The sequence below is a fragment of the Rhodopseudomonas palustris HaA2 genome, assembly GCF_000013365.1.
GTDB classification, from domain to species: Bacteria; Pseudomonadota; Alphaproteobacteria; order Rhizobiales; family Xanthobacteraceae; genus Rhodopseudomonas; species Rhodopseudomonas palustris_J.
Genome location: NC_007778.1, coordinates 454231 through 684916, shown reverse-complemented (window position 1 = coordinate 684916; position 230686 = coordinate 454231). Strand labels below are relative to the sequence as shown.

Annotated in this window: 198 protein-coding genes and 3 tRNA genes (2 of these 201 running past the window's edge); 90 read left to right on the top strand and 111 right to left on the bottom strand. The window is 66.9% G+C overall.

From position 1 onward, the window contains the following. From RPB_RS03090 to murJ, 27 genes are all read right to left on the bottom strand, one after another. Nucleotides 1-1037, bottom strand: the 5' portion of a protein-coding gene (locus RPB_RS03090) for a methyl-accepting chemotaxis protein (protein ID WP_011439509.1). It extends 652 nt beyond the left edge of the window; 1037 of the gene's 1689 nt are visible here — the first part of the coding sequence; its start codon is at nt 1035-1037; its stop codon lies off the left edge, out of view. A 589-nt stretch (nt 1038-1626) separates the two neighbouring features. Next, entirely contained in the window at nt 1627-2361 is a 735-nt protein-coding gene (locus tag RPB_RS03085; protein ID WP_011439508.1) for a superoxide dismutase, read from the bottom strand. 178 nt (nt 2362-2539) lie between these two features. Next, nucleotides 2540-3559, bottom strand: a complete 1020-nt coding sequence (locus tag RPB_RS03080) for a lipid A deacylase LpxR family protein (RefSeq protein ID WP_011439507.1) — start codon at nt 3557-3559, stop codon at nt 2540-2542. Nucleotides 3560-3835: 276 nt separating this feature from the next. After that, the gene (gene pnp / locus RPB_RS03075) at nt 3836-5992 is read right to left on the bottom strand and encodes a polyribonucleotide nucleotidyltransferase (RefSeq protein WP_011439506.1); all 2157 of its coding nucleotides are present in this window, start codon (nt 5990-5992) and stop codon (nt 3836-3838) included. A gap of 343 nt (nt 5993-6335) precedes the next feature. Further along, nucleotides 6336-6605 (bottom strand): 30S ribosomal protein S15, encoded by a 270-nt coding sequence (rpsO, locus tag RPB_RS03070; RefSeq protein WP_011439505.1) that lies wholly within the window; start codon nt 6603-6605, stop codon nt 6336-6338. Between the two features lie 2 nt (nt 6606-6607). Further along, a complete protein-coding gene (gene truB / locus RPB_RS03065) occupies nt 6608-7705 on the bottom strand; it encodes a tRNA pseudouridine(55) synthase TruB (RefSeq protein WP_041797908.1) in 1098 nt (365 codons plus the stop codon). Nucleotides 7706-7772: 67 nt separating this feature from the next. Further along, nucleotides 7773-8249, bottom strand: coding sequence for a hypothetical protein (locus tag RPB_RS24470; protein ID WP_011439503.1), 477 nt, complete (start codon nt 8247-8249; stop codon nt 7773-7775). After that, the gene (rbfA, locus tag RPB_RS03060) at nt 8250-8657 is read right to left on the bottom strand and encodes a 30S ribosome-binding factor RbfA (protein ID WP_011439502.1); all 408 of its coding nucleotides are present in this window, start codon (nt 8655-8657) and stop codon (nt 8250-8252) included. It abuts the gene before it with no gap. Between the two features lie 147 nt (nt 8658-8804). After that, nucleotides 8805-11465 (bottom strand): translation initiation factor IF-2, encoded by a 2661-nt coding sequence (gene infB, locus RPB_RS03055; RefSeq protein WP_011439501.1) that lies wholly within the window; start codon nt 11463-11465, stop codon nt 8805-8807. Continuing rightward, the gene (locus RPB_RS03050; protein WP_011439500.1) at nt 11458-12285 is read right to left on the bottom strand and encodes an RNA-binding protein; all 828 of its coding nucleotides are present in this window, start codon (nt 12283-12285) and stop codon (nt 11458-11460) included. Before RPB_RS03050 ends, infB begins: the two co-directional genes overlap by 8 nt. A gap of 60 nt (nt 12286-12345) precedes the next feature. Then, nucleotides 12346-13965, bottom strand: coding sequence for a transcription termination factor NusA (gene nusA / locus RPB_RS03045; protein ID WP_011439499.1), 1620 nt, complete (start codon nt 13963-13965; stop codon nt 12346-12348). A 2-nt stretch (nt 13966-13967) separates the two neighbouring features. After that, nucleotides 13968-14747, bottom strand: coding sequence for a ribosome maturation factor RimP (gene rimP / locus RPB_RS03040; protein ID WP_011439498.1), 780 nt, complete (start codon nt 14745-14747; stop codon nt 13968-13970). 534 nt (nt 14748-15281) lie between these two features. Further along, nucleotides 15282-15980, bottom strand: coding sequence for a tRNA (guanine(46)-N(7))-methyltransferase TrmB (locus RPB_RS03035; RefSeq protein WP_049824729.1), 699 nt, complete (start codon nt 15978-15980; stop codon nt 15282-15284). 195 nt (nt 15981-16175) lie between these two features. Continuing rightward, complete coding sequence (locus RPB_RS03030; protein ID WP_011439496.1) at nt 16176-16595, bottom strand: helix-turn-helix domain-containing protein; 420 nt, start codon at nt 16593-16595, stop codon at nt 16176-16178. Nucleotides 16596-16792: 197 nt separating this feature from the next. Next, nucleotides 16793-18403 carry an apolipoprotein N-acyltransferase gene (gene lnt, locus RPB_RS03025; protein ID WP_011439495.1) on the bottom strand — a complete coding sequence of 537 codons (1611 nt, stop codon included), beginning with the start codon at nt 18401-18403 and terminating at the stop codon, nt 16793-16795. Nucleotides 18404-18414: 11 nt separating this feature from the next. Next, on the bottom strand, nt 18415-19545 hold the full coding sequence (locus tag RPB_RS03020) for a hemolysin family protein (protein ID WP_011439494.1): 1131 nt from the start codon (nt 19543-19545) through the stop codon (nt 18415-18417). A gap of 1 nt (nt 19546) precedes the next feature. Further along, nucleotides 19547-20065, bottom strand: a complete 519-nt coding sequence (gene ybeY / locus RPB_RS03015; RefSeq protein ID WP_041797906.1) for an rRNA maturation RNase YbeY — start codon at nt 20063-20065, stop codon at nt 19547-19549. Nucleotides 20066-20133: 68 nt separating this feature from the next. Next, nucleotides 20134-21201, bottom strand: coding sequence for a PhoH family protein (locus tag RPB_RS03010; protein WP_080507714.1), 1068 nt, complete (start codon nt 21199-21201; stop codon nt 20134-20136). Nucleotides 21202-21206: 5 nt separating this feature from the next. Beyond that, the gene (gene miaB / locus RPB_RS03005; protein WP_011439491.1) at nt 21207-22613 is read right to left on the bottom strand and encodes a tRNA (N6-isopentenyl adenosine(37)-C2)-methylthiotransferase MiaB; all 1407 of its coding nucleotides are present in this window, start codon (nt 22611-22613) and stop codon (nt 21207-21209) included. A gap of 96 nt (nt 22614-22709) precedes the next feature. After that, entirely contained in the window at nt 22710-23363 is a 654-nt protein-coding gene (locus tag RPB_RS03000) for an HAD family hydrolase (protein ID WP_011439490.1), read from the bottom strand. A gap of 210 nt (nt 23364-23573) precedes the next feature. Further along, a complete protein-coding gene (locus RPB_RS02995; RefSeq protein WP_433993726.1) occupies nt 23574-24011 on the bottom strand; it encodes a Fur family transcriptional regulator in 438 nt (145 codons plus the stop codon). A 70-nt stretch (nt 24012-24081) separates the two neighbouring features. Continuing rightward, entirely contained in the window at nt 24082-24567 is a 486-nt protein-coding gene (rimI, locus tag RPB_RS02990; RefSeq protein WP_011439488.1) for a ribosomal protein S18-alanine N-acetyltransferase, read from the bottom strand. A 10-nt stretch (nt 24568-24577) separates the two neighbouring features. Continuing rightward, entirely contained in the window at nt 24578-25270 is a 693-nt protein-coding gene (gene tsaB / locus RPB_RS02985) for a tRNA (adenosine(37)-N6)-threonylcarbamoyltransferase complex dimerization subunit type 1 TsaB (protein WP_011439487.1), read from the bottom strand. 150 nt (nt 25271-25420) lie between these two features. Further along, nucleotides 25421-25987: a NifU family protein gene (locus RPB_RS02980; RefSeq protein WP_011439486.1), complete on the bottom strand. Its 567-nt coding sequence runs from the start codon at nt 25985-25987 to the stop codon at nt 25421-25423. 147 nt (nt 25988-26134) lie between these two features. Next, nucleotides 26135-26629, bottom strand: coding sequence for a universal stress protein (locus RPB_RS02975; protein ID WP_011439485.1), 495 nt, complete (start codon nt 26627-26629; stop codon nt 26135-26137). Between the two features lie 231 nt (nt 26630-26860). Continuing rightward, nucleotides 26861-27913, bottom strand: a complete 1053-nt coding sequence (gene trpS / locus RPB_RS02970) for a tryptophan--tRNA ligase (protein WP_011439484.1) — start codon at nt 27911-27913, stop codon at nt 26861-26863. 53 nt (nt 27914-27966) lie between these two features. Continuing rightward, the gene (gene murJ, locus RPB_RS02965) at nt 27967-29523 is read right to left on the bottom strand and encodes a murein biosynthesis integral membrane protein MurJ (RefSeq protein ID WP_011439483.1); all 1557 of its coding nucleotides are present in this window, start codon (nt 29521-29523) and stop codon (nt 27967-27969) included. A 241-nt stretch (nt 29524-29764) separates the two neighbouring features. Here murJ and RPB_RS02960 point away from each other — a divergent pair, with 241 nt between their 5' ends. Beyond that, nucleotides 29765-30766, top strand: coding sequence for an adenosine kinase (locus RPB_RS02960; RefSeq protein ID WP_011439482.1), 1002 nt, complete (start codon nt 29765-29767; stop codon nt 30764-30766). A gap of 251 nt (nt 30767-31017) precedes the next feature. Here the strand turns inward: RPB_RS02960 and RPB_RS02955 are convergent, their stop codons facing one another. Next, nucleotides 31018-32724, bottom strand: coding sequence for an AMP-binding protein (locus RPB_RS02955; protein WP_283804836.1), 1707 nt, complete (start codon nt 32722-32724; stop codon nt 31018-31020). Between the two features lie 118 nt (nt 32725-32842). Beyond that, on the bottom strand, nt 32843-34030 hold the full coding sequence (locus tag RPB_RS02950; RefSeq protein ID WP_011439480.1) for a serine hydrolase domain-containing protein: 1188 nt from the start codon (nt 34028-34030) through the stop codon (nt 32843-32845). Between the two features lie 332 nt (nt 34031-34362). On the opposite strand from RPB_RS02950, the gene RPB_RS02945 reads away from it, so the two are divergent. After that, nucleotides 34363-34689 (top strand): hypothetical protein, encoded by a 327-nt coding sequence (locus tag RPB_RS02945; protein ID WP_011439479.1) that lies wholly within the window; start codon nt 34363-34365, stop codon nt 34687-34689. A gap of 158 nt (nt 34690-34847) precedes the next feature. Beyond that, nucleotides 34848-36341, top strand: a complete 1494-nt coding sequence (locus tag RPB_RS02940) for an NAD-dependent succinate-semialdehyde dehydrogenase (protein ID WP_011439478.1) — start codon at nt 34848-34850, stop codon at nt 36339-36341. A gap of 318 nt (nt 36342-36659) precedes the next feature. Here RPB_RS02940 and RPB_RS02935 read toward each other — a convergent pair whose 3' ends face one another. From RPB_RS02935 to RPB_RS02905, 7 genes are all read right to left on the bottom strand, one after another. Continuing rightward, nucleotides 36660-37118, bottom strand: coding sequence for a type II toxin-antitoxin system VapC family toxin (locus RPB_RS02935; protein WP_041797903.1), 459 nt, complete (start codon nt 37116-37118; stop codon nt 36660-36662). Continuing rightward, the gene (locus RPB_RS02930) at nt 37115-37357 is read right to left on the bottom strand and encodes a type II toxin-antitoxin system Phd/YefM family antitoxin (RefSeq protein WP_011439476.1); all 243 of its coding nucleotides are present in this window, start codon (nt 37355-37357) and stop codon (nt 37115-37117) included. The genes RPB_RS02935 and RPB_RS02930 overlap by 4 nt, the downstream gene beginning before the upstream one ends. 112 nt (nt 37358-37469) lie before the next feature. Next, nucleotides 37470-38180, bottom strand: coding sequence for an AprI/Inh family metalloprotease inhibitor (locus RPB_RS02925; RefSeq protein WP_011439475.1), 711 nt, complete (start codon nt 38178-38180; stop codon nt 37470-37472). Nucleotide 38181: 1 nt separating this feature from the next. Beyond that, a complete protein-coding gene (locus tag RPB_RS02920; RefSeq protein ID WP_011439474.1) occupies nt 38182-39168 on the bottom strand; it encodes a 2-hydroxyacid dehydrogenase in 987 nt (328 codons plus the stop codon). After that, a complete protein-coding gene (locus tag RPB_RS02915) occupies nt 39168-39992 on the bottom strand; it encodes an ABC transporter permease (RefSeq protein WP_011439473.1) in 825 nt (274 codons plus the stop codon). The genes RPB_RS02920 and RPB_RS02915 overlap by 1 nt, the downstream gene beginning before the upstream one ends. Further along, nucleotides 39989-40792 (bottom strand): ABC transporter ATP-binding protein, encoded by an 804-nt coding sequence (locus RPB_RS02910; RefSeq protein ID WP_011439472.1) that lies wholly within the window; start codon nt 40790-40792, stop codon nt 39989-39991. Before RPB_RS02910 ends, RPB_RS02915 begins: the two co-directional genes overlap by 4 nt. 10 nt (nt 40793-40802) lie before the next feature. Beyond that, entirely contained in the window at nt 40803-41927 is a 1125-nt protein-coding gene (locus tag RPB_RS02905) for an ABC transporter substrate-binding protein (protein ID WP_011439471.1), read from the bottom strand. A 150-nt stretch (nt 41928-42077) separates the two neighbouring features. On the opposite strand from RPB_RS02905, the gene RPB_RS02900 reads away from it, so the two are divergent. The 3 genes from RPB_RS02900 to RPB_RS02890 all read left to right on the top strand — a co-directional run bounded on the left by RPB_RS02900 (nt 42078) and on the right by RPB_RS02890 (nt 45628). Then, nucleotides 42078-42890, top strand: a complete 813-nt coding sequence (locus tag RPB_RS02900) for a creatininase family protein (protein WP_011439470.1) — start codon at nt 42078-42080, stop codon at nt 42888-42890. Between the two features lie 129 nt (nt 42891-43019). Beyond that, nucleotides 43020-43280, top strand: a complete 261-nt coding sequence (locus tag RPB_RS02895; protein ID WP_011439469.1) for a hypothetical protein — start codon at nt 43020-43022, stop codon at nt 43278-43280. 362 nt (nt 43281-43642) lie between these two features. Continuing rightward, nucleotides 43643-45628 (top strand): carbohydrate porin, encoded by a 1986-nt coding sequence (locus tag RPB_RS02890; RefSeq protein WP_011439468.1) that lies wholly within the window; start codon nt 43643-43645, stop codon nt 45626-45628. A 631-nt stretch (nt 45629-46259) separates the two neighbouring features. On the opposite strand, the gene RPB_RS02880 is transcribed toward RPB_RS02890, so the two are convergent. Beyond that, the gene (locus RPB_RS02880) at nt 46260-47891 is read right to left on the bottom strand and encodes an FMN-binding glutamate synthase family protein (RefSeq protein WP_011439467.1); all 1632 of its coding nucleotides are present in this window, start codon (nt 47889-47891) and stop codon (nt 46260-46262) included. Between the two features lie 213 nt (nt 47892-48104). Between RPB_RS02880 and RPB_RS02875 the strand changes: the two genes are divergently transcribed. The 3 genes from RPB_RS02875 to RPB_RS02865 all read left to right on the top strand — a co-directional run bounded on the left by RPB_RS02875 (nt 48105) and on the right by RPB_RS02865 (nt 51494). Then, nucleotides 48105-49091 (top strand): hypothetical protein, encoded by a 987-nt coding sequence (locus RPB_RS02875; RefSeq protein WP_011439466.1) that lies wholly within the window; start codon nt 48105-48107, stop codon nt 49089-49091. Further along, entirely contained in the window at nt 49092-50408 is a 1317-nt protein-coding gene (locus tag RPB_RS02870; protein WP_011439465.1) for a bifunctional folylpolyglutamate synthase/dihydrofolate synthase, read from the top strand. Between the two features lie 87 nt (nt 50409-50495). Then, a complete protein-coding gene (locus RPB_RS02865) occupies nt 50496-51494 on the top strand; it encodes an NADP-dependent oxidoreductase (protein WP_011439464.1) in 999 nt (332 codons plus the stop codon). 207 nt (nt 51495-51701) lie between these two features. On the opposite strand, the gene RPB_RS02860 is transcribed toward RPB_RS02865, so the two are convergent. Continuing rightward, a tRNA-Arg gene (locus RPB_RS02860) sits at nt 51702-51778 on the bottom strand. A 505-nt stretch (nt 51779-52283) separates the two neighbouring features. On the opposite strand from RPB_RS02860, the gene RPB_RS02850 reads away from it, so the two are divergent. Together RPB_RS02850 and RPB_RS02845 are read left to right on the top strand one after the other, a co-directional pair. Further along, a complete protein-coding gene (locus RPB_RS02850; protein WP_011439463.1) occupies nt 52284-52889 on the top strand; it encodes a YidB family protein in 606 nt (201 codons plus the stop codon). A gap of 51 nt (nt 52890-52940) precedes the next feature. Beyond that, nucleotides 52941-53234: a GlsB/YeaQ/YmgE family stress response membrane protein gene (locus RPB_RS02845; RefSeq protein ID WP_011439462.1), complete on the top strand. Its 294-nt coding sequence runs from the start codon at nt 52941-52943 to the stop codon at nt 53232-53234. A gap of 54 nt (nt 53235-53288) precedes the next feature. On the opposite strand, the gene RPB_RS02840 is transcribed toward RPB_RS02845, so the two are convergent. Continuing rightward, nucleotides 53289-54071, bottom strand: a complete 783-nt coding sequence (locus RPB_RS02840; RefSeq protein WP_011439461.1) for an SDR family NAD(P)-dependent oxidoreductase — start codon at nt 54069-54071, stop codon at nt 53289-53291. A 244-nt stretch (nt 54072-54315) separates the two neighbouring features. Between RPB_RS02840 and RPB_RS02835 the strand changes: the two genes are divergently transcribed. From RPB_RS02835 to RPB_RS02825, 3 genes are read left to right on the top strand one after another with little or no spacing between them, the layout of a single operon-like run. Continuing rightward, nucleotides 54316-55383 (top strand): acyl-CoA dehydrogenase family protein, encoded by a 1068-nt coding sequence (locus tag RPB_RS02835; RefSeq protein WP_011439460.1) that lies wholly within the window; start codon nt 54316-54318, stop codon nt 55381-55383. Between the two features lie 27 nt (nt 55384-55410). Next, on the top strand, nt 55411-56571 hold the full coding sequence (locus RPB_RS02830; RefSeq protein ID WP_011439459.1) for an acyl-CoA dehydrogenase family protein: 1161 nt from the start codon (nt 55411-55413) through the stop codon (nt 56569-56571). 30 nt (nt 56572-56601) lie between these two features. After that, nucleotides 56602-57405, top strand: coding sequence for an enoyl-CoA hydratase/isomerase family protein (locus RPB_RS02825; protein ID WP_011439458.1), 804 nt, complete (start codon nt 56602-56604; stop codon nt 57403-57405). A 179-nt stretch (nt 57406-57584) separates the two neighbouring features. Here the strand turns inward: RPB_RS02825 and RPB_RS02820 are convergent, their stop codons facing one another. The 4 genes from RPB_RS02820 to RPB_RS24465 form a co-directional block, all read right to left on the bottom strand. Beyond that, on the bottom strand, nt 57585-58349 hold the full coding sequence (locus RPB_RS02820) for a VOC family protein (protein WP_011439457.1): 765 nt from the start codon (nt 58347-58349) through the stop codon (nt 57585-57587). A 2-nt stretch (nt 58350-58351) separates the two neighbouring features. Beyond that, nucleotides 58352-59140, bottom strand: a complete 789-nt coding sequence (locus RPB_RS02815) for an enoyl-CoA hydratase (protein ID WP_011439456.1) — start codon at nt 59138-59140, stop codon at nt 58352-58354. A 222-nt stretch (nt 59141-59362) separates the two neighbouring features. Then, on the bottom strand, nt 59363-60571 hold the full coding sequence (locus RPB_RS02810; protein WP_011439455.1) for an ABC transporter substrate-binding protein: 1209 nt from the start codon (nt 60569-60571) through the stop codon (nt 59363-59365). 133 nt (nt 60572-60704) lie between these two features. After that, entirely contained in the window at nt 60705-60854 is a 150-nt protein-coding gene (locus tag RPB_RS24465) for a hypothetical protein (protein ID WP_157038770.1), read from the bottom strand. On the opposite strand from RPB_RS24465, the gene RPB_RS02805 reads away from it, so the two are divergent. Both RPB_RS02805 and RPB_RS02800 read left to right on the top strand, forming a co-directional pair. Further along, nucleotides 60832-61593 (top strand): thermonuclease family protein, encoded by a 762-nt coding sequence (locus tag RPB_RS02805; protein WP_157038769.1) that lies wholly within the window; start codon nt 60832-60834, stop codon nt 61591-61593. The genes RPB_RS24465 and RPB_RS02805 overlap by 23 nt on opposite strands. A gap of 20 nt (nt 61594-61613) precedes the next feature. Then, nucleotides 61614-63107, top strand: a complete 1494-nt coding sequence (locus tag RPB_RS02800) for a M48 family metalloprotease (RefSeq protein WP_011439453.1) — start codon at nt 61614-61616, stop codon at nt 63105-63107. A gap of 396 nt (nt 63108-63503) precedes the next feature. On the opposite strand, the gene RPB_RS23920 is transcribed toward RPB_RS02800, so the two are convergent. From RPB_RS23920 to RPB_RS02770, 5 genes are all read right to left on the bottom strand, one after another. Further along, the gene (locus RPB_RS23920) at nt 63504-64598 is read right to left on the bottom strand and encodes a CarD family transcriptional regulator (RefSeq protein WP_085978148.1); all 1095 of its coding nucleotides are present in this window, start codon (nt 64596-64598) and stop codon (nt 63504-63506) included. Between the two features lie 326 nt (nt 64599-64924). Beyond that, nucleotides 64925-65263, bottom strand: a complete 339-nt coding sequence (fdxA, locus tag RPB_RS02785) for a ferredoxin FdxA (RefSeq protein WP_011439451.1) — start codon at nt 65261-65263, stop codon at nt 64925-64927. 74 nt (nt 65264-65337) lie between these two features. Beyond that, complete coding sequence (locus RPB_RS02780; RefSeq protein WP_011439450.1) at nt 65338-65607, bottom strand: RNA-binding S4 domain-containing protein; 270 nt, start codon at nt 65605-65607, stop codon at nt 65338-65340. A gap of 41 nt (nt 65608-65648) precedes the next feature. After that, complete coding sequence (locus RPB_RS02775; protein WP_011439449.1) at nt 65649-69086, bottom strand: helicase-related protein; 3438 nt, start codon at nt 69084-69086, stop codon at nt 65649-65651. 297 nt (nt 69087-69383) lie between these two features. Continuing rightward, a complete protein-coding gene (locus RPB_RS02770; protein WP_011439448.1) occupies nt 69384-70274 on the bottom strand; it encodes a DUF3108 domain-containing protein in 891 nt (296 codons plus the stop codon). 303 nt (nt 70275-70577) lie between these two features. Here RPB_RS02770 and rpmB point away from each other — a divergent pair, with 303 nt between their 5' ends. Continuing rightward, entirely contained in the window at nt 70578-70883 is a 306-nt protein-coding gene (gene rpmB / locus RPB_RS02765; RefSeq protein ID WP_011439447.1) for a 50S ribosomal protein L28, read from the top strand. 329 nt (nt 70884-71212) lie between these two features. Then, nucleotides 71213-74374: a PAS domain S-box protein gene (locus RPB_RS02760; protein WP_011439446.1), complete on the top strand. Its 3162-nt coding sequence runs from the start codon at nt 71213-71215 to the stop codon at nt 74372-74374. A 14-nt stretch (nt 74375-74388) separates the two neighbouring features. On the opposite strand, the gene RPB_RS02755 is transcribed toward RPB_RS02760, so the two are convergent. The 4 genes from RPB_RS02755 to cobS form a co-directional block, all read right to left on the bottom strand. Continuing rightward, nucleotides 74389-75543: an esterase-like activity of phytase family protein gene (locus RPB_RS02755; RefSeq protein WP_011439445.1), complete on the bottom strand. Its 1155-nt coding sequence runs from the start codon at nt 75541-75543 to the stop codon at nt 74389-74391. 16 nt (nt 75544-75559) lie between these two features. After that, a complete protein-coding gene (gene cobT / locus RPB_RS02750; RefSeq protein WP_011439444.1) occupies nt 75560-77455 on the bottom strand; it encodes a cobaltochelatase subunit CobT in 1896 nt (631 codons plus the stop codon). 9 nt (nt 77456-77464) lie between these two features. Next, nucleotides 77465-77965: a DUF29 domain-containing protein gene (locus RPB_RS02745; protein ID WP_011439443.1), complete on the bottom strand. Its 501-nt coding sequence runs from the start codon at nt 77963-77965 to the stop codon at nt 77465-77467. A gap of 84 nt (nt 77966-78049) precedes the next feature. After that, the gene (gene cobS, locus RPB_RS02740; protein WP_011439442.1) at nt 78050-79045 is read right to left on the bottom strand and encodes a cobaltochelatase subunit CobS; all 996 of its coding nucleotides are present in this window, start codon (nt 79043-79045) and stop codon (nt 78050-78052) included. A gap of 283 nt (nt 79046-79328) precedes the next feature. Between cobS and RPB_RS02735 the strand changes: the two genes are divergently transcribed. After that, nucleotides 79329-79955 carry a DedA family protein gene (locus RPB_RS02735; protein WP_011439441.1) on the top strand — a complete coding sequence of 209 codons (627 nt, stop codon included), beginning with the start codon at nt 79329-79331 and terminating at the stop codon, nt 79953-79955. Nucleotides 79956-79975: 20 nt separating this feature from the next. Here RPB_RS02735 and RPB_RS02730 read toward each other — a convergent pair whose 3' ends face one another. Next, the gene (locus RPB_RS02730; protein ID WP_011439440.1) at nt 79976-80623 is read right to left on the bottom strand and encodes a J domain-containing protein; all 648 of its coding nucleotides are present in this window, start codon (nt 80621-80623) and stop codon (nt 79976-79978) included. A 104-nt stretch (nt 80624-80727) separates the two neighbouring features. On the opposite strand from RPB_RS02730, the gene RPB_RS02725 reads away from it, so the two are divergent. Beyond that, nucleotides 80728-80997: a BolA family protein gene (locus RPB_RS02725; RefSeq protein ID WP_011439439.1), complete on the top strand. Its 270-nt coding sequence runs from the start codon at nt 80728-80730 to the stop codon at nt 80995-80997. Between the two features lie 18 nt (nt 80998-81015). Here RPB_RS02725 and RPB_RS02720 read toward each other — a convergent pair whose 3' ends face one another. The 3 genes from RPB_RS02720 to RPB_RS02710 are packed head-to-tail and all read right to left on the bottom strand — an operon-like array spanning nt 81016 to nt 84118. Beyond that, nucleotides 81016-82341, bottom strand: coding sequence for an HlyC/CorC family transporter (locus RPB_RS02720; RefSeq protein ID WP_041798529.1), 1326 nt, complete (start codon nt 82339-82341; stop codon nt 81016-81018). 14 nt (nt 82342-82355) lie between these two features. Further along, entirely contained in the window at nt 82356-83504 is a 1149-nt protein-coding gene (aroB, locus tag RPB_RS02715) for a 3-dehydroquinate synthase (RefSeq protein ID WP_011439437.1), read from the bottom strand. Continuing rightward, a complete protein-coding gene (locus tag RPB_RS02710; protein ID WP_011439436.1) occupies nt 83501-84118 on the bottom strand; it encodes a shikimate kinase in 618 nt (205 codons plus the stop codon). Before RPB_RS02710 ends, aroB begins: the two co-directional genes overlap by 4 nt. 178 nt (nt 84119-84296) lie before the next feature. Here RPB_RS02710 and RPB_RS02705 point away from each other — a divergent pair, with 178 nt between their 5' ends. From RPB_RS02705 to RPB_RS02690, 4 genes are all read left to right on the top strand, one after another. After that, nucleotides 84297-84443, top strand: coding sequence for a hypothetical protein (locus RPB_RS02705; protein ID WP_011439435.1), 147 nt, complete (start codon nt 84297-84299; stop codon nt 84441-84443). A gap of 17 nt (nt 84444-84460) precedes the next feature. Further along, on the top strand, nt 84461-85504 hold the full coding sequence (locus tag RPB_RS02700; protein ID WP_011439434.1) for a site-specific tyrosine recombinase: 1044 nt from the start codon (nt 84461-84463) through the stop codon (nt 85502-85504). 153 nt (nt 85505-85657) lie between these two features. Continuing rightward, nucleotides 85658-86620 (top strand): acetyl-CoA carboxylase carboxyltransferase subunit alpha, encoded by a 963-nt coding sequence (locus RPB_RS02695; RefSeq protein WP_011439433.1) that lies wholly within the window; start codon nt 85658-85660, stop codon nt 86618-86620. Between the two features lie 374 nt (nt 86621-86994). After that, a complete protein-coding gene (locus RPB_RS02690) occupies nt 86995-88452 on the top strand; it encodes a L,D-transpeptidase family protein (protein WP_011439432.1) in 1458 nt (485 codons plus the stop codon). Between the two features lie 304 nt (nt 88453-88756). Here the strand turns inward: RPB_RS02690 and secA are convergent, their stop codons facing one another. After that, nucleotides 88757-91597, bottom strand: a complete 2841-nt coding sequence (gene secA, locus RPB_RS02685; RefSeq protein ID WP_011439431.1) for a preprotein translocase subunit SecA — start codon at nt 91595-91597, stop codon at nt 88757-88759. Nucleotides 91598-91936: 339 nt separating this feature from the next. Here secA and RPB_RS02680 point away from each other — a divergent pair, with 339 nt between their 5' ends. After that, entirely contained in the window at nt 91937-92857 is a 921-nt protein-coding gene (locus RPB_RS02680) for a peptidylprolyl isomerase (protein ID WP_011439430.1), read from the top strand. A gap of 63 nt (nt 92858-92920) precedes the next feature. Here the strand turns inward: RPB_RS02680 and mutS are convergent, their stop codons facing one another. Together mutS and RPB_RS02670 are read right to left on the bottom strand one after the other, a co-directional pair. Next, a complete protein-coding gene (mutS, locus tag RPB_RS02675; RefSeq protein WP_041798528.1) occupies nt 92921-95644 on the bottom strand; it encodes a DNA mismatch repair protein MutS in 2724 nt (907 codons plus the stop codon). 80 nt (nt 95645-95724) lie between these two features. After that, nucleotides 95725-96618 carry a LysR family transcriptional regulator gene (locus RPB_RS02670; protein ID WP_011439428.1) on the bottom strand — a complete coding sequence of 298 codons (894 nt, stop codon included), beginning with the start codon at nt 96616-96618 and terminating at the stop codon, nt 95725-95727. Nucleotides 96619-96729: 111 nt separating this feature from the next. Here RPB_RS02670 and RPB_RS02665 point away from each other — a divergent pair, with 111 nt between their 5' ends. The 6 genes from RPB_RS02665 (at nt 96730) to RPB_RS23915 (ending at nt 102699) form a co-directional block, all read left to right on the top strand. Continuing rightward, on the top strand, nt 96730-97569 hold the full coding sequence (locus RPB_RS02665; protein ID WP_011439427.1) for an SDR family oxidoreductase: 840 nt from the start codon (nt 96730-96732) through the stop codon (nt 97567-97569). A gap of 87 nt (nt 97570-97656) precedes the next feature. Further along, nucleotides 97657-98865, top strand: coding sequence for a 3-oxoadipyl-CoA thiolase (gene pcaF / locus RPB_RS02660; protein WP_011439426.1), 1209 nt, complete (start codon nt 97657-97659; stop codon nt 98863-98865). Between the two features lie 164 nt (nt 98866-99029). After that, nucleotides 99030-99518, top strand: coding sequence for a Fur family transcriptional regulator (locus RPB_RS02655; protein WP_011439425.1), 489 nt, complete (start codon nt 99030-99032; stop codon nt 99516-99518). 126 nt (nt 99519-99644) lie between these two features. Next, nucleotides 99645-100562 (top strand): DMT family transporter, encoded by a 918-nt coding sequence (locus RPB_RS02650; protein WP_011439424.1) that lies wholly within the window; start codon nt 99645-99647, stop codon nt 100560-100562. A gap of 104 nt (nt 100563-100666) precedes the next feature. After that, nucleotides 100667-101962, top strand: coding sequence for a flavodoxin-dependent (E)-4-hydroxy-3-methylbut-2-enyl-diphosphate synthase (ispG, locus tag RPB_RS02645; protein WP_011439423.1), 1296 nt, complete (start codon nt 100667-100669; stop codon nt 101960-101962). Nucleotides 101963-102177: 215 nt separating this feature from the next. Further along, on the top strand, nt 102178-102699 hold the full coding sequence (locus RPB_RS23915; protein ID WP_245258304.1) for an SAM-dependent methyltransferase: 522 nt from the start codon (nt 102178-102180) through the stop codon (nt 102697-102699). Here RPB_RS23915 and RPB_RS02635 read toward each other — a convergent pair. Together RPB_RS02635 and RPB_RS02630 are read right to left on the bottom strand one after the other, a co-directional pair. Further along, nucleotides 102690-103052 (bottom strand): hypothetical protein, encoded by a 363-nt coding sequence (locus tag RPB_RS02635; RefSeq protein ID WP_011439421.1) that lies wholly within the window; start codon nt 103050-103052, stop codon nt 102690-102692. The genes RPB_RS23915 and RPB_RS02635 overlap by 10 nt on opposite strands. Nucleotides 103053-103141: 89 nt before the next feature. Beyond that, nucleotides 103142-104752, bottom strand: a complete 1611-nt coding sequence (locus RPB_RS02630; protein ID WP_041797894.1) for a Na+/H+ antiporter — start codon at nt 104750-104752, stop codon at nt 103142-103144. 350 nt (nt 104753-105102) lie between these two features. Here RPB_RS02630 and RPB_RS02625 point away from each other — a divergent pair, with 350 nt between their 5' ends. Further along, nucleotides 105103-106707 (top strand): putative bifunctional diguanylate cyclase/phosphodiesterase, encoded by a 1605-nt coding sequence (locus RPB_RS02625; protein ID WP_245258303.1) that lies wholly within the window; start codon nt 105103-105105, stop codon nt 106705-106707. Continuing rightward, on the top strand, nt 106708-107133 hold the full coding sequence (locus tag RPB_RS02620; protein ID WP_011439418.1) for a BLUF domain-containing protein: 426 nt from the start codon (nt 106708-106710) through the stop codon (nt 107131-107133). It begins immediately after the preceding gene. A gap of 38 nt (nt 107134-107171) precedes the next feature. On the opposite strand, the gene RPB_RS02615 is transcribed toward RPB_RS02620, so the two are convergent. Further along, nucleotides 107172-108098, bottom strand: a complete 927-nt coding sequence (locus RPB_RS02615) for a polyprenyl synthetase family protein (RefSeq protein ID WP_011439417.1) — start codon at nt 108096-108098, stop codon at nt 107172-107174. Between the two features lie 153 nt (nt 108099-108251). Between RPB_RS02615 and mtgA the strand changes: the two genes are divergently transcribed. The 3 genes from mtgA to RPB_RS02600 all read left to right on the top strand — a co-directional run bounded on the left by mtgA (nt 108252) and on the right by RPB_RS02600 (nt 110135). After that, a complete protein-coding gene (mtgA, locus tag RPB_RS02610; RefSeq protein WP_011439416.1) occupies nt 108252-108935 on the top strand; it encodes a monofunctional biosynthetic peptidoglycan transglycosylase in 684 nt (227 codons plus the stop codon). Nucleotides 108936-109071: 136 nt separating this feature from the next. Next, nucleotides 109072-109254 (top strand): 50S ribosomal protein L32, encoded by a 183-nt coding sequence (rpmF, locus tag RPB_RS02605; protein WP_011439415.1) that lies wholly within the window; start codon nt 109072-109074, stop codon nt 109252-109254. A 236-nt stretch (nt 109255-109490) separates the two neighbouring features. Next, a complete protein-coding gene (locus tag RPB_RS02600) occupies nt 109491-110135 on the top strand; it encodes a hypothetical protein (protein WP_011439414.1) in 645 nt (214 codons plus the stop codon). Between the two features lie 16 nt (nt 110136-110151). Here the strand turns inward: RPB_RS02600 and RPB_RS02595 are convergent, their stop codons facing one another. Beyond that, the gene (locus RPB_RS02595) at nt 110152-110448 is read right to left on the bottom strand and encodes a hypothetical protein (protein WP_011439413.1); all 297 of its coding nucleotides are present in this window, start codon (nt 110446-110448) and stop codon (nt 110152-110154) included. A gap of 205 nt (nt 110449-110653) precedes the next feature. Here RPB_RS02595 and RPB_RS02590 point away from each other — a divergent pair, with 205 nt between their 5' ends. Further along, complete coding sequence (locus RPB_RS02590; protein WP_011439412.1) at nt 110654-112405, top strand: bifunctional diguanylate cyclase/phosphodiesterase; 1752 nt, start codon at nt 110654-110656, stop codon at nt 112403-112405. 7 nt (nt 112406-112412) lie between these two features. Here the strand turns inward: RPB_RS02590 and phaR are convergent, their stop codons facing one another. Further along, nucleotides 112413-113006 (bottom strand): polyhydroxyalkanoate synthesis repressor PhaR, encoded by a 594-nt coding sequence (gene phaR, locus RPB_RS02585; protein WP_198135148.1) that lies wholly within the window; start codon nt 113004-113006, stop codon nt 112413-112415. Nucleotides 113007-113304: 298 nt separating this feature from the next. On the opposite strand from phaR, the gene RPB_RS02580 reads away from it, so the two are divergent. From RPB_RS02580 to yddG, 3 genes are all read left to right on the top strand, one after another. Then, nucleotides 113305-114483, top strand: a complete 1179-nt coding sequence (locus RPB_RS02580) for an acetyl-CoA C-acetyltransferase (protein ID WP_011439410.1) — start codon at nt 113305-113307, stop codon at nt 114481-114483. 194 nt (nt 114484-114677) lie between these two features. Then, nucleotides 114678-115403 carry an acetoacetyl-CoA reductase gene (gene phbB, locus RPB_RS02575; protein ID WP_011439409.1) on the top strand — a complete coding sequence of 242 codons (726 nt, stop codon included), beginning with the start codon at nt 114678-114680 and terminating at the stop codon, nt 115401-115403. Nucleotides 115404-115453: 50 nt separating this feature from the next. Continuing rightward, on the top strand, nt 115454-116323 hold the full coding sequence (gene yddG / locus RPB_RS02570) for an aromatic amino acid exporter YddG (RefSeq protein ID WP_011439408.1): 870 nt from the start codon (nt 115454-115456) through the stop codon (nt 116321-116323). On the opposite strand, the gene RPB_RS02565 is transcribed toward yddG, so the two are convergent. Together RPB_RS02565 and hrpB are read right to left on the bottom strand one after the other, a co-directional pair. Then, complete coding sequence (locus RPB_RS02565; RefSeq protein ID WP_011439407.1) at nt 116324-116833, bottom strand: TIGR02281 family clan AA aspartic protease; 510 nt, start codon at nt 116831-116833, stop codon at nt 116324-116326. Nucleotides 116834-116979: 146 nt separating this feature from the next. Further along, nucleotides 116980-119586 carry an ATP-dependent helicase HrpB gene (gene hrpB / locus RPB_RS02560; RefSeq protein WP_041797892.1) on the bottom strand — a complete coding sequence of 869 codons (2607 nt, stop codon included), beginning with the start codon at nt 119584-119586 and terminating at the stop codon, nt 116980-116982. 171 nt (nt 119587-119757) lie between these two features. On the opposite strand from hrpB, the gene RPB_RS02555 reads away from it, so the two are divergent. Next, nucleotides 119758-120813: an acyltransferase family protein gene (locus RPB_RS02555; RefSeq protein WP_011439405.1), complete on the top strand. Its 1056-nt coding sequence runs from the start codon at nt 119758-119760 to the stop codon at nt 120811-120813. Between the two features lie 179 nt (nt 120814-120992). Here the strand turns inward: RPB_RS02555 and RPB_RS02550 are convergent, their stop codons facing one another. Continuing rightward, on the bottom strand, nt 120993-122555 hold the full coding sequence (locus RPB_RS02550; RefSeq protein ID WP_041797890.1) for an acetyl-CoA hydrolase/transferase family protein: 1563 nt from the start codon (nt 122553-122555) through the stop codon (nt 120993-120995). Nucleotides 122556-123142: 587 nt separating this feature from the next. After that, the gene (locus tag RPB_RS02545; RefSeq protein ID WP_011439403.1) at nt 123143-124594 is read right to left on the bottom strand and encodes a porin; all 1452 of its coding nucleotides are present in this window, start codon (nt 124592-124594) and stop codon (nt 123143-123145) included. Between the two features lie 461 nt (nt 124595-125055). Here RPB_RS02545 and RPB_RS02540 point away from each other — a divergent pair, with 461 nt between their 5' ends. Next, the gene (locus RPB_RS02540; protein ID WP_011439402.1) at nt 125056-125562 is read left to right on the top strand and encodes a MarR family winged helix-turn-helix transcriptional regulator; all 507 of its coding nucleotides are present in this window, start codon (nt 125056-125058) and stop codon (nt 125560-125562) included. On the opposite strand, the gene RPB_RS02535 is transcribed toward RPB_RS02540, so the two are convergent. Beyond that, the gene (locus RPB_RS02535; RefSeq protein WP_011439401.1) at nt 125559-126440 is read right to left on the bottom strand and encodes an alpha/beta hydrolase family protein; all 882 of its coding nucleotides are present in this window, start codon (nt 126438-126440) and stop codon (nt 125559-125561) included. The genes RPB_RS02540 and RPB_RS02535 overlap by 4 nt on opposite strands. A 519-nt stretch (nt 126441-126959) precedes the next feature. Then, nucleotides 126960-127044 (bottom strand) — tRNA-Leu (locus tag RPB_RS02530). A 197-nt stretch (nt 127045-127241) separates the two neighbouring features. On the opposite strand from RPB_RS02530, the gene RPB_RS02525 reads away from it, so the two are divergent. The 4 genes from RPB_RS02525 to RPB_RS02510 all read left to right on the top strand — a co-directional run bounded on the left by RPB_RS02525 (nt 127242) and on the right by RPB_RS02510 (nt 130435). Beyond that, nucleotides 127242-127787 carry a disulfide bond formation protein B gene (locus RPB_RS02525; RefSeq protein ID WP_011439400.1) on the top strand — a complete coding sequence of 182 codons (546 nt, stop codon included), beginning with the start codon at nt 127242-127244 and terminating at the stop codon, nt 127785-127787. Nucleotides 127788-127958: 171 nt separating this feature from the next. Continuing rightward, nucleotides 127959-129161, top strand: coding sequence for a sensor histidine kinase (locus tag RPB_RS02520; RefSeq protein ID WP_041797888.1), 1203 nt, complete (start codon nt 127959-127961; stop codon nt 129159-129161). A gap of 74 nt (nt 129162-129235) precedes the next feature. Then, nucleotides 129236-129613: a response regulator gene (locus RPB_RS02515; protein WP_011439398.1), complete on the top strand. Its 378-nt coding sequence runs from the start codon at nt 129236-129238 to the stop codon at nt 129611-129613. Between the two features lie 90 nt (nt 129614-129703). Beyond that, nucleotides 129704-130435 carry a PRC-barrel domain-containing protein gene (locus tag RPB_RS02510; RefSeq protein ID WP_011439397.1) on the top strand — a complete coding sequence of 244 codons (732 nt, stop codon included), beginning with the start codon at nt 129704-129706 and terminating at the stop codon, nt 130433-130435. Nucleotides 130436-130541: 106 nt separating this feature from the next. On the opposite strand, the gene RPB_RS02505 is transcribed toward RPB_RS02510, so the two are convergent. Further along, entirely contained in the window at nt 130542-131621 is a 1080-nt protein-coding gene (locus tag RPB_RS02505) for an AbrB family transcriptional regulator (protein ID WP_011439396.1), read from the bottom strand. 180 nt (nt 131622-131801) lie between these two features. Between RPB_RS02505 and RPB_RS02500 the strand changes: the two genes are divergently transcribed. The 4 genes from RPB_RS02500 to RPB_RS02485 all read left to right on the top strand — a co-directional run bounded on the left by RPB_RS02500 (nt 131802) and on the right by RPB_RS02485 (nt 134317). After that, the gene (locus tag RPB_RS02500) at nt 131802-132308 is read left to right on the top strand and encodes a hypothetical protein (protein ID WP_011439395.1); all 507 of its coding nucleotides are present in this window, start codon (nt 131802-131804) and stop codon (nt 132306-132308) included. Nucleotides 132309-132450: 142 nt separating this feature from the next. After that, entirely contained in the window at nt 132451-132849 is a 399-nt protein-coding gene (locus tag RPB_RS02495; RefSeq protein ID WP_011439394.1) for a CidA/LrgA family protein, read from the top strand. Next, nucleotides 132846-133571 carry an LrgB family protein gene (locus RPB_RS02490; RefSeq protein WP_011439393.1) on the top strand — a complete coding sequence of 242 codons (726 nt, stop codon included), beginning with the start codon at nt 132846-132848 and terminating at the stop codon, nt 133569-133571. Before RPB_RS02495 ends, RPB_RS02490 begins: the two co-directional genes overlap by 4 nt. 248 nt (nt 133572-133819) lie before the next feature. Continuing rightward, nucleotides 133820-134317, top strand: a complete 498-nt coding sequence (locus RPB_RS02485; protein WP_011439392.1) for a hypothetical protein — start codon at nt 133820-133822, stop codon at nt 134315-134317. 2 nt (nt 134318-134319) lie between these two features. Here the strand turns inward: RPB_RS02485 and RPB_RS02480 are convergent, their stop codons facing one another. Together RPB_RS02480 and RPB_RS02475 are read right to left on the bottom strand one after the other, a co-directional pair. After that, the gene (locus RPB_RS02480; protein ID WP_011439391.1) at nt 134320-135393 is read right to left on the bottom strand and encodes a phospholipase; all 1074 of its coding nucleotides are present in this window, start codon (nt 135391-135393) and stop codon (nt 134320-134322) included. 163 nt (nt 135394-135556) lie between these two features. Next, nucleotides 135557-137251 carry a methyl-accepting chemotaxis protein gene (locus RPB_RS02475; protein ID WP_011439390.1) on the bottom strand — a complete coding sequence of 565 codons (1695 nt, stop codon included), beginning with the start codon at nt 137249-137251 and terminating at the stop codon, nt 135557-135559. A gap of 435 nt (nt 137252-137686) precedes the next feature. Here RPB_RS02475 and RPB_RS02470 point away from each other — a divergent pair, with 435 nt between their 5' ends. Continuing rightward, entirely contained in the window at nt 137687-138802 is a 1116-nt protein-coding gene (locus tag RPB_RS02470; protein WP_011439389.1) for an AI-2E family transporter, read from the top strand. Nucleotides 138803-139081: 279 nt separating this feature from the next. On the opposite strand, the gene RPB_RS02465 is transcribed toward RPB_RS02470, so the two are convergent. The 3 genes from RPB_RS02465 to RPB_RS25010 form a co-directional block, all read right to left on the bottom strand. Then, complete coding sequence (locus tag RPB_RS02465) at nt 139082-139741, bottom strand: ChrR family anti-sigma-E factor (protein WP_011439388.1); 660 nt, start codon at nt 139739-139741, stop codon at nt 139082-139084. Next, nucleotides 139738-140325, bottom strand: a complete 588-nt coding sequence (locus tag RPB_RS02460; protein ID WP_011439387.1) for a sigma-70 family RNA polymerase sigma factor — start codon at nt 140323-140325, stop codon at nt 139738-139740. The genes RPB_RS02465 and RPB_RS02460 overlap by 4 nt, the downstream gene beginning before the upstream one ends. A 621-nt stretch (nt 140326-140946) precedes the next feature. Then, entirely contained in the window at nt 140947-141507 is a 561-nt protein-coding gene (locus RPB_RS25010; RefSeq protein WP_245258302.1) for a class I SAM-dependent methyltransferase, read from the bottom strand. Nucleotides 141508-141609: 102 nt separating this feature from the next. Here RPB_RS25010 and RPB_RS25005 point away from each other — a divergent pair, with 102 nt between their 5' ends. Both RPB_RS25005 and RPB_RS02445 read left to right on the top strand, forming a co-directional pair. Then, nucleotides 141610-142110 (top strand): hypothetical protein, encoded by a 501-nt coding sequence (locus tag RPB_RS25005; protein ID WP_049824647.1) that lies wholly within the window; start codon nt 141610-141612, stop codon nt 142108-142110. A 117-nt stretch (nt 142111-142227) separates the two neighbouring features. Continuing rightward, nucleotides 142228-142632, top strand: a complete 405-nt coding sequence (locus RPB_RS02445) for a 5'-nucleotidase (RefSeq protein WP_011439384.1) — start codon at nt 142228-142230, stop codon at nt 142630-142632. 89 nt (nt 142633-142721) lie between these two features. Here the strand turns inward: RPB_RS02445 and RPB_RS02440 are convergent, their stop codons facing one another. From RPB_RS02440 to RPB_RS02420, 5 genes are all read right to left on the bottom strand, one after another. After that, entirely contained in the window at nt 142722-154745 is a 12024-nt protein-coding gene (locus RPB_RS02440) for a filamentous haemagglutinin family protein (RefSeq protein ID WP_011439383.1), read from the bottom strand. A gap of 196 nt (nt 154746-154941) precedes the next feature. Then, on the bottom strand, nt 154942-155895 hold the full coding sequence (locus tag RPB_RS02435; RefSeq protein WP_245258301.1) for a FecR family protein: 954 nt from the start codon (nt 155893-155895) through the stop codon (nt 154942-154944). A 91-nt stretch (nt 155896-155986) separates the two neighbouring features. Next, nucleotides 155987-156535 (bottom strand): RNA polymerase sigma factor, encoded by a 549-nt coding sequence (locus tag RPB_RS02430; protein ID WP_011439381.1) that lies wholly within the window; start codon nt 156533-156535, stop codon nt 155987-155989. Beyond that, entirely contained in the window at nt 156528-157166 is a 639-nt protein-coding gene (locus RPB_RS02425; protein WP_198135147.1) for an STN domain-containing protein, read from the bottom strand. Before RPB_RS02425 ends, RPB_RS02430 begins: the two co-directional genes overlap by 8 nt. Before the next feature lie 618 nt (nt 157167-157784). Beyond that, nucleotides 157785-158342 carry an HNH endonuclease gene (locus tag RPB_RS02420; RefSeq protein ID WP_011439379.1) on the bottom strand — a complete coding sequence of 186 codons (558 nt, stop codon included), beginning with the start codon at nt 158340-158342 and terminating at the stop codon, nt 157785-157787. Between the two features lie 284 nt (nt 158343-158626). Here RPB_RS02420 and cysK point away from each other — a divergent pair, with 284 nt between their 5' ends. Further along, the gene (cysK, locus tag RPB_RS02415) at nt 158627-159625 is read left to right on the top strand and encodes a cysteine synthase A (RefSeq protein ID WP_011439378.1); all 999 of its coding nucleotides are present in this window, start codon (nt 158627-158629) and stop codon (nt 159623-159625) included. 30 nt (nt 159626-159655) lie between these two features. On the opposite strand, the gene bchO is transcribed toward cysK, so the two are convergent. The 3 genes from bchO to aceK all read right to left on the bottom strand — a co-directional run bounded on the left by bchO (nt 159656) and on the right by aceK (nt 163886). Beyond that, on the bottom strand, nt 159656-160603 hold the full coding sequence (gene bchO / locus RPB_RS02410; RefSeq protein WP_041797885.1) for an alpha/beta fold hydrolase BchO: 948 nt from the start codon (nt 160601-160603) through the stop codon (nt 159656-159658). 595 nt (nt 160604-161198) lie between these two features. Further along, nucleotides 161199-161945, bottom strand: coding sequence for a sulfate transporter family protein (locus RPB_RS02405; RefSeq protein WP_011439375.1), 747 nt, complete (start codon nt 161943-161945; stop codon nt 161199-161201). Nucleotides 161946-162068: 123 nt separating this feature from the next. Further along, nucleotides 162069-163886: a bifunctional isocitrate dehydrogenase kinase/phosphatase gene (gene aceK, locus RPB_RS02400; RefSeq protein ID WP_011439374.1), complete on the bottom strand. Its 1818-nt coding sequence runs from the start codon at nt 163884-163886 to the stop codon at nt 162069-162071. A gap of 11 nt (nt 163887-163897) precedes the next feature. On the opposite strand from aceK, the gene RPB_RS02395 reads away from it, so the two are divergent. From RPB_RS02395 to RPB_RS02385, 3 genes are read left to right on the top strand one after another with little or no spacing between them, the layout of a single operon-like run. Continuing rightward, nucleotides 163898-165217, top strand: coding sequence for a DNA cytosine methyltransferase (locus RPB_RS02395; protein ID WP_245258300.1), 1320 nt, complete (start codon nt 163898-163900; stop codon nt 165215-165217). After that, nucleotides 165214-165633 (top strand): very short patch repair endonuclease, encoded by a 420-nt coding sequence (locus RPB_RS02390; RefSeq protein WP_011439372.1) that lies wholly within the window; start codon nt 165214-165216, stop codon nt 165631-165633. Before RPB_RS02395 ends, RPB_RS02390 begins: the two co-directional genes overlap by 4 nt. Nucleotides 165634-165636: 3 nt before the next feature. Beyond that, on the top strand, nt 165637-166458 hold the full coding sequence (locus RPB_RS02385; protein WP_011439371.1) for a hypothetical protein: 822 nt from the start codon (nt 165637-165639) through the stop codon (nt 166456-166458). A 3-nt stretch (nt 166459-166461) separates the two neighbouring features. On the opposite strand, the gene lepA is transcribed toward RPB_RS02385, so the two are convergent. After that, complete coding sequence (gene lepA, locus RPB_RS02380) at nt 166462-168273, bottom strand: translation elongation factor 4 (protein WP_041797883.1); 1812 nt, start codon at nt 168271-168273, stop codon at nt 166462-166464. Nucleotides 168274-168416: 143 nt separating this feature from the next. On the opposite strand from lepA, the gene RPB_RS02375 reads away from it, so the two are divergent. After that, nucleotides 168417-169958, top strand: coding sequence for a glycosyltransferase family 39 protein (locus RPB_RS02375; protein WP_011439369.1), 1542 nt, complete (start codon nt 168417-168419; stop codon nt 169956-169958). A 155-nt stretch (nt 169959-170113) separates the two neighbouring features. On the opposite strand, the gene RPB_RS02370 is transcribed toward RPB_RS02375, so the two are convergent. The 5 genes from RPB_RS02370 to RPB_RS02350 form a co-directional block, all read right to left on the bottom strand. Beyond that, nucleotides 170114-170440, bottom strand: coding sequence for an HPr family phosphocarrier protein (locus tag RPB_RS02370; RefSeq protein WP_011439368.1), 327 nt, complete (start codon nt 170438-170440; stop codon nt 170114-170116). Further along, nucleotides 170437-170838, bottom strand: coding sequence for a PTS sugar transporter subunit IIA (locus RPB_RS02365; protein WP_011439367.1), 402 nt, complete (start codon nt 170836-170838; stop codon nt 170437-170439). Before RPB_RS02365 ends, RPB_RS02370 begins: the two co-directional genes overlap by 4 nt. A gap of 131 nt (nt 170839-170969) precedes the next feature. Continuing rightward, on the bottom strand, nt 170970-171497 hold the full coding sequence (locus RPB_RS02360; RefSeq protein ID WP_011439366.1) for an HPr kinase/phosphorylase: 528 nt from the start codon (nt 171495-171497) through the stop codon (nt 170970-170972). Beyond that, the gene (locus RPB_RS02355) at nt 171494-173293 is read right to left on the bottom strand and encodes a sensor histidine kinase (protein WP_011439365.1); all 1800 of its coding nucleotides are present in this window, start codon (nt 173291-173293) and stop codon (nt 171494-171496) included. The genes RPB_RS02360 and RPB_RS02355 overlap by 4 nt, the downstream gene beginning before the upstream one ends. Before the next feature lie 152 nt (nt 173294-173445). Beyond that, nucleotides 173446-174147, bottom strand: a complete 702-nt coding sequence (locus RPB_RS02350) for a response regulator transcription factor (protein WP_011439364.1) — start codon at nt 174145-174147, stop codon at nt 173446-173448. 210 nt (nt 174148-174357) lie between these two features. Between RPB_RS02350 and RPB_RS02345 the strand changes: the two genes are divergently transcribed. Further along, nucleotides 174358-175092: a HugZ family protein gene (locus RPB_RS02345; protein WP_011439363.1), complete on the top strand. Its 735-nt coding sequence runs from the start codon at nt 174358-174360 to the stop codon at nt 175090-175092. Between the two features lie 187 nt (nt 175093-175279). Next, nucleotides 175280-176893 (top strand): phosphoenolpyruvate carboxykinase, encoded by a 1614-nt coding sequence (locus RPB_RS02340; RefSeq protein WP_011439362.1) that lies wholly within the window; start codon nt 175280-175282, stop codon nt 176891-176893. Between the two features lie 119 nt (nt 176894-177012). Here RPB_RS02340 and RPB_RS02335 read toward each other — a convergent pair whose 3' ends face one another. From RPB_RS02335 to RPB_RS02325, 3 genes are all read right to left on the bottom strand, one after another. Further along, nucleotides 177013-177888, bottom strand: a complete 876-nt coding sequence (locus tag RPB_RS02335) for a hypothetical protein (protein WP_011439361.1) — start codon at nt 177886-177888, stop codon at nt 177013-177015. Nucleotides 177889-178151: 263 nt separating this feature from the next. Then, a complete protein-coding gene (locus RPB_RS02330) occupies nt 178152-179294 on the bottom strand; it encodes an endonuclease/exonuclease/phosphatase family protein (protein WP_011439360.1) in 1143 nt (380 codons plus the stop codon). Nucleotides 179295-179471: 177 nt separating this feature from the next. Beyond that, a complete protein-coding gene (locus RPB_RS02325; RefSeq protein WP_011439359.1) occupies nt 179472-180275 on the bottom strand; it encodes a sulfite exporter TauE/SafE family protein in 804 nt (267 codons plus the stop codon). A 93-nt stretch (nt 180276-180368) separates the two neighbouring features. Here RPB_RS02325 and RPB_RS02320 point away from each other — a divergent pair, with 93 nt between their 5' ends. Together RPB_RS02320 and RPB_RS02315 are read left to right on the top strand one after the other, a co-directional pair. After that, nucleotides 180369-181295, top strand: a complete 927-nt coding sequence (locus RPB_RS02320; RefSeq protein ID WP_011439358.1) for an MBL fold metallo-hydrolase — start codon at nt 180369-180371, stop codon at nt 181293-181295. Between the two features lie 108 nt (nt 181296-181403). Continuing rightward, complete coding sequence (locus RPB_RS02315; protein ID WP_011439357.1) at nt 181404-181766, top strand: hypothetical protein; 363 nt, start codon at nt 181404-181406, stop codon at nt 181764-181766. 228 nt (nt 181767-181994) lie between these two features. Here the strand turns inward: RPB_RS02315 and rpoH are convergent, their stop codons facing one another. Beyond that, nucleotides 181995-182894, bottom strand: coding sequence for an RNA polymerase sigma factor RpoH (gene rpoH, locus RPB_RS02310; protein WP_011439356.1), 900 nt, complete (start codon nt 182892-182894; stop codon nt 181995-181997). A 217-nt stretch (nt 182895-183111) separates the two neighbouring features. Continuing rightward, a complete protein-coding gene (locus RPB_RS02305) occupies nt 183112-184113 on the bottom strand; it encodes an RluA family pseudouridine synthase (RefSeq protein ID WP_245258298.1) in 1002 nt (333 codons plus the stop codon). A 30-nt stretch (nt 184114-184143) separates the two neighbouring features. Here RPB_RS02305 and RPB_RS02300 point away from each other — a divergent pair, with 30 nt between their 5' ends. The 3 genes from RPB_RS02300 (at nt 184144) to RPB_RS02290 (ending at nt 185212) form a co-directional block, all read left to right on the top strand. Then, nucleotides 184144-184479 (top strand): hypothetical protein, encoded by a 336-nt coding sequence (locus tag RPB_RS02300; protein WP_011439354.1) that lies wholly within the window; start codon nt 184144-184146, stop codon nt 184477-184479. A 320-nt stretch (nt 184480-184799) separates the two neighbouring features. After that, nucleotides 184800-184874, top strand: a tRNA-Glu gene (locus RPB_RS02295). 89 nt (nt 184875-184963) lie between these two features. Continuing rightward, nucleotides 184964-185212 (top strand): type II toxin-antitoxin system Phd/YefM family antitoxin, encoded by a 249-nt coding sequence (locus RPB_RS02290; RefSeq protein WP_041797881.1) that lies wholly within the window; start codon nt 184964-184966, stop codon nt 185210-185212. A gap of 51 nt (nt 185213-185263) precedes the next feature. On the opposite strand, the gene RPB_RS02285 is transcribed toward RPB_RS02290, so the two are convergent. Continuing rightward, nucleotides 185264-187798 carry a sensor domain-containing protein gene (locus RPB_RS02285; RefSeq protein WP_011439352.1) on the bottom strand — a complete coding sequence of 845 codons (2535 nt, stop codon included), beginning with the start codon at nt 187796-187798 and terminating at the stop codon, nt 185264-185266. Nucleotides 187799-187975: 177 nt separating this feature from the next. Further along, nucleotides 187976-189175 carry a methionine gamma-lyase gene (megL, locus tag RPB_RS02280; protein WP_011439351.1) on the bottom strand — a complete coding sequence of 400 codons (1200 nt, stop codon included), beginning with the start codon at nt 189173-189175 and terminating at the stop codon, nt 187976-187978. Nucleotides 189176-189283: 108 nt separating this feature from the next. Between megL and RPB_RS02275 the strand changes: the two genes are divergently transcribed. After that, nucleotides 189284-189772: an Lrp/AsnC family transcriptional regulator gene (locus tag RPB_RS02275; protein WP_085978147.1), complete on the top strand. Its 489-nt coding sequence runs from the start codon at nt 189284-189286 to the stop codon at nt 189770-189772. 9 nt (nt 189773-189781) lie between these two features. Here RPB_RS02275 and trxC read toward each other — a convergent pair whose 3' ends face one another. Then, nucleotides 189782-190219 carry a thioredoxin TrxC gene (gene trxC, locus RPB_RS02270; protein WP_011439349.1) on the bottom strand — a complete coding sequence of 146 codons (438 nt, stop codon included), beginning with the start codon at nt 190217-190219 and terminating at the stop codon, nt 189782-189784. Nucleotides 190220-190476: 257 nt separating this feature from the next. Between trxC and RPB_RS02265 the strand changes: the two genes are divergently transcribed. Beyond that, nucleotides 190477-191214, top strand: coding sequence for a protein-L-isoaspartate(D-aspartate) O-methyltransferase (locus tag RPB_RS02265; RefSeq protein ID WP_011439348.1), 738 nt, complete (start codon nt 190477-190479; stop codon nt 191212-191214). A gap of 139 nt (nt 191215-191353) precedes the next feature. Then, nucleotides 191354-192178 carry a universal stress protein gene (locus tag RPB_RS02260; RefSeq protein ID WP_011439347.1) on the top strand — a complete coding sequence of 275 codons (825 nt, stop codon included), beginning with the start codon at nt 191354-191356 and terminating at the stop codon, nt 192176-192178. Between the two features lie 142 nt (nt 192179-192320). Here RPB_RS02260 and RPB_RS02255 read toward each other — a convergent pair whose 3' ends face one another. Beyond that, nucleotides 192321-193601: an alpha-galactosidase gene (locus tag RPB_RS02255; RefSeq protein WP_011439346.1), complete on the bottom strand. Its 1281-nt coding sequence runs from the start codon at nt 193599-193601 to the stop codon at nt 192321-192323. A gap of 273 nt (nt 193602-193874) precedes the next feature. Between RPB_RS02255 and RPB_RS02250 the strand changes: the two genes are divergently transcribed. The 5 genes from RPB_RS02250 to RPB_RS02230 all read left to right on the top strand — a co-directional run bounded on the left by RPB_RS02250 (nt 193875) and on the right by RPB_RS02230 (nt 201923). Then, nucleotides 193875-194813, top strand: coding sequence for a 1-phosphofructokinase family hexose kinase (locus tag RPB_RS02250; RefSeq protein WP_011439345.1), 939 nt, complete (start codon nt 193875-193877; stop codon nt 194811-194813). A 111-nt stretch (nt 194814-194924) separates the two neighbouring features. Then, on the top strand, nt 194925-197249 hold the full coding sequence (locus RPB_RS02245; RefSeq protein WP_011439344.1) for an FdhF/YdeP family oxidoreductase: 2325 nt from the start codon (nt 194925-194927) through the stop codon (nt 197247-197249). 291 nt (nt 197250-197540) lie between these two features. Then, a complete protein-coding gene (glgC, locus tag RPB_RS02240) occupies nt 197541-198803 on the top strand; it encodes a glucose-1-phosphate adenylyltransferase (RefSeq protein WP_011439343.1) in 1263 nt (420 codons plus the stop codon). Then, nucleotides 198800-200248: a glycogen synthase GlgA gene (glgA, locus tag RPB_RS02235; RefSeq protein WP_011439342.1), complete on the top strand. Its 1449-nt coding sequence runs from the start codon at nt 198800-198802 to the stop codon at nt 200246-200248. Before glgC ends, glgA begins: the two co-directional genes overlap by 4 nt. 157 nt (nt 200249-200405) lie before the next feature. After that, entirely contained in the window at nt 200406-201923 is a 1518-nt protein-coding gene (locus RPB_RS02230; RefSeq protein ID WP_011439341.1) for a S10 family peptidase, read from the top strand. A gap of 226 nt (nt 201924-202149) precedes the next feature. Here the strand turns inward: RPB_RS02230 and nth are convergent, their stop codons facing one another. After that, a complete protein-coding gene (gene nth, locus RPB_RS02225; protein WP_011439340.1) occupies nt 202150-202914 on the bottom strand; it encodes an endonuclease III in 765 nt (254 codons plus the stop codon). A gap of 22 nt (nt 202915-202936) precedes the next feature. On the opposite strand from nth, the gene RPB_RS02220 reads away from it, so the two are divergent. The 3 genes from RPB_RS02220 to gpmI all read left to right on the top strand — a co-directional run bounded on the left by RPB_RS02220 (nt 202937) and on the right by gpmI (nt 206023). Beyond that, complete coding sequence (locus RPB_RS02220) at nt 202937-203452, top strand: DUF2244 domain-containing protein (RefSeq protein WP_011439339.1); 516 nt, start codon at nt 202937-202939, stop codon at nt 203450-203452. A 58-nt stretch (nt 203453-203510) separates the two neighbouring features. Further along, nucleotides 203511-204407 (top strand): methylated-DNA--[protein]-cysteine S-methyltransferase, encoded by an 897-nt coding sequence (locus tag RPB_RS02215; RefSeq protein WP_011439338.1) that lies wholly within the window; start codon nt 203511-203513, stop codon nt 204405-204407. A gap of 101 nt (nt 204408-204508) precedes the next feature. Continuing rightward, nucleotides 204509-206023, top strand: coding sequence for a 2,3-bisphosphoglycerate-independent phosphoglycerate mutase (gene gpmI, locus RPB_RS02210; protein ID WP_011439337.1), 1515 nt, complete (start codon nt 204509-204511; stop codon nt 206021-206023). 260 nt (nt 206024-206283) lie between these two features. Here the strand turns inward: gpmI and dapB are convergent, their stop codons facing one another. The 7 genes from dapB to dnaK form a co-directional block, all read right to left on the bottom strand. Beyond that, nucleotides 206284-207099, bottom strand: coding sequence for a 4-hydroxy-tetrahydrodipicolinate reductase (gene dapB / locus RPB_RS02205; RefSeq protein ID WP_011439336.1), 816 nt, complete (start codon nt 207097-207099; stop codon nt 206284-206286). A gap of 80 nt (nt 207100-207179) precedes the next feature. Continuing rightward, nucleotides 207180-207491: a DUF1330 domain-containing protein gene (locus RPB_RS02200; protein ID WP_011439335.1), complete on the bottom strand. Its 312-nt coding sequence runs from the start codon at nt 207489-207491 to the stop codon at nt 207180-207182. A gap of 18 nt (nt 207492-207509) precedes the next feature. Beyond that, on the bottom strand, nt 207510-208217 hold the full coding sequence (gene pyrF, locus RPB_RS02195) for an orotidine-5'-phosphate decarboxylase (RefSeq protein WP_011439334.1): 708 nt from the start codon (nt 208215-208217) through the stop codon (nt 207510-207512). Between the two features lie 6 nt (nt 208218-208223). Continuing rightward, nucleotides 208224-208805 (bottom strand): NADPH-dependent FMN reductase, encoded by a 582-nt coding sequence (locus RPB_RS02190; protein WP_011439333.1) that lies wholly within the window; start codon nt 208803-208805, stop codon nt 208224-208226. Between the two features lie 150 nt (nt 208806-208955). Further along, nucleotides 208956-209558 carry a class I SAM-dependent methyltransferase gene (locus RPB_RS02185; RefSeq protein WP_011439332.1) on the bottom strand — a complete coding sequence of 201 codons (603 nt, stop codon included), beginning with the start codon at nt 209556-209558 and terminating at the stop codon, nt 208956-208958. Between the two features lie 93 nt (nt 209559-209651). Continuing rightward, entirely contained in the window at nt 209652-210791 is a 1140-nt protein-coding gene (dnaJ, locus tag RPB_RS02180) for a molecular chaperone DnaJ (RefSeq protein WP_011439331.1), read from the bottom strand. Between the two features lie 140 nt (nt 210792-210931). Beyond that, a complete protein-coding gene (gene dnaK / locus RPB_RS02175; protein ID WP_011439330.1) occupies nt 210932-212833 on the bottom strand; it encodes a molecular chaperone DnaK in 1902 nt (633 codons plus the stop codon). A gap of 390 nt (nt 212834-213223) precedes the next feature. Between dnaK and RPB_RS02170 the strand changes: the two genes are divergently transcribed. Next, nucleotides 213224-214162: a hypothetical protein gene (locus tag RPB_RS02170; protein ID WP_011439329.1), complete on the top strand. Its 939-nt coding sequence runs from the start codon at nt 213224-213226 to the stop codon at nt 214160-214162. Here the strand turns inward: RPB_RS02170 and grpE are convergent, their stop codons facing one another. Beyond that, nucleotides 214163-214783: a nucleotide exchange factor GrpE gene (grpE, locus tag RPB_RS02165; protein ID WP_011439328.1), complete on the bottom strand. Its 621-nt coding sequence runs from the start codon at nt 214781-214783 to the stop codon at nt 214163-214165. Nucleotides 214784-214970: 187 nt separating this feature from the next. Beyond that, complete coding sequence (gene hrcA, locus RPB_RS02160; RefSeq protein ID WP_011439327.1) at nt 214971-216059, bottom strand: heat-inducible transcriptional repressor HrcA; 1089 nt, start codon at nt 216057-216059, stop codon at nt 214971-214973. A gap of 160 nt (nt 216060-216219) precedes the next feature. Between hrcA and rph the strand changes: the two genes are divergently transcribed. The 3 genes from rph to hemW are packed head-to-tail and all read left to right on the top strand — an operon-like array spanning nt 216220 to nt 218779. Beyond that, nucleotides 216220-216933 carry a ribonuclease PH gene (gene rph / locus RPB_RS02155; RefSeq protein WP_011439326.1) on the top strand — a complete coding sequence of 238 codons (714 nt, stop codon included), beginning with the start codon at nt 216220-216222 and terminating at the stop codon, nt 216931-216933. 51 nt (nt 216934-216984) lie between these two features. Next, nucleotides 216985-217617: an RdgB/HAM1 family non-canonical purine NTP pyrophosphatase gene (rdgB, locus tag RPB_RS02150; protein WP_011439325.1), complete on the top strand. Its 633-nt coding sequence runs from the start codon at nt 216985-216987 to the stop codon at nt 217615-217617. After that, nucleotides 217607-218779 (top strand): radical SAM family heme chaperone HemW, encoded by a 1173-nt coding sequence (gene hemW, locus RPB_RS02145; protein WP_011439324.1) that lies wholly within the window; start codon nt 217607-217609, stop codon nt 218777-218779. The genes rdgB and hemW overlap by 11 nt, the downstream gene beginning before the upstream one ends. Before the next feature lie 64 nt (nt 218780-218843). Here the strand turns inward: hemW and RPB_RS02140 are convergent, their stop codons facing one another. Continuing rightward, entirely contained in the window at nt 218844-220043 is a 1200-nt protein-coding gene (locus RPB_RS02140) for a penicillin-binding protein activator (RefSeq protein WP_011439323.1), read from the bottom strand. Between the two features lie 183 nt (nt 220044-220226). Here RPB_RS02140 and rsmI point away from each other — a divergent pair, with 183 nt between their 5' ends. From rsmI to RPB_RS02090, 10 genes are all read left to right on the top strand, one after another. After that, nucleotides 220227-221195, top strand: a complete 969-nt coding sequence (gene rsmI, locus RPB_RS02135; RefSeq protein WP_041797877.1) for a 16S rRNA (cytidine(1402)-2'-O)-methyltransferase — start codon at nt 220227-220229, stop codon at nt 221193-221195. Further along, nucleotides 221182-221568, top strand: coding sequence for a YraN family protein (locus RPB_RS02130; protein ID WP_011439321.1), 387 nt, complete (start codon nt 221182-221184; stop codon nt 221566-221568). Before rsmI ends, RPB_RS02130 begins: the two co-directional genes overlap by 14 nt. Before the next feature lie 83 nt (nt 221569-221651). Continuing rightward, a complete protein-coding gene (gshB, locus tag RPB_RS02125; protein WP_011439320.1) occupies nt 221652-222593 on the top strand; it encodes a glutathione synthase in 942 nt (313 codons plus the stop codon). Between the two features lie 108 nt (nt 222594-222701). Further along, nucleotides 222702-223430: a helix-turn-helix transcriptional regulator gene (locus tag RPB_RS02120; protein WP_011439319.1), complete on the top strand. Its 729-nt coding sequence runs from the start codon at nt 222702-222704 to the stop codon at nt 223428-223430. A 74-nt stretch (nt 223431-223504) separates the two neighbouring features. Beyond that, complete coding sequence (locus tag RPB_RS02115; RefSeq protein WP_011439318.1) at nt 223505-224161, top strand: acyl-homoserine-lactone synthase; 657 nt, start codon at nt 223505-223507, stop codon at nt 224159-224161. After that, nucleotides 224158-224382: a hypothetical protein gene (locus RPB_RS02110; protein WP_011439317.1), complete on the top strand. Its 225-nt coding sequence runs from the start codon at nt 224158-224160 to the stop codon at nt 224380-224382. The genes RPB_RS02115 and RPB_RS02110 overlap by 4 nt, the downstream gene beginning before the upstream one ends. 91 nt (nt 224383-224473) lie before the next feature. Further along, nucleotides 224474-226012 carry a YifB family Mg chelatase-like AAA ATPase gene (locus RPB_RS02105; protein WP_011439316.1) on the top strand — a complete coding sequence of 513 codons (1539 nt, stop codon included), beginning with the start codon at nt 224474-224476 and terminating at the stop codon, nt 226010-226012. Nucleotides 226013-226133: 121 nt separating this feature from the next. Continuing rightward, on the top strand, nt 226134-226619 hold the full coding sequence (locus RPB_RS02100) for a hypothetical protein (protein WP_011439315.1): 486 nt from the start codon (nt 226134-226136) through the stop codon (nt 226617-226619). 111 nt (nt 226620-226730) lie between these two features. Next, nucleotides 226731-228680, top strand: a complete 1950-nt coding sequence (locus tag RPB_RS02095; protein WP_011439314.1) for an ATP-binding protein — start codon at nt 226731-226733, stop codon at nt 228678-228680. Nucleotides 228681-228840: 160 nt separating this feature from the next. Beyond that, nucleotides 228841-229800, top strand: a complete 960-nt coding sequence (locus RPB_RS02090; RefSeq protein ID WP_049824646.1) for a GNAT family N-acetyltransferase — start codon at nt 228841-228843, stop codon at nt 229798-229800. Nucleotides 229801-229925: 125 nt separating this feature from the next. On the opposite strand, the gene coaA is transcribed toward RPB_RS02090, so the two are convergent. Then, nucleotides 229926-230686, bottom strand: partial view of a type I pantothenate kinase gene (gene coaA, locus RPB_RS02085; protein WP_011439312.1) — the 3' portion only. The gene runs 196 nt beyond the window's last position; the window shows 761 of its 957 coding nt (coding positions 197-957); its start codon lies off the right edge, out of view — the gene reads right to left on this strand; it ends in the stop codon at nt 229926-229928.

Sequence of the window (230686 nt, the reverse complement as noted above, 5' to 3'; positions counted from 1 at the left end):
ATCCAGACTTCCTTGCCGCCCTTGCCGATCCGCTTGTACTCCGCGGCCTGATACTTGCCGGCGGCGAGTTCCGCCCAGAACCTGCGATAGGCCTCGCTGTCGCGCTCGGCCGGCTCGACGAACATCGAATGATGCTTGCCCTTGATCTCGGCCAGCGTGTAGCCCAGCGCGTGGAGGAAATTGTCGTTGGCGACCAGGACGGTGCCGTCGATGCCGAACTCGATCACCGCCTGCGACTTGCCGATCGCATCGATCTGGCCGGCGAGGTCGGCGGTCTCGAGCTTCTGCGCGGTGACGTCGGTGGCGAATTTGACGACCTTGAACGGCCGGCCGGTGTCGTCGAGGATCGGATTGTAGGACGCGAGAATCCAGACTTCGCGACCGCCCTTGCCGATCCGCTTGTATTCGGAGGCGAGATATTCGCCGCGATTGAGCTGCGCCCAGAACTCGCGATAGGCGGCGCTGGCGCGCTCCTGCGGCGTGACGAACATCGAATGATGCTTGCCCTTGATTTCGTCGAGCGTGTAGCCCATCGCGCCGAGAAACCCGGGATTGGCATCGAGGATGGTGCCGTCGAGCGCGAATTCGATCACCGCCTGGGCGCGCCCGATCGCCGCGATCTTGCCGGCATCCTCCATCGCCCGCCGCTTCGCCGGCGTGATGTCGGTGGCGTATTTCACCACGCAGATCGGCTCGCCGTCGGTGTTCAACACCGGATTGTACGAGGCCTGGATCCAGATGTCGCGGCCGCCCTTGGCGATCCGCTTGAACTCTCCGCTCTGGTATCGGCCGGATTTCAGACCGGCCCAGAACTGGCGATACGCGTCGCTCTTGGCCTCCTGCGAATCGATGAAGATGCTGTGGTGCTTGCCCTTGATCTCGTCGAGCGAGTAGCCGAGCGCCGCCAGGAAATTCTCGTTCGCGTTCAGCACGACGCCGTCGAGATTGAATTCGATGATCGCCTGGGAGCGATTGAGCGCATCCAGAATCGCTGCGGGAGACGGAGCATTGCCGGCGCGCTTGAACAACGAGAACATTGCGGAGAGCCTCTGTGAGAACCTGGCGGCCAGATGGACCGTCGAGCGGTGGCAAGCAATGGTGATGACTACCTGCAGCGCGACTATCACAACGATGACTTAACGATCGCCTAGTCCCGAAAATGGACTACTGCTCAATTGTCGCATCGCCGATTTCAGCGAATGAAATCATTGCCGCACCCGGTCGGACTCGTTCCGTTGCGTGACTCAACTCAGGGATGCGACCCATTCGGGGGCGATCGGAGTCGCCGGCGCTCGAAACCCCCAATGAATGACACCCGCAATACAATACGCGGGCGACGAGCGGGCGAATTCGCGGCGTCCGGATTAACTCGAAAGACAGGTTTGCACACGCGTGGCGTGCGTGCGCGGCCGGTGCGACATCGACGCCGGCCGGAGCAGGGATGTGTGGAAATGACGCACCCGACGAAGATGTATCACGGGCATGTCCGATCGCATCCGGTGACCACGCGGTGGCGCGCGGCGTGATGCACGGTGTGGCCGGCGCGAATCGCGGGAGCACGACGCGGGCGGCGGGAGCACGCCGGCGCGGTCGGCCAACCGCGCCGGGCGCTTGCGCGATGGCGGCTCAGACGCCGAGCGTACCGGCCTTGGCGGCGGCGTAGCGCTCGCCGACCTTGCTCCAGTTCACGGTGTTCCACCACGCCTTCAGATAGTCGGCGCGGCGGTTCTGGTAGTTGAGATAGTAGGCGTGTTCCCAGACGTCGTTGCCGAGCAGCACGCGCTTGCCGTCCATCAGCGGCGTGTCCTGATTGGGCCGGGCCTCGATCGCGAGCTTGCCGTCCTTGCCCACCGTGACGAACACCCAGCCGGAGCCGAACTGCTTGCCGCCGGCGGCGTTGAAATCGGCCTGGAACTTGTCCATGCCGCCGAGATCGCGATCGATCGCGGCCGCGACCTCGCCGCTCGGCTTGCCGCCGTTCGGGCCCATGATCTGCCAGAACATGGTGTGATTGGCGTGACCGCCGAGATTGTTGCGCACGCCGGTGCGGATCGCCTCCGGCACGTCGCCGAGCTTGCCGAGCACGTCCGGCACCGACATCTGCGCCAGCTTCGGATGGTCCTTGGCGAAGCCGTTCATATTGCTCACATAGGCCTGGTGATGCTTGCCGTGATGGATCTCCATCGTCTTGGCATCGATATGCGGCTCCAGCGCCGCGGCCGGATAGGGCAGCGGCGGCAGCGTGAACGGACCGGCGGGCGTTGCGGCCGCTTGCGCGAAGGCGGCGCGCGGCGCCGCCATGGCGGCAGCGGCGAATCCGGTCGCGGAGACGATCAGGCGGCGTCGGGACAGCAATGACATGGGAATTCCTCCGGTTCGGCGCGAGGCCGTGGACGAACTACGCCCGTCGGCGACCGCAGTTTCCGACGAAACCACGGCGCCGGTGCGGCGGAGTAGCGCAGCGGAAGATGACATGGATGCGGCAACGGACGAAGCGCCAGGCGTCGCCACTGCCGCCCGCCGTGCAGAAACGCGATCGTCAGAAACGATAGGCCAGCGCGAGCGACGCGTAGTCCGAATAGGCCCGGGTCTGCGTGGTGTATTCGCGCGAGCGGCGGACCCAGCTCAGCGAGGCCAGGAAGCCGGCCTGGTTGAACACTTCGGCGCCGGCGACGAGATCGTAGACGAAGGCGTCCCGGCTGACATGCAGGCCGCTGCTGAAGGTGTTGCCGTCGAGGAAGATGTTGCGCGCGACGCCGCGGGCCTGGGCGCCGCCGAACAGCGAGAAGCCCCAGAACGGTGCATCCGGATCCGGGCTGACGAAGTTCGCGCCCGACACGCCGGGGCGAATCACCGTCGGGCCCCAGGTGGTCGACAGCGCGCGGCCGAACCGGACGATCGCGCCGGCCTCGCCATAGGTGAAGACGTTGCCGGCGGTCAAACCCAGCGACGGAATGATGTCGACGCCGAAGCCGTTGCCGAACGCGGTGCCGAATTTCCAGCGCCGGTCCCACGCCAGCAGGATGCCGGGCTCGTTGCGCAGCTCGTAGCCGTTGATCACCGGCGACGCCTGGCCGAGCACGCTGTGGAAGCTCGACTGCACCGCCTGCGCCAGCGACGCATTGCCGCCGACCGCGCCGACCTGCAGCTCGAACGAATCGAGCTGGCGGCGACCCGTTTCCTGCGCAACGCTGAAGCCGGTGTAGAGCCAGCCGCCGAACGGGCGGTCGACGCCCGGCGTGTAGGTGCCCCGGGTGTCGCGGTCCGGCGTGTAGATGTTCTGCGCCAGCGCGATCCATTCGAACTGCTGCCGCACCGAGCCGCTCGGCGACCCATAGGTGATCAGCGCGGGACGAACCAGATCGAACGCCTGCCCGGCGAGCAGATCGCGCGAAAAATTGTCGAACACGAAGGAGAGCCGGAAACCCGACGTGTAGTCGCGATCGGTATCCGCGACCGTATCGTTCTCGCCGATCAGCACCGCCCGCTGCGCGAGCGCGCCGTGCGACAGCAGGGTCGCGATCACGACCGTGGCGAGCTTGGCAGTCCAACGGCGCATGACGGTGTGATCTCGCGGGAGCGTGCGGCGAGTATCGGATGACGCCCCCCGGTTCGCAAGGCCGGCCTTCCGCAGCACCACAATGGGGTTCCGTTCGGTGGGGATTTGTGGCTGGGCGGACACAGTCTGCGAACGTCCAGCCGACCCGGACACCACTCACTGCAACAAAAAGGGGCAGCCTGCGCGGCCGCCCCTGATCACCTATTCTTGCTGTTGCGCGGCAATCTCGCGCCGGTCCGGCCGTGATCGGGTCACGACCGGTTCCGGTCCCGCGAACTACTCGCCGGTGGCCTGGGCCGGGGCTTCGCCTTCGGCCTTCTGCTTGGCCTCGAGGTCTTCGCCGGTCTCCTGATCGACCACGCGCATCGACAGCCGGGTCTTGCCGCGATCGTCGAAGCCGAGCAGCTTGACCTTGACCTTGTCGCCTTCCTTGACGACGTCGGAGGTCTTCTGCACGCGGCCGGAGGCGAGCTGGCTGATATGCACCAGGCCGTCCTTGGCGCCGAAGAAGTTCACGAAGGCGCCGAACTCCATCACCTTGACGACGGTGCCTTCGTAGATCTCGCCGACTTCCGGATCGGAGGCGATCGACTTGATCCACTTGATAGCAGCCTTGATCGACTCACCATCGCTGGAGGCGACCTTGACGGTGCCGTCGTCCTCGATGTTGACCTTGGCGCCGGTCTTCTCGACGATCTCGCGGATCACCTTGCCGCCGGTGCCGATCACTTCACGGATCTTGTCGGTCGGGATCTTGAAGGTCTCGATGCGCGGCGCGTGTTCGCCGAGCTCGGCGCGGGCGCGGTCGAGCGCCTTGGACATCTCACCCAGGATGTGGATGCGGCCGTCCTTGGCCTGGCCGAGCGCCACCTTCATGATCTCTTCGGTGATGCCGGCGATCTTGATGTCCATCTGCAGCGAGGTGATGCCCTGCTCGGTGCCGGCCACCTTGAAGTCCATGTCGCCGAGATGATCCTCGTCGCCCAGAATATCGCTGAGCACCGCGAAGCGCTCGCCTTCCAGGATCAGCCCCATCGCGATGCCCGCGGTCGGCCGCTTCAGCGGCACGCCGGCATCCATCAGCGCCAGCGAGGCGCCGCACACCGACGCCATCGAGGACGAGCCGTTCGACTCGGTGATCTCGGAGACGACGCGGATGGTGTAGGGGAACTCGTGATGCGGCGGCAGCACCGGACGGATCGCGCGCCACGCCAGCTTGCCGTGGCCGATCTCTCGGCGCTTGGTACCACCGAGGCGGCCGGTCTCGCCGACCGAATAGGGAGGGAAGTTGTAGTGCAGCAGGAACGTCTCTTTGTACGTTCCGGCCAGCGAGTCGACGTACTGTTCGTCTTCGCCGGTGCCGAGCGTGGTGACCACCAGCGCCTGGGTCTCGCCGCGGGTGAACAGCGCCGAACCGTGGGCGCGCGGCAGCACGCCGGCTTCGGCGATGATGCTGCGGACGGTCTTGCTGTCACGGCCGTCGATGCGCTTGCCGGTGTCGAGGATGTTCCAGCGAACGATCTTGGCCTCGAGCTCCTTGAACACGCCGGCGATGCGCAGCTTGTCGTATTTCGGCTCTTCGCCTTCCGGGAAGAAGTGCGCGATCGCCTTTTCCTTGACCTTGCCGACCGCGGCGTAGCGCTCCTGCTTGACCGGGATCGCGTAGGCGGCGCGCAGTTCCTGCTCGACCAGGCCGAGCATTTCCTTCTCGATCGCCGAATCGTCGATGACGACGAGTTCGCGCGGCTCCTTGGCGGCCTTCTCGGCGAGCTCGATGATCGCGTCGATCACCGGCTGGAAGTGACGGTGACCGAACATCACCGCGCCGAGCATGATTTCTTCCGACAGCTCCTTGGCTTCGGATTCGACCATCAGCACCGCGTCGGCGGTGCCGGCGACGACCAGCTCGAGCTGGGTCTCGGGCATCTCGTCGAGCACCGGGTTGAGCACGTATTCGTCGTTGATGAAGCCGACGCGGGCGGCGCCGATCGGGCCCTTGAACGGCGCGCCGGACAGCGTCAGCGCCGCCGAGGCGGCGACCATCGCCAGAATGTCCGGATCGTTCTCCATGTCGTGCGACAGCACGGTGACGATCACCTGGGTCTCGTTGCGCCAGCCGTCGGCGAACAACGGACGGATCGGGCGGTCGATCAGGCGGGAGACCAGCGTCTCCTTCTCGGTCGGGCGACCCTCGCGCTTGAAGTAACCGCCGGGGATGCGGCCGGCCGCGTAGGTCTTTTCCTGATAGTCCACGGTCAGCGGCAGGAAATCGACGCCTTCGCGCGGCGTCTTGGCGGCCACCACGGTGGCGAGCACGATGGTTTCGCCATAGGTGGCGACGACGGCGCCGTCGGCCTGGCGCGCGACCTTGCCGGTCTCGAGCTTGAGGGGACGCCCACCCCAATCGATTTCGACGGAATGCTTATTGAACATCGGGTGTCTCTTTCATCGTTTTCCGCGACGACCGGACGCCAGATACCAAAAGACCATGCGCAAGATTGCGGGACGCTGGCGACCCGAAGGTGCGAGCAGCGTCCGGCGATCCTGCCATGGTCTCGAGGTGGAAAATGGCGTTCAGTCCTCCCGGGTGTGGGCGCGCGACCTTCGAGGTCGTCGACCCACGGGGCGGGCACGGGGCCCGTTGACGGCCCAGCCGCCGGATGCGGCTGAGCAAACACACAGGCGAACTCAGAGCGCCTGTGTGGACGGTTCGGCCGGACGCGGCGGGTGGAAGCGGCGATCCGCTTCGTACCTCACCCGGCGGACGCGACTTCGATCAGCGACGGATGTTGTGCTTTTCGAGCAGCGCCTTGTAACGCGCCTCGTCCTTCTTCTTGACGTAGTCGAGAAGCGAACGGCGCGTCGACACCAGCTTCAACAGCCCGCGACGCGAGTGATTGTCCTTGGTGTGGGTCTTGAAATGCGCGGTGAGGTTGGCGATGCGTTCCGACAGGATCGCGACCTGAACCTCGGGCGAGCCGGTATCGCCGGCCTTGTTGGCATTGCCTTGGATGACTTCCGCTTTGCGTTCTGCGGTAATCGACATCGTCAAATACTTTCCTTGCGGGCCGAACTGGCGGTCAGTCCGGAGAGGTTGAACACACGCTTGGGGATGAGTTCGCCATTGCCGAGCTCGGCGAGGGCCAGAAGCCGGCCTGCCACCGTCACATAGACTGTGCCGCTAGTATTGGGCGCATCCCGTCCGCGCAACAAAACGGCCTGGCCCCGATGGAGCCTTGCCGCATCAGCCCGTGTGACGGCCAGTGCCGGGATGTCGTCCAGCGCGGTCTCAACGGGCAAAAGCGCGTCGGCGAGGCTGCCCTCGCCCGACGCGGCTCTATCGCACAAAGCCTGCAACTGTTCCAGCGGAATCATGTCCGCCTCGTCGAACGGCCCGACCAGGGTCCGGCGCAGCGCGCAGATATGACCGTAGCAGCCGAGCAGCCGGCCGATGTCGCGCGCCAGCGCCCGCACATAGGTTCCCTTGCCGCATTCGGCCTCGAACACGGATTTTCCGCTATCATCATGTTCGACAAGGGTTAATTCGTGGATCTCGACGGGCCGGGGAACCAGCGGGACGATTTCGCCGTCGCGCGCCATGTCGTAGGCGCGCTCGCCGGCGATCTTGATGGCGGAATATTGCGGCGGGGTCTGCTCGATCAGGCCGGTGAAGCGCGGCAGCAGCGCCCGGATCGCCTCGGCGGTGGGGCGGATGTCGCTGGTCTGGGTGACCTTGCCTTCGGTGTCGTCGGTGTCGCGCTCCTCGCCCCACGCCACGGTGAAGCGGTAGCGCTTGCGGCCGTCCATCACGAACGGCACCGTCTTGGTGGCTTCGCCCATCGCGATCGGCAGCCCGCCCGAGGCCAGCGGATCGAGCGTGCCGGCATGGCCGGCGCGCTTGGCCGAGAACAGCCGCTTCACCACGGCGACCGCATGGGTCGAGGTCATGCCAATCGGCTTGTCGAGCACCACCCAGCCGTGGACGTCGCGCTTGTCGCGGCGCGGCTGCTTGTTGCCGCCGTCCTTGCCGCGGGCATTGTTGCGCGGATCGTTGTTGTCGCGCGGCTGGCGGAGCTGCGCGGACGAGGCGTCGTCGGGCTGCACATCGTGCGGAGCGAGCGTCGCGGCGGGGGTGGTCATCGTCATCAGTCCTGGTCCGAATCGGGTTCGAGGTCTTTTTGCACCGCGGGCGTACGCAGCAGCTTTTCGCTCGTCAGCCGTGCTTAAGGGAGGATGCCTTGCTATTAGGAACATAGATCTCCGCGGTTTTAGCAACGCATGAGGACGGCAACTTTCCCTTTCGACCGGACAACTGATAACCTTGTGATCGCATCATTTGAGCGACCAAATAGCCCGCATTGATCGTCGTATCATTGTGCTTTCCGTAATCGACTCCTAAGGCCGCAAGAAGGAGCGGATCGATGCCCTCCAATGCAGGTCGCCCGTTGGCCGTTGCCTCGAACGCTGCAGCCTTCCCTTCCTTAGAGTTTATGATCTGATACATTTTTTGGTTGATTGGATCATCAAGTTTCAGACTACGGTCTTCGGAATAGGGAAGACCTAAATCCTCGATGAGGCGGACAACTTCTCTTGCCTCCTCACTATCAATCTTACGAGCATTTATCCAAAGCTGGTGGCGCTGATGAACATTCATTGCGAATAATGCGGCTTCATCGATTTTCGTTTTCATTCAAGTTTCCTCTTCTCCACTCAAATCTTTTTGCACCGCGGGCGTGCGGAGCAGCTTTTCGATCCGCTCGGCTTCGGCGAAACGTTCGTCGATGCGGAAGCGAAGATCGGGGGCGTATTTGAGGTTGACGCGGCGGGCGACCTCGCCGCGCAGGAAGCGCTTGTGCTGTTCGAGCGCCGCCAGCACCGGCTTCTCGTCCTTGCCGCCGAGCGGCATCACATAGACGGTGGCGAGCTTGAGGTCGGGCGACATCCGCACTTCGGGCACGGTGATCAGATGCGTCTCCAGCACCGGGTCGTGCACCCCGCCCTGGCTGAGGATCTCCGCCACGGCATGGCGCACCAGCTCGCCGACGCGCAGCTTGCGCGGCGAGGCGCTCTGGCCGGTCTTCTTCTCGTTGCGCGGCATTGATGGTCTCTCAAAACTGTCGTCATGCCCGCGCTTGTCGCGGGCATCCACGCCTTTGATACGGAAAAGGAAGCCGTGGATGGCCGGGACAAGCCCGGCCATGACGGTCTTCTGCTTAGATCCTTGACTCGACTGTAAGAATTGGACTTACAGCGAGCGCTGGATGGTCTCGACGCGGTAGCACTCGATCACGTCGCCGGCACGCATGTCGGTGTAGTTCTCGAACGCCATGCCGCATTCCTGACCCGACTGCACTTCCTTCACTTCGTCCTTGAAGCGCTTCAGGGTCGACAGCTTGCCCTCGTGAACCACGACGTTGTCGCGGATCAGGCGGACATTGGCGCCGCGCTCGACGGTGCCGTCGGTGACGCGGCAACCGGCGACCTTGCCGACCTTGGAGATGTTGAAGATCTCCAGGATCTGCGCGTTGCCGAGCATGGTTTCGCGCAGGGTCGGCGCGAGCAGGCCGCTCATCGCCTTCTTAATATCGTCCACGAGATCGTAGATGATGTTGTAGTAGCGGATCTCGATGCCGTTGCGCTTGGCGGCCGCGGCCGCCTCCTTGTTGGCGCGGACCGAGAAGCCGAGGATGACGGCGCTGAAGCCTTCGGCCAGCGTGACGTCGCTCTCCGAAATGCCGCCGACGCCGGCGTGAAGGATACGCGCGGCGACCTCGTCGGTGCCGAGCTTCTCCAGCGAGCCGAGGATCGCTTCGAGCGAGCCCTGCACGTCCGCCTTGACGATCAGCGGGAAGTCCTTGCGGCCGGTGGTCTTGAGCTGGCTCATCATCTGCTCGAGCGAGCCGCGCATGCCGACGATGGAGGCGGCCTTCTCGCGCTTCTGATGCGCCCGATAGCTGGTGACCTGGCGGGCGCGGGCTTCGTTCTCGACCACGGCCAGACGATCGCCGGCTTCCGGCGGGCCGTTGAAGCCGAGCACTTCGACCGGCACCGAGGGACCGGCGGAGTCCACGGTGTCGCCCTGATCGGAGATCAGCGCGCGGACGCGGCCCATCTCGGCGCCGGCGACGATGATGTCGCCGACCTTCAGGGTGCCGCGCTGGACCAGCACGGTGGCGACCGGACCGCGGCCGCGATCGAGCTTGGCTTCGATCACGGTGCCTTCGGCCGGACGCTGCTCGTTGGTCTTGAGGTCGAGCAGTTCGGCCTGCAGCGCGATCATCTCGAGCAGCTTGTCGAGATTGGTCTTGTTCTTGGCCGAGACCTCGACATCGACGACGTCGCCGCCGAGCGATTCGACCTGGACGTTGTACTGCAGCAGCTCGGTGCGCACGCGCTCGGGCTTGGCGTCCGGCTTGTCGATCTTGTTGATCGCCACGATGATCGGAACGTTCGCCGCCTTGGCGTGATTGATCGCCTCGATGGTCTGCGGCATCACGCCGTCGTCGGCGGCGACCACCAGAACCACGATGTCGGTGACCTTGGCGCCGCGGGCGCGCATCGCGGTGAACGCGGCGTGGCCCGGGGTGTCGATGAAGGTGATCTTCTTGCCGCTCTCCGGCGAGGTCACCTGATAGGCGCCGATATGCTGGGTGATGCCGCCGGCTTCGCCGGACACCACATTGGCGTGGCGCAGCGCGTCGAGCAGCGAGGTCTTGCCGTGGTCGACGTGGCCCATCACGGTCACCACCGGCGAACGCGGCTCGGTGTCGGTGGAATTGTCGACGACGTCGAACAGGCCCTCTTCAACGTCGGACGCGGCGACGCGCTTGACGGTGTGGCCGAGTTCTTCGGCGATCAGCTGCGCGGTGTCGGCGTCGATGACGTCGTTGATCTTGTGCATCGCGCCCTGCTTCATCAGCAGCCGGATCACATCCACCGCCCGCTCCGACATGCGGTTGGCGAGTTCCTGGATGGAAATGGCTTCGGGGACGATGACTTCGCGCACCAGCTTCTCTTTCGGCTCGTTCGAGGCGTGGCCCTTGAGGCGCTGGGTGCGGCGGCGGAACGAGGCGATCGAACGCTCGCGGACGTCGTCGGCGTTGAGCGCGGTGACCAGCGTCAGGCGGCCGCGCTGCTTCGACGCGCCGGGCTTGGCGGCGGGCTGCTTCGGCGGCGGCGCCGGACGGGCGGGACCGCCGCCGGGGCCGCGGCGGACCATCCGCGGGGCCTCGTCGTCGTCGCCGGCTTCGGCGGCGACCGCGGGCGGGCGCGTCGTCGTGGTGGTCACCGGCGCGCGCGGCGCGGTGGTGGTGGCGCCAGCGGCCGGGCGGCCACCGTCGGCCGGCTTCCGGGCCGCGGGCTCGGTCTCGCCGAAGCGCTTCTTGGCTTCGGTTTCGGCCTTGCGCTTGGTTTCTTCCTCGTGGCGATGACGCTCTTCCTCGGCCTTGCGGCGGGCTTCGGCGGCTTCGCGCTCGGCCTTGTCGACCACTTCCTGCGCGGCGCGGCGCTGCGCCTCGATCTCGGCCTGGCGGCGCTCCTCGACCTCGCGGACGCGGGCATCGGCCAGCGCGGTGGCGCGGGCGCTGCGCTCGTCCTCGGTCAGGGTCCGGAGCACCATGCCGCTGCGGGCCTGCTGCTGCGGCGACGGGCGCGGCTGCTGCCGCGGCGACGGCGCGGCGGGCGCCGGCGCGGGGGCGGGCTTCTTGGCGACTTCGGGGGCTGCTGCCGGTTCGGGCGCGCCGTCGCCGCCGATGCGCCGCTTGCCGCGCTTTTCGACCACCACCTGCTTGCTACGGCCGTGGCTGAAGCTCTGGCGCACGACGCCCTGCTCGACGCGCGGCTTGAGCGTCAAGGTCTTGGACGGCATCGACAGAGTCTTGTCGCCAGGAGTTTTCGTATCAACCATTCAGTCGTCCCAATCTCTCAACGTTGTGCGCGTTCGCACAGACTTCATCAGCAGCGTCTTCGTCAGCAGCGTCGTCATCAGCGGCATTGGCGTCAGCGGGGCTGTCGTCAGCAGCGTCGTTCGGCGTTTTGATCGGCGGTCCTGCAATCACCGCAGTGCCATTGCCGTCGTCCGCCAGCCGGTATCGGACCAGAATCTGGCAGCGCGACAGGAATGTTCGTCCGGCCGGGCCCGCAAGCAGGGCAGCATGTATCACATTTGACCGCCCCAATGCCAAATCCAATTCGTCGGAATTGAGCACCGTGATGACGGGAAAATCCCGCGAGACGGTCGCATCGCCGTCCATTTGCCGGGAAAGCGCGCCGAGCTTGCGGATTCCGTCGGCCGCGCCGTCGGCGGCATGCAGCATCGCCACCGCCTCGCCGCTCTTCAGCGCCGAGCCGACCTTGCCGAAACCCGACACCACCTGGCGGGCCTTGGCGGCGATCGCGAGCGCGTCGCAGACCGATTGCACCAGCAGCCGCTCGATGTCGGCGGCCAGCGTCGGGGCGACCTTGACGTCGCGCCTGAACCCCTTGGCGAACACCTTGCGGCGGACCGCCTGCTCGACCATCGCCCGCGACCCGGTGACCCAGAGGCCGCGGCCGGGCAGCTTGCGCTTCAGATCCGCCACCACCTCGCCGGTGGGCGCGACCACGAAGCGGATCAGTTCGTCGATCGGCCGCACCTGCCGCGTGACCGCGCACATCCGCTCGGTCGCGGACTTTTGGGTCCGCGGTCCGTCGTCGAGATCTGCGGCATCATCGGCGGCAGCGAGCATTCGGTCGATCGGCCTTTCATGTCTCGAAACGCATGGGTTCGGATCGCGAAGCCACGACGGTCACTCCGCCTCGGCTTCGGTCTCGGCAATGGCGGCCTCGCCCTTGCTGCTGGCGAGTTCCTCCTCGGTGATCCAGCCGGCCTTGACGCGGGCCTGCATGATCAGGTCTTCGGCCTCGTCGCGCGTGACGCCCTCGACGCCGTCGAGAATGCCGGCGAACTTCACCGGCTCGGCGCCTTCCTTGCGCTCGGTCCAGCCGACCAGATCGTCGGTGGCGCAGCCGGCCAGATCCTCGACCGTCTTGACGTCGCCCTCGCCGAGCTTGACCAGAATCTTCGAGGTGATGCCGGGGACGTCCTTGAGGGCGTCCTCGACGCCGAGTTCCAGGCGCCGCGCCTCCATTTCCGTCTCCACCCGATCGAGATATTCGCTGGCGCGGGCCTGCAGCTCGGTCGCGGTTTCCTCGTCGAAACCCTCGATCGACGCCAGTTCGCGGATATCGACCAGCGCCAGTTCCTCGACCGAGGTGAACCCCTCGGAGGCGAGCAGCTGGCCGACCACTTCGTCGACGTTCAGCGCTTCCATGAACACCCGGGTCGAATTCTCGAAATCGGCCTGGCGGCGCTCGGATTCCTCGGTCTCGGTCAGGATGTCGATGTCCCAGCCGGTGAGCTGCGAGGCCAAACGAACGTTCTGGCCGCGACGGCCGATCGCAAGGGATAATTGGTTATTGGTGTCGGGAACCACAACCTCGATGCGCTCGCGATCTTCGTCGATCACGACCTTCGAGACTTCGGCCGGCGCCAGCGCGTTGACCACGAAAGTGGCGATGTCCGGCGACCACGGGATGATGTCGATCTTCTCGCCCTGCAGCTCGTTGACCACGGCCTGAACGCGCGAGCCGCGCATGCCGACGCAGGCGCCGACCGGATCGACCGAGGAATCCCGCGACACCACGCCGATCTTGGCGCGCGAGCCCGGATCGCGGGCGACCGCCTTGATCTCGACGATGCCGTCGTAGATTTCCGGCACTTCCTGGGCGAACAGCTTGGCCATGAACTGCGGATGAGTGCGCGACAGGAAGATCTGCGGGCCGCGGGTCTCGCGGCGGACGTCGAAGATGTAGGCGCGGACGCGGTCGCCGTTGCGGAACGATTCGCGCGGCAGCATCTCGTCGCGGCGCACGATCGCCTCGCCGCGGCCGAGATCGACGATCACGCTGCCGTATTCGACGCGCTTGACGACGCCGTTGACGATGTCGCCGATGCGATCCTTGAATTCCGAGTATTGCCGGTCACGCTCGGCCTCGCGCACCTTCTGCACGATCACCTGCTTGGCCGACTGCGCGGCGATGCGGCCGTATTCCAGCGGCGGCAGCGTGTCGGCGATGGTGTCGCCGATCTGCGCGCCGGGGTTGGCGCGCTGCGCGGCCTTCAGCGAGATCTGGTTGGCGGGGTTCTCGACGTTTTCGACCACCAGCATATGGCGCGACAGCCGCAATTCGCCCTTCTTGGCGTCGATCTCGGCGTGGACGTCGGTCTCCGAGCCGTAGCGGGCGCGCGCCGCCTTCGCGATCGCGTCTTCCATCGCGGCGATCACGATGCCGCGGTCGATCGATTTCTCCCGCGCCACCGCGTCGGCGATCTGCAGCAATTCCAGCTTGTTGGCGCTGACGGCCATGGTCAGTCTCCCTCGGACAGGTCGGTGTCGCCACGCCGCGACCTGCCGGCGGCGAGACGATGTTGCTTGGTATTGGTGGGCTTCGGCTTGGCGGCCGCTTTCACGGGCGGCTTCGGCTTCGGCTTCGGCGCGTTGCTCTTTTTCGGATCGCTGCGCTTGGCGTGCGGCGGCGGCGGCGGCGCCAGCCCGAGGCTCTGCTTCAGCTCGCGTTCGGCCTGCTTGCCGCGGCGCATCGATTCGGCGATCAGTTCGTCGGTCAGCACCAGCCGCGCGTCGCCGATGTCGTGCATCGGCAGCAGCACCAGCGGGTCTTCGTCCTTGACGCCCTCGCGCTGGATCCGGATGGCGTCGCCCTCGACGCCGTCGAGCAGGCCGCGATAGCGCTTGCGGCCCTGATGCGGCACCGCCATCTCGATCTTGACCAGATGGCCGCTGTAGCGGGCGAAATCCGAACGCCGCACCAGCGGGCGGTCGATTCCGGGCGACGAAATCTCCAGCCGGTAGGCCTTCTCGATCGGATCGGTGACGTCGAGCACCGGCGACAGCGCCTTCGACACCGCCTCGCAATCCTCGATCAGCATAGTGCCGTCGGGCCGCTCGGCCATGATCTGCACGGTGCAGCCGGCCTCGGCCGACACCTTGATCCGCACCAGCCGATAGCCCATCGCCAGCAGCACCGGCTCGGCGACCGCGCCGAACCGCGCGGCGACGCCGGGCTCGACCACCAGGCGCGGCTCGTCCAGCAAATCGGGGGCGACGGAATCGGCGATGGGATCGGTCATGTCCGGCTCGATCGGGCTTTGGCGGTCAGCTTGGGGCAGTCTCGGCGCTTTCCAATGGTGTCAGCGGCAATCCGGAGGGTCGGTCCGGCGATACGTTTCGGGTCACAACAATACGATCGGGTAATAAAAAAGAGCGGGTCCCGGGGGGCCCACTCTCGATACGCGTTCGTATGAGAATTTCTGAGTGGCGCTGATATAGCGGTTTTCCGCCCGACCGGCAAGGGCCGCCGCCGCGGCCCGCCGGCACCATGGAACCGCGCCGCGATCGCATCTGAAAGTTCGCGGTCGCAACACGCATCACCCTCCCCTGGAGGGGGAGGGTCGCTCGCGTCAGCGAGCGGGGTGGGGTGGCGAAGCGTTCGTCCGCCGTGCCTGCGGCTCACCCCACCCCGTCACGCATCCCGCCATGCGGGCTGCGTGCCGACCCTCCCCCTCCAGGGGAGGGTGAGGAGGCCCGGTGCAATAGCCTCGACGTCCAGAGGCGATTGCGCTGGCCTGCGCGGGGACGACTCGTTGGGGAGCAGCGGCCGCGTCTCAGGCGGCCCGCCTGCGGAACCGCAGATAGGCGGCGCGGCGGCCCTCGCGTTCGGCTTTGCGGCCGTAGCGCGTCATCGTGTAGTTCGGCCACGGCTTGCGCCAGTCGTCGGCGCGCTCGGCGGTCCAGTCGAAATCCGGCGCGCGCAGCAGATGCGCCAGCGTCCATGCATTGTAGCTGTCGATGTCGCTGACGAAGCGGAATTCGCCGTTCGCGCGCAGCGCCCGCGCCATCGCGCCGACCATCGCGTCCTGCACGAAGCGCCGCTTCCAGTGCCGCCGCTTCGGCCACGGGTCCGGGTGAATGAGATCAATTCGATTCAAATCGTGCGCCGGCACCCACGCCATCAGCGCCGCCGCATCGCCGGCGAACAAGCGGATGTTGCGGATGTTCTCCTGTTCGATCCGGGCCAGGATCTTGGCCATGCCGTTGACATAGGGCTCGGCGCCGATGAACCCGGTCGACGGATGCGCCAGCGCCTCGGCGATCAGATGCTCGCCGCCGCCGAAGCCGATCTCCAGCCGCACCGCCTCGACCGGCGGATCGAACAGCTCGACCAGCGAGGCCGGCGCGGGCCCGTCGATCGCCAGCGCCAGATGCGGCAGCAGCTTGTCGACCAGATCGGCCTGATGCGCGCGAAGCTTGTGGCCCTTGCGCCGCCCGAAAAACGAGCCCTGATGATGAACCGATTCATTCATGTCGATGAACGCTCGTTGATGGTTGCACGCGAGATGCGCAATCGGCTGCACGCGACGATCAATAGTGACCATACGACAGCCCGCATGACGTGCAGAGTCGGAATTAGTTCAACCCACGACACAAACAAATCGCCGCGATCCGTGGCACTGAATTAGTTCAGCGCACGGATCGCGGCGGTTAATGAAGTGCTAAAGTCAGTGCGACTCGTTCGGCTCGCGCGCGGCGATTTGCTCGACCAGATCGACGATGCTGCGGCGAAGCTTGGCATCGGTGATCTTGGTGAAGGCGCGCGTCAGCGCCAGGCCTTCCGACGTCGCGAGGAAGTCGGACACATACGACGGTGACGGCGCTTCGCTGAAACCGCTGCCGTTGGCGAGGCCCCCGCTGGGGCCGCCTTCGAACAGAAACGACACCGGCACTTGAAGAACTTCCGAGATCTGCTGAATCCGGCTGGCACCGACGCGGTTGGTGCCCTTCTCGTATTTCTGCACTTGCTGGAAGGTCAGGCCCAATGCTTCGCCGAGCTTTTCCTGGCTCATGCCGAGCATGATGCGTCGCATGCGCACACGGCTGCCGACGTATTTGTCAACAGGATTGGGCGCTTTGGTCGACATCTCAGTTACTCCTCAAGGCACATGCAGTCGCTAACAGGAAGCGACTGCGATCGCGGGATGGAATACGCCTGAAATATCGAAGCCGTCAAATGCCTTCGGATGCCGGCGTTAATATACGCCATCGGAGAAACCTAATTCACGCACGTGCGCATTTTCTCCAACTTAATCTGCGGTTGCGCCGAATGCGTCGCGTACTATCACCGGGGTGACGGTCGCCTTCGTAATAGTACAAGCATCAACGACAGCGCAACCAGAACAGCTGCAGGAAGCTCGCCGACCCGCGCGTAGATCGTGGGCGGAATTTGTCGCGGCAGTGTCGCGTCGAGCACACCTTCGACACCCAGACCGAGCTGTCCGACGATCCGTCCCACCGGATCGATCACCGCGGAGACCCCCGTATTCGCCGCGCGCACCAGCGGCAAACCCTGCTCCACAGCGCGCATCCGCGCCTGCTGCAGATGCTGATACGGACCGGTGGACACGCCGAACCAGCCGTCATTGGTGAGGTTCAGCATCCAGCCGGGACGCTCGCCGCGGGTGTCGATCTCATCGGGGAAAATCGCCTCGTAGCAGATCAGCGGCAGCAGCGGCGGCGCGTTCGGCAGCTCGATGCTCTGGCGCTTCACGCCGGGCAGGAAGCCGCCCTGCACCTTGGTGAGCTGCACGAATCCGATCTTCTCCATGAAGTTCTGAAACGGCAAGAATTCGCCGAACGGCACCAAATGAAGCTTGTCGTAGGCATGCAGAATTGATCCGTCGTGATCGATCGCATAGATCGAATTGTAGGCACGGGTAATACGGCGACCCGGTGGCATCTCGGGCGGTCGCACCGCTCCGGTGAGCAGAATGGTGCCTTTGGGCAACAGTTCGGCGATCTGCGCCATCGCGTCGGCTTCGCGGGTGAGGAAGAACGGAAACGCCGATTCCGGCCAGATCAGCAGGTTGACGTCACGCACGCCTGTCGCATGGGGGCCGGTCGACCGATCCGACAAGGTGAGGTATTTCTGCATCAATTCCGCCTTGGCGGCGTAGTTGAAGCGCTGGTCCTGCTGCACATCGGGCTGCATGATCCGCAGCCGGACATTGTCGATCATGCGGGTCGGGTTGAGCTGCAGCCGGATGCCGCCATACGCCGCCATCGCGATCAGCACGCCGAGCGCGGCGACCGGCGCCAGCCAGCGCCGCCGCGTATCGGCGCGATCGTCGACCAGCACGGCGGGGCTGGCGAACACCGCGACCGCCACGAAGGTCAGCCCCCACAATCCGACCAGCGACATGCTCTGCGCCAGCGCCAGCGGCTCGGTCAGCGCATAGCCGTACGCATTCCAGGGAAAGCCGGTCAGCACATGGCCACGCAGCCACTCGCCGACGGTGAGGCCGACCGCGAGCGCGAGCACGCGCATCGCGTCGGGCCGCCACAACAGCCGCGCCAGCGCGAAGCCGAGCGCGCTGAACAGCGCCAGATACGCCGGCAGTCCGGCGATCGCGACCGGCAGCAGCCAGGCGAAGGTCTGGGCATCGACCAGGAACGCGTAGCCGATCCAGTACAGTCCCGGCACGAAGTAACCGAATCCGAACCACCAGCCCGCCATCGCCGCCGCCGGCAAGCCGCGCCGTTTGCCGGCGCCGGAGCCGTCGATCAGCCACACCACGATCGGGAAGGTGACGAACAGGATCGGCCAGGCGTTGAACGGCGCCATCGCCAGCGACGACAGCGCGCCCGCAATGGCGGCGATGGCCGCCCGCTTCCAGCCCCATGCGAGAATGATGCTCGATGCGGCTCGGCTCAGCAGATTTGGCAATGTCACGGCGTGCTCGCTCAGTCGCCGGGCGGCGAAGGATTCGGATGGGTCGGATCGGCAGGTGTGGTGGCGGCCTGATCGGAGGCCGGCTCGCGCCGCCGCGTCTCGCGCGGCCGCACGACGGGGCGTTCCTTGCGAATGCCGATGCGCAGCCGCTTGACGCGGCGCGGGTCGGCGTCCAGCACCTCGATCTCGTAATTGCCGGGGCCGGAGATCACTTCGCCGCGCACCGGCAGCCGGCCGACATGATTGACCAGATAGCCGCCGAGCGTCTCGACGTCCTCGCCGGCTTCGCCGGTGACGAAGCCGTCGCCGATCATCTCGCGCGCATCCTCGAGGCTGGTGCGGGCGTCGGCGACGAACGAGCCGTCGGCCTGCTGCACGATCGACGGCGGCTCGGCGCTGTCGTGCTCGTCGTCGATCTCGCCGACGATCTGCTCGACGATGTCCTCGATCGAGACCAGGCCGTCGGTGCCGCCATATTCGTCGACCACCAGCGCCAGATGGATGCGGGCGGCCTGCATCTGCGCCAGCAGATCGATCGCGCGCATCGACGGCGGCACGTACAGCAGCTTGCGGATGATGCCGGTCTCGGTCAGCGGCATCTTCAGATCGATCGCGCGCAGGTCGAGCCCGGCCGGCAGCGCCTTCTTGCGCTTGGCCACGGTCTCGGGCGCCACCTTGGCCCTGGCGGTCATGAACGCGACGAGGTCGCGGATGTGGACCAGGCCGACCGGATCGTCGAGCGTCTCGTCATAGACCACGAGGCGCGAATGCGCCGCGCCCTCGAACAGGCTCATCAGTTCGCCGAGCGCGATGTCCTGCTTGATCGCGACGATGTCGGCGCGATGCACCATGACGTCGGCGATGCGACGCTCGTGCAGCCCGAGGATGTTGCGCAGCATGGTGCGCTCGAGCGCGCTGAAGCCGGTGTCGTCCGCCGGGCTGGTGTCTAGCACGACCTGCAGGTCGTCGCGCACCGAGCCGGGCTTCCAGCCGAACAGCGAACGGATCGCGCGCATCAGCCAGGCCGCGCCGGCCGGCCGCAGCACCTCGCCCTGATGCACCACCGCCGGCAGTTGCTGGCCGCGTGGTAAGTCCTGCTCCGCTGGCTGCGCTGCGCTCTGCGCTCTGTCGCCGTCCGGCATGTCAGCTCACCCGATCCTGATCGGCATAGGGATCCGGAATGCCGAGGCCGGCGAGAATGCGGCGCTCGGCGGCTTCCATCGTCTCGGCCTCGGCGTCGGTCTCGTGGTCGTAGCCGACCAGATGCAGGAAGCCGTGGACCGCCAGATGGCTGAGATGATGATCGAACCGCTTGCCCTCGTCGTCGGCCTCGCGGCGCACCGTCTGGTACGCGATCGCGATGTCGCCGAGCAGTTTCGGCGCGACGTCCGAGCCCTGCGCAGCGCCCTGATAGTCCGGCTGCGGCGCCGGGAACGACAGCACATTGGTCGGCTTGTCCTGGCCGCGATACGAGGCGTTGAGCGCGCGGATGCCGTCGTCGTCGGTCAGCATCACGGCGAGTTCGGCCTCGCCGGTGTCGGCGTCGACCATCGCGGCGGCGGCTTCGATGGCGCGCAGCACGGTCGCTTCGGCGGAGGCTTCGGAGCGCCAGCAATCGGCGGCGATCACGACCTCGGTGGCGGGAACGGCGGAATGACTCATCGGTCCGAAATTACTGCCCCGAGCCGGCCCGATGCAATCGGCACGGCTCCCGGTTTTGAATTGTGACATCAGGCTGCGCCGCCCGCCGGTTTCGGCGGGATCCCCTCATAGGCGGCGACGATCCGCGCCACCAATTCGTGGCGAATGACGTCCTCGGCGGTGAACTTGACCTGGGCGATGCCCTCGACGCCGGCCAGCAGCTTCACGGCCTCGGACAGTCCCGAGGTCTGGCCGTTCGGCAGGTCGACCTGGCTCGGGTCGCCGGTGACGATCATCCGCGAGTTCTCGCCGAGCCGGGTGAGAAACATTTTCATCTGCATCGAGGTGGTGTTCTGCGCCTCGTCGAGGATGATGGCGGCGTTGGTCAAAGTGCGGCCGCGCATGAAGGCGAGCGGCGCGATCTCGATCTCGTTGGTCTGCAGCGCGCGCTCGACGATCCGCGAATCCATCAGATCATACAGCGCGTCGTAGATCGGCCGCAGATACGGATCGACCTTCTCGCGCAGATCGCCCGGCAGGAAGCCGAGCCGCTCGCCGGCCTCGACCGCGGGGCGGGTGAGGATGATCTTGTCGACTTCCTTGCGTTCGAACAATTGCGCCGCATGGGCGACCGCGAGCCAGGTCTTGCCGGTGCCGGCCGGGCCGACGCCGAACACCAGCTCGTGGCGCTTCAGCGCCCGGATGTAGGAATCCTGCGCCGCGGTGCGCGCCCGCACCGGGCGCTTGCGCAGATTGATCGCCTCGAACGCGCCGGCGGTCGATTTGGCGTCGAACTCGAACAGCGAGCCCTGCGCGATCACCGCGCGGATCGCGCCGTCGACGTCGCCCTGGCTGAGATCGTTGCCCGCCACCGCCTGAGCATACAGCGCTTCCAGCACCCGCCGGGCGGCGTCGCAGCCCTCGCGGGAGCCCGCGATGGTGATGTGGTTGCCGCGCGAATCCACCACCACGGCGAGCCGGCGCTCGATCTGGGCGAGGTTCTGGCCATACGGCCCGACCAGCGCCGAGGCGGCGCGGTTGTCGTCGAAGGCGATGACGACCTGAGTCTCGGGCTGGGCTTCGGGCGGGGTCAGGGAATCGCGATCGGGCTTGCGGCGGGACATCAGCGAGGACGACTCCGATGCGCTTTTTGCCAAGGGGCTCAGGCTCCTGTGGCGGCCAGAGGACGAGCATGCCGCGGCGGCGTGGCCGCCAGTTCGCCGAGCAGGCTGTAACGCTCGAGGCTGTCGACCCGGACCGGGAGGATCTGCCCGACGAGACTGTCGGGCGCCATCCCGGCGGGTGGGAACACGTGGGCGGGCTGCAGATAGGCGGTGCGGCCGACGATCTGGCCCGGCTTGCGCCCGGCGCGCTCGAACAGCACGTCGACGGTCCGGCCGATCGCGGCCCTGTTGAAGGCCGATTGCTGAGCGTCGATCACTTGCTGAAGCCGCTCCAAACGTTCGTCCATCACCGCTGCGGGCACCATCTCCGGCATCTCCGCCGCGGGCGTGCCGGGCCGCGGCGAATATTTGAACGAATACGCACCAGCGTAGCCGATTTGTGTGACCAGTGCGAGCGTCGCTTCGAAATCGGCATCGGTCTCGCCGGGGAATCCGACGATGAAATCCGACGAAAACGCGATCTCCGGCCGCACCGCGCGGAACCGGTCGATCACCCGGCGATAATCCGCAGCCGTATGCTTGCGGTTCATCGCCGCCAGAATCCGGTCCGAGCCCGACTGCACCGGCAGATGCACGAACGGCATCAGCGCGTCGAGGTCGCGATGCGCCGCGATCAGGTCGTCGTCGACGTCGTTGGGATGGCTGGTCGAATAGCGCAGCCGGACGATGCCGGGAACCGCGGCCAGCCGCTGCAGCAGGCGGCCGAGCGTCCAGGGCCGGCCGTCCGGCCCGTCGCCGTGATAGGCGTTGACGTTCTGGCCGATCAGGGTGAGCTCGCGGACGCCGTGGTCGGCGAGCCGTTCGACGTCGGCGAGGATCGCCGCCACCGGGCGCGAGACCTCGGCGCCGCGGGTATAAGGCACCACGCAGAAGGTGCAGAACTTGTCGCAGCCTTCCTGCACGGTGACGAAAGCCGAGATGCCGCGCGCCCGGATCGCCTCGGGCTGCGGCTGCGGCAGGAAGCCGAATTTGTCGGCGATCGGGAACTCGGTCTCCAGCGCCCGGCCGGTCTGCGCCGCCTGCGCCAATAGGCGCGGCAGATGGTGATAGCTCTGCGGGCCGACCACGACATCGACGGCGGGCTGGCGGCGGACGATCTCGTCGCCCTCGGCCTGGGCGACGCAGCCGGCGACGACGATCTGCATCCGCCGGCCATCGCGCGACGCCTCGTCACGCGCCAGCCGCAGCCGGCCGAGCTCGGAAAACACCTTCTCGGAGGCCTTTTCGCGGATGTGGCAGGTGTTGAGGATCACCAGATCGGCGTCGTCCACGCTCGCGGTCTCGACGAAGCCTTCCGGCGCCAGCACGTCGACCATGCGCTGGGCATCGTAGACGTTCATCTGGCAGCCATAGGACTTGATGTGCAGCTTGCGCGGCGGGGCCATGGAATCCGGGTTTCGAGGGTGAAGCTGCCCTGCCTTACAGCGCAAAGCCGGCAAAATCCAGCCGGCGGCCCCGCCCCGACCCGCCGGTTTCCGATTTTATCGAATTAATTCAGGAAGTTGCCGCATATCTGCGAATACCGTCGCGGCCCCGGCGGCGGTCAGCCGCGCCGCCATGCCGGGCCCGCAATGGCTGCCGCCGACGAAGCCCAGCACCGTCATGCCGGCGGCCGTCGCGCCGAGGATGCCCGGCACGCTGTCCTCGATCACCACGCAGCGCGCCGGCGCCACGCCCATCTGCCGCGCCGCATGCAGAAACAGGTCGGGCGCCGGCTTGCCGCTCTCGACCTGCTCGGCGGAGAACAGATGCGGCGCGAAGCGCGCGTGCAGGCCGGTGCGGGTCAGCGCGAAGGCGATGCGCTCCAGCGTGCCGCTGGAGGCGACGCAGACCGGCTGCGCGAGCGCGCCGAGCGCCTCGTTGATGTGGGGGATCGGTTCGAGGCTTTCGGCGAAGCTGCGCAGCACATCGGCGACCAGTTGCGCCTCGAGCGCGTCGTCGAAGGCGCGGCCGAGCTCGGCCTCGATCTCACGCCGCGCCTCGCGGCCGGAGCGGCCGAGGAAGCGCTCGGCGACCTGTTCGGTGGTGATCGGATAGCCGTGACGGGTCAGCGTTTCGGCATGGACGCGGCAGGAAATCACTTCGCTGTCGACCAGCACGCCGTCGCAATCGAAGATGACGAGGTCGCAGCTCAATCAACTACTTTCGCTTCTACGCGTCATGCCCGGGCTCGTCCCGGGCATCCACGTCTTGCTGAGTTGGCCACGCCAAAGACGTGGATGGCCGGGCACAGGCGAGTTGAACGACGCCGTTCTTCAACGGCTATGCCCGGCCATGACGGAGACAGAGGTCAATAGCCGACTTCGCGCCTCGATGGCAACGCGCCGGCGCGCCGTGCTCGCAGCTCAGGCCTTGTCGTCGTCGAGCGGGACGCAATACAGCTCGAGCCGGTGATCGACCAGCTTGTAGCCGAGCTTGCGGGCGATCTCGGCCTGTAGCAGTTCGATCTCCTCGTTGGTGAACTCGATCACCTTGCCGTCGCGCAGATTGATCAGATGATCATGATGGCTGTCGCGCATCTGCTCGTAGCGGGCGCGGCCCTCGCGGAAATCGTGCCGCTCGATGATGCCGGCGTCCTCGAACAGCTTGACGGTGCGGTACACGGTCGAGATCGAGATCTTGTCGTCGACGGCGACGCAGCGGGTGTACAGCTCCTCGACGTCGGGATGGTCGACCGCCTCGGCGAGCACCCGCGCGATCACGCGACGCTGCTCCGTCATGCGCATGCCGGTGGCGGCACAGCGGGCTTCGATTTCGGTGGCCTTCATATCAGTGGCCTTCATATCGGACATCGGCGTCAACGCATCGTTTGAATGGGATGGAGCGACGAGCACTTGTGCCATCGCGCGAAAACTAGGACAAGTCGCGACGCATTATCAATGCGTTCAATTGTTGGCCGTCGGGCTGCCGGTAGTAACGCTCGCGCCGACCGACGATCTCGAAACCGGCGCGCTGGTACAAACGCCGCGCCGGCTGGTTGTTCTCTTCGACCTCCAGAAACACTTTGGCGACACCGTGGCCGGCGAGATGACCGAGATGCGTCAGCAGCAGTTCCCGTGACAACCCGCGCCCCCGGTAACCGGAAGCCACGGCGATCGACAGGATTTCGGCTTCGTCGGCCCCGAATCGCGAGGCGATGAACCCGATGATCCGACGTCCCATACGCAATCGGTGCACCAGTGTGTTGCGCTGGCTCAAAAGGTCGGCGAATTCCTCTTCGCTCCAGCCCGAATGGAACGACGCGGCGTGCAGCTGCGCCAGTTTCGGACTGTCGCGCAGCGTCGCAGGCTCGACCACCGCGTCGGCGTAACCCCAGAATTCGGCCAGCCATGTCCTCATGCGGGCCGCGTCATGCAGCGGGCTGCGCCCGCGCCAGCGCATCGGCCTGAGGCCTCGCGTCCGGCGCGCGCAGATAGAACGGCCGCGCCGGCGCGGCCTCGGGCGTGGCGGCGGCGCCGAGCCAGGCGACCCAGAAGATGTCGGGCGCGGGCTGCGGATCGATCAACGGCGCCGGCGGGGTGAGCGCCGGCCAGCGCGCGGCGAGCAGGCCCGCCGCATTGCCGACCAGCCGCGGCGCGCCGTGGCGCGCCGTCTCCAGCGCCTCGCCGATCGGGCCGACCCGCGGCGACACCAGACGCGTGCCGTTGCCGCTGACGAGCTGATAATAGACCTGATCGTGCCGCGCATCGATCGCCGACAGGATCGGGGTGTCGTCGCGCTCGCTGACCAGCGGCGCGGCGAAGGCGGACAGCGTGGTGAGGCCGACGATCGGCTTGTCGGCGGCGAGCGCGATGCCGCGCGCGGCGGACAGCCCGACCCGCAACCCGGTGAAACTACCAGGTCCGGTCGTCACTGCGATGCGGTCGAGATCGGCGAAGCCGATGCCGGAGGATTGCATCACGCGGCCGAGCAGCGGCATCAGCGCCTCGGCATGGCCGCGCTGCATCGACTGCGATTCCCCGGCGAGCAGCCGGTTCGCGCCGGTGTCCAGCACCGCTGCGGCGCAGGCGTCGAGCGCGGTATCGATGGCGAGGATCAACATCCGGCAAGCATATCAGCAATGCAGCGGGCGCGTCATGCCCCGACGGACACGATCGACAGAGATTCGCTGACAAGCCACGCATGGCGCGACGCAGCATGTCGCGTCGCGCCGGACGGCGTTCGGATACGGGATGGCGCGCGGGCGCGCCGCTCAGACCGGGCGGACTTCGACCACTTCCGGCACGAAGTGCTTCAGCAGGTTCTGGATGCCGTGCTGCAGCGTCGCGGTCGAGGACGGGCAGCCGGAGCAGGCGCCCTTCATGGCGAGATAGACGATGCCGTCCTTGAAGCCGCGGAAGGTGATGTCGCCGCCGTCATTGGCGACCGCCGGGCGCACCCGCGTCTCGATCAGGTCCTTGATGATCTCGACGGTCTCGGCGTCGCGCTCGGCGAAGAACTCGTCGTCCTCGTCGCCGGCGTCGCCATCCGTCTTGCCGTCGGCCAGGATCGGCGCGCCGGACATGTAGTGCTCCATGATCGCGCCGAGAATCGCCGGCTTGAGGTGCTGCCAGTCGCCGCCGTCCTTGGTGACGGTGACGAAATCCGAGCCGTAGAACACGCCGCTGACGCCATCGACGTCGAACAGCCGCTCCGCCAGCGGCGAGCGCGCCGCCTGGCTGCGGTCGGTGAATTCCATCGTGCCGCTGTCGAGCACGACGCGGCCGGGGATGAATTTCAGGGTGGCGGGATTCGGCGTGGGTTCGGTCTGAATGAACATGGGGATCTCCGTCGTCGCCGGTTCAAGGCCGGTGCGTGAGGGTGTGTCTAGCAGATGGCGTCGCGGAACGCACGATCAAGCCGGCAGACCGCAATGGAAGGCGATTGTGGCTTGAAAGCATTCAACTTTTCGATCGGGTGACCGCGATCAGGTCAGCGCGTCGATGTCGTCGTCGGTCAGGCTCGACGCCACCACCACGACGGGAACCGGGAACGAGCCGAGATGGCGCACCATCGCGGTGACGATCGGGCCCGGGCCGTCCGGGCCGTCGCTCGCCGCCAGCACCAGCGTGGTGATGTCGACGTCGGCCTCGATCGCCTTGCGGATCTGGGCGATGGTGTCGCCCTCGCGGATCACCCGCTCCGGGGTGATGCCGGCGACGCCATTGGCGCGGCCGGAGGCGCGGTCGAGCGCCTGTTCGGCGATGTCGATCGCCTCGGCGCGCATCACATCGGCGACGCCGAGCCATTGCTGGTTCTGGTCGGGAATCTCGATCACTCGCAGCATCACCACGCCGCCGCCGACCCGCACCGCCCAGCGGCTGGCGTAATACACCGCGCGATCCCACTCGGCGGTATCGTCGACCACGACGAGGCATTTCGGCTTGTGGCCGGATTCGTAGCTGCGTCGCTGGCTGCTCATGGTTGTCCCCGATCCCAGGCGCGCGCCCGCCCAAACCCCGCCATGCTGCCACGGCAGCGCGGTGGCGGACAAGCGGGTGACGCTTTCCCGACGCCGTCATCCTGAGGCGCGAGCGCAGCGAGCCTCGAAGGATGCGGCTGCGCGCGAGGTGCCTGCGGCCATCCTTCGAGGCGCGCAAGGGCGCGCACCTCAGGATGACGGAGAGGGCGTAGCGGGCGGCGAAAGAACAGCTCAGCCCTTCTTCCGCACCATGCCCATGATGTCCTTGACCGCCGTCATGGTTTCGGCGGCGATCACGCGGGCGCGGTCGCTGCCCGATGCCAGCACCGAATCGACATAGCCGTGGTCGGCCGACAGCCGCTTCATCTCGCCGGCGATCGGCGACAATTTCTCGACCGCGAGATCGACCAGATTCGACTTGAATGCGGAGAACTGCCCGCCGCCGAATTCGCTCAGCACCTGGGCCTTCGGCTTGCCGGCCAGCGCCGCAAAGATGCCGACCAGATTGTCGGCCTCCGGGCGCGGCTCCAGCCCCTTCTCCTCGGTCGGCAGCGGCTCCGGATCGGTCTTGGCCTTGCGGATCTTCTGCGCGATCGCGTCGGCGTCGTCGGTGAGGTTGATGCGCGAGTAGTCCGACGGATCCGATTTCGACATCTTCTTGGTGCCGTCGCGCAGGCTCATCACCCGGGTCGCAGGCCCGGTGATCACCGGCTCGGGCAGCGGGAAGTAAGCGTCGCCGAGGCCCTGCGCGGCGATCGAGGCGGAGAAGTCGTTGTTGAACTTCTGGGCGATGTCGCGGGTCAGTTCCAGATGCTGCTTCTGGTCCTCGCCGACCGGCACATGGGTGGCGCGGTAGACCAGAATGTCGGACGCCATCAGCACCGGATAATCATATAGTCCAATCGAGGCGTTCTCGCGGTCCTTGCCGGCCTTCTCCTTGAACTGGGTCATGCGGTTGAGCCAGCCGAGCCGGGCGACGCAATTGAACACCCAGGCGAGTTCGGCGTGTTCGGCGACTTGGCTCTGGTTGAAGATGATGTGCTTCTGCGGATCGATGCCGGCGGCGATGAACGCCGCGGTGACCTCGCGGGTGTTGCGACGCAATTCGTCCGGGCCGCCCCAGACCGTCACCGGCACGGTGATGGCGTGCAGATCGACCACGCAATAGATGCAGTTGTGAGTCTCCTGCAGCTTCACGAAATTCACGATCGCGCCGAGGTAGTTGCCGAGATGCAGATTGCCGGTCGGCTGGACCCCGGAGAAAACCCGCTGCGTGATGGCCATTGGTCGTATTCCTGCGCGTACTGGGAAAGGCGCCGTGAAGTGGCACAAGCGCGCTAGCCGCGCAAGCCGCGCGGCCGCCGCAGCGCCCCGAGCGCCGCTGCGGGGCGCACCACGCCGAACAGCATCAGCAGCGCGGCGTAGATGATCAGAGCGCCGGCGATCAGGACGCCGAGCACCGCCGCCTGCACCAGCGTCGAGGCCTGCGCGACCAGCGGCAGCACGAAGGCCGCCTTCAGCGCCAGCAGCCCGCCCATCACGCCGGCCGCGAGCACGATCAGCGCGACGCGGCGCCGCGCCACCGGATCGACCGTAACGCCGAAGCGGCTCAGGCCGCGTCCCAGCAGCAGGGCTGCGTTGCTCCAGGCGCCGAGCGCGATCGCGACGGCGACGCCGGCGGCGCCGAATAGCCGCCCGAGCAGCAGCGCGGCGGCGAGCGCCACGGCCAAAGCGAGCAGCGTGGCGAGCAGCGGCGTGCGCGTGTCCTCGCGGGCGAAGAACGCCGCCGACCAGTTCTTCGCCAGCACCTGCGCCGGCAGCCCGAGCGCCAGCAGAGCCAGCGCCTGCGCGGTCGCGGCGGTGTCGGCGGCGCCGAACGCGCCGTGCTCGAACAGTACCCGCACGATCGGCCCGCTCAGCACGATCAGCCCCAGCGTCGCCGGCAACGCCACGCCGAGCGCGAGCTCCAGCCCGCGCGAGGCGGCGTCCGACAAGGCGGCACGGTCGTCGCCGCGCACCGCGCGCGCCAGTTCCGGCACCAGCACCGCGCCCATCGCCACGCCGACGATGCCGAGCGGCAGCTCGATCAGCCGGTTGGCGAAATACAGCCACGACACCGCGGAAGGCATCCCCGACGCCACGACCGCGCCGATCACGATCAGCAATTGCGGCCCGGAATTGGCGATCATGCCGGGGATCGCCTTGGCGAAGAAGGCGCGCGTCGCGGTGTCGAACGACACCCGCAGCGGCGTCGCCAGGCGCTCGCCGCGGCCGTTGAACACGAGGATGCCGAGTTGCAGCAGCCCGGCGATGCCGACGGTGGCGGACAGGATCAGCGCGGCGCGGGTCTCGTCGGCGTGCCACAGCAACAGCGCGCCGGTGACGGTGATCAGCAAGATGTTGAACAGCAGCGGCGAGAACGCGGTGAGGCCGACTTTGCCGTTCGCGTTGAACAGCCCCATCATCACCGCGACCGGGCCGGCGAAGGCCAGATAAGGCAGCATCAGCCGGGCATCGCGCACCGCCATCGCGAGCGTCGGATGGCCGAGAAAGCCCGGCGCCAAGAGCGCGATCAACAGCGGCATGAACACGCCGAGCAGCAGCGCCAGCACGAGCGTCGCCAGCGCCACGGTGCCGAGCAGCCGGCCGGCGAAGGCGGCGGCGGCGACCGGGCCGTTGTGCTCGCGGACCCGCAGCCACGCCGGCACCAGCGCCGCATTCAGCGCGCCTTCGGTCAGCAGCCGCCGCGCCACATTGACGAGCTGGAACGCCAGCAGAAACGCGTCCGCCACCGCGCCGGCGCCGAGCAGCGCCGCGACCAGCGCGTCGCGCACGAATCCGAGCAGGCGGGACGTCAGCGTGCCGGCGGAGACGGTGAGAATCGGACGGATCATCCGGGCCTTATAGCCGGATTGCCGGCGCAACGGCCGGGTCGAGCTCGGTTGAGTGGCTGATTGGTAAAGGGGTGGCCCTGTTGGCCGAACCCGCGCATGACGACCTTGGGAACCCCCTCCGCTTGCCGCAGCGCCGCGGAACGTGATAGGCCGGCGCGCCTTTCGCGCGGCCGGCGATGCACCGGCCCCTGCCGCCCAACCGCGGTCCGATTTCCCCCTCGCCGCAACGGAACCCCTCTCGATGAGCTCAGCCCAATACGACGTCCTCGCCATCGGCAACGCGCTGTTCGACGTGCTGGTGCGCACCGAGGACGACTTCCTGCTTCGCCACGGCATGGCCAAAGGCGGCATGGCGCTGATCGACGAGGCCGGCGCGGCGGCGATCTACGCCGATATGGGGATGGCCACCGAGATCTCCGGCGGCTCCGCCGCCAACACCATCGTCGGGCTGGCGAGCTTCGGCGCGCGCACCGCCTATGTCGGCAAGATCAAGGACGACCAGATCGGCAAGCTGTACGCCCACGACATCCGCGCCGCCGGCGTCGCATTCGACACCCGGCCCGCGGCGGACGGACCGGCCACCGGCTGCTCCTACATTCTGGTGACGCCGGACGGCGAGCGCACCATGAACACGTTTCTCGGCGCGGCGCAGGATCTGCGCCCCTCCGACATCGACGAGGCGCAGGTCGCGGCGGCGGCGATTACTTATCTCGAAGGCTATCTGTGGGATCCGCCGCAGGCCAAGGAGGCGTTCCTGAAAGCCTCGACCATCGCGCATGGCGCCGGCCGCCGTGTGGCGCTGACGCTGTCCGATGCGTTCTGCGTCGATCGCTATCGCGGCGAGTTCCTCGACCTGATGCGGAGCAAGACCGTCGACCTGATCTTCGCCAACGAGTCGGAGCTGCATTCGCTGTACCAGACCTCGGATTTCGACACCGCGCTGAAGGCGCTGGCGCAGGATGTCGGGCTCGGCGTGGTCACCCGCAGCGAGAAGGGCTGCGCGGTGGTCGAGGGCGACAGCGTGACGCTGGTGCCGGCGGCGCAAATCGACCAGCTCGTCGACACCACCGGCGCCGGCGACCTGTTCGCCGCGGGCTTCCTGTTCGGCCTGGTGCGCGACGCCGGCTACGAGAACGCCGGCCGGCTCGGCGCGCTGGCTGCCGCCGAAGTGATCCAGCACATCGGCGCCCGGCCGCTGGTGTCGCTGAAAGAGCTGGCGCAGCAGCACGGGCTGCCGGTGTAAGCCGCACGATGACCTCTCCCCGCGCGCGGGGAGAGGTCGGATCGGCGCGTAGCGCTGATCCGGGTGAGGGGGCGTTTCAACGCAGCCGAGACTCAGTGCTCGTGGCGCCCCTCACCCCACCCCTCTCCCCGCAAGAGCGGGGCGAGGGAGCAGGCCGTGCGCGTTGAGAGTTACTCCGCCAACAAAGCTGTTCGACGGTCCCGGGACTCGGTCCGCGGAATTGCCGGCCGTGCCGCCATCGCATCGATCGGTCACGCCGTCTTCGCCGCCTTCAGTCCGAGCTTGGCCTCGACCTTCTCGCGCATCACGAATTTCTGGATCTTGCCGGTGACGGTCATCGGGAATTCGTCGACGAATTCGACGTAGCGCGGGATCTTGTTGTGGGCGATCTGGCCCTGGCAGAAGCCGCGGATGTCGTCGGCGGTCAGCGTCTCGCCGGGACGGACGCGGACCCAGGCGCACAGCTCCTCGCCGTAGCGACTGTCGGCGACGCCGAAGATCTGCACGTCCTGGATCTTGGGATGGCGATACAGGAATTCCTCGATCTCGCGCGGATACAGATTCTCGCCGCCGCGGATCACCATGTCCTTGATGCGGCCGACGATGTTGCAGAAGCCTTCGTCGTCGATCACCGCGAGATCGCCGGTGTGCATCCAGCCGGCGGCGTCGAGCACGTCGGCGGTCTTCTCCGCCTCGTCCCAATAGCCGAGCATGATGCTGTAGCCGCGGGTGCAGAGTTCGCCGCGCACCCCGCGCGGCACGATGCGGCCTTCGAGATCGACCACCTTGACCTCGACATGCGGATGGATGCGGCCGACGGTGGAGACGCGACGTTCCTCCGGATCGTCGACCGCGCTCTGGAAACTGACCGGGCTGGTCTCGGTCATGCCGTAGGCGATCGTCACCTCGCGCATGTTCATCTGGTCGTTGACGCGGCGCATCACTTCGACCGGGCACGGCGCGCCCGCCATGATGCCGGTGCGCAGCGACGACAGATCGAAGCTGGCGAAGTCCGGATGATCGAGTTCGGCGATGAACATCGTCGGCACGCCGTACAGCGCGGTGCATTTCTCCGACGACGCGGTCTGCAGCGTCGCCAGCGGGTCAAAACCCTCGCCGGGATACACCATGGCGGCGCCACAGGTGACCGAGGCGAGATTGCCCATCACCATGCCGAAGCAATGATACAGCGGCACCGGAATGCAAATCCGGTCCTGCTCGGTCAGCTTCATGGCGCGGCCGACGAAGTAACCATTATTGAGGATGTTGTGATGCGTCAGCGTCACGCCCTTGGGCGAGCCGGTGGTGCCGCTGGTGAACTGGATGTTGACGGCGTCGTCGAACTGCAATTCGGCGGCGAGCTGCGCGATCGCCTGGCGATGCCGGTCGCCGCCCATCGTGGCGACCTCGTCGAAGGCGAGCGTGCCCGGGCATTTCGGGCCGCCGATCTGGATCACCGCGCGCAACTGCGGCAGCCTGGCCGACTGCAGCGCGCCGGGCTGCGATTTCGCAAGCTCCGGGATCAGCGTATTCAGCATCTCCATATAGGCCGAGGTCTTGAACGCGGTGGCGGTGACCAAGGCGGCGCAGCCGACCTTGGCGAGGGCGAATTCGAGCTCGCTCAGCCGATAGGCCGGATTGATGGTGACGAGGATCATGCCGGCCTTGGCGGCGGCGAATTGCGTCAGCGTCCATTCCGGCCGGTTCATCGACCACACGCCGATGCGCGCGCCGCGCTCCAGCCCGAGCGCCAGGAAGCCCGCCGCCAGCGCATCGACGCGTTGCGCGAACTCGCGCCAGCTCCAGCGCACGTCGTGGCTCGGCGACACCAGCGCCTCGCGGTCCGGCCAACGCTGCGCCGCCAGATCCAGCGCCTGCCCGATGGTGATGCCGAGCAGCGGCGCGTCGGAGACGCCGCAGACATAGCTGGGAGCTTTATCGGGAGCTTTGTCGATCACGTCCTTGGTTTCCTCGCCGTGCACCGGGCCTGATCGGCCAGCTTGTTTTTATGGTTCGGATCGATGATCGCGCCGCCGACGGGACTTGTCGAGCCCCGCCGGCAGCCGGCGACCTGCGTCAGGCCGCCTTCTGGCCGGCGCCCAGTCCCTGATACACGCCGCGCTCGAAGCCGGCGAAGGCGTCGAGGCATTTGCCGTCCCCGAACGGCAGCACCTGCATCAGGATCACGCCGCAGACGTCGCGCGCCGGATCGATCCAGTAGTACGTATTGGCGAGGCCGGCCCAGGCGAGGCTGCCGGCGCTGCGGCCTTCCGGCGTGGTCTCGGTGTTGATCAGGAAGCTCAGCCCCCACTTCTTGTCCATGCCGGGATACAGATCGACGTCGTTGGTGGCGAAGGGGATCGCCGAATTCAGCTTGGTGACGTTGAGATCGCCGATGTGGTTCTGGCTCATCAGCGCCACGGTTTCAGGCTTCAGCACCTGATGGCCGCCGGCGCGGCCCTTGTTGAGGATCATCTGGGTGAATTTCAGATAGTCCGCCGCGGTGCCGTAGAGTCCGCCGCCACCCATGTGGAATTCCGGCTCCTGCGCGACCTCGAACGGAATCGGCGACAGCGAGCCGTCCTCGCCGCGGGCGTGCACCGCGACCAGCCGCTGGCGCTGGGCATCGCCGATCTTGAAGCCGGTGTCGGTCATGCCGAGCGGCGCGAAAATGTGGTCGCGCAAATACGCGTCGAGCTTGATGCCGCTCACCGCCTCGACCGCCTTGCCGGCGAAGTCGATATTGAGGCCGTATTCCCAGCGGGTGCCGGGGTCGGAGGCGAGCGGCGTCTTCAGCGCCGCGTTCTGGCAGCCGATGACGCCGGGGATGCCGTGGCGCTCCATGTACTTCACCATGTCGGCGTTCCACATGTCGTAGCAGAAGCCGGCGGTGTGGGTGAGCAGCTGCCGCAGCGTGATCGCCGTCTTCGCCGGCCGCGTCCGCGGCGTGCCGTCGGCGTCGAAGCCGTCCAGCACCAGCGGCGCGGCGAGATCGGGCAGCACCTTGCCGATCGGCTCGTCGAGCGACAGCCGGCCCTGCTCGACCAGCTGCATCGCCGCCGCGGCGGTGATCGCCTTGGTCATCGAGGCGATCCAGAACACGCTGTCCGTGGTCATCGGCTGGGGTTTCGACAAGTCGCGTTTGCCGAACGCGCCCTGATAGATCACTTCATTCGCGCTGCCCGCGAGCGCGACCACGCCGGGGATCTCCCCGCGCTCGCACCTCTGTTGCAGCGACTGATCGATGTTCGCTCCGCCTTGCATGTCGTCCTCCCGATGTTGCTTTTTTGAACCGGCGCATTGTTCCGTCCAAAATCGCAACAGGCAAGGCGACAGATCGGCCGGGCGACATCGTCGCGCAGTCGTGACCCGCGACGGCCTGCGGTAGCGCAGCAGACCAGTCCGCGGCCCGACGATGTTGTGACCGTTCGGCGGCGGAGGAACGATCGGGACGCCTCGACGTTCATATTGCAGCCGCAGTTGGTTGAACCTCGCAGCCAGCTTCAGCGTCCAATCCTACATGCAACGCAGCCATGCAGTGGCGGCCTGCAGTCGCAGCCCACGCAGTCGCAGCCCACGCAGTCTCGGAGAGTTCGATGATCCCAACCTGGAGCGCGTGGAAGCGCTATCCGCGAGACGGCCGGGGCAATATCGAAGCGCCGGTCAGCCCCGGCGTTTACGAGATCCGCAATGCCGACGACGGATCGCTGTTCGGCTTCGCCGCTGCCGACAATCTCGCGGTGGCGCTCGGCCAGCTGCAGGTGCAGCCGACATGGCTGGGAGGCTGGTTCGGCCGCCGCAGCCCGGTGCCGATGCCCGATCTCGAATATCGCGTCTGCGCCACCGCCACCCGCGCCGACGCCCGGCTCGCCGCAGAGCATATGATCAACCGGCGCGAGACCTGGTTCAGCCGCGCCGCCTGAAGCCTTCTTCGCATGGCGGCGCGAACCGTGCCGCCGCAGTGCTGCAATGACGCCGGGTCCGTGCCAACCGCGCGAGATGCTTCTATACTTCCTCACAGGCCGGGTCCCGCTTCGCTCGCAGGCTCCCGCGCGCCGACGCCAAATTTCGAGGAAGACCGATGTCCCCAACTGCCGCCGCCCGCCCGTCCGATGCCGCCTCGTCGCTGCGCGACCGCCTGAAAGATCCGTCGCTGCTGCGCGAACAGTGCTTCATCGACGGCGCCTGGACCGGGACGGCGGAGATCGCCGTGACCAATCCGGCGAATCGCCAGGAACTCGGCAAGATCCCGGATCTGGGCGCCGCCGGGGCGACCGCCGCGGTCGAGGCCGCCGAGCGGGCGTTTCCGGCCTGGGCCAAGCTGACCGCCAAGCAGCGCTCCAACATCATGCGCAAATGGTTCGAGCTGATCGTCGCCAACCGCGAGGATCTGGCGCTGATCCTTACCTCCGAACAGGGCAAGCCGCTGACCGAAGCGCTCGGCGAGGTCGATATCGGCGCCGCCTATGTGGAGTTCTTCGCCGAGGAAGCCCGACGGGTCTATGGCGAAACCATTCCGACGCAGCGCGCCGATGCCCGGCTGATCGCCATCAAGCAGCCGATCGGCGTCTGCGCGGCGATCACGCCGTGGAATTTTCCGAACTCGATGATCACCCGCAAGGTGTCGCCGGCGCTGGCCGCGGGCTGCACCGTGGTGCTGAAGCCGGCCGAAGAGACGCCGTTCTCGGCGCTGGCGCTGGCGGTGCTGGCCGAGAAGGCCGGCGTGCCGAAAGGCGTGTTCAACATCGTCACCGGCGACGCGCCGCCGATCGGCCAAGTGTTCTGCGAACATCCGGCGGTGCGCTTCGTCGGCTTCACCGGCTCCACCGAAGTCGGCAAGATCCTGTACCGGCAGTCCGCCGTGGGCGTGAAGAAGCTCGGTCTGGAGCTCGGCGGTAACGCTCCGTTCATCGTGTTCGACGATGCCGACATCGACGCCGCGGTCGACGGCGCGATGGTGTCGAAATATCGCAACATGGGCCAGACCTGCGTCTGCGCCAACCGGCTCTATGTGCAGGACGGCGTCTACGATGCCTTCGTCGAGAAGCTCGCCGCCAAGGTCAAGGCGATGACGGTCGGCGACGGCACCGAGCCGGGCGTCACCCAGGGCCCGCTGATCAACGAAGCCGCGGTCGAGAAGACCGAGAAGCACATCGCCGATGCGGTGTCGAACGGCGCGAAGGTGATCACCGGCGGCAAGCGCCACGCGCTCGGCGGCACCTTCTTCGAGCCCACCGTGCTGGCCGATGTGCGCCCCGACGCGCTGGTCGCCCATGAGGAGACGTTCGGCCCGCTGGCCCCGGTGTTCCGCTTCAAGGACGAAGCCGAAGTGATCAAGCTCGCCAACGCCTCGCCGTTCGGCCTCGCCAGTTACTTCTACGCCCGCGATCTCGGCCGGGTCTGGCGCGTCGCCGAGGCGCTGGAGTCGGGCATGGTCGGCGTCAATTCCGGCCTGATCACCACCGAAGTCGCGCCCTTCGGCGGCGTCAAGGAATCGGGGCTGGGCCGCGAAGGCTCGCATCACGGCATGGACGAATATGTCGAGATCAAATACGTGATGATGGCGGGGATCTGAGCGAACTAACACTCGCTCCGCCGTCATCCTGAGCCACTTGCTCCGCCGTCATCCTGAGGTGCGCGCCCTTGCGCGCCTCGAAGGATGCGCAGCGGGCACCGCACGCGTTGCCGCATCCTTCGAGGCTCGCTTCGCTCGCACCTCAGGATGACGGCGGGGGTGCGTCAAGAGCGATCCAAAAGTGCTGTAACCTCGTGATGCCCGGCCTCGTGCCGGCTTCAACGCTGCAGGAGTTCGCCAGGTCAAAGGCATCTCGCCGCAGAGCCGGCGCAACGCGAGGCAAAGATCGGTGAGCACGTCCGCGGGTTCGGCCGCCGATCAGTCCGGAAGCCCGTCGACCGGATTGAAGCAGCTGATTCCGAGCGGGCGGAAATGCTTGATGTTGGCCGTCAACAGGTCGAGCGCATGGGCGCGCGCGGTCGCTGCGATCAGCACGTCGGCAAAGCCGGGATGGGCGCCGTTGGCAATCGCCTGGTCTTCAATCTCGCCGGCAATCCGCGCCGTCGCCGCATCGATCGGCAGCAGCCGGTCGCCATAGAGGTCGATCAGTTCGCGTAGCCATTCGGACAAGGCTTGCGCGCGCGCCGTGCCGCCGGCGCGGGCGAGCTTGCGCAAGCCGCGCTCGATCTCGGCCACCGTGACGACCGACAAATGCAGCCGCTCGGCCTCGCCCTGCGCGATCATCCAACGCGCCGTTTGCTCGGCCACCGCCGGGCGATCGGGCGCAAACGCCGACACGATCGAGGTATCGACCAAGAAGCCGGGCGGATCGCTCACAGGTCGATCTCGCGGCCCGGAGACGGATTGCGCTCGATCTCTTCAGGAAGGCCTGGAAAGCCCATCAGGAATTCGCCAAAGCCCCTGCGGGCCGGATACAGCCGCCGCGCGACATCAACGGAGACCACCACCGCGGCGGGCTTGCCGTGCCGCGTGATCGTCACCGGCTCGCCAGCCTCGGCGGCTTCGACCACCGCCGACAGCGTCGCCTTGGCTTCCCTGAGGTTGATCGTTTTCATCGGCGATGTCCGACATGTAGTTTCATGTGACTACATAGGCCGAAAACTCAAGCTGTGCAAGGTTTTATCGTCCATGCGCGGGCGGGGGAGACCGAATCGGACCCTGCGCCGGCTACTGCCGCAGCATGATCAGCGGGTCGGCGCTGTCGGGGGTCTTGCGCCATTGGGCGTTGTCGTCGGCCTCGAACCGCCAGACCTCACCGGAGGGGGCGATCAGCATCAGCGCGCCGCGCTCCAGCCGCCACATCGTCGGGCCGAAATTCGCGACCAGCGAGTCACAGCGCGGCTTGAGGAAGGCTTCGAAATTGTCCGCCGTCGCCGCCTCGTTGTTGGTCAGCGTCAGGCCGCACACCGCACGGCCGCTGCCGCGGACCATCGACCAGTCGCCGATCATCTGGTCCATCGATTTGGCGAGCGAGCGCGCCGCCACCAGATTCTGCAGGATGTAGACGCCTTCATTGGCCCGCAGGCCCTCGAAAATGCCGCTCTCGACCTCGGTGAAATCGATCACCGCTTCGCCCGCGGAATTCTCCAGCCGGACGATGTCGAGCCCCTTCACGGTCCAGACGGCGATGTCCTTGGTGAAGGGCAGCGCGGCGGCGCAGCCGGGCTCGAGCTCGAGCTTCATGCCGTGCTGGGCTCCTTGCTGGATTCCTGGCGCAGCGGCTTCCGGCTTCAGCGTCACCACGCAGGTCCGGCTGCGCTCGGTGGTCGACAGTTCCCACTGCCCGACCATCGCCTTGGTCAGCGCCGCGGCGTCCTGCGCCGGCGCCGGCGCGGCGCTCAGCAGCAACAACATGGCGGCGGTGACGCAGCGTCTCATCTCAGCGGCCCTTCACCGGGGTTTCGGGAATCGGCGTCAACGGCGGCTTGCCGTCGAACCACGCCTTGATGTTGTCGACCACGAGCTGGTCCATCGCGCTGCGCGTCACCACCGAGGCCGAGCCGATATGCGGCAGCAGGATCACGTTCGGCAGCGCGCGCAATTCGTCCGGCACGTTCGGCTCGTCGGCGAACACGTCGAGGCCGGCGGCGAGGATCGTGCCGGATTGCAGCGCCGCGATCAGCGCCGGCTCGTCGACCACCGATCCGCGCGCGACGTTGATCAGCACGCCGCGCGGGCCGAGCGCGGCCAGCACCTCGGCGTTGATCAGTCTCAATGTGGAGGCGCCGCCCGGGATGATCACGATCAGCGTGTCGACGGCTTTCGCCATCGCGATCAGATCGGGGTAGTGCTTGTAGTCCACCCCCGGCGCCGGCTTGCGCGAGTGATACACCACCGGCACCAGCGAGGCGTCGAGCCGCCGTGCGATCGCCTGCCCGATCCGCCCCATGCCGACGATGCCGACCATGCGGTCGCGCAGCGAGCCTTTACTGAGCGGATAGGCCTGATTCGCCCACAGCCCGGAGCGGACATGGGCGTCGGCCTGGACGAATTCGCGCAATGTGGCGATCAGCAGGCCGAGCGCGGTGTCGGCGACTTCCTCGGTCAGCACGTCGGGCGTGTTGGTGACGACGACATTGTGCTGCGCGGCCCAAGAGGAATCGATGTGGTCGTAGCCGACGCCGAACGACGAGACGATCTCGAGCTTCGGGTAGCGCGCCAGCATCGCCGCCTGGGTCGGCACCAGGCCGGTGACGGCGACGCCGCGGATGCGGGCGCGGATGTCATCGCCGAGGCGGTCGAGATCGGCCGGCTGCTCGCATCGGTGCAGGGCGTAGCACGCGGGAAAGCCCTCGTTCACCACCGGCTTGGTCGGCCCGTAGATCAGCAGATCGATGGCGTCCGCCGAGCCTGTTTCCCCCGCCATCATTGTTCCTTTCCGAGCGCACTTTCGTGCCAGCGCCGCAGCAGCAGATGCGACAGCAGCGCCAGCGCCGCATAGATGACAATGCCCGCCGCCGAGAGCAACAGCAAGGCGGCGAACATGCGGGGAATGTTGAGCCGGTAGCCGGACTCCGCAATGCGATAGGCGAGGCCGGAGCCGGCGCCGGCGGAGCCCGCCGCGATCTCGGCCACCACCGCGCCGATCAGCGACAGCCCGCCGGCGATGCGCAGGCCGCCGAGCATATAGGGCAGCGCCGCCGGCAGCTTCAGCCGCAGCAGCGTCTGCCAGCGGGAGGCGCCGTACAGCCGGAACAGCCCAGCGAGATTGCGATCGACCGAATTCAGCCCGAGCGTGGTGTTGGCGAGCACCGGAAAGAACGCGACGATGAAAGCGCAGGCCACCACCGCGGTGTCCTGCGGCAGATAGATCAGCAGTAGCGGCGCGATCGCGATCACCGGCGTGACCTGCAGCACCACCGCATAGGGGAACAGCGAATACTCCACCCAGCGCGACTGGTTGAACAGCAGCGCCAGCGCGATGCCGCCGATCGCCGCGGCGAGAAAGCCCTGCAGCGTGGTCGCCAGCGTCGCCAGCAGCGAGGCCGACAGGATCGGCCAATCGGCGACCAGCGTCTGCGCCACCAGCCCCGGACCCGGCAGGATGTAAGGCGGGATCTGGTTGAGCCGCACCACCAGATCCCACGCCGCGACGCCGGCGGCGAGCACCACGACCGGCAGCAGCACGCGCAGCAGGCGCGCCGCGCCGAGGCGCGCGGGCTGCAATTCGATCGGCTCGGATTCGCTCATGCGCGCACCTTCGTGGCGCCGGTCTCCGCCAGCGCGCGCGAGACCTCGCGGCATTGCGCCGCGTAGTCCGCCGAGGTGCGGAAGTCCTCGTTGCGCGGCTCCGGCGCATCGATCCGGAAGTCCGCGGCGATGCGCCCCGGCCGCGGCGACATCACCACCACGCGCTGCGCCAGATACACCGACTCGAACACCGAATGCGTCACGAACAGCACGGTCTTGCCGAGCTCGCGCCACAGCGCCAAGAGATCGTCATTGAGCCGGAAGCGGGTGATCTCGTCGAGCGCGGCGAACGGCTCGTCCATGAGGAGGATATCCGGATCGGTGACCAGCGCGCGCGCCAACGACGCCCGCATCTTCATGCCGCCGGACAATTCGCGCGGATAGGCCTCGGCGAAGTCCGACAGCTCGACCCGCGCCAACGCCGCGTCGACGCGGCGGGCGATCTCCGCCGACGGCGCGTGCGCGAGCTTCAGCGGCAGGCCGACATTGCCGCGCACGCTGGTCCACGGCATCAGCGTCGGCTCCTGAAACACGAAGCCGATCGAATGCCCGCGCTGCGCTTGCGACGCCATTTCGATGCGGCCGGAGGACGGTTCTGCGAGACCGGCGATCAGCCGCAGCGCGGTCGACTTGCCGCAGCCGGAGGGGCCGAGCAGCGAGACGAATTCGCCGCGGCCGACGGCGAGATCGATCGGCCCGAGCGCCGGCACGCCGTTGCGATAGGTCTTGGTCACCGCGCGCAGGCGGATCGCCGGACCTGCCGCCGGGCTGTCGAGATCGCGCGAGGAGGACACCGCCATCGCGCCGGCGCTATTTGTTCGGCCGCAGATCGACGCCGACGCCCTTGTTGGTGAATTGCAGCGTATAGGCCCGGCGAAAATCCAGATCGCGCTTGACCACGCCGGCGCGCGACATTTTATCGAAGAAGCTGGCGTAGCGCGCGTCGCTCATCGCGCCGATGCCGTTGGTCACCGCGTCGCCGGAATCGACGATGCCGTACTGCTTCATCTTGTCGACGCAATAGGCCAGCATCTCGTCGGTCATCTCCGGATTGAGCGACTTGATCAGCGCGTTGCCGGCCGAATTGTCGCCGTAGAGGTAGTTGTACCAGCCGATCATCGAGGCATCGACGAAGCGCTGGATCATCTCCGGATTCTTGTCGATCAGGTCGCGCCGGGTCTCGATCAGCGTCGAATAGCCGTCGAGGCCGTCATCAGCCAGCAGCAGCACGTTCGGCTTGAACTTCGCCTTCTGCTCGATCACGAACGGCTCCGAGGTGACGTAGCCCTGCATCGCCGAGTTCTTGTCGATGATGAAAGGCTGCGGATTCGACGTGTAGGGCTTCACCTTGGCTTCGCTGAAGCCGTATTCGGATTTCAGCCACTGGAAGTAGCTGGCGATGCCCTCCTTGGAGACGAACAGCGTCAGCCGCTTCAGATCCTCGAGCTTCTCGACCCTGGATTCCGGATGGCTCAGGAACACCTGCGGGTCCTTCTGGAACACCGCGGCGATCGCCACCACCGGCACGTTGTTGGCGACCGCGTCGAACGATTGCAGCGTATTGGCGGTCATGAAGAAGTCGAGCTTGCCGGCGAGCAGCAGCGCGCGATTGTTGACGTTCGGCCCGCCCGGCACGATCGTCACATCCAGGCCGTAGGCCTTGTAGGTGCCGTCGGCGACCGCCTGGAAGAAGCCGCCATGCTCGCCCTCGGCGACCCAATTGGTGCCGAACGACAGCTTGTCGAAGCCGCCTTCCGGCACTTTGCGGATCGGCTGGACGACCGGCGGCGGCGGCTTTTTCGGCGGCGGCGGTGGCGGCGCCGGCTTTTCGGCCGGCTTGGCCGGGGCCGGCGGCGGCGACGCCTGGACCGGCACGGCCAGCAGAGCCACGGCGACCGCCCCGATTAACGCTCGCGACAGGAAGGCGGGGGTCATGATTGGACTCCGTCGTTCGTTTTGGCCCATGATGGGAGCAGCGAGGCGGCGCGGTTTCGTCCGGTCGAGGATAGATAGCGAAACAATGCGGGCATTTGAACCATTGATGCGGGCGGCCGCCGCACGCCCGGACCGCGCTCGAGCCACGCCATGACGACGCTTCCCCCCCGCGACTGGACCGGGATCCGCTGGCCGGAGATCGGCGATGCCGATCCGGCGCGCTGGATCGCGGTGCTGCCGCTCGCCGCCACCGAACAGCACGGCCCGCATCTGCCGCTCGGCACCGATGTGATCATCGCCCAAGCCTATCTGGCGCGGGTGCACGAGCTGTTACCGGCGGAGCTGCCGGCGACATTCCTGCCGCTGCAGCCGGTCGGACTGTCTGGCGAGCATCTCTCCTTTCCTGGCACGCTGACGCTGTCGACCGAAACGGCATTGCGGCTGTGGACCGAGATCGGCGACAGCGTTGCGCGGGCCGGCGTGCGCAAGCTGGTGATGGTGACCAGCCATGGCGGCAACAGCGCGGCGATGGGGCTGGTGGCGCAGGATCTGCGGACGCGGCACCGGATGCTGGCGGTGACCACCGGCTGGGCGCGGTTCGGCCTGCCGGACGGGCTGTTCGCGGCCGACGAGCTGCGCCACGGCATCCATGGCGGCGCGGTCGAGACCGCGATCATGCTGGCGCACGCGCCGGATCAGGTGCGCACCGACCGGATCGCCGATTTCCGCCCTGCCACGCTGGCGATGGAGCGGGAGTTCCGCTTTCTGTCGGCGCAGCGGCCGGCGCCGTTCGCCTGGGCAGCGCAGGACCTGCACCGCAGCGGCGCGATCGGCGATGCGACCGCGGCCTCGGCCGACAAGGGCCGGCAGGCGCTCGACCACGGCGCCCGCGCCTTCTGCGAACTGCTGGCCGATGTCGACCGCTTCGACCTCGAAGCCCTCGGCGCCGCGCCGCAGGCCTGATCCGCCACGCGCTTTCCGTGTGATCTGGCGCACACCCGTCGCGCCGCCCGCCGAACCGCGGCCGCGATCGCACCTACCACCTTGCATGCGGACCACGACGGGCCGCCTCGCACAGGATGGAGTTGTCAGATGTCGCTCAACAGCAAATTCGCCGCCCTCGCCCTCACCGCGATCGTCGCCGCCGGCGCGCTCGCCACCTCGACCCAGGCCGAAGCCAAGGGCCCCGGCCCGGCCTTCGGGGTCGCCGCCGGCCTGTTCGGCGCGGCCGTGGTCGGCAGCGCGATCGCCGCCGGCGGCCCGTACTACGTGGCCGGCTATCGCCACTGCGTCTGGGTGCCGCAGTACAACTACTACGGCGCCTATATCGGCCGGGTCCGGGCCTGCGACTGAGCCGATCCACACGCGTGGAGTTGCGTCCGGCACGGGCGCCTCATCCACCCCCGTGTCGGAGCAGACCCGCCCGGTCGTCCCCCGGGCGGGTCACTTCGTCGATGCGCGACCAACAGTTGCATCCGGATTCCGCGCATCGCGATACCCGATACCTTGGCCGCCCCGTCACACTGGCGTAAAGATCGCGCGGCTAGAGGTCTTCTGGTAAGCAACGATTGCGTGCCCGGCACGGCGGCATGCGCTCGACGCAAACCGGCAAATCAGCCAAACCGTTCCTGGATTTCGTCAGCTTGCGATCCATCAGCGAAGCTGTCCGGCGACTCGCGCGGCCAAGACCGCGCGATATTCATGTGAAGTCTGCAATGATCCATCCGCGACGCTGCGCCACCATGCGCCCAATCGTGACGACCGCGCTGATGCTCGGCGGCCTGGTGCTGCCGCAGGCCGCGTCCGCGGCCGACGCACTGAAGGCATTGCCGAGCCCGGCCATGGACTGGAGCGGCTTCTATGTCGGCGCCCATGCCGGCTATGTCCGCGGCCACGCCGATGCGCGCCTGCAGGATCCGACGTTCGCGGCGAGCCAGAGCAGCGGCTCCGGCGGCGTCACCGCCGGCGCGCAGGCGGGCTACAATATTCTGACGCGCGCGGGCGTGCTGTTCGGCGTCGAGGCCGACATCTCGTTTCCGAGCTATCTGCCGGCCAATGCGGTGCTGTCGGAGTTCGACAACGCAACCTCGACGGCGCAGCAGCATATCGATTTCTACGGCACGCTGCGGGCCAGGCTCGGCGTCGCGGCGGGGCGATGGCTCGGCTACGTCACCGGCGGCCTCGCCTATGAGCACGAGCGCTATCTGACCGAACCCGGCGCCGGCAAGGTGCTGAACGGCCGGATCGGCTGGGCCGCGGGCGCGGGCCTGGAATACGGCTTCACGCCGAACTGGAGCGCGCGGATCGAATATCTCTACAGCGACTTCGGCAACGCTTCGGTGGGGTTGCCGACCGGCGCCCGCTACGACACCGCGATGAATCTGCAGACGGTCCGGATCGGCGTCAATCGCCGGATCGACTGGCTGGGCTCGGGCGAGACGGCTCCGTTCGCGACCGTCGCCGATCCGGACTCCGACCGCTGGGAAATCCACGGCCAGACCACCGTGGTCGGCCAGGGCTATCCCTCGTTCCGCGCGCCCTATAGCGGCGCCAACAGTCTGACGCCGAACGCGCAGTTCAAATCGACCTGGAGCTCCGGCCTGTTCGCCAATGTCCGGCTGTGGGACGGCGGCGAATTGTATCTCGGCCCGGAATTCCTGCAGGGCTTCGGGCTGAGCGACACCGTCGGCGTCGCCGGCTTTCCCAATGGCGAGGGGCAGAAATCCGGCTTCGCTTTTCCGCATATCAGCCCGTCGCGATTCTATCTGCGCCAGACTTTCGGCCTCGGCGGCGAGCAGGAACAGCTCGCCTCCAGCGCATCGCAGCTCTCGGGCAAGGCCGACATCTCGCGGCTGACGCTGCAGGTCGGGCGCTTCAGCGTGCTCGACGCGTTCGACGGCAACGCCTATGCGCACGACCCGCGCCGCGACTTCATGAACTGGTCGATCTGGGCGTCCGGCGCGTTCGACTACGCCGCCGACAAGCTCGGCCTCACCTACGGCGCCACCGCCGAACTGAACCAGAAGCAATGGGCGCTGCGCGCCGGCTACTTCCTGATGGACGCGGAATCCAACTCCAACAATTTCGACATGCGGCTGGGCCAGCGCGGCCAATATGTCGCCGAACTGGAGACTCGCTATGCGCTGTTCGGCCAGCCCGGCAAGCTGCGCACGCTGGCGTTCCTCAACAGCGTCTATGCCGGCAGCTATCGCGAGACGCTCGACAACCCGCTGCTGAACCTCGACATCAGCCAGACGAGGCGCGGCCGGATCAAATACGGCTACGCGCTCAATCTCGAACAGGCGGTGAGCGACGACATCGGCGTGTTCGGACGCTGGAGCTGGAACGACGGCAAGAACGAGATCATGGCGTTCACCGACATCGACGACAGCCTGTCCGGCGGCGTCTCGATCCGCGGCCTGCGCTGGGGCCGGCCGGACGACGTCATCGGCATCGCCGGCGCGACCAACGGGCTGTCGCGCGACCACCGCGATTTCCTCGCCGCCGGCGGGCTCGGCCCGCTGATCGGCGACGGCGCGCTCAATTATCGCCGCGAGAATTTGCTCGAGACCTACTACGCCTACGCGATCAACCGCGCCTGGACCGCGACCGCCGACTATCAGTTCATCGTCAACCCGGCCTACAACGCCGACCGCGGCCCGGTCTCGGTGTTCAGCGCCCGGCTGCACGGCGAGTTCTGAGTGGCCCGAAGCCCATCCTTCGAGGCTCGCTACGCTCGCGCCTCAGGATGACGGCGTTGAGTGTCGCACGCTCAGGATCACCGCGGTGTTTGTGGCGCGCTTACCAAACGCACAGCAACGTCATCCTGAGGTGCGCGCCGTCTTCGGCGAGCCTCGAAGGATGCGGCCGCAGGCACCTGTCGCTCATCCTTCGAGGCTCGCTGCGCTCGCACCTCAGGATGACGGGGGTGATTGTCGTGCGCTCAGGATCACTGCGGTGGCTGTCGCGCGCTGACCAAACGCACAGCAACGTCATCCTGAGGTGCTCCCCGTCTTCGGCGAGCCTCGAAGGATGCGGCCGCAGGCACCCGTCGCTCATCCTTCGAGGCTCGCTACGCTCGCACCTCAGGATGACGGGGGTGATTGTCGTGCGCTCAGGATCACTGCGGTGGCTGTCGCGCGCTGACCAAACGCACAGCAACGTCATCCTGAGGTGCTCGCCGGCTTCGGCGAGCCTCGAAGGATGCGGCCGCAGGCACCTGTCGCTCATCCTTCGAGGCTCGCTGCGCTCGCACCTCAGGATGACGGGGGTGATTGTCGCGCGCTCAGGATGACGGCCGCAGATGCTTCGCTTTCCTCGCAATGACGAGCGCTACACCGCCGCCGCAAACGTTTCCGCCCGCGCCATCGCCCAGGCGTGTTTGAAGCGGGGGTCGTCGGTGCCGTCGAGCAGTTCGCCCGGCCGCAGCGTCGGGTAGAGCTGCGCCAGCGACACCACCTCGGACGACGAGCTCCGCTGCGAGAAATGAATCGGGCGAATGTCCTGCGGATGATCGAGCCCGGCCGCCGCGATCAGTTCGGCCAGCGCATGCAGCGTGGCGCGGTGATAATTATAAACGCGCTCGATCTTGTCGGGCACCACCAGCGCGCGATAGCGCGACGGTTCCTGCGTGGTCACGCCGGTCGGGCAGCGGTCGGTGTGGCAACTCAGCGACTGGATGCAGCCGAGCGCGAACATGAAGCCGCGCCCCGAATTGCACCAGTCGGCGCCGAGCGCCATCGCCCGCGCCATGTCGAACGCGGTCGCGATCTTGCCGGCGGCGCCGATCCGGATGCGGTCGCGCAGGCCGACGCCGATCAGCGCGTTGTGCACGAAGCTGACGCCGTCGCGCATCGGCATGCCGAGATGGTCCATGAACTCCAGCGGCGCGGCGCCGGTGCCGCCCTCCTTGCCGTCGACGACGATGAAGTCCGGGGTGATCCCGGTCGCCAGCATCGCCTTGCAGATCGCCAGGAACTCCCACGGATGGCCGATGCACAGCTTGAAGCCGGCCGGCTTGCCGCCCGACAGCCGACGCATTTCGGCGACGAAGCGCAGCATCTCGATCGGGGTCGAAAACGCCTTGTGATAGGGCGGCGAGATGCAATCCTCGTCCATCGCCACGCCGCGGATGCGCGAAATCTCCTCGGAGACCTTGGCGGCCGGCAGCACGCCGCCATGGCCCGGCTTGGCGCCCTGGCTGATCTTCAATTCCACCATCTTGATCTGGTCGTCGGTGGCGAGGCGGGCGAAGGCCTCCGGATCGAACTGGCCGTCGCGGGTGCGGCAGCCGAAATAGCCGGAGCCGATCTCCCAGATCAGGTCGCCGCCGTTCTCGCGGTGATACGGGCTGACGCCGCCCTCGCCGGTGTCGTGGGCGAAGCCGCCCTTCTTGGCGCCGGCATTCAGCGCCCGGATCGCATTGGGGCTGAGCGCGCCGAAACTCATCGCCGAGATGTTGAACACCGAGGCCGAATACGGCCTGGCGCAATCCGGCCCGCCGATGGTGATCCGGAAACGCTCCTCGGCATGCGGCCGCGGCGCCACCGAATGATGCATCCACTCGTAGCCCTGCTCGTAGACGTCCTTCTGGGTGCCGAACGGACGCTTGTCGAGCACCATCTTGGCGCGCTGATAGATCAGCGCCCTCGTGTCGCGGCTGAACGGCTTGCCGTCCTTCTCGCTCTCGAAGAAATACTGCCGCATCTCCGGACGGATTTCCTCGAGCAGAAACCGCAGATGCGCCGAGATCGGATAGTTGCGCAGCACCGCGTGATTCTTCTGGAACAGGTCGCGCACGCCGAGCAGCGTCAGCGCGCCGAACACCAGCGCCAGCGTCAGCAGGACGCCGAACAGCTTGGTGTCGTAATCGACGATCGCGATCGCGGCGAACAAGGCGGCGAGCACCGCGCAGATGGTCAGCGCGATGTAGCGCGGCGAGAAAGGAAGCAGGATCGTTTCCATGAAATCCCCGCGAGCCGGACGCTGCGCCGACTCCTTGTTGTCGCCCTCGTGGCGGCCCCGGTGGCGCCGCGGGCGCGGCGCACCGGACGCGGTGGTATAGCACGGCGATCGCGGCACGATAACGGCCACGGCGCGGCTGGATCACACCTCGGTGATCCGCTAGGTTGCGGCGCAGAGTCGTTCGGAGACCGCCGCGCGACGGGCGGGGCCGTCATGCCACAGTTGCAGGATTTTCGACGCGGCCGGCCGGGCTTCTATCCCGATCAGGCGATCTATGCCGAATACGCCTGCACCCGGCTCGGACTCGTCTTCCGCGAGCTCGACGGCGGCACCGGCCTGCTGTTCAGCGTCGCATCGGCGGCGAAAGAGATTTGCTTCGGCGGCGGGCGCTGCTCGTATTATCCGCAGAACGACGCCACCGCGTCGTCGCTGGCGACCGACAAATATCTCGCCAATGCGCTGCTGCAACGCGCCGGCGTGGCGACGCTCGGCGGGCGCGCTTTCTTCCTGCACGACCGGCACCGCGCGCTGCGGCCGCCCGGCCACGAACGCAGCGACGCGCAGGACTATCTCGCGGCGCTCGGCGGCCGCGCCTTCGCCAAGCCGCTGACCGGATCGCGGGGCGACTTCGCGCGGGTGGTCGACGGCGTCGCGGCATTCGCCGCGTATCTCGACGAGGTGGCGCGCTACTACGACTCGGTGCTGATCCAGCCGGTCGCCACCGGCCACGAGTATCGCGTGTTCGTGATCGACGGCGAGGTGCTGTACAGCGCGCGCAAGCGACCGCCTTACGTGATCGGCGACGGCCTTCGCACGCTGCGCGATCTGCTGCGCGACCACGATCGCGCGCTGCGCGACATCGGCCTGTCGGACACCGCCACCATCGGCGCGGCGTTCGACAAGGTGCCGGCGGCCGGCGAGCTGCGCGCGATCGAGGGCCGGATGAATCTCAGCGCCGGCGGCGCGATGACGATGGCCGACGCCGGTGCCGCGGCGATCACGGCGGCCACAGCGGCGGTCCGCGCGCTCGGGCTGCGGCTCGGCGCGGTCGACCTGTTCGTCGACCCGGACCATCGCGACGACGTCCGGGTGATCGAGGTGAATTCCAACCCGGCGATCCGCTTTCTCGAAACATGCGGCCGTGACGATCTGATCCTGTCGATCTGGCGGCACAGCGTCACGGCGACGGGATTGTTGTAGATGTTCGACCTGCCGAAATACGGCGACGGAATCTGCCTGGCGCGGCTCGCCGCGGTGCTCGATCGGCTCGGCATCGATCGCGCAAGGCTGTCGCGCATCGCGATCGCGGTCTGCGGCTCCAACGGCAAGGGCTCGACCGCGGCGTTCGCGGCGAGCATCGGCAAGGCGTATGGGCTGCGCACCGGGCTGTTCACCTCGCCGCATCTCCTTCGCTTCAACGAGCGCTTCCGGATCGACGGCGTGCCGATCCCGCACGAGGCGCTGACGCCGCTGCTGACACGCGTGACGGCGGTAGTCGCCGATGTTTCAGCGCAGCGCGGCGAACAATTCGGCGCGTTCGAGGCGCAGTTCGCGCTGGCGTGTTTGTACTTCCAGCAGGAGAATTGCGACCTCGTGGTGTGCGAGGCCGGAATCGGCGGTCGCTACGATCCGGTGCGACTGCTCGCCGCGGGCGTGAGCTGCGTCACCTCGGTCGATCTCGAACACACCGCGCTGCTGGGCCATTCGCTGGAGCTGATCGCCGCCGACAAGAGCGACGCATGCGCCGCGGGCGGCACCATCGTCTATGGCGAGAACTGCCGGCCGTTGCGGGATCAGCTCGCCGAATACAATCGCAGCCGGCGTGTCGATGCGCTCTTTGTCCGCGACGAGATCGGCATCGAAGCCGAGACCATCGTGGATGCGCGGCAGCGCTTCGATCTGCGGATCGGCCGGGCCGGCTACGCCGCGCTGGAAACGTCGCTGCTCGGCGCGTTCCAGCTCAACAACGCCGCGATCGCCGCGACGCTGTTCGCGCTGTGGCTGGAGCGGAGCGCGGGCGCCCAAAATCCCGCGCGCGTCGAGGCCGCGATCCGCGACGGCCTGCGCGAGACGCGCTGGCCGGGGCGGCTGGAGACGATCAATACGGCGCCGCTGACGGTGATCGATGTCGGCCACACCCCGGACGGCATCCGCCAGGCGCTGGCGGGGCTTCACGCCGCGCATGGCGACAGCGGCTGGATCCTGGTGCTCGGCGTGTCGCGCGACAAGGCGGCCGGCGAGATCGTCGACGCGCTGGCGCCGGCGTTCGACGCCATCGTCTGCAGCGCCGCGCATCACAAGGGCGCCCCGGCCGAACTGATCGCGGAGGCCGCACGCGCGGCCAATCCGCACGCCGAGATTCACACCGCGCCGGCGGTCGCCGATGCGGTGCGCGACGCGCGTGCGCTGGCCGCGCGGCGCGACGCGCGGATCTATGTCGCCGGCGGGCTGTTCCTCGCGATCGAATTCGCGACGGTGCTGCGCGGCGGCCGCGCCGAGGATCTGCGGTTCTTCTGACGCATGATTTGAACATTGCGCATCGCGGCGGCGCCGATTAGCGTCCGCCGCCGACGCGACAACAACACTGCACTCAGGGAGAGCCACATGACCGCCGTCAACCGCCAGGTGCTGCTGATCGAGAAGCCGAAGGAGAAACTCGGCCTTGAGCATTTCCGCATGGCGGAAGCGGCGATGCCGGAGCCGAAGGACGGCGAGGCGCTGGTCCGCGTGCGCTACATTTCGCTCGACGCCGCCAACCGCGCCTGGATGCAGGGCGCGACCTATCGGGCCGCGGTCGAGACCGACAGCGTGATGCCCGGCGGCGGCATCGCCGAGGTTGTCAGTTCGAAAGCGCCGGGATTGTCGCCCGGCGACATCGTGTTCGCCGACACCGGCTGGCAGGACTACGCGGCGCTGCCGGCCAAGCATCTCACCAAGCTGCCGAAGGTCGAGCCGCTGACGCATCTCCTCAGCGTCTACGGCATCGCCGGCTTGACCGCTTATTTCGGCCTGCTCGATATCGGCCAGCCGCGCGCCGGCGAGACCGTCGTGGTGTCGGCCGCGGCAGGCTCGGTCGGCTCGATCGTCGGGCAGATTGCGAAACTCAAGGGCTGCCGTGTCGTCGGCATCGCCGGCGGCAAACAGAAGTGCGACTGGCTGGTCAACGAGCTCGGCTTCGACGCCGCGGTCGACTACAAGGACGGCGCGCTGTTCAAGGCGCTGCGCGCCGCGGCGCCGAACGGCATCGACGTGTATTTCGACAATGTCGGCGGCGACATTCTCGAAGCCTGTCTGGCGCAGATGAATCTCAAGGGCCGCATCGCCTGCTGCGGCGCGGTCTCGCAATACGACCGCACGCCGTCCGCCACCGGCCCGCGCGGCATCCCCGGCCTGATCGTGGTGAAGCGCCTGATCATGCAGGGCTTCATCGTGATGGACTACATGGACCAACGCGACGAGGCGGTCGCCAAGCTGCAAGGCTGGGTCGAGAGCGGCAAGCTCAAGGTGCAGGAAGACGTCATCGACGGCCTGGAGAACACGCCGGCCGCGCTGATCGGCCTGCTGGCGGGCGAGAACCGCGGCAAGCGGATGGTGCGGGTGTGACCGAGGCGCATACCACAGCCGAGGTCCATACTGGAGTGAGACTCATACGGAACTAACAAGACGTCATGGCCGGGCTCGTCCCGGCCATCCACGTTTCTGCCCTTCCGCCAGCGCCGCAAGGCGTGGATGCCCGGGACGAGTCCGCGCATGACGATTCAGTGCATCAGAGTTTGGTCTTCGCTGAAACGAGACGCGCGCAGGGCGCGTTGGCGATCCCGGGATGACTCGAACATCCGACCTACGGTTTAGGAAACCGCCGCTCTATCCGGCTGAGCTACGGGACCGGCCGGCCGCGGCGTGCCGCGGGCGTCGGGAATCCACATAGCAGAGGGGCCGGCGGATCGCCACCCCCGGAATGAGCGATCCGGCGCAGCGCCGGGGCTCGTGCGGGGGCGCAGCAAAACCAATCCGAAAACGCTCACAGAATGCAGAGCGCTCCCCGTTCAACCAGCGGTCATCGCCCGGCTCGACCGGGCGACCCAGTATCGCAGGGCGCTCGCGATCATGACATCGGCGCTCCGGGATACTGGGCCCTCCGCTTTCGCGGAGGGTGACGGTTTGGAGCGGGGCGTGCGCCGCGGCTTCTCATCAACTCCGCACCGCTCTGTCGCGACTTGGAAGATTTCGTCCCCTGCCGTCGCGGCGTCGTCACAATCGATTAGTCCGCGGCAAATCGCCCTCGCCTTGTTCTCGCCGTGGCCGGCTCCTATCTGGTTCCGGGCGGTGAACGAAACGTCCGATCCGGCGTTGCCGTCGGCTCGAACCATGACGGTTCAAAGGGAGGCCACGATGGGTTTGATGGATATCCTCAATGGGATGCAGAACGGCCCGCGCGGCCCCGCCGACCCCAACGACAAGAGCGGCGGGATGTCCAAGGTCACCATGGCGATCCTCGCGCTGCTGGCCTACAAGGCCTACAAGCATGTGACGGCGCCGGATGACCAGGCCCCGGCCGGCCAGGCGCGCCCGACCTCGGTGCCGTCGTCCCGCCCGCCCTTGCCGCGCGACACCATCAATGCCGGAATGCCCGGCGGCGGATTTGGCGGCGGCGGGCTCGGCGATCTGCTCAAGGGCGGACTCGGCGGTTTGCTCGCGGGCGGCGCGGCCGGCAGCATCCTGTCCGGCGGGCTCGGCGATCTGCTCAAGCAATTCCAGACCAGCGGCCTCGGCGACGCCGCCGAATCGTGGGTCGGGCGCGGTGAGAACAAGTCGATCGGCCCGAACGATCTCGCCAATGCGCTCGGCGCCGATCAGCTCGACATGCTCACCCAGCAAACCGGAATGTCGCGCGACGAGCTGCTCGACGGCCTCAGCCAGCAATTGCCGCAGTTCGTCGATCAGCTGACGCCGGACGGCCGGCTGCCGACCGAGGACGAAGCCTCGCGCTGGGTCTGATCAGCCGCGACGAACCTATCGACGCAAGCGTTTCGGAAAGGACGGTTGCCCATGACTGGAATTCTCTGGATCATTCTGGTCGGCTTCGTCGCCGGCATCATCGCGCGGTTCCTGTCGCCCGGGCCGAACAATCCGCAGGGCTTCCTGCTGACCACGGTGCTGGGCATCGCCGGCGCGTTTCTGGCCACCGCGATCGGTCAGATGATCGGGCATTACGGGCCCAACCAGGGCGCCGGCTTCATCACCGCGACGATCGGCGCGGTGCTGGTGCTGTTCATCTGGAACAGGCTGGTGGCGCGGCGGGTGATTTCCGATCCGGGCAATCGCCGCTTCCTCGATCGCTGACAAGCAAACGGCCCGGCTCATCACCGGGCCGTTTGTTTTTGCACGGCCGATCGATCAGCCGAGATGCATCCCGGCGTCCATCCTCACCATCTCGCCGGTCATGCTGTTGGATTTCGGCGTCGCCAGAAAACACACCAGCTCGGCGATGTCCTCGGGGCTGGACGCGATCTTCAGCGGCACCTTCGCCACCACCATGTCGCGGACCTGCTTGGCCTCCTCGGCGCCGCGGCCCTTGGTGAACCACGGCGTGTCGATATAGCCCGGGCAGATCGCATTGACGCGGATCGCAGGCGCCAGCGCGCGCGACAGCGACAGCGTCATGGTGTTGAGCGCGCCCTTGCTGGCCGCATAGGCGATCGACGAGCCGACGCCGCTGATGCCGGCGACCGACGACACGTTGACCACCGCCGACGCCCGGCCCGCCGCCTTGGCGCCGGCCGACAGCAGCGACCGCGCGGCGCGGACCATCTGATACGGGCCGATGGTGTTGACCGCGTAGAGCCGCTGGAAATCCTCCGCCGACAATTGATCGAGCAGATGATGCGCGACGTGCTTGGTGATGCCGGCATTGTTGATCAGCGCGTCGAGCCCGCCCCACTTCGCGGCGGCGTCGACGATGCGCTTGCAGTCGTCGTCCTTCGACACGTCGCCCTGCACCACCACGACCTCGGCGGCGCCGAGCTTGCGGCATTCCTCCGCGGTCGTCTCGGCGTCGGCCTGGCTGGACGAATAGTTGATCACGAGCCGGGCGCCGTCGCGCGCCAGAATCTTCGCCGTCGCGGCGCCGAGGCCGGAGGCCGAGCCTGTCACGATCACATTCAATCCGTTCGTCGCCATCTTCGCTCCCTGGGTTCGGCTTGCGCGCCGCGTTGCGGGCAGCACCATATCGGCTGCGACGGGTTGGGCAAGCAGCCTCAGCCCGCATCGCGGAATAACTCCATGTTGCCGCCGCAGACGGCTCCGCGGCGGCGACGCTTGTCATCGCGGGCGCTTTTCCGCATCATGCCGCGCAACAACAAGCTGCACCCCGACCCGGCTTTCCTCGCCGGTTGCGTGTGAGTGTGCACAAGCGGGGAACGCCGTGACGGAGACGCCCGACACTATCGTCGTCGAGACCGCGGAGAAGATCTTCGCCGATCTCGCCGACGCGCAGAGCATCAATTCCGACAAGACCGGAAGCTGGAAAGCGCCGCTGTGGCAGGCGCTGAGCGATTCCGGATTGCCGCTGGCGTGGGTGCCGGAGGATTGCAACGGCTCCGGCGCCAGCCTCGCCGAAGGCTTCGCGGTGCTGAACGCCGCCGGCCGCGCCGGGCTCGCGGTGCCGCTGGCCGAAACGATGCTCGCCGGCTGGCTGCTGGCGCAGGGCAAGATCGCCTCGCCGGAGGGTGCGATGACGGTCGCGCCGGTGCATCCCAAGGATCGCATTGCGCTCGCCGCCGACGGCACGCTGTCGGGCCGCGCGCGCGGCGTACCGTTCGCGCAGGATGCGCGGCATATCGCGGTGCTGGCGCACAGCAACGACATCGCCGTCATCGCGCTGGTCGAGGCGGCCGCATGCCGGATCGATCATGGCCTCGGAGTCGGCGGCGATCCGTCGGACGCGGTGACGTTCGACGGGGTGACGCCGCTGACCTTCGCGGTGGCGCCGCAAGGCTTCGACCAGACCGCGCTGCTGCTGATCGGCTGCGTGGTGCGCAGCCTGCAGATCGCCGGCGCGCTGGAGGCGCTGCTGGAGATCAGCGTGGCCTATGCCAACCAGCGCGTCGCCTTCGAAAAGCCGATCGCGAAATTCCAGGCGGTGCAGCACAACCTCGCCCGGCTCGCCGGCGAAACCTCGGCGGCGCTGGCGGCGGCGACCTCCGCGGCGGATGCGATCAGCAACGCCACCACGTTCGACGACGCCGTGATGCTGGAAGCGGCGGCGGCGAAGATCCGCTGCGCCGAAGCGGCCGAGAAGGGCGCGGCGATCGCCCATCAGGTGTTCGGCGCGATCGGCTTCACCAGCGAGCACATCCTGCATCGCTACTCGCTGCGCGCGCTCGGCTGGCGCGACGATTTCGGCAACGAAAGCCATTGGGCGGTCGCGCTCGGCCGCATGGTGGCGGCGCGCGGCGCCGACGATCTGTGGCCGCTGGTCGCCTCGCGCTGATCGCCCCGAAACCCGACGAGACACATCATGACCGCCGCCCTCCGTTTCGATCCGATCCGCCTGCCGCCCGTCTGCGAGGAGCTGCGCCGCGAAGTGCGCGCGTTCCTCGCCGAGGAAATCGCCGCCGGCACCTTCGATCCGCACAAGCCGCAGCGTGAAGACTCCGACGCGCCGGAATTCTCCCGCCGCGTCGGCGCGCGCGGCTGGCTCGGCATGACCTGGCCCAAGCAATATGGCGGGCACGAACGCACGTTTCTCGAGCGCTACGTCGTCACCGAGGAGATGCGCGTTGCGAATGCGCCGACCCGGCGGTTCTTCGTCGCCGACCGCCAGAGCGGCCCTGTGCTGTTGAAATACGCGCCCGAGCACATCAAGATGGACATCCTGCCGCGGATCTGCCGCGGCGAATTGTGCTTCGCGATCGGCATGAGCGAGCCGAATTCCGGCTCCGACCTGTTCGCCGCCAAGACCAAGGCGACCAGGACCGACGGCGGCTATCTGATCAACGGCGCCAAGATCTGGACCACCTCGGCCCACATGGCCGACTACATGATCGCGATCTTCCGCACCTCGCCGCCCACCAAGGAGAACCGCCGCCACGGCCTGACGCAGTTTCTGGTCGACATGAAATCGCCCGGCATCAAGGTCAATCCGATCGGGCAGATCACCGGCCAGCACGAATTCAACGAGGTGGTGTTCACCGACGCCTTCGTGCCGGACGATCATCTGCTCGGCGAGATCGACGGCGCGTGGAAACAGGCGACCTCCGAACTCGCTTACGAGCGCTCCGGGCCGGAACGGTTTCTCGAAACCTCCTACGTGCTGATCGAACTGGTGCGCGCGCTCGGCCCCGATCCGGACACGCGCGGCGCCGAGGGGATCGGCCGGCTGGTGGCGCAGCTCCACACCATGCGGCGGATGTCGGTGTCGGTCGCCGGCATGCTGCAGGCCGGCAAGGAGCCGGTGGTGGAAGCCTCGATCGTCAAGGACATCGGCACGCTGTGGGAGCAGCAACTGCCGCACCGCGTGCGCGAACTCGCGGCGTTCGTCGACGCGGACGATTCCAACCACGCCACGCTCGACGAACTCACCGCCTTCGCCACCAAACTGGCGCCCAAACTCACGATTCAGGGTGGCACCACCGAGGTGCTGCGCGGCATCATCGCGCGCGGACTCGGCCTGCGCTGAGCCGCGCGCCCAAAGATCAAGGAACACGTCATGACCACCAAGGATATTGCCGTCGAAGTCACCGGCCACGTCGCGCTGATCGAGATCCGGCGGCCGCCGCTGAACTTTTTCGACATCGCGCTGATCCAGCAGATCGCCGATGCGCTCGACGCCATCGACGCCGATCCGGAGATCCGCGCCACCGTGCTGGCGGCGCAGGGCAAGGCGTTCTGCGCCGGCGCCAATTTCGGCGATCCGGCGCGGCAGGAGGCCGATCCGCAGGCCGCCAAGGGCGACCCCGCCGACAGCCTCGGCCAGATCGGCCATCTGTACATCGAGGCGGTCAGGATTTTTCGGGCCAAGAAGCCGATCGTCGCGGCCATCCACGGCGCCGCGATCGGCGGCGGGCTCGGGCTCGCGGTGTCGGCGGATTTCCGCGTCACCTGCCCGGAGGCGCGGTTCTCGGCGAATTTCACCAAGCTCGGCTTCCATCCCGGCTTCGGCCTGACGGTGACGCTGCCCGAACTGATCGGGCGCAACAATGCCGAGCTGATGTTCTACACCTCGCGCCGCGTCACCGGCGAGGACGCGGTGAAGATGGGGCTGGCCAACGAGCTGGTGCCGCTGAACGAGGTGCGTAGCGCGGCGCTGAAGCTCGCCCGCGAAATCGCCGAATGCGCGCCGCTGGGCCTGTTGTCGACCCGCGCGACGATGCGCGCCACGCTGGCCGACCGGGTGATGGAAGCCACCAGGCACGAACTCGCCGAACAGACGCGGCTGCGCTCCACCGAAGACTTCAAGGAAGGCGTGAAAGCCACCGAAGAACGCCGCATCGCGCATTTCAAGGGGCGGTAGTTACTTCACAGTCCCCAGTCTTGTCATTCCGGGGCGCGCACAGCGCGAACCCGGAATCCATACCCCCGGCCTCGCGGTGAAATGCGTGCGCCGACGCTCTGTGCCTAAGTAACAGACCACAAAGGGTTATGGATTCCGGGTTCGCTCCGCTTCGCGGAGCGCCCCGGAATGACTCGCGGTTAGGTGGTCAGCTTGAAGTTAACGCCGGCAAGGTTGAAGCCGTCGGCAGTGCAAGTTACACCCTGCGCTTTTGCGGCCTCGCGCACCTTGTCCACGTCTGTGACTTTGAACGTCAGCGCCATCATCGCTTCGCTGCCGCCCTGGACGAAGCGAAGCGTCGCGTTCGGCAGCTGCAGCTCCGATACGCCGTCCGCACCCTTGCGCACCGGCAGCTCCAGAATCCGCCCCCAATGCGCGGCGAGGTCCGCCGGGTCGGGGCTTTGCATCTCGACCGCGGTTAGCGCCTGCGTCGTGTCTGTCCTAATCGCCTTGTCCCAGTCCGGGCCGGCGGGCGGGTACGGGCCGCGAATGTTGTCGCTGCCCTCGGTGTGATTCAGTTCGATGAAGGCAGCGCGGCAGTCGCGCGGGTGCAGTTGCACGCCGTGATAGGGCGCATGATCGATCACGTTCGCGGTGCGGACGCCGAGCGACGCGGCGTGACGGCCGCGCGCATCCGGATCGTCGCAGCAGAAGATCGCCATGTAGCCGCCGCGGCCCCCGGTCTTTTCGAGAAAGCGCCCGGCTGCAGTGCCGGGCTGGATCGGTGCGACGATTTCCAAGAGCGTGGTGTCGACCGGGATCAGCAAGTTCTCCAGGCCGTATTTGCCGACATGCGGATCGCGATAGCAGACGGTCAGCCCCATCATCGCCGCGAGCTGCGACGCCGCGGGTTCGATGGCGTCGGCGACGAGGCAGATCTGGCGCAGCCTGAGAAACGGCGTCATCGTCATCGCCCCTGAAACACGGCCGCGCGCTTCTCCACAAAGGCCGCGGCGGCTTCCTTGTGGTCGGCGGTCTCGGCGCAGCGCGAATGATGCAGCGCCTCGGCGTCGAAGCAGGCTTCGAGCGAGAGAGTCTCGGCGTTGGTGATGTTGGTCTTGATGTAGCCGAGCGTCACGCTCGGCCCCTGCGCCAGCGACAGCGCCAGATCCCGCGTGGCGCTCTCGACCTCGGCGTCCGGCACGACGCGGCTGACGATGCCGAGCGCCAGCGCCTCGGGCGCGGTCAACACCGGGGAGGTCAGATACAGGTCGCGCGCCCTGGCGGCGCCGATCAGATGCGTGAGGAAATAGGTGCCGCCGAAATCGCCCGACAGGCCGACCTTGGCGAAGGCGGTGGTGATCTTGGCGGAGGCGCCCGCGACGCGCAGGTCGCAGGCCAGCGCCATCGACAGCCCGGCGCCGGCCGCCGCGCCGTCGATCTGCGCCACCACGGGCTTCGGCATCTGATGCAGGAGCCGCGAGACCTCCATGCCGCGGCGCAGATTGGCGACCTTCTGCTCCAGCGGCGGCGGATCGCCGGCCGCCGCCATCGACTTGACGTCGCCGCCGACGCAGAACGTGCCGCCGCCGCCCTTCAGCAGCACCGCGCGGACCTGCGGATCGTCCTTGGCCCGATGCGCCGCCTCGACCAGCCCGCGGATCATGTCCTGATTGAGCGCATTGCGCCGGTCGGGCCGGTTCATGGTGATGGTGAGCAGGCCGCGGTCGAGCTGCTGCAGGACGATGTCGGTCATGGGGTGATTCCTTGTTGTTGGGCGGTTGCCGGCCGGACTCCTCATCGTGTGAGGAGGCGCGCAGCGCCGTTTCGAACTTCAACTGTTTCCGTCATTGCGAGCGAAGCGAAGCAATCCAGAGCTCACTGCACCGAACTGGATTGCTTCGTCGCGGAGCCTGTGCTCGGACGGCGTGGAGCGCCGATCCGGGTGCTCCTCGCAATGACGGAGGCTGATGTTGGTTTAATTCTTCACCAGCGGGCAGCGCGATGCCGACAGCGGCTGGAATGCCTGATCGCCGGGGACGGTGGCGAGCAGCTTGTAGTAATCCCAGCGGCCTTTGGATTCCGACGGCTTCTTGACCTCGAACAGATACATGTCGTGGACCATGCGGCCGTCCTCGCGGATCTTACCGTTCCTGGCAAAGAAATCGTTGATCGGAGCTTCCTTCATCTTCTTCATCACCGCCGCGGCGTCGGTGGTGCCGGCGGCTTTCACCGCCTGCAGATAGTGCATCGTCTCGGAATACAGGCCCGCCTGCGCCGAGGTCGGCACCCGCTTGGTGCGTTCCATGAAGCGCTTGGAGAACGCGCGGGTCTCGTCGTTCATGTCCCAATAGAACGCGCCGGCGATCAGCAGGCCCTGGGCGGTCTCGAGCCCGATGCTGTCGATGTCGGTGATGAAGGCGAGCAGCGGCAGGATCTTCTGGCCACCCTTGCGGGTGATGCCGAATTCCGCCGCCTGTTTGATCGCGTTGATGGTGTCGCCGCCGGCATTGGCGAGCCCGATCACCTTGGCGTTCGAGCTTTGCGCCTGCAGCAGGAAGGACGAGAAGTCCGAGGTGTTGATCGGATGCTTGACGCTGCCCAGCACCTTGCCGCCGGAGGCCTTGACGACGTTGGTGGTGTCGCGCTCGAGATCCTGCCCGAAGGCGTAGTCCGCCGACAGGAAGAACCAGGTGTCGAGACCCTGCTTCACCGAGGCGAGACCGGCGACGTTGGCCTGCGCGAAGGTGTCGTAGGAATAGTGGATGGTGTAGGGACCGCACGCCTCGTTGGACAGGCGCACCGAGCCCGGCCCCGAATACATGATGATCTTGTTGCGCGCCTTGGCGATCTCGCCGGCGGCGAGCGCGGTGGCGGAGGCGGCGACGTCGATGATCGCCTCGACGCCCTGATTGTCGATCATGTCGCGCGCAATGCTGGCGGCGAGGTCGGCCTTGTTGAGATGATCGGCGGCGATGATCTCGATCTTGCGGCCGAGCACGGTGCCGCCGAAATCTTCCGCCGCCATCTTCGCCGCGGTCTCGCTGCCGGTGCCGGTGATGTCGGCGTAGAGGCCGGACATGTCGAGGATCGCGCCGAGCTTCAGCGGCGGCTGCGATTGCGCCTGCGCGGCCGAGATCGCGGCGATCGACAGACAAGCGAGTAGTGTGGTGCGGATGGGTCTCACGTGGTCCTCCCTGACCGGCGCCGGCTTCGTCGCGGCGCTTCTGGTCGTGGTGCGATCATGCCGCATCGACCGCGCAGCGGCAAGCGCGCGCGATTTCCGCTCGATGGAATGCACTTGCGTGATCACAACACGCTTAGTAAGCGAAACGCCGCAGGCCGTCGCGAGCGCGGGCATCGATCGCGCCGGAACGGCGCTGATTGCGGGTGCGTGCGATGGCTGCGGCGACGACGACAACGCGCAGGCGCAGACGATGCGTCGCCATGATCCGGTACGTCGCGATCATGGTCGTCGCGCTGCCGAGCATCGGCGGCACGGCACGCGCGGCTTGCGTCGGTCTTCCCGAACAGGGCGACGGCGTCGTCGCCGCGGTCGACGACGGCCGCCATGTTCGCCTGCAGGACGGCCGCGAGATCCGGCTCGCCGGCATCGAGATCGAATCGTCCCGACAGGCCGAGGCGACGGCCGCGCTGGCGTCGCTCGCACGCGCACGTCGCGTCGGGCTGCGCGGCGCGGAGGATGTGCCGGACCGTTACGGCCGGCAGCCGGCTTTCGTGGTCGTGGATGACGACGCGACGTCGCTGCAGGCCCGGCTGCTCGGCGCCGGCGAGGCCATGGTCGGGCTCGGGATCGCGGACAGCGACTGCCGCGCCGAGCTGCTGGCCGCGGAGGCGACGGCGCGAATGGCGCAACGCGGGCTCTGGGCCGATCCGACAGCCCTCAAAAACGCCGGAAATCCAGGCGATATCATGGCCCGGGTCGGGCGATTCACGGTGATCGAAGGCAGGATTCTGTCGGTCCGGGAAACCGGCGGCACGATCTATCTGAACTTCGGCCGGCGCTGGACTCGGGACTTTGCGGTGACTATTTCAAGGCGCATATTGGGGTCTTTCGAGGCCGCGGGCATTTCGCCCAAGTCCTTGGAGAACAAGCGAATCCGGGTCCGAGGCTGGGTCGAGCGGCGCTCCGGCCCCCAGATCCGAATTCGCGAGGTGGGACAGATCGAGATGCCGGGCGCGCGCTAGCGCCCGGAGAGAGCCAGCACGTGATCGCATCCGAGGGACGGCGCAGCATCTGGAGAAGCCGCCGCTGGCTGGCTGTGCCTGTCCTGGCGGGCGCGCTGGCGCTGGCCGGCTGCGGCGATTTTCGCCGCTTCGAGACCGCGTCGATTCCCTCCAGCACGCCGGCGGCAAAGCCGTCGCGTCCGGCGGCGCAATCGCCGGCGGCCGAGCGCGAGCACGAGCGCATCCTCGCCACCTATGGCGGCGCCTATGACGATCCGAGGCTCGAAGCGCTGATCACCGCGACGGTCGATCGGCTGGTGGCGGCGTCCGACCGTCCCGACCTCACCTACAAGGTGACGATCCTGAATTCCGGCGCCGTCAACGCCTTCGCGCTGCCGACCGGGCAGCTCTACGTCACCCGCGGGCTGGTCGCGCTCGCCAGCGACACCTCGGAACTGTCGTCGGTGCTGTCGCACGAGATGGCGCATGTGCTGGCCAAGCACGCCGCGATCCGGGAGGACCAGGCGCGCCAGGCGGCGCTGGTCACCCGCGTCGTCACCGACATGGGCACCGATCCGGAGATGACCGCGCTGGCGCTGGCCAAGACCAAGCTGTCGATGGCGAGCTTCTCGCGGCAGCAGGAGCTCGAGGCCGACGGCATCGGCGTCGGCATCTCGGCGCGCGCCCAGTTCGATCCGTTCGGAGCTTCGCGTTTCCTCACCGCGATGGAGCGCAACGCGGCGCTGAAGGCGGGCCGCGGCGATGCGCGCTCGCAGGACTTCCTGGCGTCGCACCCGGCGACGCCGGAGCGGGTGCGCAACGCGCAGAACAACGCCCGGCAATACGCCTCGCCGGAGCAGACCGCCAAGGGCGAGCGCGACCGTGAGACCTATCTCAACGCCATCGACAACATCGTCTATGGCGAGGACCCGAGCGAGGGCTTCGTCCGCGGCCGCCGCTTCCTGCATCCCAAGCTCGGCTTCACCTTCCAGGTGCCGGAGAGCTTCACGCTCGACAACACCGCGCAGGCGGTGATCGGCATCCGCGAAGGCGGCAGCCAGGCGATGCGGTTCGACGTGGTGCGGGTGCCGGCGGAACAGTCGCTCGGCGACTACCTCAATTCCGGCTGGATGGAGAACGTCGACAAGAGTTCGACCGAAGAACTAAGCATCAACGGCTTTCCGACCGCCTCGGTGGCGGCGCGCGGCGATCAGTGGCAGTTCAAGGTCTATGCGTTGCGGTTCGGCAGCGACGTCTATCGCTTCATCTTCGCGACCCGGCAGAAATCGGCCGAAAGCGACCGCAATTCGCGCGACACCGTGAATTCGTTCCGACGTCTGACGCTCGACGAGATCCAGGCGGCGCGGCCGTTGCGGATCAAGGTGATCACCGTACAGCCGGGCGACACGGTGGAATCGCTGTCGCACCGGATGTCCGGCGTCGACCGCCCGCTCGACCGCTTCCGGGTGCTGAACGGCCTCGACGCCAACGCCACCGTGAAGCCGCGCGATCTGGTCAAGATCGTGGTGGATTAATGCGCTTCATCGACTGAGTGAAGCAATGCGGCCTGCTCGCATGCAGAGTCGTCATCCTGAGGCGCGCGCGTAGCGCGCCTCAGGATGCGGCCCCGAGGCGCCTGCGGCCCATCCTTCGAGGCCCGCCGCGCCGCGCATAGCGCGGCCCGGCGGGCACCTCAGGATGACGGCGGTGATTCCATCAAAACCAGAGCTGCTCTCCGCGCAGGCGGGGACGACAGAGGAGATAGGCACGGCCAAACCGCTCATCGACAGCGGACGTTGGCTGACGTGCGATGGCCCTGGCGCGCGGGACAAGTCGGCGCCGCCGCGGCGAAGTAACGGCGCACGCAAAAGAAAAGGCCCGGCTTGCGCCGGGCCCAAATTGCTTGTCTCTGCGACGACGATGGATGCGGCTCAGGCGGCTTCGTCGGTCACCGCGTCGTCGGTGTCGCCGTCGAGATCACCTTCGGCATCGCCTTCGGCGTCCGCCTCGGCCTTGGCGCCGCGGCGCGGGCTCTTGGCGAGCTGGCCTTCGACTTCCTTGACGGCTTCGGTCTCGGTGACCTGCTGCACCACCGCGATTTCGCGCGACAGCCGGTCGAGCGCCGCTTCATAGAGCTGGCGTTCGCTGTAGGACTGCTCGGGCTGCGAGTCCGAGCGGAACAGGTCGCGGACCACTTCGGCGATCGCGACGATGTCGCCCGAATTGATCTTGGCTTCGTATTCCTGGGCGCGGCGCGACCACATCGTGCGCTTGACGCGGGCGCGGCCCTTGAGCGTCTCCAGCGCCTTCTTCACCAGCGCCGGGTCGGACAGCTTGCGCATCCCGACATTGGCGACCTTGGCGGTCGGCACCCGCAGCGTCATCTTGTCCTTGATGAAGTTGATGACGAACAGTTCGAGCTTGGCGCCCGCGATTTCCTGTTCCTCGATCGCCAGGATCTGGCCGACGCCATGCGCCGGATAGACCACGAACTCGCTGGCCTTGAAGCCCTGACGCTGGGTCACGACCTTCTTGGGCTCCTCGACCTTGGGCGGCGCGGCCGGCTTGACGGCCACCGGCTTGACCTCGGGCTTCGCGGCAGCCTTCGGCGGGGCGGCGCGCGGCGGCGCTACCGGAGCCTTGGCGGCAGCGGGCTTGGCGGTCGACTTGGCCGGAGCCGCCTTGGAAGCGGGCGCCGCGGCGGCAGTTTTCGCAGTCTTGGATGGCATTGCACTTCTTTTGTTTTTCGAGGACTTGAGAGCCGCCGCCTTGGGAGCCGAAGCCCTCGCAGCGGAACCCTTTGCGGTGGTCGTCTTCGCAGTCGCTTTGGCGGCGCTCGCCTTGGCAGCGGCGGCCTTCGAACTCGAGGCCTTGGAAACGGAGGCCTGTGAAACAGAGGCCTTGGTTTTGGACACGGTGGCCTTGGACGCAGCGGTCTTGGACGCAGTGGCTTTGGGAGCCGTGGTCTTGGCAGCAACAGCCTTCGAAGCAGGGGACTTGACGGTCCGGGTGTCCTTGGCAGACATACTGGATCGGTTGGTCGCGCTGCGGCCGGCCGCAGCGCCACGCTTGGCACCCTTGGACGAGACACTCATTTTACGCGTTTTCTGTGACACAGCCTGCGCGTGGAACCGCCACGCCCCTGTTCGTTGTTTTTGACGGGATCCCTTCCCGGCCGCAAAACCGCGTGCCGAGTTTGTAATGTGCCAAATATAGCACATTTCCCGCAAAAATCAATGATTTATGACGAATCCAGCGGGCTCCTCACGGAGCTCCGGTCAATTCATCATCAACAGGGTTAAGCCGGACTGGAAAAACGCGTCCCGGTACGATGATACGACCGACGTTCGCGTCAATCGCCGGTGCCTGGCTCCGGCGAGAAGAACTTCTCGAACTTGCCTTCCACGCCGTCGAACGTCTTGGCGTCGTCCGGCGAGTCTTTCTTCTGGGTCAGGTTGGGCCAGGTCTTGGCGTATTCCGAATTCAGCTCGAGCCACTTCTCGAGCCCCGGCTCGGTGTCCGGCTTGATCGCATCGGCCGGGCATTCCGGTTCGCACACGCCGCAATCGATGCATTCGTCCGGATGGATGACCAGCATGTTGTCGCCCTCGTAGAAGCAATCGACGGGGCAGACTTCAACGCAATCGGTGTATTTGCACTTGATGCAGTTTTCAGTGACGACGTAAGTCATCCGAAGGCTCCGGAACGGTTCTAATTTTGAGTGTTTGCGTACCGCAGGACTTCCACAGCCGCAAGTGAAGATGCCTATTCCCGGGGCACCTCGAGATCGGCATAAAGTCCAGTGACCGACGCGGCATCGCCGCGACGCTCGGCGAATCCAATCACCTTCAGAACCCGCACGCTACGATCCAGCGCAATCGTCACGACGTCGCCGGTCTTGATCCCGTGTCCGGGCGACTTCTCCCGCACGCCGTTGACGCGGACATGGCCGCTTTCGACCAGCGCCGCCGCGGTGCTGCGGGCACGCACGATCCGCGCATGCCAGAGCCATTTGTCGAGTCGCTGACGCTCCACGCCTCACCATCGACTCGGCCGCGCGGACCGCGCAGCCACGCTTACTCCTTGCGGCCGGCGGTGAGCTGTTCCTTCAGCGCCGCGAGCTTGGCGAAGGGCGAGTTCGGATCGATCGGCCGATCGCGTTCGCGGGGTGGCGCACTGGACGCGACCTGGCGGTGCGATGCGCCCTGATCGCGACCGCCCTTGCCGCCGCCTTTGAACTTGTCGCCGAATTTGTTGTCGCGCCCCTTGAAGCGCTCGCGCGGCGGGCGGCCTTCGCCGGCGGTGGCCTGAGGCGGCGCGCCGTCGCCCTCGCGCGGACGGTCGCGGCGGAAATCGCCGCCGCCCTTGCGGTCGCCACGGCGCCCGCCGCCGGGACGGTCGCGCTTCGCCTCGCCGGCGGCCTCGCCTTCCGCCGGGGCGGCGGCCTGACCGCCCTGCTGCGGACGATGGCGCTGACGATTGCGATCGGGACGGGCCCGATGCTCGTCCGAACGCCCTCCAGGACGCCAGACTTCGACCATGTCGGGCTGGGCCGGCGCTGCCACCTCGGACGTCGGTGCCGATGTCGCGTCGACCGTGGTTTCGGTCGGAGCAGCTTCGGGCGCAGGCGCGTCGGATGCGGCCACGTCGGCGACGGGCGCGGTCTCGTCGGACGCGGTCTCCTCGGACGCAACGGCCTCGGCCGCCGGCGCATCCGTGGCGCTCGCTTCGGTGGTCGGTGCCGCGGCGGCTGTCTCGACCGGCGAATCGGTGGCGGGCTCCGCCGGTGCAGCAAGCTCGGGCGTCGCTTCGGCGGCGGCCTCGGCGACCGGTTCCGCCGCGGCCTCGGTGGCCGCCGGCTGGTCGGTGTCGGTGTCGATATCGGCCTCGACCGTCACCGCCGGCTCGAACGCGATCGCGCCGGCCAGAATGGCGTGGTCCTCGGCCGACAGGCCGGTGTCGCTCGCAGCAGCCGGCGCATCGGCCGCGGCTGCAGCCGGCGCGGTTTCCGCCACCTTGGGCTGCGGCGGCGGGGCCGGCCGCTTCTCCATCCGGTAGCCCAGCGCGCGCAGGATCGAGGCGAAGTCTTCGCCGGCCGAGCCGGTCAGCGAGGTCATCGCCTGCGTCACCACGAAGCTGCGGCCGTCGAACGCGCCGGCGGGTTTCTCACCCGAGGTGCCCTCGCGCCAGGCCAGCGCCGGGCGGATCAGATCGGCGAGGCGCTCGAGAATATCGACGCGCACCGCGCGTTCGCCGCACAGCCGATAGCCCAGCACGCGATAGGCGTCGCGATCGAGCGCCTTGTCGGCGGGGAAGGACGTCCGCCCGCTGCTGGCGAGATGCTGCGCGCCGGACAGCGCCGACATATCGACATTGTCGAGCTTCTGAGCCCACAGCAGCGAGGCCAGCGCACGCGCCGCCGGCTTCAGCAGCGACGGGACATAGATGTGATAGGCGCCGAACCGCACGCCGTATTTGCGCAAGGTGGCGCGCGACGGCTGGTCCAGATCCTTCATCTCGGTGGCGATCTTGGCGCGCTCGATCACGCCGAGCGCTTCGATCAGCTGGAAAGCGATGCCGCGGCCGATGCCGGTGATGTCCTCGGCCTTGCCGAGTTCGAACAGCGGCCCGAGGATCTTCTCGATGTGGGTCTTGAGCCAGAGGTCGAGACGGGTCTGCACCGCTTCGCGCGGCGCGCCGGCCAACCGATCGTCGGCGATGATGCGCAGCCGCGGCCGCAGCACGTCGTCGGAGCCGACCAGACGCGCCACCGCGTCGCCGGTCCAGCGCACGGTGCCGTCCGACGTCAGCACGAATTGCTCGTCGGGCGCGTTGGAGAGCTTCTCGGCGCGGGACTCGATCTCGCCGGCCAGAGCCTTCTGCGCAGTCGCCTGCAAGGCCTTCGCGTCGGATCCCGCTTCGGCGGCGTCGGGCGCGAATGTGAAGCCGTCGAGACGACCGATCACATGCCCTTCGACGATCACCTCGCCGGTCTTACCAATTTCCGTATTCAACATCGTGTTTTCCCGCAGGCGGCGCATCAATACACTGGTCCGACGATCTACGAAACGCTCCGTGAGGCGTTCGTGGAGGGCATCTGACAATTTATTTTCGATGTCGCGCGAAATGCCTTGCCAGTGTTCAGGATCGGCCAGCCAGTCGGCCCGGTTGGCGACGAAAGTCCATGTCCGGATCTGCGCGATCCGTGCCGACAACGTGTCGATGCCGCCGTCGATCCGGTTGGCCTGCTCGACCTGCGCGGCGAACCATTCATCCGGAATCCGGCCCTTTCGCATCAAGAACCGGTACAGCGTCGTCACCAGCTCGGCGTGGGCCGCCGGCGCAATCTTGCGATAGTCCGGAACCTGGCAGACGTCCCATAGCCGCTCCACGGCGGCGGCGCCATGCGCCATCTCGCGCACCTCGGCGTCGCGGGCGGCGTGATCGAGCACCCGAACGTCCTCGGCGACCGGCGCGCGCGTCAGCGCATCGTGTCGCGGCGTCTCGGCGAGCGACACCTGCAGCCCGGCCACCGAGGCGAAATCCAGCGTGGAATTCCGCCATTGCAGCGTCTTCACCGTATCAAAGGTGTGGTTCTGCAAGGCGTTGACGAGTTCGGGCTCGAACGGGGCGCAGCGCCCCGTGGTGCCGAAAGTGCCGTCGCGGGTGGCGCGGCCGGCGCGGCCGGCGATCTGGGCGAATTCGGACGGGTTGAGGCGGCGAAACTGATAGCCGTCGAATTTGCGGTCGGAGGCGAACGCGACATGGTCGACGTCGAGATTGAGCCCCATTCCGATCGCGTCGGTGGCGACCAGATAATCGACGTCGCCGGACTGAAACATCGCCACCTGGGCATTGCGGGTGCGCGGCGACAGCGAGCCCAGCACCACCGCGGCGCCACCGTGCTGACGCTTGATCAGCTCGGCGATGGCGTAGACCTCGTCGGCCGAGAACGCCACGATCGCGGTGCGGCGCGGTTGCCGCGTCAGCTTGCGGTCGCCGGCGAATTCGAGCTGCGACAGCCGCGGCCGGGTGACGATGCTGGCGCCGGGCAACAGCCGCTCGATGATCGGCCGCATCGTCGCGGCGCCGAGCAGCAGCGTCTCGTCGCGGCCGCGCCGGCGCAGCAGCCGATCGGTGAAGACATGGCCGCGCTCCAGATCGGCGGCGATCTGCACCTCGTCCACCGCGAGAAACGACACGTCGAGATCCCGCGGCATCGCCTCGACCGTCGACACCCAGAACCGCGCCTTCGGCGGCTTGATCTTTTCCTCGCCGGTGACCAGCGCCACCGCGTCCGGACCGACCCGGTCGACGATCTTGTTGTAGACCTCCCGCGCCAGCAGCCGCAGCGGCAAGCCGATCAGGCCGGACGGATGCGCCACCATCCGCTCGATCGCCAGATGGGTCTTGCCGGTATTGGTGGGGCCGAGCACCGCGGTGACGCCGGCGCCGGGCGCCCGGTCATTGGTAAACGGCGCATTGGTAAACGGCGCAGAGAACGAGTGAGGCATATTGGCTGGATTTCTGCGTCGCCGCGGTCAGGTGTGTGTCACATTGCGACGCCGCGGCGAACGCTGGTTAAGGTCTGGAACGAGTCCGGAACGAAACGCGGCCGAATCGCAGACTCACCGAGGTCCACCCTGCCTTGCCGCAACATCTCGCGTCGGGAGCGATCTGCGCCACAAGATACGTGAATTTCGGAAGATTATCATACCGGCCGTCGGACTTCGCCTCCGTTGCCATGCGTTCCGCGATTCCGCCGCGAGTCAACAGGATTCGACTCGCACGGTCGCGCGACCGCCGCAGGCCTATTGGGTCCGCGACGCGGCGGATTTCGGCGGGGTCGCGGTGGTGACGAACTGGGTCGCCTGCAGCACGGCATTGCCGAGCGGGGTCGGAATCTTCATCCGGAACGGCACCAGCACCCGCGTCCCGGCGATCGGCGCCAGCCAGACCTCCATGTTGCGCTGCTCCGTCAGATATTTGATCGCAGCGCGATCGGGGATGTAACCGGACACGGGCGTGAAGTAGACGCCGCAGACCAGCACCGGGCCCTGATAGCCCTTCTCGGCCTTGACCATTTCGGTGCGCTTGTAGTCCAGCCGCAGATCGTAGCGCATCCGGCCGTCGAAGATCGGCGTCGAGACCCGGCACGACTCCGGGCTCATCAGGTCGCCGGTGCCGGGCACGCGGAGGAACGAGCCGGTCATCGGATCGACCACGCCGCGGCGGTGCGCATCGGTGACCGGAATCCGATCGGCATCCGGCGGCTGCTCCGGCTCGATCGAGGACTCCTTGACGTTGCCGTTCGCCAGCGTGATCCGGATGGTCTCGATCTTCTTGGCGCTGGCGGTGATCGCCATGTAGTTCATCGGCGCGAACTGGCCGTTGACGATGCGCCCCTGCGCTTCGCCGCTGCCATGGCCGCGCGAAAACGCCTGCATCACGCCCGACGTCGCGCCATTGGCGGCGGCGGCGTAGCCATCGTCGGTGACCTCGATCACCCAGGCGCCCTTGCCGACCTCGATCCCCGCCAGCGTGGCTTCATAGCGGGCGTCGAGCTTGCCCTGGGCCGCGGCCGGGCTCGCGGCCGCCAGCCCGCTCGCCAGCACGGCAGCCAGAACACCTGCCGACCAGCGGGACCGCAGCAGCGCCGCGATGGCCGTCCGACGAGTTGCGAAGCTGACGGGAATGTTCACGAAGGGGGGTCCTGCCTGCGGGCGCGGGGGTTCAGCCGAACTCAAATCCGCGCGCCGATCCGAACCAAGGTTTCGGAACCGAATGCGTCGTTTATATGGTTGTAGAACGTTGTGCGGCCATGGCAAATCAATGCCTGAAAGGCGCGATCGTGAGTTCCATGGCGCGCCAAAATCGACCGCGGAGGCGGCGCCAGCTTGACGCTGGACGCGTGGCCGCCTATACGTCCGCGGTTCCTGAAATGGACGTCGATAGACCCCCCGCGCCTGCCCGTGGGCTGGCGGGGATGACAGAGGATTTTCGCCATGTCCCGGCGCTGCGAACTGACCGCCAAGGGTGTCCAGACCGGCCACAAGGTCAGCCATTCGAATATCAAGACCAAGCGGCGCTTTCTGCCCAATCTGGTCAACGTCACCTTCCTGTCGGACGCGCTCGGCCGCCCGGTGCGGCTGCGGGTGTCGACCAATGCGCTGAAGAGCGTCGATCATCGCGGCGGCCTCGATGCCTTCCTGCTCAAGGCCAGCGTCGCCGAACTGTCGCCGAAGGCGGCCGAGCTGAAGCGCGCGATCGCCAAGAAGAAGGCCGCCGAGCCGGCCGCAGCCGCGAGCTGATCGGCCGCCGATTCGGCATTTCGACATCTGCGGACGGCCGGGTTGAAAGACCCGGCTGTTTTCGCATGTCGACATGTCTCATCCCATCGTCGGATGGTCGAGCGTCGCCGGCGAAGCTGCCTAGCGCCGACAGCGCCGGATTTACCGGTCGAATCCCACAGAACCGCATCCCGAGACGAATCACGTAGTGTTCCGAGGTGACGGGTCGGGCGGACACAAGCAATAGCTTGGGCAGTCACCCCGCCTGGTCGGACTGATCACCATGTCCCGAGGGGGACGCCGGTCCGGTTTGACGGCGACGGCAATGCCCCCGCCTCGCAGAGGCCGCGATGAAGCTCTCGACCCGCCTGACGCTGGCGATGGTGGCGCTGGTCCTGGTGACCACGGCGGTCCTCGGCTTTTTGAACTACCGCAGCATCGTCGAATTGGTGATGCCCCGCGCCTTGCTGCAATTGCAGACGCGCTCGCAGCTTCATGCGCTGCTGATGGATGCGTATCTGCGCGGCACGCGCGCGGACGCGGTCAGTGCGCAGGCCTCCACGACCCTCCGCGATCTGCTCGCCAACCGCGACCGCGCCGGCGAGGCGACCCCCGACTGGCGTCGGCGAATCGAGGATCGGTTCGCCGCGGAAATGGCCGGGAAGCCGAACTCCGCCATCCTGCGCATCCTCGGGCCCGATGACGGCGGCCGCGAACTGGTGCGGGTCGACCGACTGGGCCCGAACGGCACGATCCGCGCGACACCGGCGGCGCAGCTGACGCGACGCGGCGACCGCGGCTATTTCAAGCAAGGCATGGCGCTGCCACCCGGCGAGGTGGCGATCTCCCGGATCGAACTGAACAAGACGGCGACCGGACTGGAAATTCCCCACGTCCCCACCGTGCGCATCATGGCGCCGATCGATGCCGGCGACGGCACGCGGCTCGGCGTGCTGGTGATCAACACCAATCTCGGCGCGCTGTTCGAGCGGGTCCGAAACAGCGTCGTCGTCGGCAACCTGACCTACATCGTCAACGACGCCGGCGACTATCTGCTGCATCCCGACCGCTCGCGCGAATTCGGCTTCGATTTCGGCAGGCCCAGCCGCGTCCAGGATGATTTCCCGGCATTCGCGGCACTGCTCGACGGCAAGGACACCACCCCGCGCGTGATCGAGGATCGCACCGGGCAACGCTTCGGCGCCGGCTGGGGCTGGGTGCGTCTCGCCGACGGTCCGACGATCGGCGTGATCGAGATGCGGCCGTATCAATCCCTGACCTCGGTGCAGACGGCGGTCCGCAATTCGACGCTGACGGGCGGTGCGGTCGCGGTGCTGGTGGCGATGCTGATGGCGTTTCCGCTGGCGAAGTCGCTGACCCGGCCGCTGGTCCGCATCACCCGCTCGGTTCAGGCGTTCGCGCGCGGCGAAAAATTGGAGCTCGCTCCCGGCGGCGGCCAGGAGATCAAGCTGCTGGCCGAAGCCTTTTCACAGATGACCCGCGAAGCCGAGCGCAAAGCGATCGCCCTCGCCGAGGAGGCGGAAGAGCGCAGCCGCATCGCCGGGGTGCTGCAGAACACCATCGACAACATGGTCGATCCGGTGCTGGTCGCGGATGCGCGCGGCATGGTGATGCTCACCAATCCGGCGGCGCGCGACCTGTTCGGGACGCTGTCCGGCGTCGGCCTGCTCAACACCACCCGCTCGTTCGACCGCTACTATCCGGACGGAACCCCGCTGCCGCCCGACCAATCGCCGCTGCTGCGCGCCTATCGCGGCGAAACCATCGTCAATTTCGAATTCATGGTGCAGCCGATCGGATCGGACCGCAGATCCTATCTGATCGCGAACGGCCGGCCGCTGCGCAGCGAGACCGGCGAGAACCAGGGCGCGGTGATGGTGTATCACGACATCACCCAGACCAAGACGGCCGAGAAGGCGTTGCGCCGCAGCGAGCAGATGGCGCGGGCGATCATCGACACCGCGCTCGACGCCTTCGTGCAGATCGACGCGCTCGCCACGATCACCGAATGGAGCCCGCACGCCGAGGAAATGTTCGGCTGGCGTCGCGCCGAAGCGATCGGCCGCAACGTGTTCAAGTTGATCATCCCGCCCGACCAGTTCGAGCAGCGCACCGAGGAGTTCAAGCAGTTCGCATCGACGCTCGGGCGCGACAGCTCGGGCTTCCGCGTCGAGATCGAATCGATCCGCAACAACGGCACGCCGATCCCGCTCGAAGTCGCGATGACCGCGCTGTATCGCGACGGCAGCTTCGTCATCAACGCGTTCCTGCGCGACCTGACCGAGAAGATCGCGTTCGAGGAGCAACTCCGGCAATCGCAGAAGATGGAGTCGATCGGCCAGCTCACCGGCGGCATCGCGCACGACTTCAACAACATGCTGACGGTGATCACCGGCACCATCGACATCATCAGCGACGGCGTCGCCGAGCAGCCGCATCTGGCGAACATCGCCAAGCTGATCAGCGAGGCGGCCGATCGCGGCGCCGAGTTGACCCGGCTGCTGCTCGCCTTCGCCCGCAAGCAGCCGCTGCGGCCGGACGACACCGACGTCAACGCCCTGGTGGCCGGGCTGCAGAGCCTGCTGCGGCCGACACTGGGCGAACAGATCGAAGTCGAGACCTCGCTCGCGGACAACGTCTGGCCGATTTACGTCGATCGCGGCCAGCTCGAATCCGCGCTGGTCAATCTCGCGGTCAACGCCCGCGACGCGATGCCGAACGGCGGCAAGCTGACGCTGGAGACCTGCAACATCGTGGTCGACCAGGAATTCGCCAGGCGGCTCGGCAATGTCGAGGTCGGCTCCTATGTGATGATCGCGATCACCGATTCGGGCTGCGGCATTCCCGAGGCGATCCGCGGCAAGGTGTTCGATCCGTTCTTCACCACCAAGGACATCGGAAAAGGCACCGGGCTCGGGCTGAGCATGGTGTACGGCTTCATCAAGCAGTCCGGCGGACACATCACGCTGTACAGCGAGGAAGGCCTCGGCACCACGTTCCGGCTGTATCTGCCGCGCGCCACCGCCGAGATCGAACGCCAGGCGCCGGCGACGTCGGAGCAGGGCGCGATCGGCGGCACCGAGACCATCCTGGTCGTCGAGGACGACGCCATGGTGCGCAGCTACGTCAACGCTCAGCTCAAGAGCCTCGGCTACACCACCCTGTCGGTCGGCAACGCCACGGCCGCGCTGTCGATCGGAGACAGCGACACGCAATTCGACCTGCTGTTCACCGACGTGGTGATGCCGGGCCCCTACAACGGCGTGCAGCTGGCCGCCGAAATGAGCCTGCGCCGGCCCGGGCTGAAGGTGCTGTTCACCTCCGGCTATTCCGAGAACGCCCTGATCCACAACGACCGGATCGATTCCGATATCCTGCTGTTGTCGAAGCCGTATCGGCGCAGCGATCTCGCCCGCATGATCCGCCTCGCGCTGAGTCCCGCCGCCGACACCGTGACGGCAGCCGGCGAAGTGGACAATGCGACGGTCTGACCCGCGGCCGAGCGTCAGTCGTCCACGAGGGTGAACTGCAGCAGCAGCGTCCGCTGCAGCATCGAGAAATTGTCGTCCGACACCATCGTCAGCACGGTGTCGCCGGCGGCGTCCTGATGGGCGTCGAGGCCTTCCATGTTGTCGATCTCGTGGCCGAGATCGGCGTTGAACAACACCGGGCCATCCACGGTCGCACCGGGCACCAGCGTCGCCAATGCGATCCGCCGGATCCGGATATGCACGCCCTCGATCCACGAAAATTTGCGCTCGAGAATCAGGAGTTGGCCCGACGGCAGCAGCACCGCGTCGCTGACGTCGAAATTATCGGAGCGGCGAACGGCGAATGGACCCGGCGTCTTGCCGCCAATCAGGAAGCCGACGACATTGCCGCCGGCGTCGAGGCCGCGCTCGGAGATCGCGATCAGCGTGCCGGCGAGCGGCAGCCCCTTCGGCACCACGACCAGCGACTCGATGCCCTTGTTGTTCGGCAGCTTGCGCAAGCCCGGCGGCACGGCGATCGGCTGCCCCGAAGCGCGAACGCCGTCGCGGCCGAAATCGAATTTGACGATCTGATTGACGCGCTCATAGCCGACATAGGCGGTGCCGCCGTCGAACGCCAGCGCTTCGCTGTCGTACCATTTGCTCTTCGTCAGCGGCTGGCGGTCGGGCCCGAGCAGCGGCGCCGCCTCGACGTCGGCGACGCCCGCCATGGCGGCGCCGTCATAGACGATGCGGCCGGTGAACCAGACGCCGCGATCGCTGATCGCCACGAAGCGCTCGCCTTTCGGATCGAGCCGCAGCGCCGACAACCCGCCGAAGCCGCGAAACGGCGAGGTCAGAATCAGCCCGCTGCGAAACTGCAGCGCGCCGAAGCGTCGGCCGCCGCGGTCGCGCAGGTCGAACTGGTCGATCGGACGCGCCCGCACCGCGATGCGCTCCGCGGCGGGGATCGAATAGGCGTCGAGCTCGGCCTTGGTGGCCTGCGCCAGCGCGGGCCGCGGACCGAGCGCCGGAAAGCAGGCCAGAGCGCCGATCGCCAAACTCCCGGCAAGAAAGCGCCGCCGCGTCGTCTCCCCTCCCGCTTGCGGAGAGGGGAGAGGGAGCGCGCCGGCTCCCTTGCTCGCGCTGTGCACTTTCAGCTCAGCCGAGTGCGCGGTCGGTCGTGTCATCGCGCTTCGCGCGCGATCACGAATGCAGCCGACGACGGCGACCCGGCGCGGGCACGTCCGCGGTTTCGCTGAACAGTTCGGCGAGCTTCTCGGTGATCGCGCCGCCGAGCTCCTCGGCGTCGACGATGGTCACCGCGCGACGATAATAGCGGGTGACGTCGTGGCCGATGCCGATCGCGATCAGCTCGACCGGCGAGCGGGTCTCGATCTCCTCGATGATGTGGCGCAGATGCCGCTCGAGATAATTGCCGGGATTGACCGACAGCGTCGAATCGTCGACCGGCGCGCCGTCAGAAATCATCATCAGGATCTTGCGCTGTTCGCTTCTGCCGAGCAGCCGCTTGTGCGCCCAGTCCAGCGCCTCGCCGTCGATGTTCTCCTTGAGCAGCCCCTCGCGCATCATCAGCCCGAGATTCCTGCGGGCCCGGCGCCACGGCGCGTCGGCGGATTTGTAGATGATGTGGCGCAGATCGTTGAGCCGGCCCGGCGACGCCGGCTTGCCGGCCGCGAGCCACGCCTCACGCGATTGACCGCCCTTCCAGGCGCGCGTCGTGAAGCCGAGAATCTCGACCTTGACGCCGCAGCGCTCCAGCGTCCGCGCCAGAATGTCGGCGCAGGTCGCCGCCACGGTGATCGGGCGGCCGCGCATCGAGCCGGAATTGTCCAGCAGCAGCGTCACCACGGTGTCGCGGAAGGTGGCTTCCTTCTCGCTCATGAACGACAGCGGATGGAACGGGTCGGTGACGACACGCGACAGCCGGGCCGGATCGAGAATGCCTTCCTCGAGGTCGAAATCCCAGGCGCGGTTCTGCTGCGCCATCAGGCGGCGCTGCAGCCGGTTGGCGAGCCGCGCGACGATGCCCTGCAGATGCGCGAGCTGCTTGTCGAGATAGCTGCGCAGCCGCTCCAGCTCGTCGTGGTCGCACAGGTCCTCGGCGGCGACGACCTCGTCGAATTTCGGCGCGAAGGCGTGATATTCCGGCCCGCGCGGCTCGTTGGCGCCGCGATTGTTCGGCCGCGTCGCCTCGCCCGGCGTGTCGTCCTCGCCGGTCTCGGAATCGTCGAAGGCATCGGAGGCCGAAGCCTGCGCGCTTTCCATCGCGCTGTCGCTGAGGTCGTCGCTGGTCGCCTCGGCCTGGTCGGCGCTCATCTCCTGGGCGGCTTCGCTCTCCGGCGTGCCTTCGGCGCCGGACTGATCGTTCTCGCCTTCCTGCTTGTCGTCCTGGTTCTCTTCCTCGTCCGAATCGGCGTCGCGATCGTCGCCGAGTTCGAGCACGTCGAGCAGGTCGTGGAGGGCGTCGCCGAACTTCGCCTGGTTCTCGGCGAAGCGTTCGAGCTCGTCGAGCTTCGGCCCGATCTTGTCTTCCAGCACCGGCCGCCACAGGTCGACCAGCTTCTTCGCCGCCGCCGGCGGCGCCAGCCCGGTGAGGCGCTCGCGCACCAGCATCGCCAGCGCGTCCGACAACGGCGCGTCGGCACGGTCGGTGATCTCGTCGAACTTACCGCGGTGGAAGTGATCGTCGAGCATCGCGGTGAGGTTCTTGGCGACCCCCGCCATCCGCCGAGCGCCGAGCGCTTCGACGCGGGCCTGCTCGACGGCTTCGAATACGCCGCGCGCTTGCGGATTGCCCGGCATCAGCTTGCGATGCACTTTCGGATCGTGGCAAGCGAGCTTCAGCGCGATCGAATCGGCATGGCCGCGCACGATCGCGGCGTCGCGCTTGCTCATCTTTCGCGCCGGCTCCGGCAGCCGCGCCTTGCCGGGCGACAGGCCGGGGCGCTCCGCCGCGAAGCTGACTTCGAGCTCCGGCGTCTTGGCGATCGCCCGCAGGCACGACGTCACCGCCCGCTTGAACGGCTCGGTCGGCGCTTCCTTCGATCCGGTGCGGAATTTGGTGTTGGATGTGGTCATGCTGAGAAATTACTCTTCCGGTGAGCGGATGTCTTCAAACTCAACGGCACGAGATTGGATCGCATCCCAATCATACGGACAGGTCAACTCGAAGACGCTTGCCGGGAGGCCGGTTTCCTGTTGGGCTTCGTCGCGAGCATCGTGGTAGGCATCACCGATCGCTTCAGGAATATGCGGCCTTAGGCTGGGGTTCTTCTTGAGAACCTTGACGATATGTCGGCGCTGAGTTCGGATCGAAAAAACCCAGCTCTTGGAACGATGCGTCGGCTGGTGATCCCACTTCATGAGATGCAACAGCACAACGCGAATCGCGCTTTCGAGTTTGTCGTACTGCTCGCTGCCCACGTCCGACAACTCCTCGGCGACATTCCCGGCATCGATCTCCGACAGCTTGCCGGCCTTCAGCAGCGCGACTTGATGCTGAACCCAACCGTAAAGATCCCCCTCGTAGCACGGGGACGAGGTCGCCGATGGTTCCGGCTGCGGACGTAGTTTCGAACTGGTCGTCATCGCCAATCCTCACAGCGCCGTGGTGAACAGGCGGGCGCCCGCTCCGCGAAGGCACCCTCTCCCACCCGGGGAGAGGGCCCGGCTTTACGTCATCGCAACATTCACCGAGCTTTCCGGCAGCTCGGCGTTGAAGCAGCGCTGATAGAACTCGGCCACCAGCGGGCGCTCCAGCTCGTCGCATTTGTTGAGGAAGGTGACGCGGAACGCGAAGCCGATGTCGCCGAAGATCTCGGCGTTCTCCGACCAGGTGATCACCGTGCGCGGGCTCATCACCGTCGACAGGTCGCCGTTGGCGAAGGCGTTGCGGGTGAGATCGGCGAGCCGCACCATCTTGTTGACGATGTCGCGCCCTTCCGGGTTGCGATAGTGCTTGGCCTTGGCGAGCACGATCTCGACTTCCTCGTCGTGCGGCAGATAGTTCAGCGTGGTGACGATCGACCAGCGGTCCATCTGGCCCTGGTTGATCTGCTGCGTGCCGTGATACAGGCCCGAGGTATCACCCAGGCCGATGGTGTTGGCGGTGGCGAACAGCCGGAACGCCGGATGCGGCTTGATCACCTTGTTCTGGTCGAGCAGCGTCAGCCGGCCGGAGACTTCCAGCACGCGCTGGATCACGAACATCACGTCGGGGCGGCCGGCATCGTATTCGTCGAACACCAATGCCACATTGTGCTGCAACGCCCAGGGCAGGATGCCGTCGCGGAATTCGGTGACCTGCTTGCCGTCGCGGACCACGATCGAGTCCTTGCCGACCAGATCGATGCGGCTGATGTGGCTGTCGAGATTGACGCGGACGCAGGGCCAGTTCAGCCGGGCCGCAACCTGCTCGATATGGGTCGATTTGCCGGTGCCGTGGAAGCCCGTCACCATGACGCGGCGATTGCGGGCGAAGCCGGCGAGAATCGCGAGCGTGGTGGCGCGGTCGAAGCGATAGTCGCTGTCGACATCGGGCACATGCGGATCGGCCTCGGAAAAGGCGGGAACTTCGAGGTCGCTGTCGATGCCGAAGACCTGGCGGACCGACACCTTCATGTCGGGCAGGCCGGTGATCTCCTGGGCTTTGGTCGTGGCGGCGGTCATCAATCCTCCGTGGTCCCGGACGCGCCCGAAACCCGATCTATGTGGTGGATGCGGTTGAGTGCGGATTTAAACCTAGCAGACCGCCGCGATCCGCAGAAGCCCGCCGTATGATCAAAGTTCCGCCGATGTTTCATTGAGATAGGCACGAGACTCGGTTTTTGGAAGGCTGCCCTGCGAAACCGGAGGCCGATCGGGATCGGCTTGCCCGCGGAACGCGCAACGATTCCGCAGGCGCATTGCCGTAGACTGCCGCCACCGCTCCTTTCGCGCTGCGAGGCCCTGCGTGAACGCCGTTCTCGATGCCCTGATCGCCTTCGCCTCCGCCCATCGCGAGCTGGCCTATCTGACGCTGTTCACGGCCGCGCTGCTGGAGGCGGTGCCGGTGCTGGGCACATTGGTGCCGGGCTCGACCATCATCCTGGCGCTGAGCGCGCTGATTCCGGGCGGCCAGCTCGATCTGGTCGGCGTGCTCGCGGCGGCGGCGGCCGGGGCCGCGCTCGGCGACGGCGCCGCCTACTGGATCGGACATCGCCAGCAGCGGCGCATCCTGTCGGCATGGCCGATGGCGCGCTATCCCGAGCTGGTGGCGCGCGCCGAGGCGTTCTTCGTGAGATTCGGCGGCTGGGCGGTGTTGTTCGCCCGCTTCGTGCCGCCGATTCGCGCCTTCGTGCCGATCACCGCCGGCGCGCTGCAGATGCCGCCGGCGCGGTTCTTCGCGATCAACATCCCGGCGATCCTGCTTTGGGCGCCGGCGCATGTGTTGCCCGGCGTCGTCGCCGCCACCGCGCTGGAGCAGGCGCACGGCCGATGGCATCACTGGCTGCCGGTGGTCGCGGGCGTGGCCGGCGTGGTCGTTCTAGCTGGCTGGCTGCTGTGGCGGCGACGGCGGGGTAAGGCGCAGGCGACCTGACGAGCCGGCCGCCGCCGCGGTCAGGTCCGCACCACCGTCTTCAAGTAATTATACGCCTTGATGATCTCGATCAGGCGATCCTCGGTCGAGCGGTCGCCGCCATTGGCGTCGGGATGATGCTGCTTGACCAGCGCCTTGTACTTCGCCTTGACGACTTCGAGCGTCGCGTCGCTGTCGAGCCCCATCACCTGCAGCGCCTTGCGCTCGGCGTTGAACACCTTGCGCGGCTCCGACTTGGTCTGCTCGGCCGACGGATCGGGCCCGCGCCGCCAGCGGCTGCGGCCGTTGAACTCGTTGATGACGTTGAACGGATCGGCGGCGCCCGCGAGATCCTCGGGGTTCTTGGTCCGGCTCTTGGCGCCGTTCTGGCCCATCTTCCAGGTCGGGCGATGGCCGGTCAGCGCGTCCTTCTGATAGCGCGCCACCGCGTCGGCATTCATACCCTCGAAGAAATTGTAGCCCTGATTGTATTCGCGGACGTGATTCAGGCAGAAGTGCCAGTAATCCTTCTCCAGCCCGCGGCCCTTCGGGGCGCGATGCGCGCCGCGATTGGCGCAGCCCGGCGCGTCGCACATGATCACCTGTTCGCGCGCAGCCTCCTTCGCCGCCGCGGCCTTGGTCGGCTTGACGCGGATCTTGTCGAAGAATTTGGACGAGTCGATTGCCATGCGTGACTTTGACTACGCCTCGGGCCGAGCTTCAAGTCTTGACATTATCAGCAAGCCCCGGGTTGATGGTGTGAGCAGGCGGCGAACCAACGATCGGTCGGACCATGGGCGTCAAGGACAGTCTCACACAGAAGTTGCGCGAAGCTTTCACGCCGGAAAGCCTCGAGGTGATCGACGAATCCAACCTTCATGAAGGTCATGCGGGCCATTCCGGCCGCAGCGAGTCGCATTTCCGGGTGAATATCGTGTCGGGCGCATTCGCCGGCAAGAGCCGTATCGATCGCCACCGCATGGTCAACGAATTGCTGGCGGCGGAACTTTCGGGCGGCGTCCACGCGCTGGCGCTGAAGGCCAGGGCGCCGGGCGAAGCGTAAGGGAGGCGCGCCCGCGGCTCACGCCGCGGGGCCGCCGATGCGCGCGATCTTCCCGGACTTCTTGTCGGCGAGCTCGGCTTCTGTCTCGCGCAGCACGGGGACGATGCGCAGCGCGGTGATGCGATTGCGCTCGCGGCGCAGCACCCGGAAGCGGAAGCCGTGGAAGGTGAAGCTCTGGCCCCGCACCGGGATCGAGCGCGCCTCGTGGATCACCAGGCCGGCGATCGTGGTGGCTTCCTCGTCCGGCAGATTCCAGTCCATCGCGCGATTGAGATCGCGGATCGGCACCGAACCATCCACCACGACCGAGCCGTCCGGCTGGGTGCGAACGCCGGCGACCACGACGTCGTGCTCGTCGGAGATGTCGCCGACGATTTCCTCGAGGATGTCCTCGAGCGTCACCATGCCTTCGACTTCGCCGTATTCGTCGACCACCAGCGCGAAGTGGGTCTTGCGCGAGCGGAACGCCTTGAGCTGCTCCGACACCAGCCGCATCTCCGGCACGAACCACGGCGGCAGCGCGATCTTGTTGACGTCGATCTTGCCGGCGTCACCGTCGGCGGCGCGCATCGCCCGCAGCAGATCCTTGGCGTGCAGCACGCCGATGATGTTCTCCGGCTTCTCGCGCCACAGCGGAATCCGGGTGTACTCGGTGGCCAGCACCTCGCGAACCAGTTCCTCCGGCGGCAGGTCGGCGTTGACCATCACCATCTCGGTGCGGTGGACCATCACGTCGGAGACCTGCAATTCGCTGAGATCGAGCAGGCCGCCGAACATGTCGCGGTCGTGCTTGGCGACGCCGCCTTCGTGATGGATCAGTTCGACCGCGCCGCGCAGCCGCTCGGTCGCCGACAGCAGCGACTGATGCGCGCCGACCTTGATGCCGAGCAGCCGCATCAGCACGCGGACCAGCGCCTCGATCACCGTGAGCAGCGGGCCGAGCACCAGCACCATCAGCCGCATCGGCTTGGCGACCAGCAGCGCGAAACGATCCGGCGCGTTGATGGCGACGGTCTTGGGCAGCACCTCGGCAAAGATCACCACCAGCGCGGTCATCACCGCGGTGGCGTAGAGCACGCCGAACTCGCCGAACCAGGCCGTGAACAGGCCGGTCGCCAGCGCCGAGGCGCCGATGTTGAAGATGTTGTTGCCGAGCAGCAGCGCGCCGATCATCCGCTCGCGCGTCGCCAGCAGCCGGCCGACGATGCCGGCGTTGCGGCTGCCCTGCTTCGCCAGCCGCATCATGTTGGCGCGCGAGGCCGCGGTCAGTGCGGTCTCGCTGGCGGAGAAGAACGCCGAGCCGAACAGACAGGCGATGACGATACCGGACGTCACCCAGTCCATGATCTCGCGCTCGCTCACGATGCGCGCGCGAGCTGCCGGGCCAGGAAATCGCGAACCGGCGCCGGCTCGACCTTGTCGGCGATCACCGCGCGGCCGATCCCTTCCATCAGGATGAAGGTGAGCTGGCCGCGTTTGACCTTCTTGTCCTGAGTCATCAGCGCCAACAGCGCGTCGGCGTCGGCGAGGCCTTCCTGGGCGAAGCCGGCGATGTCCTGCAGCCGGGTCGGCAGGCCGACATCGGCGAGATGGCGCTGCAGCCGGATGGCGTCGGCCTCCGGCATCATGCCGCGCTCGGCGGAGAACCGCGCCGCCAGCACCATGCCGATCGCCACGCCCTCGCCGTGAAACAGCCGGTCGGAGAAGCCGGTCGCGGCCTCCAGCGCATGGCCGAACGTGTGGCCGAGATTGAGCAGCGCGCGCTCGCCGTTTTCGCGCTCGTCGCGCGCCACGATCGCCGCCTTCGCCCGGCACGACGTGGCGATGGCGTGCTCGCGCGCCGGCCCGCCTGAGACGATCTCGGCGTGATTGGCTTCGAGCCAGGCGAAGAACGCCTCGTCGCCGAGCGCGCCGTATTTCGCCACTTCGGCATAGCCGGCACGGAACTGGCGCGGCGACAGCGTGTCGAGCACCGCGGTGTCGGCGATCACCAATACGGGCTGATGGAACGCGCCGAGCAGGTTCTTGCCCTGCGGCGAGTTGATGCCGGTCTTGCCGCCGACCGACGAATCAACCTGTGCCAGCAGCGAGGTCGGCACCTGCACGAAATCGACGCCGCGGCGCAGGATCGACGCCGCGAAGCCGGCGAGATCGCCGACCACGCCGCCGCCGAGCGCGATCACCAGATCGTTGCGTTCGATCTTGGCGGCGATCAGCGCCTCGCTGACTTCCGCCAGCCCCGCATAGGTCTTGGAGCTTTCGCCCTCGCCGACCACGACGCGCGCATGCGCGATGCCGGCGGCATCCAGCGCCGCCTCGGTCGGCGCCAGCCAGGTCCGCGCCACGGTGCGATCGGTGACGATCGCGGTGCGCGCGCCGGGCCGCAGCTTGGCGATCCGCTCGCCGAGCGTGCCGAGCACGTTGCGGCCGATCACGATGTCGTAGGCGCGATCGCCGAGCGCGACCTCGACCTTGATCGGAGCGGAATGGTTCAGCGGCGCAGTCATGGTGTCTCGCTCAGGGTTGGGGCGGGTGCGCTGCAGAGATAGTCGTGCAGCGCGGCAACGCATTCGTCGACGATTTTCTCGTGCGGCACATCGCGCGATGCGATCGTCAGGTCGGCGCCACGATACACCGGATAGCGCTCGCCGATCAGCCGGGCGATGGTTCCGGCCGGATCCGCGGTCTGCAGCAGCGGCCGGTCGGCGCGGCGCTTGACCCGGCGCAGGATGACGTCGGCCTCGGCCTCGAGCCACATCGAGATCGCCTTGTCGCGAATCCGCGCGCGGGTCTCCTCGCGCATGAACGCGCCGCCGCCGGTCGCGAGAATCTTGGCGCCGCCATCGAGCAGCCGGGCGATCACCCGGGCCTCGCCGTCGCGGAAATGCGGCTCGCCGTGGGTTTCGAAAATCTCCGGGATCGTCATCGCCGCGGCCTGTTCGATCTCGGTGTCGGCGTCCAGAAACGGCAGCCCGAGCCGCAGCGCCAGCCGGCGGCCGACGGTCGACTTGCCGGCGCCCATCATGCCGATAAGCACGACCGGGCGCTCGCCCAGCGCCGCGACGATCTCGGCTTCCTGCTGGGACCTGGCGGCGGCGGCCGACGGTGCGCTGTCAGACATAGTCGTATCACCCGTGGGCTTGGGCGCGGGATCGCTTGGGCTCGGAACGGCCAGCTATACTACTGCGCTTGCTGCGGTTGCCAGAGTCTCTTGCCACGCGCAGGCGAACATGGTCATCGTCGCCCGTCATCCAGCAATTGTGCCGGCAATTGCCGTTCCAGCGCCGCCGAGATCGCGAATGCCTACCCTGTTCCGCTTCCTGTCGGTCGTTGCGGTGATCGGCGGCCTGATCTACGGGGCCATCTTCGCGCTGGCCAATTTTACCGCCCCGAAATCGCGGGACATCACCGTGGTGGTGCCGCAAGACAAATTTCTCAAGAAATAGCAGTTAGGCTCGGCGGCATGCGAAAACCGCGAGCAAGATTCAGTCCTTCAGCCAGCGTCCCGGCCACCGCTGCCGGCGAGCGGGAGGCCGCGCCGCTGCGGCCCACCTCATATTCCGATGCCGGACTGAGCGAGCTGTTCCTCGACATGATCGCGGCCGAACAGGGCGCCTCCGCCAACACGCTCGACGCCTACCGCCGCGACCTCGCCGACCTGTCGCACTACCTCGGCCGCCGCCGCAAGAGCATCGCCTCCGCCGACACCGAGGCGCTGCGCGGCTATCTCGCCGATCTGGATACCCGCGGCTTCGCATCGACGAGCGTCGCGCGGCGGCTGTCGGCGCTGCGGCATCTGTTTCGATTCCTGCTGAGCGAGCGGATCCGGGTCGATGATCCGGCGGCGATCCTGTCCGGACCGAAGCGCGGCCGCGGGCTGCCCAAGGTGCTTTCGATCGCCGATGTCGACCGCCTGCTCGGCTGCGCGCGCCAGGAGGCCGACGCCGCCGAGGGCGCGGCGGGGCTGCGCGCGGCGCGGCTGTATTGCCTGCTGGAGGTGTTGTACGCGACCGGGCTGCGCGTCTCCGAACTGGTGGCGCTGCCGCGGACGGCGGCGCGGGGCGATGCCCGGATGATCGTGGTCCGCGGCAAGGGCGACAAGGAGCGGCTGGTGCCGCTCAATGGCAGTTCCAAAGCCGCGATGACGCGCTATCTCGCGACCGCCGCGGCGGCCGAAAAGGCCGCGGCCGGCGGCAAGAAGACCGCCGCGCCCGCGTCCAAATGGCTGTTTCCGTCGTTCGGCGAGAGCGGCCATCTGACCCGGCAGCATTTCGCCCGCGACCTCAAGGAGCTCGCCGCGCGCGCCGGGCTGCCGCCGCGGCTGGTCAGCCCGCATGTGCTGCGCCACGCCTTCGCCAGCCATCTGCTGCACAACGGCGCCGATCTGCGGATCGTCCAGACCCTGCTCGGTCACAGCGACATCTCGACCACGCAGATCTATACCCATGTGGTCGAAGACCGGCTGAAGAGCCTGGTCCGCGACCTGCATCCGCTGGCGGAAGGCTGAGGCCGGCGCGCCGCGTCAGCCTTGCAACTCCAACGGCGCCTGATTCTTTTGCCTAAGCCGCCGGCCGGCCCAGCCGCTTGACTTGATGCGCGTTCGGCTCGAAAAGCCGGAGCCGGGCCGATATCGGTCGCACAACCTCCCCATGTCCTGGTCATGTCCGAGCCCATGCGCAGCTATCTCGACTTCGAAAAGCCGGTCGCGGAACTCGATTCCAAGATCGACGAATTGCGCGCGCTGGCCGCCTCCGGCAGCGACATCCACGAGGAAGTCGCCAAGATCGAGGAGAAGGCCGTCCAGGCCCTGAACGAGCTCTATGCGACGCTGACGCCGTGGCAGAAGACCCAGGTGGCGCGGCATCCGCAGCGGCCGCATTGCGTCGACTACATCGAAGGACTGATCACCGAGTTCACGCCTCTGGCCGGCGACCGCAAGTTCGGCGAGGACGAGGCGCTGATCGGCGGCTTCGGCCGTTTCCGGGGCGAGAGCATCTGCGTGATCGGCCAGGAGAAAGGCTCCTCGACCGAGACCCGCCTCAAGCACAATTTCGGCATGGCCCGCCCCGAAGGCTACCGCAAGGCGGTCCGCCTGATGGACATGGCCGACCGCTTCGGCATCCCGGTGCTGTCGCTGGTCGACACCGCCGGCGCCTATCCGGGCATCGGCGCGGAAGAGCGCGGCCAGGCCGAGGCGATCGCGCGCTCGACCGACGCCTGCTTGTCGCTCGGCGTTCCGAATGTCGCCGTCGTGATCGGCGAGGGCGGCTCCGGCGGCGCGATCGCGATCGCCACCGCCAACAAGGTCTTGATGCTCGAACACGCGATCTACAGCGTGATCTCGCCCGAAGCGGCCTCCTCGATCCTGTGGCGCGACGGCACCAAGGCCCAGGAAGCCGCTAATTCGATGAAGATCACCGCCCAGGATCTGCTGCGATTCGGCGTGATCGACCAGATCCTGCCCGAGCCCAAGGGCGGCGCCCACCGCGACCCGGCCGCCATGATCGCAACCACCGGGGACGCCATCGCGGCGGCCTTCGCCGAACTCGCCGGGCTCGATGCCGGCACGGTTCGCGCCCGGCGACGGCAGAAATTCCTCGAAATCGGCCGCAAGCTGGGCTGACGACCCGGGCAGCGCCGGCATTGCCGGTTTGCTAACCATCCGCTCCGACAGCGACGGATTCCGTCCGCCCGGCCGCAGTTTTGCCGCGGGGGCCACGTTCAGTGTTCCTTGACCATCTCCGGCGCTGAACCGGTCCCGCAGGCCGATCGGCTTGCGGGTGCGGGGGCTTAAGGATAATCTTTCGTGAGTGCAGGACACGCCGTGTCGAGGCGAAAACGTCCCGCGCTTCTTGGTAAATGCACGCGATACAATTCGAGCCAACGGCCCGGAGGATCGCGTCAGAGTGACGGACTGAACTGCTCACCGATCGAGTCGCCGATCGAGCCGATCAAGATGTGGGGTGCAGGTTTGCCGGTCGTCTGGGGAGCTTCGTTGTGACGAGAACTCCGCTGCTGCGCGCGCTGCTGGCCTCCGCCGCGATCGCCGCGAGCGCCGTGCTGGCCGGCTGCAACAGCGACCAGATGTCGCTCGCCCGCAACGCCAAGGCCAACCAGCCGGTGCCTCCCAAGCTGGTCGCCGCGATGCAGGACAAGAACATGGACCTGCAGTCGCCGATCCTGGTGCGGCTGTTCAAGCAGGAAGCCGAGCTCGAGGTCTGGAAGCAGGACCGCAGCGGCGTCTACGCGCTGCTCAAGACCTACCCGATCTGCCGCTGGTCCGGCGATCTCGGCCCGAAGATCCGCGAGGGCGACCGCCAGGCGCCGGAAGGGTTCTATTCGATCTCGCCCGGCCAGATGAACCCGCAATCGTCCTATTACCTGTCGTTCAACACCGGCTATCCGAACGCCTTCGACAAGTCACTCGGCCGCACCGGCTCGCAACTGATGGTGCACGGCGACTGCTCGTCGCGCGGCTGCTACGCGATGACCGACGAACAGATCGCCGAGATCTATGCGCTGGGGCGCGAATCGTTCTTCGGCGGCCAGCGCGCGTTCCAGCTGCAGGCCTATCCGTTCAAAATGACGCCGGTGAACTTCGCCAAGCACCGCAACAACCCGAACATGCCGTTCTGGCGGATGCTGAAGCAAGGCTACGACCATTTCGAGGTGACGCGGCAGGAGCCGAAGGTCGATTTCTGCGAGCAGAAATACGTGTTCGACGCAGCACCCCCGCCGGGCGCGACCAAGCCGCTGGCGTTCAACGCCTCCGCCAAATGCCCGGCCTATACGGTGCCGGCCGACATCGCCGACGCGGTGCGCGAGAAGGATCACAAGGACCAGACCAAGCTCGCCGAGCTGATTTCGAAGGGGACGCCGGTGGCGCGGCTGCGCACCGGGATCGACGGCGGCATGCATCAGGTGTTCGCCTCGAAGATCCCCGACGCCTCGACCGGCCTGTCCGAAGCCGACGACAGCTCGCCGGTGGCGCTCGCGGCATTCGACCGCGCGCCCGGCACGATCCCGCCGACCGTCAATCCGCCGCGGCCGTCCGACAATCTGCTGCAGAAGGCGTCCGAGACGACGGCCGTGGCCGCGACCACCGCACCGTCGACACCGCGCGTGGCCTCGGCGACGAAAGACGATATCGGCGGCCTGCTGTCCGGCCTGTCGCGCCGGGTCGGCAGCGGCGAGACCACCGCCTCGACCACACCGCCGCCGTCCTCGCCGCCGCAGGTGGTCACCGCGCGGCGCCAAGACACCATGCCCGCGCCGCCCCGGCCGCAGGCCGCGGTGCCGAAGCCGGCAGACACCAAGCAGGCCGCCACCAAGCCCCAGCTCAAGCCCTCGGTCGACACCGGCGCCGCAAAGCCGGCGACGACGGCCACGATCACCGGCGCCGCGCCCGTGGTGTCGTCGAATAATTTCGACAGCCGGTTCTCGGCGTTCCGCTGAGGCGGCTCGCCTCGGCCGCCGCGTGGGTCGCCCACGACACCACCACCTCGTCATTCCGGGCGCCGCGCAGCGGCGAACCCGGAATCCATACGCCGCAGCATCGCGGTCGAAGGACAGCGCCGATCGACGCTGCGCATCACCACTGAGCACAGGGGTTATGGGTTCCGGGTTCGCGAGCTGCGCTCGCGCCCCGGAACGACGAACCTGGGATGAGCGTCGGGCGGCAGCATCGCAAAATTCGCCAAACGACAATGCCCGGCACGAGCCGGGCATTGCTGCGTTTCGATGAGCCGAGGGCGACGCGTTACGCGTACCGGCCGTGGCAGTGCTTGTACTTCTTGCCGCTGCCGCACGGGCAGTCCTCGTTGCGGCCGACCTTGCCCCAGGTCTCGGGGCGGTTCGGGTCGCGGGCGGACTTGTCGACGCTGTCTGCAGGTGCCAGCGAGACGTTGGCGAACGCCATTTCGTCCTCGCCGGTGTTGGGGTCCATTTTGTGGACCTCCATCGGCGGCAGCTCCTGCGGCTGATCCGGCGGGATGATTTCGACCCGCATCAATTGCGCCGTCACCGCCTCTCGCAGATGCGCGCTCATCTCCTGGAAGAGGCCGAACGCCTCGGACTTGTATTCCTGCAGCGGATCGCGCTGGCCGTAGCCGCGCAGGCCGATCACCTGACGCAGGTGATCCAGCATCACCAGATGCTCGCGCCACAGATGATCGAGCGTCTGCAGCAGGATGCTCTTCTCGGCGTAGCGCATCACGTCGGGGCCCCATTGCGCCACCTTCGCCGCCATGTGCTCGTCGAACACCTTGACGATCCTCGCCAGCAGCTCCTCGTCGGCGATGCCCTCTTCCTTGGCCCATTCGTCGACCGGAATCTCCAGGCCGACGACGCGGTGCAGCTCGTCCTTGAGGCCGGCGACGTCCCACTGCTCCGCATAGGCGTGCTCGGGGACGTGCTTGGCGACCAGATCCTCGATGTAGGTGTGGCGCATGTCGGTGACGGTTTCGACCACGCTGTCTTCTTTCATCAGATCGATGCGCTGATCGAAGATCACCTTGCGCTGGTCGTTCTGGACGTCGTCGAATTTCAGCAGATTCTTGCGGATGTCGAAATTGCGCGCCTCGACCTTCTGCTGCGCCTTTTCCAGCGCCTTGTTGATCCACGGATGGATGATCGCCTCGCCCTCCTTGAGGCCGAGCCGGGTCAGCATGGTGTCGAGCTTGCCGGAGCCGAAGATCCGCATCAGATCGTCGTCCAGCGACAGGAAGAACTTCGAGCGGCCGGGGTCGCCCTGACGGCCGGAGCGGCCGCGGAGCTGGTTGTCGATGCGGCGGCTCTCGTGGCGCTCCGAGCCGATGATGTACAGGCCGCCGGGGCGCTTGGCGGTCTTGGCCGGCTTGCTGCCCTTGGCGGGCTCGATCTCGATCTCGTCCTCGGCGTTGAGCACGATGTCGCGGAAGCGCTCGATGTCGGCCTTGATCTGCTCGACCTTGGCGGCCTTCTCGGCCTCGTCGGTGATCCCGGCGGTCTCCTGCGGGATCCGCATTTCCAGCGAGCCGCCGAGTTTGATGTCGGTGCCGCGGCCGGCCATGTTGGTGGCGATGGTGATCGCGCCGGGCACGCCGGCTTCGGCGACGATATAGGCCTCCTGCTCGTGGAAGCGCGCATTCAGCACCGCGAACAGCTTGGCCGGCTTGCCGGCGCGGGCGGCGGCGTAGAGCTTGTCGAGCCCCTTCGGATCGCCGAAATCGATCTGCTTGTAGCCGTTCTTCAGCAGCAGATCGGCCAGCACCTCGGACTTCTCGATCGACGCGGTGCCGACCAGCACCGGCTGCATACGCTTGTTGGCGCGCTCGACCTCTGCGAGGATCGCGGCGTATTTCTCCGCCTGCGTGCGATACACCTCGTCGTCCTCGTCGAGACGCGAGATCGGCAGGTTGGTCGGGATCTCGACCACTTCGAGCTTGTAGATGTCGTAGAATTCGTCGGCTTCGGTCGCCGCCGTGCCGGTCATGCCGGCGAGCTTGCCGTACATCCGGAAGTAGTTCTGGAAGGTGATCGAGGCCAGCGTCTGGTTTTCCGGCTGGACCGTGACGTGTTCCTTGGCTTCCAGCGCCTGGTGCAGGCCTTCCGAATAGCGCCGGCCCTGCATCATGCGGCCGGTGAACTCGTCGATGATCACCACCTCGTCGTTGCGGACGATGTAGTCCTTGTCGCGCTGGAACAGCGTGTGGGCGCGCAGCGCCTGGTTGATGTGGTGCACCACCGAGACGTTCTCGACGTCGTACAGCGACTCGCCCTTGAGCTGGCCGGCGTCGCGCAGCAGCGTCTCGATCTTCTCCATGCCGGCTTCGGTCAGCGCCACCGAGCGCTGCTTCTCGTCGACGTCGTAGTCCGACTTGTCGAGGCTCGGAATGAAGGTGTCGATGGTGTTGTAGAACTCGGAGCGGTCGTCGAGCGGACCGGAGATGATCAACGGGGTGCGCGCCTCGTCGATCAGGATCGAGTCGACTTCGTCGACGATGGCGAAGAAATGGCCGCGCTGGACCATGTCCTCGAGCCGGTACTTCATGTTGTCGCGCAGATAGTCGAAGCCGTATTCGTTGTTGGTGCCGTAGGTGATGTCGCAGGCATAGGCCTTCTGGCGCTGACCGTCGTCGAGGCCATGCACGATCACGCCGGTCGACATGCCGAGGAAGCTGTAGATCTGGCCCATCCAGCCGGCGTCACGGCTGGCGAGGTAGTCGTTGACGGTGACGACGTGGACGCCCTTGCCGGCCAGCGCGTTGAGATAGCAGGCCAGCGTGGCGACCAGCGTCTTGCCTTCGCCGGTCTTCATCTCGGCGATGTCGCCCTCGTGCAGCACCATGCCGCCGATCAGCTGCACGTCGAAATGGCGCTGGCCGAGGGTGCGCTTGGCGGCCTCGCGCACGGTGGCGAAGGCCGGCACCAGCAGATCGTCGAGCGTCTTGCCGGCGGCGAGCTGGGCGCGGAACTCATCGGTGCGGGCGCGCAGCGCCTCGTCGGACAGCGCCGCGACTTCCGGCTCCAGCGCGTTGATGGCGGCGACGCGGGCCTGGTACGCCTTGATCCTGCGATCGTTCGAAGAGCCGAAGAGTTTGCGGGCGAACGCGCCGATCATGCCAGCTTCCTGTCCTTGCGATGTGACTTCGCAGCCTGTCTGCCGTTCACGCGAGCCGTATCAACTCATCGTGACGCCCAGCCACCTATCGGGATACAGGCGCAGCCGCGAAACCATCGGTATTCCAGCAATCGAGGGCCGGCGGTCGGCCGTGGCCGTCCGACGACCTTGATACCCGTGCTAGTGGCGGCAGAGATATGGCTGGGGTAGGGGGATGTCAACGCGCGGCCCGGTGACGGAATTCATCATTTTGACAGAGTTTTCGCGTTGCCAAGGCTCCGTGATTGGGTGACTGTCCCGCCGCCCCCGACACCCCGGCTTTCAGAACAAGGATTTTCCATGACCCCTGCGTCACCCGCAGCCCGTTCGGCCCTGCGCTCCGGCATCATCAGCGCGGCCGCGACCGGTTGTCTCGCTTTTGCGCTGCTCGCGAGCCCGATGGCGCGCGCCCAGGACGCCAACCCGGTGCTGGCGAAGGTGAACGGCGCTGAAATCCGCCAGAGCGACGTCACCCTCGCCGAGGAAGAGCTCGGCCCGAGCCTGGCCCAGATGGACCCGGCGACCAAGAAGGAAAACGTCCTGTCGTTCCTGATCGATATGAAGATCGTCGCCAAGGCCGCCGAGGACAAGAAGATCGCCGACCGTGCGGAGTTCAAGAAGCGGCTCGAATTCGCCCGCAACCGCCTGCTGATGGACGATCTGCTCGGCGTCGAGGGCAAGGCCGCCACCACCGACGAGGCGATGAAGAAGGTCTATGAGGACGCCGCCAAGCAGATTTCCGGCGAGCAGGAAGTCCACGCCCGCCACATCCTGGTCGAGACCGAGGACGAGGCCAAGGCGATCGCCGAGGAACTGAAGAAGGGCGCCGATTTCGCCGAGCTGGCGAAGAAGAAGTCCAAGGACCCGGGCGCCTCCGACGGCGGCGATCTCGGCTTCTTCACCAAGGACCAGATGGTGCCGGAATTCTCCGCGGTGGCATTTGCGCTGGAGCCCGGCAAGATCTCCGACCCGGTGAAGAGCCAGTTCGGCTGGCACATCATCAAGGTCGAGGAGAAGCGCAACCGCAAGCCGCCGACCTTCGACCAGGTCAAGCCGCAGATCGAGCAATACGTCACCCGCAAGGCGCAGTCGGACTACGTCACGCAGTTGCGTCAGGCCGCCAAGGTCGAGCGGCTCGACAAGCCGGCCGAGCCGGCCGCTTCCCCCGCCGACGCGGCAAAGCCGGCCGAGCCGGCGGCCAAGGCCCCGGCGAAGAAGTAATCTTCGCTTTCGGGCAAGTTGTGAATGATTTCAATGGCCGGGCTCGTCCCGGCCATTGTCGTTTCAGGTTGTCTTCGGCAGCTTCGCCTTCAGCGCATACAGCGCGTCGAGCGCTTCGCGCGGGCTCAGTTCGTCCGGATGCAGCGCCTGCACGGCCGCGATCAGTTGCTCGGCCTCGCTCGGCGGCGATGGCTCGGCCGGGGCGCGGGCTGTGATCGCAAACAGCGGCAGGTCGTCGATCAGCGCCTTGGGCTGGCCGCGGTCGTTGGCCTCAAGCTTGGCCAGCACCGATTTCGCCCGCGCCACCACGGAGGCGGGAAGCCCGGCGAGCTTGGCGACCTGGATGCCGTAGGAGCGATCGGCCGAACCCGGCAGCACCTCGTGCAGGAACACCACCTCGCCGCGCCATTCCTTGACCCGGACGGTGGCGTTGAACAGCCGCGGCAGCTTGGCCGACAGCGCGGTCAGCTCGTGATAATGCGTCGCGAACAGCGCGCGGCAGCGGTTCTGCTCGTGCAGATGCTCGATCGCCGCCCAGGCGATCGACAGGCCGTCGAAGGTCGCGGTGCCGCGGCCGATCTCGTCGAGGATCACCAGCGCCCGCTCGGTCGCCTGGTTGAGGATCGCGGCGGTCTCGACCATCTCGACCATGAAGGTGGAGCGGCCGCGCGCCAGATCGTCGGCGGCGCCGACCCGCGAGAACAGCCGGTCGACGATGCCGATCCGCGCGCGCGCCGCCGGCACATAGCTGCCGGTCTGCGCCAATAGCGCGATCAGCGCGTTCTGGCGCAGGAAGGTCGATTTGCCGGCCATGTTGGGGCCGGTCAGCAGCCAGATCTGGCCCGAGGCTTGCGCCGGGCCGGGAGAGAGATCGCAGGCATTGGCGATGAACGGTTCGCCCGCTCGCTTCAGCGCCTGTTCGACCACCGGATGCCGGCCGCCTTCGATCGCGAACGACAGCGACTGATCGACCTCCGGCCGCACGTAGTTGTCGTCGGAAGCAAGCTTCGCCAGCGCGGTGGCGACATCGAGCAGCGCGAACGCATGGGCAGCGGCGCGCAGATCCTCGCCCGCCGTCTCGATCAATGCTGCGAGGCGATCGAAGATTTCGAGTTCGAGCCCGAGCGCGCGGTCGCCCGCATTGGCGATCTTGGCCTCGATCTCGCCGAGTTCGGCAGTGGTGAAACGGACCTGGCCGGCCAGCGTCTGGCGGTGGATGAAGGTGGCGTTGAGCGGCGGCGCCATCAGCCTGTCGCCGTGCTGCGCGGTCACCTCGACGAAATAGCCGAGCACGTTGTTGTGCCGGATCTTCAGGCCCTTGACGCCGGTGTCGTCGGCGTAGCGCGCCTGCATCGCCGCGACCACCAGGCGCGAGGCGTCGCGCAGCTTGCGGGTTTCGTCCAGCGCCGCCTCGTAGCCGTCGCGGACGAAACCGCCGTCGCGCTTTTGCAGCGGCAGATCGTCGGCGAGTGCGCGGCCCAGCTCGTCGCACAGATCGCGCGACGGTCGCCGCAGCGCCGCCATCGCGGCGGCGATCTCCTGCGGCGGTGCGGTGAGTTGCGACAATTGTTGCAGCCCCTGATCGGCGGCGACGATGCCGTCACGCAGCGACGCCAGATCGCGCGGGCCGCCGCGGCCGAGCGACAGACGCGCCAGCGCGCGGGCCATGTCGGGCGCGGCGCGCAGCGCGCTGCGGATCTGCTCGCGCAACGCGGGCGCGACGACGAAGACTTCGACCGCATCCAGCCGTCGCGCGATCGCGGCCGCATCGGTCAATGGCGCGGCGAGGCGTTGGGCGAGGAGCCGCGAGCCCGCGGCGGTGACGGTGCAGTCGATCGCATCGAGCAGCGAGCCGCGGCGTTCGCCCGCCAGCGTCCGCGTCAGTTCGAGATTGGCGCGCGTCGCCGGATCAATCGCCATGGTCGCGCCGGTGGCCTCGCGCGACGGCGGCGACAAAGGCGGTCGTTTGCCGAGCTGGGTGCGATCCACATAGGTGACGCAGGCGGCGGCCGCCGCGGCTTCCAGCCGCGACAGCGCCGCGAGGCCGTCCATGGTGGCGACCGCGAAGTAATCGCACAGCCGCCGCTCGGCGGTGGCACTGTCGAACACGTCGCGGGTCAGCGGCGTCACGGCGGCGAGTTCGCGCAGGCTCGGCCCCAATTCGGCATCGCTGTACAAAGCGTCCGAGACGATCGCCTCGTTCGGATTGATCCGCGCCAGCGTCGCCGACAATTCGCCGGTGGCGCATTCGGTGACGCTGAATTCCCCGGTCGAGATGTCGATCCAGGCGAGACCAATGCGATCGGTCCCGCTGGAGCCGCGGGCGCGGGCGATCGCCAGCAGATAGTTGTTGGCGCGGGCATCGAGCAGTGTGTCTTCGGTCAGCGTGCCGGGCGTGATCAGCCGCACCACGTCGCGCCGCACCACGCTCTTGCGGGCGCGCGCCGCGGCCGGGTCCTCGGTCTGTTCGCAGACGGCGACGCGATGGCCGAGCGCGATCAGCCGGTGCAGATAGTCGTCGGAACGCTCGACCGGCACGCCGCACATCGGGATGTCCATGCCCTGATGCTTGCCGCGCTTGGTCAGCGTGATGCCGAGCGCGCGCGAGGCGATCTCGGCGTCCTCGAAGAACAATTCGTAGAAATCGCCCATCCGGTAGAACAGCAGGAGGCCCGGATTGGCGGCCTTTATCTCATGGTACTGCTCCATCATCGGCGACACCTTCGCCGGCGGCTCGGCGGGCGCAGGCAGATCGGGCGGCGGAGCGATGTCGGGGTGGATGGTCATGACCCGATGCATAGCAAAATTCCGCCCCGGCTTCCTACCGCGCCAACGCCGCCATGCACGGTTTCCGCACGCCGATACGTTCAGTGCAGGTGCCGCAGAACGTCGATGAAGGCGCGAAGACCAGCGGGGACGTGGCGATGGCCGGGGTAATACAGGAACAGCCCCGGGATTTTCGGACACCACTCATCGAGCACGCCGACCACGGCGCCGCGCGAGAGATAAGGCTGCGCGGTCCGGTCCGGCACATAGGCGATGCCGAGGCCGTCGGCAGCGGCCTCGACCATCAGTTCGACATGGTCGAGCGTCAACGGACCGGCGACATCGACCGCCAATTCCTGGCCGTGACGCGCGAATTCCCAGCGGAACAACTGCCCGCTCTTCAACCGGAACCGGATGCAGGCGTGATGGACGAGGTCATCCGGGGTCCGCGGCGGCGGGTGCGCGGCGAGATAGCCGGGCGACGCGACCGCGACGAACCGGATCGCGCCGCCGAACCGCACCGCGACCATATCGCGCGGCACCGCCTCGCCGATCCGGATGCCTGCGTCGAAGCCTTCCGCGACGATATCGACCAGCCGCGCCTCGGTGACGAGATCGAGCGCCATCTCGGGGTGGCGCGCAAAAAACGCCGGCACCACGGTTTGCAGCAACAACCGTACCGCGCCCTCGGCGGCATTGATGCGCAACGTGCCGCTCGGCCGGCTGCGCCACGCCTCGAGGTCCTGCAAGGCGGCGTCGAAATCGCGCAGCACCGGATTGAGCCGGCCGAGCAGCCGTTCGCCGATCTCGGTCGGCGCAACGCTGCGGGTGGTCCGGTGCAGCAGTCTCACTCCGAGATTGGCCTCCAGGGTTCGCATGATGTGGCTCAGGGTCGAGGCGGACACCCCCAAGTCATTGGCAGCCTTGCGAAAACTGCGATGAGCCGCGATCGCAGCGAAAGCTGTGAGGTCGGAGAGATCCGGCTTGGCATTCATGGGAATTTTTCACCAGATCATCCAAGATTGCGCGGATAGTAGCACGAATGTCTTCCGCCTAACTGATTCATCGATGGCCGCATCGGGCGGCCCCGTCCAAAGGCGATCGCCATGACCTCTACGCCCCGCACCTGGTTCATCACCGGCACCTCGTCCGGCTTCGGTCGGGCGATGACCGAGCAACTGCTGGCGCGCGGCGACCGTGTCGCCGCCACGCTGCGCAGGCCGGACGCGCTCGACGATCTCGATCAGCACTATGGCGACCGGCTCTGGATCGCGCAGCTCGACGTCACCGACAGCGCGGCGGTCAGCACTGTGGTCGAGCGCGCGTTTGCCGAGCTCGGCCGCATCGACGTCGTGGTCAACAACGCCGGCTACGGTCTGCAGGGGGCGGCGGAGGAACTGAGCGACGCGCAGATCCGGCATCAGATCGACACCAATGTGATCGGCTCGATCCAGATTGTGCGCGCGACCTTGCCGCATCTGCGAGCCCAGGGCGGCGGCCGAATCCTGCAGCTGTCGTCGATGGGCGGCCAAGTGACGTTCCCCGGCCTCAGCCTGTATCACGCCTCGAAATGGGCGATCGAAGGCTTCATCGAAGCGGTCGCCCAGGAGGTGTCACCGTTCAAGATCGGCTTCACGATTGTCGAGCCGGGCGCTGCACGCACTGGCTTTGGCAGTGGCCTGGTCAATGCCGAACCGCTCGCGAGTTACGACGACACCCCGGTCGGCGAGATCCGGCGGGCGTTCGCGGCTGGTTTATTCCCTGTGCCAGGCGACGCGCAGAAGATGGCACAGGCGATGATCGACTCGGTCGATTGCACGCCGGCGCCGCTGCGCCTCACCCTCGGCAGCGATGCCTACGCCATGGTGCGTGCCAACCTGGTCGAGCGGCTCGCTGCGCTCGATGCACAGAAGGCCGTTGCGCTCTCCACGGATCGCGACGGCTGAGCGTGCATTGACCACGTCGGCCGGCCTTCCTAAGAGTGCCTTTCAATTCCGGCCCTCAGCCCGGAATCGCCAGCAAGGGAGAGAACCATGGCCGACGTCTTCATCTGCGACGCAGTGCGCACCCCAATCGGCCGGTTCGGCGGATCTCTCGCCAAAGTCCGTGCCGACGACCTCGCCGCGGTTCCGATCAAGGCGCTGATGGCCAAGCACCCCGATCTCGACTGGAGCGCGGTGGACGAGGTGTTCTTCGGCTGCGCCAACCAGGCCGGCGAAGACAACCGCAACGTCGCCCGGATGGCGACGCTGCTCGCGGGCCTGCCGGATTCGGTGCCGGCCCAGACCCTCAACCGGCTGTGCGCCTCCGGGCTCGACGCGGTCGGCGCCGCGGGCCGCGCGATCCGCGCCGGCGAGATCGATCTGGCGATTGCCGGCGGCGTCGAATCGATGACACGGGCGCCGTTCGTGATGGGCAAAGCCGGCGAGGCGTTTTCCCGCCAGGCGGACATCTTCGACACCACGATCGGCTGGCGTTTCATCAATCCGCTGATGAAGGCGCAATACGGTGTCGACGCGATGCCGGAGACCGGCGAGAACGTCGCCGAGGAATTCCAGATTTCGCGCGCCGATCAGGACGCCTTCGCGATCCGATCCCAGCAGCGCGCAGGCGCCGCCATCGCCGCCGGTTACTTCGCGCAGGAGATCGCGCCGGTGTCGGCGCCGGGCGGCAAGGCCGGTCCGATCATCGTCGACAAGGACGAGCATCCGCGCCCGGAGACGACGCTGGAAGGCCTCGCCAAGCTGAAGCCGATCGTGCGCAATCCCGGCACGGTGACCGCCGGCAACGCCTCGGGCGTCAATGACGGCGCTGCGGCGATGATCGTGGCCTCGGAGGCTGCGGTGAAGAAACACGGCCTGACGCCCCGGGCGAAGATTCTCGGCCTCGCCTCGGCGGCAGTGCCGCCGCGCATCATGGGCATCGGCCCGGTGCCGGCGACCCGCAAGCTGATGGAGCGGCTGGGGCTGAAGATCTCCGACTTCGACCTGATCGAGCTCAACGAAGCCTTCGCCTCGCAGGGCATCGCCTGCCTGCGCCAGCTCGGCGTCGCCGACGATGCCGATTTCGTCAATCCGCATGGTGGCGCGATCGCGCTCGGCCACCCGCTCGGCATGAGCGGCACGCGGCTGGCGCTGACGGCGGTGCACGGCATGGAAGCCCGCGGCGGCAAATTGGCGCTGGCGACGATGTGCGTCGGCGTCGGCCAGGGCGTCGCGATGGCGATCGAGAAACTGAACTAAGCATCTGCGGCGGGGGCGTCTCGCACGGGCCGGAACCGGCGCGGCGCCCCGACCGCTTCGCATTCCGCAACAGCCCCGCGTTCCGCAAGACTTGTGCCGGGAGACGCCGTAAACTATCGGTGGTTGCTGCTGCGTTGAGGCACCTGCTGCGTTGAGGCAATGCGATGACTGCTTTGAAGCCGGCCTTTCCCGCCCCCGGTCACGATCACGACCGTTGTGCCGCCGAAGGCATCGAGCACGCCGAACGGATCTGTGCGGACCGCTCACAGAACCTGACGCCGATCCGGCGGCAGGTGCTGCGGGCGCTGCTGTCCAGCCATCGCCCGCTCGGCGCCTATGAGGTGATCGACGAACTGGCGCGCGTGATGCCGCGCCCGGCGCCGATCACGGTGTATCGCGCGCTCGACTTCCTGATGCAGAACGGGCTGGTGCACCGGATCGAAAGCCGCAACGCGTTTCTCGCCTGCGGCCGCGAACACGACGACGCCTCCGCGGTCGCTTTCCTGATCTGCGAATCCTGCGGTTCGGTCGGCGAGATTCCCGCCACCGCCGTGGCGCAGAGTCTCAGCGAGGCGGCGCGCCAGACCGGCTTCACGCCGAAGCTCTCGGTGGTGGAAATCACCGGCGTCTGCGGGCATTGCCAATCCACCTGACGCAGTCTACGCCTTGAACAACCGGGAGGAGCGTTGCTCGCACGCGAGCACGCCCGCGACAACACGGCGGCAAGCCGGAGGCGCAATGTCGATTTTCTCTTTCGCCGCACAGCAGACATCCGGCCGATGTCGGCACAGATAGGCGGCGCGGCTGCCCGGCCGCTGACCGCGGGCGCGATCGCCCTGATGCTGCTGTGCTGCTTCAGCTGGGGCTTCAACCAGATCGCCGTGAAGCTAGTGCTGCCGGACATCCCGCCCTTCCTGCAGGCGGCGATCCGCTCCGCCGGAGCCATGATCGTGATCCTGATCATCGCCCGGGCGCGCGGCGTGAAGCTGTTTCAGCGCGACGGCACGCTGAAGGCCGGGCTGCTCGCCGGCGTGCTGTTCGGGCTGGAATTCGTGCTGATCTATTATGGATTGACCCTGACCACGGCGTCGCGCGGGGTGGTGTTTCTCTATGTGGCGCCGTTTGTCGTGGCGCTGGGCGCCTACCATTTCCTCGGCGAGCGGCTGCGCGCCATGCAATGGGCCGGGCTGGCGCTCAGCTTCGCCGGCGTGGCGGTGGCGATCGGGGTGCCGCAGCCCAATGTCGACGCCAAGGTGCTGCTCGGCGACCTGATGCTGGTCGGCGGCGGGGCACTGTGGGGTGCCACCACCCTGGTGGTGAAGGCGAGCCCGCTGCAGCGGGCCCCCGCCGAGAAGGGGCTGGCCTATCAGGTGGCGCTCTCGGTGCCGATTCTGCTGTTCGCGGCGCTGATTGCGGGCGAAACCATCGAGCAAACGCCCACCCCCCTGTCGCTGGCGCTGATGGCCTACCAGTCGATCTGGGTGGTGGGCCTGACCTTTCTGCTCTGGTTCGGCCTGGTGAAGACCTATTCGGCCAGCAAATTGTCGGCTTTTACCTTCTTCACCCCTTTATTCGGGGTGGCGGCGGGCTATCTGATCCTGCACGAACCGCTGACCCCGGCGTTCGGCTTCGCGGCACTGCTGGTCATGGCCGGGCTGTATCTGGTCAACCGGCCCGGCAAGGTTCCGGCTTTGTGAGGCCGGATCTTGCGGTTCCGGGCGGCGGTGGCCAAGTCATCCCGGGGTTCCTGCACCCATTGATCCATTGCTGACTGTCACCAAAACCTGATATTCCGGACGCCATGAACAAGCTCGAAAATCCGCTGCAGAACGACGTCGCCGGCCCCGCGCCGCGGCACAGGACCACCCAGGTCATGGTCGGCGATATCGCCGTCGGCGGCGGTGCGCCGATCGTCGTGCAGTCGATGACCAACACCGACACCGCCGACATCGACGGCACCATCAAGCAGGTCGCGGCGCTGGCGCGCGCCGGCTCCGAGATGGTCCGGATCACGGTCGACCGCGAGGAAGCCGCCGCCGCCGTGCCGCATATCCGCGACGGCCTGCGCAAGCTCGGCCTGACCACGCCCTTGATCGGCGACTTCCATTACATCGGCCACAAGCTGCTCGCCGAGTATCCGGCCTGCGCCGAAGCGCTCGACAAATACCGGATCAATCCGGGCAATGTCGGCTTCAAGGCCAAGCGCGACACCCAGTTCGCCGACATCGTCGAGATCGCCATCAAGAACAACAAGGCGGTCCGGATCGGCGCCAATTGGGGTTCGCTGGATCAGGAGCTGCTGACCAAGCTGATGGACGAGAACGCCGCCTCCGCCCAGCCGCGCGACGTCCGCGCCGTGACCCGCGAGGCGATGGTGCAGTCGGCGCTGCTGTCGGCCGCCCGCGCCGAAGAGATCGGCCTGCCGAAGACCAAGATGGTGCTGTCCGCCAAGGTGTCGGCGGTGCAGGACCTGATCGCGGTGTATCAGGATCTGGCGTCGCGCTCCGACTACGCCATTCATCTCGGTCTCACCGAAGCCGGCATGGGCTCCAAGGGCATTGTCGCCTCCTCGGCCGCGCTCGGCATCCTGCTGCAGCAGGGCATCGGCGACACCATCCGGATTTCGCTGACGCCGGAGCCCGGCGGCGACCGGACGCTCGAAGTCCAGGTCGCGCAGGAATTGCTGCAGACCATGGGCTTCCGCACCTTCGTGCCGCTGGTGGCGGCCTGCCCGGGCTGCGGCCGCACCACCTCGACCACGTTCCAGGAACTGGCGCGCTCGATCCAGGATTTCATCCGCGTCGAGATGCCGAGCTGGAAGACCCGCTATCCGGGCGTCGAGAACCTCAACGTCGCGGTGATGGGCTGCATCGTCAACGGCCCCGGCGAGAGCAAGCACGCCAATATCGGCATCTCGCTGCCCGGCACCGGCGAAAGCCCGGCGGCGCCGGTGTTCGTCGACGGCGAAAAATTCCGCACCCTGCGCGGCGAGAACATCGCCGGCGACTTCAAGGCGCTGGTGATCGACTACATCGAACAGCGCTACGGCGCAGCGCCGAAGCCCGGCGCCGCCCAGATGGTGCCGGCGGCGGAGTAATACGCCTCTCCCGTACAATCACTTTGATCTTGCTCTCTGCGGTCATTTGGCCGCGGCGCTAGGATTATGTTAACCACAAAAGAACAAAATCAGAACGATTCGCCGCCGGGAAAAACGAGATGCAAAACCGTTCACATGCCGTGATGGCTCAAAGGGCCGAAGCCTCCGACAGTCCTGATGATTTTCCGACGCCTCCATGGGCGACGAGGGGGTTCATGGAGTATGTCATTGCAGATAAGGGTCCTTTCTCTAATATGACCGCCCTTGAGCCAGCTTGCGGAGCGGGGCACATGGCAAAAGTACTCAAGGAGTATTTTGGGGAGGTGCGCTCCTCCGATGCCTACGCTTATGGATACGCACCGGTTCGCGATTATCTTGACGTCCCTTACGAGGCGAACGCTGTGGACTGGGTGATTACTAATCCACCCTTTCGGCTCGCAGAGGAATTCGTTCACCGGTCGCTCATCGTAGCGCGAGTGGGCGTTGCGGTGTTGGTGAGAACTGTGTTTATTGAAAGCTCAGGACGATATCGTGCCCTGTTTGAGAAAAATCCACCTACAAAATTTGCTCAGTTTGTTGAGCGCGTACCAATGGTTCGGGGCAGATTAGACAGGAAGGCATCGACGGCAACAGGCTACGCTTGGCTGGTATGGGAGAAAGACGAACCGACTACGTCGCACCTGATGTGGGTACCTCCCTGCCGAAAGAGGTTTGAAAGAGATACAGACTACTCCTGATCGTCAAGTTCACGCGCGTCGGCGAGGCCCTGCTCGATATTCTGGAGAGCTTCCTCCAGAGCCGCCTTAGCCTGTTCCAGCGCAGCCACAGCCTTTTGCCCCGACCGCCCCGAAAGGTATGGTCCCGGCGCAGGAAGCTGATCAGGTGGGGCAGCAGCAACATACTCGAATTTCTTGCCGTTGGAGATTTCGCCTATTCTTCCGCCGTTAACACCGAACCATGCAGCGATATCGTGCTGGCGATCACCGCGCGCGATCATTCCTTTGACAACTGCCGCATCAGCGCTGCTCAATCGAATACCACTCGGCTCCGCTCTCACTTCTCGCTCCTTCACTTCCTGAAACGGGAACAAGGTTAGCTACTCGCTCGCTGCACGTCGACATATTTGTCGTTTGGACAGCCTACCAAATAGATGGAGCATCCTAGCCGGTGCACTAGCAGTTAGCGCTGCCCTCCGCTCCGAAACTCCCTGTTCGCCAAACTCGCCTCTTCCAGATCGAGGTCGCGCTCGATCCGTCGCCGCGCTTCGTCGGTGATCTTGCCGGCGCGGAGCTGGGCGTGGATGAATTGCCGCTCCGCCGCGATGAGTTCGCGGACCAGCGCGCGCGCATTGGCGGTCGCCGCATAGGCGGCGTCGTCGAGCGCCGTCGGCAATTGATGGGCGCGGATGTCGTGCCGCGCATGCAGCAGCGCCACCACCTCGTCGGACAATGCGCGATCGTTGGTCAGCGCGTCGAGCGATTGCAACGCGGCCGCCAGCGCCGCGCGCCGCGCCGCGATCTCGGCTTCGTGTTCGGCGATGTGCTCGCTGCGGCCGTCGCGGGTCAGTCCGAGCACGCCGACCAGCGCCGGCAGCGTCAGGCCGAGCCCGACCAGCGTGATCAGGATGACGCCGAAGGCGACGAACAGGATCAGGTCGCGATCGGGAAAGGCGGAGCCGTCCGGCAGCGCGAACGGCAGCGCCAGCGCGGTGGCGAGCGACACCGCACCGCGCACGCCGGTGAAGCCGACCACGAACACCGCGCGCCAGCTCGGCCGCCGTTCGCGCGTGCGAATCCGCTTGCTCAGCAGGCGCGGCAGATAGGTCGCCGGATACACCCACAGAAACCGCGCCACGATGACGATCGCCGCCACCAGCAGCGTCGCGACCACGATGTCGTCGACCGGAAGCCCTTTCGACCGCTCCAGGATCGCGCGCATCTGAAAGCCGGTGAGCAGGAACAGCAGCCCCTCGATCAGATAGATGATCAAGTCCCAGAAGAAGATGCCCTGCAGCCTTGTCGCCGCGGGGATCAGCAGCGGGCCGTTCCAAGAGATGTAGAGGCCGCACGCCACCGTCGCGATCACGCCGGAGCCGCCGAGATGCTCCGGAATCCAGTAGGCGATGTAGGGCGTCAGCAGCGACAGCGTGATCTCGATCCGCGGATCGCGCGCGGAGTGCCGGGCGCGCAGGCTGAGCCAGCCGACCGCAATGCCGAAGCCGATTTCGCCGGCGAGAATCGCCACGAAGGCACCCGACGCCTGCGGCAGAGAGAACATCCCGGTCATGATCGCGGCCAGCGCGAAGCGATACAGGATCAGCGCGGTGGCGTCGTTGGCGAGCCCCTCGCCCTCCAGCACCACCACGATCCGCCGCGGCAGACCGAGCCTGCGCGCGATCGCCAGCGGCGCCACCACGTCGGGCGGCGCGACGATGGCGCCGAGCAGGAAGCCGACCGCCCATGGTAGGCCGAGCAGATAGTGCGTCGCCACCGCGACGGCGCCGGCGGTGAAGATCACGCAGCCGATCGCCAGCAGGCCGATCGACCGCAGATTGGCGCGGAATTCACGCCAGCTCATCGCCACGCTCGCCGAATATATCAGCGGCGGCAGCACCAGCAGCAGGATCAGGTCCGGCGGCAGCTCGATCGCCGGCATGCCGGGGATGAACGCCAGCACGATGCCGACCAGCAGCCAGAGGATCGCCGGGGCCACGTGAAGACGGCGCGCCAGCAGCGCGGTCGCCGCCAGCACCGCGAGCAGGATCAGGAAAATCTGGAACTTCGCTTCCACCGGACCCACGATGTCGTCGGTCGAAGGACCGACGCCGACTGCATCGCCCGGCCGCCGGGGCAGGTCAAGAGAACCGCCTCGCCGCCGCCGGCCGCCGCGCTCGCGGCGACCGGATCATCAGCGTAACCATCGGATCAACCCGTCCGATTCAGCTTGAGCGGGCGCGCTAACCCTCCATTCACCGTCGGTGGACGGTACCTGAAGGGATTATACCTTTGGCAACGTTCGCAACGTTTTGTGGCGGCATGGGATCCGTGCATTCGATCACACACATTGGAACGGCGCTTGCCGAAACAAGCCGGCGCAGGCCGTTGCGGGCGGTGCCGCCGAAGCAGGCGGCTGAGCTGGCGATGTCCGCCTTCGCGGCGATCGATTCGGCGCTGGCGATGATCGCACCCGACGGCCGGATCATGATGGCCAATCCGGCCTTCGGTCGGCTGTTCGGCGATATTTCGTCGGAAGATCTGCAGGCGCGCCTGCTGATCGAGTCCTGGCGCAATCTGGAAGGCGGCGAACGCGTCGTGCTGTTTCCGGACGGCCGCAGCTTCCTGATCCGCACCAACATATTGCCCTCGGGCTATTTCGTTTGCGCCAGCGACATCACCGATCAGCTCGCCCGGGATGCACGCGATGCGCGGCTGGTGCGAACCGACCGGCTGACCGAACTCGGCAACCGCCGATTGCTGCGCGAGCGGCTGCAGGATCTGCTCGACAGCTCGCCCGCGGTCCGCGGCGACTGCGCCCTGCTGACCGTCGACCTCGACCGTTTCAGGGCGGTCAACGACGCCCTCGGCCGCAACATCGGCGACGCCCTGCTCTGTCTGGTGTCGAAGCGGATCCGCTCCGCGGTGTCCGACGTCGACATCGTCACGCGGCTGTATGGCGATCAGTTCGGCATCATTCAGTTCGGACGGGCGCAACCCGACTCCGCCGTCATCCTGGCCAAGCGGCTGTGCGATTTGCTGAGCCGCCCCTACATGCTGGAAGGTCAGCTGATCGACGTCACCGCCCGGGTCGGCATCGCGCCGCTCGCTTTGGAGGCGGCCGATGTCGACCAGGTCATGAAGAACGCCGACCTGGCGCTGAACCGGGCCCGGCAGGACCGCGCGACCGGCTATTGCGTGTTCGAATCCGGCATGGACGAGACCGTGAAGGCCCGCCGCGCGCTCGAGACCGATCTGCGCAGGGCGCTGGCGCTGCGCGAATTCGCGCTGGTCTATCAGCCGCAATTCGACCTGCAGACCCGCCGCGTCACCGGCTTCGAAGCGCTGCTTCGGTGGAATTCGCCGACCCGCGGGACCGTGTCGCCGCTCGACTTCATTCCGCTCGCCGAAGAGACCGGCATCATCAATCCGATCGGCGAATGGGTGCTGCGGACCGCCTGCCGCGACGCCGCCAATTGGCCCGCCGACATCACCGTCGCGGTCAACATTTCGGCCGTGCAATTCGCTCACCGCACGCTCGCCACCACCGTGCTGTCGGCGCTGTCGGACAGCGATCTCGATCCGCGGCGGCTGGAGCTCGAGATCACCGAAAGCGTGATGCTCGACGCGCGCGGCACCGCGCTCGGCGTCCTGCAGCGCCTCCGCGGCACCGGCATCCGCGTCTCGCTCGACGATTTCGGCACCGGCTACTCGTCGCTGGGCTATCTGCGCAGCTTCCCATTCGACAAGATCAAGATCGATCAGAGCTTCGTCCGCGGCACCGCCGAGGACCCCGGCAACCGCGCGATCGTGCGCGCGATCGCATCGCTCGGCCAGAACCTCGGCATGGCCACGGTCGCCGAAGGCGTCGAGACCGCCGAGCATCTGGAGCGCGTCGCCGCCGACGGCTGCACCCATGTGCAGGGCTATCTGATCAGCCGGCCGATTTCGCCCGAACAGGTCGACGGCTTCCTCGCCGCCAAGAGCGCCGAAGAAACCGAATGCCGTGACGATCCGTTTCAGGTCGCCTGAATGCCGGAACGGCACTATCGCTGCGTCTACTGGAGCCGGCAACGGATGGAAGGCGGGCCCGAACAGGTCGCGGCCGAGATCGAATCCATTCTGAGCGCAGCGCGGCGCAACAACCCGCACCTCGGCATCACCGGCGCGCTGGCGATCGGTCGCGGCGTGTTCGCCCAATTGCTGGAGGGCAAGCGCTACGCCGTCGAAATGGTGTTCGAGAAGATCCAGCGCGACGAGCGGCACGGCGAGGTCCAGGTGCTGGCCTTCGGGCCTGCCGACGAGCGGGCCTTCCCGCACTGGCCGATGGCCCGGCTCGAACCCGGCAGCGACGATCAGGTCCGGATCGTCCCGATCGGCGACGACACCGATGTCGGCGCGACCCATCCCGAAGCCCGGCGCCTGCTCGACATCGTCCGCGCGCTGGCCACCGAGTAGTCCGGTCGCCGCGCCGCGACCGGGCGTGGCGTGGCCGATCAGTTCTTGCGTTCGGCGACGAACCGGGCGGCGGCCCGCAGCACCTCGCCTTTGGCGCCGAACGGCGCCAGCGCCTCGTCGGCGCGCGCGATCAGATCGCGCACCCGCTGCTTGGCGCCATCGACGCCGAGCTGGGTGACGAACGTGGTCTTGCCGAGCGCGGCATCGGCGCCGGCCGGCTTGCCGAGCGCTGCGGCGTCGCCCTCGACGTCGAGCAGATCGTCGGCGATCTGGAACGCCTCGCCGAGCGCGCGGCCGTAATCGTCCAGCGCCTTGTAGTGCTCCGGCGACGCCTGGCCCAGGATGGCGCCGGCGACGCAGCCGTAGCGCAGCAGCGCGCCGGTCTTCATCTGCTGCAAGCGGGCAACGTCGACCGGCTCGCGGTCGCCGAACCGGCCCTCGCCGGCGAGGTCGAGCATCTGGCCGCCGACCATGCCGCCGAGCCCGGCGCAACGCGCCAGCACGCGGTTGAGATCGAGCCGTACCTTTGCGTCCTGGTGCACCTCGTCACGGGTGATGATGTCGAAGGCCAGCGTCAGCAGCGCGTCGCCGGCCAGGATCGCGGTGGCGTCGTCATAGGCCTTGTGCAGCGTCGGCCGGCCGCGGCGCAGATCGGAATTGTCCATTGCTGGCAGATCGTCGTGGATCAGCGAATAGCAATGGATGCACTCCAGCGCCGCGCCGACCAGCAGCGCGCCGGCGCGATCGACGCCGAACACCGCCGCGCTCTCCACCGCCAGAAACGGCCGCAGCCGCTTGCCGCCGCCGAGCGTCGAATAGCGGATCGCCTCCATCAGCCGGCGGGGGCGGGCGATCTCGTCGGGGAGCAGATCGTCGGACAACAATCGTCCGAGCAGGGCTTCGGTATCCTCGGCGGTGGCGTCGAGCCGTTTGGCAAAGTCGATGGTGGAAGTGCCGGTGGCCATTCGGAAGTGCTCCAGATAAATTCGGCCGGACCATTCATCATGGCACCGGCTTCGTCAATTCGGCGCTCGACCGGGCGGTGCATCAGGGGGCGCAAAGATGCCGGCCAATCCGACCCGCAACCTCGCGAGCCCTCCGACCGGCGCCGGGTCGGCATGAGGCGGCTGATCCGCGTCGCGCTGCTGACGCTGCTGCTGCTGGTCGCGGCGCCCTACGTGCTGACGCTGGTGTATGGCGCGGGCCAGCCGGTCTCGACGCTGATGGTCTGGCGTTGGTTGGCGGGCGCGACGGTGACCCGGCAATGGGTCGACATCGAACGGATGGCGCCGGCCTTGCCGCGCACCGTGGTGGCCTCCGAGGACGCCAAATTCTGCAGCCACAGCGGCATCGACTGGGACTCGGTGCGCGACGTACTCGACGATCTGCAGGACGGCGGCGAGGCCAGCCGCGGCGGCTCCACCATCACACAGCAGGTCGCCAAGAACCTGTTCCTGTGGCCGGGCCGCAGCGTGGTGCGCAAGGCGCTGGAATTTCCGTTGGCGATGTGGATCGACCTGGTGCTGTCGAAGCAGCGCATCCTCGAACTCTACCTCAACATCGCCGAATGGGGGCCGGACGGGCAGTTCGGCGCCGAGGCCGGCGCCGCCTATGCGTTCGGCCGCTCGGCCGCCCAGCTGACGCCGCAGGAGGCGGCGCTGATGGCGTCGATCCTGCCCAACCCGCGGGTGCGCAGCGCCAAGAAGCCCGGACCAGGCGTGCGCCGGCTCGCCGCCACCTATGTGGCGCGGGCGCGATCGGCCGAATTGCAGCAATGCTGGCGCGAAAATAGCGGCTCCTGAGGCGATTTACCTCCTCCGGCGGTCTAGCCATCCTGCAAAGCTTGCTCTATAAGCCCGGCCTAGCTTTACGCCTGCGCGCGAGCGCCGGGCCGTCCCGCCGTGGACGACGAGATCAATCCCGTCAAGGATCAACGATATGGCCGTTCCGAGAAGAAAAACTTCGCCCTCGCGGCGTGGCATGCGCCGGTCGGCGGACGCGCTGAAGCGCCCGACCTACGCGGAAGACAAGGATTCCGGCGAACTGCGCCGCCCGCATCATCTCGACCTCAAGACCGGGATGTACAAGGGCCGCCAGGTCATCAAGAAGAAGGACGCCTGAGCCAGGCTCAGGCGCTCCCGGCGCGGCCCGTCCGCGCCGCTTTGCGGGCTTGCAAGAAATCAGCGGCGACAGGCCCAATGACGTCGCCGATCAGCGACGTCGGGACGCGGATGTGATCCGAAGCCTTCGTCGCCGACGCCCGAATTCGTGCCAACTGTTGCGTTAGAGAGTATCCGCCGGGCGCCCGGACGGTCGCCCGCTGGTTTGTGGTCTTTCTGAACAACAGGCTTGTGCCGATGTCGATTATCGGTTTTCCGCTGCTGCTGATCCCGATCGCGATCTGCAATATCGTCGTTTTCCTGATGCCCGGCGTCGGATTCGACGTGGCGTTGACGCGTGTCGCGCTGCCCTCGGGCGCTGTCTGGACGATCACCGCCGGCGACATGCTGGTCGCGCTCGGCGCCTTGATGCTGCTGTTCGAGGTGATCAAGGCCGGCCGCGCCCGATATTTCACCGACCACCTGCTGTCGCTGCTGGTGCTCGGCGGCACGGTCGCCGAATTCGTCATCCTGCCGCAGTTCACCAACGCCACGGTGTTTCTGCTGGCGACGCTGATGCTGGTGGACTTCTTGGCTGGCCTTGCGCTGCGCCCGCGTCGGGCCCGCAAGGTCCGCGGCGCTCCGACGGCCAAACGCGATCAGCCGCAGCAGACCCCGGTCACCCCACCGCCCGCCACGGAAACACCCGCGCCAGCGGCGCCGGTCGCGGCGCAGTCGGCCGCGACCTCCGCGTCGATCTCGGCGGCCTCGATCGCCGAAGCCGTGCTGCTGGATCGGCCGCAGCCGGTCACGGCCGCCGCCGGGTCCGCTGCATCACCGCGGGTGCCGTCGCCCGGCCTGCAGCCGGCCGAAGACGCCGCGGGCGCTCAGCCGCCGCGCTGAACGACGTCCGGTCGGATCACGAGAAACGGCGGGTGCGGCCGGCCTGATAGGCCTTGGCGGAACGGTACGCCGCCGTCGCCTGGTCGGGCTCCGCGCGGTACACGTCGCGGGTCTGCGGATAGCCCCGCTCGACCGCCATCAATTGCGCGACGAAATTGGAGGACGGCCGGACCGCTCGGTCGGTGTAGCGGGTGCGCGGCTGCGCCGGCATCACCGGCGCCGGCACGAGCTCGATGAGCTCCGGCTCGGCGGCATCGGACGCCCCGAAATCACGGATGCCATCGTCGCTTTGATCGATCCAGATGTTGGCCATCGCACTCAACCTGCACCATTTCGGAGCAATCGCCCGGTGTCAGCGGTAGCATCGCAAGGACTATGCCGCGTCGCCTAGTATCGTTCCGAGGGACCGACTCAAATAGGTTTCCAGATTGTTAACGATCTCGCCCTAGCTTGAACAAGGTGCAGCGCTCTATTCTGCGGTGGAGAATCATCTGATCCCGTCCCGAAACGAGGCAGTTGTGTCGCCAGTCGATCCTACGGCCGCCCAGCCGATCGCGCCGACCGAGTCTCGCGGTCCCGATCCGGCGGAAATTCTGGCCGCGCTCGGGCAGGCGGCGTTCGTCTGGGAGCTCGCGACCGACGCTCTCGTCTGGACCGGCCCCGCAGCAGGGCTGTTTCAGGACATTCCCGCCGGAACGCTGGCGACCGGCGCCGGCTACGCCTCGCTGCTCGAGCCGTCGCGCGCGATCCGCGCCGACGCGCTGCTCAACGCCTCAGCCGCGGCCGGCGCGCATTGCGTGCCGTACCGGATCGAATACGGCGTCCGCGCCGCGACCTCGGCGCCGATCATCTGGATCGAGGAAAGCGGCCGCTGGCATCCGGGGCCCGACGGCCGGCCCGCGCGGGTCGAGGGCATCGTCCGCGTCAACAACGAGCGTCATGCCCGCGACCAGCAATTGCTGAAGCTGTCGCAGAACGATCCGCTGACCGGCGAACTCAACCGCACCAACCTGGTCGCGGCGCTCGCCGAGGCGATCGAGGAAGCCTCGCGCTTCCGCAACAGCCTCTGCTTCATGCTGATCGGCATCGACCATCTGTCCCGGATCAACGATTCGTTCGGCTTCGACGTCGCCGACGAAGTGATCTACACCCTTTCGCAGCGGATCCGCGCACGGCTGCGCGCCGGCGACGAGCTCGGCCGCTTCTCCGGCAACAAGTTCGGCGTGGTGCTGAAGGCCTGCACCATCGACGACGCCCATGTGGCGGCGGAGCGTTTCCTCGCCGCGATCCGCGACGAGATCGTGCCGACCCGGTCGGGCCCGGTATCGATCACGGCGTCGATCGGCGCGGTCAGTTCGCCGCGCCACGCCCGTACGGCCGAAGAGGCGATCAACCGCGCCCAGGAGGCGCTGGCCGCCGCGAAGCATCGGCGCTGCGGCGCGTTTTCGATGTGGCGGCCGAATGTCGAGCGCGACGCCCAGCGCCGGGTGAATATCCGCGTCACCGACGAGATCGTCACCGCATTGAACGAGCGCCGGATCGTGCTGGCCTACGAGCCGGTGGTCGACGTCGCGACCCGTGCGCCGGCGTTTCACGAATGCCTGGTCCGGATGCGGCAGAACGACGGCCAGGTGCTGCTGGCGCCCGACATCGTGCCGGTCGCGGAGCGGCTCGGCCTGATCCGGCTGGTCGATCATCGCGTGCTCGAACTCGTCGTCGCCGAACTCGCCGCCGCGCCGCAGATGACGCTCAGCCTCAACATCTCACCCGACACCACGATGGACGCCGACTGGTGGGCCGGGATCGAATCGCTAATGCTGGCGCACCCCGGCGTCGCCGAACGGCTGATCGTCGAGATCACCGAGACGGTCGCGATCCAGGACATCGAGGAGGTGCGCGGTTTCGTCACGCGGCTGAAAAAATTCGGCGCGAAAATCGCGATCGACGATTTCGGCGCCGGCTACACCTCGTTCCGCAACCTGCGCAATCTCGGCGTCGATATCGTGAAGATCGACGGCGCCTTCGTGCAGAACATCGCGCGCTCGGCCGACGACCGCGCCTTCGTCCAGACCCTGATCGATCTGGCGCGCAGGCTCGGTATCAAGACGGTGGCGGAATGGGTTCAGGACGACGAGTCGGCGCTGATGCTGCGCGACTGGGGTTGCGATTACATCCAGGGCCGGCTGATCGGGCTGGCGTCGCAGCACCGCCCATGGGACGGGCCGACCGCGGCGGAGACCGCCGCGGTGCGGGAGCGCGCGGCGAACTAATCGCCGACTACTCTTCCTTCTTCGGTTGATCGAGCGACATCCGGTCGAGCCGCTCCTGCATGTCCCGCATCTGCCGACGCAGATCGTCGATATTGTCGGCCTCGCGCACCGGCTCGACCGAGGTCGCATCGGCGTCCGTCTCGTGGCTCGGCTTGCGCGGCACGAACATCGAGAAGGTCTGCTGAAACAGCTCCATGTTGCGGCGGACGGTCTCCTCGAGCGGCGCGAACGGCGTCATGCTCAGGGTCGAGGTCATCTGCTTGCGGAATTTTTCCTGCTCGCGGGTGAGCGAATCGATCGACTGCTCGAGATATTTCGGCACCACCATCTGCATGCTGTCGCCGTAGAAGCGGATCAACTGGCGCAGGAAGGTGGTCGGCAGCAGGTTCTGCCCGGCCTTGTTCTCCTGTTCGAAGATGATCTGCGCCAGCACCGAACGCGTGATGTCGTCGCCGGTCTTGGCATCGTAAACGAGGAAATCCTCGCCGTCCTTCACCATCGTGGCGAGGTCTTCGAGTGTGACGTAAGTACTGGTGCCGGTGTTGTAGAGCCGCCGGTTCGCATATTTTTTGATTGTGGTTGGTTGGTCTGATTTCGCCATGGCACCCACACGCATGGAGGAAAGGAACCCGCCGCTCCCGACAGCGGGGCAGAACGCAATGCAATAAAGTAAGCACTTCCAATGCGGTTCGGCTACCGTTTTGTGCGCCAGGGTTAATCGGCGTGCATTCGGTGCCTTGAATGATGCCGCCGGCGTGACTTTATGGGCAAGAACGGCCGCGTCCCGGATTGACACGCGGGGACGGCATTCTCAGGATGGGGGCGACGCTGGCCGTCCCAACCGGCACCCGCCGTCCAAACAAACGCGTTTCAAACAACCCAAGCCCCAGGAGATGTCCATGTCGGACGATGTCGTCATCGTCAGCGCTGCACGCACCGCTGTCGGAAGCTTCAACGGCGCCTTCGCCAATACGCCCGCGCACGAATTGGGCGCCGTCGCCATCAAGGCGGCCCTCGAACGCGCGGGCATCGAGCCGGCGCGCGTCTCCGAAGTGATCATGGGGCAGATCCTCACCGCCGCACAGGGCCAGAATCCCGCCCGCCAGGCGTCGATCGCCGCCGGCATTCCGGTCGAGAGCCCGGCCTGGGGCGTCAATCAATTGTGCGGAAGCGGCCTGCGCACCGTCGCGCTCGGCTATCAGGCACTGCTCAACGGCGATTCCGACATCGTCGTCGCCGGCGGCCAGGAATCGATGAGCATGGCGCCGCATGCCCAGTATCTGCGCGGTGGCGTGAAGATGGGCGCGGTCGAATTCGTCGACACCATGATCAAGGACGGTCTGTGGGACGCCTTCAACGGCTACCACATGGGCAACACCGCCGAGAACGTCGCCAAGCAGTATCAGATCACCCGTCAGCAGCAGGACGAGTTCGCCGTCGCTTCGCAGCAGAAGGCCGAAGCCGCGCAGAAGTCCGGTCGGTTCAAGGACGAGATCGTGCCGTTCACGATCAAGACCCGCAAGGGCGACATCGTCGTCGACAGCGACGAATATCCGCGCCACGGTGCCACCATCGAGGCGATGACCAAGCTGAAGCCGGCGTTCGAGAAGGACGGCACCGTGACCGCGGCGAACGCCTCGGGCATCAATGACGGCGCCGCCGCCGTGGTGCTGATGACGGCCAAGCAGGCCGCCAAGGAAGGCAAGACGCCGCTGGCCCGCATCGTGTCGTGGGCGCATGCCGGCGTCGATCCGAAGATCATGGGCACCGGCCCGATTCCGGCGTCGCGCGCGGCGCTGAAGAAGGCCGGCTGGGCGATCGGCGATCTCGACCTGATCGAAGCCAACGAAGCCTTCGCGGCGCAGGCCTGTGCGGTGAACAAGGATCTCGGCTGGGACGTTTCCAAAGTGAACGTCAATGGCGGCGCGATCGCGATCGGCCATCCGGTCGGCGCGTCGGGCGCGCGCGTGCTGGTGACGCTGCTGCACGAGATGCAGAAGCGCGACGCCAAGAAGGGACTGGCGACGCTGTGCATCGGCGGCGGCATGGGCATCGCGATGTGCCTTGCGCGCGATTGACGCAACAATCAGCAACGCGACTCGGCACGATCTTTGCGGAGTTGCGCTGCACCACCGAATGTTCAAACGCCCGGCAGATTGCCGGGCGTTTTTGCTTGATGTTCGATCGGCGTGCGGATTTTATTCGAGACGACACAATCGAATTCTAGAAAAGCGAATTCTAGAAAAGAATGACTGCGGGAGGAATTTGAAAAATGGCGCGTGTGGCGTTGGTGACTGGGGGAACGCGCGGAATCGGTGCGGCAATCAGCAAGGCGTTGAAGGCGGCGGGCTATGCCGTCGCGGCGTCCTATGCGGGCAATGATTCTGCGGCGGAGAAGTTCAAGAGCGAGACAGGTATCCCGGTATATAAGTGGGACGTGAGTTCGTTCGATGCCTGTGCGGCAGGCGTCAAACAGGTCGAGGCCGATCTCGGGCCGGTCGACGTTCTCGTCAACAATGCCGGCATCACCCGCGACGGCGCGTTTCACAAGATGACGCTCGAGCAATGGAATGCGGTGATCAACACCAATCTCGGCTCGCTGTTCAACATGACCCGGCAGGTGATCGAGGGGATGCGCGCGCGCAAGTTCGGCCGCATCGTCAACATCTCGTCGATCAACGGCCAGAAGGGCCAGTTCGGCCAGGTCAACTACTCCGCGGCGAAGGCCGGCGACATCGGCTTCACCAAGGCGCTGGCGCTGGAGAATGCGCGCGGCGGCATCACCGTGAACGCGATCTGCCCCGGCTACATCAACACCGAGATGGTGCAGGCGGTGCCGAAGGACGTGCTCGACAAGGCGATCCTGCCGCTGATCCCGTGCAACCGGCTCGGCGAGGCCGAGGAGATCGCGCGCGCCGTGGTGTTTCTCGCCGGCGACGAGTCCGGCTTCATCACCGGCTCGACACTGTCGATCAATGGCGGCCAGTTGATGACGTGACGGCGGGCTGGCTTGGCGCGGCGACGCGTTCGCGATAAGACGCGCGAACCATGACGCCGCGCACCGCCACGCTGATCGGACTGTCGGCCATCCTGATGTGGTCGCTGCTCGCGGTGCTGACGGTGGCGACCGGGACGATTCCGCCGTTTCAACTCGCCGCGATGACCTTCGCGATCGGCGCGCTGGCCGCCGCGGCCGGATGGATCGTGCGGCCCGGCGCGTTCCGCGCCTTGAAGCAACCGCCGCTGGTCTGGGCGGTCGGCGTCGGCGGGCTGTTCGGCTATCACGCGCTGTATTTCCTGGCGCTGCGGCTGGCGCCGCCGGCCGAGGCCGGGCTTTTGAATTATCTGTGGCCGCTGCTGATCGTGCTGTTCTCGGGGCTGCTGCCGGGCGAGGGCCTGAAGCCGCACCACATCGCCGGCGCGCTGCTCGGCCTTGGCGGCACGGCGCTGTTGTTCACCGGCAATGGCGCGGCGGTCGATCCGGCCAATTGGGCCGGGCTGGCGGCGGCGTTCGTCGCCGCTTTCGTCTGGGCGACCTATTCGGTGCTGTCGCGGCGGCTGAAAGCGGTGCCGACCGATGCGGTGGCCGGCTTCTGCTTCGTCACCGCGCTGCTCGCCGCCCTGGTCCACGGCCTGATGGAATCGACGGTCTGGCCGGACGGCGCGACGCAATGGCTGGCGATCGCAGCACTCGGCATCGGCCCGGTCGGGGCCGCATTCTACGCCTGGGACATCGGGATGAAGCGCGGCGACATCCGCGTGCTGGGCGCGGCGTCCTACGCGACGCCGCTATTGTCGACCGGCTTTCTGATCCTCGCCGGCTATGCGCGACCGACCGCCACGCTGGCCCTGGCGGCGCTGCTGATCGCCGGCGGCGGATTGCTGGCGGCGAAGGACATGCTGCGCGGGCGCAAGTAATTACTGCTCGAGCACCATCTGGCCGTTGGCGTATTCGAAACGCTTCAGCTTCGACAGGAACGACAGGCCGAGCAGATTTTCCGACAGCGCCTCGTCCGGCAGCACCATGGCGTCGACGTCGCGCACGATCAGCCCGCCGATATCGAGCATCGCGATCCGCGTCCGCGCCGCCTTCACGGTGCCGTTGGCGGTCGTGACCCGGGCGGTGTACTCCGCCGGCCGCGGCCGCAGCCCGAAGCGCGCCGCCGAGCTTTCGTTGAGCGCCACCACCGAAGCTCCGGTGTCGACCATGAAGGCGAGACGCTGGCCGTCGATCCGGCCGTCGGTCTGGAAATGGCCGCGGGCGTCGCGCGGAATGGCGACGCTGCGGCTGCCCGCATAGGGCGCGGCGCCGACCGTCGCTTTGGCGACGCTGGCCTGCGCCGGCGCCGGCATGATGCGATCGGCGAGTTGCGCCATCGCCGTGCCGAGAACCACCAATGCCGCCGCGAAAATCATGATGCTACGCATGACGCATACTCACACAGACGAATGCCGCGCGATTGGATCACGCGGGCGCGACTGCTGCGACCGATGCGGCCCGCGCGCCCGGCTATTTTGCCGAAAAGGGTGAGCGAAGACTTAAAGTCGGGCGCGGAACTTCGCCCGCCGCCGGCTTATGTGCCTTTCGGCTTGGCGCGGCGGGTCGGCGGCGCGCCCGCCGGATCTTCCGGCCAGGGGTGGCGCGGATAGCGGCCGCGCAGATCGGCGCGCACCGCGGCGTAGGAGCCGCGCCAAAATCCCGGCAGGTCGCGCGTCACCTGCACCGGGCGGTGCGCCGGCGACAGCAATTCCAGCACCAGCGGCACCTTGCCGCCGGCGACGGACGGATGTGTCGTCAACCCGAACAATTCCTGCAGCCTGACCGCGATGGTCGGGCCCTGCTCGGCGGCGTAGTCGATCGGCAGGCGCGAGCCGGTCGGCGCCTCGAAATGGGTGGGCGCCTCGCGCTCCAGCCGCGCCCGCAAATCCCATGGCAGCAGGTTCATCAGCGCGTCGGACAGATCGCCGGCGGAGAACTCCTTCAGCCCGATCTTGTCGAACAGCGCCGGCACCAGCCACTGCTCGCGCTGCTCGGCGAGTGCTGCGTCCGAGAGGTCCGGCCAGGGCTCGCCCTCGGCCTTGCGCAAGAACATCACCCGGCCGCGCCATTGTTCGAGCGATTTCGACCAGGGCAGCCGCTCCAGCCCGGCCGCGACCAGCCCCTCGGCCAGCACCCGCGCGGTCTCGGCCGACGGCGTCAGCGCCCGCGGCGCCTCCGACAGCGTGATCGCATGCAGCACCCGCCGCCGCCGCGCCCGCAGCGCCATCGCGGCGCGATCGAACGAGACCTCGTCGGCGTCGGTGATCTGCTCGGCGAAATGCTGCTCGATCTCGGCCAGCGAAATCGGCGCCGCCAGCAGGATGCGCCCCTGCGCCGCCGTGCCGGTCAATTCCGCCACCGCCAGATACGGCGCCCGCGCCAACGCCGAAGTCTGCTCGATCATCGCGCCGCGGCCATTGGCGAGCACGAACGAGCCATTGCCGCGGTTCTTGGCGACGCGATCGGGGAAGGCGAAGGACAGGAGGACGCCGGTCGACAAGAACTGATCGCCATCTGCCTGTTGGGCAGTCCGCTGCCCCGACCCGCGGCGCGACTCCCCTCCCCCTTGCGGGGAGGGGTTGGGGGTGGGGGTGCCGCGGGCACCGCGCTCGTGGCTCCCCCCACCCGGCCGGCCTTCGGCCGTCCACCCTCCCCGCGAGGGGGAGGGTGAAGAGGCCCATCTCTCCGCCATCTGTCGCGCACTCGTCGCGCGCTGCGAGCGGTCGCGGCGGAACTGGTCGCGGCGATGATCGAGATCGACGCTGTCGCCGCCGAGGCCGCGCTCGGTGAGGATCGCGGCGATCTCGGCGGCCTCCTCGCCATGATCGAGCCGCGCCGCATCGACGATCATCCGCGCCAGCCGCGGCGGCAGCGCCATTGCACGCAACGACCGGCCCTCGTCGGTGATGCGGCCATCGGCATCGAGCGCGCCGAGTTCGCGCAGCAGCTCGCGCGCTTCCTTCAGCGCCGGGGCCGGCGGCGGATCGAGAAACGCCAACGTGGCCGGATCACTCACGCCCCATTGCGCCAGATCGAGCAGCAGCGAGGTGAGATCGGCGCTGAGAATCTCCGGCTGGGTGTAGGCCGGCAATGAGGCGGTCTGCGGCTCGTCCCACAGCCGGTAGCAGATTCCGGGCTCGATGCGGCCGGCGCGGCCGCGGCGCTGATCGACCGCGGCGCGCGAGGCCCGCACCGTCTCGAGCCGCGTCAGCCCGATATCCGGCTCGTAGCGCGGCACCCGCGACAATCCGCAATCGACCACGATGCGGACGCCCTCGATCGTCAGCGAGGTCTCGGCGATCGAGGTCGCCAGCACCACCTTGCGGCTCCCCTTGGGCGCCGGCTGGATGGCGCGGTCCTGCACGGCGGCATCGAGCGCGCCGAACAGCGGCACGATCTCGATCGACGCGTCTTGGACGCGCTCGCGCAGCATCGTCTCGGTGCGGCGGATTTCGGCGGCGCCCGGCAGGAACGCCAGCACCGAGCCTGAATCGCTGCGCAGCGCCGCGGCGATCGCTTCCGCCATCTGCCGCTCCATCGGCGCGTCGGAACGGCGGCCGAGATAGCGGGTCTCGACCGGAAACGCCCGGCCGAGGCTTTCGACCACCGGGGCATCGCCGAGCAGCTTGCCCACCCGGGCGCCGTCGATCGTCGCCGACATCACCAGAATGCGCAGATCCTCGCGCAGCCCCTGCTGGGCGTCGCGCGCCAGCGCCAGACCGAGATCGGCATCGAGCGAGCGCTCGTGAAATTCGTCGAACAGCACCGCGCCGATGCCGGTCAGTTCCGGATCGTCCAGGATCTGCCGGGTGAAGATGCCCTCGGTGACGACCTCGATCCGCGTCGCGCGCGACACTTTGGAGCCGAACCGGACCCGGTAGCCGACGGTGTCGCCGGCGCGCTCGCCCAGCGTCCTGGCCATCCGCTCGGCGCTGGCGCGGGCCGCGATCCGGCGCGGCTCCAGCACGATGATCTTCTGGCCCTTCAGCCACGGCGCATCGAGCAGCGCCAGCGGCACCCGCGTGGTCTTGCCAGCGCCGGGCGGCGCTACCAGCACCGCCGTGCTGTTCGCAGCGAGCGCGGCGGCGAGATCGCTGAGCGCGTCGTCGATCGGAAGTGGCGTGTCGAAGGATCGGGGCAAGGGCAACTCGACGGGTGAAACGGGCGGCGATGGTTAACAGACTCGTACCGCCGCAGCAAAGCGACGCACCCGCCGGATTGCGCCGAGAGCGGCATATTCCTTGATCGTCGAAACACTAATGCAACCGATGTGCCCGATGATACACGCAAGCCGCATCAGACAGGAACAGCGATGACCGCAAACGGCACAGATGTCCCGGCCCGCATGCACGGCGACCGCGTCGACTGGGTGGACTACGCCAAGGGCATCTGCATCATCATGGTGGTGATGATGCATTCGGTGCTCGGCGTCGAGGCCGCGGCCGGCCAGACCAGTTTCATGCACTACGTGGTCGAGTTCGCCAAGCCGTTCCGGATGCCGGATTTCTTCCTGCTGTCCGGCCTGTTCCTGGCGGTGGTGATCGACCGCGACTGGCGGACTTATCTCGACCGCAAGGTGGTGCACTTCGCTTACTTCTACATCCTGTGGGTGACGATCCAGTTTGCCTTCAAGGCGCCCTCCTTCGCGGCCGAGATGGGCTGGGCCGGCGTCGCCAAGCTGTACGCGCTGTCGTTCATCGATCCGTTCGGCACGCTGTGGTTCATCTATCTGCTGCCGATCTTCTTCGTCGTCACCAAGCTGACGCGGCGCGTGCCGCCGCTGCTGATCCTCGGCATCTCGGCGCTGCTGGAGTGGCTGCATCTGCAGACCGGCTGGATGGTGCCCGACGAATTCTGCGCGCGGTTCTTCTACTTTTTTGCCGGCTATCTGTTCGCCCGCTACGTCTTCGCGTTCTCCGACGCGGCGCGCGCCCGGCCGGCGCTGGCGCTGCTCGGGCTGGCGGCGTGGGCCGCCATCAATGCCGCGCTGGTCCATGCCGGATTCAGCGAGGCGCCGCTGCTCTCGCTCGTGCTCGGCCTCGCCGGCGCCGGCGCGATCATCGCCACCGGCACGCTGCTGGCGGAGAAGCGCTGGCTCGAGTCCTTGCGGTTCTGCGGCGAGCATTCGATCGTGATCTATCTCGCCTTCTTCCTGCCGATGGCGATCAGCCGGTCGCTGCTGCTGAAATTTGCGGGCTTTCTGGACCTCGGCGTGATCGCCATCCTGGTCAACATCGCCGGCGTGGTCGGCGCGTTGCTGATCTGGTGGCTGGCGATGAAGACCGGCGCCCGATTCCTGTTCGAACGCCCCGACGCCTTCTGGATCGCGCCGCGCAAGAAGGCGGTTCGGCTGCAGGCGGCGGAGTAGCTCGTCAACTTCGATACGGAGTAAGCGTCATCCTGAGGCGCCGTCGCGATAGCGACGGCCTCGAAGGATGGACCGCAAGCACGACCCTCGTCGCACATCCTTCGAGGCTCGCTGCGCTCGCACCTCAGGATGACGGGGCGCGCGCGGCTACGGCCGCTCCAGCGAAATCGAGGCGTGCCTCACCGCCACACATCCGCCTGCACCACCGCGTCCTCGCGCCAGGCTTCGCGCGCCGCCTTGTTGGCCATCCAGTTCGGCAGGAAGGTCAGCGCCTCGTCGAGGATGTGCGGGGTATGCAGGCCGGGCGAATATTCCAGCGCGCGCTTGTAGTATTCCTTCAACGCCGGCTTGAAGGTCGGATGCGCGCAATTCTCGATGATGACTTTCGCCCTGGCCTTCGGCGACAGTCCGCGCAGATCGGCCAGCCCCTGCTCGGTGACGATGATCTGGACGTCGTGTTCGGTGTGATCGACATGCGAGGCCATCGGCACGATGCAGGAGATCTTGCCGCCCTTCGCCGCCGACGGCGTCATGAAGAACGACAGGTAGCTGTTGCGGGCGAAATCGCCCGAGCCGCCGATGCCGTTCATGATGCTGGTGCCCATGATGTGGGTCGAATTGACGTTGCCGTAGATGTCGGCCTCGATCAGCCCGTTCATCGCGATCACGCCCAGCCTGCGGATCACTTCCGGATGATTGGAGATTTCCTGCGGCCGCAGCACGATGCGCTCGCGATAGAAATCGAGGTTGCGCAGGAATTCGTCGTAGCCGTCCGGCGACAGCGACAGCGCGGTGGCCGAGGCCAGCGTCAGCTTGCCCTTGCGCAGCAGGCTCAGCATGCCGTCCTGCAGCACCTCGGTGTAGGCCGTCATGTTCTCGAACGGGCCGCTCTCGAGCCCGGCCATCACCGCATTGGCGACGTTGCCGACGCCGGATTGCAGCGGCAGCAGGTTCGGCGGCAGCCGGCCTTTCTTCACTTCGTGGCCGAGGAAGTCGAGAATGTGTTCGGCGATCGCCTGCGAACTCTCGTCGGGCGCGGAGAACCCCGAATTGCGGTCGGGCAGATTGGTTTCGACGATGGCGACGATCTTCGACGGATCGCAGCGCAGATACGGCTCGCCGATGCGGTCTCCCGTGGCCAGGATCGGGATCGGCTTGCGGTGCGGCGGCAATTGCGTGCCGTAATACACGTCATGCATGCCTTCGAGCCGGAGGTCCTGCCAGGCGTTGACTTCGAGAATCACCTTGTCGGCGAGGTCGAGCCAGCTCTTGTTGTTGCCGATCGACGACGACGGGATCAGGCTGCCGTCCTCGCGGATGCCGGCGACCTCGACGATGGCGACATCGAGCTTGCCGAGAAAGCCGAACCAGACGTGCTGGGCGACGTGCGACAGGTGGATGTCGATGTACTCCATCCGCCCGGCATTGATGCGCTTGCGGCAGGTCGGATCGGACTGATAGGGCAGCCGCATCTCGATGCCGTCGACCTTGGCGAGCGCGCCGTCGAGCTCGGGCGCGGTCGAGGCGCCGGTCCACACCGAGACCTTGAACTTCTGCCCGCGGGCGTGATGCGCGTTGATGCGCTCGGCCAGCGCCAGCGGCAGCAGCTTCGGATAGCCCGCCCCGGTGAAGCCGCTCATGCCGACATTGGCGCCCGAGGGAATTTGGGCTGCGGCGTCGGCCGCCGTCATGATCTTCGAACGAAGGTGGGGCGCTTGGACGCGAGAGGCGGAAACGACCATCACGGCTCTTTCTGATCGGGGGCCAGCCGGGCCCGCGGAAGTGATTGATCCGATTCGTCTAATCGGTTCGCCGAAAAGAGCCATGCAACCAACGGCGGAGTGCCGTTGAATGCTGCGCTGCGATATTTCCGGGTGCGGTCCGGCGCACCGATCCGGCGCTGGATTCGCCTGGGTGCTAGCGCATTGATTCTACATGCGGCCGCGACGACGCAGGTCGGATCGAGCAATCGGGCGGGAGCTGGCGCGATAGATATGCCGCGCTTGCAATGCTGGCCCGCGCCGACAACGATTTCGTGCCCACAAGCAAAAGGGTGTGGTCGGGACCACAGACTCGAAAACCTCCGGCAGGGCATTGCCGGAGGTTTCTTGGAGGTCGTACGTGAACGAAAAAGTCGGGTTCGAACTCTTTCGAGCGCGGTCGCGGTTGCGACAGGCCGTACTATGTCATGATATTTGATTTTTGCAACAGTTAAGTTGCTCAGCTAATTGGCCTTCGGACGCTGCCGCCCGCGTGCGTCGAGGCGAACGAGAAACCCCGGCGGTCGCCCGCCGGGGTTTCGGATGCACGCGTTGAGGCGCGACCTTGATCAGAAGGTGCGCTGAACCCGGAGGTTGCCGCTCCAGGCGCCCTGGTCCTTGAGCTCGTAGGTCGCGGCCGGCTTGGACACCGACGACACCGCCGGAAGGGCGACGTTGCCGGAGTAGCTCTGGTCGAGATAGGTGTACATCACTTCGCCCGAGAACGTCAGGTTCTTGACCGGGGTCCAACGGGTGACGGTGCCGATCTGAGCGATCTTGAAGTCCGGGTTGCAGGTGAAGCCGACAGCCGTGGCGCAGATCTGGGCCGTCGCGGTGCCGTTGTAGTCGATCGAGGTGTACGAACCGAACAGCGAGGTCGACCAGTAGGGATTCCAGTTGTGGTTGAACGCGCCACGGACGCCCCATGCGGTGGTCTTGGAGATGCCGCTGCCGTTGCTGACGTCGGTGCCGGAGAACACACCATCAGCCACGCCCGCGATCGCGAGGCTCTGGTAGGCCGAGCTGGAGCTGCCGTACATCGCGAACGAGTTCGGAGACGAACCGCCGATCACGTAGCGGGTGGCGCCGTTCGAGTAGGTCGCGGTGAAGTTGATGCTGTCGCCGGGACCGGTCGGCAGGTTCTTCAGCGAAATTGCGCCCTGCACCGCGTAGCCCCAGGTATCGCTCGGATGACCCGAGGTCTCGAGGGCGGTGTTGTAGTAGCTGGCGCGAACCTGGTGAGCCGCGGCCGACACCTGGAACAGGCCCCAGGCCTGGTCGACGCGGATCTTGCCGACGATGTCGGGGATCTGCGAGCCGGCGTAGGAGTTGGTGCCGTAGACGCCGGTGGCGAAATTGGCCGCCGTCATGGTCGATGTGTTGTACAGCGCCGATTGATTGTAGGACGACGCATCTTCGAGCGAGATCGAGGCCGAGACGCCGTTGCCGAATTCGGCGGTGTAGGCGACCTGGTTGATGCCGGTGACGTCGTCATAGCCGCCGATCAGGAACGAGGTGTTGTTGCCCGGGTAGCCCGACCATGGCGTATCGAACTGCGACACCGCCTTGCCGAAGGTGAAGCCGGCGAACTGGATGAAGGCGAAATACACGCCGAGCGTGCCGCCGGCCGTGGAATCGGAGCCCGTGGTCCAGTTGAAGGTCGCGTCGAAATAGGTGCGGACCACGCCGTATTCGGTCGCGGTGCGGGTGTCGATGTTGATGTCCTGACGCGAACGGAACACATAGCTGTTGGCGTTGCGGCTCTTGGCGCCGGAGGTGCCGCTCCAGGCCGGGGAGTCATAAGCACCCGAGCCACCGAACGTGGCGTCGGCGCGCAGATAGCCGCCGAGCTTGATGCAGGTGTCGGTGCCGGGGATGTAGTAGAAGCCGGCGCCGTAGATCGAGCAGACCTTGACGTACTCGACGGCCTTGGCCTTCATCGGAAGATCGGCCGCCTGCGCGACGCCGGCAGTCAACAATGCCGCCGCCGTGCCCAGCGCCAGTCGTTTGATCACTCTCATTCAGCCCTCCAGGGTTGGTTGAAATGAGCCGGCCCCGGATTGCGTCGCCAGAGGCGGCCCTGTTACTGCGATGTGCACGCGCTTGGTGGGCGCGGCGCCCTCGTCAACGGGACGACTCTGTTGCCCACCCGTCTGGCCGTCATCTTCGTTGAATTTAGAAGATTAGCAACTTCGTTGATTTGATCAGATACTTATTCGCGGTCCAAGTGACTTTTGCGCAACATCGGGACCGCGCGCCGGCCGACCGCGGCGAACTACACGTCCGTCGATATTCCGCGAACCTGCACTCGGACAGGGCCTCGCGCGGTCCGCCCCCGGACTGGTGTCCGACAGGAGGGCATCGCGCGCCTGGTTTCGCAGCACGCGCCTGTTCCGGAAGCATTTCAGCTTGTGTCTGTAGCTGACTTAGTTTATTGAGAAACTATTATAAAAATTCAGCTTTTCCGGGCCGCATCCCAGCGATGAAGAAGCATATCAAAGATCCAATTGCCGGCGCGGCCGGACCGGAGCGCGATCTGACGCGTCGGTTCGCCTCGATCACCACCAATGTCGCCGTCTTTCTGGACGAGATCCGCCATTATCGCGCCAAGAACCTCGGGATCAGCGGCCCGCAATTCGCGATTCTGATGGCGGTGATGGATCTCGACGAGGGCGAGGGCGTATCGGTGCGGCACGTCGCCAAGGCGATGCACGTCGATTCGTCGTTCATTACCACCCAGTCCAAGCTCCTGGAGAAGAAGGCGCTGGTGCGCCGCAGGCCGGATCCGACCGACGCCAGGGTGGTGAAGCTGTCTCTCTCCGACAAGGCCTACAAGTCGATCGCGAGCTTCGCCGCCGAGGAGCAGTCTCTGAACGACTTCATCTTCGAAGGTTTGTCGAATGAATCGCTGGAGGATCTGGTCCAGCAGCTCACGGCGCTGAAATTGCGTCTCGAAAAGGCGTGCCTGAAGATCGCCGGCGGCTTCTAGACCGGACTGGCGGGCGCTCGGCCTTGCAATTGCTCGGTCAACCACTGAACGACGATCTCGGCGGCCGACGCCAGCGGCTCGGTCCGATCCGGCCCGGACGGTGCGAATTCCCGTAGATCGACATCGCGCGTCCCCGACCGCGCCAGCAATTGCCTGACATGCTCCGGATCGATGCCGTCGTTGGACCGGATCAGCATCAGCGTCGGACACCGGAGCGCGCGGACCGCGAGAGGCTCGATACTGCCGGCAGCTTCAAGCCCGCAGATCTGGTCGTGCTCCCACAACTGCCAGACTCCGGCATCGCAAACCGCCGCCGCCACCCGGCCATCGAGCGCAACGCCTCTGGCCACCATGGATGACGGCGATCCGTCCGCCACGACGGCGATCCGCTCGGCATCGACGCCGGCTCTCTCGTGCAGGTAGTCGATGGCTGCGACGATCGCCGTCTCGGGCGTCGCAGGCGGCTCTGCTTCCAGACTGCGTATCGGAGCGGGAAGATCGATGCCGAGCAGGCTCATCCCGGACTCGTGCGCCGACTGCGCAAACGCCGCGAGTAGTTGCTCTTTGCTGAGCCGGGATTCGCCGACGCAGAGAATGACCGGAACGTCGTCCGATGCCGGTGCGCCGGAGGCGACGAAGCAGCCTTCGATCGCATGTCCTTCGCGCCACGGAATCGAAACGATGTCTGCCTGCGGCGAGAGCGTGTCGATCCGGCCTCGTTGGGGCGCGAGCTCCTCTCCCGATCCGCGACCGCCGCCAAACTGATCCGACGAATCGAGCTTCGCAGCGAAACCCGCGCCGGGATCGGACACATCCCGCAACGGACGCCTCATTTCGGGCGCAACTACCAACCGACGATCTCCAAATTCCGCAGCCATGCGCGACCCCTGATCAAAACTCCGCCGGCCGGTGACTTCTCAGCTCGAGTTAGTTAGCTCGATCGCTTGCGAAGAGTTCTCGAATGACAAATCCGTGTCAAGCGACGCGCGGATGCAAACGCCCCGTGCCTGCGTATCGTCGGCCGCGGTGAGCTTCGCGGGCTACACATTGATAAGGAAACAGGCAGTCCGCATCGCGCCTGCGCGCAGTCATTCGCGCGCTGCGGACACGGCGCACCCGGGCCATGCAGCAGGACGCCTGAGGCGACGCTAAGCGTCGATGTCGATCACGGCGTCCGGCATCCCGCGATGCGCGCCCCGCGTGCACCGATCCGATCAAGCATCGACCGCACAGTCATCCATGTGCAGGCGCTTGGACGCCCGACCATGATCGCGGCGCACCTCGGATATGCCGGTGCCGTGCGCCGAGCCGTCGTCAGCCGATTGCAGGGGAGCTTCGAGATCGGGAGGCCCGCCGGGACACGCGATCGGGTTTGCGCATCACCGCGTCGCGAGGATTGGTGCCCCTGGCCGGGATCGAACCAGCACTCCTTGCGGAACTCGATTTTGAGTCGAGCGCGTCTACCAGTTCCGCCACAGGGGCCCGCGCTGCCGGGAGGCCCGGCGGCGAAGCGCGCGGACTATAGCGGGCGGGATTTCGGGGTCAACCCGGGGCCCGCGCGGCGGCGGCCGGGCGGCGGCCCCGGCCGTCACACCATGGTTTGATCTCGGGTTTGATCCCGGCCGCCTCGACACCGCCGCGACCGCGCGATACGACGCGGACCACATCTGGAGAAGCCCGTGACCGCCAGTCCCCTCGATCAGTCCGGCCTCGCCACCCGGCCGGCGCGCGCGGCCCGCGTGGCGCAGACCGTGGCACTGACGATCGGCGCCGTCTCGGTGGCGGCGCTGGCGACCGCGTGGTATTTCCAGCTCTTCCTCGACTTTCACCCGTGCCCGCTCTGCCTGGAGCAGCGCTATGCCTATTACGCCTCGGTCCCGCTCGCCGCGCTGATCGCGATCGCCGCGCGGCGCGAGGCCCCGGTCTCGCTGCTGCTGGCCGGCCTCGCCGTGCTGGCGTTGCTGGCGCTCGGCAATGCCGGGCTCGCCGCCTACCACGCCGGCGTCGAGTGGAAGTTCTGGGCCGGGCCGAGCGATTGCAGCGGCCCGGTGCTCGATCTCAGCCGTGCCGGCAGCCTGCTCGACCAGCTCGACAAGGTCACCGTGGTGCGTTGCGACGAGGCCCAGTGGCGGATGTTCGGCCTGTCCTTCGCCGGCTACAACGTGCTGCTGTCGCTCGCCATCGCGGCGCTCGCCGGCTGGGGGATCGGCCGGATCCGGCGCTGAACGCCCGCCGGCCAGCGGCCGTTTCGACCCGCCGATCGGTCGCATCTGGAACCAAAACACCCCGAGAACATTGTCAAATATCGTCATTCGGGCGGTTGGTGCGGGTTCTCGTTGAGGCTCTCGTGTGGCCAGCTTCTCTGCGAAGTGACACGACCTAGAATTGGCAGCTTCATGCCCTCCGAAACGAGGCTGGTCTCGCCGAGCGCCTCAGATGCTTCTCTCAATCGCCAGGACGAGCTGCCGTACCGTCGCCGCCAGCAGGCGCTGCTTCGGGAATTCGGGACGGCCGCCCTGCAGTCACGCGACTTCCGGCACATCCTGCAGCAGGCAGCCGGCCTCAGCGCCCGCGGCCTGGGTTGCTCCTACGCCAAGGTCCTCGAATACGAGCCCGGCGAAAAGCGCCTGATCGTGCGCGCCGGAATCGGCTGGCCCGCCGGCACGGTGGACCATGTGTCGCTCGGCGCCGACATCGAATCGCCCGCCGGCTACGCCTTTCAGACCGGGCAATCGGTGATCTCCAATCACCTGCAGAAGGAGACGCGTTTCCGGACGCCGAAACTGCTGGCCGACCACGGCATCAAACGTGCGATCAATGTGCTGATCCGGCGGGGCGGCGAGGGCGATACGGCGTTCGGCATTCTCGAAGCGGATAGTCCGGATCCGGGGCAGTTCGACGACGCCGACGCGGATTTTCTGGCCGGCTTCGCAGGCCTGCTCGGTATCGCGATCGAACGCCAGCAAGCCGACGCCAAGCTTCAGGACGCGCTCGAACACGAGGCCCTGCTGACGCGCGAGATGAGTCATCGCGTCAAGAACAGCCTCACCTCGGTGGTCGGCCTGCTGCGGGTCCAGGCGCGCGGTTCGGAGTCCGCCGACGTGAAGAACGCATTGGAAAATGCGGCGATGCGCGTCGCCTCGATCGCGGAGGTGCACGATCATCTATGGCGGGGCAGCAAGGTCGGCTTCGTCGACCTGTCCGACTTCGTCGGCCATCTGTGCAAGAACCTGCAGAGCTCGGCGCCGGAACATACGCTTCAATCGCGTTCCGACCCCGTCATCCTGTCCGCCGACAAGGCGATCCCGCTGGGGCTGCTGGTCAACGAACTCGTCACCAACGCCATAAAATACGCCTATGTCGATGGACCCGGTGTGATCAGGATGGACGCGCGGGAGATCAACGGGCATCTGCTCGTCGAGATTTCCGACGAAGGCACCGGCCTGCCCGATGGTTTCGACATCAACCAGCCGCGAAAGAGCCTCGGCTTTCGCGTCATCCTCGGCCTGGTCCGACAGTTGATGGGCGAGCTCGAGATCTCGAAGAACATCCCGCGGGGGGCCCTGTTCACCATCAAATTTCCGCTCGACCCGCCATGAACGACCGTTCGATGCGCGAGCTGCAGTCGACATCCCGGACGCCGGATCATGCGAACCCTGTGAGTCCCTGTTAGATGGCTTCAATCCACCCACCCATCCGCGTTCTCGTCGTCGAGGACGAAATGTTCATACGTATGGACGTGGTCGAGTTTCTGCGCGCGGCGGGCGTCGACGTCGTGGAGGCGATCAGTGCGGCCGAAGGCATTCGGCTGCTCGAGCGCGATCCGGACATCCGGCTGATGTTCACCGATATCGATATGCCGGGTGCCATGAACGGTCTGAAACTTGCGGCGGCCGTCAGGGAACGGTGGCCCCCGATCAAGATCATAGCGACTTCGGGACATTTCAAATTGCAGGCCGGCGATCTTCCGCCGGACGCCCTGTTCTTCCTCAAGCCCTACCAACCGGCGGAAATCATCGATGCTGTTCGCCGGCTGACCTATGCGGCGTGACGGCCCGGCCGAACTCGCTGAATGTCATTACTCGCACAGGCCTTCACGTCTCGCGCTCGAACGCGCAAGCCAGATACAGGACACTTCGCAATGACAACCGCAAAACTCCTGGTCGTGGCCGCAGTGATCGGCACCGTCGGCACGACCCAGGCGCTGGCCGCGTGCGAGATCGCCGACGCCAAGCTCGAAGAGGCGATTCAGGAAAATCCCCGATTTCGCGGGCCGGCGAACAGTCAGGCCGTGCGCGACCTCCGGAGCCTGCGCGATGCCGCCTTCACGTTGCGATCCTATGGGCGCCACGACGACTGCGAGCGTCTGCTCGCCAACATTCGCGAACTGATCGCCGGGCCGCCGATGGGGTCGCTCGGCGACAATGACGAGGAGCAGGCGGATATCCAGAATTCCGCCCGCGAACCGAAATCCCGGCGCGGGACGCCGGCGGGCAGCCGCGACGACAAGGATGCCAAGCCGCTGATCAGGATCGACCAGCTGACGCCCGGTCTGCGGACCGACGAGATGATCGGGGCGGAAGTCCGCAGTTCCGACGACAAGATCGTCGGCGAGGTCCGCAACATCGTGTTCGGCACCAAGGACGGGCGCGACTACGCGATCATCGCGTCGGGCGGATTCTTCACCACCGGCAAGGACAGCATCGTGGTGCCGATCCGGTCACTCAAAGTCACGCAGGATCGATCGAGCTTCTTTCTCCCGATCGTGAAGGACGTGATGGAGACGGTGCCGGTGATGCCCGATCAGGACTACAACTGGCTCTCGGACCCAAAATGGCGCGCCCGCAACGACGCGTTCTTCGAGAAGCCCTGAGCGCGATAGCGTTTTCGAGCGAAGTGGATACCGGTTCGCGTAAAGAAAACGCGTCAAATCAAGAATCGAGAGCTCCGGTTCTGATCCTGTCAGAACCGGAAAAGCTCTAGTCGTCGAGATCGTCGGGGCTGCGTCCGAACCAGTGGACGATGCCGGGCGTCACGATCGACACATAGACGAAGCGCGACAGATGATGCGCGCCGACGAACACCGGATCGATGTGCAGCGTCAGCGCCAGCGCCATCATCGCATCCATCGCGCCTGGCGCGAACGCCACCACCAGATCGGCGGTCCGCACCGGCGTGGTCAGCAGGAGCGCGACGACGAACACCGCCGAGATCGCGATGGCGACCGCGAACGAGCCGAGCGCCGCGGCGAGATGGCTGAGGATGGTGCGCAGCTTGATGGCGCCGAAGCGCGAGCCGATCAGCGTGCCGATCCCGACCAGCGCCGACAGATAGGCCCACTCCGGCAGCGTGCCCTCGACCAGCCCGGAGCCGTGCAGCACCGAGGAGCCGAGCATCGCGCCGAACATCCAGCTCGCCGGGAATTTGATCAGCCGCAGCAGCAGCGACGCGCCGACCGCGACGACGGCGATTGCGACCAGCACCAGCGGCGTCGCCTCCGGGCCGCGCACCGGCAGCGATCCGCCCGCCGTCATCCCGGTCATCGCGATCAGCAGCGGCACCGCGCTGGTCAGGATGATCACCCGCATGATCTGCACCACCGCGATGCCCGGCACGTCGGCCTTGCGCTCGGTTGCCAGCATGATGATCTGCGACAGCGCGCCGGGGCTGCCGGCGAGCAGCGCCGAGGTGCGGTCCCAGCCGTGGACCCGCTGCAGATAGATCGCGCTGCCGAAGGTCGCGCAGAACGTCGCCACCGCCAGCAGCCCGATCGTCACCGGATACGAACTGAGATTTTGGATCATCGCCGGAGACACCATCGAGCCGAGCGAGACGCCGAGCGCCATCAGCACGATATGCGCCAGCGGCGGCGGCAGCCCCATATTGCGGCCGGCCAGGCCCGCGGCGGCGACCGCCACCATGGCGCCGGTGATCAGTCCGCCGGGTAGCTGCACCCAATAGGACAGCCCGCCGCCGGCAGCGCCGATCGCAATGGTTTCGAGAACATTGAGGGTTTTCGACCGTAGGGTCGTGCCGGTCAGCGCGGGATTTTGGGACACGCGACCTTATCGCAAATACAACTACCTCCGACAATTGCGAACGGCGCGCCCGGCCATACCGGCGGCGCGGCCACAGCCGGCCGTCGGCAAGGCCAGCGGTTGCATGTCGATCAATTTGCAATTGTCAGGTCGCAAGCCGGCGCTAGGATGGCCCGGGTCATGAACCAGGAGACCGGGACGATGAGAGCTCCACCCTTCGCGACGATGGCCGCGGCCCTGCTGGCGGCGGCGCTGCCGACCTCGGCGTCGGTCACCTCCGCCGCCGCGCTGACCGCGCAGGAATGCAGCGCCCGCTATCAGGCCGCCAAGACCGCCGGCACGCTGAACGGCCAGGGCTGGAACGACTTCCGCAAGGCGCAATGCGGCGGCGACACCGCCACCGCCGAGGCCAAGGACAAGGCCGAGCCGACAGCCGACAGCAAGGCGGAAGCCAAGACGGGCCCCAAAACCGACGCCAAGCCGAAAGCGAAGCCGAAATCCGCCGAGCCGGCGACGCCGCAGGGACCGGCCGTGTACCCCGCCTCGATCGACGCCAAATTCGCCAAGGAGAAGCCGACCCTCGCCCGGCTGCACACCTGCGCCGAGCAATGGAAGGCCAACAAGGCCGCCAATACGACCGGCGGACTGCGCTGGATCCAGAAGGGCGGCGGCTATTGGAGCGAGTGCAACAAGCGGCTGAAGGGCTGAGGCCGCGGCTGAAGGCCGAGACTGAGGCTGAGGCTGAGGCTGAGGCTGAGGCTGCCGCAGCCCGGTCCCGCGTGGCGCGACGATTGACAGGCCTTGCCGATACGCCGCATCCGTGGCGCCTCCCAATTCGTCCGGAGGTCCCATGATCGCGAGTCTCGGCCTGATCCTGCTCTGCCAGCTCGCAGCCGAGGTCGTGGTCCGCGCGCTGGCGCTGCCCTTGCCCGGGCCGGTGCTCGGCCTGATGCTGCTGCTCGGCCTGTTGCTGGCGCGCGATCGCCTGCGCTGGCTGGCGGTCGGGCCGCTGCGCCAGGACGGCGCCGGCCATGACGGGGTCGAGACCGCCTCGAAAGCCATGCTGGCGCATCTGTCGCTGCTGTTCGTGCCGGCCGGCGTCGGCGTGGTCCAGCAGCTCGATCTGATCGCCGCGCACGGCGTCGCGATCGCGCTGGTGCTCGCCGGTTCGGTGCTGATCACGCTGCTGGTGACGGTCGCGACCTTCCTGGTCACGGCGCGTCTGCTGTCGATGTGGGGCGCGCGATGAGCGCCGCCGACCCGTTCGCGCTGTGGGTCTATCTCTCGCAGACGCCGCTGCTGTGGCTGACGGTGACGCTGCTGGTCTACGCCGCCACCGACGCCATGTCGCAGGCCACCGGGCGCAATCCGCTGATGAACCCGGTGCTGCACGCGATGTGGATCATCGGCGCCTTCCTGTGGCTGACCGGCACCTCCTACACGACCTATTTCAGCGGCGCGCAGTTCGTACATTTTCTGCTCGGCCCGGCGACCGTGGCGCTGGCGGTGCCGCTCTACGAGAACCGCCATCGTGTCGTCGCCGCGATCCTGCCGATGGCGATCGCGCTGGTGGTCGGCTGCGTCGCCGCAATCGTCTCGGTGGTGGTGCTGGCGCAGCTCGCGGGTCTGCCCGAGCCGGTGGTGCTGTCGCTGGCGCCGAAATCGGTCACCGCCGGCGTCGCGATGGGTATCAGCGAATCGCTGCGCGCCGATCCGTCGCTGACCGCCGTCGCCGTGATCCTCACCGGCATCATGGGGGCGATCGTGGTGACGCCGCTGATGAACGCGCTCGGCATCCGCGACTTCCGCGCCCGCGGCTTCGCGGTCGGGCTGGCATCGCACGGCATCGGCACCGCCCGCGCCTTCCAGGTCGACGCCATCGCCGGCGTGTTCGCCGGCATCGCCATGAGCCTGAACGCGCTGATCACCGCCCTGCTGGTGCCGGTGCTGGTCACGCTGCTGGTGAGGTAGGTCGTCCGCCGCCTGGCGCCCGCGCCTTGTGACAAAGCGGTCGCCCCGACTCTCGGCCGTCACCCTCCGCGCAGGCGGAGGGCCCCGTATTGCAGAGCGCTTGTGGTGAACCGCCGACGCTCTGCGATACTGGGTCGCCCGGACGAGCCGGGCGATGACCTCGGATTGGGTGACGAACGTGATTTGTCGCCGCGACCGCTGCGCGCTAGGCTTCTGATGCTGTGCTACTTGCCGCAAGGAGCCGGACCATGACCGACGCTTCAGCCTTGCCAAAATCAGCCTTTCCAAAACCAGCCTTGCCGGCATCCGCCGCTGCGACGCATCGCATGCACGGCGCGACCTCGCGTCGCGCCGTGGCGCTGATCGTCGCTGCCGCCGCGATCATCGCCGCACTGGTGGCGACATTGTCCGATGCGACCAGCCTTACTGCTCAGCAGGCCGACCCCGAACTGGTGATGCTGCTGCGCTTCATGGCCGGGGTGAAGGCGCTGCTGGCGCTGGCCGCGCTCGGCGCCGCGGTGTGGCGTCTCGGCTACCCTACGTCGCCCACCTTGACGCTGGGCTACACGCTGGCGCCCGCATTGATGTGCGCCGCGCCGGTGGTGATCTGGCAGATCGCGCATGTCGGCGTCGGCGCCGCGCTGTTTCACGCCGGCTTCGTGCTGCTGCTGCTGGCGCTCTATGCCGATCGCGGCGAGGCCACCGAATTGGCGAAGTCCACCGTGCTGCGGCTGCGCCGGGCGTAGTCTCAGTCCGCCTTACCCAGCCAGTCCAGCAACGCCGCGTTGATCTCGCGCGGATAAGTGTGGCTGAGATCGTCGATCTCGCGATAGCCGACATCGGCGCCGGCGGCGGATAGCGCCTGTTGCGCCTGCCGCGCCAGTTCGACCGGGAACATCCAGTCGTGCCGGCCATGCACGATCTGGATCGGCAGCCCGCGCAGCCGCTCCGGATCGGCCATGCCGGCCAGCAGCGGATGGAAGCTCGCGGCGATCGGCGCCAGATGCGTGAAGGGGGATTCGCGCTCCAGCCCGGTGACGTAGCAGAAGGTGCCGCCGTCGCTCAGCCCGGTGACCAGCCGCCGCCGCGGATCGACCGACCAGCGCGAGCCGATGAAGTCGACGATGCGGGCGAGGTTCGGCGTGTCGGCGTCCTCGCCCATCAGCGCCCAGGTCCGCCCGATCGCGGTCGGCGCCACCACGATGGCGCCGCGGCTGCGGGCGTCGCGCAGCCAGCTCCACAGGAACAGCCGGCCGTGGCCGCTGCCGCCATGCAGCGCCACCACCAGCGGCCAGGCGCGGTCCGGCGTGTAGTCCTCCGGCACGTAGAACGAGAACCCGCCGCGGCTGCCCGGCTCATTGTCGAAGTGGAACACGCCGCTGTCGGGATGCTTCGGCTGCGCCAGCCGGGCGAGCACGGCATCGTCCGCGCGCAGCTCGGGGTCGAGATACAGCCCCGACAGCGGCGGCAGCGTCGCCGCCAGCGGATACAGCGCCTCAAGCGCCTGCGGTAGATGGCGCAGCGCCCGGAACACCGCGACGAGGTCGCCGTCGCCGCCGTCGACCGCGCGCAGCCCGTCGAACGCCGCGACCACATGATCGCCCGCGAGCTTCAGCGGCTCGCGCAGATGCGCGAACGTGTCCGGCCAGGCCGCCAGCCGCGGCAGCGCGGCGCGCAGCTCCGTCTCGGGCTCGCCGGCGAGCCGCATCACCTCGCCGAAATCCGGCGGGTGCAGATAGCGCGCGACGAAGTCCAGCGCCTCGATCGATCGCAGCAGCGGCGGCAGCAGCGCCACGATGTCGTCGACCACGGCATCGCTCATCGCAAGTCTCTCCGAATGCACCGGCAGCTCGGCCGTCATGAACAGAGAGTGGCGATCCTCCGGATCAAAGCAAGCCGAGTCGGCCGCTCACGGCAAAACGCCGCGCGAGGTTTTCGCGCGACGCGTCCTGTCTGGACGATTCACATGCCGGCGGGACGGCGGCTCAGGCCGCGCGCACCGTCTCCAGGAAGGTGGCGACTTCTTCCTTGAGCCGGTTGCTGTCCTGCGACAGCGATTTCGCCGCGGACAGGACCTGCGACGACGCAGAACCGGTCTCGCTGGCGCCGCGCTGCACGTCGGTGATGTTGGCGGAGACCTGCTGCGTGCCCTGCGCGGCCTGCTGCACGTTGCGCGAGATTTCCTGGGTCGCGGCGCCCTGCTCTTCCACCGCCGAGGCGATGGTCGAGGCGATTTCCGACATCCGGCCGATGGTCATGCCGATCTCCTTGATGGCCGACACCGATTGATCGGTCGCGGCCTGGATCCCGGAGATCTGCTGACCGATCTCGCCGGTCGCCTTGGCGGTCTGCTCGGCGAGCGCCTTGACTTCGCTCGCGACCACCGCGAAGCCGCGGCCCGCCTCGCCGGCACGCGCCGCCTCGATCGTGGCGTTGAGCGCCAGCAGATTGGTCTGGCCGGCGATGGTGTTGATCAGTTCGACGACGTCGCCGATCCGCGACGCGGCCGCCGACAGCATGCCGACGCTGTCGTTGGTCTTGCGCGCCTGATCGACCGCATCATTGGCGATCCGCGCCGATTCCTGAACCTGACGGCTGATCTCGTTGACCGACGACGCCATCTCTTCGGTCGCCGAGGCCACCGACTGCACATTGGTCGAGGCTTCCTCCGACGCCGCCGCAACCGCGGTGGTCAGTTCCTGGGCGTGGCCGGCAGTGGCCGTGAGCGTGCTGGCCGAGGCTTCGAGCTCGGTCGACGCCGACGACACCGTCTCGACGATCTGGCCGATCGCGGATTCGAATTTGCGGGTCGCCGTATCGACGCGCTGGGCGCGGGCGATCTTCGCCTCGGCTTCATGTGCCGCGGCTTCGTCGGCCGCCTTCTTGGCGATCAGCGCTTCCTTGAAGACCTGCAGCGCATCGGCCATCGCGCCGATTTCGGTACTCGCGCCGCGATAGGGCACGTCGGCGGAGAGATCGCCCTGGCCGAACGTCTGCATCGGCTTGATGATCGCGGCGATGCCCGATGTGATGTCGCGGACCACCATCACGCTGGCGATGACGCCGACCACGATCGCCACGCCGAGGATCGACACCACGATGAAGAAGGCCGAGCTGTAGGTCGATGCGGCGGTTTCGCTCGCATGGTGGGCGCCCTTGTTGTTGAACGCGAGGTCCTTGTTCATCGCCTCGTCCATACGCTCACCGATCGGATTGAAGGTGCGCGACAGCATCTCCACACCCTCGACCGAGATCCGTCCTTCAGGGCTGTTGCGCGACAGCTCCAGCAGCTTCGGGACCACGGCCCGGTATTTCGCCCATTCGCTGACCCATGTTTCGTAGATCTGCCGCTCCTCCGGAGACGAGATCAGCGGCTCATAGCCATTCTGGGCCTTCTTGATCCTGTCTTCGTTGTCGGCCAACTGCTTTTCGATGTCGGCCATGCGGCCGGCGTTCGTCTCCAGCAGGTGATTTCGCAGCTTCATCCGATAGCTGATGACTTCGGCCCGCATATCGCCGAGGGTCATGACGGTCGGCAGCCAGTTGCTGGTGATCTCGACCGTGGCGGCGTTGATCCCCTGCATTTTCAGCAGCCCGATCGCGCCCAGGCCCGACATGGCGATCAACAGAGCCGCGACGAGCGTCGTGATCTTGGTACGAATTGAGAATTTTGCGAGCATGGGAAACCGTCCTGCCGTTTCGGGCGCCTGCGATGTGCTGTGGTGATGTGCAAGCAGAGGGCCGCCGCTCCGCCTGGCACCTCGGAGCGGGTCCGAAGCATGGCTGTGTTCGGCAACAAAATGCGGCGCGGAACTTGTTGCATAGTTAACGATCGTCCTCGTATCACTACGGAGCGACGCGCGTAGCGATGCGCCGCCTTCGCTTGCGTCGTGATCGGTCGGCGGATCGGCATCCTTCGCCCGGCGGGGCAGAGGATTTCCATGCGCCGTCCAATGTCTTACCCTGCGACGAAAGAACGCCGCGACACGGGTGCGGCGATCGGGAGAGTTGCAGGGGTCGGTACGACACACGCCGCGTTTGCGGGACTGCGGTCGGCGCGGGAGCCATCGGCCGCCCCGATCGTTTGCTTCCGCGACGGCAATGGGGATTTCTGAATGCGCGCGGGTGACAACAAGTTCTTCATCTTTCTGCTGGCGGCCGCTTCGGTCGCATTCGTCTGGATCCTGCTGCCGTTCTACGGCGCGTTGCTGTGGGGCGTAGTGATCGCGATCCTGTTCGCGCCGCTGTATCGACAGCTCAACCGCGCCTTCGGCTTCCGCCGCAACCTCGCCGCGGTGGTCGGGGTGACGGTCATCGTGCTGCTGGTTCTGCTGCCGTTCTCGGCGATCGGCACTGCGCTGGCGAAGGAGGCCACCGGCCTCTACGCCAGGATCGAATCCGGCAATCTGGCTTTGCTCAACAACCTGCGGAACTTCATCGAGCAGCCCCCGAGCTGGATCAACGATCTGCTCGAGCGGTTCGGCATCGGCAGCGTCGCCGAACTGCAGCAGCGGCTGAGTTCGGTGCTGATGCGCGGCAGCCAGTATTTGGCCGGCCAGGCGCTGACGATCGGCCAGAGCACCGTCGATTTCACCGTCAACCTGTTCGTGATGTTGTATCTGCTGTTCTTCCTGCTGCGCGACGGCGACCTGATCGCCGGCCGGCTCCGCCGCGGGCTGCCGCTGTCGGTCGATCAGCAGAACCTGCTGCTGAACAAATTCACCGTGGTGATCCGCGCCACGGTGAAGGGCAACATGCTGATCGCGCTGATCCAGGGCGCGCTCGGCGGGCTGGCGTTCTATGTTCTGGGCATCGGCGGCGCGCTGCTGTGGGCGGTGGTGATGGCGTTCGTGTCGCTGCTCCCGGCGGTCGGCGCCGGCCTGGTGTGGGCGCCGGTGGCGGTTTATCTGATCGCGACCGGGTCGATGTGGCAGGGCATCCTGCTGATCGCCTATGGGGCGCTGGTGATCGGCATGGTCGACAACGTGCTGCGCCCGGTGCTGGTCGGCAAGGACACAAGGATGCCGGACTACGTGGTGCTGATCTCGACGCTCGGCGGCCTGCAGGTGTTCGGCCTCAACGGCTTCGTCATCGGCCCGGTGATCGCGGCGATGTTCATCGCGGTGTGGGACATCTACTCCGCATCGCGCGAGGACGCCGCCAACGCCGGCGAGGCGACCACCGGCGGCGTGCCGAGCAGCGGCGAGGTGCGGAGCGCCGACGCGCCCTAGAGCGCTTCATCGCTTGATTGAAGCAACGCGGCATTTGCGCGTGCGGAGTCGTCATCCTGAGAGCCTGCCCCGGACTTGATCCGGGGTGCGAGCGCAGCGAGCCTCGAAGGATGCGGCCAAGGCGCTTGCGGCTCATCCTTCGAGGCCCGCTGGGCCGCGCATGGCGCGGCCCAGCGGGCACCTCAGGATGACGTCGGTGATTCCATCAAAACCAGAGCTGCTCTAGCGCCGCGGTCCGGCTCTGATTCGAGCAGAATTGGATTCAGTCAGAACCCAAGCCTAGATCCCGAACCAGGGCTGCAGCAGCCGGGCCAAAACGCCCTTGAACCTCAGCGGCGCGTCGGTGACGGCGAGGCAGATGCAGTCGTCGCCGGGCCCGGCGTGGGGCTGATGCTCGGTGTGCTCGTCGGTCTCGGCGACGTCGCCGCGCGCCAGCACCGCGTCGCGGTCACACAGGCTGCCGCTCAGCACCAGCGTCAGTTCGCGGCCGGCATGACTGTGCGCCGGCACCCGGGTGCCGGCCTGAAACCGCAGCAGCCGCGCGCGCGGCCGGCAGTTCGGAAGGTCGATCGCGATCTGGTGTACCCGAGGCGCGAGCTTGGTCCAGCGCAGTGTCTCGAAATCACCGCCGAGATAGCTGCGCAGCGGCTCCGGAATCACGATCTCGGAGCGCGGCCGCAGCGGCGTCGCCGGCGCCGGCGCCGCCAGGGGTTCGGCGCGGAGCCGCGCCAGCACGGCGTCGTGCAGCCCGGGCGACAACTCCGCCGCCGGCAAGGCGTCGAGCAGCGCGCCGCCGAGGTCGTCCGCCGCCGCCGCACGGGCGCGGCAGGCCGGGCACAGCGCGAGATGGGTGGCGACCAGCAGGCTCGAGGCTTCGTCCAGCGTGCCGGCCGCGTAGCTCAGCAGCAGATCGTCGCCGATGTGATGCCGCACCGTCATCGTCCGGCTCCCGTCAGCGGCTCGAGCGCGGCGCGCAGCTTGCCGAACGCCAGCCGGATCCGCGACTTCACCGTCCCGACCGGCAGGCCGAGCCGTTGGGCGATCTCGCCGTGCGATTGATTTTCGTAGAACGACAACATCAGAACGCTCTTCTCGTTGGACGACAGCGTATTCATCACGTCGCGCACCCGGCGCTGCGCTTCGGCGCGCTCGAACTGGCGGTCCGGCGGGTCCTCCTCGTCGGGAACGAACGCCGGATCGTGCGGGTCGAACGACGGCCGCTTCGCCCGCCGCAGCCGGTCGATGCCGAGATTGCGGGCGATGGTGAAGATCCAGGTCGTCGCCGAGGCCTTGGCCGGGTCGAACTGCGCGGCGTTCTTCCAGACCGAGACCATGGTCTCCTGGGTGATCTCCTCCGCCATCGCCGGATCGCCGCCGCGCCTGGTGAAGTAGGATTTCAGCCGCGGCGCATAGTGCCTGAACAACACGTCGAACGCGGCCTCGTCGTGATCGGTGGCGATCCGAACGATGCAGTCGGACAAATCCTGCGAAACGGCAGGCGGCTTGCGTCGCGGATGATCCATGACGAGCAGTCCAATCCCGGGCCAACGACCATCGACAGCGACGTTGCGCGAGGTCCCGTCCGATCCCGGCAGCCTAGCGTCAGATCGCGCCGGGCACAGCGGGCCTTGTGTCGCGCCGGCGACGAATTGGCCGCGAGTAGTACGCAGGTAGTGACGCGCACTGTCGGCATCGGTGGTCTGGGCATGCATGGCGCGGCGATCGCTACAAGGAAACGGTGGATCTGCCTCCTGATACGTGCGGGCGCGCGATCCGGATCACCGCGGCGGCTGAAAAATGCGACGGCGGTGCGACGCCATCACGCGGACGGCGCAAATCGATCACGCGCGAACTCACGCGGCTGTGATGCGACGTCGGTGATCCGGCCCGCGACGCGCTTCGTAAACAGGGCACTAACAACCAACGCGAGGTTCGAACATGTCGGTGTTTCGCAAGTTGAACGGAATGGAAACGGCTGCGGTCGGCGCCGCTCTGCTGATGACGCTCGCCCCGCTGGTGCCCTACGCGCTGCTCGGCTGATCGCCGCGCCGCAGCGGTTCATCCATCATGGTCGTCGGGATGGTGACCCTGGAAGCCCGTCGGCGATGCCGGCGGGCTTCTTCGGCAACGGCCCGCGAGGTCGATCAGATCCTTCGCCGCAAGGTCACGAACTGAAATGTCTGGTCGCTGCCCCACGGCGTCGCGTGGCTGTCGAGCCGGCTCTCGATCAGCGCGTAGTCCGACCCGAACACGTGGTGCAGCCCGTCGGCGTCGTAGCGCACCACCGGCAGACCGCTGCAACGCTCCGGCCCGTCCGGCGCGAAGGTGCCGATGACGACATGGCCGCCGGGTTCGAGCGCGTCGTTCAGGCGCGCGCGATAAGCATCGCGCTGGCTCTGCTCGGTGAGGAAGTGAAACGCCGCGCGGTCGTGCCACAATGCGTAGCGCCGCATCGGCCGCCACGTCGTGACGTCGGCGACGATCCAGTGCACGCGATCGGCGTGCGCGCCGAGCCGGGCGCGGGCCGCAGCGAGCGCGGCCTCGGACAGATCGAGCACGGTGATGTCGCGATGGTCGCGCGCAAGCAGGTGATCGACCAACCGCGATGCACCGCCGCCGATGTCGACGATCGGCGATGACGCGGTCAGCGGCAGCCCGTCGATCAAGGCCAGCGACGACGCCGGCGTCTCCTGAAACCAGGACACCTTCGAACCGACCTCATTGCGGCGCTGTTCGGGCTGCAGGAGTGCCCCTACCCGACCCAGCCGATCCACCTGAACGTCTATTTCGCTGGAGCATTTTCCTGGATGCTCTTCATCGAAAACAGGACGTCGTTTGAGCGCGCCATGCGAGACGCGGCAGGAGCACTTGCGGCGCAGCGTTCCTCTCCATACGTCGGCGCCGCCCTGATCTATTCGGGCGGCTTCATGGGGACGGCCGGGCGAATACGGCAATCGAATGGCTCTCGAACCTTCTACTGTCTGGACGCCGTATCGAGGGCGGCCGAGGTCGAGGCGTTCGAGAGGGCATTGTACGGCGGCATGGATATCGCAACGGCATTCTGGGGCGACCTCGACTACGCCGGCATGTCTATTCTCACGGTCCTGCGGACCAGTTTCCTCGGAGCGCGAGCATGGGAGCCAGGTTATGCGCCGCTGCTGGCTCGGCTCGAAGCTGGGGAGGGACATACTCCGGAAGAGGCTCGGAAGTCTGGGCAGAAGCCGGTCTCGACGACTGGCTGCAGCTATGCGGACGGGGTTCTGATCCCCACTTTGGCAAAGCATAGTCGGTTCGTTGACCAAGAATAGCAGTGGATACCTTCGACCGACGGAGCACCCTTGGGGTCATCTTCGGTCTCGGACTGTTGGGCGAGGATGTCGTGGTCGTAAGCTTGATGGTGAAAGCCTGTTAGTAGCGAGTTGCAAATGACTGACGCCGACGACGTGATTAAGGCGAACGACGCAGCGGTCCGCTCCGCGTCGGAAGCTCTGAGGTCAAATCCGCTGCGGATAGGGATCTCGACCCGCGCCCTCTTCAATCTGGAGGAAGAGCATCGGGTCTTCGAGGAAGAAGGCGTCGAGGCCTATTCGGAGATGCAGCTCGGTCGCGAGGAGGTTGTCCTCGAAAAGGGCGCCGGCTTCGAGGTCATCAAACGTCTGCTCGCCTTGAACGAACACGGCGAGCCGCCCTACGTTCAGGTCATTCTGCTGTCGCAGAATTCGCCCGATCTGTCCCTTCTTGCATTCAAATCGTTTGAGCACTACGGATTGGCGGTCAAGACCGGAAGCTTCACTGGCGGACGCTCTTTGGCACCGTATGTGCTTGCTTAAAGGATCGATTTGTTCCTGTCCAACATGGATGCGGTTGTGTCCCCTGAAGTGGTGTAATTGGACGGTAGCGAAGCCGGCGTCCGTGCAAGTCAGCGACTGTTGCTCCGCGCCGGCCCGGCCAGATCGCCGAGCTGAATAATTTGAAAGGCGCTGTTGAAGTTGTAGCCTTGCTGCTCGGTGCGGCGGCGGTCGTCACGGTCGGGGCTTCGCGGCTTGGTGTCACCGCCGTCTCCTCCGCCGAAGCCTAGGAACTCGACCAGGATGATCGACGGCCGATCGTTGTCTTGCGCAGGACCCGCGGCGGTCGGGGTCGCGGCGCCGGCGACGTTGTTGGCGGCGGTGAGCGCCGCGGTCGGCGGCGCCTGCACGGTCGGCAGGCCGCTGCTCGCGCCCTGCACCTGGATGTTGGCGGCGTTGAGGATCTGGCGCGCCGCGAGGTTGGCGTTGCCCGCGACCCGGATGCCGGCCTCGCCGGCGTCGATGGTCCCGAGTGGCGCGATCAGGTCGACGTCGCCGGCCGGTGTGCCGGGCACCGGATTGAGCGTGGCGATGCCGGCGCCGGTCGCCGGCGCGGCGGGCGACAGAGTCACGTTGCCGTAGGAATCATAGATGCGTTTGGGCGGCGTATAGACCTGCGTGGTCTTGGAGCCGCGGCCGGCGTTGATGTCGCCTTCGGCCGACCAGCCGAGGATGCCGCCGCCGAACGTCGTCATGATGCGCGACAGGCCGATCAGGATCGAGCCTTTGGAATAGAGGCCGATGTCGCCGGCGCCTTGGGTGATCACCCCAGACGAGGCCGGCGGCACCGTGCCCTCGACGCCGAGCACCTGGCGGCCGCCGGGCGTGAGGATCGCGATGTCCCCGCCATAAAGCGTGCGGATACCCGAACCGCCGAACATGATCAGATCGCCCGCGTAGCTGCGATCCTCCGGGAACAGCGCGGCGATCGCTCGACGGCCGCGCAGATACGAGCCGTAGCGGCTCGACGACGGATCGTTGTACTCGCGGCCGCCGGCCTTCAGTTCGGCAAAGTACACGCTGCGCAGGAAGATGTTCTGCTGTTCGGCCGGCTTGGCGGCGAACACCGCGCGGGCGTCAGCGGCGTTCTGCGCCCGGTAGCCGTAATAATCGAACAGCCAGGCGATCAGCTCGGCATCGTAGCTCCGGGCGACCTTGCCGGACTGATCGGCGAGCGGGATGCCGGTGGCGGCGAGATTGGCGGCGTCGAGATATTTGGTCAGCGCCGCGTAGTCCGCCCCGTCGCTCCCGAGCCCCGCGGCGACGACGATCGAGGCGCCGGGGCGCGTGTCGCCGGATGCCAGCGGCCCGATCGAGGTGATGGCGCCGAGATTGCCCTGGTAAATTGTATCGACGGCACTGATGTCGAGCGCGCCGGGGCCGGCGATGTTCATGTTGAGATAGAAGATGCTGCCGCCGGCCCGGATCACCGAGACGTCGGTGGGCCGGGTGTTGAGGATCAGGCCCGCCGTGGCGCCGGCGCTGCCGGCCCCGAAATTGACGATGTCGCCGCCGGCGATCACCTGAGCGGACTTGCCGGTACCGTGGCTGATGACGTGATACGCGTTGTCGTAGTAGACGTCCGTGAGCGTTTCTCCGAGCGCGAGGTTGATGATGTCGCCGGTGAGCGCGACGATGCGGTTCGGCGTGGTGTCGTCCGTCGTCGACGCTGACACGCGGTCGTCCTGAAAGCTAAAGAAGCTGCCGGTCGCGGTCGAGGGGCGGAACGGATTGGGGATGTCGTTGACCCCAGACGCAGCGCTGGAAACGACGATCCGCGTCGAACTGCCAGCGGCGGTCACATTCACCAGACCTCCGACCCACAAGCCCGCGCCGTAGATCGATTGCCCCGCGAGCAAGTTCAGCCTTCCGTTCGGCGAAGGCGCCAGCTCGAACGTGAAGGCATAATTGCCGCCGAGATAAATGCTGCCGTCGGCGGCGACGGCATCGAACAACCCTGGAGCCATCACGACCGAGGTCGAGAGGGTCTTCATCGACCACGGATTGCCGATCCCCATATTCGTCACCGGCACGAGATTGCCGCCGGCGGAGAACAGCGAGATCGCGGTCGTTTGCGGCTGCCAGAGTGAGAAGGACGTGCTCGACGCTGTCCCACCGAGCTGCCCGGCGTCGGCATAGGAGCCGATCACGAGGTCTCCCGCCGTTCGCACGGTGATGGTCCCGTCGCCAGGGATGAGCGCGATGCCGCCGCGGGCACTGGCGAGGTTGGCCTCGTTGGCGTCGAGACCGCGCGGATCGCCGGTTTCCTTGAAGCCATAGATCTCGCCGATTGCGCCGATCGCACCCGCCGTGATCGTGGTGTCGCCGCGAAGGTTGGTGAAGATGCTGAGCGAGCCGTCGGCTGCCTGCTCGGAATTCGAATAATTATAGCCTGTATTGAGCGAGCCGCCGACCTTGACGACGAGATCGCCGCCGCCGGCCTGCACCAGCGTGCCGCCCGTGACGATGGCGCCATCCTTGGTGACGGACAGCACCTTGCCGCTGGCGGCGACTGCGACTTGCAGGGCGCCGTAGGTCTGGGCGGTGACACCACTTCCAGTGTAGGTCCGCGTCATGGCGCCCGCATCGCCACCCGCCGTCAGGGTAACGTCGCCGCCGCCGAGCGTGCCGAAGCCGGCGAAGCCCGTGATGTAGGAGGCGCTGCTACCGGAGATCGTGCGGTCAAAGGCTATGGACCACGCAGCGTTGGTGGTGCTGTCGCCACTGCGGATCAACCAAATCGCAGGCGACCAGGACTTCGCATTGCCGCAGGAGCTGTACGTGCAATTGTAGCTGTAGCCGGTGACGTCTCCTTGCGCCGTCACGGTCAAATCGCCGCCGTGATCGGGCATGTAGGTGCCTGCGGGAAGCCCGGTTGCGCCGGCGTCGGTCCCAGCCGTGTAGACGCCGTAGAGCGAGCGCATGGTGAGATCGCCGCCGGCGAGGAGCTCGAGATCGCCCGTGCCGGTGCGGATGACGCTCGGGATGGGAATACCTCTGAAATCGACCGCCCCGGCGTTGTTCAGCACGATGTTGCCGGACCCGGCCAGGCCGCTCGCGGCCCGCAGCACGAGCGTCGAGGCGGCCGACAGGTCGGAGCCCGCAACCAGGCGGATCGACCAGGATTGGCTTCCGGCTGCGAGCATCCGCGAGGTTTGGCCATACATCGGTGTCGTCGCGTAATTGATCGCGGTCCCACTCGGCAAGGTCGCGCCAAGCGGCAGCGTCTGGCTACCGAGAAAGAGCGATGTCGTCTGGGAAATGTAGGTCTTGATGACCGTATTCGCCGGAATCACCGCGCCAGCTTGAATCCTCAACGCTCCGCTGCCTGGCAGCGTGCTCCCGGCCGCAAACTGTGTCCCGCTCGGCAGCGTAGTCGTTACCATACTTCCGGTCGCGTATAGAAGGGTGCCGCTGGCGTTGTAGATGTTCGCGGTCGCTGTCCAGCCCGTTTGCGCCACATTCGCCGCGCTAGTGAACGCGAACGGGATGGCGATACCGCGCCGCAGAGAATTGCTCGTGTTGAGAACCGCATCGAAGTTCAGTGTCGTCGGCAAACTCGCGATCGGAATGCTTGCGGTACTGATTCCGGTGGCGGCCGTCAGGGTCTTCGTCGCGTTCAGGGTCTCTTGGGCTCCGGCGGCCTCGCCCAAATAGACCGACACCGGTGTGCCGAACCCGTCCGAGATGCTGCCGCCGATAGTGAGGTTACCGCCGGCGCGGATCACGAGCGCGCCGGGCTCGCCCGCGCCAAAGCTCGCGGATGTGGTGTAGCGGTCGGCATTCGGGCCGTAGCGATATTTGGCCAGATCGAGATCGCCCGAGGTGGCAAGATCGCCGCCGGAGGAAATCTCGACGCCCGGGCGCAGATGGAAGGCGCTGCCATGAGCGGTCAGCCCTGCGAGCTTTCCTTTCAGCCCCGCCGTGAGCTGGCCAGTGGCGAGATCGTTGTCGTAGGCGGCCTTGATGAAGCTCTGGCTGGCGATGTCGAAGGTGTCCAGCATCGCCTGGGTGACGACCGTGTTCGATGCGTAATTGCCGTATCGCCAGAAGGCATTCAGCGCAATGCTGCTTGCGCCACGGATGGCGAGCGAGCCTGCCGCGCTGATCCTGATATCGCCGCTCGTCTCGCTGGTGCGCCGCGCATTCAGCACCACCTGCCCATAAGCGCCGCTCGGCGTCGAAAGATCCATCACCGAGCCCGCGCCGAGGCTGAGCGTGCCGTCGCTTGACGTCAACTCGATGTGCCCGCGGTTCTTCGCTTCGATCGGCTGGCCGTAGCTGTCCACTTGCAGCTCCGTGCCGTGAACGTCGAGCACGGCGGACGAAGCAATCGTCAGATTGTCACTGGCAGCGAGCCGGATGGTTCCGGGCGTCGCCCCGCTGGCATCGATATGGCCGTTCACCGTGAGGCTGCCGTCGTCGACCGAGACGACGACATGATGCGCCTTCAGCTCGTCGCCGATGGTGAGGTTGCCGTCCTTCAGGTTGAACTCGCGCGAGCCGAAGAAGCCGCTCGCGTTGAGCGCACGGTTGAGACGGGCAAAGCTCGTCGTGTTCGACCAGCCGGGACCGCTGTCGAGGTGATACGTCTCGAGCTTGAACGAGCCTCCCTCGTAGCCGCCGGTGGCTGCGCCTTTGAACATGCCGTCGAGGGAGCTCAAGGTGCGGCCTTGGCCGTCGACGAACACGACGAAGCCACCCCCATAAGATTCGGGCGCAGCGATGGAGATCGAGCCGGCATCATTGTTCACGGCCGAAACGTCGAGCACGGCTCCCTGGAAGAAAATAACAGCGCCAGAGGTCGAGGCTTCGAGCCCGATGTCGCCGCCCCAGGAATATCTGGTAACGTCACCGAACGAGACCGCGCGGCCCGACAGATCGAGATGGGCGCGATTGCGCAATTCGACATTCATGCCGCCGCCGGTCGCGGTGAAACGGCCGGATGGCAATGCGACAGCGGTATCGAGCACCACGCCGTTATAGATGGAATGCAGGTTGATGGTCGCGCCGAGACTGCTCACCGTGCTGGTGTCGACGGGCGTGCTGCCTTCGGGGGCCGTCACGAAGATGCTGCTGCCGGAGTAGACCGAAAGCACCGAGCCAGACTCGCCCGTGAGCAGGGGCGTGATCAGGCTCAGCCTGTGGCCGACTTCGCCGGTGTAGGTCTTCGCATCGAAGGTGGAGGTGGGGCTTGCGCCCGTGCGCCAGAACGACAGCGTATTATGATCTTCGGAGGTGATGGAGTTGGACGCTGAGAGCGTGACATCCTGGAAGCCGAGGATCAGCCGGTCGAACGTCACGGTCGACCCACCCCCCAGCATGTCGGCGTGGCCGAGCGTGATGTCGCGTGCCTGGATCGTCAGCGAACCTCGGCCGGTGCCTGGGCCATTGGCGGTTACTGCCCCCGGCAGGGCGCTGCCATAGTTGGGCGTGCCATTGCCGTCGGTGGATACCGTCCGCTGGCCGACATTCCAATTAAGGGAACCGGCCTTCAAGACCGCACTATCGTTGCCGCCGCCCGCGCCGTAAATGGCGGCGGTGGTGAGGGTGAGGCTGTCCAGCGCCGACAGGTCCAGGTTCACCGAACCGTAGATATTGACCGAGTTGCCGGTGCCGAGCCCGAGCTTGCGGACTCCGGTGATGTTGCGGCTCGGGTCGCCGGCGACCAGCGATGCGAACAGCTCCTGCGTCAGGTCGAAGCCGACCGGCAGCGTTCCGGCGGCCCGCGCCGCAGCGAGATTGGCGGCGGTGCCGAGATTGATCGACGCCGCCACCAGCTCGAGGTTCTCCGCGCCGAGCAGCGGCGTGCCGTCGAACGAGACCCCCATCGCCGAGACGAAGCCGATGGCATTGCGGGTGAAGATCCCGGCCCCGGCGCCGATGCTGATGGTACCGGTCGCGTTTGCCGCGTTGTTGGTGTAGAGCGCGACGGCTCCGTTGGAGGCGACCAGCATCGGCACGCCGCCGCCGAGATAATAGCCGAGCGAGGAGTCGAGCAAGGCCACGTCGGCGAAGCCGCGGGTGTCGATCATCGCCCCGGGGTCCAGCCGGATGGTGCCGCCCTGTCGCACGTTCATGACGATCTGGCCGCCGGTCAGCACCACGCCGCTCTCCAGCGTGATCGCGTTCGCGCTGTTGTTTTGGGTGAACGGATCGCCGCCGATGATCGAGATGTTGGAGCTGATCATCGGCTTGCCGCCGATGAACAGGTGCGGCGCGTTCAAGGCATTGATGGCCGAGGCGGACAGGACCGTCTTGGTGGCCGAGCGCTCGGTCGTGCTGCCGTCGGCTGCGATGATCAGGTCCTGGCTCCCGCCCACCATCACCGAGACGGTGCCGCCATAGCCGCCCGCGGCAGGGGTCAAATCGGTGGTGCCGTCCCACACCAGCGCCGGCACGGCCGCCGCTGCCCCACTGGCGTTCAGGGCGCTGAACAAGAAAGTCAGGTTGCCGGCATCGGCCTCGAGGCGCGGCCGCACCATGTCGAACGTGTCCGCCTGCGCAATCTGGAAGGCGTCGTAGCTGGTCTCGTTGTACTGCGAATATGTCCGCACCGTCGCGGCCGGCGTGATGGTCACCGAGGTCGGCAGCACATCTCGAATCGCCGTGTGGGCGATGCCTTGATAGCCGGAGGTCAGCCAGGAGCCGTTGGTCAGCCCGATGGTGCCGGCGAACGCCGTGGTGCCGGTGCCGCCGAGCTCGACCCGGAACGCGCCGGGCAGCAGCGCGTAGTTGGCCGGCAACAGCGTGTAGGTACCGGCCGGTAGACCCGGAACACCGGCCGGAATCGTGATGGTCTGGCCCACGGCCGGCACGGCGCCGGTCCAGGCCGAGTAGTAGTTGCCGGCCACCGGCGTCGTGACGACGCCCGGCACGATGGCATAGACCGTGCCGCCCTTGGTCAGCGATGCGAGCAGCGTGTCGACCGAGCCGCCACGTCCCGAGATGAAGGCCGCGCCCGTAAGCGCGCCGCCGCCCGAGAGGTCGAGCGTCGCTCCGGCGTCGCCGACGATGGTGGTGGCCCGAATCGAGATGCCGGTGCTCCTCCTCGCGCCCAAGGTGATCACCGTGCCGTCGGCTTTCATGTACTGCCCGGTGATCAGGTGGACGGTCGCTCCATCGGTTCCGTTCACCGTCCAGCCGACACCGTCGGTGGTGCCGCCATAGGGCATCACGAGCCCGGCGCCGCTGACCGAGGTGATGCTGCCGGGCAGGAATTCCACCACGGCCGGCGCGGTATTGACGACGTTGGAGCCGACACGCGTGGCGGTCAGCGTGATGCCGCCGAACGGCGCGAACAGCGCGCCGCCGTGGCGGATGGTGCCGGCGGTCAGGCTCAGCTCCCCGAACGCCGAATACGGCGCCTCGACCGCCGCCCCGGCATCGGGTCGCACCAGCGTCAGCACGGCAGCCGGATCGGTAAACATCCAGGATTGCGACGAGCCAGGGGAATAGCTGCTCTTGGTATAGCCGGCCGCGACGGTCGCCATCGTGCCGCTTTCCGGATAAATTCGCACGGCCGACAGGGTGAGGTCGTGGGCCGCATAGAGACCCGGGTTGGGGACGGAGGCGCTGGTCACGAAGCGCAGGTCGCCGTGGCTGGTGAAGCTCGTGGTGGCAAAGGTGGTGGCGACGTTGCCGCCGAGCTCGATCAGGTCGCCATCGACCGCGAGCGTCCCGACCGCCGCATAGGCCGGCACCGTCGAGGGCACCGTGTTGTAATCGAAGATGAAGACGTCCTGCCCGCCGAACCGCACATAGGGGGCCGACACGACCGCGCGACCGCCGCCGAGATCGGCGTACTGCCCGGCTTCCAGGCTCAGGCTGCGCCCTGCCTCGAGCGACACGTCGCCGTCGAACAGGATGGCGCCGCGCCCCAGCAGCGACACATCATCGAAGCCGCCCGCCGCGATCTGCGACACCGCGATCGTGCCCTGGCCGAGTGCCAGGGTGGCGTCGCTCTGGCCCGGCTGAAGCCCCGCGGCCAGGGTGCCGGCAATGTCCTGCGTCACCGTCAGCACCCGTCCCACCTTCAGGTTGGTGGGCACGACGATGCTGGCCACGGCGGTCTGGATCGGCGCTTCCAGGCTGACGATCAGCGTGCCGCCGGCCGCGCCCGCCCCGCCCGCGAACGCCTGCATCGTGCCCTCGGCATGGATGCCGGACCAGCTGCGCAGCGCGATGGTGCCGCCGTCGCTCGCCACCGTCACCGGCGCGAAGGCACTGCGCAGAGAGCCGCCGGTCGCGATATCGAGCTCGCCGCTGGTGCCGGAGGCGTCGAGAACGGCGCCGGGCCGGATCACCACATAGGCGTGGGTCGAGGCCTCGTTGCCGGGTTCGTAGACCTCATTCGTGGAGCTGCCCATGACCTTGAAAGCGCCGCCGGTGCTGCCGAGCGTGATGGCGCCGCCGTCCGGGATCACGCCGTAGCGGCGGCCGGCGACGTCGGCCGCGATATAGGCCCGCGCCGCAACGTCGAGCACCGCGTGCTCGCCGATCCACACCGACATCGCCGCCGGGTCGACATAGTGCAGCTGAGTGTAATTATTGGTGATGGCGATGCTGCCGCCCGGCGCCGTGATGGTGCCGTCCACCGTCACCTGGCCGCTGGCGGCGAGGCGCACGCTCTGGCCCGGATCGACCGTGATCGAGGCGCCCGTGCCGATGCTGAGCGCGCCCTCGGTCGTGATGTAGCCACTGCTGTCGGCCCCGGCGCCGGACAGCAGCGCGACGCTCGCGCCGGCCCGCTGCGCGAGCGTGCCCTTGGCGGGGTTTTCGAGATAGAGCGGCGGCGTCCACAGGCTGGCCACCGCCGTGGCCGCGCCGCCGCTCGGCGCTGAGAAGGCGCGATTGGGGTCTGCCCTCAGCACCGGCATCGTCGCAGTGATCGCGACGCCATCCGCCACCATCAGACGAGTGAGGCCGTTGATCGAATAGGCCGAGAAGCCCGACCCGAACAGCTCCGGCGACAGGTTCAGCGACGCGCTTGTGCCGCCGATGCTGACGCTCCCCCCGGTCTGCAGCGTCAGCTTGCCGCCTTTGCCGAAGCCATACGAGATCAGGGTGCCGCGCAGCGTCAGATCGCCGTGGATCGTATTGCCCGAGGTGGTGCCGTTGACGTCGGTCAGGGACTCGCTGGCGATCAGCGAGATATTCCCGCCATTGCCGCCCTTGAGCTTGCCGCCCGCGAGCAGCGCGGCGCCGGCGGAGGCGTCGATGATGGAGCCGGTGCCTAGCGTGACGTCGCCGCTGGAGCGCAGCGTCACCGCGCCGCCGTCGGCGAAGGCCTGGCCGGAAGCGTCGCCCGCCGGGTCGAGCAGCGCGTTGGTCCACAGGCCCCGCGTGTCGATGACCGCATTTTCCTCCAGCGTGATGCTGGCGCGGCCGAGCGCAGGAGTCAGCGGCAGCGTACCCCTGCCGATGCTGTCGCCGTTCGGATAGACCCGGCTCAGCAGCGTGCTCAGCGTCACCGCGCCGCCGCGCGCGGTGAGTGTGGCGGCGACGTCGATGGTCGGCGCCACCAGTTCGAGGATGCCTCCGCGGGCCAGCGTCAGGTCGGAGCTGACGCGGATGCTGTTGCTGGAGGCGATCGACAGCCCGCCGAGGCCGGCTTCGTTGAGCGCGCCGGCATCGAACCACGCCGTATTGGCGCGGCCGCTGGGCAGCGCGGCCTCGGCGCCGAGGCCGGAGGTGATGTCGGCGACGTCGCCGATGATCACCTCGCTCGCCACCGCGCCGGTGCGGCCGATGGCGCCGTATTGGCCGAGCATCAGCGCCCCGGCCAGCGGCACCGTCGTCTGCGTCAGCTTGTAGCCGTCGCTGACTCCGGTGGGCCGCGCCGCGGTCTGGCGCAGGCCGGTGATTACTTCGGCGACGATGCTGCCTTCGAACACGCTCGTCGGCGCCGACAGGACGAGTTGCCCGGCGTCGCGGCCGACCGTGTAGCCGTCGTCCCAGCGCGACGTCGTTGCGCCGTGGCTCGGGCTGCCCCAGACGTCCTTGACGCCCCAGCGCGAATGATCGACCGTGAAGCTCCGGCCGAGCGCGATGATCGGCATGTCGGCCGGCACGCTGCCGATCGGATACAGCCGCCCGTCGGCGCCCATCACGTTGCTGGTGAGCACCTGCCCGGCCTGATAGCTGATCGTGCCGCCCGACAGGTTGAACACCGAGCCCGCCTGCGCCACCAGTTCGGCCGCGCTCAGCGTGATGATGCCGCCGACCGCGGTCCACTCGCCGACGCTGTGACCGGTGTTGGCCAGATAGCCCGAGACTTCGAGCAGGCCGCCTTTGGTGTAGTAACGATCGGACGCGTAGCCGCCGGTGCCGGCCGGCACCAGCACCAGATCGCGCGCGTCGATCCAGACGTCCTGATTGGTCAGCACGCCGGACTCGCGATTGACCGGGGCGTCGCGCATCTCGTTGGGCTGAACGTTGATCTTCAGGCTGTTGGCCGACATCGGCAGTACGCTCGAGGTACCGGAGACGTCGAGCACGGCATCCCCGGCCGCAAACACCCGCGCCCGCGCGCTGACGGCGATCTGGCCGCCTTGCGCCAGCGTCAGCGAGCCGCCGTCGAACGTCACCACGCCGCCGCTGACGATCTCGACCCGGCCGAGATCCTGACGGTCGGCGAGGCTGGACAGATTGCCGAACTGGCCGAAGGAGGCCGTGGCGCGGGCGGCATTCTGTGTCGCGGAATCGGCGATCAGCGCGTCGCGCTTGGAGTTGAGCGCGGTGTCGGCGCTGCCGAGCTCGGGCATGATCTGGGTCAGCGACGCCGCGCCGAGCGTGACGCTGCCGCTCGCATCCGAAGCCGCATTGAGCAGATGAATGCTGCCACGGATGTCGACCGAGGTGGTGGCGATGGCGACGCCGTTCTGCGCCACCGCATGGCCGGCCAGCGTGATGTCGCCCTGCTGGGCGAACACGAGACCGCTGTTGGTCACCGCACCACCGCCGGGCGTCCAGCTACTGCTGCTCGCATTCCAGAGCCCGGGCGCGATCTCGTTGCCGCGCGTGGTCGAGAAGCTGTTGGCGTCGGTGGCGTAGCCCTTGCGGACGACGAAGTCGCGGCCCGCGGCCAGCACGGTCTGGCCCTTGGGCGTGGTGATGGTGCCGGCATTGGAGACGCTGGTGCCGAGCAGCATGACGAAGCCGCCGCCTTGCGTCACGGCGCCGGGGGCGCTGGTGTTGATCAGCGCGCCCTGCTCCACCGTGATGGCGCCGGTCGCGCCGCTGAAGCTCGGCAAATACGATGAGCCCGACAAGCTCGAATAGATGCCGTTCGCCTTGAACTGCGCGTCGGTGACCTGAGCCGCCGAGGCGATCAGGCTGCCGACATTGACCTGGCTGGCGCCGCCGAAAATGATGCCGTTCTGGTTGATGATGTACACCGACCCATCGGCGCCGATGCTGCCCAGGATCTGGCTCGGCGACGCGGCGCCGACGACGCGGTTGAGCGCGACCCAGTTGCTGTTGCCCTGCTGATCGAACACGACACTGGTGCTCGCCCCGACATTGAAGCTCGCCCAGTTGAGGATCGCCTGCGCGCCGGTTTGCTGCACAGTGACGGTCGGCGCATCGGCCGGCCCGCTCTGTACCGGCGTCCTGGCATTGGTCCAGCTCAGCACCGGGCGCGCGGCCCCGGGCGCCGCAAGCCCGGAATCCGGCACCAGCCCACCCGCTGCCAGACCGTTCGGCACCACCACCGGCGCCGTCACCGACACGCCGGCCGCCTGCGCGGCCGCCCGTGCCGCGGCTTGCGCCGCCTGGATGCCCTGCAGCGCCTGCGCGGCCTGGGTCAGCGACTCCACCGACCGCTGCGCCGCCGCACTACCCTGCTGCGCCGCCGCCGTGGCCGCAGCCGCCGCCACCGCCGCCGCCGAATAATCCGGCGCCGCGCCGCCGAGCGAGCGCGCCATCGCCGGCGCCGCGGTGAGCAGCACCGTCAGGGCCAGCGCGCTGGTGCTGGTGAGCATCAGCCTGCGCGACAACGCCCGACGCTTCGCCGTGACGCGAAGCTGCCCGCCGTCTTCGGCGGTGACGCGGGAGTGCCGGCGGCCGACGTCGTGGTGAAGCGCGGGGCTCATGCGAATTCCTTGTCACGCGAAAGCGCCCCGGCCAGACCAGGGCGGGAAACCGGCCGATGCCAGTCCCCTTCGTCAGCAAGGACGCTATTCGGCCGCGGCGCACCGAAGTGACAAATTGGGCCTGACGAGAAAAAATCGACTTGCCGGCACCGGCGCCCGCAGGACTGCGTGAAACGCCCGCTAGTCCCGGCGTCATTCAGCCCAGCAGCACGATGCCGCCCGGCAGCCGCGTCAGCTTGGCGCCGAAGATCTGTTCGAACATCGCCATAACGCCATCGACATTGTCGACGCGGAAGCGGCCGTTGACAACGCGCCGGCCGAGTTCGGCATTGACCACCATCACCCGGCCCGGTCGGTATCGATTGATCTCAGCGACGACATCCATCAGCGGCCGCTGGTGGAAGATCAGCAGGCCTTCGCGCCAGGCCGTCACCTCCCCGATATCCGCCGGCGTCGCCGATCCTAGCCCATCGGCGCCGTAGCGGAGCTGCTGCCCCAGCCTCAGCACCGACGAGGCGGTGCCGAGGCGCACCTCCACCTCGCCCTGAAGGCAGGTGACGCAGGTCGCGTCCTGCTCGTGCAGGACGTTGAACTGCGCGTGGCGGGCTCTCGCCTCTCCGGCACCGGCCACGATGATCAGCTCGCGGCCCGGCTGCGCCCCGACCGTGACGGTGGCCTCTCCCCTGAGGAGTTCGATCCGCTCGATCGTATCCGCCGGCTTCTGCAGCTTGATGCTGGTGGCCGTGTTGAGCGACAGCCGGATATCGCCCGGGATGCTGACGTCTTTGGTTTCGCCGGTGGCGGTATGGTAGTCGGCCATCACATCGCCGAGCGAGGGCCACAGATCGAGCGGCGGACGAACGACGAGATAGGCCGCGGCTGCGGTCGCAGCGGCGCCGGCGACGAACGCGCGGCGGCTCGGTGCGGGCGCCGCCGCTTGCACGCCCCCCAAAGCTGCACCCGAGCGTCGCAGCACGTTGTCTCCAGCGCAGCCCAGCCGGTCCCAGAGCAGGCTCGCCTGCCACAGCGCCTCGGCGTGATCCGGGCTCTGGCGGCCCCACTGCTTGGTGGCCTCGACATCCGCGGGTGTGGCGCGTCCGGAGCCGAGCCGGCGCACGCGCTCCAGCGCTTCGCGGCGCAGCGCGCCCAATTGCTCCGGGGGGTCGTCGAATTGCATCATTGATCCAGAGAGCTGCAGACCGACGCCGCCAAGTCAAGGTGCGGCTCGAAATCCGTCCATGTCATGAAGACGCTTCTTTCGACCGCGGACCGAACCGCCGCGTGAGCTTTTTGCCGAACCGCCGGGCGCAATATTCCAGCGCCGCCTTCAATTCCATCTCGACGAAGCGCTGCGATAGACCGAGATGCTCGGCGATGCGCTTCAGCGGCACGCCCTCGACGCGGGATGCCAGCAGGATGGCGCGGCGCCGCGGCGGCAGCTCTTGCAGTACCTGTTCGAGAAACTCGACCTGCCGCCGCGCCTCGGCCTCGCGCTCGGGACCCGGCGCCGGATCGACCAGTTCGAGCATGTCCACCACATCGAGCTGCTTGTTGCGGCGTTGCTCGGTGCGCTCGCGGCTGATCGCGAGGTTCAAGGCGGTGCGCAGCAGATAGCCGAACGGACGCTGAACCTCGACCGGATCGTTGCCGCTGCGCAGATGCAACCAGGTTTCGTGCAGGGTCTCGCGCGCGGCTTCTTTCGAACCGAGACGGACAGCGAGCCGCCGGCACAATTCGTCATAGCGCTCCGCCAGCACCTCGCGGAGCACGGTCCAGCTCGCCTCAGTCATGGCGCGCCCGAGCCTGCGCCGGCGCGCCACCCCGCTCCGGCGCGCAATCGCCGGTCTCGGCCGGCGGGCGAGAGCCGATGGCGATGATAATCGGCTGCGGCAAATCCGGCGGCGGATGCTGGATCGACAGGTCGCCGAGCAACCGCACGATCGCCTGGTCGCGCGCCGGATCGGTCGAGCCGAACAGATGCGGCTTCAGGATCTGTCCGCTCGGGCCGATCCAGAATTCGAGCGTGGTGGCATAGCTGCCGGGCCGCGTCTCCGGTAAACGGCAAAAGGCGCTCGCAAGGCTGGCCTGCATGGCGCCGAGATAAGGCATCAAACCGGCAAGCGTCTGCTTGGGGGGGCCTGCGGCGTCCGAAGGAATCACCGTGAACGCATCAGAGCCGCGCACCGGCATGAGACCGGAACCCGCCAGCAGTCCGCGGAGCGCCTCTTGCGGAGACATCGTGCCAAAGACTGCATTCGAGCGGCGGCCTTGCGCCAAAGCCCCATCATAGACGAGCTGAAGTCCGGTGACCGCGCTGAACGCGTCGAGCGCCGAACTCAGCGGCTGTGCCGCAATGTCGAAAGCAATGATCGAGGGAGTGCTCGGTGCGGAAGCAGCCTTCACCAGCTCCAGGCTTGCCACCCATGTACCCGCTATGGTGGCTACGGTGGCCGAAGCCGCGAAACCAAGTCGGCTTCGAGGCTTGGATCCCAAAGCCGCCAAACGGGCCATGAGCGATCTGGTGGCCCCGCCCCTCCTGTCATCAGGCACGTGCTGGCGGGACACAGCAGACCCACATCTCGAAATCGGACGATTTGGACGATACTGTAGAGCTTATCGCCACAATATAAGAATGCTTTATGACAGCCGCGCGTCGGACAATCCCGATGGCGATGTCGGCGATGACCGACCGCAACACCGCTTCGAGGGTAGTCGGAGTGCGTCGCAGCCTTTTCGATCTCGTCGATCAGCACGAGCGGAGCGGGCGGGGCCTAGGATGATCTGATCCTCGTCACATATCATGAGTGCTTATTGCCAGCTTATTTCCCCAGATGCTTCTGACTCGTTCTTGGAGCGCAAATGACACGTTCTTAATGTGTCCACACAAGCGATTGACGTGATCTATGCTGGGTGATCGAGGACTGTGACAGACATTCGATTGCGACACGATCCGAAACGACACAGCTTTATGTGTCCCTTGGCGGTCTTCTGAGTCCCGTCACATGAGTCCCGTCACATCTCCTGTAGCCGATCAGTTCGCTACGGATCGAGCTCGGTGTCCCAGTACAAGTAATCGAGCCAGCTCTCGTGCAGATAGTTCGGCGGGAACAGCCGGCCGTTGCGGTGCAACTGGTGCACGGTCGGGGCGAAGGCGGTCTGGCGCGGGAACATCCGGGCCTGCGCCGGCGTCATGTTGCCCTTGCGCAGATTGCACGGCGAGCACGCCGCGACCACGTTCTCCCACGTCGTCTGCCCGCCCTTGGAGCGCGGGATGATGTGGTCGAAGGTGAGGTCCTCAGGTGCGCCGCAATATTGGCAGGAGAAGCGGTCGCGCAGGAACACGTTGAACCGGGTGAAGGCCGGATGCGTCGACGGCTTCACGAAGGATTTCAGCGAGACGACGCTGGGCAGCTGGATCTCGAGGTTCGGGCTGTGGATCGCGCGATCGTAATGCGCGACGATGTTGACGCGATCGAGGAACACCGCCTTGATCGCGTCCTGCCACGACCATAGCGATAGCGGATAGTAGCTGAGCGGCCGGAAATCCGCGTTCAAAACCAGCACCGGCCAACCGCCATGCGAGACATGCGCGTTCAAGAAACGCTCCTGACCCCCGACCGATCGACGCTGCGAAGCAGCATGCGGAAGGGATACTACAGCCAGCGTGACGCCGTTGTGAAGGGCAAGCCGAAAGGGAAAGGCATCTGCCGCGGGAATTCCATCCAAGGCCGGCCGAATTTGGAGAATGGGCGTTCCGGAACGCCGGCGGCGGGAGGTGATTGTTCCATATTTACCAGCCGCGTTGACGGCGGCGGGCGCCGCATATCAGATGAGTAGCAAATCCCGACGATTTCGACCCGAATTCCAGCCCGGAGGCGACCATGTCCAGCGCAGCAACCGCATCGCTCAAATCCACCGCCGCAGCGCCCGCCCATCAGCCCGGCCGCGGCCGGGTGTATGATTCGGTCGCCGATGCCTATGGCGACACCCCGTTGGTGCGGCTGAACCGGCTGCCGGGACTGAACGGCGTCAACGCGACGATTCTCGCCAAGCTGGAATATTTCAACCCGGCCTCCAGCGTGAAGGACCGCATCGGCGCCGCGATGATCGCCGCGATGGAGCGCGACGGCATCATCAAGCCCGGCACCATCCTGATCGAGCCGACCTCCGGCAACACCGGCATCGCGCTGGCCTATGTGGCCGCCGCCAAGGGCTATCGGCTCAAGCTGGTGATGCCGGAATCGATGTCGATCGAGCGCCGCAAGATGCTGGCCTTCCTCGGCGCCGAGCTGGTGCTGACCGAAGCCGCCAAGGGCATGAAGGGCGCCATCGCCAAGGCCGAGGAGCTGATCGCCTCGACGCCGAACGCGGTGATGCCGCAGCAGTTCAAGAACCTCGCCAACCCCGAGGTTCACCGCCGCACCACCGCCGAGGAGATCTGGAACGACACCAACGGCGCGATCGACATTTTCGTCGCCGGCGTCGGCACCGGCGGCACCATCACCGGCGTCGGCCAGGTGCTGAAGCCGCGCAAGCCGTCGGTCAGGATCGTGGCGGTCGAGCCGGAGGAAAGCCCGGTGCTGTCCGGCGGCGCACCCGGCCCGCACAAGATCCAGGGCATCGGCGCCGGCTTCGTGCCGGACATTCTCGACCGCTCGGTGATCGACGAAATCATCAAGGTGGCGGGACCGGTTGCGATCGAGACTTCGCGGGCGCTGGCGCGGCACGAAGGCATTCCGGGCGGCATCTCGTCGGGTGCCGCGATTGCGGCTGCGATCGAACTCGGCAAGCGCCCGGAAAACGCCGGCAAGACCATCGTGGCGATCGTGCCGTCGTTCTCGGAGCGCTATCTGTCGACCGCGTTGTTCGAGGGCGTGTAACCGCCGCCCACAACCGGCGTCGTCACGCCGTCACTCTGCCGCCGCGAGCGATCGCGGCAGCAGGCCGGCGTCGCGGGCGAATTCGACCATGATGTCGCGGACGTCGTGCGGCCGCTCCTCATGCGCCAGATGGCCGAGGCCCGGCATCACCGCGATGCCGGCGCCCGGCACCATACGTTGCACCCGGGCGGAATTGCTGGCCGCGATGGTCTTGTCGTTGCTGCCGGCGATCAGCAGCAGCCGGGTCGCCAGCTGCGGCAATTGCTGCGCGGTTCGTTCGAGCCGCCAGCTCGCCATCATCCGCAGCGCCGCAGCGACATGGCCGGGGCTGCGGACCAGCCGGCGATAATAGTCGATCCCTTCAGGCTCGATCGACGAGCCGGTGTCGGCCAGCATCCGCTCGACCATGCCCGGATTGCCGGCGAACCGCGCCAGCAGCCGCGGCACCAGCGCGCTCGACGCCAGCAGCCGCGCCAGCGGCAGCATGACCCGCCCCGCCGCGCCGCCGATCGGCAGCAGCGCGCCGTTGAGGGCGACGAGGCCGGCCGGCGCGATGCTGCCGTCGAGGCACATCCGCGCCAGCAGTGCGGCGCCGGCGGAATGGCCGGCGACCACAGCCGGCGCGTGATCGAGCCCGCGCAGCAGCGTCGCGAGATCCTGCGCCATCGCGTCGAGCGTCATGCGCGCCGCCGCCGGCGTTTCGGTGAAGCCGTGGCCGGGCAGATCGGGCGCGACGACGGTGAAGGGCTCCGCCAGCAGCGGCGCCAGCCTGCGCCAGGAATGCGTCGCCGCGCTTGTGCCGTGGATCAGCAACAGCACCGGACCGCGACCGCTCTCCTGCACGTGCCAGCGCAGCCCCGCGGCGTGCACGAACCGACTGGCGTCGCGATTGGGCCAGTCGCGCCCCTCGATGTCCCAGCGCGGCTTGGCGAGCGGCGAGCGAGGCGGAGGGGCGTTGTCGTTGAGCGCGCGCATCATCGCATTGTTCTCGTTGTTGCGCCGATGGCACCATCGCCGGCGCACCCTGTCAAATGCGCGACGGGCGCCGGGTTCCGAACGGGCGATTGATAATCTGCGAGATGGTACTCTGCTATCGTATCACCGACGCAGCACGCGGAGCACAACGTCGCGCTATGTCGGGGCTGGTGATGAGCACTGCACGCGGTTGACACTCCGTGTCAGCGCCGCACGACAGTCCGCGCGCGGAGTGTCGCGACGCTGATCGATCGTGTTGACCAAATCTGTCAGCACGCCGCGACAAACGTGAAATCGGCATGAATGCTGAAAATTTCGGTTCGCAGTCCTGCAAATCATTCCAATATTCATCTCAGCACACCCCTGAACTAACAGGTGGTGGGCATCGACAGCGGTCGCGGCGAATCACCGGCGACCTGGTCCCGAACGGGAGGGATGCGATGAAGATGTCTCATCTGGCGAATTTCCTGCTGATGATCGTCGGCGGCGCGGCGCAGGAAGTCGCCGTCGCGGTCAAGCGCCGCTGGCGCCGCGACGACCGCGCGCCGTAATCGCGGCGGCCGTCCTCACGGCCTCCCGGATCGGGTCGCGCTGCGCGTCAGCGTGCGCCGATCTCCCGCCGCTCGGGCGCGATCAGCTCCGGCCGCGAGCCGGACATCCGCTTGTGCAGATGCACCATGAAGGCCATGCCGAACAACGGCGTCGCCAGATTGACGATCGGGATCGACACGAAGGCGGCGATCACCAGGCCGCCGATGAACACCGTGGTGGCATTGTCGCGGCGCATCGCCTTGGCCTCGGCGGCCGGGCGGAAGCGCATCGCCGCCAGCTCGAAATATTCCCGCCCGAGCAGCCAGCCGGTGGCGACGAAGAACACGATGACGCCGGCGCCGGCGAAGAACAAAAACGGCAGCGCGATCAGATAGACCAGGATGGTCAAGAGCGCGGTCTTGATGGTTTCGATCAGCGCCACGCCGACCGGCAGCGCGACGCCCGGCTCCTCGTGCGGATAATATTCGCGCTCGACATGTTCGGCGGCCTCGTCGACGAAGATGCCGGCGACCAGCGAGGTCACCGCCGGCATCAGGAACACCGCGCCGACCACGATGCCGAGCCCGGCGGCGATCGACAGCACCCAGGACAGGATGTTGAGCGGGGTCTGGAAACCGCCCAGCGCAGCCTCGGCCCAAAGCTCGCTCGACGTCGCCGCCCAGCTCAGCAGCCGCTGCAGCCCGATCGCCGCCACCGCGATCAGCGCCAGCGCGAAGCCGATCGAGCGCCACAGGATCGAGCGCATCGGCGGCGACAGAATCTGGGTCAGCGCCTTGATGGCGGCGTCGAGCATGGGCGGTGTCCTCGTCCGGGAATGGGCTTCGCACAGGTAGAGGCGGCGGGAGGGTTCGGCAAGGGCGGAGCCCGGTCGCCGCGGCGGGCGCGGCAGTGCTTCAGCGTGAGGGCAGACGCGCAGCTAACGCCGCAGCCGCCGGGCCGCCGGATAGTTCATCACGCGGGGAACCTTGCCGGCGCGCAGCGCGCGCTGCATGCCCTGCCAATACTCCGGCTGCATCAGCTCGGGATGGGCGTCGCGGAAGGCGCGGCGCAGCGCCGGGTCGTCGATCCGCAACCCGCCGAGCATGTCGGCCGGGCGGAACACCACGCCGTCCTCGAACTCCGGCCCCGGCGGCGCGTCGTCGCCGCGGACCCGGACGTCGGTCAGGGGCTCGACCGCGTCGTAGTCGAACAGATACACTTTGCGGATGCGGCTGACGCCGTAGTTGCGGCCGTCGAGGTCCTTGTTGAAGATATCGGCGGCGGCGTTGTTCTTGATGCAGTCGCCGAGATTGATCACCGCGGCGCGGGCATCGGCGGCGGACGCGGTGGTGAGATAGAGCGGCAGCGGCGTCAGCTTGATCTGCACGATCAGATGCCGGAACACCAGCGCGCCGCGTTCCAGCGTCACGGTGTCGATGCCGGATTCCAGCAGCTCGTCGAGCAGATCGGGCGCGAACATCGTGCGCTCGAGCTTGACGTTGGAGTAGATGATGTTGTCGAGCATCGAGCCGGCGCGATCGATCTCGTGCACCAGATTGTATTTGCGCAGCACCGCGTCGAGGCCGTCGAAATAGTCGAACTTGTAGTCGTCGGTGGGATGGTCGCGGATGATCTTCAGCACATAGGCCGAGGACGGCATCGTGAACGCGATCGCCACCGTGCCCTTGAAACCCGGCGCGGTGTCGAGCTTCTCCTTGCTCCTGCGGTGCTCGGCGAGAATCTCGGTCATCACCGCGACCTTGCCGAGGTGGTGGAAGCCGATGCAGGAATATTGCGTGCCGAGCGGCCGCTTCGGCATCAGTTCGTGCAACAGCCGCGCCAGCTCGTGATAATGCGGATTGGTGGCGTGGTAATTGGCCAGCGTCGAGGAGAACGCGTATTGCAGCTCGTCGGCGTCGCACAGCACCGCATCGACGACGAGGCCGTCGTCCTCGTTGAGCAGCGCGATCAACAGCGGCAGGTTGCGCATCGGCATGTCGCCGCGGTCGCGCAGCCGGACGCGCCCGACCAGGCAGGCGCCGCGATTGCGGAAGAAGCCGGACTCGGCGATCTCGATCTTCGCGGTCTCGCCGGCGCGCGGGCCGAGCGGCTCCAGCGCAGCCTCGATCGCGGCCGCGGCGAGCGCGGCGTCGCCGTCGCGATCGCGCCACGGCCCGCGGAGGCCGGCGCCGTCGAGGATGTCGCGGATCACCGCCGGCCTGATCGGCAGCGTCGTGGCGATGGTCTTGAGGATCGCAGCGCTGGTCGCCTTCGGCCGCGCCGCCGGCCCGGTATCGTAGGACACCGGCCGCCATTCGTCGCTGACCAGCTTGCGGCGCAGCGACTGCCAGAACGCGAAGGCGAAATCGGCCTCGTAGCGCTCGGCGATCGCCGCCAGCAGCTCGGCCTCGGCGCGCGCCCAGAGCTGTTCGTCATTGGCGAGCTCGGGCAGCCCGGCCTTCAGCAGCGGCACCAGCTGATCGATGCAGGCGGTGTACAGCCCGAGCCGGATTTTCGACAGCCGCACCGTGGCGGCCCAGTCGCGCGCCTCGAACGCCGCCTGCGCCAGCGCCGGAATCCGCCGCGACACCGCGTAATAATTGTCGAACGCCGCCAACACCACGCGCGCCAGCGTGTGGGCCTGGTCGTCCGGATCGTCGGTCCGCACCAGCGCGTCGAGCAGATCGAAATCCGGCTCGGCGATCCGGGTGGCGGCGTCGATGTCGGAGGCAAAGGGATGACGGGTGGCAGTCATGGGGCGCAATCATGCGACGGATCCGGGCGCGGCGGCGTGATCTGACGCAAAACGGCGCCTTGCGGCCCGACCGATGGAGCGCGTACGAGCTCGCATCGGGCCTTCAGTTCGGCCTTGCCAAATACGAACAATTAGGGAACATTGCCGGCGGGGGCATCATGAAAATTGCAGGACTTTTCGCTGGCATCGGAGGGCTCGAGCTTGGTCTTCATCGGGCCGGGCACGAGACGGTAATCCTGTCCGAAATCTGGCAGCCCGCCGGGGCGGTGTTGGAACACCGCTTCAAGGGCGCCCCGAATGTCGGCGATGTCGCGACGTTGACGTCGCTGCCCTCCGAGGTCGAGCTGATGACGGCCGGCTTTCCCTGCCAGGACCTCAGCCAAGCCGGCAAGACCGCCGGGATCAAGGGCGGGAAGTCGGGGCTGGTGACGCATGTTTTCCGGCTGATCGATCGCAGCCGGCCGAAATGGGTGCTGCTGGAGAACGTCTCGTTCATGCTGCGCCTCGACGGCGGCAGCGCCATGACCCGGCTGGTCTCCGAATTCGAAAGGCGCGGCTATCGCTGGGCCTACCGCGTTGTGAATTCACTGAGCTTCTTGCCGCATCGGCGCGCGCGGGTGTTCTTTCTGGCGAGCATCGAGGGTGATCCGGCCGATGTCCTGCTGGTCGACGACGCGGAGCCCGCCGGGCTGCAGACAAGCCTGCAAAGCCACGCCCACGGCTTCTACTGGACCGAAGGAACGCGCGGTCTGGGATGGGGCCCCGACTGCGTGCCGACGCTCAAGAACGGCTCCACGGTCGGCATTCCTTCGCCGCCGGCGATCCTGATGCCGAACGGGGAAATCGTGACACCCGATATCCGCGACGCCGAGCGGCTTCAGGGACTTCCCGCCGACTGGACGAAGCCGGCCGAGAGGGTGGCCCGCGCGTCGTTCCGATGGTCGCTGGTCGGCAATGCCGTCAGCAAGCCGGTCGCGGCGTGGATCGGACAGCGGTTGAACGCGCCCGGAGCATACGACAGATCGCGCGACGGCGGCAGCGTCGTCCGCGGCGATTGGCCCAAGGCGGCGCGCTCCGACGGCAAAGCCTGCCGTGAAGTCGCGATCTCCGAATTTCCCAAATGGGCGAAGCGGCCGAGCCTTCAGGACTTCCTGCGCTACGAGCCGAGACTGCTGTCGGCTCGCGCCACGGCAGGGTTTTTGTCGCGGATCGAGAAGAGCAGCTTGCGCTTCGTACCGGGCTTCAAGGACAGGGTGCGATCTCATCTCGATCATGTTCGAGCCATCGACGCGTTCGTCCAGGAAGGCCGCACGCTGCTCGCGGCCGAATGAGTTCGACCGCCTGCGAGACGCCGGTCGACCCCGCGCGGTCGGCCTTGATGCGCCGGGTTCGGCAGAAGCGCACGAGGGCGGAGGACGACGTCGCCGACGTGCTGCGTGAACTGGGCTTGCGCTTCCGACGCAACGTGAGAACGCTGCCGGGCTCCCCCGATTTCGCCAACAAGACCCACCATTGGGCGATATTCGTCAACGGCTGCTTCTGGCATCGTCACCAGGGATGCCACCGAACCACCACGCCGACGCGCAATCGGGAGTTCTGGCTGGCGAAGTTCGCGGCCAACGTGAAGCGAGACAAGATCAAGACGCGCCTTCTGCGTGCGATGGGGTTCAGGGTGGTGACGATCTGGGAATGCGAGACGCGCACGCCGACCAAGGTGCGACGTCGGCTGAAAGGGCTGATGAGGTAGCGGATGGCGAAAGCCAAGACCCCCACAAGACGATTCTCGACGGACAAGACCGCCGTATCGGAAAATTCGATTCGTCGAGAGCTCGATTGGGCCGGCGATCGCAGCGTCGTCGAGAAGGGCTCTGCCACCGACAAGAAGAACTACGCAGAAGGCCTGTCGCGCGCGCTGTCGCAACGGTTCGCCGACGCCCTTCGGAAGTCGTTCGACGGAATTCTGCCGAACCCCGACGGCCTCGGCCAAGAGTCGAAAGCGCGAACCGGCAAGGGCCTGAAGAAGCTCGACGTGAACTACTCGACGGTCGAACTCGGATTGGGGCTCGGAGTCTCGATCAAGACGATCAATTTCCGCGACGCCAAGACCAAGCGTTATACGAAAAACTACACGCGCGTCGACAACGAGCTGAGAGCCGAAGCTGCGGACTACCACGAGCGGCAGCCGTATTCCGTACTTTGTGCGGTGGTCTTTATTCCGCTGGATGCCTGCAATGACGGAGGGACTGCGCCATCCAGTTTCGGACAGGCGGTTCAGATATTCCGCTATCGAGCCGGGCGAGAGAAGCCGGTCGACGATACGACTCTGTTCGAGAGGATATTGATCGGCCTGTATGATGCCGAGCCGGCGAGCTTTGGTGTCACCGGGTTCTTCGACGTGATGGACGCTCCGCCACGCACCGGACGTCCCTCCTCGCTGATGACCTTCGAACAGGCGATCGGCACGATCGTCGAAGCCTACGACGCGCGGAACAAATCAGCCTTCAAATGGGCCGAGGGCGACACTGAGATTCTTGCTGCGCCCGGGCGCGAAGATGACGACGACGAGGTCTGACCCTCAACTATCCACCTTCAGCGCCGCAATGAACGCCTCTTGCGGAATATCCACCTTGCCGAACTGGCGCATCTTCTTTTTGCCCTCCTTCTGTTTCTCCAGAAGTTTGCGTTTGCGGGTGATGTCGCCGCCGTAGCATTTGGCGGTGACGTCCTTGCGCAGGGCGCGGACGGTTTCGCGGGCGATGATCTTGCCGCCGATCGCCGCCTGGATCGGGATGACGAACATGTGCGGCGGGATCAGCTCCTTCATCTTCTCCACCATGGCGCGGCCGCGGCCTTCGGCGCGCGTCCTGTGCACCAGCATCGACAGCGCGTCGACCGGCTCGGCGTTGACGAGGATCTGCATCTTCACCAGATCGGCCGGCTTGTATTCGGTGAGGTGATAGTCGAACGAGGCGTAGCCCTTCGACACGCTCTTGAGGCGGTCGTAGAAATCGAACACCACTTCGTTGAGCGGCAGGTCGTATTTCACCATCGCGCGGGCGCCGACGTAAGTCAGCTCCTTCTGATTGCCGCGGCGGTCCTGGCACAGCTTCAGCACCGAGCCGAGATATTCGTCGGGCGTCAGAATCGTCGCTTCGATCCACGGCTCCTGGATTTCGGCGATCTTGACCACGTCCGGCATGTCGACCGGATTGTGGATCTCCATTTCGGTGCCGTCCGTCAGCGTCATCTTGTAGATGACGCTCGGCGCGGTCGCGATCAAATTGAGGTCGAATTCGCGGGACAGTCGCTCCTGGATGATCTCCAGGTGCAGCAACCCCAGGAAGCCGCAGCGGAAGCCGAAGCCGAGCGCGGCGGAGGTTTCCATTTCGAACGAGAACGAGGCGTCGTTGAGCCTGAGTTTGCCCATCGCGCCGCGCAGCGTCTCGAAATCGTCGGCGTCGACCGGGAACAGGCCGCAGAACACCACCGGGATCGCCGGCTTGAAGCCCGGCAGCATCTCGGTGATCGGTTTCCTGTCGTCCGTAATCGTGTCGCCGACTCTCGTGTCGGCGACTTCCTTGATCGCCGCGGTGATGAAGCCGATCTCGCCGGGGCCGAGTTCGTCGACCGAGGTCATCTTCGGGGTGAAGTAGCCGACGCGTTCCAGATCATAGGCGGCGTTGGTGCCCATCATCCGGATGCGCTGGCCCTTCTTCATCACGCCGTCGACGACGCGGACCAGCACCACGACGCCGAGATAGACGTCGTACCAGCTATCGACCAGCAGCGCCTTGAGCTGCGCGGAGCGGTCGCCTTGCGGCGGCGGCAGCCGGGTCACGATCGCCTCCAGCACGTCGGGCACGCCGAGGCCGGTCTTTGCCGAGATCATCACCGCGTCGGAGGCATCGAGCCCGATCACGTCCTCGATCTGCTGCTTGACCTTGTCGGGCTCGGCGGCCGGCAGATCGACCTTGTTGAGCACCGGCACGATCTCGTGGCCGGCGTCGAGCGCGTGATAGACATTGGCCAGCGTTTGCGCCTCGACGCCCTGCGAGGCGTCGACCACCAGCAGCGAACCCTCGCAGGCCGCCAGCGACCGCGACACTTCGTAGGCGAAGTCGACGTGGCCGGGCGTGTCCATCAGGTTGAAGATGTAGTCCTTGCCGTCCTTGGCGCGGTAGTTCAGGCGCACGGTCTGCGCCTTGATGGTGATGCCGCGCTCGCGCTCGATATCCATCGAATCGAGCACCTGCTCCTTGCCGGCCATTTCGCGGTCGGACATCCCGCCGGTGATCTGGATCAGCCGGTCGGCGAGCGTCGACTTGCCATGGTCGATATGGGCGACGATGGAGAAGTTGCGGATGTTGTCGATGGGGGCGGTGGTCATGGTCGCGAGATAGCACCGGGACTCCGGCGCGGCAAGGCGAAGGGCGCCCGCAACCGCCCGAAAAACCGCCGCTTTTGCCGTGCTTGACGGGGACGATCGAACCGGCTGATGTCCGCCGCGCATGCCTCGAACCCAGGGTCCGGATGACCTCGATCGCCACGTCCCGCGCCCGCCTGTCGCTGATCGCGCGCTGGATCGACGCCCTGCTCGATCCCAAACGGCAGGAGCGTACCGTCATCCTGTCGCTGGCGGTCTATGCGGCGATCTGGACCGCGTACCGCACCATCGCCACCTGGCCGCGCGACCTGCACGCCGACGAAACCGAGCTGTACGCCTGGTCGCAGCATCTGGCGTTCGGCACTGACAAGCATCCGCCGTTCTCGGCCTGGGTTGCACGCGCCTGGTTCAGTGTCGTGCCGGTGTCGGATCTGACGTTCCATCTGCTGGCCACCGTCAACATCGCCGTCACGCTGTACATCGCCTGGCGGACGATGCGGCGCTATATGACGGCCGAGAAGGCGCTGTTCGGGCTGGCGACACTGACGCTGATCCCGTTCTTCAATTTCATCGCGCTGAAATACAACGCCAATGCGGTGCTGCTGCCGCTGTGGGCGCTGACCATCCATGGTTTTCTGCGCGCGTTCGAACAGCGCGGCTGGCTGTGGCCGACGCTGGCGGGGGTGTTCGCCGGCGCGTCGATGCTGGGCAAATACTGGTCGATCGTGCTGGTCGGTTCGCTCGGGCTCGCCGCGCTGCTGGATCGGCGGCGGGCGCGGTTCTTCGCCTCCCCGGCGCCGTGGCTGATGATCGTCGCGGGCGGGCTGGTGCTGGCGCCGCATGTCGCCTGGCTGGTCGAGCACCGCTTCCCGACCTTTGCCTATGCGGCGGCGCGGGAAGCCGACGGCCTCGGGCACAATGCGCTCGACACGCTACGCTATCTCGCCGGCTGTGTCGGCTATGCGGCGCTGGCGCTGATCGCCACCTGGCTGCTGCTGCGGCCGTCGCGCGCGGCATTGATCGAGAGCGTCTGGCCGGCGGACCCGCAGCGCCGGCTGATCGTCACGATCCAGGTGCTGATGATCGTGGCGCCGGCGCCGGTGGCGCTCGTGACCGGCATCCGCATCGTGCCGCTGTGGACGATGCCGGCCTGGACGCTGCTGCCGATCGTGCTGCTGTCGTCGCCGCTGATCGCGGTCGGCCGCGACGCGCTGCGGCGGATGCTGATCGGGGCCGCGGCGCTGGCGCTGACGATCCTCGCCGCGGCGCCGGGCGTGGCGGTGGCGATCCACAGCAGCAGCCCGCCGGAGCCGTTCGAATACGCTTCCTTGCTCGCCGACGACATCGCGCGGGTCTGGCAGCGCCACACCGACAGGCCGATCGCACTGGTGGCGGGCGAAACCGTGCTGGCGCAGAACACCGCGTATTATCTGCGCACCGACAGCCGCGCCTTCGCGACCGCCGATCTGGCGACGCTGAAAGCCGACGCCGCCGCGCGCGGCGCGGCGCTGGTGTGCCCGGCGGCGGATCAGTCCTGCCTGTCGGTCGCCGAGCAGATCGTCGCGGCGCAGCCGCAGATCCTGCGCAGCAAGGTCTGGCTCAGCCGGCCGCTGCTCGGGATCGCCGGCGGCACGGTGCAGGACGTGTTCTTCCTGGTGCTGCCGCCATCAGCGACGGGGAAGACGTAGACGTCATCCTGAGGCGCGCGCGCAGCGAGCCTCGACGAATGGGCGGCACGCGCAGTCCCCGTGTCCGCATCCTTCGAGGCTCGCCCTGCGGGCGAGCGCCTCAGGATGACGGCGCAGCGGATGGCGGCGCGGAACGCGAGATTGACGGCTGAGGATTACTCGTCTTCGCCGAATTTGCTGGCCATCAGCTGGGCCAGCGCGTCGACGGCCTGCTGCGCCTCGGGGCCGGTCGCCGAGACGGTGACGGTGGTGCCGATCCCGGCGGCCAGCATCATCAGGCCCATGATCGAGGTGCCGCCGACGGTCTCGCCGTTGCGCGTCACGGTGACGTCGGCCTGGAACTTCTCGGCCATCTGCACGAATTTGGCGGAGGCCCGGGCGTGCAGGCCGCGCTTGTTGATGACGGGAATCTCCCGGGAGATTTTTCCGGCGGTGGTGCCCGCCTGTGCGTCTGTCGCGGGCTGGGGCACGTCTGCGGTCATTTTCCGGCCAGCACCCGGCTGGCGATGGTGACGTATTTGCGCCCGGCTTCCTGGGCGAGAGCGATCGCATCGGGCAAAGCGCGTTCCTCGCGGACCTTGGCCAGTTTCACCAGCATCGGCAGATTGATCCCGGCGAGCACTTCGACCTTGGGGCGGCTCATACAGGAGATCGCAAGGTTCGACGGCGTTCCGCCGAACATGTCGGTCAGAATCGCAACACCGTCACCACTGTCGACGCGATTCACCGCCTCGATGATGTCGCTGCGACACAGGTCGGCGTCATCTTCGGCGCCGATCGTGACGGCTTCGATTTGCTTTTGTGGCCCCATCACGTGTTCCAGCGCTGCCTTGAACTCGTCGGCAAGGCGCCCGTGGGTCACAAGTACTAGACCAATCATCGGAAACTCCTCGCGGGCGCTTCGTGGGTGCACCGCGCGAACGGGTCACTTTGACCATCCAGAGCCCCTATGCAAGGGGGTTTTCGCGATTCACCCTCGAAGACGGGGGCAAATCGGGAACCGGGGCGGGTCTATTCAGTGACGATTGTGTGGCTCATATGGTTACCAAAATCCTTCCGGCAATCATCCAACTGTGTCCCAGGTGCGATGGCGTCGCCGGTCGTCAGCGCCGCGACGACCAGTGGTAGCGGATCATAGCCGGGACCGACCGGCACCCGCGGCAATTCGACGCCCTCCAGCATCATACGCAACGCGGCCGCTTCGGGAAGGCGGGCGGCGTCCTCCGCGGCGAGGTCGACGACCAGGCCGACGACCGCCTCCGGGGCGGCCGGAACCCGGCGGAGGCCGAGGCCCCGGACCTCGATCATCCCCGCGAGACCCGGCACCGGGCGGACCCGCAGCCGGCCGTCGCGCTGTTCCAGAAAGACCCGATCGTCGCCGATCAGTTCCACCGGCGGGATCTGCCCCGCCCGTCCTGCGACGATCAGCCCGAAGGCGAGGCGGGATTTACCGGAGCCGGAGGGCCCGCGGATCAGCACCGCGCGGTCGCCGACCCGGACGGCGGAGGCGTGAATGCTGGGCGCGCCCGGCGCGGTCATGTCGACGGCAGCCGGACCACGAAGCGGGCGCCGGCGATGGTCGGCTCGCCCTCCGCATCGCGCGGGCCGGGGCGATTCTCGGCGCGGATTTTGCCACCATGGGCCTCGACGATCTGCCGGGAGATCGACAGGCCGAGCCCGGAATTCTGGCCGAAGCCCTGATGCGGCCGGTCGGTGTAGAAACGCTCGAAGATCTTGTCGAAGGCGTCGTCGCGGATGCCCGGGCCCTCGTCGTCGACCACGATCTCGATCTCGGTCTTGCGGCGGCGGCAGACGATCTGAACCTTGCCGCCCTCGCGGGAGAACGACTGCGCATTCGACAGCAGGTTGGAGATCACCTGGCCGAGCCGCGAATCATGGCCGGGCACCGAGAACGGCTCGTTCGGCGGTCCCTCGAACCGCACCTCGACCAGCGCATTGTTGCCGAGCCGGGTTTCGTTGGCGACCAAGGTCAGCGTCGTCAGCAGCCGGCGCAGATCGACCGGGGCGGCGTCCTGGCGCTGCAATTCGGCGTCGAGCCGGCTGGCGTCGGAGATGTCCGAGATCAGCCGGTCGAGCCGTTTGACGTCGTGCTCGATCACCGCGAGCAGCCGCGACCGGCTGTTGGCATTCTTGGCCAGCGGCAGCGTCTCGACCGCCGAACGCAGCGAGGTCAGCGGGTTCTTCAGTTCGTGCGAGACGTCGGCGGCGAAGCGCTCGATCGCCTCGATGCGGTTGTACAGCGAATCGGTCATCTCCCGCAGCGCGCCCGACAGATGCCCGATCTCGTCGCGCCTCGTGGTGAAATCCGGAATCTCGACGCGGGCGCGAATGCGGCGGCGGACCCGCTCGGCGGCGTCGGCGAGCCTGCGCACCGGACCCGCGATGGTCGAGGCCAGCAGCACCGACAGCACGAACATCACGATCGCCGCCAGCCCGAAGATCTTCAGGATCGCCAGCCGTTCGGCGGTCACCATCTGGTCGATGTCGTCGCCCTGGGTCGACAGCATCAAGGCGCCGTGAATGGCGCGGAAACGCTGCACCGGCACCGCGACCGAGACGATCACCTCGCCGCGGTCGTTGATCCGCACCATCGAGTTCTTCTGGCCCTTCAGCGAATCGGCGACCTCCTGATAGCCGTTGCCGTTCTCGGGCCCGAGTTCGCGATACAGCGGCAGATCGCCGCGATTGAACCAGGTGCGGATCGCGATCATCGCGCGCTCGACGAAGCCGGGCTTCTCCGCCGTCGGCGGCGGCAGGTCGAACCGCATCACGTCGCCGCGGCCGTACAGGCTGCGGCTGTCGAGAATCAGCACGCCATCGCGGTCATAGATGCGGGCCCTCGTCTTGGTCGGCGAGATCAGCCGCCGCAGCACCGGCGCGACGCGCTCGGGATTGATCGGGAAATCCAGCACCGCGTATTCGTCCGGCGGGCCGTAGGTCTCGCCGGGCTTGAGATCGAGCAGCCGGTCCGGATCGATGGTGATGGTGTTGGTTTCGACGGTGGCGGAGGCGGCGATCGCGCCGGCGATGATTTCGGCCTGCACCAGCAGGCTCTGCGCGCGGGCGTCGATCAGGCCGGCGCGGAACTGCGACAGATACAGAATGCTCGCCGACAGCGCCATCAGGCCGGCGAGGTTGAGCGACAGGATGCGCCGCGTCAGGCTGGAGAAGCTCAGCGTGAAAAAGAACTGCCCGGCACGCCGCACCCAGGCGAACGGCCGCTGCCACGGCCGGGCGCGGGTCGCGGTCTCGTCCTGCGCGGCGGCGTCGTCCCCGTCGCGGGCTTCCTGATCAGCCGCGGTGCGATCCAGCAATGGCCAAGCCTGCCCGATGATTGGCGATGAGCAATTGTCGTCGGCGCATGATCGTCTCCGAAAACCGGTATTCCCTTTTCGGGATCATGCGCGAGCATATCGCAATGCGGCGGCGGCGTCAGGCGCCGATGCGCTGCGGTCCGGCGTCCCGATCAGGTTTCCTTGAAGCGGTAGCCGACACCGTAGAGGGTTTCGATCATCTCGAAATCGTCGTCCACCACCTTGAACTTCTTGCGCAGCCGCTTGATGTGGCTGTCGATGGTGCGGTCGTCGACATAGACCTGATCGTCATAGGCGGCGTCCATCAGCGCGTTGCGGCTTTTCACCACGCCGGGCCGGGTCGCCAGCGCCTGCAGGATCAGGAATTCGGTGACGGTGAGCGTCACCGGCTCGTTCTTCCAGGTGCAGGTGTGACGCTCCGGGTCCATCCGCAGCAGGCCGCGGTCCAGCGCCTTGGCGTCGGTTTCCTTCGGCGCAGCAGCCGGATCCTTCGGCGCCGAGCGCCGCAGCACCGCTTTGACGCGCTCGACCAGCAGACGCTGCGAGAACGGTTTGCGGATGAAATCGTCGGCGCCCATCTTGAGGCCGAACAATTCGTCGATCTCCTCGTCCTTGGAGGTGAGGAAGATCACCGGCAGGTCGGACTTCTGCCGCAGCCGCCGCAGCGTTTCCATGCCGTCCATCCGCGGCATCTTGATATCGAGGATGGCGAGGTCGGGCGGCGAGGTGCGGAATCCGTCGAGCGCGGAAGCGCCATCCGTATAGGTCATGATCCGGTAGCCCTCGGCTTCCAGAGCGATCGAGACGGATGTGAGGATGTTGCGGTCGTCGTCGACCAAGGCGATTGTTGGCATGAAGCTCTTTCCGAAACGGCGTGGCGAGACCGCGAACGATTCGGCGATCCGTGGTTCAGGTTGCCCAAAAAGCACAGTCAACGAGCAATGCAAGCTGGGCTGAAATGTGGCCGGTTCCTAAATCTCGGGAACAGAGCGCAGGCGGGCATGATATAAGCCCGGTTTTCGGGCATAAAACCCCCATCCGGCAATGAATTGACGGAACTCGTGATGCAGCCCACGGCCGAATTCGATCCCGCGAAGGTCGCCAAATCGCTGTTGCGCCGCCGGCGGGAGGGGGCGCTGGCCACCCTGCTGCGCGACGGCGGCGCGCCGTATTGCTCGCTGGTCAACCTCGCCAGCGCGCCCGACGGCTCCCCGGTGCTGCTGATTTCCCGCCTGGCGGTGCACACCCGGAACCTGCTCGCGGACCCGCGGGTGTCGCTGATGCTCGACGAGCGCGCCGCGGGCGACCCGCTGGAGGGCGCCCGGATCATGCTGCAGGGCGTCGCATCCGCGGCCGCTCCGGCCGATCTTCCGCAGCTCCGCCGGCGCTATCTCGCCGCCCACCCGGGCGCGGCCGACTACATCGATTTTACCGATTTCGCGCTGTACCGCATCGAGACCAGCAGCGCGCATCTGGTGGCAGGCTTCGGCCGGATCGTCGATCTGGAGCCGTCGGCCTATCTGACCGATCTCGACGGCGCCGCCAGCCTGCTCGACGCCGAGGAGTCCGCGGTCGAACACATGAATGCGGATCATTTGGGCACGATGAATCTTTATGCGACCAGGCTGCTCGGCGCCGCATCGGATGACTGGCGCTGTAACGGCCTCGACCCCGAGGGGGTCGATCTCGCGGCCGGCCGGACCACCCTGCGGCTGTCGTTTCCGGAGCGGGTGACCACCCCCGCGGCGCTGCGGCACATGCTCAAGCGCATGGCAGACATCGCCCGCGAGACGGAATGACTTGAGCCAGCGCAATGTCATCCGGCGGTAAACCAAATACTGCCGCACGGGTTGGCAAAGCCGGGGTTCGCCACTATTCAGTCGCCCCACTGGACCTGGGCGGTATATATAGAAGTTTACCGCGGGCTGAAGCGCATTGGCGGCAATCGCGCGATCGGGACAACGCGGACTCGAGGAGGATTCATTCGTGCAAGAGACGGGCGTGCATAACGGTGCTCATGGCGCCGACAAATTCGGACTCAAAAATCTCAAGGGCGTCTACTGGAATTTCGCCGCGCCGCAGCTCTACGAGCATGCGCTGAAGAACGGCGAAGCGGTGCTGTCGGCCGACGGCGCGCTGTGCGCCGACACCGGCGAATTCACCGGCCGCAGCCCGAAGGACAAGTTCACGGTCCGCGACGCCACCACCGAGACCACGATGTGGTGGGGTGGCAATCAGTCGATCACCGCCGAGCAGTTCGAGACGCTGTATCAGGACTTCCTCAAGCACGCCGAAGGCATGACGCTGTTCGCGCAGGATCTGTACGGCGGCGCCGATCCGTCGTTCCAGATCAAGACCCGCGTGTTCACCGAACTCGCCTGGCACTCGCTGTTCATCCGCACCCTGCTGCGCCGTCCCGACCGCGCCGCGCTGGAGAGCTTCGTTCCCGAGCTGACGCTGATCGATCTGCCGAGCTTCCGCGCCGATCCGAAGCGCCACGGCTGCCGCTCCGAGAACGTCGTGGCGATCGATTTCGCCCGCAAGATCGTGCTGATCGGTGGCACCCAATACGCCGGCGAAATGAAGAAGAGCGTGTTCACCACGCTGAACTACTATCTGCCCGAGAAGGGCGTGATGCCGATGCACTGCTCGGCCAATGTCGGCCCGCAGGGCGACACCGCGATCTTCTTCGGCCTGTCCGGCACCGGCAAGACCACGCTGTCGGCCGACCCGAACCGCACGCTGATCGGCGACGACGAGCACGGCTGGGGCAAGGACGGCGTCTTCAACTTCGAAGGCGGCTGCTACGCCAAATGCATCAAGCTGTCGCCGGAAGCCGAGCCCGAGATCTTCGCGGCGTCGTCGCGGTTCGGCGCGGTACTGGAAAACGTCGTGCTCGACGAGATCACCCGCAAGCCGGATTTCGACGACGGCTCCAAGACCGAGAACACCCGGTCCGCCTATCCGCTGGAATCGATCCCGAACGCGTCGCTGACCGGCCGCGCCGGCCAGCCGAAGAACGTGGTGATGCTCGCCGCCGACGCCTTCGGCGTGATGCCGCCGATCGCCAAGCTGACCCCGGCGCAGGCGATGTATCACTTCCTGTCCGGCTACACCGCCAAGGTCGCCGGCACCGAGCGCGGCGTCACCGAGCCCGAGCCGGAATTCTCGACCTGCTTCGGCTCGCCGTTCCTGCCGCGCGATCCGTCGGTCTACGGCAACATGCTGCGCGAACTGATCGCCAAGCACGATGTCGATTGCTGGCTGGTCAACACCGGCTGGACCGGCGGCATCTACGGCACCGGCCACCGCATGCCGATCAAGGTCACCCGCGCGCTGCTGACCGCGGCGCTCGACGGTAGCTTGCGCAACGTCGAATTCCGCACCGATCCGTATTTCGGCTTCGCGGTGCCGACGTCGCTGCATGGCGTGCCGAGCGACATCCTCGACCCGGTCAAGACCTGGGCCGACAAGGCCGCGTTCGATGCGACGGCGCGAAAACTGGTCGGCATGTTCCAGAAGAACTTCGCCAAGTTTGAAGCCCAGGTCGACGCCGACGTCCGCGCCGCCGCGCCGGACGTCAAGATGGCGGCCGAGTAACTTCGAACGCCTCGGCTGGATCGAAGCGACATCGCGAATCAAAAAGGGCGGCCCATCATCGGGCCGCCCTTTTCCTTGGCGGGCTGGCGCACCGAGCGCCGGAGCGCCCGGTCGGATGGCTACTTCAGCGAAGCCATCTTGCCGGTCGCGACGTTCAGCACCGAGCCGTCCTCGAGGCTGATCCGATAGATTTCGCGCAGCACGTTGCCGGCGAAGCCCAGCTCGACGATCGAGACGCTCTTGAAGGAGGTGGGGATTCCGTCCGGGAGGATCTGGTTGAACTCCTTCGCCGCCTGGTTCATCTGCGCCTGCAGCTCAGGGGTGAATTTCGCCATGCTGTAGACCAGCGTGTTGTGCGGGTTGTGCGAGCGCAATTCCTTGCCGTCCTTGACGACATTGACGCCGCTGACGCCGACGGTGCGGACCAGATCCTTGGCGGCATCGCTCATCACCGCATAGACCGGACCGGTGCAACGCGGCAGCGGTCCGTCGCGGAGCGGCGCCAGCGCCGCCGTGGCGGCGGTATTGAACGCCATCATCTCCTCGAAGCTCTTGCCTTCCTTGACGATGCCGAGGTCGAGCCACCACGGATGGCCGGCGCCCTTGGCGGCTTCGGTGGTGTAGAAAGTCTTCAGCGTGACGTCGAGGACCGGCGGCAGCTTGGGCAGCGCCGCGAGCATCTTCTCGGGCGTGGCCGGATCGGCATTGTGGATGTGCACCACCGTGACGTGCGGAATGTTGTGCATCTGCGCTTCGGTGTCGAGCTTCGCATTCAGGAGCTTTTCCTTCAGCGGGCCCCTGATGGTCGCATCGAGAACGTCGTTGACGGTCTTGGGCAGCGTGTAGACCAGTCCGAAGGTCCGCGCATGGTCGCGGAATTCGGATTTCGCCAGCGCGCCGTTGTCGATGGCGCCGTCGGCCGCAGCCGCGACGGTGACCGACGCCGCCACAGCGAGCAGAGCGGAAACGAACGAAGTCAGCATGGTGTTGCGCATGAAGGAGGGAGCCTTTCGCTGGATTTCGGAGCATGCGGAGACGTGCAGACGCACTGCTGCGCCTGATCGACTGCGCCTGATCGACTTGCGGCGGCCGATCTGCGTCGACCCGCCGATCAAACATCGCGGAACCCAAGATTAGCCGTGCAACATGACAGTGATGTTTAGTCCGGCAACCCGGCCTGAGGCGCTCTGTCGCAGAGCGCCTGGCCGCATCGCGCCGCGGCGGTCGGCGGGGACGACGGTCGGGGTGGTGCCGCCGCTTATTCGGCCGGTGCCTTGCGGGCTTTCTTCGCTACCTTCTTGGCTACCTTCTTGGTGGTCTTCTTCTTCGCCGTTGTCGCCGCGCCGCCGGCCGCGGTCTCGCCGCTGTGCTCTCTGGCGAGCGACTTCAGATAGAGGTCGGTCTTGTCGACGTCGAACTCGGTCCACATGATCAGATGGTCCGACATCTGATAGGTGCGCCAGGTGTTGAATGCCGCCTTCGGCGGCATCACGTCCTTGTAGAGCTTGGGATCGTTGAAGACGTATTTGTAGAAGTCGAACACGCCGGCGCTGATCGCCTTGATGCCGCGGGTCTCCTTGAAGAACGCGATCTGGTCGTAGAACTTGTCCTGGGCGACGTTGCTGCCCTTGGTCTGGCGCAGCAGCGGTTCGGGGATCACGAACTTGTTCTCGGTCAGCGCCTGGAAGGTCGCGTCCTCACGGCCGAAGATGTTGAAGTCGCCGAGCAGCACCAGATTCTCCGGCGAGTAGTCCGCCGAGGTCTCCAGATTGACGTAGCTCTTGGCCTTGTCGGCGAGCAGCTTGGCGGTGAGGTCGATCTCCTCGATGCGTTTCGGGTCGTCCTTCTTGCCTTCGCCGTAGTAGATGTGAACGGTGCACAGATTGAACTTCGCCCAGCCCGACTGGAAGCCGCAGAGGAACGGCGTCCGCGCGATCTGCGCCACCAGTTCGGTGGCCGCCTTGCTGGGCAGCACCAGCTCGCCGGCGAGCCCGGTGAATCGCACCCGCGAGCGGTTGAACACGAAGGCGAGCCGCTCGCCATTGCCGGCATCGGCGAACGAGACGTCGGTGTAGATGTAGTCCCAGTCGCGGCCGAGCAGCCGCATCACCCGTTTCAGCGCCACCAGATCCTGCCGCACCTCCTGCACCGCAACCAGGTCGAACCGGCTGATACATTCGGCGATGCAATACAGCGCATCGTCGATCCGGCCGCGAAACTTGTTGCCGCCGAATTCGCGGATGTTCCAGGTCGCGAGCAGGAAATTGCCGGGCCCCTTCGGCGGCAATTGCCTGAGGCCGGCGCGAAGCGCGGTGAGGCTGTCGACGGTTCGGGCGCGATCGGCGTCGGTCTGGCGGCGCTGCTCGGCGCCGCTGCGCGGGCGCAAGCCGGTGTAGTCCATGAAATCCTCCCTTGGTGCTGAAAGGAGGAAGTCTATAGCGTTTTCGAGCGAAGTGGATACCGGTTCGCGTGAAGAAAACGCGTCAAATCAAGAATCTGGAGCTCCGGTTCTGATTCGATCAGAACCGGAAAAGCCCTTGAGCCGCATCGATGACGGTCGCAAGACCGCCGCTTGGTATCAGGACAGGAAGACCATCACGCCGCGGGCGCAGACATACAGCCCGACGATCACCACGACGGCGGAGAACACCGCGCGCAGCGCCTTGTCGTGGGTGCCGATCAGTTTGCCGGCGCCGATGCCGATCAGGCCGCCGGCGAGGCCACCGCCGATGAAGAAGCCGGCGAGCCGCCAGTCGATCAGTCCGGACAGCGCGTAGCTCGCCGCGGTGGACGCGCCGAACGCGAACACCGCGACCAGCGAGCTGCCGATCGCGTAAGTCAGCGGCATGCCGGTGGCGAGGATCAGCCCGGGCACGATCAGGAAGCCGCCGCCGATGCCGAAGAAGCCGGCGAGCACGCCGACGCCGAAGCCGGTGCCGATCAGCTTCGGCAGCATCGCCTTCGCGGTCGCCATCGTCAGCCGGATGGTCGGGTCGCCGCCGCCGGCGCGGCCGCGCGACATCAGCACCCCGATCACGATCATCAGGACGCCGAACAGCACCAGCAATTGCTGGCCGTCGATCTGCTTGGCGACGCTGGAGCCGGCGAACGCGCCGCCGATCCCGGCCGCGGAGAACACCAGCGCGCAAGCCCAGCGCACATGGCCGGCGGCCCAGTGGCTCAGCATGTTGGCGAGCGCCGAGATCGCCACCGCGATCGCGCTGGTGCCGATCGCCACATGCGGCGAGCGCACGCCGACCACATAGACCAGCAGCGGCACCGCCAGCACCGAGCCGCCGCCGCCGATCAGCGCCAGAATGAACCCGACCAGCCCGCCGCTGGCGACGGTGATGAGGTCGGCGGAGGTGATTCCCGTCAGCATGAAATTCTACAAATCGGCGCTTGCACGGGTGGGATATGCTAATAGATAGGCTTGGGGCGCAACAGCCATTCTACCGGATCAGGGAAATTGCTCGTGACCAGCCCTTCTTCGCCGCAGATCCCCTCGCAGGTCTCCTCGCCGCGGATTCGCGCGTTTTTCGACGCGCCGACCAACACCATCAGCTATCTGGTGTCGGACCCCGCCACCCGCCGCGCCGCGGTGATCGATCCGGTGCTCGACTATGATCACCGCGACGGTTCCGTCGACGTGCGCTCGGCCGATGCGATCCTGCAGGCCGCCCGGGACGACGGCCTGACGATCGACTGGGTGCTGGAAACCCACGCCCATGCCGACCACCTCTCCGGTGCGCCCTACATCAAGGCCAAGACCGGGGCGCGGATCGGCATCGGCGAGCACATCAAGGATGTGCAGCGGATTTTCCGGCCGATGTTCAACGCCGACGATCTGCGCACCGACGGCAGCGATTTCGATCATCTGTTCAAGGACGGCGAGCGGTTTTCGATCGGCGATCTGCCGGTCGAGGTGCTGCACACGCCGGGGCACACGCCCGCCGACATCGCCTACCGGATCGGCGACGACGCGGTGTTCGTCGGCGACACGCTGTTCATGCCGGATTACGGCACGGCGCGGGCGGATTTCCCCGGTGGCGACGCGCACCAGCTCTATCGCTCGATCCAGAAGCTGCTGGCGCTGCCGCCGCAGACCCGGCTGTTCATGTGCCACGACTACAAGGCGCCCGGCCGCGACGACTATGCGTGGGAGACCACCGTGCAGGCGCAGCGCGACGGCAATGTGCATCTGCGCGGCGGCGTCAGCGAGCAGCAATTCGTCGACATGCGCAACGCCCGCGACGCCACGCTGAGCGCGCCGACGCTGCTGCTGCCGTCGATCCAGGTCAACATCCGCGCCGGCCGCTTCCCCAAGGCGCAGCAGAACGGCGTGCATTATCTGCTGCTGCCGGTGCATGCCCGCCCCGGCGCCGAGGCGGGGCTGAGCTGAGCCGCCCGGCTCGGCTGTACGCGGCCGATCGGACAACCCTTAACGCGGCGTTAACCGGCGCTGGTGTGAAGTGTTGCTGAATATTTTTCGCGCGGCAGGGAGCTGGCGATGGCTGACATCATGAGCGTTCTGGCCTCGGGCTATACGGCCGCGGGGCTGCTGAACCCGTCGAAGACGCCCTACGTCAATGTCGACGCCAAGCTCTATGAAGGCACCTGGAGCGGCACCTATTCGAACACCAAGAAGTTCGCCATCACGGTGTCGAATGTGCAGGGCTTTCGCGCCCAGGTGAAATATCAGAGCGAAGGCACCATCAAGTATCAGACCGTGCTGATCAAGGACGGCTCGTTCCGGATCGGCGACAGCAAGTTCACGCTCGGCAGCAACGGCAGCGCCTCGATCCGCACCGCGATCACCGATCCGGTCACCAGCCAGACCAGCCTCATCACCGGCACCGCCAAGCGCGACTGAGCCGCGCGGCATTCCCGTTTCCTTCGTCATGGCCGGGCTCGTCCCGGCCATCCACGTTTTGATCCGTTGCAGGGCCTCAAGACCGTGGATGCCCGCGACGAGCGCGGGCATGACGGGTTTTTGGTTCCGGCGCTGAACGCGCCGCGACGACGAAGCTCCATCAGACAAACAAAAACCCCGCCGGGATGCGGCGGGGTTTGTCGTTGCAGGGCGCTTGGCGCGGCGGCGTCAGTGGGCGGCTTCGAGCGCCGCCTGTTCCTGACGCGCGATGGTGCCCTTGACGGCGCTCTGCACCTTCTCGAAGGCACGCACCTCGATCTGGCGGACGCGCTCGCGCGAGACGCCGAACTCGGCGGCGAGGTCTTCCAGCGTCATCGGCTCGTCGGCGAGGCGGCGCGCCTCGAAGATCCGCCGTTCGCGCGGGTTGAGCACGCCGATCGCACCGTTCAGCGCGGCGCGGCGATGATCGAGCTCCTCGTGCTCGGCCATCACGGCTTCCTGATTCGGCGACTGGTCGACCAGCCAGTCCTGCCATTCGCCGGGCTCGCCGTCGTCGCGGATCGGGGCGTTGAGCGACGCGTCGCCACCGAGGCGGCGATTCATGTCGATCACGTCCTGCTCGGTGACGCCGAGCCGCTTGGCGATCAGCTTGACCTGGTCGGGGTGCATATCACCCTCGTCCAGCGCCGAGATCTTGCTCTTCGCCTTGCGCAGATTGAAGAACAGCTTCTTCTGGTTCGCGGTGGTGCCCATCTTCACGAGCGACCACGAACGCAGGATGTATTCTTGAATCGACGCCTTGATCCACCACATCGCGTAGGTGGCGAGGCGGAAGCCTTTGTCCGGCTCGAACCGCTTCACCGCCTGCATCAGGCCGACATTGCCTTCCGAGACGACCTCGGAGATCGGCAGGCCGTAGCCGCGATAGCCCATGGCGATCTTGGCGACGAGCCGCAGATGGCTGGTGACGAGGTGATGCGCGGCGTCGCGATCATCGTGCTCGCGCCAGCGCTTGGCGAACATGTATTCCTGTTGCGGCTCGAGCATCGGGAACTTGCGGATTTCCGCGAGATACCGAGCGAGTCCGGATTCACCGTTGAGAACGGGTAGCGTAGCTGCACGGGCCATCAGCGCCCTCCAGTGGTTTCAAGCCCCCGCCATCGGGCGGCCTGGCAGACAGGTCGCTCTGCTAAAGCCGACCGGGCTGCGATGTTCCGCGTTGGCTCATCCAACGCATCCGCAATATACACGAGATTAGTCGCGCGAGTTTAGTTACAGTCTTGTCACTTGGCCGTGACGCCGTAACAACGCGCTGAAATGCTTACCGTTTTCTGACCGAACTGCGTCATTCCGTCGCCGAAAGCGCGGCTTTCAGGCGCGCCAGATCGGCCGGCAGGCCGGATTCCCAGGCCATGACCTCTCCCGACGACGGGTGCTCTAATACCAGCAGATAGGCATGCAATGCCTGACGGCCGAGATCCGCCAGCGCGGCGCGGGCGGCCGGGCTGAGCTGGCTGGCCTTGGTTTTGAAGTGCGGTCCGTAGACGTCGTCGCCGAGCAGCGGGTGGCCGAGATGGGCCAGATGCACGCGAATCTGGTGGGTGCGGCCGGTCTCCAGCTGGCAGGCGATCAGCGACACGATCTCGCCGCCGCTGCGCCCGGTGAAGGTTTCCAGCACCTCCCAATGGGTGATCGCCTCGCGGCCGCCGTCGCGCACCGCCATCTTCTCGCGGGCATAGGGATGGCGGTCGATCGGCGCCTCGATGGTGCCGCGGGCGCGGTTCGGCACGCCCCAGACGAAGGCGTAATAGCCGCGGCGCAGCTCGCCGGTGCGGCCGTGATCGGCGAATTGCGCGCTCAAGGATTGATGCGCCCGATCATTCTTTGCCGCCACCATCAGCCCGGTGGTGTCCTTGTCGAGCCGGTGCACGATCCCCGGCCGCCGCACCCCGCCGATGCCGGACAGTGATTCGCCGCAATGCGCGATCAAAGCGTTGACCAGGGTTCCGGTCTCGTGACCGGCGGCGGGATGCACCACCAGGCCGCGGGGCTTGTTGATGACGATGATGTCGTCGTCCTCGTGCACAATCTCCAGCGCGATCGCCTCGCCTTCCGGCTCCGGCGCCACCGGGGGCGGCACGTCGATTGTGATCGTCTCGCCCGGGCTCGCATGATAAGCGGGGTCGCGCACCGCGCTGCCGGCGATCGCGACGCGGCCGTCCAGGATCAGGACCTTCAGCCGCGACCGCGACAATGCGGGGCAGCGCGTGGCCAGCACCCGGTCGAGGCGCGATGAGCCCTCGTCGCCGGCGACGACCACTTCCAGCAGATGTTGCGAATCGTTCACGACCGAGCCTTCCAGAAAACCGAGTATTGCATGACCGAAACCGCCCTGCCCGAACCGACCCCCGAACAGGCCGCGCTGTTTGCGCGGGTGCGGCGGATGATGATGATCGCGGGCCTGACCACGGCGCTGGCGCTCGCGGCGGTTCTCATCGCCATCGGCTATAAGCTTTTCCGCGCCGAGGGAAGCGCCCCGGTCGCCGCCGAGCAGACGCTGCGGCTGCCGAAGGGCGCCAAAGTCGTCTCCACCGGCACCGCCGGCGACCACATCGTCGTCACCCTCGACGTCGGCGGCGCCACCGAAATCCGCACCTTCGACGCCCGGACGATGAAACCCGCCGGACGGCTGACGTTCGCGACCGAGCCGTAGGGCGGGGACCCCGCCGGTCACGCGATTCCATATACGCCTGACAAGGCCGGACGCTGCAGGCCCGGATCTCGTCCTGACGAGCGCGGCAAAGCCCGCAGGGCGCCGCCGCGCATCTCGAAGGACGAGATGCCTCGCGTTACGCGATGCGCTGCCCCACCAAAGTCGTCATGGCCGGGCTTGACCCGGCCATCCACGGCCACCCGTGCGGCCATTGATTTAAAGGATGGATGCCCGGGTCGAGCCCGGGCATGACGGATTCGGAAAAGGCCGCCCCCGATCTTGCAGCCGAGCCGTTTCGCCGCTATTGCTCTGGCCCTCACGCTCCCTTCGTCTAGCGGTTAGGACGCGGCCCTCTCAAGGCTGAAACAGGGGTTCGATTCCCCTAGGGAGCGCCATTTCTCGCCTGCAACAGAGCGAGGCGCCATCAATCCTATTGGTATTTTCACCAGGCAGATTCGTGGCTCGCACAATTCGGAAATCCGGCGTGAAGCAAGTTCCGCTGTCCGAGGTGAAGGACGATCTGTCGCGCTATCTGCGCGAAGCCGAGACGCGGGAGATCGTGATCACGCGTCACGGCAAGCCGGCGGGTGTGCTGATCGGATTCGAATCAGAGGACGCCTGGTTCGACTATCGTCTCGAAAACGATCCGCGATTTCAGCAGCGCATCGAGCAGGCACGGAGCAGCCTGAAGGAGGGCCGCGGGGTCCGGATCGAGGACGTCGAAACGGACTGACCGCCCGGCCGCTCGCGGTTCATGCTATCTATCAGACGCGCACGCCTCGAACTAAGCGCGCCTCGCCTTCATCCCCTCGGCGTCCCGCTCGATCCCCGCCGCCACCAGCGGCGCCTGATCGGCCGTGATCGGCGGGGAGAACACGTACCCCTGCACGAAATCGCAGTCGAACCCGGTGAGCAGGTCGACCTCCGCGGCGAGTTCGGCGCCTTCGGCCACGACGCTCATGCCGAGGCCGTGCGACAGCGCGATGATGCCGCCGAGCAGTTTGCGTTTCTCCGGCACGGTGGCGATGCCGTCGACGAAGGACCGGTCGATCTTCAGGCAGTTGAACGGCAGACGCGTCAGATAGCCGAGCGACGAATAGCCGGAGCCGAAATCATCGAGCGCCAGCTGGATGCCGAGCTTCGACAACGCCGCAAGCGTACTGCTGACCTTCTGCTTGGTATGGTCGACGAACAGATTCTCGGTCAGCTCCAGGCAGAGCAGCTCTGCAGGCAAGCCGGTCTCTGCAAGCACAGCAGCCACCACCGCCTCGAAATCCCCGTTCCAGATCTGCGCCGGCGACACGTTCACCGACATCGACCGCGGCGGCAATCCGGCGTCCAGCCAGGCGCGCATCTGCCTGCAGGCATCGCGCAAGACCCAATGGCCGAGTTGAACGATGAGGCCGGTGCTTTCCGCAACCGGAATGAACTCCGACGGCGAGATCGGCCCGCGCTCGGGATGACTCCAGCGCAGCAGTGCCTCGAAGCCGCTGACCCGGCCGGTCTTCAGGTCGATCTGCGGCTGGTAGTGCGTCGTCAGGCCGCCGCTCTCGACGGCCTGGCGCAGGCGCCGGCCGAGGTCGAGCCTTTGGTCGACCGCCTCGGCATAGATCGGCTCGAACAGCTGCGCCCGGCCGCGTCCGGCCTCTTTGGCCATGTAGAGCGCGAGGTCGGCGTTGCGCGAGGCTTTCTCCGCGGTCGCGCCGTGCTCGGGCAGGATGGCGACACCGATGGTGGCGCCGATGCAGGCCTCGCCTTCGGCGAGTTCGACCGGGACCGATAGTTTGGCGATCAATCGATCCGCAAGGGCGATCGGATCGTCGGCAGACGCACATTGGCCGTTCGTCAGCACCGCGAACTCATCGCCGCCGATCCGGGCGATGAACGCTTGCGGATCCAGCTCCTGCCTCAAGACGCTCGCCACATGAATCAGCAAGCTGTCGCCGGTGGAATGACCGAGCGAATCATTGACCTCCTTGAAGCGATCGAGGTCGATCAACAACAGCGCGTTGCGTCCGTCGCCCGAGATCGGCTGCTCGAACAGACCGGCGAGCTTGCGCTTGAACAGCGCGCGATTGGCGAGCCCGGTCAGCGGATCGGTGTAGGCGAGCAGTTCCAGCCGGCGCTCGGCTTCCTTGCGATCGGTGACGTCCTGCGCGGTGCCGATCAGACCGACGACCTTGCCGTCGCGGATTTCGGCCTTGCAGATGATCGCCATGTCGCGCGGCGTGCCGTCACCATGCAGGATGCGGATGTCGGCGGCTTCCGTGGTGCCGGTGCGGACGACGCGCTTCTGGATCTCCAGCATCCGTTCGGCGGCGTCGTCGAGAAAATACGCTTTGGTGCCGTCGTAAGTCGGATCGAACGCCGCCGGGTCCAGGCCGAGAAGGTGATAGAGTTCGGGCGACCAGACGGTGCGGCCGGTGTCCAGCCGGTGATTCCAGGTGCCGATTCGGCCCAGCCGTTGCGCCTCTTCGAGGGCGCGGGTGCGCTGATCGAGCAAGGCGCGCGCGACCTCGAGCTGGGTGATATCGCTCGCCGTGCCGCGATAGCCGAGGAAGCTGCCGTCATCGGCGAAGATCGGCTTGCCGCTGGTGCAGATGCTGATCCGCGACCCATCGCTCCCGATCGATGTGTAGACGAAGTCGCGGAACGGGCGCTGGGCCTCCATGTCGGCTTTGTGCCGGGCCATGGCGTCTTGTTCGTCGGGCGCATAGGACAGCTCCCATCGCGCCTTTCCGCCGGACGCGACGGTTTGCAGGGCGGCGTTGCCATCGATCAGGTCCGGATGGGGAAGCAGCCGATGGTCGGGGCCCGTCTCCCAGCACCAGTCGGACGCGGTGCCGACGAAATCCGCCAGCCGCTGTTCGCTCTCGGCCAGTCGCCGATGAGCGGACGTCTCCGGCGTGACGTCCCGAACCGCGCCGAAGACGCGCTGGACCCGGCCGCTGGCGTCGAATTCCGCTTCGCCGTGCACGACGCAATCGAGCTGACGGCCATCGGACGTGACGAGCTTCGTCTCCACCGCGAAGGGCCGCCCCTCCGCCCAGCATGCTGCATAGTGGACGTGCAGGACATCGCGGCTGTCGGCCAGCCGACGCTGCTGCATCGCATCAACCGGAACCGATCCCTTCGACGTCTGGAAATCGAACAGCGATGCGAACTCGGGTGAAATCCAGAAATCGGTCGCGGCGGCGCTGTACGATTCCCAATAGCCGATGCGGGCCATCCTCATCGCTCGGCGCAGCGACCACTCCTGATGCCACCCCCGCGCTTCGCGTGCGTGAGGCTGCCGCAATGACGCTCTCTGAACGGTCATCTGTCCCCAGCCAAGACGAACGCGCGCACTCATCCAATCTGCTTGGTACCATGCTGCGACCGGGTCGCAGAGCGGCAAGTGTCAACCGGGTCGGAGCGTTCGCCATCGTGGTATAGTTTTGGTGAAGCCGGACGCAGGTTCCGAGCCGGATACTTCAACGCCTGCGTGTATCGGCGCTCACAACGCCCCCAGCAGATCCCCCCGCAAATCCTCGTAGTCCTCCAGCCCCACCGAGATCCGGATCAGCCCGTCGGTGAACCCGTGCCGGGCGCGTTCGTCGGGGTCGTAGGTGGCGTGCGTCATGCTGGCGGGGTGCTGGATCAGGGTTTCGGCGTCGCCGAGGCTGACCGCGCGGGTCGCGATCTTCACGTTGTCCATCAGCGCGCGGCCGGCTGGTAGTCCGCCTTTCAGTTCCAGCGCGATCATGCCGCCCATCTGGCGCATCTGCCTTTGCGCGAGTGCGTGCTGCGGATGGCTGTCGAGGCCCGGATAGTACACAGCCGCCACCGCCGGATGGGCCTCGAGGTCGCGCGCGAGTTTTGCGGCGGTGGCGCTGTGGCGGTCCATCCGCAGCGTCAGCGTCTTCAGCCCGCGCAGGATCAGAAAGGCGTCGAACGCCGAGATGCAGGCGCCGTTGAGTTCCTTGATGCCGGTGAAGCGCAGCCGGTCGATGATCTCCTGCGACGCCACCACGGCGCCGGCCAGCAGATCGCCATGGCCGCCGAGATATTTGGTCGCCGAATGGGTGACGATATCGGCGCCGAGTTCGAGCGGGCGCTGCAGATACGGCGTGCAATAGGTGTTGTCGACGACGAACAGCGCGCCGGCGCGGCGGGTGATCGCCGCGATGGCGGCGATATCGACCACCCGCATGTTCGGATTCGACGGCGTCTCGGTGAACACCATCCTGGTCGCCGGGCTCAGCGCCGCCTCCAGGCCGGCCGGATCGGTGAGGTCGGCGAACCGCACCCGGATGCCGAAGCGCGGCAGATGATGCTCGAACAGGCCGAAGGTGCAGCCATACAGCATCTGGTCGGCGACGATCTCGTCGCCGCTGGCGAGCAGCGTCCAGACCAAAGCGGTCAGCGCGCCGACGCCCGAGGAGGTGGCGAGCGCCGCTTCGCCGCCTTCCAGCTCGGCCAGCCGCCGCTCCAGCACCGCGACGGTGGGGTTGCCGACCCGGCCATAGATGAAGCCCTCGGCCTCGCCGGCGAACCGCGCCGCGCCCTCGGCGGCGCTGTCGAACGCATAGGTCGAGGTCAGGAACACCGGCGGGTTGAGGCTGCCGAGATGCGCCTGCGGGTCGTAGCCATGGTGGATGGCGCGGGTTGCGAAGCCGAGACTGTTCGGGAGATGGCGGTTGGACAGATCGCTCATGGCAGGCTCCTTTGCCGCCAGTATGGCGTGAGTCCGCCTGCCAATGTTGCCAAAGATGCTACTATGGAGTTACAAATTGGCGATATCTGGCAATTTGCTGCGCAACAGATGGATAATCCTGCCAAGATGAGCCTCGACGCGATCGACCTCAAGATCCTGGCCGAGCTGCAGGCCGACGCCCGGATTCCGAACCTCACGCTGGCCGAGCGGGTCGGGCTGTCGCCGTCGCCCTGTTCGCGGCGGGTCCGGCTGCTGGAACAGGCGGGCGTGGTGGCGGGCTATCGGGCGCTGATCGATCGCGCCGCGGTCGGGCTGTCGGTCACCGCCTTCGCGGGCATCCGGGTCGAGCGGCATTCGCGCGACAATGCCGAGGCGTTCATCGCCGCGGTGCGCGACATGCCGGAGGTCATCGCCTGCCATCTGGTCTCGGGCGACGCCGATTTCCTGCTCGAAGTGGTGGTGCCGGATATCGCCGCCTACGAGGCCACCGTGCTGCGCGGCCTGCTGGCGCTGCCGACGGTGCGCGACATCCGCACCTCGTTCGCGATGCGCAGCGACAAGCTCGACGGCCCGCTGCCGCTGCCGAAGCCGGCGTAGCGCCGCGGCTCAGCCCGGCAGATGCTCGCGCACCCAGCGCACGATCGCGCTGGCCGGCATCGCGCCGGAGGTGCGGGCGCGTTCGCGGCCGTCCGCGAACAGGATCATGGTCGGAATGCCGCTGATGCCGAGCTTCGCCGCGATCTGCTGCTCGTTGTCGGAATTCAGCTTGATCAGCCGCACCCGCGGCTCGAGTTCGCGCGCCGCGATCTCGTAGGCCGGCGCCATCGCCCGGCACGGGCCGCACCACGGCGCCCAGACATCGACCAGCACCGGCACCGAGCTGCGCGCGATCTGCTTGTCGAAGATCTCGGCGCCGACATCGGCGGGATGCCCGTCGAATATCTTCGCGCCGCATTTGCCGCATTTGGCCTCGAGCGCGGAGCGCTGTTCCGGCAGCCGGTTGACCCCGCCGCATTGCGTGCACACCACCAGACGATCGGACATGTGACGGACCCCGGTCATTGCCGAGCTGTTATCTAGGGCGCGCATGCCACAGCGCCAAGACGTGCGCCGGCGCGAAATCGGCCGGCGCTGTCGCGGCGACGCGCGAATCGCAATGCGGCGGGCGCGTCGCCACGGGAACAGCGCTCCGCCGCGCCTTGATGCGGATCAATTTGGCCCGGCTCGCCGCTTCTTAGATTTGCCCGGCTCGGGTCGTGGCAGGCGACCAGCGCCAGGGTCGACGATCAGGGGAGGTTGCGATGGCGGCTTCTGGCTCCCGGCATCCACCGATCAGCGACGATGCGACCAGCTTCGCCGCGCAACGCGAGCGGATGGTCGCCCAGCAGATCAGCGCGCGCGGCGTCCGCGACCCGCTGGTGCTGGCGGCGATGCGCCAGGTGCCGCGCGAGGCGTTCCTGCCGGAGCGGATGCGCGATCTCGCTTACGACGATTCGCCGCTGCCGATCGGCCACGGGCAGACCATCTCGCAGCCCTACATCGTCGCCGCCATGATCGAGGCGCTGCAATTGAACGGCGGCGAGCGCGTGCTCGAAATCGGCGCCGGCTCCGGCTACGCCGCCGCGGTGCTGGCGCAGATCGCCGGCGAGGTCACCACGATCGAACGCATCGGCGCGCTCGCCGACAAGGCCGCGGCGGCGCTGGCGGCGCTCGGCATCGGCAATGTCCAGGTCCGGCAGGGCGACGGATCGCGCGGCTGGCCGCCGGGCGCGCCCTACGACGCGATCGTGGTGGCGGCCGGCGGGCCGCATCTGCCGCAATCGCTCAAGACGCAGCTCGCGATCGGCGGCCGGCTGGTGATGCCGGTCGGCGCCGATCAGTCCGCCCAGCGGCTCGTCCGGCTGACCCGCACAAGCGTCGACGATGTCCGCTGCGAACAGCTCGCCGACGTACGTTTCGTGCCGCTGATCGGCGACGAGGGCTGGGCCTCGGTCGCGCCGGAGCCGCGGGCCGACCGCCCCGCCACGGTGCGCAAATGAGGCATGCATCAGCGCGACATTGCGGCCCGACCCTTTCGGTCCGCCGCAGTGCTATACAGCCGCATCGGCGCACGGCCGCACGGCGGATCGATCGCCGGCGGTCGCAACGACGACCGGCCAAACCAGGGGGAGCACGACCATGATCAAGGATCTCATCGTCAATCTCGAACGCAGCCCGTCGCGCGACGAGGTCGTCAACGTCGCGATCATGATCGCGCGGACGTTCGACGCGCATGTCGCCGGCGTCTGCTTCGCCTACGAGTCGCTGCCGACCTTCACGATGCCGGACTTCCCCTCCGACGTGCTGACCAAGATGCTGGCCGAGAACGAGACCGCGGCGCGCGCCGCCGTCGACCGCTTCGATGCCGCCTGCAAGCGCGAGGGCGTCTCGGCGGAGCATCGCCTGCTGGAGACGCCCTACGGCACCGCCGGCCGGTTTCCGCGGATCGCGCGGCGATTCGACCTGTCGGTGATCATGCAGTCCGATCCCGACACCGCCGACAACGAGGTGCTGATCGAACAGGTGCTGTTCGATTCCGGCCGGCCGGTGCTGATCGTGCCCTATATCCAGAAGGCGCCGCTGAAGCTCGACCGGGTGATCTGCGGCTGGGACGGCAGCCGCGCCGCCACCCGCGCGATCAACGACGCGCGGCCGTTGCTGCGCCGCGCCGGCGCGGTCGAGCTGCTGATCGTGCGCGACCACAAGGTCCGCGACGACAACGAGCTGCGCGGCATCGAGATGGCCAATCATCTGGCGCGTCACGGCATCAAGCTCGACATCAAGATGATCACCGCGCCGGATATCGGCGTCGCCGGGGCGATCCTGTCGCATGTCGCGGATTGCTCCGCCGACCTGCTGGTGATGGGCGGCTACGGCCATTCCCGGCTGCGCGAATTCGTGCTCGGCGGCGTCACCCGCGAAATGCTGTCGTCGATGACCGTGCCGGTGCTGATGTCGCATTGAGGGCGGCCGTTCGGTCTTCGGGCCGAACGTTCGACCGTCATTGCGAGCGAAGCGAAGCAATCCAGGGGCTCTGTGCACGCCGCTCTGGATTGCTTCGTCGCTGCGCTCCTCGCAATGACGGAGCAAGCGTGGCGGCGGATCGCTACACGCACGCCCTGATATAGGGCCGGTTGATCTCCCACAGCTCGTCGAGGATCTTTTCCGCGGCGACCGCTGAGTTGACCACCGGGTCGATCAGCAGCGCCTGCAGCGCGAGTTCTTTCGAGGCGTGCACCGCCGCCTCGACCGCGAGTTGCTGCACGCTGGCCTGCATCAGCATCAGCTTGGCGATCGGATCTGGTAGTGGACCGAGCGACACCGGATGCACCCCGGCGGCGTCGACCGTCACCGGCACCTCGACGGCGAGCTCCGCCGGCAGATTGGGGATGACGCCGCGGTTCATCACGATGCCGGATTCGATGAAGCGCTTCTGGTCGTGCAGCATCGCGGCGATCACCGCGGCGCCGCGCTCGCCCGAGGGCTCGGTCCACCAATGTGGGATCGGCATCGTCCCGGCCAGCACGGCGTCGATCTGCGCCAGGGTCTCGACGCGGCTGCGGTCGTCGCCGGCGAAATCATAGCCGCGCTCGCCGGCCTCCCAGCCGTAAGCCAGATACTCGCCGAGATGATCGTCGCTGCAGGTCAGCCAGTGGCCGAAGGCGCGATACAGCCGCCGGGTGAAGCGCCAGGCATTGGGATCGAAGCTCTGCTCCGCCGCGCGCAGCCGCGGCGCGAGGTCTTCGCCGGTGAGGCGGTCGCGGATCTGCAGCAGGCACTGGAAGTGATTGAGCCCCGCGCCCCACACCTCGACGCGCTCGCGCGGCAGTCCCATGATGTCGGCGACGGCGTCGCGGCCCATGAAGATGCCGTGACACAGGCCGATGCAGCGCACCTTCGAATAGCGCCCGAGCGCCAGCACGATGCGGCTTTCCGGATTGGAGTAGTTGAGAAACAGCGCCTCGGGGCAAAGCTCCTCGATGTCGCGGATGAAATCGAACACCAGCGGCAGCGTCCGCAACGTGAAGAACAATCCGCCGGGGCCACCGTTCTCACCCAGCGGATGCCGGATGCCGTGCTTCTTCGGCACCTCGAAATCCATCTTCCACAGCCGGTTGCGATCGATCGCGGTGGCGTTGATGACGAAGCTTGCGCCGTCCAGCGCGGCGCGGCGGTCGGTGGTGTGTTCGATGACGAAGCCGGCGCCGGTCGTCGCGTTCAGCAGCTTCGCCAGCTCGGCCATGGTCGCGAGCCTCGCCGCATCGAGCCCGACCATCACCAGCGTCGACCCGCGCAGCTCCGGCGTGGCGAACAGATCGCGCAACATGCTGAGGCCGAATGACGCACTGCTGGCGCCGAGCAACACGATCCTGGTCGTTCTGGCCATCGCGCGATCGATCCCCCCACGGCGATGAGCCGCCAATGGCGGGGCTCACGCGTCATCCGTCCGAAGCGCTGCGCGTTTGAGTCGCGTGCAACGGGCTGCCGTGCAGCCGTTAAGAGTGGAGCGCACATCGACGACGCGGCGTTGACGTGTGTCAACGGCATCGGCGAGCGGTCGCGTGAGACTGCGGCGTCCGCCCGACGTCCCGTCGCGGCAGCCGGCGGTGCCGTCCGCCGGTCCTCATTCCCCGCAAGCCAGAACTGGAGATCGTCGCCGATGGTCGAGATCGTGACCCTCACGCCCAATCCCGCCATCGATCTGTCGACCTCGGTCGCCCGCATGGTGCCGAGCCGCAAGCTGCGCTGCGCGGCGCAGCAGCGTGATCCCGGCGGCGGCGGCATCAATGTGGCGCGGGTGGTGAAGCGGTTCGGCGGCGACGTCGAGGCGATCTATCCGGCCGGCGGCTTCACCGGCCGGCTGCTGCGCGCGCTGCTCGACCGCGAGCAGATCCCGAGCCGCGTCGTCGAGGCGGTGGCCGAGACCCGCGAGGATTTCTCCGTCACGGAATCAGAGACCGGCCAGCAGTTCCGCTTCGTGCTGCCGGGCGAGGCCTTGGCCGAGGGCGAGTGGCGCGGGCTGCTGGAGATTCTCGGCGGGACCGATCCGGCACCGACCATCGTGGTCGGCTCGGGCAGCCTGCCGCCCGGCGTGCCGCATGATTTCTACGCCCAGGCCGCCGCGGTGGCGAAGCGGATCGGCGCGCAGTTCTTTCTCGACACCTCCGGCGACCAGCTGATCGCCGCGCTCGCTCATGGCGTCACGCTGATCAAACCGAATCTGCGCGAGATGCAGGAATTGGCCGGCCGGCCGCTCGCCAATGATCAGGACTACGTCGCCGCCGCGCGGCAGCAGATCGACGCCGGCAAGGTCGAGATCGTCGCGCTGTCGCTCGGCCATCTCGGCGCGCTGCTGGTCACCAAGGACAAGGCGCTGCGTTCGCCGGCGCTGCCGGTCGCGCAGGTCTCCACCGTCGGCGCCGGCGACAGTTTCCTCGGCGCGATCGCCTTCAGCCTGGCCAAGGGGCGGCCGATCGAGGACGCCTTCCGGCTGGCGCTGGCTTCGGGCTCGGCGTCGCTCACCATGCACGGCACCGAATTGTGCCGGCCGGCCGATGTCGAACGATTGAGCGCCGAGGTGGTGATCCAGCCGCTGTAGCGCGCGCCCGGCGCTCACATTGCGCGGAGCGGCCAAGGCCGCTCCGGAACCGTTGTGGGGACGGCCGGTTGTGTTCCGCGACGCCGCATTGCGCGTCGCGAGGAGCGCGGCATGGCCCAGGAAGACACTCAGGTCGACACCCGAATTCACGAAGCCGACCTCCCCGACTCCGGGCAGACCGTCGAATATGACGGTGCCGCCGGCGGCTGGGGCTCGCTGCAGGGCATCGCGCAGATCTTCGGCAAGGAATGGAATACGCCGACGGTGATCGAGACGCTGATGCGCCAGAACAAGCCGAAAGGCTTCATGTGCGTGTCGTGCTCCTGGGCCAAGCCCGCCGATCACCACACCTTCGAGTTCTGCGAGAACGGCGCCAAGGCGACGCTGTGGGAACTGACCACCAAGCGCTGCACGCCCGACTTCTTCGCCGAGCACAGCGTCACCGAGCTGCGCAATTGGGCCGACTACGATCTCGAAATGCAGGGTCGGCTCACTTATCCGATGCGCTACGATTCCGCCACCGATCACTACGTCCCCTGCAGCTGGGACGAGGCGTTCCAGGGCATCGCCGAGCATCTGCGCGCGATCGATCCGGCATCGGCGGTGTTCTACGCGTCCGGCCGCGCCAGCCTGGAGACGTCGTATCTGTACGCGCTGTTCGCACGGCTGTACGGCCACAACAACCTGCCCGACAGCTCCAACATGTGCCACGAGACCACCTCGGTGGCGCTGAAGAAGCTGATCGGCGTCGGCGTCGGCACCGTGGTGTTCGACGATCTGGCCAAATGCGACGCGATGTTCTTCTTCGGCCAGAACCCGGGCACCAACAGCCCGCGTTTTCTGCATCCGCTGCAGGAAGCCGCCAAGCGCGGCGTGCCGATCGTCACCTTCAATCCGGTGCGCGAGCGTGCGCTGGAGAGCTTCATCAATCCGCAGAGCCCGACCCAGATGCTGACCGGCAAAGAGACGCCGATCTCCAGCCAGTATCACCAGCTCAGGGTCGGCGGCGACATCGCGGCGCTGACCGGGATGTGCAAGCACGTGTTCGCCGCCGACGACGCCGCCAAGGCGCGCGGCGACAGGCGGGTGCTGGACGTCGATTTCATCGAAGCCCACACCCACGGGCTCGATGAATTCGAGGCCAAGGTCCGCGCCACGCCGTGGCAGCAGATCGAAGCCGAATCGGGGCTGACCCGCGCGGCGATCGAACAGGCGGCCGAGGTCTATGTGAAGGCCGAGCGCGTCATCTGCGTCTACGGCATGGGCCTGACCCAGCACGTCCACGGCTTCGACAACATCGCAATGCTGCTCAATCTGCTGCTGCTCCGCGGCAATATCGGCCGCGAGGGCGCCGGCATCTCGCCGGTGCGCGGCCATTCCAACGTGCAGGGCCAGCGCACCGTCGGCATTTCGGAGAAGCCGGAGCTGGTGCCGCTCGACAAGATGGCCGAGCAGTTCGGTTTCGAACCGCCGCGTGACAAGGGCATGAACACGGTCGAGGCCTGCCACGGCCTGCTCGACGGCAAGGTGCACGCCTTCATCGGGCTCGGCGGCAATTTCATCCGCGCCATCCCGGATCAGCCGGTGCTGGAAAAGGCCTGGTCGCGGATGCAGCTCACCGTGCAGATCGCCACCAAGCTCAACCGCAGCCATCTGGTCCACGGCCAGTCGGCCTATCTGCTGCCGTGCCTCGGCCGCACCGAGCAGGACCTGCAGGCGACCGGCCCTCAAGCGGTGACGATGGAAGACACGTTCAGCTGCATTCAAGGCTCGATCGGGCTGCGCACGCCGGCGAGCGAACATCTGATGTCGGAACTCGCGATCGTCGCCGGCATCGCCAAGGCGACGCTGCCGTCGAATCCGAATGTCCGCTGGGACGACTGGGTCGGCGATTACGGTCTGGTGCGCGGCCTGATCGAGGAGAGCTATCCGGAGATGTTCCACGACTTCAACGCGCGGATGTTTACGCCCGGCGGGTTCTACAAGGGCAACGACGCCCGCGAGCGGATCTGGCAGACCGAGAGCGGCAAGGCCGAGTTCACCACCCCGCAGATGGCGAATGCGACCGGCTTCGCCGATGCGCCGGGGCGCTACCGGCTGCTGACGATGCGTTCCAACGACCAGTTCAACACCACGATCTACGGCATGAACGACCGGCTGCGCGGCATCGAGGGCCGGCGCGACGTGCTGCTGATCAATCCGGACGACATCGCGCGATCGGGTCTGCGCGACGGCCAGATGGTGTGGCTGCAGAGCGATGCCGAAGACGGCCTGCATCGCGAGGTCGGCCCGCTGAAGGTGACGCCGTTCCGGCTGCCGGACGGCTGCCTCGGCGGCTATTATCCGGAGATGAATCCCCTGATCGCGCTGACCCATCACGACAAGGAATCCAAGACGCCGGCCAACAAGTCGGTGCCGGTGCGAATCAGGGCGTGAGTGACCGGCGGCCGGCGTGGCGCGGAAGCAAATGCAATCATCGCGGATCGCCGAGATGGATCGATTCCATCTGCGTCTTTGCGGCATCGCAAATCATGACATGCGAATTGCACTAACCCGTGCTCCAACACGTCATTTCGTCGCGCCGTTGGACCTCGCACGCCATTGCAACGCTTCGTCGCCTCCGTCACACTGCGGCGATGCAATATGGTACGCCGGTGCGGGCGGATCGAATGCGACGAATTGCGTGAACCGGAACGTCCGCCGGCGACGGCAGTAATGAGAGGCTTCATGAGTAACGGTGTTACCGCTCCGCTCGCCCGCCACGCCATGGCCTATGTGCTGGCAGGGGGCCGCGGCAGCCGGTTGATGGAGCTGACCGATCGCCGCGCCAAGCCGGCGGTGTATTTCGGCGGCAAATCGCGCATCATCGATTTCGCGCTGTCCAATGCGCTGAATTCCGGCATCCGCCGCATTGCGGTGGCGACGCAATACAAGGCGCACAGCCTGATCCGGCATCTGCAGCGCGGCTGGAACTTCTTCCGGCCGGAGCGCAACGAAAGCTTCGACATCCTGCCAGCGAGCCAGCGCGTCTCCGACGACATGTGGTATCGGGGAACGGCCGATGCGGTGTATCAGAACATCGACATCATCGAGAGCTACGATCCGAAGTTCATCGTGCTCCTGGCCGGCGACCACGTCTACAAGATGGACTACGAGAAGATGCTGCAGCAGCACGTCGAGCAGGGCGCCGACGTCACCGTCGGCTGTCTCGAAGTGGCGCGCAGCGAGGCGACCGCCTTCGGCGTGATGCATGTCGACGCCAAGGACGTGATCCAGAGCTTCCTGGAGAAGCCCGCCGACCCGCCGGCGATGCCGGGCAAGCCCGACAGGGCGCTGGTCAGCATGGGCATCTACGTGTTCGACACCAAATTCCTGATCGAGGAATTGCATCGCGACGCCGCCAATCCGAACTCGTCGCACGATTTCGGCAAGGACATCATCCCCTACATCGTCCAGCACGGCAAAGCGGTCGCGCATCATTTCGACAAATCCTGCCGCCGCTCGCATGCCGAGGACACCAGCTACTGGCGTGACGCCGGCACCGTCGATGCGTATTGGGCCGCCAATATCGACCTCACCGACATCGTGCCGCAGCTCGATCTGTACGACCGCGAATGGCCGATCTGGACCTATGGGGAGATCACCCCGCCGGCGAAATTCGTCCACGACAAGGACGGCCGCCGCGGCGAGGCGGTGTCGTCGCTGGTGTCGGGCGGCTGCATCATCTCCGGCGCGGCGTTGCGGCATACGCTGCTGTTCACCGGCGTGCGGGTGCACTCCTATTCGCAGGTCGAGGGCGCGGTGATCCTGCCCTATGCGGACATCGCCCGCTCGTGCCGGCTCAAGAACGTGGTGGTCGATGCCGAAGTGCGGATCCCGGACGGGCTGGTGGTCGGCGAGGACCCCGAGCTCGACGCCAGGCGATTCAGGCGCACCGACAGCGGCATCTGCCTGATCACCCAGCCGATGATCGACAGGCTCGACCAATGAGCGCGCTGACGGCGCTGTCGATCGCATCGGAAATCTTCCCGCTGATCAAGACCGGCGGCCTCGCCGACGTCACCGGCGCGCTGCCGACCGCGCTGAAGCCGCACGGCATCGCGATGCGCACGCTGGTGCCGGGCTATCCGGCGGTGCTCGGCGGCATCGAGAACCCGCAACAGGTCCACAGCTTCGCGGATTTCTTCGGCGGCAGCGCGCGGCTGCTGGCGGCGCGCTGCGACGAACTCGAGCTCTTGGTGCTGGACGCGCCGCATCTCTATGTCCGCCCCGGCAATCCCTATGTGGGCCCCGACGGCAAGGACTGGCCCGACAATGCCCTGCGCTTCGCCGCGCTGGCGCAGGCCGGGGCCGCGATCGGGCAGGGCCTGCTGCTGGGCTATGCGCCGGACATTCTGCACGCGCACGACTGGCAGACCGGCCTGGTGCCGGCCTATCTGGCCTATAGCGGCCGGCCGGCGCCGAAATGCGTCTTTACCATCCACAATCTCGCTTATCAGGGCCAGTTTCCCTATGAGCTGCTGACCAGGATCGGGCTGCCCGAGCGCGCTTTCAGCCTCGACGGCGTCGAGTATTACGGCGGCATCGGCTATCTGAAGGCCGGGCTGCAACTCGCCGACCGCATCACCACGGTGTCGCCGACCTACGCGCTGGAGATTCAGGGCCCGGATGCCGGCATGGGGCTCGAAGGCCTGCTGCGGCTGCGCGCCGACCGGCTCAGCGGCATCCTCAACGGCATCGACACCAGGGTCTGGGATCCCACGGCCGACGAACTGATCCCCGCGACCTACGACATCGAGACGATCGGGGCGCGCGCCCGCAACAAGCAGGCGCTGCAGAGCCGCTTCGGCCTGCGCAACGCACCGGATGCGCTGCTGTACGGCGTGATCAGCCGGCTGTCCTGGCAGAAGGGCCTCGATATGCTGCTCGACGTGCTGCCGGGAATGCTGGCCGAGGGCGCGCAGCTGGCGCTGCTCGGCGCCGGCGATACGCCGCTGGAACAGGGTTTTCGCGCCGCGGCGCTGAAATACCCGGGGCAGGTCGGCGCCGTGATCGGCTATGACGAAGCGCTGGCGCACCAGATCCAGGCCGGCGCCGACGCGCTGCTGGTGCCGTCGCGGTTCGAGCCCTGCGGCCTGACCCAGCTCTGCGCGCTGCGCTACGGCGCGGTGCCGGTGGTGGCGCGGGTCGGCGGGCTCGCCGATACGGTGGTGGACGCCAACGAGATGGCGATCGCCACAGGCGTCGCGACCGGGGTGCAGTTCTCGCCGGTGACCGCGCAGATGCTGGCGAAGGCGCTGACCAAGACCGCCGCGCTCCACGCCGACCACGCCGCCTGGCGCAACCTTCAAATCAACGGCATGACCACCGACGTGTCGTGGAAGAACCCGGCGCAGCATTACGCCCGGCTGTATCGCGAGCTGATCGACGCCTGAGCGCGCCGCACGCTGGCGACCCGCATCGGCGGCGCCCGACGAAGCGGCGCAAGCCGTCGCCAATCCGACGCAGTTCTGCGCTCAACTCTCCTCGGGACCCATCGATCGCCGTCGCCGCGGGGCTTGATGCGGCAGTGGTCGCGCTGAAGGAGATGGAATGTCGATGTCGCCCGGATTCGCCCGCCGCGTCGCGCTGGCGCTGATACTTCTCGCAACCACCGCAGCGCTCGCTCCGGCCCGTGCCCAGGACGCCTCGCCCCCGGCCACCGCGCAAAGCAAACCCGCGCCCGCCGACGCCGAGCAGCACAAGCTGCCCGCCGATTCGACGACCAGACACACGCTGGCGCTGCCCGGCCGCAGCCTGTCCTTCACCGCCACCGCCGGATCGATCCGGCTGTTCAACGACAAGGGCGAGCCGCAGGCCGATATCGCCACCACGGCCTATCAGCTCGACAATACCGAGGCGCGGACGCGGCCGGTGACCTTCGTGTTCAACGGCGGGCCGGGCGCTTCCTCGGCCTGGCTGCAGCTCGGCGCGGCGGGGCCGTGGCGGCTGCCGATGGCCGGCGACGCCGCAGTCGCTTCGGCGACGCCGGCGCTGCAGCCGAATGCCGAGACCTGGCTCGACGTCACCGACCTCGTCTTCATCGATCCGGTCGGCACCGGCTACAGCCGTTTCGTCGCCAGCGGCGACGACGTGCGCAAGCAGTTCTATTCGGTCGACGGCGATGTCGCCGCGATCGCGCTGGTGATCCGGCGCTGGCTGGAGAAGCACGACCGGCTGCTGTCGCCCAAATACGTCGCCGGCGAAAGCTATGGCGGCATTCGCGGCCCGCGCGTGGTGCGCAATCTGCAGACCCGCCAAGGCATCGGCGTCAAGGGGCTGATCCTGGTGTCGCCCTTGCTCGACTTCCGCGAATACTCCGGATCGAGCCTGCTGCAATACGTCGCCAGGCTGCCGACCATGGCGGCGGCGGCGCGGCAGCGAAAGGGTCCGGTCACCCGCGCCGATCTCGCCGACGTCGAGAGCTACGCGCGCGGCGAATTCATCACCGATCTGCTCAAGGGGCAGGCCGACCAGGCCGCCACCCAGCGCCTCGCCGATCGCGTCGCGGCCTCGAGCGGGATCGATCCCGCCGTCAGCCGCAGGCTCGCCGGCCGGCTCGATACCAGCGAATTCCAGCGCGAGTTCGATCGGGCGAACGGCAAGGTCACCGGCCGGTTCGACGCCTCGGTGCTGGGCTTCGATCCGTTTCCGGATTCCAGCGACGCGCAGTTCAGCGACCCGTCGTCGGAATCGCTGATCGCGCCGCTCACCAGCGCCGCGATGGAGCTGACCCGCAACATGCTGCAATGGCGCCCGAGCGGCTCGTATCATCTGCTCAACGGCGCGGTGTCGCAGCAATGGGATTTCGGCCGCGGCCGCAGCCCGGTCGAATCGGTTACGCAGCTGCGCGAAATTCTCGCGGTCGACCCGAAGCTGCAGGTGCTGGTGACGCACGGCCTGTTCGACCTCGCCACGCCGTATTTCGGCAGCGTCGTCGCCATCGATCAGTTGCCGCCATTCGCATCGAAGCGGATCAGGCTCGTCACCTGGCCCGGCGGCCACATGACCTACGCCCGCGACGACGCCCGCAAAGCGCTGCGCGGCGAGGTCGGGGCGATGATGAAATAACAACTCCAAATTCTATCAGAGCTGTTACTTCGAGACGCTCGCCACTCGCACAGCGCCGTCATCCCGAGGTGCTCGTCAATAGCACGGAGCCGTCATCCTGAGGTGCTCGCCCATATTTGGGCGAGCCTCGAAGGATGCGGACGCAGACACAAGCGGCCCATCCTTCGAGGCGCGCTAGAAAGAGCGCGCACCTCAGGATGACGTTGCTACTCGTCGGGAGACGGAACTACACACTTTTCTCCGGCCACCTGCACAGATCGACGATCAGGCAGACCTCGCAGCGCGGCTTGCGGGCCAGGCAGGTGTAGCGGCCGTGCAGGATCAGCCAATGGTGCGCGTGCTGCATGAACTCCGGCGGGATCGCCTTCTCGAGCCCGAGTTCGACCGCGAGCGGCGTGTCGCCGGGCGCGAGCCCGGTGCGGTTGCCGACGCGAAACACATGGGTATCGACCGCCATGGTGGGCTGACCGAACGCCATGTTGAGCACCACATTGGCGGTCTTGCGGCCCGCCCCCGGCAACGTCTCCAGCTCGGCGCGCGTGCTTGGGACTTGCCCACCAAAGTCGGAGAGCAGTTTTTGCGACAGCGCAATCACGTTTTTCGCCTTGGTGCGAAACAGGCCGATGGTCTTGATATGCTCCCGCACCCGCTCCTCGCCGAGCGCCAGCATCTTGGCCGGCGTATCGGCGATCGCGAACAAACTCCGAGTCGCCTTGTTGACGCCGGCATCGGTCGCCTGCGCCGACAACACGACCGCGACCAGCAGGGTGAACGGGTTGAGATGTTCGAGCTCACCCTTCGGCTCCGGGTTGGCGCGGGCGAAGCGGGTGAAAGCCTCGCGAACCTCGTCTGGAGTCCAGCGGCGGGGGCGTTTTGGCGGCTTCGCAGGTTTGCCTCCGGTTTGCCCCGGGTTTGCCGCAAGGCTTTTCGGGGTAGTCTTGGCGGTTCTCGGGGCGGCGGGAGCGGCCACGCGGCGGGTGATTTTCGACATGGGCGAGGTATAATATTCCGCAATGACGACAGACAGCGATCTTGATCCGGATCGGGCCGAGCCGAAACTGTTTTCGGCGCTGCTGACGCCGCATCGCGCCTTGAGTCACAAGGCTTTTCTGGTGCTGATGGGATTCCTCGGCACGATCAGCTTCGCCGCCGGCCTCGGCTTCTGGATGATCGGCGCCTGGCCGGTGTTCGGCTTCTTCGGCCTCGATCTGCTGGCGATCTATATCGCCTTCAAAGTGGTCTTCGCCCGCGGCCGCGCCACCGAGGAAATCTCGATGACTCCCAGTGAGTTACGGGTCCGCCGCACGTCGCCGCGCGGGCAGGTCGCCGAATGGGTGCTGAACCCGCTCTGGGTCCGGCTGGAGAAGATCGTGCATGCCGAGTTCGGCATCGAGCAGCTCTATCTGGTCTCCTCCGGCCGCCGCGTCAGCGTCGCGAGCTTTCTCGGCGCGGAAGAAAAAGCGAGCTTCGCCAACGCTTTGACAGCAGCCTTGGAGGCCGCCCGGCGCGGCCCGTCGTATCAATCCTGATCCCACGAAGCTCCGAAAACGGGTGGCCGCGGCCGCCGCGGCAGGTAACATCTGCGCCATGATGAATCTCGCCCTCGCCGATCACCGCCTCACCAAACCCGGCCCGCGCGACACCGCGCTCGCCGATTACGACGCGGTGCGCCGCGCTATCGCGTTCATCTCGCAGAAGTGGAAAACGCAGCCGACCGTCGAGGCGATCGCCGACGCGGCCGGGCTGACGCCCGACGAACTGCACCATCTGTTCCGGCGCTGGGCCGGGCTGACGCCGAAGGCGTTCATGCAGGCGCTGACGCTCGACCATGCCAAATCGCTGCTGCGCGGCTCCGCCAGCGTGCTCGACGCGGCATTGGACTCCGGCCTGTCCGGCCCCGGCCGGCTGCACGATCTGTTCGTCACCCATGAGGCGATGTCGCCGGGCGAGTGGAAGAGTGGCGGCGCGGGCCTGACGCTGCGCTACGGCTATCACCCCTCGCCGTTCGGCACCGCCGTGGTGATCGCCTCCGAGCGCGGCCTCGCCGGCCTTGCTTTCGCCGATCCGGGCGGCGAGGAGGCGGCTTTCATGGACCTGCAGCAGCGCTGGCCGCGCGCCACCTGCATCGCCGATCAGGCGTTCACCGCGCCCTTCGCGCAGCGCGTGTTCGACCCGGTGCAATGGCGGCCCGAACAGCCGCTGCGGGTGGTGCTGATCGGCACCGATTTCGAGGTCCGCGTCTGGGAAACGCTGCTGAAGATCCCGATGGGACGGGCGCTGTGCTACTCCGACATCGCCCACCGGATCGCCTCGCCGAAGGCCTCGCGCGCGGTCGGCGCCGCGATCGGCAAGAACCCGATCTCGTTTGTGGTGCCTTGCCACCGCGCGCTCGGTAAAACCGGCGCCCTCACCGGCTATCATTGGGGCCTGACCCGCAAACAGGCGATGATCGGCTGGGAGGCGGGGCGGCTCGGGGCGGGCTGACAAGCGGGCCGAGCCGATTGACGAGGGCGGGCCGCGACCATAGGTGTGAGGGGCGCCGAAACCGCCTCGAGGCGCGCCCCGCACCCAGGAAAGTCGTCGCCATGCAGTCCCGTCGCCCCGTGATGCTCGTGATTCTCGATGGCTGGGGATGGCGCGAGGATCCGGCCGACAACGCGGTGCTGCAGGCCAACACGCCCACCTTCGACGCGCTGTGGACGAACGGCCCGCACGCCTTTCTGCGCACCTCCGGCAAATCGGTCGGCCTGCCGAACGGCCAGATGGGCAATTCCGAGGTCGGCCATCTCAATATCGGCGCCGGCCGGGTGGTGATGCAGGATCTGCCGCGGATCAGCGACGCCATCGCCAGCGGCGAGATCGAGCGGGCGCCCGAATTGCTGGCCTTCATCGAAAAATTGCGCGCCAGCGGCGGCACCTGCCATCTGATGGGCCTGGTGTCGCCCGGCGGCGTGCATTCGCTGCAGGACCACGCTTGCGCGCTGGCGAAGATCTTGGACAAGGCCGGAATCCCGACCGTCCTGCACGCCTTCACTGACGGCCGCGATACGCCGCCGCAATCCGCTGTCGACGACATCGCCCGGCTGCGCGCCGACCTGCCGCCGAACGTGCCGATCGCCACCGTCAGCGGTCGCTATTACGCGATGGACCGCGACAACCGATGGGACCGCGTCGGCAAGGCCTACAAGGTGATCGCCGAGGCCGACGGACCACGGTTTGCGGACGCCGATGCGGTGGTTGCCGCCGGCTATGCGTCCGGGGTCAATGACGAATTCATCGTGCCCGCCGTGGTCGGCGACTACCAGGGCCTACGCGACGGCGACGGCGTGCTGTGCTTCAACTTCCGCGCCGACCGGGTGCGCGAAATCCTTGCGGCCCTGCTCGATCCGGCCTTCGCCGGCTTCCCGCGCAAGCGCGTGCTGAAGATCGCCGCGGCCGCCGGCATGACGCAGTACTCGACCGCGCTGGATGCCTTGATGCGCACGATCTTTCCGCCGCAGAGCCTTGTGAATGGCCTCGGCCAGGTGGTCGCCGCCACCGGCCGGCATCAGTTGCGGATGGCGGAGACCGAGAAATATCCGCACGTCACCTACTTCCTCAATGGTGGCGAGGAGGTGCCTTATCCGGGCGAAGACCGCATCATGGTGCCCTCGCCGAAGGTCGCGACCTACGATCTGCAGCCGGAAATGTCGGCGCCCGAACTCGGCGACAAGGCGGTCGAGGCGATTAATTCCGGCAAATACGACCTGATCATCCTCAACTTCGCCAATCCCGACATGGTCGGGCATACCGGCAGCCTGCCGGCGGCGATCAAGGCGGTCGAGACGGTCGACGCCCAGCTCGGCCGCATCGTCGCGGCGATCCGCGCGTCCGGCGGCGCGCTGCTGGTCACCGCCGATCACGGCAATTGCGAAATGATGCGCGATCCGGTCACCGGCGGCCCGCACACCGCGCACACCACCAATCCGGTGCCGGTGCTGCTGGTGGGTGATAACGGTCCGCTGGCTGACGGCCAGCTGTCCGACCTCGCGCCGACGCTGCTGAAGCTGATGGATCTGCCGCAACCCGCGGAGATGACCGGCAAATCGCTGATCGGGTAGCCGCGCACGCGGCGATCACCGTCTTTGCTCGAACAGTTCTGCTTTTGATGGAATCGGAGCTGTCCATCTGAGGTCGCCGTCATCCTGAGGAGCCCTCCGGGCCGCGCTGTGCGCGGCGCGGAGGGCCTCGAAGGATGGGCCGAAGGATCGGCCACGGGGCGCCTCTGCCGCATCCTTCGAGGCGCGCTGCGCGCGCACCTCAGGATGACGACACTGCCCTCGACAAGACGGCGTCGTTTCAAATCAGTCGGTGAACCGCTCTAGAATTCGGCGAGCCCGAGTACGTCCATCATCGAATACAGGCCGGGCTTCTTGCCGTGCGCCCATTGCGCCGCCTTCAGCGCGCCATGGGCGAAGATCATGCGGTCCTCGGCCTTGTGGGCCAGCTCGATCCGCTCATAGGGCCCGGCGAAGATCACGCTGTGATCGCCGGTGACGGTACCGCCGCGCAAGGACGCGAAACCGATATCGCCGGTCTTGCGCGCGCCGGTGAGGCCGTCGCGGCCGCGTGCCGAATGGCTGTCGAGATCGACGCCACGGCCCAGGGCGGCGGCTTCGCCGAGCAGCAGCGCGGTGCCGGACGGCGCGTCGATCTTGGCGCGGTGGTGCATCTCGACGATCTCGATGTCGAAATTGTCGCCGAGCGATTGCGCCACGCGCTTGGTCAGCGCCGCCAGCAGATTGACGCCGAGGCTCATATTGCCGGACTTCACCACGATGGCCTGCCGGGTGACGCTCTGGATCACCGCATTGTCGGAGGACGACAGGCCGGTGGTGCCGATCACATGGACGATGCCGCGCTGCGCCGCGATCGCCACATTGGCGATGGTCGCGCCCGGCACGGTGAAATCCAGGATGCCATCGGCGTTCGCCGACAGCGTCCATAGATCGGCCGACAATTCGACGCCGTTGGCGGGCAGGCCGGCGAGGACTCCGGCATCCTGGCCCAGCAGTTCGGAGCCGGGCGCTTCCAGCGCGCCGGTGAGCACGACGCCTTTGGTCTCGGAAATGGCGCGCGTCAGCGCACGGCCCATCCGGCCACCGGCCCCGGCAACGATCAGGCGCATATCGGACATCGGTTGCGATCCTTTGACAGGCCCGCGGTATAGCCGGGCGAACCGGGCCCGGCAACTGATCGAAAGCAGCGGCAGACGACTCAGGCCTGCGGCTGCGGCCCGTCATAGCCCTCGACGATGACGATCTCGCCCTGCGAATACGGCGCGCGCGCCTTGATCAGCGCCTGATACTCCGGCGAGTGATAGCAGGCGAGCGCTGTCGCATAGTCCGCGAACTCGATCACGACGTTGCGCGAGCGCGACGGGCCTTCATGCGCCTCGTAGGTGCCGCCGCGGGTCAGGAACTTCGCGCCGTATTTGGCGAACACCACGCCGTTATGGGCGACGTAGTCGCGCTTGTAGCCGTCGAGATCGTGCACGTCGATCCGTGCGACCCAGTAGCCTTTGGCCATCGTCTTCTCCCTGATCAGTTATTTCGCTTGCGCGATTTCGGCAACGATCGCCTCCGCCGCCTGCTTTGGATCGGCGGCCTCCATCACCGGGCGGCCGACCACGAGATGACTGGCCCCGGCGGCGATCGCCCGCGCCGGCGTCATGATCCGCTTCTGATCGCCCGCGGCCGAGCCCGCCGGCCGTATACCCGGCGTCACCAGCGCCATCCGCGGCCCGATGATGCCGCGCAGGTGAGCCGCTTCCTCAGGCGAGCACACCAGTCCATCGACGCCGATCGCCAACGCCTGCCGCGCGCGCGCCTCGACGAGATCGCGCACGCCGAGCGCGTAGCCAGCGTCGGTGAGGTCGGCATCGTCGTAGGAGGTCAGCACGGTGACGGCGAGAATCTTCATCCCCGACGTTCCGCGCGCCTCCACCGCAGCCCGCATGGTCTGCGGATAGGCGTGCACGGTGAGAAAGGTCGCGCCGAGCGCAGTCAGGCTCTCGACGCCGCGCGCCACGGTGTTGCCGATGTCGTGCAGCTTGAGATCGACGAACACCTTCTTGCCGGCATCGACCAGTTGCGGCACCAGCGCGAGCCCGCCGGCATAAGCGAGCTGATAGCCGATCTTGTAGAAGCCGACGCTGTCACCGAGCTTGTCGATCATCGCCTTGGCGGCGTCGACGCTCGGGACATCCAATGCGACGATCAGCCGGTCGCGATCAGCGGGGTCGGCTTGCGCCATGACCAATTACCTCATCATCTGTTGGGCGAAATCGATCAACTGCCGGACCATCGCCTGCATCGCGGCGACGTCGGCCGGCAGCTTCAGGTGGTCGGCCTCGTCATAGGCCTGATGCGCGAACGACAGCGCGAGCTGATTGGGAATCACCGGGGCGCGGCAGCCGGACAGGATCAGTCGCAGAGCTGCAAGGCAGCGCGCGCCGCCGAGCTTGCCTTCGGAGGCCGACGCCAGCGCGAAGGCGCGCTCGCGAAACACCTGGCCCTGCGTCTCGTGCGGGTCCTGAACGCGCGACACCCAGTCGATCGCATTCTTCAGCAGCGCCGGCGGCGCCGAATTGTATTCCGGGCTGACGATCAGCACGCCGTGGTGGCTGCCGATCATCCGCTTCAGATTGATCGCGTGGATCGGCACACCGGATTTGGCCTCGAAGTCGCCGTCGTAGATCGGCAGTGGAAAATCGGCGAGCGACAGCCGGGTGACGTCGACGTCGGCGCGGGCGAATTCATGCGCCGCAGCGGCGGCGAGCCGCGCGTTGTGCGAACCGGTGCGCAGGGAGCCCGGAATGACGAGGATCTTCACCGCAGACATGACGCCGATCTCCTGCCGCAGAGGACTGCATGCGACCACGGCCGCGCTCTGTTTAGCGGAGTTCGGCGGCGAAGAAACACCGGATTTTCTCGGATTGTGCGGCGGCAGGAAAGCGTCGATCGGGAGTGTTTGCCGGAATCGGCGAGCAGCTTAGCCCTTGCGATAGACCCAGACCCGGGCGGGCGGAATGTTCATCCAGATCCGTTCGGAGGCCTCGGTGGCGACGCCCGGCAGCGATTTCGGGATCGGCGGCGTCACCGAATAGGTGAACTGCACAAACGGCGCGCCGGGTTCGAGCAGGTTGAACGAATCCCGGATCAGCTTCATCCGGGTCAGCATCGGCTTGGTGACGAGCGGTAGCCCCGACACCACCGCCGTGGCCGGCTCCGCCAACACATCCCACAGCGAGTCCCTCAGCCGGTAAGCGTCGCCCTGCACCACGGTGGCTTGCGGGTATCGCTCGCGCAGCAAGGCGCAGAAGCTCGGATTGTACTCGACCAGGACCAGCCGTTTCTGCTCGACGCCGTGTTCGACCAACGCATTGGTGATCGCGCCGGTGCCGGGTCCGAGCTCGATGACGGGGCCGGTGGAATGAATGTCGACATATTGGGCCATGGTTCGGGCCAGCAGCTTGCCCGACGGCATCACCGCACCCATGTGGAGCGGCTTTTCGATCCAGGAACGAAGAAAGCGAACCTCGTCATCGAGACGAGGCTGTTTCTTCAACGCGCGAACCGTGGACTGCAAAGCCATTCCGCTACCAAACCGGGGAGGTATTTTGGCCCAGTGTCAAATTATTGTTACAGAACAACTATAGGGCGCTCCCCAACGGGTCAAGTTAGACGGTTAGGGAGTGTTCGCGCGGGAGCCGAAGAAGTCCTTGACCTTGGAGAAGAAACCCGCAGCTTCCGGTTGGGTTGCACCGGACGATAATTTTTCGAACTCGGCCAGCAGCTCCTGCTGCTTCTTGGTCAAATTCTGCGGCGTTTCCACGGCAACCTGGACATACATGTCGCCGACCTGGCGCGACCGCAGCACCGGCATGCCTTTTCCCGCGATGCGGAATCGCCGGCCGGTCTGGGTGCCCGACGGCACCTTCACCTTGGTCTTGCCGCGCTCGATCGTCGGCACCTCGAATTCACCGCCGAGGGCCGCCGTCACCATCGAGATCGGCACCCGGCAGTGCAGATCGGCACCGTCGCGCTGGAAAATGGCGTGCGAGGCGAGCGACAGGAAGATGTAGAGGTCGCCGGGCGGGCCGCCGCGGACGCCGGCCTCACCTTCGCCGGCGAGGCGGATTCGGGTGCCGTCCTCGACGCCCTGCGGGATGTTCACCGACAGCGTCCGCTCCTTGGTGACGCGGCCGGAGCCGGTGCAGGACGGGCAGGGGTCCTCGATGATCTGGCCGCGGCCCTGGCAGCTCGGACAGGTGCGCTCCAGCGTGAAGAAGCCCTGGGCCTGGCGAACGCGGCCGGCGCCGCCGCAGGTCGAGCAGGTCTTCGGCTTGGTGCCGGCCTTGGCGCCGGTGCCCGAGCAGGACTCGCAGGTGACCGAGACCGGAATCTCGATCTGCGCGGTCTTGCCCTTGTAGGCGTCCTCGAGGGTGATTTCCATGTTGTAGCGCAGGTCGGCGCCACGCTCGCGGCCGGTGCCGCGCCCGCGCTGTCCGGCCATGCCGAACAGGTCTTCGAAAATGTCCGAGAACGAGGAGGCGAAACCGGCGCCGAAGCCCGGACCGCCGCCGCCCATGCCCTGCTCGAACGCGGCATGGCCGTAGCGGTCGTAGGCGGCGCGCTTGTCGCCGTCCTTGAGCACCTCGTAGGCTTCGTTGATTTCCTTGAACTTGATTTCGCTGGAGGCGTCGCCCGGATTGCGATCCGGATGCCATTTCATCGCCAGCTTGCGAAACGCGCTTTTGAGCGTCGATTCGTCGGCGCTCCGCTCGACTTCAAGAGTTTCGTAGTAGCAACGCTTGGTGGTGGACATCCGTCAAACCTGCTCGATCCAATTGACCCTCGAGGGAACGAGCATTCTTCATGCCGTCCCAGGCCCAACGAAAGCAACCCCCACCTGAAGTCCGCAAGCGCGTTCGTCAGATGGGGGTCACGTCATCCGTCATGAGGTCCTTAGGCTGACTTCTTGTTGTTCTTGTCGTCGTCGACTTCGGTGAAGTCGGCGTCGACGATGTCGTCCTTGGCGGCGTGCTTGGCCGCGTCGGACTCTGCCTGCTGCGTGTACATCGCTTCGCCGAGCTTCATCGAAGCCTGCGCCAGCGTGTTGGTCTTGGCCTTGATCACCTCGGCGTCGTCGCTCTTGAGCGATTCGCGCAGATCGCTCAGCGCGTCTTCGATGGCGCGGCGCTCAGGCTCCGCCACCTTCGAGCCGTGTTCGGCCAGCGCCTTCTCGGTGGAATGCACCAGCGCGTCGGCGTGGTTCTTGGCGTCGACGGCTTCACGACGCTTCTTGTCTTCGGCGGCGTTGGCCTCGGCATCCTTGACCATCTTGTCGATGTCGGAATCGGACAGACCACCCGATGCCTGGATGCGGATCTGCTGCTCCTTGCCGGTCGCCTTGTCCTTGGCCGAGACGTTGACGATGCCGTTGGCGTCGATATCGAACGTCACCTCGATCTGCGGCATGCCGCGCGGCGCAGGCGGAATCCCCATCAGGTCGAACTGGCCGAGGATCTTGTTGTCGGCCGCCATTTCGCGCTCGCCCTGGAAGACCCGGATGGTGACCGCGTTCTGATTGTCTTCCGCGGTCGAGAACACCTGGCTCTTCTTGGTCGGGATCGTGGTGTTGCGCTCGATGATCCGGGTGAACACGCCACCCAGCGTCTCGATGCCGAGCGACAGCGGGGTCACGTCGAGCAGCAGCACGTCCTTGACGTCGCCCTGCAGCACGCCGGCCTGAATGGCCGCGCCGATCGCAACGACTTCGTCCGGGTTGACGCCCTTGTGCGGCTCCTTGCCGAACAGCTGCTTCACCACTTCCTGGACCTTCGGCATGCGGGTCATGCCGCCGACCAGCACCACTTCGCCGATCTCGCCGGCGGTGAGGCCGGCATCCTTCAGCGCCTTGCGGCACGGCTCGATGGTCTTCTGCACCAGATCGTCGACCAGCGCCTCGAACTTGGCGCGGGTGAGCTTCATGGTCAGATGCTTCGGACCGGACTGATCCGCGGTGATGAACGGCAGGTTGATCTCGGTCTGCGTGGTCGACGACAGCTCGATCTTGGCCTTTTCGGCGGCTTCCTTCAGCCGCTGCAGCGCCAGCTTGTCGTTGCGCAGGTTGATGCCCTGCTCCTTCTGGAATTCGTCGGCGAGGTAGCTCACCAGACGCATGTCGAAGTCTTCACCGCCGAGGAAGGTGTCGCCATTGGTCGACTTCACTTCGAACACGCCGTCGCCGATCTCCAGAATCGAGACGTCGAAGGTGCCGCCGCCGAGGTCATAGACCGCGATCGTGCCGGCCTTGGTCTTGTCGAGACCATAGGCCAAAGCGGCCGCGGTCGGCTCGTTGATGATGCGCAGCACCTCGAGGCCGGCGATCTTGCCGGCGTCCTTGGTGGCCTGGCGCTGGGCGTCGTTGAAGTAAGCGGGGACCGTGATGACCGCCTGATCGACCTTCTGGCCGAGATGCGCTTCCGCGGTCTCCTTCATCTTCTGCAGAATGAAGGCGGAAACCTGCGAGGGCGAATAGGTCTGGCCGTCGGCCTCGACCCAAGCGTCGCCATTGGAGGCTTTGACGATCTTGTAGGGAACGAGCTTCTTGTCCTTCTCGACCATCGGGTCGTCGTAACGACGGCCGACGAGGCGCTTCACGGCGAAGAAGGTGCGCTCGGGATTGGTGACGGCCTGGCGCTTGGCGGGCTGACCGACCAGCCGCTCTCCGTCGTCGCTGAATGCGACGATCGAGGGGGTCGTGCGCATGCCCTCTGCGTTCTCAATGACCTTGGAATTCTTGCCGTCCATGACGGCGACGCACGAATTGGTGGTGCCGAGATCGATCCCGATGACCTTTCCCATGGTGCTCATATCCTTCTTTTTGCGGCGAGTCGGGCGGGCCCTGACGGCGCACCAGCCCCAACCCCCAAATATCAAATGCTCGCGATTGTGCGGCGGTGAGCCTCATATAGGAGGGGGGGTGGGGGCTGCAAGGACTGGCGGGCAGCCTCGCCTACGAAAACATCGGCTTGATGAATCATCATCGGTCTCCGAGGGGCCGCCGGGGTCGGTGGTTTTGCAGCACGGCACGGCCCGCTTGCGGCCGGTCGTCCCAGTGTGCGGTTGCGCCTTGACCCGACCGCAGGACGTGATCAGGTGGCGATAGGCCGTCACGTCTGCGACCCTGCGGCCCCGACGGGCAGCGGCCATCGACCATCGAACGGCCTCAATGCGACTTCAGTAGAGCCTTCCATGAGACAGATAGCGCGCCTTCTTGCGATTGCCCTGGTGCTTGCCGCAACGCCTGCGGCGGCCGACACCGTCTATCCGCGCGGCATTCGCGTCGGTGTCACGCCGATGCCGGGGATGACCGAGTCGAAATCCTTTCTCGGATTCGAGACGGCTGACAACGGCGTCAAGGTGTTGCTCGCCGAATTGCCGGGTCCGGCGTTCGGCGAGGTCGAGGCGGCCTTCAAGGCGGTGCCCGAAGGCGCGATGGGGAAGGTGAAACCCGAGAGCCTGGAGACCACCGCCGGCACCGCCTACTACACCGCCGAGGAAGGCGTCGTCGGCGCCGACAAGGTCCGTCGCTACTCGCTGATCGTGTCGGGCAGCAAGGCGTTCTCCGGCTATGTGGCGGTGCAGGTCGCCGACAGCGCGGCCAAGACCTACTCGGACGAGGCAGTGAAGAAGATGCTGAGCTCCGTCTCGGTGCGACAGCAGGTGCCGGTCGAGGAGCAGGTCGCGCAGATGCCCTTCGACATCCGCGAGCTGGGCGACTTCAAGACCGTGCGCACGCTGGCGCCGGGCGCCGCGCTGCTGCTCGCGGACGGCAACGAGGACACCGGCATCGAAGGCGCGCCGTTCATGGTGCTCGGCCTGATCGGCTCGGTGCCGGAGCAGACCGATGATCGTGCGCGCTTCGCCCAGCAGGCCGCCGCCACTATCCCGGGTCTGCGCGACGCCAGGATCACAACCTCCGAACCGATGCGGATCGACGGCTTGCCCGGCTTCGAGACCCGGATCGAAGCCGTCAGCGGCAAGGACAACACCCCCGTCACGGTCGTGCAGTGGCTGCGGTTCGGCAATGCCAGCGTGGCGATGCGGGTGATCGGCAGCTCGCCGCGCGACCTCTGGTCCGACGCGTTTCCGCGTTTCCGAAAGGTGCGCGACGGGCTGAAGGCGCGCTGATCAGGCGGTGGTATCGGTGCCGTTGGTCGCCGCGGGCGCGGGCTTCGCGCCGCCCTTCGCAACGCCGACAAGCGCCGGGCGCAACACGCGTTCGCCGATCATGAAGCCGGCCTGCACCACCTGCACGACTGTGCCGGCGGGCACCGACGGATCCGGAACTTCGTACATCGCCTGCTGGAAATTGGGGTCGAACTTCTCTCCCGACGGATCGAATTTCCGGACGCCGTTCTTTTCCAGCGCGTTGATCAGTGAACGCTCGGTGAGTTCGACGCCCTCGATCAGCCCCTTGAGACCGGCATCGGCATTGGCGCGGGCTTCGGCCGGCACGGCGTCGAGCGCGCGCTGCAGATTGTCGGCGATCTCGAGCACGTCGCGGGCGAACGCGCTGACCCCATAGGTCCGTGCATCAGCGACCTCTTTCTGGGTCCGCCGGCGCAAATTCTCCATTTCCGCCAGCGTGCGCAGCATCTTGTCGCGCGCTTCGGCGGCTTCCTTGATGAGCGCCTCGTTGGCGCCGTCTTCCGGGTCGTCCGGCATGATGTACGGCTTGGAAACCACCGGATCGGCGGCTGCCTGCGCCTGGTCCTGGTTGTTGTCCTTCGGTCCGTTGGAATCGGTCATCACGCTACCTTCTGAGAGAAAAGTCTGGATCGGTCGGGAATGGGTTGGCCGGGATATCGTGTTTGCGCCGTGAAAATCAAGCTTGGCGGCCGCCGCATGATCCCGAACGCGGCTCCGCGAGTCGGGGAAAGTCATGCCGGATCAGAAAGCTACGGCCCGAGCGCAAGCGTGCCGCCGCAGCATCGCATCAGCCGCCCAGCATCTGGCTGACGATGCGCGCCGTATAGTCGACCATCGGGATCACCCGCGCGTAGTTCAGCCGGGTCGGACCGATCACGCCGAGCACGCCGACGATGTGGCCGGCGCCGTCGCTGTAGGGCGCGATGATGGTCGACGACCCGGACAGCGAGAACAGCTTGTTCTCCGAGCCGATGAAGATCCGAACGCCTTCGGCGCTCTCGGCGCGACCGAGCAAATCGACCACGCCACGCTTGGTTTCGAGATCGTCGAACAGCCGCCGGACCCGCTCGAGGTCCTCCATCGCATGCAGGTCTTCGAGCAGATTAGCGTGGCCGCGCACGATCAGCTGGCGGTCTTCGCCGTCGCCACCGGACCAGCTGGCGATCCCGGCCGAGATCACCTTCTGGGTGAGCTGATCGAGCTCGGTGCGATCCTGCGACAGCATGGTTTCGAGTTCGAGCCGCGCTTCGGCCAGCGTCCGGCCGCGGATCCGGGCGTTGAGGAAGTTCGAGGCCTCGGTCAGCGCCGATGAGGGAACCCCCGGCGGCAGCGCCAGCACGCGATTCTCGACCTGGCCGTCTTCGGCGACCAGGATCACCAGCGCCCGCTCCGGCTCCAGCCGGACGAACTCGAGATGCTTGAGCCGGACGTTGGATTTGGCGGTCAGCACCACCGCGGCGGCCCGGGTCAGGCCGGACAGCCGGGTCAGCGCCTCGCCGAGCGCCGCCTCGACGGTCTGTGCCCGGCCGACCGACGACAGCTGCGCCTGGATCGATTGCCGCTCCGGTTCGGTCAGATCCCCGACCTGCATCAGTGCATCGACGAAAAAGCGAAGGCCGAGTTCGGTCGGCAAGCGGCCAGCGGAGGTATGCGGGGCGTAGATCAGCCCGAGCTGCTCCAGATCGGCCATGACATTGCGCACCGAGGCCGGGGACAGCGGCATCGAAATCAGACGCGAAATATTGCGCGAGCCGACCGGCTCCCCGGTCGCCAGGTAGCTTTCGACGATCTGGCGAAAGATATCCCGCGAGCGCTCGTTGAGCTGCGCCAGTCCGGTATTGGGCGCGATCAGGCCGATCGGTTCATGATGAGCCAATTTGTCCTCCGTTCCCCTCTAATCTGTCGTCGCCGGCGTCCGGTTACAAGTCGGCAGGTGGCGCAAGGACGGCTGTTCTGCCAGCGCCCTTGCCGCTGCGCCGCTCCGCCCCTAAAAGGCAGCCAGATCGCCATTTCCCGAAATTGACGGAGGATTTCCCATGCGGCCAAGCCGCCGTGCGCCCGACGAACTGCGCGCCGTCTCGCTGGAGCGGGGCGTCGTGAAATACGCCGAGGGCTCCTGCCTGGTTAAATTCGGCGACACCCATGTGCTGGTGACGGCGACCCTGGAGGAGCGGCTGCCGCCGTGGCTGAAGGGCCAGGGCCGTGGCTGGGTGACGGCCGAATACGGCATGCTGCCCCGCGCCACGCTGGAACGCACCCGGCGCGAGGCCGCAGCCGGCAAGCAGAATGGCCGCACCGTCGAGATCCAGCGCCTGATCGGCCGCTCGCTGCGCACCATCGTCGACCTGCAGGCGCTCGGCGAGCGCCAGATCACGGTCGATTGCGACGTGCTGCAGGCCGATGGCGGCACCCGGACTGCCTCGATCACCGGCGCCTGGGTGGCGCTGGCCGACTGTCTCGCCTGGATGAAGACCCGCAACATGCTCAAAGGCCAGGTGATGCGCGACAACGTCGCAGCGATCTCCTGCGGAATCTACAACGGCACCCCGGTGCTCGACCTCGACTACGCCGAGGACTCCGAAGCCGAAACCGACGCCAATTTCGTCATGACCGGCGACGGCCGGATCGTCGAGGTGCAGGGCACTGCCGAGAAGACGCCGTTCTCGCAGGACGAGTTCCTGGCGCTGATGGCGCTGGCGCAGAAGGGCGTGGCGCGGCTGGTCGATCTGCAGAAAATGGCGGTGGCGTGAGTCATTCTTGCCACCCATTCGCGGCCGCTCCTGAGCTACGCTAGCGCCGCCATGCATCGACGAATCAGCGGCCAGCTCGTGATCGCGACCCACAATCCCGGCAAGCTCGCCGAGATGCGGGAACTGCTGGCCCCCTACGGGATCGCCGCGGTGTCGGCCGGCGAACTGGGGCTCGGCGAACCGGACGAAACCGGCGACAGTTTTCGCGCCAACGCCCGCATCAAGGCCGAGGCCGCCGCGCAGGCCGCGCAACTCCCTGCCTTTGCAGACGATTCGGGACTTGCCGTCGATGCGCTCGACGGCGCCCCTGGGATCTTGTCGGCGCGCTGGGCCGGCGAGGGCAAGGATTTCAACGCCGCGATGGCCCGCATCGAACGGCTGCTGCAGGAGCGCGGTGCCACGACGCCGGATCGGCGCGGCGCGCATTTCGTCTCGGCGCTGTGCGTCGCCTGGCCGGACGGCCATGTCGAGGAGGTCGAGGCGCGGGCGGACGGCACGCTGGTCTGGCCGCCGCGCGGTAGTGCCGGCTTCGGCTACGACCCGATCTTTCTGCCGGAGGGCCATGACCGCACCTTCGGCGAAATGACCAGCCTCGAGAAGCACGGCCTGCCGCCGCTCGGGCTCGGCCTGTCGCATCGCGCCCGCGCCTTCGTCGAACTGGCGGAGATCTGCCTTGGGCGCTGAATCCGATCGCGCCTTCGGCGTCCAAGCCTTTGGTGTCTACGTGCACTGGCCCTTCTGCCTGTCGAAGTGCCCGTATTGCGACTTCAACAGCCATGTCCGGCACGCCGCGATCGACGAGGACCGCTTCGCTCGCGCCTTCGCCCGCGAGATCGAAGCCACCGCGCAGCGGATCGGTCCGCGGGACGTCACGTCGATCTTTCTCGGCGGCGGCACGCCGTCGCTGATGCAGCCGCAGACCGTCGGCGCCATCCTCGACGCCATCGGCAAATACTGGCGCGTCGCGCCCGATGTCGAAGTGAGCCTCGAAGCCAATCCGACCAGCGTCGAGGCGACGCGGTTTCGCGGCTATCGCGCGGCCGGCGTCAACCGCGTCTCGCTCGGCGTGCAGGCGCTCGACGACGCCTCGCTGAAGACGCTCGGCCGCCTGCACACGGCACAGGAAGCAATGGAAGCCGTGGCGATCGCGCGCGCGGCGTTCGATCGCTATTCGTTCGACCTGATCTACGCGCGCCCGGGGCAAACTCCCGCGATGTGGGAGGCCGAACTGCGCCGCGCCATCGGCGAGGCGGCCGAACATCTGTCGCTGTATCAGCTCACGATCGAGGCCGAGACGCCGTTCTTTGCGCTGCATCGCGCCGGCAAGCTGCAGACGCCGGACGAGTCCGCGTCGCGCGCACTCTACGATGTCACACAATCGGTCTGCGCCGAGCTCGGACTCCCCGCTTACGAGATTTCCAATCACGCCCGCCCGGGTGCCGAGTGCAAACACAATCTCGTCTACTGGCGCGGTCAGGAATATGCCGGGATCGGCCCCGGCGCGCATGGCCGGCTCGACATCGGCGGCACGCGCTACGCGATCGCCACCGAAAAGCGGCCGGAGAGCTGGCTGATGCGGGTCGAAGCGAGCGGCACCGGCGTGGTGACCGATGACCGTCTCAACAGCGAAGAGCGCGCCGACGAATTCCTGCTGATGGGGCTGCGGCTCGCCGAAGGCATCGACCCGCGGCGCTATCAGGCGCTGGCCGGCCGTTCGCTCGATCCATCGCGGATCGCGATCCTGCGCGAGGAAGGCGCCATCGCGGTCGACGCCGACGGAAGGCTGCGCGTGACGCAAGCCGGCTTTCCGGTGCTGGATGCCGTCGTGGCGGATCTGGCGGCGTAGTCATCACGCCAGAATTCCGGCTTCGCCGCTGTGCGGCGCCCCGGATCGACTATGACGGCAGGGACTACGCCCCGAAGCTCTTCGGCGATCCAGCCACCGCCTGGGCGCCGCCGGTCGCAACGCGCATCACCGCGAGGCCCCGCTCGTTGCTGCCGTCGGCGCGGAAGCGAAACAGGCCGTCGATGCCGGCGAAGCCCGACGGATTGGTCAACACCTCGGCCGAGAACCGCTTGGCACCCTGCGTCTTCGACAAGGCCGCCACCAGCGCCACTGCATCGTAAGCGAGCGTCGCGGTGCGGACGGGTTCCTGGCCGAATTTGGCGCGGTAGCGGCCAGAGAAACTGCGAAAGCCGGACGGATCGGGCGCGGCGTAGAGTCCACCCTGCAACGCCGGCGTTGCGAACACGCGCGGATTGTCCCACAGCCCGGTGCCGAGCAACTGCACGCGGCGCAGATCGGCGCCCGCCGCGGTCAGCGCCTCGCTGACGCTTGCCAGCGCATCACCGTCATCGGCGAGCAGCAGCGAATCGGCGCCGGACAGCGCCTGCGCGATGGTCCGCGCCGGGCCGGCTCGGTCGGCGCCGTATTTCTCGAACGCGGCGATGCGGCCGCCCTTGGTCCCGACCACCTGCTTGAAGGCGGCCTCGACGACGCCGCCATAGGCGTTGTCCGGCAGCAGTGCCGCATAGGAACGTTTGCCGACGCTCGACGCGTAGCCGATGATCCGGTTGACGTCGGACTCCGGCAGGAAGCTCAACAGATAGACGCCGCGGCCGGCGACGCTCGAATCCGTCGAGAACGCGATCATCGAGATGCCGCGGGCGCGCGTCAGCTGGGCGGCAGCCGGCACCGATTGCGCGAACAGCGGACCGAGCATGATCTCGGCGCCTTCGTCGAGCGCCTGCTGGGTCGCGGCCTGCGCGCCCTGCGGATTGCCGGCATCGTCTTTCACCAGCAACTGGATGTCGGGATTGTTGAACTCGGCGAGCGCCATCTCGGCGGCATTCTTCATCGACTGCGCGGCGACGCCGGCATTTCCGGCCGCAGACAGCGGCAGCACGAGACCGACCTTGACCCGACCGTTGCCGACGGATTGCGATTGCTGCGCGGCCTCCGGCGCGGTCGGCTGCTGGCCGAACTGACTGGAGAGCGTCTGCTGCATCCCCGAGCAGGCGCCGAGCAACGGCGCGCCGAGGATCAATCCGACCGCCGTGCGGCGGCTGGTTCGCAGAGACGTGGTATTTCGATCGCGCAGTTCCGCCATGATCTCTCTTGCAGGGACCGGCAACGCCAGTCCGATTTCCGGTCGTTCAGGTCTGATCCACCATCGCCGGACATCCCATCATAATGTCGACGAATGATTAACCAAAACAAAAGCTTTATGCTGGCCATCGGCGCCGCGAGAATGTGCTGTCCGGTACTCCGCCTTTTCTCCTAGATTGTGGCCATGCGCGCAAAAACCGTCAGCTCCGCAGATCCTGTGTCCATCCCCGAGCCCGACGTGCGGACGTTTCTGGTCGCGGGCCAGAAACTGACGGCGCGGCGCGCATCCCCCGGCCTGCACCTGGTCGCAACGCCGATCGGCAATCTCGGCGACATCACCTTGCGGGCGCTGGAAACCTTGGCCGGCGTCGATGTCGTCGCCTGCGAAGACACCCGAATCACGCATCGGTTGATCGAACGATACGGCATATCGGCGCAGCTCAAACCCTATCACGAACACAACGCCGCGCAGGCGCGGCCGAAGATCCTCGAAAAGCTCGCCCAAGGCGGCTCGGTCGCGCTGGTATCCGACGCCGGCACCCCCCTGATCTCCGACCCCGGCTACAAGCTGGTGCGCGAAGCGTACGATGCCGGACACGAGGTGATCGCGCTGCCCGGCGCCTCCGCAGTGCTCGCTGCATTGGCGCTGGCCGCGCTGCCGACCGATCGTTTTTTCTTCGACGGCTTTCTGCCGTCGAAGCAGGGCGCACGCCGCGCGCGTCTGAACGAACTCGCTGCGATCGACGCGACGCTGGTCCTCTTCGAGGCCGGCAGCCGGATTCACAACAGCCTGCGCGACCTCGCCGAGGTTCTGGGCAGCCGCGACGCAGCGGTGTGCCGCGAACTCACCAAGCTGCATCAGGAAGTCCGCCGCGCGCCGTTGGCGACGCTGGCGGAGACCGCCGAGACGCTGGATACGCGCGGTGAGTTCGTGGTGGTGATCGGGCCGCCCGATCCGAACGCGCAGGCGATGACCCAGGATGCGCTCGACGACTGGCTGCGCGACGCGTTGCAGCGCGACAGCGTCAAGGATGCGGTGGCGCAAGCCGTCGAAATCTCCGGGCGTCCTCGTCGCGAGATCTACGCCCGCGCGCTCGAACTGGCGCGACAGCGCGAGGCCGGCAATGACGAAAGTTGCGATGGCGAAGACTAAGCATCCACCGGCGCCTGACCGCGTCGCCGCGTTTCAGACCGGGATCTCCGCCGAAACCCGCGCCGCAGCCTATCTGATGGCGAAGGGCTACCGGATCCTGGCGCGACGGTTCAAGACGCCCTGTGGCGAGATCGACATCGTGGCGCAGCGGCGCCAGCTGATCGCCTTCGTCGAGGTCAAGGCGCGCGCCCGGCTCGACGACGCCGCCTATGCGGTGACGCCCCGACAGCAGCAACGCATCATCGCCGCCGCCGAGGCGTGGCTGATGGCCAATCCCGACCACGCCACGTTCGAGCTGCGCTTCGACGCGGTGCTGGTGGCGCCGAAGCGATTGCCGCAGCATTTGCCGGCGGCGTTCGACGCGAGCCCTTGACCCGCCGGTCCTGATCGCCGGTCCTTGACCGCGGCATCCGATCGGCCGATAGCCCTTTCCGCCCGCAACCCTGGAAGCTCTGCATGACATTGAAGGTCGCCGTCCAGATGGACCCCATCGCGCGGATCAACATCCGCGGCGATTCCACATTCGCGCTGCTGCTCGAAGCACAGAAGCGCGGCCATGCGATCTCGTACTTCACCCCCGACAAACTCTCGCTGCGCGGGACCGACGTTGTGGCCTCCGCGCAAAGCCTGAGCGTCCGCGATCTTGAGGGCGATCACTTCACGCTGGGCGAGCCCGAACGCATCGACATGCGCAGCTTCGACGCGGTGCTGCTGCGCCAGGACCCGCCGTTCGACCTGGCTTACATCACCAGCACCCATCTGCTGGAACGGATTCATCCGCAGACGCTGGTCGTCAATGATCCGGCCAGCGTCCGCAACGCGCCGGAAAAGCTGTTCGTGATGGACTTCGCCGAGCTGATGCCGCCGACGCTGATCAGCCGCAATCTCGACGAGATCAATGCGTTTCGCGCCGAGCACGGCGCCGTGGTGATGAAGCCGCTGCACGGCCATGGCGGCGCCGCGGTGTTCCGCGTGCTGCCGCAGGACATCAATTTCGGCTCGCTGTACGACATGTTCGCCGTCACCTTCCGCGAACCCTGGGTGATCCAGCGCTTCCTCCCCGAGGTGAAGCACGGTGACAAGCGCATCATCCTGGTCGACGGCGAATTCGCCGGCGCGGTCAACCGGGTGCCTGCGGCCGACGATCTGCGCTCCAACATGGTGCGCGGCGGAGCCGCGGCGGCGACCGATCTGTCGGAGCGCGAGCGCGCCATCTGCGCGACGCTCGGCCCCAAGCTGCGCGAGCGCGGGTTGTTGCTGGTCGGAATCGACGTGATCGATGGTTATCTCACCGAAATCAACGTCACCTCGCCGACCGGCATTCGCGCCGTGGCGCGGCTCGGCGGCCCGGACATCGCCGCCCGGGTCTGGGACGTGATTGAGCAAAAGCGATCATGAACCGGACGTTTCGCCGCGGCCCTGTTTGACGTTAGTATCGATTGTCCCCTCTTGCTAGTTCGGTGACGCCGCTCCAGAAGTAGTGGGGTGCGGGCGGAGCGTCGGGCGATGTTGGCGGGCGAAAGTCATCTTTGGGGACGGCGCGCACTGGAATTCGTCGACGCCGCGGACCGGCTCGACGCTCCATCCCTCGTTCGACAGTTCGAATCCCACATCGCCAGCGCCGGCTTCAGCGCCTACATCATGGCCGCACTGCCCGCGCCCGGCGCCGGGCTTGCCGAACTGACCCTGGCGAACGGCTGGCCGCGCGGCTGGTTCGAACTCTATGTCGGCCGGAACTACATGGCGGTCGATCCGGTGCCCCGCCACGGCGCCGCCACGGTGCAGCCGTTCGAATGGTCGGACGCACCCTACGATCGCAAGCGAGATCGGGCCGCGCACCAGGTCATGACCGACGCGGCGGAGTTCGGTCTGGTCCGCGGCTACTGCATTCCGCTGCATTACGACGACGGCGGCGCCATGATCAGCATGGCCGGCGAGGCGCCCGACCTCGATCCGACCGCCAAAGGCGCGATGCAGCTGATCGGCGTCTATGCCCATAACCGGCTTCGGTCGCTCAACCGGCCGAAGCCACAGCGCCGGCTGCTGACCTCTCGCGAATGCGAGATCCTGTCGTGGGCGGCGCAGGGCAAGACGGCATGGGAGATCTCTATGATTCTCCGCATCGCCGAGCGCACCGTGAAGTTCCACCTGATCGAAGCGTCCCGCAAACTCAATGCCGTGAACCGGACGGCCGCCGTCGCCAAGGCACTGTCACTCGGACTGATCCGGCTGTGACCTGTCCGATCGGACAGTAGGCCGCAACCGACCACCACGTCACTCTCATCCCCGGGACTACCGGGGAGAGGACAATGGACGTTCACGTCGTGCGCCGCGAGAACCGCGAGTTCTACGCGGATCTGATCGAGCAGCAGTTTCGTATTCGCCACCAGATCTATGTCGTTGAACGGAAGTGGACCGAACTGGCTCGGCCCGATGGCAGCGAGATCGATCAGTTCGACACCGATGACACGGTGTACCTGCTCGGCCTACAGAACGGCGAAATCGTCGCCGGCATGCGGATGGTACCGACGACGTCGCCGACGTTGCTGAGCGACGTCTTCCCGCAGCTCGCACTGGAAACTCCGGTGCGGCGCCCCGACGTCTACGAATTGTCGCGGATCTTCGTCGTCCCGAACAGGCGGGGCGAGCACGCCGGGCCCCGCGCCGAGGCGGTGATCCAGGCTGCAGCGATGGAATACGGCCTCGCCATCGGCCTGTCGGCTTTTACCATCGTGCTGGAAACCTGGTGGCTGCCGCGGCTGCTGGATCAGGGCTGGCGCGCGCGTCCGCTCGGACTGCCACAGGACATCGCCGGCATGTCGACCACCGCGGTGTTGGTCGATGTCGACGATCAGGCCTGGCTGGAGATCTGCGCGCGCCGGTCGGTCCCCGGCCCGGCGCTGCAGTGGCGGGGCCTCGACAATGTCGACCGCAATCCCCTTCCCAACATCATGGAGCTGTCATGAGCACTCAATCCACCCCACGCTCCAACGCGCCCGTCGCGGCCGAAGCTAGCGCCCGCGCCCGCTCCGTGTCGATCGACACGCTGGCGACGACGATCAACCGCGCCATCGAGCAGGCCGAAGAGCTCCGTATCCCGTCCGCCGTGCAATTGCTGATGATGGCGCGGCTCGAAGTCGACCTGACCGAGATTGCGCTCGAGACAGGGATGAAGAAGTCGGCATGAGGCTGGGGCCGGTCGCCAAGGAACTTTGTTCTTCTAATGTTCTTGCGACCCCCTGGAAACCGCGTTAACCTTCGGATCGCAGGGGGACGTCATGGTTCAGCACGTGTCCACGGTGGCTTTCGAAGGCATCGACGCGCGCGCGGTCGATGTCCAGGTCCAGGTCTCGCCCGGGCTGCCGGCCTTCGCCGTCGTCGGCCTCGCCGACAAGGCGGTGTCGGAAGCCCGCGAGCGGGTTCGCTCGGCGCTGATCGCCTCGGGCCTGGCGCTGCCGGCACGACGCATCACGGTCAATCTCGCGCCCGCCGATCTGCCGAAGGAAGGCAGCCATTACGACCTGCCGATCGCGCTCGGGCTGATGGCGGCGATCGGCGCCATCCCCGGCGACGCGCTGGCGGGATTCACCGTGCTGGGCGAACTCGGCCTCGACGGCTCGATCGCGCCGGTGGCCGGCGTGCTGCCGGCCGCGATCGCCGCCAACGCCCGCGACGAGGGCCTGATCTGCCCGGCGGCCTGCGGCTCCGAGGCGGCCTGGGCGAGCCCCGACATCCAGATCATCGCGGCCCGGTCGCTGATCCAGATCGCCAATCATTTCAAAGGGACGCAGCTTCTCAGCCGGCCGCAGCCGCGGGTCCACGAGGCCGAGAGTTCGACCCTCGACCTGCGCGACATCAAGGGCCAGGAGAGCGCCAAGCGCGCGCTGGAGATCGCCGCCGCAGGCGGTCACCATCTGCTGATGGTGGGGTCGCCCGGCGCGGGCAAGTCGATGCTGGCGGCGCGGCTGCCGTCGATCCTGCCGCCACTGTCCCCGGCCGAATTGCTCGAAGTCTCGATGATCGCCTCGGTCGCCGGCGAGATCCGCGACGGCGCTTTGACGGCGAAGCGCCCGTTCCGCGCGCCACACCATTCCGCCAGCATGGCGGCGCTGACCGGCGGAGGCATCAAGGCGCGACCCGGTGAGATTTCGCTGGCGCATCAGGGCGTGCTGTTCCTGGACGAACTCCCCGAATTCGATCCCCGCGTTCTGGATTCGTTGCGGGCGCCGCTCGAAACCGGCGAAGTCGCGGTGTCGCGTGCCAACCATCGCGTCACCTACCCGGCCCGGGTCATGTTGGTCGCGGCGATGAACCCGTGCCGCTGCGGCCGCGCCTACGAACCGGGCTATGCCTGCAAGCGCGGGCGGGTCGAGCGCTGCAGTGCGGACTATCAATCCCGCATTTCCGGGCCACTGCTGGATCGGATCGACCTGCGGATCGAGGTGCCCGCGGTCACCGCCGCCGATCTGATCCTGCCGCCTGCGGCGGAAGGCTCCGCCGAAGTGGCGGCGCGGGTTGCCGCCGCGCGCGACGTGCAGCGGCAACGCTATGCCGCGATCGGGCTACCGCAATTCCGCACCAATGCCGAGGCGCCGGCCGCCGCGCTGGAAGCCACCGCCCAGCCGGATTCCGCCGGGCTGAAGCTGCTGCGCGACGCGGCCGAGACCATGCGGCTGTCGGCGCGCGGCTATCATCGCGTCCTCCGCGTCGCCCGCACCCTCGCCGACCTCGACGGCGCCGACAAGATCGGCCGGCTGCATCTGGCCGAAGCGCTGTCCTATCGCGCGCTGGGAGAGGACGTCAGACGCGCCGCCTGAACCACGCCGCATCATCATGGTGAATCACCCGTCCATCTCGTCAACCTGACGGTAACGAGTTCCGTTTACCATCTGCGAACCATAGCCCTGCGTATCGGGGCTGGCGTTGCGGGTGGATGTGATGTTGCGTATCCGAGTTCTGGCCTCCGCCGTTCCGCTCCTCGTCGTGGGTTTGCTTGCCCGCGGCGAGCTGATCGCCGGCCCGCCGCCCTGCATTGCCGTGGGCGATCGGTCGGTGCAGATCGCACCCGCGCTGGGGCGCGCCCAAATCCATGTCGGCTTCACCGATGATCCGGCGCGTGCCACGGTGCGGGTCCAGATCGTCGACAGTCCCGATGCCGCCGATTTCGCCGTCACCGACGACGTCGTCACCGACGAACCCGGCGGCTGCGTGTCGGCGCCCGAATCGAGATTGGTGGCGATCACCACCAATCCGGCGGCGACCGATGCGGTGATCTACCTCACCCACGACGACGATGGCAGGATCGACTACCGGATCTTCGTGCGGGCCAACAGCTTCACCGCGCGCGAGGCGGCCGCACTTCTGGTCGCCTCCTCCAGCCGCCACGCACCGATCGCCACCGCCTCGATCGGCAGCCGGTCTTAAGGTTCGGTCAACCCTGTCGGCAGAGCGCATCGCAACCATCGCGCGCTTCAAGCTGTTTGCAATGTCGAGTGCCGATGCTGGCGACTCCGGCATGGTCGATCGGATTGGCGAATGAAGCGGTGGTTGCGATTCAGATCGAGACGGCGCGCGTTCGCCGGACGGTTTCCGCGGCTTGTGTTCGCGCTGCGCTGGAGCATGATCTTTCTGGCGGCGTTCGGTGGCGCCTATGGGTTCATCATCGGCAGCCGCGCCGAATCCTCCGGCTACAACCCGCATACTTTCGCGATCGGTGCGAGCTTCCTGTTCGCGCTCGCCTGCCTCGGCCTCGCCGTCCAGAGCATACGACTGCGCTGGTTGCGCCGGCGCCTACAGGCGTTGGAGCGGCACAACGAGACGCTGGCGGACCGCAACTGGGAGCTGAGGGATGCCGAGGAACGCGCGCGCGTCCTCCACCAAGCTCGCGACGAAGCGGACGCGCCACGCCGCGACGAAGACGCAACGCGGCGGAAATCGCGGCTGCTGGCGATGGCGTCACACGAGATCCGCACGCCGCTGAACGGCATCATCGGCATGAGCGGCCTGCTGCTCGACACCGCGCTGACGCCCGAGCAGGCGACCTACGCCCGCGCGGTGAAGACTTCGGGCGACGCGCTGGCGACGCTGATCGACGAGCTGCTCGACTATTCCCGGATCGAGGCCGGCAGGTTCGAACTCGACAGCCGGCCGTTCGCGCTGACCGCCCTGATCGAGGACATCGTCGAGCTGCTGGCGCCGCGGGCGCAGGCGGGCGCGCTGGAGATCGCGGCGGATATCGATGACCGGGTACCGTCGCGGGTGATCGGCGACGCGGCGCGCTTGCGCCAGGTGCTGCTCAATCTCGCCGGCAACGCCATCAAGTTCACGTCCGTCGGCGGCGTCGTGCTGATCGTCCAGCCGGGCGAGCGCGACGGCGAGATCAGCTTCGCGGTGCGCGACACCGGCATCGGCATCGCCCGTGAGGCGCAGACGCGGATCTTCGGCGAATTCGAACAGGCCGACGACGGCATCGCCCGCAGCTTCGGTGGCACCGGGCTGGGGCTGAGTATCAGCCAGCGGATCGTCGAGCGGATGGGCGGTCGGATCGCACTCGACAGCCAGCCGGGACGAGGCTCCACCTTCACGGCCTCGATCCCGCTCACAGCGGCGGACGATTCCGGCGCCTCCCCCATTGTCCAGCCGCCCGACCTCACCGGTCAGTCGATCATGATCGCGGCGCCGCAGACCATCGAGGCGACGCTGGTCGCCCAGCGGCTGCAGCGCTGGGGCGCGCACGTGCTGGCGTTGTCCGAACTCTCCGCCGCGCGCACGGCGCTGCCCGAACGCGCCTGGTCGGCCATCCTGATCGATGCCGGCTTCGGCGCCGATGCGGCCGAGGCGCTGGCGCGGAGTGCCCGACCGCATGCGGCGCAACGCGTCGTCATGCTGACGCCTGCCGCTCGCTCCGAACTATTGCCGGATCTGCCACCTGCATTCACCGGCTATCTCGTCAAGCCGCTGCGGGCGGCCTCGCTGTCGGCGCGGCTGGCAGGGTCGTTGATCGACACCGTCGCGCCGGGGATCGCGGACGGCGATCCGCCGGAGACCGCGGCAACGGATGCGACGGCGCCAGGCGGCCGGCGGCTCTCCGTGCTGGTCGCAGAAGACAACGAGATCAACGCGCTGCTGATCCGCTCGCTGCTGGCTCGGCTCGGTCATCGCGTGGCTGTCGCCGGCGATGGCGAGCAGGCGCTGCAAAGCTGGCGCGCGGCCGCGGCCGACGGCGCGCCCTTCGATCTGGTGCTGATGGACGTGCAGATGCCGACCAGCGACGGCATCGCCGCCAGCCGGCAGATCCGCGCGCAGGAGGCCGTCGGCGACGGACGCCGCACGCCGATTCTGGCGCTAACGGCGAATGCGCTCGCAGAAGATCGTGAGGCCTGCTTCGCGGCGGGTATGGACGGCTTTCTGGTCAAGCCGCTCGATCGCGACAAGCTGATGACGGCGCTCGACCGGGTCGCGGCGGCGAGGCCGATGGTCGCGTAGTTGTGGCATGCCGTTACCGGGTTTCGACCCGGACTACAAACTTCGAGCCGCTGTCACGCGGCGGCAATCATCGTGTCACATCGCTGTTGAAACGTCGTGATTGGTGATGCGCACAGGCCGCGCACCACCCGATTCGGTTGCATGCGGTCGCGAGGATCCCATGCAGACCGACCATCTCGCCCGCTCGAAGAAATTCATCAAACTGCTTCGCCCCGACATGGCCGGCGCCGCGGCGCAGACCGCGATCACCTGGCTCAAGCCGGCGCTGAAGATCGCCGATCACGGCAAGCCGATCGCGCAACCGGCGCTGACTCCGGCGACGCTGGGCCGGCTCGGCCCGCTGGAAGTGCGGCTGGCGCAGAAGAAGCAGGACATCAAGCGCGCGCAGAAACTCCGCTACCGCGTGTTCTACAAGGACGGCACCGCGATCGCCGACGCCGCCACGCTGCTGGCGCGCCGCGACAAGGACGCGTTCGACCGGATTTGCGACCATCTTCTGGTGCTCGATCACGCCGCCAAGCCGTCGCTCAGCGGCAAGCAGCCGGTGGTCGGCACCTATCGCCTGCTGCGGCAGGAGATCGCCAATCGCCACGGCGGCTTCTACACCGAAAACGAGTTCGACATCGGCGGCATGATCGCGCGGCATCCCCGGCTGCGCTTCCTCGAGCTCGGCCGCTCCTGCGTGCTGCCGCCCTACCGCAACAAACGCACCGTCGAATTGTTGTGGCACGGCATCTGGAGCTATGTCCGCCAGCACGGCGTCGACGTCATGATCGGCTGCGCCTCCTTCGACGGCACCGATCCGGCGCGGCTCGCGCTGCCGCTGTCGTTCCTGCATCATTACGCATCGGCGCCGGAGCCGTGGCGCGCCCGCGCGCATCCGTCGCGCTATGTCGAGATGAACCGGATGCCGAAGGAAGCGGTCAACCAGAAGGCCGCGCTGCGCGAGCTGCCGCCGCTGATCAAGGGCTATCTGCGGCTCGGCGCCACGATCGGCGAGGGCGCAGTGATCGACCATCAGTTCGGCACCACCGACGTGCTGATCATCATGCCGGTGTCGGCGATCAGCAGCCGCTACATCGAGCATTTCGGCGTGGATGCGACGCGGCACGCGGCGTAAGCTCACGAAATGCGTCATTGCCGGGCCCGACCCGGCAATCCATCGTCTTCGCAGGAATCCTTGAACGGCGCGGTTCGCGCGCGATCGATCCGCGGGTCAAGCCCGCGGATGACAGGCCGCGGAGATCACAGCCGCCGCAGCGCCACCGAATCCACGACGTGGTCGGCGCCCTTCTTCAGGATCAGTGTCGCCCGCGGCCGGGTCGGCAGGATGTTGTCCTCGAGATTGGCCAGGTTCGTCCGTTCCCAGATCGCGATCGCGGTCGCGGTCGCCTCTTCGTCGGACAGCGGCGCGTAGCGGTGGAAGTAGGATCGCGGATCGTGAAACGCGGTGTCACGCAGCGCCAGGAAGCGCCGGATGTACCAATCGCGCAGCACCGGTTCGTCGGCGTCGATATACACCGAGAAATCGAAGAAGTCGGACACCACCGGCACCGCCTTGCCGTCGCGCGGCAGCCGGCCGGTTTGCAGCACGTTGACGCCTTCGACGATCAGGATGTCGGGCCGGTCCACCACCGCGAATTTGTTCGGCACGATGTCGTAGGTCAGATGCGAATAGATCGGCGCGCGGACCTTGCGGCGGCCTGACTTGATATCACTGAGAAACGCCAGCAGTGCCGGCAGGTCGTAGCTTTCCGGAAAGCCCTTCTTCTGCATCAGCCCGGCGCGCTCCAGCACCGCGTTGGGATGCAGGAAGCCGTCGGTGGTGATCAGATCGACCTTGGGCCGCGGCGACCAGCGCGCCAAGAGCGCCTGCAGCACGCGCGCAGTGGTCGATTTGCCGACCGCGACCGAACCGGCGACGCCGATGATGTAAGGCATCTTGCGCTCGACCACGCCGAGGAAGCGGCGCTGCGCGTAGTAAAGCTGCTGCATCGCGCCGACAT

Excerpts from the sequence above, each read along its gene's own strand:
- RPB_RS02375 (WP_011439369.1), top strand. The coding sequence starts at position 168,417 with ATGACCTCGATCGCCACGTCCCGCGCCCGCCTGTCGCTGATCGCGCGC.
- miaB (WP_011439491.1), bottom strand. The coding sequence starts at position 22,613 with ATGGCCCCGCCGCGCAAGCTGCACATCAAGTCCTATGGCTGCCAGATG.
- RPB_RS02850 (WP_011439463.1), top strand. The coding sequence starts at position 52,284 with ATGGGTTTGATGGATATCCTCAATGGGATGCAGAACGGCCCGCGCGGC.
- RPB_RS02845 (WP_011439462.1), top strand. The coding sequence starts at position 52,941 with ATGACTGGAATTCTCTGGATCATTCTGGTCGGCTTCGTCGCCGGCATC.
- ybeY (WP_041797906.1), bottom strand. The coding sequence starts at position 20,065 with ATGAGTCATTCCGCCGTTCCCGCCACCGAGGTCGTGATCGCCGCCGAT.
- RPB_RS02875 (WP_011439466.1), top strand. The coding sequence starts at position 48,105 with ATGCCACAGTTGCAGGATTTTCGACGCGGCCGGCCGGGCTTCTATCCC.
- RPB_RS02870 (WP_011439465.1), top strand. The coding sequence starts at position 49,092 with ATGTTCGACCTGCCGAAATACGGCGACGGAATCTGCCTGGCGCGGCTC.
- RPB_RS02705 (WP_011439435.1), top strand. The coding sequence starts at position 84,297 with ATGCCTACCCTGTTCCGCTTCCTGTCGGTCGTTGCGGTGATCGGCGGC.
- RPB_RS02370 (WP_011439368.1), bottom strand. The coding sequence starts at position 170,440 with ATGACCGCAGACGTGCCCCAGCCCGCGACAGACGCACAGGCGGGCACC.
- RPB_RS02390 (WP_011439372.1), top strand. The coding sequence starts at position 165,214 with ATGAGTTCGACCGCCTGCGAGACGCCGGTCGACCCCGCGCGGTCGGCC.
- RPB_RS02345 (WP_011439363.1), top strand. The coding sequence starts at position 174,358 with ATGCAGCCCACGGCCGAATTCGATCCCGCGAAGGTCGCCAAATCGCTG.
- cobS (WP_011439442.1), bottom strand. The coding sequence starts at position 79,045 with ATGACCGCCGCCACGACCAAAGCCCAGGAGATCACCGGCCTGCCCGAC.
- RPB_RS02565 (WP_011439407.1), bottom strand. The coding sequence starts at position 116,833 with ATGCGTAGCATCATGATTTTCGCGGCGGCATTGGTGGTTCTCGGCACG.
- RPB_RS02315 (WP_011439357.1), top strand. The coding sequence starts at position 181,404 with ATGGCTGACATCATGAGCGTTCTGGCCTCGGGCTATACGGCCGCGGGG.
- RPB_RS02670 (WP_011439428.1), bottom strand. The coding sequence starts at position 96,618 with ATGAATGCCAAGCCGGATCTCTCCGACCTCACAGCTTTCGCTGCGATC.
- RPB_RS02700 (WP_011439434.1), top strand. The coding sequence starts at position 84,461 with ATGCGAAAACCGCGAGCAAGATTCAGTCCTTCAGCCAGCGTCCCGGCC.
- rbfA (WP_011439502.1), bottom strand. The coding sequence starts at position 8,657 with ATGCCGCGCAACGAGAAGAAGACCGGCCAGAGCGCCTCGCCGCGCAAG.
- RPB_RS02650 (WP_011439424.1), top strand. The coding sequence starts at position 99,645 with ATGTCGGCACAGATAGGCGGCGCGGCTGCCCGGCCGCTGACCGCGGGC.
- RPB_RS02095 (WP_011439314.1), top strand. The coding sequence starts at position 226,731 with ATGAAGCGGTGGTTGCGATTCAGATCGAGACGGCGCGCGTTCGCCGGA.
- RPB_RS02745 (WP_011439443.1), bottom strand. The coding sequence starts at position 77,965 with ATGACGACCAGTTCGAAACTACGTCCGCAGCCGGAACCATCGGCGACC.
- bchO (WP_041797885.1), bottom strand. The coding sequence starts at position 160,603 with ATGATGCGCGCGCTCAACGACAACGCCCCTCCGCCTCGCTCGCCGCTC.
- RPB_RS02950 (WP_011439480.1), bottom strand. The coding sequence starts at position 34,030 with ATGCAAGGCGGAGCGAACATCGATCAGTCGCTGCAACAGAGGTGCGAG.
- RPB_RS02595 (WP_011439413.1), bottom strand. The coding sequence starts at position 110,448 with ATGGCCAACATCTGGATCGATCAAAGCGACGATGGCATCCGTGATTTC.
- RPB_RS02555 (WP_011439405.1), top strand. The coding sequence starts at position 119,758 with ATGACCGCAAACGGCACAGATGTCCCGGCCCGCATGCACGGCGACCGC.
- cysK (WP_011439378.1), top strand. The coding sequence starts at position 158,627 with ATGTCCAGCGCAGCAACCGCATCGCTCAAATCCACCGCCGCAGCGCCC.
- RPB_RS02890 (WP_011439468.1), top strand. The coding sequence starts at position 43,643 with ATGATCCATCCGCGACGCTGCGCCACCATGCGCCCAATCGTGACGACC.
- dnaJ (WP_011439331.1), bottom strand. The coding sequence starts at position 210,791 with ATGTCCACCACCAAGCGTTGCTACTACGAAACTCTTGAAGTCGAGCGG.
- RPB_RS02285 (WP_011439352.1), bottom strand. The coding sequence starts at position 187,798 with ATGACCGTTCAGAGAGCGTCATTGCGGCAGCCTCACGCACGCGAAGCG.
- RPB_RS02830 (WP_011439459.1), top strand. The coding sequence starts at position 55,411 with ATGACCGCCGCCCTCCGTTTCGATCCGATCCGCCTGCCGCCCGTCTGC.
- RPB_RS02325 (WP_011439359.1), bottom strand. The coding sequence starts at position 180,275 with ATGCTGACGGGAATCACCTCCGCCGACCTCATCACCGTCGCCAGCGGC.
- secA (WP_011439431.1), bottom strand. The coding sequence starts at position 91,597 with ATGATCGGCGCGTTCGCCCGCAAACTCTTCGGCTCTTCGAACGATCGC.
- RPB_RS02465 (WP_011439388.1), bottom strand. The coding sequence starts at position 139,741 with ATGACGGTGCGGCATCACATCGGCGACGATCTGCTGCTGAGCTACGCG.
- RPB_RS02725 (WP_011439439.1), top strand. The coding sequence starts at position 80,728 with ATGGGCGTCAAGGACAGTCTCACACAGAAGTTGCGCGAAGCTTTCACG.
- RPB_RS02865 (WP_011439464.1), top strand. The coding sequence starts at position 50,496 with ATGACCGCCGTCAACCGCCAGGTGCTGCTGATCGAGAAGCCGAAGGAG.
- rimI (WP_011439488.1), bottom strand. The coding sequence starts at position 24,567 with ATGAGGACATGGCTGGCCGAATTCTGGGGTTACGCCGACGCGGTGGTC.
- cobT (WP_011439444.1), bottom strand. The coding sequence starts at position 77,455 with ATGACCACATCCAACACCAAATTCCGCACCGGATCGAAGGAAGCGCCG.
- RPB_RS02480 (WP_011439391.1), bottom strand. The coding sequence starts at position 135,393 with ATGAGCGATGCCGTGGTCGACGACATCGTGGCGCTGCTGCCGCCGCTG.
- RPB_RS02540 (WP_011439402.1), top strand. The coding sequence starts at position 125,056 with ATGAAGAAGCATATCAAAGATCCAATTGCCGGCGCGGCCGGACCGGAG.
- RPB_RS02485 (WP_011439392.1), top strand. The coding sequence starts at position 133,820 with ATGACCGACGCTTCAGCCTTGCCAAAATCAGCCTTTCCAAAACCAGCC.
- pcaF (WP_011439426.1), top strand. The coding sequence starts at position 97,657 with ATGGCCGACGTCTTCATCTGCGACGCAGTGCGCACCCCAATCGGCCGG.
- RPB_RS24470 (WP_011439503.1), bottom strand. The coding sequence starts at position 8,249 with ATGAAAACGAAAATCGATGAAGCCGCATTATTCGCAATGAATGTTCAT.
- RPB_RS02245 (WP_011439344.1), top strand. The coding sequence starts at position 194,925 with ATGGCCCAGGAAGACACTCAGGTCGACACCCGAATTCACGAAGCCGAC.
- RPB_RS02915 (WP_011439473.1), bottom strand. The coding sequence starts at position 39,992 with ATGAGCGAATCCGAGCCGATCGAATTGCAGCCCGCGCGCCTCGGCGCG.
- RPB_RS02185 (WP_011439332.1), bottom strand. The coding sequence starts at position 209,558 with ATGGCTTTGCAGTCCACGGTTCGCGCGTTGAAGAAACAGCCTCGTCTC.
- rpmF (WP_011439415.1), top strand. The coding sequence starts at position 109,072 with ATGGCCGTTCCGAGAAGAAAAACTTCGCCCTCGCGGCGTGGCATGCGC.
- RPB_RS02515 (WP_011439398.1), top strand. The coding sequence starts at position 129,236 with ATGGCTTCAATCCACCCACCCATCCGCGTTCTCGTCGTCGAGGACGAA.
- RPB_RS02755 (WP_011439445.1), bottom strand. The coding sequence starts at position 75,543 with ATGACACGACCGACCGCGCACTCGGCTGAGCTGAAAGTGCACAGCGCG.
- RPB_RS02335 (WP_011439361.1), bottom strand. The coding sequence starts at position 177,888 with ATGCGCAACACCATGCTGACTTCGTTCGTTTCCGCTCTGCTCGCTGTG.
- gpmI (WP_011439337.1), top strand. The coding sequence starts at position 204,509 with ATGCAGTCCCGTCGCCCCGTGATGCTCGTGATTCTCGATGGCTGGGGA.
- RPB_RS02120 (WP_011439319.1), top strand. The coding sequence starts at position 222,702 with ATGTTGGCGGGCGAAAGTCATCTTTGGGGACGGCGCGCACTGGAATTC.
- RPB_RS02260 (WP_011439347.1), top strand. The coding sequence starts at position 191,354 with ATGATCAAGGATCTCATCGTCAATCTCGAACGCAGCCCGTCGCGCGAC.
- RPB_RS02520 (WP_041797888.1), top strand. The coding sequence starts at position 127,959 with ATGCCCTCCGAAACGAGGCTGGTCTCGCCGAGCGCCTCAGATGCTTCT.
- RPB_RS02655 (WP_011439425.1), top strand. The coding sequence starts at position 99,030 with ATGACTGCTTTGAAGCCGGCCTTTCCCGCCCCCGGTCACGATCACGAC.
- RPB_RS02945 (WP_011439479.1), top strand. The coding sequence starts at position 34,363 with ATGATCCCAACCTGGAGCGCGTGGAAGCGCTATCCGCGAGACGGCCGG.
- RPB_RS02775 (WP_011439449.1), bottom strand. The coding sequence starts at position 69,086 with ATGCCTCACTCGTTCTCTGCGCCGTTTACCAATGCGCCGTTTACCAAT.
- trpS (WP_011439484.1), bottom strand. The coding sequence starts at position 27,913 with ATGGCCATCACGCAGCGGGTTTTCTCCGGGGTCCAGCCGACCGGCAAT.
- aceK (WP_011439374.1), bottom strand. The coding sequence starts at position 163,886 with ATGACTGCCACCCGTCATCCCTTTGCCTCCGACATCGACGCCGCCACC.
- RPB_RS02900 (WP_011439470.1), top strand. The coding sequence starts at position 42,078 with ATGACGACGCTTCCCCCCCGCGACTGGACCGGGATCCGCTGGCCGGAG.
- RPB_RS02625 (WP_245258303.1), top strand. The coding sequence starts at position 105,103 with ATGTCCGCCTTCGCGGCGATCGATTCGGCGCTGGCGATGATCGCACCC.
- RPB_RS02925 (WP_011439475.1), bottom strand. The coding sequence starts at position 38,180 with ATGAGACGCTGCGTCACCGCCGCCATGTTGTTGCTGCTGAGCGCCGCG.
- RPB_RS02490 (WP_011439393.1), top strand. The coding sequence starts at position 132,846 with ATGAGCGCCGCCGACCCGTTCGCGCTGTGGGTCTATCTCTCGCAGACG.
- truB (WP_041797908.1), bottom strand. The coding sequence starts at position 7,705 with ATGACGATGACCACCCCCGCCGCGACGCTCGCTCCGCACGATGTGCAG.
- RPB_RS02820 (WP_011439457.1), bottom strand. The coding sequence starts at position 58,349 with ATGACGCCGTTTCTCAGGCTGCGCCAGATCTGCCTCGTCGCCGACGCC.
- RPB_RS02895 (WP_011439469.1), top strand. The coding sequence starts at position 43,020 with ATGTCGCTCAACAGCAAATTCGCCGCCCTCGCCCTCACCGCGATCGTC.
- RPB_RS02920 (WP_011439474.1), bottom strand. The coding sequence starts at position 39,168 with ATGGCGGGGGAAACAGGCTCGGCGGACGCCATCGATCTGCTGATCTAC.
- RPB_RS03020 (WP_011439494.1), bottom strand. The coding sequence starts at position 19,545 with ATGCCGGACGGCGACAGAGCGCAGAGCGCAGCGCAGCCAGCGGAGCAG.
- RPB_RS02815 (WP_011439456.1), bottom strand. The coding sequence starts at position 59,140 with ATGACCGACATCGTCCTGCAGCAGCTCGACCGCGGCCTGCTCACCATC.
- dnaK (WP_011439330.1), bottom strand. The coding sequence starts at position 212,833 with ATGGGAAAGGTCATCGGGATCGATCTCGGCACCACCAATTCGTGCGTC.
- RPB_RS02470 (WP_011439389.1), top strand. The coding sequence starts at position 137,687 with ATGCGCGCGGGTGACAACAAGTTCTTCATCTTTCTGCTGGCGGCCGCT.
- lepA (WP_041797883.1), bottom strand. The coding sequence starts at position 168,273 with ATGACCACCGCCCCCATCGACAACATCCGCAACTTCTCCATCGTCGCC.
- RPB_RS02115 (WP_011439318.1), top strand. The coding sequence starts at position 223,505 with ATGGACGTTCACGTCGTGCGCCGCGAGAACCGCGAGTTCTACGCGGAT.
- rph (WP_011439326.1), top strand. The coding sequence starts at position 216,220 with ATGCGGCCAAGCCGCCGTGCGCCCGACGAACTGCGCGCCGTCTCGCTG.
- infB (WP_011439501.1), bottom strand. The coding sequence starts at position 11,465 with ATGGTTGATACGAAAACTCCTGGCGACAAGACTCTGTCGATGCCGTCC.
- rdgB (WP_011439325.1), top strand. The coding sequence starts at position 216,985 with ATGCATCGACGAATCAGCGGCCAGCTCGTGATCGCGACCCACAATCCC.
- mtgA (WP_011439416.1), top strand. The coding sequence starts at position 108,252 with ATGAGGCGGCTGATCCGCGTCGCGCTGCTGACGCTGCTGCTGCTGGTC.
- RPB_RS03080 (WP_011439507.1), bottom strand. The coding sequence starts at position 3,559 with ATGCGCCGTTGGACTGCCAAGCTCGCCACGGTCGTGATCGCGACCCTG.
- dapB (WP_011439336.1), bottom strand. The coding sequence starts at position 207,099 with ATGTCCGATATGCGCCTGATCGTTGCCGGGGCCGGTGGCCGGATGGGC.
- RPB_RS02760 (WP_011439446.1), top strand. The coding sequence starts at position 71,213 with ATGAAGCTCTCGACCCGCCTGACGCTGGCGATGGTGGCGCTGGTCCTG.
- RPB_RS02710 (WP_011439436.1), bottom strand. The coding sequence starts at position 84,118 with ATGTCTGACAGCGCACCGTCGGCCGCCGCCGCCAGGTCCCAGCAGGAA.
- RPB_RS02500 (WP_011439395.1), top strand. The coding sequence starts at position 131,802 with ATGAGAGCTCCACCCTTCGCGACGATGGCCGCGGCCCTGCTGGCGGCG.
- rpmB (WP_011439447.1), top strand. The coding sequence starts at position 70,578 with ATGTCCCGGCGCTGCGAACTGACCGCCAAGGGTGTCCAGACCGGCCAC.
- RPB_RS02365 (WP_011439367.1), bottom strand. The coding sequence starts at position 170,838 with ATGATTGGTCTAGTACTTGTGACCCACGGGCGCCTTGCCGACGAGTTC.
- RPB_RS02615 (WP_011439417.1), bottom strand. The coding sequence starts at position 108,098 with ATGGCCACCGGCACTTCCACCATCGACTTTGCCAAACGGCTCGACGCC.
- RPB_RS02105 (WP_011439316.1), top strand. The coding sequence starts at position 224,474 with ATGGTTCAGCACGTGTCCACGGTGGCTTTCGAAGGCATCGACGCGCGC.
- RPB_RS03030 (WP_011439496.1), bottom strand. The coding sequence starts at position 16,595 with ATGTCGACCAAAGCGCCCAATCCTGTTGACAAATACGTCGGCAGCCGT.
- mutS (WP_041798528.1), bottom strand. The coding sequence starts at position 95,644 with ATGACCATCCACCCCGACATCGCTCCGCCGCCCGATCTGCCTGCGCCC.
- RPB_RS02880 (WP_011439467.1), bottom strand. The coding sequence starts at position 47,891 with ATGGAAACGATCCTGCTTCCTTTCTCGCCGCGCTACATCGCGCTGACC.
- RPB_RS03035 (WP_049824729.1), bottom strand. The coding sequence starts at position 15,980 with ATGAATGAATCGGTTCATCATCAGGGCTCGTTTTTCGGGCGGCGCAAG.
- fdxA (WP_011439451.1), bottom strand. The coding sequence starts at position 65,263 with ATGACTTACGTCGTCACTGAAAACTGCATCAAGTGCAAATACACCGAT.
- RPB_RS02930 (WP_011439476.1), bottom strand. The coding sequence starts at position 37,357 with ATGAAAACGATCAACCTCAGGGAAGCCAAGGCGACGCTGTCGGCGGTG.
- RPB_RS02385 (WP_011439371.1), top strand. The coding sequence starts at position 165,637 with ATGGCGAAAGCCAAGACCCCCACAAGACGATTCTCGACGGACAAGACC.
- RPB_RS02255 (WP_011439346.1), bottom strand. The coding sequence starts at position 193,601 with ATGGCCAGAACGACCAGGATCGTGTTGCTCGGCGCCAGCAGTGCGTCA.
- RPB_RS02825 (WP_011439458.1), top strand. The coding sequence starts at position 56,602 with ATGACCACCAAGGATATTGCCGTCGAAGTCACCGGCCACGTCGCGCTG.
- RPB_RS25005 (WP_049824647.1), top strand. The coding sequence starts at position 141,610 with ATGCTCTTCATCGAAAACAGGACGTCGTTTGAGCGCGCCATGCGAGAC.
- RPB_RS23920 (WP_085978148.1), bottom strand. The coding sequence starts at position 64,598 with ATGTCTGCCAAGGACACCCGGACCGTCAAGTCCCCTGCTTCGAAGGCT.
- megL (WP_011439351.1), bottom strand. The coding sequence starts at position 189,175 with ATGAGCGATCTGTCCAACCGCCATCTCCCGAACAGTCTCGGCTTCGCA.
- ispG (WP_011439423.1), top strand. The coding sequence starts at position 100,667 with ATGAACAAGCTCGAAAATCCGCTGCAGAACGACGTCGCCGGCCCCGCG.
- RPB_RS02940 (WP_011439478.1), top strand. The coding sequence starts at position 34,848 with ATGTCCCCAACTGCCGCCGCCCGCCCGTCCGATGCCGCCTCGTCGCTG.
- RPB_RS02460 (WP_011439387.1), bottom strand. The coding sequence starts at position 140,325 with ATGGATCATCCGCGACGCAAGCCGCCTGCCGTTTCGCAGGATTTGTCC.
- phaR (WP_198135148.1), bottom strand. The coding sequence starts at position 113,006 with ATGGCGAAATCAGACCAACCAACCACAATCAAAAAATATGCGAACCGG.
- RPB_RS02980 (WP_011439486.1), bottom strand. The coding sequence starts at position 25,987 with ATGTTCATTCAGACCGAACCCACGCCGAATCCCGCCACCCTGAAATTC.
- RPB_RS02130 (WP_011439321.1), top strand. The coding sequence starts at position 221,182 with ATGGCGAAGACTAAGCATCCACCGGCGCCTGACCGCGTCGCCGCGTTT.
- RPB_RS02220 (WP_011439339.1), top strand. The coding sequence starts at position 202,937 with ATGACGACAGACAGCGATCTTGATCCGGATCGGGCCGAGCCGAAACTG.
- RPB_RS02545 (WP_011439403.1), bottom strand. The coding sequence starts at position 124,594 with ATGAGAGTGATCAAACGACTGGCGCTGGGCACGGCGGCGGCATTGTTG.
- RPB_RS02405 (WP_011439375.1), bottom strand. The coding sequence starts at position 161,945 with ATGCTCGACGCCGCCATCAAGGCGCTGACCCAGATTCTGTCGCCGCCG.
- RPB_RS02805 (WP_157038769.1), top strand. The coding sequence starts at position 60,832 with ATGATCCGGTACGTCGCGATCATGGTCGTCGCGCTGCCGAGCATCGGC.
- RPB_RS02475 (WP_011439390.1), bottom strand. The coding sequence starts at position 137,251 with ATGCTCGCAAAATTCTCAATTCGTACCAAGATCACGACGCTCGTCGCG.
- RPB_RS02510 (WP_011439397.1), top strand. The coding sequence starts at position 129,704 with ATGACAACCGCAAAACTCCTGGTCGTGGCCGCAGTGATCGGCACCGTC.
- RPB_RS23915 (WP_245258304.1), top strand. The coding sequence starts at position 102,178 with ATGGAGTATGTCATTGCAGATAAGGGTCCTTTCTCTAATATGACCGCC.
- RPB_RS02720 (WP_041798529.1), bottom strand. The coding sequence starts at position 82,341 with ATGGACTGGGTGACGTCCGGTATCGTCATCGCCTGTCTGTTCGGCTCG.
- RPB_RS02960 (WP_011439482.1), top strand. The coding sequence starts at position 29,765 with ATGAGCTCAGCCCAATACGACGTCCTCGCCATCGGCAACGCGCTGTTC.
- RPB_RS02995 (WP_433993726.1), bottom strand. The coding sequence starts at position 24,011 with ATGAAGGCCACTGATATGAAGGCCACCGAAATCGAAGCCCGCTGTGCC.
- RPB_RS02300 (WP_011439354.1), top strand. The coding sequence starts at position 184,144 with ATGACCGAAACCGCCCTGCCCGAACCGACCCCCGAACAGGCCGCGCTG.
- rimP (WP_011439498.1), bottom strand. The coding sequence starts at position 14,747 with ATGACCGATCCCATCGCCGATTCCGTCGCCCCCGATTTGCTGGACGAG.
- RPB_RS02730 (WP_011439440.1), bottom strand. The coding sequence starts at position 80,623 with ATGGCAATCGACTCGTCCAAATTCTTCGACAAGATCCGCGTCAAGCCG.
- RPB_RS02395 (WP_245258300.1), top strand. The coding sequence starts at position 163,898 with ATGCGACGGATCCGGGCGCGGCGGCGTGATCTGACGCAAAACGGCGCC.
- RPB_RS02140 (WP_011439323.1), bottom strand. The coding sequence starts at position 220,043 with ATGGCGGAACTGCGCGATCGAAATACCACGTCTCTGCGAACCAGCCGC.
- RPB_RS02190 (WP_011439333.1), bottom strand. The coding sequence starts at position 208,805 with ATGTCTGCGGTGAAGATCCTCGTCATTCCGGGCTCCCTGCGCACCGGT.
- nusA (WP_011439499.1), bottom strand. The coding sequence starts at position 13,965 with ATGGCCGTCAGCGCCAACAAGCTGGAATTGCTGCAGATCGCCGACGCG.
- RPB_RS02110 (WP_011439317.1), top strand. The coding sequence starts at position 224,158 with ATGAGCACTCAATCCACCCCACGCTCCAACGCGCCCGTCGCGGCCGAA.
- RPB_RS02905 (WP_011439471.1), bottom strand. The coding sequence starts at position 41,927 with ATGACCCCCGCCTTCCTGTCGCGAGCGTTAATCGGGGCGGTCGCCGTG.
- RPB_RS02250 (WP_011439345.1), top strand. The coding sequence starts at position 193,875 with ATGGTCGAGATCGTGACCCTCACGCCCAATCCCGCCATCGATCTGTCG.
- RPB_RS02445 (WP_011439384.1), top strand. The coding sequence starts at position 142,228 with ATGACTGACGCCGACGACGTGATTAAGGCGAACGACGCAGCGGTCCGC.
- yddG (WP_011439408.1), top strand. The coding sequence starts at position 115,454 with ATGACGCCGCGCACCGCCACGCTGATCGGACTGTCGGCCATCCTGATG.
- RPB_RS02620 (WP_011439418.1), top strand. The coding sequence starts at position 106,708 with ATGCCGGAACGGCACTATCGCTGCGTCTACTGGAGCCGGCAACGGATG.
- trxC (WP_011439349.1), bottom strand. The coding sequence starts at position 190,219 with ATGTCCGATCGTCTGGTGGTGTGCACGCAATGCGGCGGGGTCAACCGG.
- RPB_RS02695 (WP_011439433.1), top strand. The coding sequence starts at position 85,658 with ATGTCCGAGCCCATGCGCAGCTATCTCGACTTCGAAAAGCCGGTCGCG.
- RPB_RS02100 (WP_011439315.1), top strand. The coding sequence starts at position 226,134 with ATGTTGCGTATCCGAGTTCTGGCCTCCGCCGTTCCGCTCCTCGTCGTG.
- RPB_RS02090 (WP_049824646.1), top strand. The coding sequence starts at position 228,841 with ATGCAGACCGACCATCTCGCCCGCTCGAAGAAATTCATCAAACTGCTT.
- RPB_RS02550 (WP_041797890.1), bottom strand. The coding sequence starts at position 122,555 with ATGGTCGTTTCCGCCTCTCGCGTCCAAGCGCCCCACCTTCGTTCGAAG.
- RPB_RS03050 (WP_011439500.1), bottom strand. The coding sequence starts at position 12,285 with ATGCTCGCTGCCGCCGATGATGCCGCAGATCTCGACGACGGACCGCGG.
- pnp (WP_011439506.1), bottom strand. The coding sequence starts at position 5,992 with ATGTTCAATAAGCATTCCGTCGAAATCGATTGGGGTGGGCGTCCCCTC.
- glgC (WP_011439343.1), top strand. The coding sequence starts at position 197,541 with ATGAGTAACGGTGTTACCGCTCCGCTCGCCCGCCACGCCATGGCCTAT.
- RPB_RS02330 (WP_011439360.1), bottom strand. The coding sequence starts at position 179,294 with ATGGACTACACCGGCTTGCGCCCGCGCAGCGGCGCCGAGCAGCGCCGC.
- rpoH (WP_011439356.1), bottom strand. The coding sequence starts at position 182,894 with ATGGCCCGTGCAGCTACGCTACCCGTTCTCAACGGTGAATCCGGACTC.
- RPB_RS02440 (WP_011439383.1), bottom strand. The coding sequence starts at position 154,745 with ATGAGCCCCGCGCTTCACCACGACGTCGGCCGCCGGCACTCCCGCGTC.
- RPB_RS02430 (WP_011439381.1), bottom strand. The coding sequence starts at position 156,535 with ATGACTGAGGCGAGCTGGACCGTGCTCCGCGAGGTGCTGGCGGAGCGC.
- RPB_RS02200 (WP_011439335.1), bottom strand. The coding sequence starts at position 207,491 with ATGGCCAAAGGCTACTGGGTCGCACGGATCGACGTGCACGATCTCGAC.
- RPB_RS02680 (WP_011439430.1), top strand. The coding sequence starts at position 91,937 with ATGACCCCTGCGTCACCCGCAGCCCGTTCGGCCCTGCGCTCCGGCATC.
- phbB (WP_011439409.1), top strand. The coding sequence starts at position 114,678 with ATGGCGCGTGTGGCGTTGGTGACTGGGGGAACGCGCGGAATCGGTGCG.
- RPB_RS02170 (WP_011439329.1), top strand. The coding sequence starts at position 213,224 with ATGAGACAGATAGCGCGCCTTCTTGCGATTGCCCTGGTGCTTGCCGCA.
- RPB_RS02350 (WP_011439364.1), bottom strand. The coding sequence starts at position 174,147 with ATGCCAACAATCGCCTTGGTCGACGACGACCGCAACATCCTCACATCC.
- RPB_RS02580 (WP_011439410.1), top strand. The coding sequence starts at position 113,305 with ATGTCGGACGATGTCGTCATCGTCAGCGCTGCACGCACCGCTGTCGGA.
- RPB_RS02275 (WP_085978147.1), top strand. The coding sequence starts at position 189,284 with ATGGATAATCCTGCCAAGATGAGCCTCGACGCGATCGACCTCAAGATC.
- RPB_RS02975 (WP_011439485.1), bottom strand. The coding sequence starts at position 26,629 with ATGAGCAGCCAGCGACGCAGCTACGAATCCGGCCACAAGCCGAAATGC.
- RPB_RS24465 (WP_157038770.1), bottom strand. The coding sequence starts at position 60,854 with ATGATCGCGACGTACCGGATCATGGCGACGCATCGTCTGCGCCTGCGC.
- nth (WP_011439340.1), bottom strand. The coding sequence starts at position 202,914 with ATGTCGAAAATCACCCGCCGCGTGGCCGCTCCCGCCGCCCCGAGAACC.
- RPB_RS02360 (WP_011439366.1), bottom strand. The coding sequence starts at position 171,497 with ATGACCGCGCCGGGCGCGCCCAGCATTCACGCCTCCGCCGTCCGGGTC.
- RPB_RS02665 (WP_011439427.1), top strand. The coding sequence starts at position 96,730 with ATGACCTCTACGCCCCGCACCTGGTTCATCACCGGCACCTCGTCCGGC.
- RPB_RS02840 (WP_011439461.1), bottom strand. The coding sequence starts at position 54,071 with ATGGCGACGAACGGATTGAATGTGATCGTGACAGGCTCGGCCTCCGGC.
- tsaB (WP_011439487.1), bottom strand. The coding sequence starts at position 25,270 with ATGTTGATCCTCGCCATCGATACCGCGCTCGACGCCTGCGCCGCAGCG.
- RPB_RS02230 (WP_011439341.1), top strand. The coding sequence starts at position 200,406 with ATGTCGATGTCGCCCGGATTCGCCCGCCGCGTCGCGCTGGCGCTGATA.
- rpsO (WP_011439505.1), bottom strand. The coding sequence starts at position 6,605 with ATGTCGATTACCGCAGAACGCAAAGCGGAAGTCATCCAAGGCAATGCC.
- RPB_RS02495 (WP_011439394.1), top strand. The coding sequence starts at position 132,451 with ATGATCGCGAGTCTCGGCCTGATCCTGCTCTGCCAGCTCGCAGCCGAG.
- rsmI (WP_041797877.1), top strand. The coding sequence starts at position 220,227 with ATGCGCGCAAAAACCGTCAGCTCCGCAGATCCTGTGTCCATCCCCGAG.
- RPB_RS02535 (WP_011439401.1), bottom strand. The coding sequence starts at position 126,440 with ATGGCTGCGGAATTTGGAGATCGTCGGTTGGTAGTTGCGCCCGAAATG.
- murJ (WP_011439483.1), bottom strand. The coding sequence starts at position 29,523 with ATGATCCGTCCGATTCTCACCGTCTCCGCCGGCACGCTGACGTCCCGC.
- glgA (WP_011439342.1), top strand. The coding sequence starts at position 198,800 with ATGAGCGCGCTGACGGCGCTGTCGATCGCATCGGAAATCTTCCCGCTG.
- aroB (WP_011439437.1), bottom strand. The coding sequence starts at position 83,504 with ATGACTGCGCCGCTGAACCATTCCGCTCCGATCAAGGTCGAGGTCGCG.
- RPB_RS02910 (WP_011439472.1), bottom strand. The coding sequence starts at position 40,792 with ATGGCGGTGTCCTCCTCGCGCGATCTCGACAGCCCGGCGGCAGGTCCG.
- RPB_RS02215 (WP_011439338.1), top strand. The coding sequence starts at position 203,511 with ATGATGAATCTCGCCCTCGCCGATCACCGCCTCACCAAACCCGGCCCG.
- RPB_RS02265 (WP_011439348.1), top strand. The coding sequence starts at position 190,477 with ATGGCGGCTTCTGGCTCCCGGCATCCACCGATCAGCGACGATGCGACC.
- grpE (WP_011439328.1), bottom strand. The coding sequence starts at position 214,783 with ATGACCGATTCCAACGGACCGAAGGACAACAACCAGGACCAGGCGCAG.
- gshB (WP_011439320.1), top strand. The coding sequence starts at position 221,652 with ATGACATTGAAGGTCGCCGTCCAGATGGACCCCATCGCGCGGATCAAC.
- pyrF (WP_011439334.1), bottom strand. The coding sequence starts at position 208,217 with ATGGCGCAAGCCGACCCCGCTGATCGCGACCGGCTGATCGTCGCATTG.
- RPB_RS03085 (WP_011439508.1), bottom strand. The coding sequence starts at position 2,361 with ATGTCATTGCTGTCCCGACGCCGCCTGATCGTCTCCGCGACCGGATTC.
- RPB_RS02600 (WP_011439414.1), top strand. The coding sequence starts at position 109,491 with ATGTCGATTATCGGTTTTCCGCTGCTGCTGATCCCGATCGCGATCTGC.